The 209,606-nt window shown below is 40.7% G+C and carries 196 protein-coding genes, 9 tRNA genes, 6 pseudogenes, 1 riboswitch and 1 other annotated feature; of the genes and pseudogenes, 43 read left to right on the top strand and 168 right to left on the bottom strand.

The genetic code is table 11. The features are described from left to right. Positions 1-182: 182 nt before the first annotated feature. From ileS to pbp2b, 13 genes are all read right to left on the bottom strand, one after another. Positions 183-2,975, bottom strand: a complete 2,793-nt coding sequence (gene ileS, locus HT698_RS04315; protein WP_173220121.1) for an isoleucine--tRNA ligase — start codon at positions 2,973-2,975, stop codon at positions 183-185. A gap of 252 nt (positions 2,976-3,227) precedes the next feature. Further along, complete coding sequence (locus tag HT698_RS04320) at positions 3,228-4,109, bottom strand: DivIVA domain-containing protein (protein ID WP_345789464.1); 882 nt, start codon at positions 4,107-4,109, stop codon at positions 3,228-3,230. Positions 4,110-4,117: 8 nt separating this feature from the next. Further along, positions 4,118-4,903 carry an RNA-binding protein gene (locus HT698_RS04325; protein WP_173220118.1) on the bottom strand — a complete coding sequence of 262 codons (786 nt, stop codon included), beginning with the start codon at positions 4,901-4,903 and terminating at the stop codon, positions 4,118-4,120. Then, complete coding sequence (locus HT698_RS04330; RefSeq protein WP_000576512.1) at positions 4,900-5,163, bottom strand: YggT family protein; 264 nt, start codon at positions 5,161-5,163, stop codon at positions 4,900-4,902. The genes HT698_RS04325 and HT698_RS04330 overlap by 4 nt, the downstream gene beginning before the upstream one ends. After that, entirely contained in the window at positions 5,163-5,702 is a 540-nt protein-coding gene (locus HT698_RS04335) for a cell division protein SepF (protein WP_172931413.1), read from the bottom strand. The genes HT698_RS04330 and HT698_RS04335 overlap by 1 nt, the downstream gene beginning before the upstream one ends. Positions 5,703-5,711: 9 nt before the next feature. Next, positions 5,712-6,383 (bottom strand): YggS family pyridoxal phosphate-dependent enzyme, encoded by a 672-nt coding sequence (locus HT698_RS04340; RefSeq protein WP_173220115.1) that lies wholly within the window; start codon positions 6,381-6,383, stop codon positions 5,712-5,714. Between the two features lie 4 nt (positions 6,384-6,387). Then, a complete protein-coding gene (ftsZ, locus tag HT698_RS04345; RefSeq protein WP_000144272.1) occupies positions 6,388-7,647 on the bottom strand; it encodes a cell division protein FtsZ in 1,260 nt (419 codons plus the stop codon). 16 nt (positions 7,648-7,663) lie between these two features. After that, positions 7,664-9,037, bottom strand: coding sequence for a cell division protein FtsA (gene ftsA, locus HT698_RS04350; protein WP_000090392.1), 1,374 nt, complete (start codon positions 9,035-9,037; stop codon positions 7,664-7,666). A gap of 218 nt (positions 9,038-9,255) precedes the next feature. Continuing rightward, positions 9,256-9,960, bottom strand: coding sequence for a TIGR02206 family membrane protein (locus HT698_RS04355; RefSeq protein ID WP_173220112.1), 705 nt, complete (start codon positions 9,958-9,960; stop codon positions 9,256-9,258). 94 nt (positions 9,961-10,054) lie between these two features. After that, complete coding sequence (gene murF, locus HT698_RS04360) at positions 10,055-11,428, bottom strand: UDP-N-acetylmuramoyl-tripeptide--D-alanyl-D-alanine ligase (RefSeq protein WP_173220109.1); 1,374 nt, start codon at positions 11,426-11,428, stop codon at positions 10,055-10,057. An 83-nt stretch (positions 11,429-11,511) separates the two neighbouring features. Further along, entirely contained in the window at positions 11,512-12,555 is a 1,044-nt protein-coding gene (locus tag HT698_RS04365) for a D-alanine--D-alanine ligase (protein WP_173220106.1), read from the bottom strand. Between the two features lie 175 nt (positions 12,556-12,730). Beyond that, the gene (gene recR / locus HT698_RS04370; RefSeq protein WP_000966762.1) at positions 12,731-13,327 is read right to left on the bottom strand and encodes a recombination mediator RecR; all 597 of its coding nucleotides are present in this window, start codon (positions 13,325-13,327) and stop codon (positions 12,731-12,733) included. Positions 13,328-13,337: 10 nt separating this feature from the next. Beyond that, a complete protein-coding gene (pbp2b, locus tag HT698_RS04375) occupies positions 13,338-15,395 on the bottom strand; it encodes a penicillin-binding protein 2B (RefSeq protein ID WP_173220103.1) in 2,058 nt (685 codons plus the stop codon). A gap of 193 nt (positions 15,396-15,588) precedes the next feature. Here pbp2b and HT698_RS04380 point away from each other — a divergent pair, with 193 nt between their 5' ends. Beyond that, a complete protein-coding gene (locus HT698_RS04380) occupies positions 15,589-16,440 on the top strand; it encodes a MurR/RpiR family transcriptional regulator (protein WP_173220099.1) in 852 nt (283 codons plus the stop codon). A gap of 95 nt (positions 16,441-16,535) precedes the next feature. Here HT698_RS04380 and HT698_RS04385 read toward each other — a convergent pair whose 3' ends face one another. The 29 genes from HT698_RS04385 to HT698_RS04525 all read right to left on the bottom strand — a co-directional run bounded on the left by HT698_RS04385 (position 16,536) and on the right by HT698_RS04525 (position 50,174). Next, the gene (locus HT698_RS04385; RefSeq protein ID WP_173249589.1) at positions 16,536-17,432 is read right to left on the bottom strand and encodes an ROK family protein; all 897 of its coding nucleotides are present in this window, start codon (positions 17,430-17,432) and stop codon (positions 16,536-16,538) included. Between the two features lie 17 nt (positions 17,433-17,449). Beyond that, complete coding sequence (locus tag HT698_RS04390; protein ID WP_001281493.1) at positions 17,450-18,367, bottom strand: dihydrodipicolinate synthase family protein; 918 nt, start codon at positions 18,365-18,367, stop codon at positions 17,450-17,452. A gap of 173 nt (positions 18,368-18,540) precedes the next feature. Further along, positions 18,541-19,185 (bottom strand): YesL family protein, encoded by a 645-nt coding sequence (locus HT698_RS04395; protein WP_173218880.1) that lies wholly within the window; start codon positions 19,183-19,185, stop codon positions 18,541-18,543. Positions 19,186-19,744: 559 nt separating this feature from the next. Then, the gene (locus tag HT698_RS04400) at positions 19,745-20,197 is read right to left on the bottom strand and encodes a YhcH/YjgK/YiaL family protein (protein ID WP_000575448.1); all 453 of its coding nucleotides are present in this window, start codon (positions 20,195-20,197) and stop codon (positions 19,745-19,747) included. Positions 20,198-20,469: 272 nt separating this feature from the next. After that, positions 20,470-21,309 (bottom strand): carbohydrate ABC transporter permease, encoded by an 840-nt coding sequence (locus tag HT698_RS04405; protein ID WP_084933135.1) that lies wholly within the window; start codon positions 21,307-21,309, stop codon positions 20,470-20,472. A 15-nt stretch (positions 21,310-21,324) separates the two neighbouring features. Next, positions 21,325-22,191, bottom strand: a complete 867-nt coding sequence (locus HT698_RS04410; protein WP_173218897.1) for a sugar ABC transporter permease — start codon at positions 22,189-22,191, stop codon at positions 21,325-21,327. 219 nt (positions 22,192-22,410) lie between these two features. Beyond that, on the bottom strand, positions 22,411-23,739 hold the full coding sequence (locus HT698_RS04415; protein ID WP_033584399.1) for an ABC transporter substrate-binding protein: 1,329 nt from the start codon (positions 23,737-23,739) through the stop codon (positions 22,411-22,413). A 114-nt stretch (positions 23,740-23,853) separates the two neighbouring features. Then, a complete protein-coding gene (locus HT698_RS04420) occupies positions 23,854-24,552 on the bottom strand; it encodes an N-acetylmannosamine-6-phosphate 2-epimerase (RefSeq protein ID WP_173218881.1) in 699 nt (232 codons plus the stop codon). A gap of 171 nt (positions 24,553-24,723) precedes the next feature. Further along, on the bottom strand, positions 24,724-25,827 hold the full coding sequence (locus tag HT698_RS04425) for a Gfo/Idh/MocA family oxidoreductase (protein WP_050261684.1): 1,104 nt from the start codon (positions 25,825-25,827) through the stop codon (positions 24,724-24,726). A 243-nt stretch (positions 25,828-26,070) separates the two neighbouring features. Further along, positions 26,071-26,904: a carbohydrate ABC transporter permease gene (locus tag HT698_RS04430; protein WP_173218883.1), complete on the bottom strand. Its 834-nt coding sequence runs from the start codon at positions 26,902-26,904 to the stop codon at positions 26,071-26,073. Next, positions 26,904-27,788: an ABC transporter permease subunit gene (locus tag HT698_RS04435; RefSeq protein ID WP_000237988.1), complete on the bottom strand. Its 885-nt coding sequence runs from the start codon at positions 27,786-27,788 to the stop codon at positions 26,904-26,906. Before HT698_RS04435 ends, HT698_RS04430 begins: the two co-directional genes overlap by 1 nt. Before the next feature lie 78 nt (positions 27,789-27,866). After that, on the bottom strand, positions 27,867-29,204 hold the full coding sequence (locus HT698_RS04440) for a sugar ABC transporter substrate-binding protein (RefSeq protein WP_000738775.1): 1,338 nt from the start codon (positions 29,202-29,204) through the stop codon (positions 27,867-27,869). A gap of 18 nt (positions 29,205-29,222) precedes the next feature. Next, the gene (locus HT698_RS04445) at positions 29,223-29,675 is read right to left on the bottom strand and encodes a YhcH/YjgK/YiaL family protein (protein ID WP_000587459.1); all 453 of its coding nucleotides are present in this window, start codon (positions 29,673-29,675) and stop codon (positions 29,223-29,225) included. A gap of 1,114 nt (positions 29,676-30,789) precedes the next feature. Then, a complete protein-coding gene (locus HT698_RS04450; RefSeq protein ID WP_173218885.1) occupies positions 30,790-31,689 on the bottom strand; it encodes an Rpn family recombination-promoting nuclease/putative transposase in 900 nt (299 codons plus the stop codon). Positions 31,690-32,679: 990 nt separating this feature from the next. Continuing rightward, the gene (locus HT698_RS04455) at positions 32,680-35,856 is read right to left on the bottom strand and encodes a sialidase family protein (RefSeq protein ID WP_173218887.1); all 3,177 of its coding nucleotides are present in this window, start codon (positions 35,854-35,856) and stop codon (positions 32,680-32,682) included. Continuing rightward, positions 35,807-36,046, bottom strand: a complete 240-nt coding sequence (locus tag HT698_RS04460) for a YSIRK-type signal peptide-containing protein (protein ID WP_345890317.1) — start codon at positions 36,044-36,046, stop codon at positions 35,807-35,809. The genes HT698_RS04455 and HT698_RS04460 overlap by 50 nt, the downstream gene beginning before the upstream one ends. Before the next feature lie 242 nt (positions 36,047-36,288). Next, complete coding sequence (locus HT698_RS04465; protein ID WP_000576348.1) at positions 36,289-36,516, bottom strand: hypothetical protein; 228 nt, start codon at positions 36,514-36,516, stop codon at positions 36,289-36,291. A gap of 579 nt (positions 36,517-37,095) precedes the next feature. Beyond that, on the bottom strand, positions 37,096-38,076 hold the full coding sequence (locus HT698_RS04470; RefSeq protein ID WP_173219755.1) for an acetylxylan esterase: 981 nt from the start codon (positions 38,074-38,076) through the stop codon (positions 37,096-37,098). Positions 38,077-39,041: 965 nt separating this feature from the next. Further along, on the bottom strand, positions 39,042-41,057 hold the full coding sequence (gene recG / locus HT698_RS04475; RefSeq protein WP_173219752.1) for an ATP-dependent DNA helicase RecG: 2,016 nt from the start codon (positions 41,055-41,057) through the stop codon (positions 39,042-39,044). 18 nt (positions 41,058-41,075) lie between these two features. After that, positions 41,076-42,179 (bottom strand): alanine racemase, encoded by a 1,104-nt coding sequence (alr, locus tag HT698_RS04480; RefSeq protein WP_173219749.1) that lies wholly within the window; start codon positions 42,177-42,179, stop codon positions 41,076-41,078. After that, positions 42,169-42,531, bottom strand: a complete 363-nt coding sequence (gene acpS, locus HT698_RS04485) for a holo-ACP synthase (RefSeq protein ID WP_240147144.1) — start codon at positions 42,529-42,531, stop codon at positions 42,169-42,171. The genes alr and acpS overlap by 11 nt, the downstream gene beginning before the upstream one ends. A gap of 44 nt (positions 42,532-42,575) precedes the next feature. After that, positions 42,576-43,607 (bottom strand): 3-deoxy-7-phosphoheptulonate synthase, encoded by a 1,032-nt coding sequence (locus HT698_RS04490; protein WP_173219743.1) that lies wholly within the window; start codon positions 43,605-43,607, stop codon positions 42,576-42,578. 1 nt (position 43,608) lies between these two features. Then, on the bottom strand, positions 43,609-44,640 hold the full coding sequence (locus HT698_RS04495) for a 3-deoxy-7-phosphoheptulonate synthase (protein ID WP_173219741.1): 1,032 nt from the start codon (positions 44,638-44,640) through the stop codon (positions 43,609-43,611). An 80-nt stretch (positions 44,641-44,720) separates the two neighbouring features. Further along, complete coding sequence (gene secA, locus HT698_RS04500; RefSeq protein WP_173219738.1) at positions 44,721-47,234, bottom strand: preprotein translocase subunit SecA; 2,514 nt, start codon at positions 47,232-47,234, stop codon at positions 44,721-44,723. A 145-nt stretch (positions 47,235-47,379) separates the two neighbouring features. Next, positions 47,380-47,670, bottom strand: coding sequence for a hypothetical protein (locus HT698_RS04505; protein WP_000940698.1), 291 nt, complete (start codon positions 47,668-47,670; stop codon positions 47,380-47,382). 10 nt (positions 47,671-47,680) lie between these two features. Then, positions 47,681-48,331, bottom strand: coding sequence for an ABC transporter ATP-binding protein (locus HT698_RS04510; RefSeq protein WP_001235271.1), 651 nt, complete (start codon positions 48,329-48,331; stop codon positions 47,681-47,683). Between the two features lie 3 nt (positions 48,332-48,334). Further along, positions 48,335-48,976, bottom strand: coding sequence for a hypothetical protein (locus tag HT698_RS04515; protein WP_000475785.1), 642 nt, complete (start codon positions 48,974-48,976; stop codon positions 48,335-48,337). Then, the gene (locus HT698_RS04520; protein WP_173219735.1) at positions 48,969-49,760 is read right to left on the bottom strand and encodes a hypothetical protein; all 792 of its coding nucleotides are present in this window, start codon (positions 49,758-49,760) and stop codon (positions 48,969-48,971) included. The genes HT698_RS04515 and HT698_RS04520 overlap by 8 nt, the downstream gene beginning before the upstream one ends. A 21-nt stretch (positions 49,761-49,781) precedes the next feature. Further along, positions 49,782-50,174: a hypothetical protein gene (locus HT698_RS04525; protein ID WP_000850412.1), complete on the bottom strand. Its 393-nt coding sequence runs from the start codon at positions 50,172-50,174 to the stop codon at positions 49,782-49,784. A gap of 336 nt (positions 50,175-50,510) precedes the next feature. Here HT698_RS04525 and rgg1518 point away from each other — a divergent pair, with 336 nt between their 5' ends. Then, a complete protein-coding gene (gene rgg1518 / locus HT698_RS04530) occupies positions 50,511-51,362 on the top strand; it encodes an Rgg/GadR/MutR family transcriptional regulator Rgg1518 (RefSeq protein ID WP_173219732.1) in 852 nt (283 codons plus the stop codon). Between the two features lie 221 nt (positions 51,363-51,583). Here rgg1518 and HT698_RS04535 read toward each other — a convergent pair whose 3' ends face one another. The 6 genes from HT698_RS04535 to nrdR all read right to left on the bottom strand — a co-directional run bounded on the left by HT698_RS04535 (position 51,584) and on the right by nrdR (position 56,590). Then, entirely contained in the window at positions 51,584-51,934 is a 351-nt protein-coding gene (locus HT698_RS04535) for a hypothetical protein (protein WP_054367326.1), read from the bottom strand. A gap of 81 nt (positions 51,935-52,015) precedes the next feature. Further along, a complete protein-coding gene (gene der, locus HT698_RS04540; RefSeq protein ID WP_001207688.1) occupies positions 52,016-53,326 on the bottom strand; it encodes a ribosome biogenesis GTPase Der in 1,311 nt (436 codons plus the stop codon). 13 nt (positions 53,327-53,339) lie between these two features. Further along, positions 53,340-54,053: an NADPH-dependent oxidoreductase gene (locus HT698_RS04545; RefSeq protein WP_173219729.1), complete on the bottom strand. Its 714-nt coding sequence runs from the start codon at positions 54,051-54,053 to the stop codon at positions 53,340-53,342. Beyond that, complete coding sequence (gene dnaI, locus HT698_RS04550) at positions 54,050-54,946, bottom strand: primosomal protein DnaI (RefSeq protein WP_000446508.1); 897 nt, start codon at positions 54,944-54,946, stop codon at positions 54,050-54,052. The genes HT698_RS04545 and dnaI overlap by 4 nt, the downstream gene beginning before the upstream one ends. Beyond that, complete coding sequence (locus HT698_RS04555) at positions 54,947-56,116, bottom strand: replication initiation and membrane attachment family protein (protein WP_173219726.1); 1,170 nt, start codon at positions 56,114-56,116, stop codon at positions 54,947-54,949. It lies immediately after the preceding gene. Next, on the bottom strand, positions 56,117-56,590 hold the full coding sequence (gene nrdR, locus HT698_RS04560) for a transcriptional regulator NrdR (protein WP_001203672.1): 474 nt from the start codon (positions 56,588-56,590) through the stop codon (positions 56,117-56,119). Positions 56,591-56,729: 139 nt separating this feature from the next. On the opposite strand from nrdR, the gene HT698_RS04565 reads away from it, so the two are divergent. From HT698_RS04565 to HT698_RS04600, 8 genes are all read left to right on the top strand, one after another. Next, positions 56,730-57,095, top strand: a complete 366-nt coding sequence (locus tag HT698_RS04565) for a GntR family transcriptional regulator (RefSeq protein WP_000119147.1) — start codon at positions 56,730-56,732, stop codon at positions 57,093-57,095. A 4-nt stretch (positions 57,096-57,099) separates the two neighbouring features. Beyond that, positions 57,100-57,795 (top strand): ABC transporter ATP-binding protein, encoded by a 696-nt coding sequence (locus tag HT698_RS04570; protein WP_050073389.1) that lies wholly within the window; start codon positions 57,100-57,102, stop codon positions 57,793-57,795. Between the two features lie 16 nt (positions 57,796-57,811). Beyond that, positions 57,812-58,579 (top strand): hypothetical protein, encoded by a 768-nt coding sequence (locus tag HT698_RS04575; RefSeq protein ID WP_173219723.1) that lies wholly within the window; start codon positions 57,812-57,814, stop codon positions 58,577-58,579. Positions 58,580-58,831: 252 nt separating this feature from the next. Further along, entirely contained in the window at positions 58,832-59,695 is an 864-nt protein-coding gene (locus HT698_RS04580; protein WP_173219720.1) for an Rgg/GadR/MutR family transcriptional regulator, read from the top strand. A 238-nt stretch (positions 59,696-59,933) separates the two neighbouring features. Continuing rightward, on the top strand, positions 59,934-61,133 hold the full coding sequence (locus HT698_RS04585) for a radical SAM protein (protein WP_173219717.1): 1,200 nt from the start codon (positions 59,934-59,936) through the stop codon (positions 61,131-61,133). Next, positions 61,126-62,673 (top strand): ABC transporter ATP-binding protein, encoded by a 1,548-nt coding sequence (locus HT698_RS04590; protein ID WP_173219714.1) that lies wholly within the window; start codon positions 61,126-61,128, stop codon positions 62,671-62,673. The genes HT698_RS04585 and HT698_RS04590 overlap by 8 nt, the downstream gene beginning before the upstream one ends. Positions 62,674-62,857: 184 nt before the next feature. Further along, entirely contained in the window at positions 62,858-63,232 is a 375-nt protein-coding gene (locus HT698_RS04595) for a CidA/LrgA family protein (protein ID WP_000781325.1), read from the top strand. Then, a complete protein-coding gene (locus HT698_RS04600; RefSeq protein WP_001288943.1) occupies positions 63,229-63,924 on the top strand; it encodes an LrgB family protein in 696 nt (231 codons plus the stop codon). The genes HT698_RS04595 and HT698_RS04600 overlap by 4 nt, the downstream gene beginning before the upstream one ends. Before the next feature lie 173 nt (positions 63,925-64,097). On the opposite strand, the pseudogene HT698_RS10290 reads toward HT698_RS04600, so the two are convergent. The 3 genes and pseudogenes from HT698_RS10290 to HT698_RS04610 form a co-directional block, all read right to left on the bottom strand. Continuing rightward, positions 64,098-64,247, bottom strand: a pseudogene (locus HT698_RS10290) (IS630 family transposase); the annotation flags it as partial. A 578-nt stretch (positions 64,248-64,825) separates the two neighbouring features. Further along, entirely contained in the window at positions 64,826-66,025 is a 1,200-nt protein-coding gene (locus HT698_RS04605; protein WP_112443876.1) for an ABC transporter permease, read from the bottom strand. Further along, positions 66,022-66,915, bottom strand: a complete 894-nt coding sequence (locus tag HT698_RS04610; protein ID WP_112443875.1) for an ABC transporter ATP-binding protein — start codon at positions 66,913-66,915, stop codon at positions 66,022-66,024. The genes HT698_RS04605 and HT698_RS04610 overlap by 4 nt, the downstream gene beginning before the upstream one ends. Positions 66,916-67,254: 339 nt before the next feature. Here HT698_RS04610 and HT698_RS04615 point away from each other — a divergent pair. Further along, positions 67,255-67,542, top strand: a pseudogene (locus HT698_RS04615) (IS30 family transposase); the annotation flags it as partial. Between the two features lie 401 nt (positions 67,543-67,943). Next, positions 67,944-68,561: a TVP38/TMEM64 family protein gene (locus tag HT698_RS04620; protein ID WP_000076168.1), complete on the top strand. Its 618-nt coding sequence runs from the start codon at positions 67,944-67,946 to the stop codon at positions 68,559-68,561. Positions 68,562-68,880: 319 nt separating this feature from the next. On the opposite strand, the gene scrK is transcribed toward HT698_RS04620, so the two are convergent. Both scrK and HT698_RS04630 read right to left on the bottom strand, forming a co-directional pair. After that, positions 68,881-69,768, bottom strand: a complete 888-nt coding sequence (scrK, locus tag HT698_RS04625; RefSeq protein ID WP_000164310.1) for a fructokinase ScrK — start codon at positions 69,766-69,768, stop codon at positions 68,881-68,883. Positions 69,769-69,917: 149 nt separating this feature from the next. Continuing rightward, positions 69,918-71,804 carry a sucrose-specific PTS transporter subunit IIBC gene (locus tag HT698_RS04630; RefSeq protein WP_188109845.1) on the bottom strand — a complete coding sequence of 629 codons (1,887 nt, stop codon included), beginning with the start codon at positions 71,802-71,804 and terminating at the stop codon, positions 69,918-69,920. Between the two features lie 379 nt (positions 71,805-72,183). Here HT698_RS04630 and HT698_RS04635 point away from each other — a divergent pair, with 379 nt between their 5' ends. Both HT698_RS04635 and HT698_RS04640 read left to right on the top strand, forming a co-directional pair. Beyond that, positions 72,184-73,638, top strand: coding sequence for a glycoside hydrolase family 32 protein (locus HT698_RS04635; protein ID WP_173219990.1), 1,455 nt, complete (start codon positions 72,184-72,186; stop codon positions 73,636-73,638). Then, on the top strand, positions 73,619-74,584 hold the full coding sequence (locus HT698_RS04640; protein WP_166732299.1) for a LacI family DNA-binding transcriptional regulator: 966 nt from the start codon (positions 73,619-73,621) through the stop codon (positions 74,582-74,584). Before HT698_RS04635 ends, HT698_RS04640 begins: the two co-directional genes overlap by 20 nt. Before the next feature lie 188 nt (positions 74,585-74,772). Here the strand turns inward: HT698_RS04640 and HT698_RS04645 are convergent, their stop codons facing one another. The 30 genes from HT698_RS04645 to HT698_RS04790 all read right to left on the bottom strand — a co-directional run bounded on the left by HT698_RS04645 (position 74,773) and on the right by HT698_RS04790 (position 105,326). Further along, positions 74,773-76,047, bottom strand: a complete 1,275-nt coding sequence (locus tag HT698_RS04645; protein ID WP_173219894.1) for a hydroxymethylglutaryl-CoA reductase, degradative — start codon at positions 76,045-76,047, stop codon at positions 74,773-74,775. Further along, positions 76,047-77,219, bottom strand: a complete 1,173-nt coding sequence (locus HT698_RS04650) for a hydroxymethylglutaryl-CoA synthase (RefSeq protein WP_166732301.1) — start codon at positions 77,217-77,219, stop codon at positions 76,047-76,049. Before HT698_RS04650 ends, HT698_RS04645 begins: the two co-directional genes overlap by 1 nt. Positions 77,220-77,349: 130 nt before the next feature. Then, positions 77,350-77,598, bottom strand: a complete 249-nt coding sequence (locus HT698_RS04655) for a hypothetical protein (RefSeq protein WP_166732304.1) — start codon at positions 77,596-77,598, stop codon at positions 77,350-77,352. A gap of 160 nt (positions 77,599-77,758) precedes the next feature. Next, positions 77,759-78,208, bottom strand: a complete 450-nt coding sequence (locus HT698_RS04660) for a threonine/serine exporter family protein (RefSeq protein WP_057487161.1) — start codon at positions 78,206-78,208, stop codon at positions 77,759-77,761. A 1-nt stretch (position 78,209) separates the two neighbouring features. Next, positions 78,210-78,968, bottom strand: a complete 759-nt coding sequence (locus tag HT698_RS04665; RefSeq protein WP_023943605.1) for a threonine/serine exporter family protein — start codon at positions 78,966-78,968, stop codon at positions 78,210-78,212. Positions 78,969-79,082: 114 nt separating this feature from the next. Next, positions 79,083-81,062 carry a serine/threonine-protein kinase StkP gene (gene stkP / locus HT698_RS04670; protein ID WP_173219897.1) on the bottom strand — a complete coding sequence of 660 codons (1,980 nt, stop codon included), beginning with the start codon at positions 81,060-81,062 and terminating at the stop codon, positions 79,083-79,085. Further along, positions 81,059-81,799: a Stp1/IreP family PP2C-type Ser/Thr phosphatase gene (locus tag HT698_RS04675; RefSeq protein ID WP_000406237.1), complete on the bottom strand. Its 741-nt coding sequence runs from the start codon at positions 81,797-81,799 to the stop codon at positions 81,059-81,061. The genes stkP and HT698_RS04675 overlap by 4 nt, the downstream gene beginning before the upstream one ends. Before the next feature lie 14 nt (positions 81,800-81,813). Then, on the bottom strand, positions 81,814-83,127 hold the full coding sequence (gene rsmB, locus HT698_RS04680; RefSeq protein ID WP_173219900.1) for a 16S rRNA (cytosine(967)-C(5))-methyltransferase RsmB: 1,314 nt from the start codon (positions 83,125-83,127) through the stop codon (positions 81,814-81,816). Then, complete coding sequence (fmt, locus tag HT698_RS04685; protein WP_173219903.1) at positions 83,120-84,055, bottom strand: methionyl-tRNA formyltransferase; 936 nt, start codon at positions 84,053-84,055, stop codon at positions 83,120-83,122. The genes rsmB and fmt overlap by 8 nt, the downstream gene beginning before the upstream one ends. A 12-nt stretch (positions 84,056-84,067) precedes the next feature. Beyond that, the gene (locus HT698_RS04690; protein ID WP_173219906.1) at positions 84,068-86,464 is read right to left on the bottom strand and encodes a primosomal protein N'; all 2,397 of its coding nucleotides are present in this window, start codon (positions 86,462-86,464) and stop codon (positions 84,068-84,070) included. Positions 86,465-86,529: 65 nt separating this feature from the next. Next, positions 86,530-86,844 carry a DNA-directed RNA polymerase subunit omega gene (gene rpoZ / locus HT698_RS04695; RefSeq protein ID WP_000979235.1) on the bottom strand — a complete coding sequence of 105 codons (315 nt, stop codon included), beginning with the start codon at positions 86,842-86,844 and terminating at the stop codon, positions 86,530-86,532. A 24-nt stretch (positions 86,845-86,868) separates the two neighbouring features. After that, positions 86,869-87,495, bottom strand: coding sequence for a guanylate kinase (gene gmk / locus HT698_RS04700; RefSeq protein WP_000775041.1), 627 nt, complete (start codon positions 87,493-87,495; stop codon positions 86,869-86,871). Positions 87,496-87,633: 138 nt separating this feature from the next. Next, the gene (locus HT698_RS04705; RefSeq protein ID WP_173249593.1) at positions 87,634-89,247 is read right to left on the bottom strand and encodes a ribonuclease Y; all 1,614 of its coding nucleotides are present in this window, start codon (positions 89,245-89,247) and stop codon (positions 87,634-87,636) included. 123 nt (positions 89,248-89,370) lie between these two features. Continuing rightward, positions 89,371-92,343: a DEAD/DEAH box helicase family protein gene (locus HT698_RS04710; RefSeq protein WP_173219912.1), complete on the bottom strand. Its 2,973-nt coding sequence runs from the start codon at positions 92,341-92,343 to the stop codon at positions 89,371-89,373. Positions 92,344-92,403: 60 nt separating this feature from the next. Beyond that, positions 92,404-93,309 carry a hypothetical protein gene (locus tag HT698_RS04715; protein WP_173219914.1) on the bottom strand — a complete coding sequence of 302 codons (906 nt, stop codon included), beginning with the start codon at positions 93,307-93,309 and terminating at the stop codon, positions 92,404-92,406. After that, entirely contained in the window at positions 93,309-94,559 is a 1,251-nt protein-coding gene (locus HT698_RS04720; protein WP_173219917.1) for a restriction endonuclease subunit S, read from the bottom strand. The genes HT698_RS04715 and HT698_RS04720 overlap by 1 nt, the downstream gene beginning before the upstream one ends. After that, on the bottom strand, positions 94,552-96,660 hold the full coding sequence (locus HT698_RS04725) for a class I SAM-dependent DNA methyltransferase (RefSeq protein ID WP_173219920.1): 2,109 nt from the start codon (positions 96,658-96,660) through the stop codon (positions 94,552-94,554). Before HT698_RS04725 ends, HT698_RS04720 begins: the two co-directional genes overlap by 8 nt. 215 nt (positions 96,661-96,875) lie before the next feature. Continuing rightward, positions 96,876-97,130, bottom strand: a complete 255-nt coding sequence (locus HT698_RS04730; RefSeq protein ID WP_173219923.1) for a Txe/YoeB family addiction module toxin — start codon at positions 97,128-97,130, stop codon at positions 96,876-96,878. Between the two features lie 3 nt (positions 97,131-97,133). Then, positions 97,134-97,388 carry a type II toxin-antitoxin system Phd/YefM family antitoxin gene (locus tag HT698_RS04735; RefSeq protein WP_000388572.1) on the bottom strand — a complete coding sequence of 85 codons (255 nt, stop codon included), beginning with the start codon at positions 97,386-97,388 and terminating at the stop codon, positions 97,134-97,136. A 131-nt stretch (positions 97,389-97,519) separates the two neighbouring features. Further along, positions 97,520-98,617: a nucleotidyltransferase gene (locus HT698_RS04740; RefSeq protein WP_173219926.1), complete on the bottom strand. Its 1,098-nt coding sequence runs from the start codon at positions 98,615-98,617 to the stop codon at positions 97,520-97,522. A gap of 9 nt (positions 98,618-98,626) precedes the next feature. Then, positions 98,627-99,367 carry a class I SAM-dependent methyltransferase gene (locus HT698_RS04745; protein ID WP_319946281.1) on the bottom strand — a complete coding sequence of 247 codons (741 nt, stop codon included), beginning with the start codon at positions 99,365-99,367 and terminating at the stop codon, positions 98,627-98,629. A gap of 109 nt (positions 99,368-99,476) precedes the next feature. Then, positions 99,477-99,830 carry a ribosome silencing factor gene (rsfS, locus tag HT698_RS04750; protein WP_173219929.1) on the bottom strand — a complete coding sequence of 118 codons (354 nt, stop codon included), beginning with the start codon at positions 99,828-99,830 and terminating at the stop codon, positions 99,477-99,479. A 12-nt stretch (positions 99,831-99,842) separates the two neighbouring features. Further along, positions 99,843-100,343 (bottom strand): cysteine hydrolase family protein, encoded by a 501-nt coding sequence (locus HT698_RS04755; protein ID WP_173219932.1) that lies wholly within the window; start codon positions 100,341-100,343, stop codon positions 99,843-99,845. Continuing rightward, on the bottom strand, positions 100,344-100,937 hold the full coding sequence (gene yqeK / locus HT698_RS04760) for a bis(5'-nucleosyl)-tetraphosphatase (symmetrical) YqeK (RefSeq protein ID WP_173219935.1): 594 nt from the start codon (positions 100,935-100,937) through the stop codon (positions 100,344-100,346). It abuts the gene before it with no gap. Continuing rightward, positions 100,937-101,566: a nicotinate-nucleotide adenylyltransferase gene (locus tag HT698_RS04765; RefSeq protein WP_173219938.1), complete on the bottom strand. Its 630-nt coding sequence runs from the start codon at positions 101,564-101,566 to the stop codon at positions 100,937-100,939. The genes yqeK and HT698_RS04765 overlap by 1 nt, the downstream gene beginning before the upstream one ends. Positions 101,567-101,616: 50 nt before the next feature. Continuing rightward, the gene (gene yhbY, locus HT698_RS04770) at positions 101,617-101,928 is read right to left on the bottom strand and encodes a ribosome assembly RNA-binding protein YhbY (RefSeq protein ID WP_000060169.1); all 312 of its coding nucleotides are present in this window, start codon (positions 101,926-101,928) and stop codon (positions 101,617-101,619) included. Positions 101,929-102,141: 213 nt separating this feature from the next. After that, positions 102,142-103,248 carry a ribosome biogenesis GTPase YqeH gene (yqeH, locus tag HT698_RS04775; RefSeq protein ID WP_173219941.1) on the bottom strand — a complete coding sequence of 369 codons (1,107 nt, stop codon included), beginning with the start codon at positions 103,246-103,248 and terminating at the stop codon, positions 102,142-102,144. Positions 103,249-103,250: 2 nt separating this feature from the next. Continuing rightward, complete coding sequence (locus tag HT698_RS04780) at positions 103,251-103,778, bottom strand: YqeG family HAD IIIA-type phosphatase (protein ID WP_173219944.1); 528 nt, start codon at positions 103,776-103,778, stop codon at positions 103,251-103,253. A gap of 17 nt (positions 103,779-103,795) precedes the next feature. Next, positions 103,796-104,701 (bottom strand): magnesium transporter CorA family protein, encoded by a 906-nt coding sequence (locus HT698_RS04785; protein ID WP_173219947.1) that lies wholly within the window; start codon positions 104,699-104,701, stop codon positions 103,796-103,798. A gap of 64 nt (positions 104,702-104,765) precedes the next feature. After that, positions 104,766-105,326 carry a mechanosensitive ion channel domain-containing protein gene (locus tag HT698_RS04790; RefSeq protein WP_001168881.1) on the bottom strand — a complete coding sequence of 187 codons (561 nt, stop codon included), beginning with the start codon at positions 105,324-105,326 and terminating at the stop codon, positions 104,766-104,768. A 138-nt stretch (positions 105,327-105,464) separates the two neighbouring features. Between HT698_RS04790 and sstT the strand changes: the two genes are divergently transcribed. The 9 genes from sstT (at position 105,465) to queF (ending at position 111,488) form a co-directional block, all read left to right on the top strand. Beyond that, entirely contained in the window at positions 105,465-106,670 is a 1,206-nt protein-coding gene (gene sstT / locus HT698_RS04795) for a serine/threonine transporter SstT (RefSeq protein ID WP_173219949.1), read from the top strand. Between the two features lie 173 nt (positions 106,671-106,843). Next, complete coding sequence (locus HT698_RS04800; protein WP_173219542.1) at positions 106,844-107,797, top strand: aromatic acid exporter family protein; 954 nt, start codon at positions 106,844-106,846, stop codon at positions 107,795-107,797. 142 nt (positions 107,798-107,939) lie between these two features. Continuing rightward, the gene (locus HT698_RS04805) at positions 107,940-108,320 is read left to right on the top strand and encodes a MarR family transcriptional regulator (protein ID WP_173219545.1); all 381 of its coding nucleotides are present in this window, start codon (positions 107,940-107,942) and stop codon (positions 108,318-108,320) included. 98 nt (positions 108,321-108,418) lie between these two features. Next, the gene (locus HT698_RS04810) at positions 108,419-108,640 is read left to right on the top strand and encodes a DUF4649 family protein (RefSeq protein ID WP_000570255.1); all 222 of its coding nucleotides are present in this window, start codon (positions 108,419-108,421) and stop codon (positions 108,638-108,640) included. A 16-nt stretch (positions 108,641-108,656) separates the two neighbouring features. After that, positions 108,657-108,971 carry a thioredoxin gene (trxA, locus tag HT698_RS04815; protein WP_001029579.1) on the top strand — a complete coding sequence of 105 codons (315 nt, stop codon included), beginning with the start codon at positions 108,657-108,659 and terminating at the stop codon, positions 108,969-108,971. Positions 108,972-109,172: 201 nt separating this feature from the next. Continuing rightward, complete coding sequence (gene queC / locus HT698_RS04820; RefSeq protein WP_173219548.1) at positions 109,173-109,826, top strand: 7-cyano-7-deazaguanine synthase QueC; 654 nt, start codon at positions 109,173-109,175, stop codon at positions 109,824-109,826. Then, on the top strand, positions 109,826-110,269 hold the full coding sequence (gene queD, locus HT698_RS04825; RefSeq protein WP_000464575.1) for a 6-carboxytetrahydropterin synthase QueD: 444 nt from the start codon (positions 109,826-109,828) through the stop codon (positions 110,267-110,269). Before queC ends, queD begins: the two co-directional genes overlap by 1 nt. Beyond that, positions 110,262-110,978, top strand: coding sequence for a 7-carboxy-7-deazaguanine synthase QueE (queE, locus tag HT698_RS04830; protein ID WP_173219551.1), 717 nt, complete (start codon positions 110,262-110,264; stop codon positions 110,976-110,978). Before queD ends, queE begins: the two co-directional genes overlap by 8 nt. 18 nt (positions 110,979-110,996) lie before the next feature. After that, positions 110,997-111,488 (top strand): preQ(1) synthase, encoded by a 492-nt coding sequence (queF, locus tag HT698_RS04835; protein ID WP_173219554.1) that lies wholly within the window; start codon positions 110,997-110,999, stop codon positions 111,486-111,488. Positions 111,489-111,705: 217 nt separating this feature from the next. On the opposite strand, the gene HT698_RS04840 is transcribed toward queF, so the two are convergent. Beyond that, entirely contained in the window at positions 111,706-112,374 is a 669-nt protein-coding gene (locus HT698_RS04840) for an MIP/aquaporin family protein (protein WP_173219557.1), read from the bottom strand. 255 nt (positions 112,375-112,629) lie between these two features. Here HT698_RS04840 and HT698_RS04845 point away from each other — a divergent pair, with 255 nt between their 5' ends. Then, complete coding sequence (locus HT698_RS04845) at positions 112,630-113,394, top strand: (S)-acetoin forming diacetyl reductase (RefSeq protein WP_000048147.1); 765 nt, start codon at positions 112,630-112,632, stop codon at positions 113,392-113,394. 107 nt (positions 113,395-113,501) lie between these two features. Here HT698_RS04845 and HT698_RS04850 read toward each other — a convergent pair whose 3' ends face one another. The 13 genes from HT698_RS04850 to HT698_RS04910 form a co-directional block, all read right to left on the bottom strand. Continuing rightward, positions 113,502-114,293: a DUF2785 domain-containing protein gene (locus HT698_RS04850; protein WP_173219705.1), complete on the bottom strand. Its 792-nt coding sequence runs from the start codon at positions 114,291-114,293 to the stop codon at positions 113,502-113,504. A 61-nt stretch (positions 114,294-114,354) separates the two neighbouring features. Then, complete coding sequence (locus tag HT698_RS04855) at positions 114,355-115,137, bottom strand: deoxyribonuclease (protein WP_173219559.1); 783 nt, start codon at positions 115,135-115,137, stop codon at positions 114,355-114,357. Positions 115,138-115,156: 19 nt separating this feature from the next. Then, positions 115,157-116,953 carry an oligoendopeptidase F gene (pepF, locus tag HT698_RS04860; protein ID WP_173219562.1) on the bottom strand — a complete coding sequence of 599 codons (1,797 nt, stop codon included), beginning with the start codon at positions 116,951-116,953 and terminating at the stop codon, positions 115,157-115,159. A gap of 10 nt (positions 116,954-116,963) precedes the next feature. Then, positions 116,964-117,707, bottom strand: a complete 744-nt coding sequence (locus HT698_RS04865) for a 16S rRNA (uracil(1498)-N(3))-methyltransferase (protein ID WP_173219565.1) — start codon at positions 117,705-117,707, stop codon at positions 116,964-116,966. A 1-nt stretch (position 117,708) separates the two neighbouring features. Next, positions 117,709-118,659 (bottom strand): 50S ribosomal protein L11 methyltransferase, encoded by a 951-nt coding sequence (prmA, locus tag HT698_RS04870; protein ID WP_173219568.1) that lies wholly within the window; start codon positions 118,657-118,659, stop codon positions 117,709-117,711. A gap of 13 nt (positions 118,660-118,672) precedes the next feature. Next, positions 118,673-119,569 (bottom strand): GIY-YIG nuclease family protein, encoded by an 897-nt coding sequence (locus tag HT698_RS04875; RefSeq protein ID WP_173219571.1) that lies wholly within the window; start codon positions 119,567-119,569, stop codon positions 118,673-118,675. Beyond that, positions 119,570-119,998, bottom strand: a complete 429-nt coding sequence (locus HT698_RS04880) for an NUDIX hydrolase (protein ID WP_173219574.1) — start codon at positions 119,996-119,998, stop codon at positions 119,570-119,572. It lies immediately after the preceding gene. Position 119,999: 1 nt separating this feature from the next. After that, the gene (locus HT698_RS04885; protein ID WP_173219577.1) at positions 120,000-121,067 is read right to left on the bottom strand and encodes a M50 family metallopeptidase; all 1,068 of its coding nucleotides are present in this window, start codon (positions 121,065-121,067) and stop codon (positions 120,000-120,002) included. An 18-nt stretch (positions 121,068-121,085) separates the two neighbouring features. Next, complete coding sequence (locus HT698_RS04890; protein ID WP_000257122.1) at positions 121,086-121,556, bottom strand: DUF3013 family protein; 471 nt, start codon at positions 121,554-121,556, stop codon at positions 121,086-121,088. A gap of 292 nt (positions 121,557-121,848) precedes the next feature. After that, positions 121,849-122,301: a type II toxin-antitoxin system HicB family antitoxin gene (locus tag HT698_RS04895; protein ID WP_173219580.1), complete on the bottom strand. Its 453-nt coding sequence runs from the start codon at positions 122,299-122,301 to the stop codon at positions 121,849-121,851. A gap of 36 nt (positions 122,302-122,337) precedes the next feature. Then, positions 122,338-122,517 carry a type II toxin-antitoxin system HicA family toxin gene (locus HT698_RS04900; protein WP_001132279.1) on the bottom strand — a complete coding sequence of 60 codons (180 nt, stop codon included), beginning with the start codon at positions 122,515-122,517 and terminating at the stop codon, positions 122,338-122,340. Between the two features lie 136 nt (positions 122,518-122,653). Continuing rightward, on the bottom strand, positions 122,654-122,902 hold the full coding sequence (locus HT698_RS04905; RefSeq protein WP_173219539.1) for a hypothetical protein: 249 nt from the start codon (positions 122,900-122,902) through the stop codon (positions 122,654-122,656). Next, complete coding sequence (locus HT698_RS04910; RefSeq protein ID WP_225904797.1) at positions 122,892-123,116, bottom strand: hypothetical protein; 225 nt, start codon at positions 123,114-123,116, stop codon at positions 122,892-122,894. Before HT698_RS04910 ends, HT698_RS04905 begins: the two co-directional genes overlap by 11 nt. Before the next feature lie 307 nt (positions 123,117-123,423). Here HT698_RS04910 and HT698_RS04915 point away from each other — a divergent pair, with 307 nt between their 5' ends. From HT698_RS04915 to HT698_RS04940, 6 genes and pseudogenes are all read left to right on the top strand, one after another. Next, entirely contained in the window at positions 123,424-124,695 is a 1,272-nt protein-coding gene (locus HT698_RS04915) for a replication-associated recombination protein A (protein ID WP_173219583.1), read from the top strand. A gap of 264 nt (positions 124,696-124,959) precedes the next feature. Further along, a tRNA-Lys gene (locus HT698_RS04920) sits at positions 124,960-125,032 on the top strand. Between the two features lie 225 nt (positions 125,033-125,257). Continuing rightward, the gene (locus tag HT698_RS04925) at positions 125,258-125,689 is read left to right on the top strand and encodes an Rrf2 family transcriptional regulator (protein ID WP_173219586.1); all 432 of its coding nucleotides are present in this window, start codon (positions 125,258-125,260) and stop codon (positions 125,687-125,689) included. An 85-nt stretch (positions 125,690-125,774) separates the two neighbouring features. Next, entirely contained in the window at positions 125,775-126,779 is a 1,005-nt protein-coding gene (locus HT698_RS04930) for an NADP-dependent oxidoreductase (protein ID WP_173219589.1), read from the top strand. 13 nt (positions 126,780-126,792) lie between these two features. After that, positions 126,793-127,629 (top strand): alpha/beta hydrolase, encoded by an 837-nt coding sequence (locus tag HT698_RS04935; protein ID WP_173219592.1) that lies wholly within the window; start codon positions 126,793-126,795, stop codon positions 127,627-127,629. A 1-nt stretch (position 127,630) separates the two neighbouring features. Continuing rightward, positions 127,631-128,508 (top strand): annotated as a pseudogene (locus HT698_RS04940) (SDR family NAD(P)-dependent oxidoreductase). Positions 128,509-128,570: 62 nt separating this feature from the next. Here HT698_RS04940 and HT698_RS04945 read toward each other — a convergent pair. The 6 genes from HT698_RS04945 to HT698_RS04970 all read right to left on the bottom strand — a co-directional run bounded on the left by HT698_RS04945 (position 128,571) and on the right by HT698_RS04970 (position 135,156). After that, complete coding sequence (locus HT698_RS04945; protein ID WP_173219595.1) at positions 128,571-129,890, bottom strand: glycoside hydrolase family 32 protein; 1,320 nt, start codon at positions 129,888-129,890, stop codon at positions 128,571-128,573. 9 nt (positions 129,891-129,899) lie between these two features. Next, a complete protein-coding gene (locus HT698_RS04950; protein WP_173219598.1) occupies positions 129,900-131,516 on the bottom strand; it encodes an ABC transporter substrate-binding protein in 1,617 nt (538 codons plus the stop codon). A 28-nt stretch (positions 131,517-131,544) separates the two neighbouring features. Then, complete coding sequence (locus HT698_RS04955; protein ID WP_000797956.1) at positions 131,545-132,435, bottom strand: carbohydrate ABC transporter permease; 891 nt, start codon at positions 132,433-132,435, stop codon at positions 131,545-131,547. 10 nt (positions 132,436-132,445) lie between these two features. Further along, on the bottom strand, positions 132,446-133,363 hold the full coding sequence (locus HT698_RS04960) for a sugar ABC transporter permease (protein ID WP_045605839.1): 918 nt from the start codon (positions 133,361-133,363) through the stop codon (positions 132,446-132,448). Positions 133,364-133,516: 153 nt separating this feature from the next. Next, positions 133,517-134,518: a LacI family DNA-binding transcriptional regulator gene (locus tag HT698_RS04965; RefSeq protein WP_173219601.1), complete on the bottom strand. Its 1,002-nt coding sequence runs from the start codon at positions 134,516-134,518 to the stop codon at positions 133,517-133,519. A gap of 182 nt (positions 134,519-134,700) precedes the next feature. Then, positions 134,701-135,156 (bottom strand): GNAT family N-acetyltransferase, encoded by a 456-nt coding sequence (locus HT698_RS04970; protein WP_173219604.1) that lies wholly within the window; start codon positions 135,154-135,156, stop codon positions 134,701-134,703. 69 nt (positions 135,157-135,225) lie between these two features. On the opposite strand from HT698_RS04970, the gene HT698_RS04975 reads away from it, so the two are divergent. Then, positions 135,226-135,885, top strand: a complete 660-nt coding sequence (locus tag HT698_RS04975; RefSeq protein WP_173219607.1) for an A24 family peptidase — start codon at positions 135,226-135,228, stop codon at positions 135,883-135,885. Here the strand turns inward: HT698_RS04975 and trpA are convergent. From trpA to HT698_RS05060, 17 genes are all read right to left on the bottom strand, one after another. Further along, positions 135,857-136,633, bottom strand: a complete 777-nt coding sequence (trpA, locus tag HT698_RS04980) for a tryptophan synthase subunit alpha (protein ID WP_173219610.1) — start codon at positions 136,631-136,633, stop codon at positions 135,857-135,859. The genes HT698_RS04975 and trpA overlap by 29 nt on opposite strands. Then, positions 136,626-137,849 carry a tryptophan synthase subunit beta gene (trpB, locus tag HT698_RS04985; protein WP_004256047.1) on the bottom strand — a complete coding sequence of 408 codons (1,224 nt, stop codon included), beginning with the start codon at positions 137,847-137,849 and terminating at the stop codon, positions 136,626-136,628. Before trpB (HT698_RS04985) ends, trpA begins: the two co-directional genes overlap by 8 nt. Continuing rightward, positions 137,827-138,426, bottom strand: coding sequence for a phosphoribosylanthranilate isomerase (locus HT698_RS04990; RefSeq protein WP_173219613.1), 600 nt, complete (start codon positions 138,424-138,426; stop codon positions 137,827-137,829). The genes trpB (HT698_RS04985) and HT698_RS04990 overlap by 23 nt, the downstream gene beginning before the upstream one ends. Next, positions 138,413-139,180 (bottom strand): indole-3-glycerol phosphate synthase TrpC, encoded by a 768-nt coding sequence (trpC, locus tag HT698_RS04995; RefSeq protein WP_164226071.1) that lies wholly within the window; start codon positions 139,178-139,180, stop codon positions 138,413-138,415. The genes HT698_RS04990 and trpC overlap by 14 nt, the downstream gene beginning before the upstream one ends. After that, entirely contained in the window at positions 139,177-140,181 is a 1,005-nt protein-coding gene (gene trpD / locus HT698_RS05000) for an anthranilate phosphoribosyltransferase (protein WP_164226070.1), read from the bottom strand. Before trpD ends, trpC begins: the two co-directional genes overlap by 4 nt. A gap of 10 nt (positions 140,182-140,191) precedes the next feature. Next, positions 140,192-140,758 (bottom strand): aminodeoxychorismate/anthranilate synthase component II, encoded by a 567-nt coding sequence (locus HT698_RS05005; RefSeq protein ID WP_173219616.1) that lies wholly within the window; start codon positions 140,756-140,758, stop codon positions 140,192-140,194. Beyond that, complete coding sequence (trpE, locus tag HT698_RS05010; protein WP_166736606.1) at positions 140,755-142,116, bottom strand: anthranilate synthase component I; 1,362 nt, start codon at positions 142,114-142,116, stop codon at positions 140,755-140,757. The genes HT698_RS05005 and trpE overlap by 4 nt, the downstream gene beginning before the upstream one ends. A gap of 392 nt (positions 142,117-142,508) precedes the next feature. Then, positions 142,509-142,733: a binding site (T-box leader), on the bottom strand. Beyond that, a complete protein-coding gene (trpB, locus tag HT698_RS05015; RefSeq protein WP_000208437.1) occupies positions 142,730-143,908 on the bottom strand; it encodes a tryptophan synthase subunit beta in 1,179 nt (392 codons plus the stop codon). Its footprint overlaps the feature before it by 4 nt. A 332-nt stretch (positions 143,909-144,240) precedes the next feature. Beyond that, positions 144,241-145,470 (bottom strand): DegT/DnrJ/EryC1/StrS aminotransferase family protein, encoded by a 1,230-nt coding sequence (locus HT698_RS05020; protein WP_166736605.1) that lies wholly within the window; start codon positions 145,468-145,470, stop codon positions 144,241-144,243. A 42-nt stretch (positions 145,471-145,512) separates the two neighbouring features. Next, entirely contained in the window at positions 145,513-146,205 is a 693-nt protein-coding gene (locus HT698_RS05025) for a sugar transferase (RefSeq protein WP_000922228.1), read from the bottom strand. 130 nt (positions 146,206-146,335) lie between these two features. Beyond that, on the bottom strand, positions 146,336-148,078 hold the full coding sequence (locus HT698_RS05030; protein ID WP_173219619.1) for an ABC transporter ATP-binding protein: 1,743 nt from the start codon (positions 148,076-148,078) through the stop codon (positions 146,336-146,338). Beyond that, the gene (locus HT698_RS05035) at positions 148,068-149,813 is read right to left on the bottom strand and encodes an ABC transporter transmembrane domain-containing protein (RefSeq protein ID WP_173219622.1); all 1,746 of its coding nucleotides are present in this window, start codon (positions 149,811-149,813) and stop codon (positions 148,068-148,070) included. Before HT698_RS05035 ends, HT698_RS05030 begins: the two co-directional genes overlap by 11 nt. Before the next feature lie 54 nt (positions 149,814-149,867). After that, complete coding sequence (locus HT698_RS05040) at positions 149,868-150,503, bottom strand: DUF421 domain-containing protein (RefSeq protein WP_173219625.1); 636 nt, start codon at positions 150,501-150,503, stop codon at positions 149,868-149,870. Then, on the bottom strand, positions 150,500-150,955 hold the full coding sequence (locus HT698_RS05045) for a DUF3290 family protein (protein ID WP_173219628.1): 456 nt from the start codon (positions 150,953-150,955) through the stop codon (positions 150,500-150,502). The genes HT698_RS05040 and HT698_RS05045 overlap by 4 nt, the downstream gene beginning before the upstream one ends. 126 nt (positions 150,956-151,081) lie before the next feature. Beyond that, complete coding sequence (locus tag HT698_RS05050) at positions 151,082-151,723, bottom strand: SdpI family protein (RefSeq protein ID WP_173219631.1); 642 nt, start codon at positions 151,721-151,723, stop codon at positions 151,082-151,084. Next, entirely contained in the window at positions 151,704-151,991 is a 288-nt protein-coding gene (locus HT698_RS05055; RefSeq protein WP_000006510.1) for an autorepressor SdpR family transcription factor, read from the bottom strand. Before HT698_RS05055 ends, HT698_RS05050 begins: the two co-directional genes overlap by 20 nt. Then, the gene (locus HT698_RS05060) at positions 151,975-152,874 is read right to left on the bottom strand and encodes a type II CAAX endopeptidase family protein (RefSeq protein WP_173219634.1); all 900 of its coding nucleotides are present in this window, start codon (positions 152,872-152,874) and stop codon (positions 151,975-151,977) included. The genes HT698_RS05055 and HT698_RS05060 overlap by 17 nt, the downstream gene beginning before the upstream one ends. A gap of 219 nt (positions 152,875-153,093) precedes the next feature. Here HT698_RS05060 and HT698_RS05065 point away from each other — a divergent pair, with 219 nt between their 5' ends. The 4 genes from HT698_RS05065 to HT698_RS05080 all read left to right on the top strand — a co-directional run bounded on the left by HT698_RS05065 (position 153,094) and on the right by HT698_RS05080 (position 156,800). Continuing rightward, positions 153,094-153,921: an exodeoxyribonuclease III gene (locus HT698_RS05065; protein WP_173219637.1), complete on the top strand. Its 828-nt coding sequence runs from the start codon at positions 153,094-153,096 to the stop codon at positions 153,919-153,921. Positions 153,922-153,932: 11 nt separating this feature from the next. Further along, positions 153,933-154,319, top strand: coding sequence for a VOC family protein (locus tag HT698_RS05070; RefSeq protein ID WP_173219640.1), 387 nt, complete (start codon positions 153,933-153,935; stop codon positions 154,317-154,319). Positions 154,320-154,534: 215 nt separating this feature from the next. Continuing rightward, positions 154,535-154,630: riboswitch (purine riboswitch) on the top strand. A gap of 326 nt (positions 154,631-154,956) precedes the next feature. Next, positions 154,957-155,538, top strand: coding sequence for a xanthine phosphoribosyltransferase (locus HT698_RS05075; RefSeq protein WP_000770415.1), 582 nt, complete (start codon positions 154,957-154,959; stop codon positions 155,536-155,538). Further along, positions 155,538-156,800: a nucleobase:cation symporter-2 family protein gene (locus HT698_RS05080; protein ID WP_173219643.1), complete on the top strand. Its 1,263-nt coding sequence runs from the start codon at positions 155,538-155,540 to the stop codon at positions 156,798-156,800. The genes HT698_RS05075 and HT698_RS05080 overlap by 1 nt, the downstream gene beginning before the upstream one ends. Positions 156,801-156,832: 32 nt before the next feature. Here the strand turns inward: HT698_RS05080 and HT698_RS05085 are convergent, their stop codons facing one another. The 3 genes from HT698_RS05085 to HT698_RS05095 all read right to left on the bottom strand — a co-directional run bounded on the left by HT698_RS05085 (position 156,833) and on the right by HT698_RS05095 (position 159,985). Further along, the gene (locus HT698_RS05085; protein ID WP_173219646.1) at positions 156,833-157,237 is read right to left on the bottom strand and encodes a PaaI family thioesterase; all 405 of its coding nucleotides are present in this window, start codon (positions 157,235-157,237) and stop codon (positions 156,833-156,835) included. A gap of 69 nt (positions 157,238-157,306) precedes the next feature. After that, the gene (locus tag HT698_RS05090; RefSeq protein WP_173219711.1) at positions 157,307-158,788 is read right to left on the bottom strand and encodes a UDP-glucose--hexose-1-phosphate uridylyltransferase; all 1,482 of its coding nucleotides are present in this window, start codon (positions 158,786-158,788) and stop codon (positions 157,307-157,309) included. Positions 158,789-158,806: 18 nt separating this feature from the next. Beyond that, the gene (locus tag HT698_RS05095; RefSeq protein ID WP_173219649.1) at positions 158,807-159,985 is read right to left on the bottom strand and encodes a galactokinase; all 1,179 of its coding nucleotides are present in this window, start codon (positions 159,983-159,985) and stop codon (positions 158,807-158,809) included. 163 nt (positions 159,986-160,148) lie between these two features. Between HT698_RS05095 and galR the strand changes: the two genes are divergently transcribed. After that, a complete protein-coding gene (galR, locus tag HT698_RS05100) occupies positions 160,149-161,153 on the top strand; it encodes a DNA-binding transcriptional regulator GalR (RefSeq protein WP_173219652.1) in 1,005 nt (334 codons plus the stop codon). A gap of 61 nt (positions 161,154-161,214) precedes the next feature. On the opposite strand, the gene HT698_RS05105 is transcribed toward galR, so the two are convergent. Then, positions 161,215-162,072: a cation diffusion facilitator family transporter gene (locus HT698_RS05105; RefSeq protein ID WP_173213145.1), complete on the bottom strand. Its 858-nt coding sequence runs from the start codon at positions 162,070-162,072 to the stop codon at positions 161,215-161,217. Between the two features lie 132 nt (positions 162,073-162,204). Here HT698_RS05105 and HT698_RS05110 point away from each other — a divergent pair, with 132 nt between their 5' ends. Then, on the top strand, positions 162,205-162,741 hold the full coding sequence (locus HT698_RS05110; RefSeq protein ID WP_173219655.1) for a TetR/AcrR family transcriptional regulator: 537 nt from the start codon (positions 162,205-162,207) through the stop codon (positions 162,739-162,741). Positions 162,742-162,890: 149 nt separating this feature from the next. Here HT698_RS05110 and HT698_RS05115 read toward each other — a convergent pair whose 3' ends face one another. The 6 genes and pseudogenes from HT698_RS05115 to pepA all read right to left on the bottom strand — a co-directional run bounded on the left by HT698_RS05115 (position 162,891) and on the right by pepA (position 167,881). Next, the gene (locus HT698_RS05115) at positions 162,891-164,411 is read right to left on the bottom strand and encodes an ABC transporter permease/substrate-binding protein (protein WP_173219658.1); all 1,521 of its coding nucleotides are present in this window, start codon (positions 164,409-164,411) and stop codon (positions 162,891-162,893) included. Next, positions 164,404-165,132, bottom strand: a complete 729-nt coding sequence (locus HT698_RS05120) for an ABC transporter ATP-binding protein (protein WP_049484633.1) — start codon at positions 165,130-165,132, stop codon at positions 164,404-164,406. The genes HT698_RS05115 and HT698_RS05120 overlap by 8 nt, the downstream gene beginning before the upstream one ends. A 13-nt stretch (positions 165,133-165,145) precedes the next feature. Next, a pseudogene (locus HT698_RS05125) lies at positions 165,146-165,337 on the bottom strand (polyketide cyclase); the annotation flags it as partial. Positions 165,338-165,371: 34 nt separating this feature from the next. Beyond that, on the bottom strand, positions 165,372-165,815 hold the full coding sequence (locus tag HT698_RS05130) for a MarR family transcriptional regulator (protein WP_173219661.1): 444 nt from the start codon (positions 165,813-165,815) through the stop codon (positions 165,372-165,374). Between the two features lie 685 nt (positions 165,816-166,500). Continuing rightward, positions 166,501-166,797: an enterocin immunity protein gene (locus tag HT698_RS05135; protein WP_057487917.1), complete on the bottom strand. Its 297-nt coding sequence runs from the start codon at positions 166,795-166,797 to the stop codon at positions 166,501-166,503. A gap of 19 nt (positions 166,798-166,816) precedes the next feature. After that, on the bottom strand, positions 166,817-167,881 hold the full coding sequence (gene pepA, locus HT698_RS05140) for a glutamyl aminopeptidase (protein WP_173219664.1): 1,065 nt from the start codon (positions 167,879-167,881) through the stop codon (positions 166,817-166,819). A 293-nt stretch (positions 167,882-168,174) separates the two neighbouring features. Between pepA and galE the strand changes: the two genes are divergently transcribed. Next, positions 168,175-169,173 carry a UDP-glucose 4-epimerase GalE gene (gene galE, locus HT698_RS05145; RefSeq protein WP_173219667.1) on the top strand — a complete coding sequence of 333 codons (999 nt, stop codon included), beginning with the start codon at positions 168,175-168,177 and terminating at the stop codon, positions 169,171-169,173. Positions 169,174-169,465: 292 nt separating this feature from the next. Here galE and yidD read toward each other — a convergent pair whose 3' ends face one another. The 12 genes from yidD to treP form a co-directional block, all read right to left on the bottom strand. Then, complete coding sequence (gene yidD / locus HT698_RS05150; RefSeq protein WP_049512981.1) at positions 169,466-169,702, bottom strand: membrane protein insertion efficiency factor YidD; 237 nt, start codon at positions 169,700-169,702, stop codon at positions 169,466-169,468. Further along, complete coding sequence (locus HT698_RS05155; protein WP_001222230.1) at positions 169,702-170,424, bottom strand: pseudouridine synthase; 723 nt, start codon at positions 170,422-170,424, stop codon at positions 169,702-169,704. The genes yidD and HT698_RS05155 overlap by 1 nt, the downstream gene beginning before the upstream one ends. After that, on the bottom strand, positions 170,411-170,980 hold the full coding sequence (gene scpB, locus HT698_RS05160) for an SMC-Scp complex subunit ScpB (RefSeq protein WP_064275926.1): 570 nt from the start codon (positions 170,978-170,980) through the stop codon (positions 170,411-170,413). The genes HT698_RS05155 and scpB overlap by 14 nt, the downstream gene beginning before the upstream one ends. A gap of 18 nt (positions 170,981-170,998) precedes the next feature. After that, complete coding sequence (locus tag HT698_RS05165; RefSeq protein ID WP_173219670.1) at positions 170,999-171,727, bottom strand: segregation/condensation protein A; 729 nt, start codon at positions 171,725-171,727, stop codon at positions 170,999-171,001. Beyond that, positions 171,727-172,461, bottom strand: coding sequence for a site-specific tyrosine recombinase XerD (xerD, locus tag HT698_RS05170; RefSeq protein WP_316043873.1), 735 nt, complete (start codon positions 172,459-172,461; stop codon positions 171,727-171,729). Before xerD ends, HT698_RS05165 begins: the two co-directional genes overlap by 1 nt. Then, a complete protein-coding gene (cbpB, locus tag HT698_RS05175; RefSeq protein WP_004260968.1) occupies positions 172,458-172,919 on the bottom strand; it encodes a cyclic-di-AMP-binding protein CbpB in 462 nt (153 codons plus the stop codon). Before cbpB ends, xerD begins: the two co-directional genes overlap by 4 nt. Continuing rightward, entirely contained in the window at positions 172,916-173,437 is a 522-nt protein-coding gene (locus HT698_RS05180) for a metallophosphoesterase (RefSeq protein ID WP_164226033.1), read from the bottom strand. The genes cbpB and HT698_RS05180 overlap by 4 nt, the downstream gene beginning before the upstream one ends. Next, positions 173,413-174,384, bottom strand: a complete 972-nt coding sequence (locus HT698_RS05185; RefSeq protein WP_153224008.1) for a nucleoside-triphosphate diphosphatase — start codon at positions 174,382-174,384, stop codon at positions 173,413-173,415. Before HT698_RS05185 ends, HT698_RS05180 begins: the two co-directional genes overlap by 25 nt. Further along, positions 174,381-175,175, bottom strand: coding sequence for a glutamate racemase (gene racE / locus HT698_RS05190; protein ID WP_173219676.1), 795 nt, complete (start codon positions 175,173-175,175; stop codon positions 174,381-174,383). The genes HT698_RS05185 and racE overlap by 4 nt, the downstream gene beginning before the upstream one ends. 200 nt (positions 175,176-175,375) lie before the next feature. After that, positions 175,376-175,624 carry a YneF family protein gene (locus tag HT698_RS05195; protein WP_000364990.1) on the bottom strand — a complete coding sequence of 83 codons (249 nt, stop codon included), beginning with the start codon at positions 175,622-175,624 and terminating at the stop codon, positions 175,376-175,378. 141 nt (positions 175,625-175,765) lie between these two features. Further along, positions 175,766-177,391 (bottom strand): alpha,alpha-phosphotrehalase, encoded by a 1,626-nt coding sequence (gene treC, locus HT698_RS05200; protein WP_164226031.1) that lies wholly within the window; start codon positions 177,389-177,391, stop codon positions 175,766-175,768. Positions 177,392-177,454: 63 nt separating this feature from the next. Next, complete coding sequence (gene treP, locus HT698_RS05205; RefSeq protein ID WP_164226030.1) at positions 177,455-179,422, bottom strand: PTS system trehalose-specific EIIBC component; 1,968 nt, start codon at positions 179,420-179,422, stop codon at positions 177,455-177,457. A 298-nt stretch (positions 179,423-179,720) separates the two neighbouring features. Here treP and treR point away from each other — a divergent pair, with 298 nt between their 5' ends. Beyond that, entirely contained in the window at positions 179,721-180,431 is a 711-nt protein-coding gene (treR, locus tag HT698_RS05210) for a trehalose operon repressor (protein ID WP_164226992.1), read from the top strand. Between the two features lie 32 nt (positions 180,432-180,463). Here treR and HT698_RS05215 read toward each other — a convergent pair whose 3' ends face one another. The 7 genes and pseudogenes from HT698_RS05215 to HT698_RS05245 form a co-directional block, all read right to left on the bottom strand. Beyond that, entirely contained in the window at positions 180,464-181,267 is an 804-nt protein-coding gene (locus HT698_RS05215) for an ATP-binding cassette domain-containing protein (RefSeq protein ID WP_164226991.1), read from the bottom strand. Between the two features lie 12 nt (positions 181,268-181,279). Next, on the bottom strand, positions 181,280-182,173 hold the full coding sequence (locus HT698_RS05220) for an ABC transporter permease (protein ID WP_173219679.1): 894 nt from the start codon (positions 182,171-182,173) through the stop codon (positions 181,280-181,282). Positions 182,174-182,184: 11 nt separating this feature from the next. After that, positions 182,185-183,162 (bottom strand): ABC transporter substrate-binding protein, encoded by a 978-nt coding sequence (locus HT698_RS05225; RefSeq protein WP_173219682.1) that lies wholly within the window; start codon positions 183,160-183,162, stop codon positions 182,185-182,187. A gap of 391 nt (positions 183,163-183,553) precedes the next feature. Then, positions 183,554-183,673: pseudogene (locus HT698_RS05230) on the bottom strand (IS630 family transposase); the annotation flags it as partial. A gap of 103 nt (positions 183,674-183,776) precedes the next feature. Further along, positions 183,777-186,290, bottom strand: a pseudogene (gene mprF, locus HT698_RS05235) (bifunctional lysylphosphatidylglycerol flippase/synthetase MprF). Between the two features lie 33 nt (positions 186,291-186,323). Continuing rightward, on the bottom strand, positions 186,324-187,271 hold the full coding sequence (locus HT698_RS05240; protein WP_173219685.1) for an AEC family transporter: 948 nt from the start codon (positions 187,269-187,271) through the stop codon (positions 186,324-186,326). Between the two features lie 76 nt (positions 187,272-187,347). Further along, positions 187,348-188,973, bottom strand: a complete 1,626-nt coding sequence (locus HT698_RS05245) for a malolactic enzyme (protein ID WP_173219688.1) — start codon at positions 188,971-188,973, stop codon at positions 187,348-187,350. Positions 188,974-189,331: 358 nt separating this feature from the next. Between HT698_RS05245 and HT698_RS05250 the strand changes: the two genes are divergently transcribed. Beyond that, complete coding sequence (locus HT698_RS05250; protein WP_164226984.1) at positions 189,332-189,682, top strand: helix-turn-helix transcriptional regulator; 351 nt, start codon at positions 189,332-189,334, stop codon at positions 189,680-189,682. Positions 189,683-189,809: 127 nt separating this feature from the next. Continuing rightward, positions 189,810-190,688 (top strand): LysR family transcriptional regulator, encoded by an 879-nt coding sequence (locus tag HT698_RS05255; RefSeq protein ID WP_173219691.1) that lies wholly within the window; start codon positions 189,810-189,812, stop codon positions 190,686-190,688. A 413-nt stretch (positions 190,689-191,101) separates the two neighbouring features. Here the strand turns inward: HT698_RS05255 and HT698_RS05260 are convergent, their stop codons facing one another. The 11 genes from HT698_RS05260 to HT698_RS05310 all read right to left on the bottom strand — a co-directional run bounded on the left by HT698_RS05260 (position 191,102) and on the right by HT698_RS05310 (position 206,847). After that, entirely contained in the window at positions 191,102-192,028 is a 927-nt protein-coding gene (locus tag HT698_RS05260; RefSeq protein WP_173219694.1) for an ATP-binding cassette domain-containing protein, read from the bottom strand. A gap of 10 nt (positions 192,029-192,038) precedes the next feature. Next, positions 192,039-193,106, bottom strand: a complete 1,068-nt coding sequence (locus HT698_RS05265) for an ABC transporter ATP-binding protein (protein ID WP_000159551.1) — start codon at positions 193,104-193,106, stop codon at positions 192,039-192,041. An 8-nt stretch (positions 193,107-193,114) separates the two neighbouring features. After that, positions 193,115-194,041 (bottom strand): oligopeptide ABC transporter permease OppC, encoded by a 927-nt coding sequence (gene oppC, locus HT698_RS05270; protein WP_000103703.1) that lies wholly within the window; start codon positions 194,039-194,041, stop codon positions 193,115-193,117. Further along, positions 194,041-195,537, bottom strand: a complete 1,497-nt coding sequence (locus tag HT698_RS05275; protein ID WP_000759899.1) for an ABC transporter permease — start codon at positions 195,535-195,537, stop codon at positions 194,041-194,043. The genes oppC and HT698_RS05275 overlap by 1 nt, the downstream gene beginning before the upstream one ends. Positions 195,538-195,603: 66 nt before the next feature. Next, the gene (locus HT698_RS05280; RefSeq protein ID WP_173219697.1) at positions 195,604-197,592 is read right to left on the bottom strand and encodes a peptide ABC transporter substrate-binding protein; all 1,989 of its coding nucleotides are present in this window, start codon (positions 197,590-197,592) and stop codon (positions 195,604-195,606) included. A gap of 692 nt (positions 197,593-198,284) precedes the next feature. After that, complete coding sequence (locus HT698_RS05285) at positions 198,285-199,478, bottom strand: O-antigen ligase (RefSeq protein WP_173219700.1); 1,194 nt, start codon at positions 199,476-199,478, stop codon at positions 198,285-198,287. A gap of 383 nt (positions 199,479-199,861) precedes the next feature. After that, positions 199,862-201,304 carry a sucrose phosphorylase gene (gene gtfA, locus HT698_RS05290; protein WP_173219702.1) on the bottom strand — a complete coding sequence of 481 codons (1,443 nt, stop codon included), beginning with the start codon at positions 201,302-201,304 and terminating at the stop codon, positions 199,862-199,864. 359 nt (positions 201,305-201,663) lie between these two features. After that, entirely contained in the window at positions 201,664-202,497 is an 834-nt protein-coding gene (locus HT698_RS05295; protein WP_075213618.1) for a carbohydrate ABC transporter permease, read from the bottom strand. A 13-nt stretch (positions 202,498-202,510) separates the two neighbouring features. After that, complete coding sequence (locus tag HT698_RS05300; protein ID WP_173218721.1) at positions 202,511-203,377, bottom strand: sugar ABC transporter permease; 867 nt, start codon at positions 203,375-203,377, stop codon at positions 202,511-202,513. A gap of 13 nt (positions 203,378-203,390) precedes the next feature. Continuing rightward, positions 203,391-204,650 (bottom strand): extracellular solute-binding protein, encoded by a 1,260-nt coding sequence (locus HT698_RS05305; protein WP_173218723.1) that lies wholly within the window; start codon positions 204,648-204,650, stop codon positions 203,391-203,393. A 34-nt stretch (positions 204,651-204,684) separates the two neighbouring features. Beyond that, positions 204,685-206,847, bottom strand: a complete 2,163-nt coding sequence (locus HT698_RS05310; RefSeq protein WP_173218725.1) for an alpha-galactosidase — start codon at positions 206,845-206,847, stop codon at positions 204,685-204,687. A gap of 107 nt (positions 206,848-206,954) precedes the next feature. On the opposite strand from HT698_RS05310, the gene HT698_RS05315 reads away from it, so the two are divergent. Together HT698_RS05315 and birA are read left to right on the top strand one after the other, a co-directional pair. Further along, the gene (locus HT698_RS05315) at positions 206,955-207,815 is read left to right on the top strand and encodes an AraC family transcriptional regulator (RefSeq protein WP_173218727.1); all 861 of its coding nucleotides are present in this window, start codon (positions 206,955-206,957) and stop codon (positions 207,813-207,815) included. Next, complete coding sequence (gene birA / locus HT698_RS05320) at positions 207,812-208,747, top strand: bifunctional biotin--[acetyl-CoA-carboxylase] ligase/biotin operon repressor BirA (RefSeq protein ID WP_164227023.1); 936 nt, start codon at positions 207,812-207,814, stop codon at positions 208,745-208,747. Before HT698_RS05315 ends, birA begins: the two co-directional genes overlap by 4 nt. Before the next feature lie 125 nt (positions 208,748-208,872). Here the strand turns inward: birA and HT698_RS05325 are convergent. The 8 genes from HT698_RS05325 to HT698_RS05360 all read right to left on the bottom strand — a co-directional run bounded on the left by HT698_RS05325 (position 208,873) and on the right by HT698_RS05360 (position 209,586). Next, positions 208,873-208,960, bottom strand: a tRNA-Ser gene (locus tag HT698_RS05325). Positions 208,961-208,966: 6 nt separating this feature from the next. Further along, positions 208,967-209,040 (bottom strand) — tRNA-Ile (locus HT698_RS05330). Positions 209,041-209,075: 35 nt separating this feature from the next. Then, a tRNA-Gly gene (locus HT698_RS05335) sits at positions 209,076-209,146 on the bottom strand. Positions 209,147-209,165: 19 nt separating this feature from the next. After that, a tRNA-Phe gene (locus HT698_RS05340) sits at positions 209,166-209,238 on the bottom strand. A gap of 3 nt (positions 209,239-209,241) precedes the next feature. Further along, positions 209,242-209,315: transfer RNA gene (locus tag HT698_RS05345), tRNA-Met, on the bottom strand. A 10-nt stretch (positions 209,316-209,325) separates the two neighbouring features. Continuing rightward, positions 209,326-209,415, bottom strand: a tRNA-Ser gene (locus tag HT698_RS05350). Positions 209,416-209,425: 10 nt separating this feature from the next. Further along, positions 209,426-209,499: transfer RNA gene (locus HT698_RS05355), tRNA-Ile, on the bottom strand. Between the two features lie 13 nt (positions 209,500-209,512). Continuing rightward, positions 209,513-209,586, bottom strand: a tRNA-Met gene (locus tag HT698_RS05360). Positions 209,587-209,606: the final 20 nt, after the last annotated feature.

Here is a 209,606-nt window from a genome sequence, read left to right on the forward strand (position 1 = left end):
ATGTTTATTTTTCCTCACTAGTTTAAGAAATCGCAAGAAAAACAATCTTGCGATTTTAGCATACTTACTTTCTCCTAGTATTAGCAAAACCAATTCTCATTAAACTTTAGCATCTCACAAGAGAGATTATAAACTTGGAATAACTGATTTTTATATACTAGACGCATAGAGACTTTTCAACCTTACTTCTCTTCAAATCCTTCTGAGACTGCGTCCGCAAAGTTTTCTTCTACGATGCTTGCACAGTGATCACAGATAACTGCGTGGTAGCTACGTTCTGCTGTTGTTGGGTCGATGCGACGGCAGCGGTCACATACTTCACCTGCAGCGCGTTCAACTGTAAAGGCGACATCTTCGAAGCTAACGGCAGCTTCTGGAGCTGGTCCTTCTGCGATGGTCAAGTCTGACACGATCAAGAGTTGAGCCACATTGCTGTTTACTGCTTCAAGTAGAGTTTTCACAACTTCGTTTGGATAAACTATCAAGTGTGCTTCAAGTGATTTACCGATAACTTTTGCATTACGCGCTTCTTCCAAGGCTTTTTGAGCTTGTCCACGGAAGTCCATGAAGGCAGCCCATGTATCCAAGATTTCCTCTTGATTAGCAAAAGTTTGAGCTTCTGGTAATTCTGACAATTGAACAAAATCTTCAGCTTCAAACTCAAGATATGACCAGATTTCTTCCGCAGTGTGAGGAAGGATTGGTGTCAAGAGTTTGGTAATTTTGACAAGAATGTCATAGAAGACAGTCTGCATTTGACGGCGTTCCAATGATTTGGCACCTTCGATGTAAACAACATCTTTGGCAAAATCAAGGTAGAAGGCTGACAAGTCAACGTTGATAAAGTTCACCAATGCCTTATAGATTGTCAAGAATTCAAAGTTTGCATAAGCATCACGAATGGTCTTGACAAGCTGGTTAAAGCGAATCGTCATGTACTTATCAACTGAACGAAGTTCATCGTAAGCGACTGCATCTTGAGCTGGATTAAAGTCAGATGTATTGGCAATCAAGAAACGAAGAGTGTTACGGATCTTGCGGTAAGTTTCAGAGACTTGGCTCAAGATATCCATAGAGATACGCACGTCGTTGCTTGAATCCACACTTGTTACCCAGAGACGCAAGATTTCAGCACCAAATTGTTTTTCAACATCACTTGGAGCAATGGTATTTCCAAGAGATTTAGACATCTTCTCACCTTTACCGTCAAGGGCAAAACCTTGTGACAAGATTTGCTTGTAAGGTGCTACGCCATGGTTGGCAACAGATGTGATGAGTGATGAGTTGAACCAACCACGGTATTGGTCAGAACCTTCTAGGTAAAGGTCTACTGGGTAAGTCAACTCAGGACGGTTTACCACAACTCCATTCCATGATGAACCTGAGTCAAACCAAACGTCCATGATGTCTGTTTCTTTCTTGAATTCGCCATTTGGTGAACCTGGATGAGTAAATCCTTCTGGTAAGAGGTCTTTGGCATCACGTTCCCACCAAATGCTTGAACCATGTTCCTCAAATAGTTGAGCCACGTGTTCAATCGTTTCAGCAGTCATGATCGCTGTACCATCTTCAGCGTAGAAGATAGGAAGCGGAACACCCCAAGCACGTTGACGAGAGATAACCCAGTCGCCACGGTCACGGATCATATTGTAAAGACGAACTTTACCCCATTCTGAGTGGAATTTCACTTTTTCAATTTCATCCAAGATTTCTTGGCGGAATTTAGAAACGGAAGCAAACCATTGTGGTACTGCACGCCAGATGATTGGTTTCTTAGTACGCCAGTCAAATGGGTAGGAGTGAGAGATTTCTTCTTGGGCAAGAAGGAGGTTACCAAGTTTCTCGATAACAGTTGGAACTACCTTTTCATAGAATTGACCTTCAAACTCAGGACCAGCATTCTTCATCATGATACCACGTTCGTCAACAGTCACTGCGACTTCAAGACCATTAGCAATACCGACATTGTAGTCGTCCTCACCAAAACCAGGGGCTGTATGGACAATACCAGTACCAGAGTCAGTGGTAACGTGGTCACCAAGGATAACGAGCTCATCTACAGCTGTATCCCATGGGTGTTCTGTTACGATGTGGTTGAGTTCTTGACCACGGTAAGTTGCCAACACTTGAACATCAGCCCAATCAAATTTCTCAGACAAGCTAGTCAATAATTCTGCAGCAACCACAAACTTACGATTTTCATCAGCAGGTTGAACCAAAACGTAATCAATATCTGCACCAACCGTCAAACCACGAGAAGCTGTGATGGTAAATGGAGTTGTTGTCCAGACTACAATATAAGTATCTGTATCTAGAACACCTTTGCCATTTTTTACCTTGTTGGCATAGTAAAGGGAAGTTGAAACCAAGTCATGGTATTCAATCTCTGCTTCAGCAAGGGCAGACTCAGATGACCAAGACCAGTAAACTGGCTTGGCACCACGGTAGATATAACCTTTATTAGCCATCTCACCAAATACACGGATCTGGGCTGCTTCATAGTCAGGAGTCAAAGTCACATATGGATTTTCCCAGTCACCAGAAACACCCAAACGTTTAAAGTCTTCACGTTGTTTATCTACTTGAGAAAGAGCGTACTCACGGCAAAGTTTCAAGTACTCAACCAAGTCCATTTCTTTACGTTTGACACCTTGTTTTGCCAAAACTTGCTCGATTGGCAGACCATGAGTGTCCCAACCTGGGATAAATGGTGCGTAAAAACCTGACATAGATTTTGAACGAACAATGATATCTTTTGAAATCTTGTTCATAGCGTGTCCAGCGTGGATATTTCCGTTGGCGTATGGAGGGCCATCATGCAAGGTGAAATGAGGTTTTCCTTGGTTCAATTCTTGACGACGTTGGTAAAGTTTTGCATCTTCCCATTCCTTTTGCCAAACTGGCTCTTTGGTCGGAAGGCCTGCACGCATTGGGAAAGCTGTTTTCCCAAGATTAAGGGTATCTTTGAGTTTCATGGTATCTCCTTTATAAATAATAACAAATTAAAAACCACGACTGCCAAAAAGGACGAAAATCGTGGTACCACCTTTATTCGGAAAAAGATTTAGTCTTTCTCCCTCTTATCCCGTAACGTGGGGAACGTCAAATCTTACTCCATTCAGACTTGATTGTTTGAGAGGATAATCTTATCATTAGGGAATGCAGGACTCACACCATCTCCTGCTCGCTGGAAATATAAGGATAAGATATTGTTCTCACATCGTTTCTTATAAAATTGTAACGGATTCTTGCGGTGCTTCAAATCCTGGTGCTGAATCAAACGTTTCTGTAGCTGGTGTTGGACCTGATGGATGCACTGGAGCTACTTCTGGTTCGTCGTACATTGGACCAACTGGATGAGCAGGCTCTTCTTCAACTTGAGGACTCACTACAGGAGTTGGATTTTCCACTTCCTGTTTAGCTTGAGCTTCAAATTCAGCCAATTCTTTATTGGCTGCCTCAATACGAGCTTGTAACTCTGCCATTTCTGCTTGAGAGAACTGACGTGTCATATCAATTGGTTCGTCCTCAATTGGAGCTGGAATCGGTTCTCCAAGTACTTCACTAACCACTTCTTTAAAGGCTTCATCACTGGTTTGAAGATAAGTAGCTGTTGGACGAAGAATATCTTCCCAGTCTGAAGATTCAACAATAGCCAACTGACTCTCAATTGTAGATTTAAGACGTTGGTGGAAGACACGGCTCTTGTTCTTCAATTCTTCTGTTTCAACAGCGACTTTCTTAGCATTATCAGTTGCTTGACGAAGAATCTCATTTGCCTTATATTTAGCTTCTTCCAACAAGCGTTGCGCATCCTGCTCTGCTTGGTGAATGATATTGTTTGAACGTTCATGCGCCGCCTGTTTCACTCGCTCAGCTGTGTCTTGGGCAATCAATACAGACTGGCTCAATGAATCTTTCATCTCATCAAAGTAAGACAAACGCTCTTCTAAACTCTTAATACGCAAATCTTTATCATGATTCGCACGAACAAGATCTTCGTAATCACGAACCACAATATCTAAAAATTCATCGACTTCTTCTGGATCAAAACCTCTGAATCGAGTTCCAAAGGTTTTGTCCTTTATTTCTAATGATGTAATTGGCATTCTATTCCTCACTTACTTAATAATAACTGGACGGTTATTTTTTTCTTCTCTTTTTTCGTTTGTCCCTTATCTTGAAGCAATCTCAAGCGCCCAAATTTTCTCACACTAATCAAGTCTCCAACTTGAACAATATAATCTGATTTGTCTACCACATGATAATTTACTTGGACAAGTTTCTTTTCAATCAACTGGTTTGCTTGATTCCTAGATAGTTTCAAAACATTTGATAAAAGAACATCTAATCTAAAACTAGACACACATAAATCCAGCTCTCGATACTGTTCTAGCTTATCTATTTTCTCGGTGAAAGGACGGTCCTCCAGCGAAACGGGTATACGGCCAATTTTCTTTAATCCATCTTGAAAGAGAAGAAGAAATTGCTGATTGACCATAATCTGCGCCCGTTCTTCATCTACTAGGATATCTCCAAAAAGTTTCCGTTCAATCCCTAATTGATTGATGACTGTCCCTAAAATCTTAGCATGCGTTAAGTGTTCAAATTTATTGGAATACACTATTTCCTGGAGAGATATTTCAAAATCTGAAAACTCTGGTTGGAAATAATCTGGGTATAATAAAACTCGAACATACTCACTCGAGACGAACTCCCCACTACTGCTACAAGCAAGACCATAAGTTTTGGCCAAAATCTTTAATAGCTTCTCCTGATGAGGATTGATAAAAGGAGTTAAAAAAGGAGCATAGCTATCTTCTACCTTCTTTATCCATTCCATTCCCTTGTCAAGAAATGGACGATCTTCTATGGAGAAATGCTGGTAAATCCCTTTATTCATCCTATCATCGCCAGAAAACGGACTAGGTTTTCTCCTAAAAATCGAATCAAAACAATCGCAACCCAAACAGATAAATCAAGACCCGCTATCTGTAAAGGCAGGCGTTGCAAGGGAGCAAGCACTGGTTTTACCAACGCTACAATCCAACGACCTAAACTTGATTCGTAGGCGCCTGGAAACCAAGACATGACAGCAAAGGCCACCAAAATCAGGGAGTAAATATCTACTGCATTATAAATCATACGAATTAAAAAAATCATTATCGTACTCTATTTCGCTTCATATCAAAGCCAAACTCACCATTTTGTTCTTCATCTGGTAAACGAATATCTTCTACATTCACAATAACATTCACTGGTGTTAACAGATACATAGTAGATGCTACCTTTTTCAAATTTCCAGCTAAAACATGACAAGCTCCATCCAAATAGTCCAAACAACGACGAGCCTGCACTTCAGTCATATATTGAAAATCAATCAAGATACTTTCGTTTCCTGCCAATAAATCAACAATTTCTGTTGCATCCTCATATTTTCTAGGATAACGAACATCTATAATGACCTTATCCGTTGCACGCTGACTCTGATTTGCCAATTCCTGTTGTCTTGCATGAAGTCTGGTGATATTGCTATCTTTTGCACCAGCAGACTGTGAAGGTTGATGCATTGGGAGAGCCGGTTCCTGTGAAGAATTTACTGGAGTTAACACAGGCTCATCTCTTTTTTCATAAGGGAGACTTGAATCCTCATCCTCCGTAAAATAATCTATAAATCTATCGAATCTATCTTTTAAAGACATGGTTCTCTCCTACTTAAAAAATGATGTACCTATACGAACAAAGGTGGAACCGAATTGAATCGCTTCTTTATAATCACGACTCATTCCCATACTTAACTCGGTCATAGGCATATTTGGAATTTGTTTTTCTTGAATTTCTTTTTGTAAATCTTGGGTCGCATTGAAAATCTCTTTCAACTGCTCACTGCTAGCCTCAAAAGGTGCCATCGTCATTAAACCAACATATTCAATCTTATCTAGTCTGGCTAACTCTGGCAAGATTTCCAGCAGTTCCTCTCTCGAAAAACCGTGTTTGCTTTCTTCTTTAGAAATATTTACTTGAAGAAAACACTTGATGACTCGGTCACTTCTTTTTTGAATTTCCTCTGCTAGCTTGACTGAATCCAAGGCATGGAAATAATCAACGTATTGAATGACATCTTTCACCTTACGTCTTTGCAAGGTACCAATCAAATGCCAAGTCACATCTCGATCTTTTAAAGCTTCATATTTTTCCAGAAACTTATCGACACGATTTTCACCGATATGATGAACACCTAGCGGAAGCAAGGCTTCCGCTGTCGGTACATCTACATACTTGGTAACTGCAATGACAGAGACTGAGCCACTCTCGCGATGAGCATTCAGACTCGCCTCTGCGACTTCTCGAAAAACAAGTTCTGTATTTTCTTTTACATTCATTTACTTAACGATTTTTGAAAAATGGAGGTGTATCCAACTCATCTTCATCTTGTGATGTTGGGGCTTCAAAGCGTTCAACTGGAGAAACGACTGAATCTGTTGTACGAACAATCGATTCACGGCGAAGATCCCAATCACCAAAAGCAGATGCTTGAGTTGGTTCCAAACGACGTGGATTTTGTTTTGGCAATTCAGCTGTTTCTGCCATATCAAAATGACGATCAAAGCCATGTGAATGAGCTGGTTTCACTGTCTCACGGTAGTTAGTAGTAGGTCTAGCTTGTGGAGCAACAACCTTCTCTACGCGGTCTTGACGAACACCTGTTGCGACAACTGTTACACGAATTTCATCACGCATACTTTCATCAATTGAAGTACCGAGCCAGATGTTCACTCCTTGACCTGCTGCTTGGTTCACAATTTGTGAAGCCTCTTCTGCTTCAATCAAGGTTAAATCAAGACCACCAGTAACGTTGACAATCACATCTTCTGCTCCATCAATTGTTGTTTCAAGAAGTGGAGAGTAAATTGCCTTACGCGCTGCTTCAACAACACGTTCTTCTCCACTACCGATACCAATACCCATAAGAGCATTCCCTTTGTTTGCCATCACCGTTTTCACATCGGCAAAGTCAAGGTTAATCAATCCTGGATTAGTAATCAAATCAGTAATCCCTTGAACACCTTGACGAAGAACGTTATCCGCTTCGCTAAGAGCCTCCAAGAGCGGTGTTTTCTTATCAACAATTTCAAGTAAGTTGTTGTTCGAAATAATCAATAGAGTATCTACATGCTCACGAAGTTGATTGATTCCTTCTACAGCAAATTGTCCACGCTTGCTTCCTTCAAAACCGAAAGGACGTGTCACAACACCAACTGTAAGAGCACCTAAATCTTTGGCGATACGAGCAATAACAGGAGCAGCTCCAGTTCCAGAGCCTCCTCCCATACCAGCAGTGATGAAGACCATATCTGCACCACTGATAGCTTCCGTCAGTGTTTCTTCGCTTTCTTCAGCAGCTTTACGACCAACCTCAGGTTGACCTCCTGCACCCAAACCACGAGTCAATTTAGGTCCCAACTGAATTACAGTCTCAGCTTTTGTACTACTCAATGCTTGTACATCTGTGTTTGCTGCGATAAATTCTACGCCTGTAACACCTTCGTCGACCATACGGTTGATGGCATTGCCACCACCTCCACCGACACCAATTACTTTAATCACTGCACCTTGAGCAGCAGCTGTATCAAATGAAAATGTCATAATTTATTTTTCCTCTTTATTCGTCAAACATGCTTCCGATCAAGCCACGGAAACGATCTGCTAATTTCGGTTTATTTTGTGAAGCTTGTTGGAAATCCGCCATTGGTTCTGTAGGCGCCACCGGCTCTACTTCTGGAGCAGGAGCTGGTTGAACAGGCGTTGATTGTACAAACTGAGCTGTTTTCTGTATCATTCCCCCAAAACTAATTGGTTGATGAGTCAGAGCAACTTCACCCTTGACCGCTCTTTGAGCCAAAAGATTGACTTCTGTCAATTGTCCAGCAAATTCTGATAAACTAATCACATGCGCAAAGGCTGGATTACGGATACCAACTTGGTTTGGAACATAGAGTTTGACACGAACGCCAAAGACTTCTTGAGCCAATTCTACCATACCCGGTAAAATAGCATTTCCACCGATTAAGACAATTCCACCAGGGAGCTCCAATAGACGTCTTCTATCTAATTCTTGCTTAATTTGTTCAAGGATGTGCTTGATTCGTGCAGAAATAATTTCTGACAAGTAGGCTTCCGTCACTTCGACTGCTTCTACTTCTCCAATAACTTCTACTTGGAAGGTTTCTTTGCTTGCAAGAGGCGGATAGGCTTCCCCGTAATTCAGTTTCAAGCCTTCTGCTAATTTGCGAGAGGTTTTCAAAACCTTGGAGATATCTTTAGTTACATAATCTCCACCTTCTTGGAGAATATGTGTGAATTGGAGTTCTTGGTTGCGGATTGTAGCGACAGTCGTTTGACCTGCCCCCATATCAATCACTGTAGCACCAAATTCACGTTCACCTTCGTTCAAAACTGATTGAACCATTGCTAGTGGCGAAATGATAATATTTTCAACCTGAACACCTGCACGCTCAACCGTCTTACGCAAATTGTGCAAGATAGTACGAGGGCCTGTATAAAGCAAGCCACGCATTTCAAGGCGAACCCCCATCATGCCACGTGGGTCACGAATCCCTTGGAAACCATCCACAATAAATTCTTCAGGAATAAAGGTAATGACTTCACGGTCAGGTGTCATACTCTTTGTCAAAGCTGATTTGACAACATTTTCAACATCTTGATCCGTAATTTCCTTGGTATCAGATGTTACTGGAATCATCCCTTGAGTTGGTTCGACCTGCAAAAGATTACCAGGCAAGCCGACATTCACTGATTTAATCGAAATACCTGCCTTTTCTTCTGCTTGGGAAATGGCTGACTTGATAGCAGTTGCTGCTGCATCAATATCAACAATAATTCCATCCTTTACACCTTTACTTTTGGCATTACTCACGCCAATTACATTTAATTCACCATTTCTCTGCTCGGCCACAAGCACCTTGACAGAGCTTGTTCCAATATCTAGACCTGTAAAAAAGCCTTCTCTAGCCATTACATCGCATCCTCTCTATCTTCCAAGTTTCGCACTTCGTATTATTCCATAGCTAAACATAGGCATAGCTATTCACAGAATATTATAACACAAAAAATTTAATCGTGCTTGCTTTTTTCCTAAATTTCCCAGCCATTTTTTGAGTTTCTATGTTCAGAAATTCTTATTTTGTAAGCTGCTTGTAAAAACTCTCTAAGACAAAAAAAGAAAGCTCTGTGTTAAGCTTTCTTTGCAATCATTTTTTCTGCTTCTTGTTCTAAAAATAGTTCTAAAATTTTCTTTGTCAACGTAATCGCTGCTGACAGGGCCAGAGAAACGATTAAATAATTAGCCACTAAGCCGTGATCTCCAACCAATGGCGGTTTTGTCAAGAATCCGTAATCTCCACCTGTTACCAAATTGACCATAAAAATCAAAGCATTTAATGCAAAGGTCATGAGAAAAATCCCCTTCACATCCAGCAATCGCGCATTATACTGTCTCAAGAGATAAACCAGAGAGTTCCCCAAGAGTGCTAAATGCCCAAAAATAAAGGATAAAATGGTGATATGGGGGAAAGGATAGGCATCTGACACTGGATAAACAAAGGCTGCTAATGTCCCAAATGTTCCTAGTAATGCAAAATACTGCCTATATTTGGACTGACCAGGAAGCAAAAGTACCACAAACATGGCCATACGGCAATGGTAAAAGGGTAAGCTTTCTGATAGTGGCATATGATTGACCCAGTACCAACCATAAAGTAGGATTAACTGAACGGCCTGTAAAATCTGGAAAAATCGTTGGTAAACCTTCTTTTCACGATAACGATAGGCTGTATAAAAGATCAAAGCCAAGAGTGTAAATATACTGACATACCAAAAAAGGTCAAATTTGGGCGGCTCGGTTGCCTGAGTTGTAAAAAAAATATCCCATAAATTCATTTAGTCTTCCTCATGATTCAAAATTTTCCTGCATTTTATTATACCATGCTACTTAAGAAAAATGGATTTAGAAATACGTAAATGTTTGACAAAATCACTTGTCTTCATGTTCTAAACTTTCTACCAATTTGGCTAGATTCATAGAATTGGAGCCTTTGAGTAGGATTTGGTCGTGGGCTCCTAGACTTTCCTTGACCTGCTTGACTAGGTCTTCAAATTGGTCTTGGTCTTCTGTTTTCTTGAAGTAGTAAACGTGGCCAATTGGGAACATTTGACTGGCCAATTTGGCTAATTCAGCAATGTCTTCTCCATAGAAAATCACGGTATCAAGCACATCTGGAGAGAGACTCAAAATCATCTGGTTATGGAGTTGAACAGACTGGTCACCAAGTTCCTTCATATCCGCCAAGACAGCAATTTTTTTGCCACCTTCATTGGCTGGGATGGCAGAGAAAGTCTCTAAAATCAGCTTCATAGCAGTTGGGTTGGCATTATACACATCTGATAGGATATCTGCTCCATTGGCTGCTTTCTTCCACTCGGTACGATTACGCGTCAATTCAAGATTTTGGAAGGCCTGACGAATTTGCTCCTCTGAAACCCCTTCTTGTAGGACAACATAGGACGCAATCATAGCATTGGTGGCATTGTACTTACCAGTCACTGGCAAATCGAGGGCTTGTTCCAAGAAATTAGCCTTAAAGGTCAGACTGTCCTTGCGCTCAATCAAGTCTGTAATTTCCAACTCTGCTCCTGGCCCAAAACGGACTACCTTTTTATCTGTTGGCAAGTAGTCCTCTACAATGGAGTCAGCTGGTGCCAAAAGCAAGGAACCCGATACCATACCATCTGCAATTTGCATTTTCCCTTTAGCGATCTCCGAACGGTCTTTGAAAAAGGCCAAATGGGCTTCTCCAACCAAGGTCACGATGGCTGTCTTTGGATGAGCCAACTCAGACAAGAGATGAATATCGCCCAAGTGATCCTGCCCCATCTCCAAAACCAACTTTTCTGTTCCTTCAGGCATATGAAGAACTGTGTAGGGAAGGCCGATCTCGTTATTGTAATTGCCTTGTGTTTTGTAGGTTTTGTAGGTTGTTGATAGCAAGTGCGCCAACATATCCTTGGTCGTTGTCTTGCCATTTGAACCTGTAACTGCAAAGACATCAACAGCCATTTTCTCAAGATAGTAGGCAGCTAGTTGTTGAAAGGCAGTCAACACATCGTCTACTAAAATGTAAGGATGATTTGCAAGCTCTTTCTCAGACAGGGTTACAGCAGCGCCATTGTCAAAAGCTGTTTCGATAAAGTCATGACCGTCACGCGCACCTTTGAGGGGCACAAACAAGTCCCCCGTCGCGATTAAGCGACTGTCAAACTCAGCTTTTTCTAACTGGGTATCCTCAAAAATGCTGACATCATTTTTGGCTCCGACAACTTGAGCCACTTCATGGATTGTTAATTTCATTTCTACTCCTTTAAAAAGGGTCGAAGTCCGAGAACTCTGATCACCTTGCAGGGATGGTTCTGGCTTCTACCCTCTCTTTCATTTTATAGCAAATGCGCTTCGCGCTTGTCAAAACTTTCCTTGGCAAGGTCAACCAATCGCTCAATTAGGTCTGGGTAGCTGATTCCCATATTGTCCCAAAGAAGTGGATACATAGACCACTGGGTAAAACCTGGCATAGTATTGAGCTCATTTAGGAAGATCTCTCCCTTGTCTGTATAGAAGAAATCGCAACGAGAGAGACCGAGACCACCAATCGCACGAAAGGCCGTTTCTGCATTTTGACGCATGACAGCTACCACATCATCACTGATTTTAGCCGGAATATCCATGGTAATCTTGTTGTCAATATACTTGGCGTCATAATCGTAGAAGGCAACATCCTTGACTACTTCTCCTGGAAGCGTACTCTTGACATCGTAGTTACCCAAGAGGCCAACCTCAATTTCACGGGCATTTACTCCTTGCTCTACCAAGACACGACTGTCATATCGGAAGGCAAGTTCCAAAGCCTGACGAAGTTCTTCTTGATTTTCAGACTTAGAAATACCGACACTAGAACCCATGTTGGACGGCTTTGTGAAGACTGGATAAGCCAATTTTTCTTCCACTTCAACGATTTTAGCAGTCACATCATCCCCTTCAACGATAGCCACATAAGGAACTTGGGCAATGCCTGTAGATTCCAACACACGCTTGGTCGTGATTTTATCCATGGCAAGGCTAGATGACAAGATATTGCAGCCGACATACGGCATTTTCAAAACTTCCAAGAATCCTTGGACAGAGCCATCTTCTCCCATCGGACCGTGAAGAACAGGAAAGACAACTGCCCCTTCTTCGTAGATAGCACTTGGTGCAACTTGCTTATCCCAATCAATGGTTTCATTGGTCATAAGACGGTCCTCTTGACCTGGAGTCTGACTAAATTCCTGTGTTTTGATAAAGTCACCTGACTGACTGATAAAGAAAGTCTTAACTGTGAAACGGTCGTAGTTAACCGCACGCATGACACTCTCAGCTGAAAGGACAGAGACTTCACGCTCTGCACTCCGTCCACCATATAAAAGAATAATCGTTTGTTTCATATTATTTGTCCTAATTCTACTAGAATACTCGCTCTTTAGTATATCATATTTGCTTGGTTTTTTAAAACTTGAACCTGACACTACTCATCACACTATACAAAAAGAGGCCGATAGGAACGATTTTCAGCCTCCTTGATTTTTTATAAATGAATGGAGTTCGTAAATTTGTCTACACTTACAACTCTGTCCGATTTTCAATCGCTCGTAAGAGGGTCACTTCGTCCGCATACTCGATATCTGCTCCCACAGCGAGACCTCGTGCCAGGCGCGTAACCTTGATCCCAGCTGGCTTGAGTAAGCGGGAAAGATACATGGAAGTTGCTTCCCCATCTGCTGTGGCATTGGTTGCTACGATTACTTCTGAAACTTCACTATCCATCAGACGAGTCATGAGACTCTTGAGATTGATATCATCTGGACTGATACCATTCATAGGAGAAATAAGGCCATGCAGGACATGATAGAGGCCATGGTATTCTTGGATGTTTTCCATGGCCGCCACATCCCGACTATCCTCTAGCACCAAAATCGTTGTCTGGTCACGAGTTGGATCGGTACAGATAGAACAAGGATCGTCGTCTGTCAAACGTCCACAAACGGAACAGTAGGTCAATTCTCTCTTAGCAGAAAGGAGATTTTTTGCAAATTCATTGACATCGTCATCAGACATCCCAATCGTATAAAAGGCCAGACGCGTAGCCGTCTTAATCCCGATACCTGGTAACTTAGAATAACTGTCAATCAGCTTGGCAATGGGTGTTGGATAAAGCATAAATTCCTTTCTAGTTCATTGGATGGTATTTTTGATACAGATTGATAATATCACGCGCAATGGAAGGTCCTACACCATTTGTTAGATTGGTATTATGAGGAAAGACCACTGCAACAGCGATTTGGGGATTATCAGATGGGGCATAGGCCACCGCATTGGTATTGGTTGCTTGCTGACCATCTGCCACATAGCTTTCGGCTGTACCCGTTTTTCCGCTAATAGATACCAAGGCACCATTTGAAAAGGCACGGCCAGTAGTCAAGCCACTAGTCCCATGAGCAACCTGATAAAAACCTTGGTGCAAGATGCTCATATCGGAGTCGGATATATTGACCTTATTCATCTCTGTCGGTTGCAGTTGCTGAATCAAGTCGCCCAGGCCTCCCTTATCATTATTTCCATAAATACCTTCCACAATACGAGGAGCCACACGAACACCATCATTTGCAATAGTTGCTACATACTGAGCCAACTGCATGGGCGTATAGTTATCAAACTGCCCAAAGGCATTGGTGATGTAATTAGCAAAGCTATACTCTTTGGGAACAAATCCAGTAGATTCATCTGGTAGGTCAATTCCGGTCGCAGCCCCCAAGCCATATTCGCCAAAGGTCGCACGAAGTTTTCCCATAGCTGTTTCCAAATTGCTGGTTCCAACAAACATATTTGGTTGATAGGTCTGGCCCATGATTCCAAGAGCGGTTTGAACCATGTAAGCATTAGATGAATACTCCAAGGCTTCCACAGCTGTAATAGGAAAAGATCCATATGCCAATTTATACCAAGAATAAATTGGAGCTGAACCTTGGAAAACAATAGGCTGATCTGTTAAGGTTTGGTTTCCTGATAAAACACCATTTTCCCAACCTGAGCTGATGGTAGCGGCCTTAACTACTGACCCTGGGACAAAGACATTGGTTACCGTTCCCAAGGAATCAGGAGTCAACTCTCCCGTTTTCAGGTCATGTTTGAGTCCTGACATAGACAAAACAGCACCTGTTTTGGGGTTAAGGGCGACTGCATACACACCCTCAGAATACTTGGCTCCACCATTTCCTAGCTCGGAATTGAAATAACTTTTCAGCAAAGCATCCACGCTATCTTGGAAGGCCAAATCAATGGTCAGTTTGATATTGTTTCCCTTACTACCTTCCTCAATTGTGTCCACGCTTTCCATATTGCCATATTTATCCAGATGGATTTCTTTTACCGAGCGTTTTCCTTGTAAGGTCTCTTCATATTGCTTTTCCAAATACGAGGTTCCAACACGGTCATTTAGAGAATAGCCTTTTTTAAGATAGGATTCTGCTTCTTCCGCTGGGAGACCAGCTTTTTCACTGGATACACTCCCTACTATAGAAGAAAGGGAAGTTTCCAAAATCTTTCGATCCCAAGAAGTAGAAATACTAATGCCAGGCATCTCCTTTGAAATAGAGGCAATAACAGCCACCTGAGAATCATTTAGAGGATCTGTCGCAATGGTTCCTGTCGCAAAGTTTCCAACAGCATTTAACTGACTAAAAAGATAGATTTCTTTCTTTTCATCCTCTGTATAGTTTAGTTGACTCGCTTGGACACTATCGACCGCATTGTTATACAGTTCTGATTCGGATAGGCGATTGCCATCTGAATCCAATCGTTTCTCACTTGGGAGAGCTTCCACTGTTTTTTTATAGATTTCAGGATCAGCCAAATAGTAATCAGCCAGCTGGCGTTCTGTCAAATTTGGCGAACTGATGCTCACATAAGTCAGTAACTTTTTAGCTATTTCTTTTAAGTCTGTAGCCGTCATTTTATTGCTACGCGTAAAGGAAACAACCTGTTTTAACGTATTTTCTACCAAAGGTTTTCCACTAGCATCATAGATTTCCCCACGGGCAGAACTGGTTGTGACCTTGGTCTGACTAGCTGAGGCTAGCTTTTTTTCGTAAAAATCCTTGTTCAAAATCTGCATATACAACAAACGACCAATAATGGTCATAAAGAGTAAAATGACGATTGAAAACAATAAATTAAGCCGAATCGGAATCGAATGGCTGTTAAATTTTCTCATACAAATCAGTCTCATTTCTAACTTAAAATCTTACTCTTAATTGTACCACAATTTGAGCAGAAAATTATGGAAAAGAAAGAAGCTTTTTTTCGTTTTTACAGTAAGATACGTTTTTATTTATCCATCCCTATATTATATGTTATAATGAATGTAAAAGTTCAATAATCTAGTCTTTTTCCAACACGACTCATTTAAAGGAGCCTTCCCTATGGACAAACCAGATATCGCAACTGTCATTGATTCACATTTTGAAGAAATGACAGACCTAGAGCAAGAAATCGCTCGCTATTTTTTACAAGCAGAAACCATTCAAGATGACCTTTCCTCCCAACAGGTCACTCAAAAATTACATATCTCTCAGGCTGCTCTGACCCGCTTTGCTAAAAAGTGTGGCTTTACTGGCTACCGAGAATTTATTTTCCAATACCAACATCAGGCAGAAAATCAAGCCAACCAAGTCTCCAAGCACAGTCCACTGACCAAACGAGTCCTCAGAAGCTATAGCAATATGAGGGAACAAACACAGGACTTGATTGACGAAGTCCAACTAGAACGAATTGCCCAATTAATCGAAGATGCTGAGCGTGTCTACTTCTTCGGAACAGGGAGTTCTGGCCTTGTTGCTCGTGAAATGAAATTACGCTTCATGCGTCTAGGTGTAGTCTGCGAAGCTTTGACCGATCAAGACGGCTTTGCCTGGACAACCAGCATTATGGACGAAAATTGTCTCGTACTTGGTTTCTCACTTTCTGGCACAACACCTTCTATTTTAGATAGTCTATTAGATGCCAAGGAGATGGGGGCAAAGACTGTACTCTTTACAAGTGTTCCCAATAAAGATAGTCAGGCCTACACAGAGACCGTTCTCGTTGCTAGCCACAGTCAGCCTTCCTATATCCAACGAATATCCGCTCAACTTCCTATGCTCTTCTTTATCGATTTGATTTATGCCTACTTTTTGGAAATCAATCGCGAAAGCAAGGAAAAAATCTTTAATAGCTACTGGGAAAATAAGAAACTCAACGGCTATCGTAGACAAAAACGTGTCAGAAAATCCTAGTTTGGTTGGGCCAAACTAGGATTGTTTTGTATTGATACTCTTCGAAAATCAAATNNTCGCCTTGCCGTACTCAAGTACTGCCTACGGCTAGCTTCCTAGTTTGCTCTTTGATTTTCATTGAGTATAAAATGATAGTAGGCGCCCAACATACCTGCTGTATTTTGATGATGAGCAAATTCTAATCGTGTTTTTTCAGCTAGACTTGGTACCAAGGCCTCTTTCAAGGCTGTGCGAATCTTGGGTTTGAGGATAGCCTCTTGTCCCATGATGCCGCCACCGAGAATGACCACTTCTGGATTGGCAACGTAGCAAATATTTGCCAGACCTTTTCCTAGATAGTCTACCATGCGGTCAATACCTTCCATGCAGAGTTTATTGCCCTCAGTGGCTTCCTTGAAAATGCGTCGGCCATTCCACTGGTCAACTGGATCTCCATGTGCTTCAGCTACATATTTCACTAAAGCTGTCGTAGAAGCCAAGTCTTGGAAAGCTCCATCCTGCATATGCATATACCCAACTTCACAGGCTGAATTGCTAAATCCATGGAAGACTTTCCCATCCATAATCAAGCAACCACCGATACCTGTTCCAATGGTCAAGCAAAGGGTCACACTTGCTCCCTTGCCTGAACCAGATACTGCCTCAGCAAGACCTGCACAGTTGACATCATTCTCAATTTCACAAGGAATAGTAAAGCTAGTCTCGATTTCCTTCTTGAACTGGGTTCCTGCATAATTTGGAATCTGAGGCCCAGCATAGAAAATCTCACCCTTATCTGGATCCACCATTCCTGCAGAAGAAATGGCAACACCTGCTACTGGGCCTTTTTCTAAATAGCTAGCTACAATATCTTTGGTTTTTTGTAAGATATGAGGTCCACCCTTATGCGCCTCTGTTGGCATTTCATGTGATTCAACAAGTTGGCCTTCTTGGTCGATTAAACCATATTTGATGTTGGTTCCACCAATATCAATTGCAACGTAGTATGTCATAAATACCTCCTTTGAGATTAGAGGAAGCGCTCCTTGGTTTCACGAATCAAGGCTGCAGCTGCTTCTACAACTGGACGATCGTCTTCAGTCACTGGTGTCAAAGGTGAACGAACAGATCCAATATTCAAACCTTCATTGATTTTCAAAACTTCTTTGATGACACCGTACATATTTCCATGTGCAGCAGTCAATTTACCAATGATAGCGTTGATAGCATACTGTAATTCACGCGCTGTTTCCAAGTCTTTATCCGCAATCAATTGATTGAGTTTCAAGAAGAGTTCTGGCATAGCACCATAAGTACCACCGATACCAGCCTTAGCACCCATGAGACGGCCACCTAGGAACTGTTCATCTGGACCGTTAAAGACGATATGGTCTTCTCCACCAAGGCTAACAAAGGTTTGGATATCTTGAACTGGCATAGAAGAGTTCTTCACACCGATAACACGTGGATTTTTCAACATTTCTGTGTAAAGACTTGGAGTCAAAGCAACCCCTGCCAATTGAGGAATGTTGTAAATCACGTAGTCTGTGTTTGGAGCTGCAGAACTGATATCGTTCCAGTACTTAGCAACTGAGTATTCTGGCAAGCGGAAGTAAATTGGTGGAATTGTTGCAATGGCATCTACACCCAAGCTTTCTGCGTGGCGAGCTAGTTCCATACTATCTTTAGTATTATTGCAAGCAACATGGGCAATAATAGTTAATTTACCTTTAGCAACTGCCATGACTTCTTCCAAGATTAACTTGCGGTCTTCTACACTTTGGTAGATACATTCACCAGAAGAACCATTGACATAGAGACCTTGAACTCCCTTATCAATGAAGTATTGAACCAAAGCACGTGTACGCTCTGGACTTACTTCTCCTTGATCATCATAACATGCGTAGAAGGCTGGAATGACACCTTCATATTTTTTCAAATCTGACATAGATTTTCTCCTATTGTTTTTATTTTCTGCTAAAGCAGATTCTTTCTTTACTTCTTTAGTATACACTTTACCGAAAAGGCTTTCAATATCTTATAGACACTTAGATTTTAGTTTCTCGCTTATAGAATAGCGTTTGGAGCCTTTGAAAGTAGTTTCAGAAATAATTGCACCCCTTACTCATACTTAGCAAATAGCTTTTCCATCACTCCCACTTGTAAAAAAGCAAGAAGTCCAAAACCAAAGAGAATAAAAGCTGATCCTCCCAATAGAAGGGTAAAGGCTGATAGATATAGAATCATCAAAATCAAAAAGATAATTGCAATCATCAAGATAAACCAAGGAGCATTAAAACTAGCCAACATCAATCCTTTTTGGAGAATTTCTTTCCAAGATAGGTCATAGCGCGCAGCGATTGGATAGCTAGCCAGCATCACAATGGTAAGGAAAATAAGAATACCTAGACAAATAGCTTTAACCAATTGAAAGGGCAGAGCTGTTTGACTCCAGAAAAGATAAAGATCTAGAAGGCTTAATGAAACAATGCCCAACTCAAGCAGACCTAACTGAAGACCGAGCTTCAGATTTTGCTTGAAAGCTCTTAAATAGATTCTAAAGACAGGCACACGTCTGCTCTTCTTAACTTCGAACATGGTCTCGTAGAGGCTGATTTTAGCCACTCCAATCGTTACGATTGGCAAACAAGTTACTACAAAGAGAAGATTGACTGTTACAATATCTAAAACCTTCTCACTAATTCGCATTAGAAAATTATCTGTATCAAATGCAGCCTTGATGAGACTTCTTCCTTTTTGTGACATCTTTGCTCCCCCATCATTTTTCTTTGTAAACTATTTTCTTTTTTATCAGTAAAGCTTTCATAAGTCCCTACCATGAACAAAGCTATTTTTTCTTTTTTCTTTTGGACTTTTTTCTATTTTTATCTATGGACATATAATCTATATATATCCCGGACAGCGAAGCAACTAAAATACTACTCCAAGTATGCTCATTAAATCCATCTAGCCCTCCACGGACTATCATTGCAAGCACTGTCCAAGCTAACATATTCAATAAAAAAATACAAAGTGCTTTTAATAAAAAAATACAAAGTGCTTTCATTCTCTCGTTTTAAAAGTTTATACAACCATATACATCAACTAGATTCACAGCTATTTGTAAAATCCTTCCATAAATCTTGATCAGTGATCCTACTCTTGCTCCCGCAGCCATAAAGACTTTGCTGAACTTCAATCCTGCCATACCAATAGTATTTCTGAATAAAGATACTGACAATAAGAGCTCATTTCTCTACCTCAAAAGAGCAATTTTATGGTAGATTATTGTCAAAGATTTACAAAAAGACAATTCATCCTATTTTTAATCAATCAAAATTTTAAACAAATACTTGCGAACCTTCTCTTCCATACCTGCATAGCCATTTGGCTGATGTGGTTCTCCTGGGAAGAAAATCGCAAAATTGTGATAACCCAACAAGAGTGGGTAGTGTTCATGACAATGAACAAAGCCAATGTCACTCGCTTCGTCAAATGCTACTGCTTCATCTTTGATACGTGAACCGTAGCTCGAATATTCATGCCCTTCTACCAGCAAATGCAAATCTGCATAGTTCTTGTGATGTTCAAACTGGTCATTTTCAGCTTGATTGAGGACATTTTCCTGAACAACTAGAAAGACCTTGTCTCCATCAATCTCATACTTTCCTAACTCGAAAGAATCTTTACGATGTTGGTAGAGATAGTCGATAGCCTTATCTAAATTGGGATGAATCCCTTTGTAAAAGGTAATATTTTTCAAATCGTCAAAAATCATACTCTTTCCTTCGTTTCTGATAGTTAACTAAAAGCATTCTTAAGTTTATAAGTGTCTGACAAAATTTCATAAAGTAACTGCATACCCTCCATTTTGTAGACACTTATAACCTCTATATTCTCTAAATCTATAAAATATACTTCTATATCTTAATAGATTGATTTTCCTGTACTCAATGAAAATTGAAGAACAAACTAGGATGCTAACCGCAGGCAATACTTAAGTATGGCCAGGTGACGCTGACCTAGTTTGCATTCGATTTTCGCAGAGTATTATCCTTTGACCGCTCCCATAGTAATCCCTTGTGTGAAGGATTTTTGGAAGACTAGGAAGACTGTTACGATTGGAACAGCAGCAAGAGCAGCCCCTGCCATAATCAAACCATAGTTGGTTGCCATTTCAGCCTGCATGGTCGCAACCCCAAGTGAAATAGTCAAATTGTTACGTGAAGTCAACATTACCAACTGCATGAAGTAGTCGTTCCAAGTGTTGATGAAGGTGAAGATTGCAAGGGCTGCAAACCCTGGTTTCACAATTGGGAAGGCTACGCTCCAGAAAGTACGGATCTCACCACAACCGTCGATTTTAGCTGATTCAAGCAATTCTGTAGGGATATTTTCACTAAATTGTTTCATAAGGAAGACCCCAAATGGCCATCCAATCAAAGGCAAGATAACTGCCCAAAGAGTGTCATGGATTCCCATGAAGTTGACGATACGTACCAATGGTACAAGGACAACTTGTTTTGGAAGAGCCATGGCAGCGATAAAGACTGCAAAGAGGATGCGTTGACCATAGAAACGTTTTTTAGCCAATACATAACCTGCTAGAGAAGAGGTTGCACAGACTAAGAACATGGTTACCAGTGAGATAAATACAGAGTTCCACATCCACTGCATAGCAGGGTTTTGCACCATGAGTTGTTGGAAGTTCTCCATGGTTGGCATTTTAGGGAACCACTGTGGCGGAATCATAATGGTATCAGGCTGTGATTTGAAGGCCCCTGTCAAGATCCAGTAGAATGGAAAGATGAACAGTACGGTCAACAAGAGCAAGATAATCGTTGAAATAACAGTGAAAGCTGTTAAAGGTTTCTTTTGTGTAGGTTGCATAACTGTCTCCTTTCTTTAGTATTCTACGTCGTTTCCGAGCGCCTTAAATTGAACAAAGCTTACGATCGCAATCATGACTGCCAAGAAGACACCGATGGTGTTAGCATAACCGTATTCTGTCAATTGGAAGGCTTTTTCGTACAGGTAGTACATCAAGGTACTTGTAGAGTAGTTTGGCCCACCAGATGTCAACAATTGAATCAAGGCGAAAACTTGGAAGGAGTTGATGGTCGTGATGATTGCGATATAAAGAGTTGTTGGAAGAAGGCTAGGCCATTTGATCTTCCAGAAGACTTGAAATTCAGTCGCACCGTCAACACGCGCTGCTTCAACAAGTGAGTTATCAATATTCCCCATAGCAGCGATATAAAGGATAATCGGTTGACCAACAGATGTTGTCAAAAGGATAATCATAATCGCTAGCAAAGCCCAGTTTTTGTCACCCAGCCAAGAAATGTTTTGGCTGATGATGTGGCTTGACTTAAGGACAAAGTTTAAAATCCCTGATAGTGGATCATAGATCCATTTCCATACAACCGTTACGGCAACACTACCTGTAACTACAGGAAGGAAGAAGACGAAACGATAAAAAGAACGGGCAATGGCATTTTGATGATAGGTTTGAGATGCTACAAAGAGAGAGAAGAGAACCACAATCGGAACAGATCCAATAACCAGGATAACGGTATTGATCAAAGACTTCACAAAGACAGGGTCTTTAAACATGCGAATGTAGTTGTCCAAGCCCACAAACTCAAATTTAGTCATGGAGTAGTTAAAGAAACTTGTAATGAATCCCATAATCATAGGAGCCAAGACAAAGATGACAAAGAAGAATAACACTGGTGCTAGGAAAGCGTAGGAAATCACTGTTTCCCGCATACGAATTTTATTGACTTTCACAGTCGGCACCTCTCTTTCAAATAGAATAGTTTTTGATTTTCTTGAACTGTTTTAAAACCAAAATGAAATTTTTTAAGATTCGCTTATGTAAGAACTTCATTTTAATTTCGTGACAGTTCCTACCATTTCAAACAAAAGTCCCCCTTTTCTTACACCATAGTGCACAGGGAAAAGGGGGGAATCAATCTGACTTAGTGCTTATTGTTTTGTAGCTTTTTTGATGGTTTCGTTAGCTTTTTCAGTGAAGGCTTTCAAAGCATCCGCTGGTTTTTCGTCACCATTTGATACAGATTGCAACATTGGGAACCAAAGTGTTCTCATTTCAGCAAATCCATCGATTGTGTTGTAGTATGGTGAGTAGTATTTAGTCCAGCTACTGATTGTTTCCATACGTTTGTCATCATAAAGTTTGCCAAATGATGTACGAACTGGGAAGGCACCTGTACGAACTACGTCTTTAGGACCCCATTCTTTGTCATCTGCGATGAATTGAACGAATTTCTTAGCAGCTGCGATTTTCTTATCGTCTTTGTTGTTAAATACTGCAAATCCGTTTACAAGGTATTCAAGAGATGGTTTACCAGAGTCTGATGGGAATGGTACTTCTACCACGTCTACCTTACTTGCTTCCAAGAGCTTCGCTTGGATACCGTTTTGAGCTGGTGCCCAAAGGATTGTGTATGAAGTTTGACCGTTGGCAAAGTTTTGGATATCTGCTCCACCGTCAAATTGTGAACCGTTGTTCAACAAACCGTCTTTAATCCAGCTAGCCGCTTTTTCAAGACCTTTGACGAATTTAGGATCGTCTGTTGTATATTTGGTTACGTCTTTGTCTGTTACAGAACCGCCATAAAGGTTTGCGATGAAGGCACGTGTTCCTTGGTCTCCCCCTTGACCAGAACTGAACAATGAACCTGGTGTATATCCTTTATCTTTAAGCGCTTTCAAAACTTTTTCAAAGTCATCAGTTGTCCAACCTTCTTTTACAAGGTTTGCAACTCCAGCATCTTCCAACATTTTCTTGTTCATAGCCATGTAGAATGGAGCTGAACTGATTGGATACATGTAAGCTTTGTCTCCAGCCTTACTTGCTTGTACGATGTTTTCGTTGTTGACATCTTTGATGAATTCGTCTGTGAAGAGGTCGTTCAACTCAGCCAATTTACCATTTTTACCGTATTGGATGATACGCCCTGGTGCGTCAAAGAGTACGTCTGGCGCTGTCCCTGCTTCGATGGCTGTTGTGATCTTTTCAGGACCTGACTTGAAGTCGATGGTTTCCAATTTCACTTTTACATCTGGATTTGCTTTTTCAAAAGCTTCGATGATTGATTTTTCATAAGTTCCAACACCGTCACCAGTTTTTTCTTGTGTGAAGACTGGGAATGCCCACCAAGTGATTTCTGTTTTTCCGCTATCGCTACCAGAATTTCCAGCATCTTTACTTCCACCAGAGTTACCACAAGCAGCAAGGCCAAGAATCGCAGCACCCGCAAGTACTGTACAAGCTAGTTTTCTAAATTTCATTTGTATTCTCCTAATTGATAAGCGTATCCATATTGGATAATGAGCAAGCTTCTATTTGTATACGTTTTCATTTTATCCGACGCATCGACCACTCTCCTCTGTTTTGAGATTGTGTTATTTAAGACCGGCAACAAAGCGTTCCGTAATCTCTTTTGGTCTAGTAATCGCTCCACCAACAACGATACCTCGCACTCCATATTCAAGGATTTGCTTAGCTTGTTCTGGTGTATGAATTTTCCCTTCTGCAATGACATCTACACCAGCATCGCAGAGTTTTTTGATGAGTTCAAAATCTGGACCGTCCACTTTTGGACTGTAGGATGTGTATCCTGACAAGGTTGTTCCGACAAAGTCAATTCCTGCTTCTACTGCTGCTAGTCCTTCTTCGAAAGTACTTGTATCAGCCATCAAGAGCTGGTTAGGATATTTCTCCTTAACCTGACGAATGAACTCTTGAATTTCCAAGCCATCGTAGCGTTCACGCTTGGTACAATCCAGAGCAATGACCTCAATATCTAGTTCAGCCAGTTCATCCACTTCTCTCATCGTAGCTGTAATGAAAGGCTCCTGTGGCGGATAGTCACGTTTGATAATCCCGATAATCGGGAGTTTCGTAACCTCCTTGATCTCCTTGATATCGCGAACACTGTTTGCTCGGATACCGACTGCTCCACCTTGCTCAGCCGCTTTGACTAGCAAGGGAATGACTCCTCCCGCTTCTGTATAAAGCGGTTCGTGAGGAAGTGCCTGGCAAGAGACAATGATTCCATCTTTGATTTGTTCAATCAAGGCTTCTTTGCTGATCTGTGGCATCCTCTTTCCTCCCTTTCTTGTTCTTATGGGCTTATTATATATTATTTGTTAAGCGCTTTCAATAGCTTGTAGTAGAATAGATTTCAGTTTCAAAAACTAGCCAAGTCAAACAGCTCCTCTAAAAGTACTTTCAGAGGAGCAAGTCGACCTATAATAGGAGAATACCAAAATTTAGTTTACAATTTCTGACAATTTTACTTTGCGATCTTCAAACATAGACTGGGTACAAGCATCTGCAGTAGCAATTGCTTCTAGGGCAGCTTCACCTGTCAATAGTTTTGCAAATTCTTCTGATACTGGAGCTCCTTGCATAATCTCATGCAGATAGCGCATTTCTTTATCAATGACAGATGATAGCCATAATGGAGTACGTTTACCTGGTTTACCATAAGCAATTGCTCCATCCATCTCTGTACTATGATAGATACGAGTACGATCATCATCTTCTTCTTGTGATTCATGAATCAAGAAATAGCTTTCTTGCCCATCTAGCTTAAGAGTTCCTTTACAGTTGAATAAGTCTAAGCGGATAGCACCTTTGGTTCCTTGGATTAGGACATAATGTTCACCCCAACGATAAGCTGAACCCCATTCTAACAAGGCAAAACGCTTATTAGAAAATTCCATATTGACAAAAATCATATCATCTTCATCACCGAAATGTTCACCTTCATGGGCCACATTTCCACCTGTCATGGTTACAGTTTCAGGCATGCCACCCATAAGGAATTGAACACAATCCAACTCATGGATGTGGTGATACAAGTGACCACCTGATTTTTCACGAATTTTTTTCCATGATACTGACGGTTGTTGTTCTTCCCAACCATTACGAGCTGTGTGACAATATAGAACGTCTCCGATGACTCCTTGATTAATGAGTTCTTTTGCATGATGGACACCATTAAAGAAGTTCATAATATGTCCTGCCATAAAGGTTACATTGTTTTCTTTGCATGCATCTACCATCTCGCGGCAATCTTGATAAGAAAGCGCAATTGGTTTTTCACAGAAAACATTTTTACCATGTTGTGCAGCCTTAATAACCGGTTCCTTATGAAGATTATTTGGAGTTGCGACGATAACACAATCTACTTCATCGCTAGAAACCAACTCATCTAGGGAGCTTGCTACTTTTGCTCCCAATTCTTCTGCAACTGCCTCTGCATTATCTGGATCATAGAGAAGAGTAATCTCTGCTCCATCATTCTTTTGCATATAGCGAGCCAACTCAGCTCCAAAATACCCTGTTCCAACAACACCGTATTTAACCATGTTTTTTCTCCTTTATTATTGAATAAACTTTCTAATTTTAACTTATACTCTTCAAAAATCTCTTCAAACCGAGTCAACGTCGCTTCATCTACAGCCTCAAAAACATGTTTTGAGCTGACTTCATCAGCTTCATCTACAACCTCAAAAACGTGTTCTGAGCTGACTTCGTCAGTTTTATTTGCAACCTCAAAGCTGTACTTTGAGCAGCCTGCGGCTAGTTTGCTCTTTGATTTTCATTGAGTATTACTTCACAGATCCTTCTGACAATCCACTTGCAATCTTATTTTGGATGACAGAGAAGAAAATGATTGATGGAAGAACTACAATAACAGACGCTGCCATCATATCTCCCCAGTCTAGTATTTCTGAACCATTAAGTGAACGAAGGGCTACTGCTACTGTCATCTTTCCTGTATTGTTAATCAAAATCAAGGCATACAGGAATTCATTCCAAGCATTGATAAATGTATAAATAGCTGTTGCTACAATACCTGGTGCTACAATCGGTAGCACAACTTTATAAAACGTAACAAATTTATTTGCACCATCAATTCGAGCTGCTTCTTCAATTCCAATTGGAACTGTTTGGAAAAATCCAACTAAGAGCCAAACTGCATATGGAACACTAAAAGATAGATAAACCATCATCAAGCCAAATAAACTATTTGTTAACCCAACTTTAGCAATGGCAATTGAATAGGGAATTGCTAACAGAATTGGTGGGAAAATGTAGGTAATGACGAGTAATCTTGACATGATTGCTCCCAATTTAGGGAAGAATCGAACAATACCATAGGCTGCCATAGCAGAAATAATAATCGCAATAACGGTTGTAGCTAAGGCAATGATTAAACTGTTTCGAATGTTATCAATAAAGTGCAAATCGTTGATAACATGAGTGAAATAATCTAATGTAAATTGTTCAGGCCAAAATCGTGTTGGATACTGAGTTAATTCCCCTTTACCCTTGACAGAAGATATGATAATCCATACCAATGGGAAAATTGCAACAATGGTCGCACCAATCAAGAGTACATGTGAGAGAACATCTAAATAAATACCGGATTTCTTCTTCATTATTTTCTACCCTCCTTTTCCCACTTACTGATGATAGCAAAGTAGATAAAGCAAATCGCCACCAAGAAGATAAAGAGCAATACTGTAACTGCTGAGGCACGACCCAATAATTTAGTTCCCCAACCTAGGTTGTAAGCAAAAATTGGGAGCGTCGTTGTAGCATTAGCTGGTCCACCACCAGTAATTAGGTAGATAATGTCAAAGTTATTAAAGATCCATACAGTTCTCAAAACAACTAGAAGTCCTACAACCACTTTAATATGTGGAAAGACGATAAACTTGAAGACTTGCCAACTTGAAGCACCATCTATCTTAGCAGCCTCAAATTGTTCTTCGGGTACTGTTTGCAAAGCTGAAAGCACATTGACCATAATCATCGGCGCTCCAAACCAAATGTTGATAAACACCAAACATAGGAATGCCCATGTACTATCTGTCAAAAATGCAGGTGTATGTTCCATTAAACCTAATTTTACGATTAGATTAGGTAAGTAGCCATAAACCCCATTTAGAATCCACTGCCAAGAAAAGGCAATAACGATTGTAGGAAATGCCCAAGGAACAATCAATAAGGTCCTATATAATTTCTTGAAGTGGCGTACTCTGTGAAGAGCTAAAGCCAATACAAACCCTACTAAAACTTGACCAACTAATGAGAAAACGGTCCACTTAATTGAATTAAAGAACGCATTAAAGAAGTTGGGATCTGATAGCACAGCTTTATAGTTAGCCAAACCAACAAATTTGTAATTGGGCATAATCAAATGCTTATTGGTAAAGCTATAAAAAATACTCGAGAAAAACGGATAAACAAAGAGTAATCCTACGATAATCATAGCTGGCAAAACAAATATCCAGCGAGTTAAATTACGTTCTTTAACCATTCTCCTTCTCCCTTCTTTTACAAGATTGGGCTAGGGCTTTTCAGCTCACTAGCCCACCTATTTTCTAGTCTTTTACACCTACTGAACAGCCTCAAATAAATCGTTTAATTGTTTTTCTGCTTCTTTTGCTGCTTTCATAGGATCTGTTCCATTTGTAATGATATCTTGGAACATTTGTTCAATAATGTGTTGGTTAGTCAACATACCAGCTTGTACACTTGGTCCATTTTCATAACCAATAGCAGTACCTTTTTTAACAGCTTCAGTAATTACTTCTTCAGCATGTTTAAATTTCTTACGAGTTTCATTTTCTTTATAGGCTGCAGAATCGCTAATCCCCTTAATAGTTGGCAACATACCTACTGGAGTTGAATCAAGGAATTTAACGTAGTCTTCTTCATTATAAAGTGATTCTAAGAATGCTTTAGCAACTTCTGGATGTTTTGAATTTTTCCAAACAACCATTGGAATGTTTGAGGTTTCAATTCCTTGGTCTTTATCAGACTCTTTGATTTTTGGAATAGGATAAGCATCAATTGAATCAATCAATTGAGGACTGTTGGCATTGATTCCTCCAATATGGAAGCCAGAGTTAAAGTCAAATGCTGTTTTTCCTTGATAGAACAAGGTAGCTTGTTGAAGGACATTAAAGTTCAAAGAATCTTGAGGTGAGATTTCTTTATACATTTTAACCCAGTATTTAATACCATCTTGAGCAAGTTGACTTGTCAAATCTGCTTTAAGATCTTTTGTCAAGAGACTTCCACCACCACTACGTACGTAGAAGTTCAAGAAACGTGTTGCCATTAAGTCATTTGTTCCGAACGGAACAGACAAGCCATAAACTCCAGCTTCTTTCAATTTTTTAGAAGCTTCATAGAGCTGGTCCCAAGTTTTAGGAACCTCAATATTATGTTCTTTTAACAAATCTGTTCTAACCCACATGACTTGTGCATGTGAATAAAGAGGAACAGAGTAGTAATCATCTCCGATTTTTGCTTCATTTAAGGCAGTTTCGTTAAATTTATCCTGTCCAATACGCTTGATAGAATCGTTTAGCGGAACCAAAGCATCTGAGTTGACCATTTCCATTACTTGGTTAGGGAGAGCTGTACTGATATCTGGCACATTCCCATTTGCTAAACCTGTAGTCCATTTAGTATAGAAGTCATTCCAAGAAAATGTTTCAATCTTGATTTTCGTTTTTGGATGCTTTTGCATGAAAGCATCTGCTGATTTTTGAATACTTTCTAAACGCGGTCCTTGAGTAAAGGAGTGCCACATTGTAATCTCACCAGATAATTCTGTCGGTGGTTCAGTACTAGTTGTAGCTTCTTTTTTTCCTGAACAAGCTACCAAGGCAACGGCTGCTAGCGCAACTCCAGCTAGACATAAAAACTTTCTCATTTTTTTCATCGTTCTTCCCTTTCTACATTAAGAAATCGCAACTTTAAAGACAACTTTTTTCACAGGTTCATCATTTATACGAACCTTGGGTTGATGTAAATCTTCTGGAAAAGTGATGAGGCATTCGCCAGCTCTCAAATGAACCAACTGTTCCACTTTCCCTGTGTATAATTCAATATCCTTCTCTTCATCATACTCTTGGGTAACGCTTACATTTTCCGGCGACGTAACAGCCATGGCTTCTTCGTTTTCCAAAACTAAATGAATATCCAAATATTTTTGGTGGGTTTCAAAGAAAGCCCCTGCTTGACCATCTGCTAGATAAGTAAAGCAATTCCCAAACAATCGATTACCATCGATAGCAATCGGACCTTCTGTTAAATTTTCTAGTCCTGTTTTTTCTAGAAAATCTATCAATGTTGCAAAATGTGGATTTACTCCCACATAAGTTCCTAAACGACTAATTTTTGTAATAATCATCTCTTCTAACCTCCTTTCTCAATCTATTTTTCCTATCCAAGTTCCCCATTCTTCTGTCTAGCATTTTCTACTAGAAGGACATAAAAACACTACACTCTCTAACCTATACTCTTTGAAAATCTCTTCAAACCACAGTCGCTTCACCTTGGATTATATAGGTCAGTCTTATCTACAACCTCAAAGCGGTGTTTTGGGCAATCTGCTACTAGCTTGCTAGTTTCTTCTTTGATTTTCATTCAGTACCTCCTCAATCTTCACAAGGAGGTCTGATTTTTCTAGCGACAAACAGAATAAATAAGTTAGTTCAATTAGCTACCTTCCTTATAGATGAAATTGATATTCATGAAGAAAGTCGCCCTTTATTTTTTGCAAAAGATACTAGTATGAATCTATTTGGGGAATTGAATTTATAAGCTGCTCACTTATACTCTTCGAAAATCAAATTCAAACTGCGTCAACGTCGCCTTGCCGTACTCAAGTACAGCCTGCGGCTAGTTTCCTAGTTTGCTCTTTGATTTTCATTGAGTATTAGTTTTTCTAAAATAATTCTAATCTATTATTCTAGCACTAGTAGACTCTTTGCCTAAATCTCCTTTCTACATCTCGTTTCACCAAGAACTTTTTAAGAGAGAAATACTCTAAATTAGTTTTGTTACCGTTTTCAATTAGAGTATACTTTTTTTTTTTAGTATTTCAAGTCTTTTTCTAATTTGGAATTTAGTTTCAAATCTTTTTAACTATAGCAACTACATTAAAAGTACTTTCAAAAATAAGTAGGTTTCTTGCAAGACCTGTTTCGAGTAGACAAGATAAGAAAACAAGAAAGCAGGTAAAAGTCAATTTTAGAAGAAAATGAAGGAAATAATCTTGTGATATAACAGTATAATATGAAAATTGAGGAAATTGATTGGCAAATTCAAACCAATTTCTAATAATGATTTAAGAATTGTAGTGTCCTAATATAGATTCAATGCACTATAAAACGCATAGTATCAAGCTTGTTCAATACCTGATACTATGCGTGTTTGTGTTTTTTAAGATTTTGTGCCTAGAGTTTTTTAATTCCAAGAATGCCATCTTAACCAGATGGTTTTCTTGTCTATTATTGCTGATCTTACAACAACGCCTCAAACTCAGATACTGACATACCCAACTGCTGACTGGCAACCTCGGAAGTCAGAAGTCCTTGGCGAACCATATCCAGAAAGGCAAAAAGTTTTCCACGTTCAAGTCCTTCTGCCCGACCTCTCTCCAACCCTTTTTCTTCAGCTTGTTCCAAGGCATAGTCCTGTGCTAACAAGGCTTGTTCTTCTCGCATACGTAGTTGACTAAACATTTTCCTGTCCTCCTCGGACCAGCTCTTGTAGTCCAGCAGTTGATCTGCTTGGCTGATGGCTCGCTCGGGGCGCTGGGTAAAGGGTTTGTTCCCAAAAAACTCCAACCACGGTTTGCGAATGCTATCTTTGCTGGTTTCTCTGTATTTTTTTAATTCCAAGAATGCCATCTTGACTAGATGGTTTGCTTGACCGTTATTTGTGATGGTTAAGACCTCACCTGTCGTATCCTCGCGCATGCTAAAGCTATGAAAAGCTAAGTCATCTTGAAAATAATTACTGTCCACGATAGCGATAGCGTATACTGGTGCGATATGCTTGTAACTCTGGTGGGTATCACCTTCTCGTTGACGAATTTTTTCGAGATTTTGATTGACCTGACTACACAAGTAAGCCCACAGGCGATTGATGAAAAAATTCTGATGATGTACCTGAATCTCAATAATAACTTGTGTCCCATTGTCTAACTCTGCCAAGACGTCTATACTGGTATAGAAATCCTGTGCCGAGTAGGGTAGGGAAGGCAAAACGTGAATATTGCTTCCCTCTAAAATGGTTACATTTTTGGCTGGCAAGTCCAGCATATCGCGAATAAATTGACAAGTGATTTCTGGGTTGCTGAAAATTTTCTTAGCAACCAAGTCATTGGTCGGGCTAATGCCCGGATGTCTTAGAATCATCCTTTTCCTCCTTCTATTATACCATAGTTTTAAATCTAATTTTGCTAGATTCTATGGTTCTATCTATTTATTCGGAAAAGAAGTGAGAAAGTTAAAAACTATTGACCCTAATCACTTGCAAAGAGATATATCTTGCTCATATTATTTATTAAAGACTCTATTTTACAAAAAAGATTACAAAATCAACCGTTTTAGAGAACTCTTACCACTTCCTAGACTATGAATTCTAGTGTTTTTATACTCCTAGCTTTCTCGTCAATATGCCATAAAGCAAGTTCAGTTGATCCATTCCCCGTACTCGTTCACTCTATAGCCGTCTGGTGTTAGCGATACGAAATTTTCCTAAACCTTTTAAATATAAAAACATCTTTTTCCTCACTTTAGTTTCTAATACTTATTTATCCAGATATAATAGCTTACAATCTTTTAAAATCTTCAAATAAGTTATGATTGATCCATACTCTTCAAACTAGGTCAGCCTTGCCGTGTATATGTTACTGACTTCGTNNTTGAGCTGACTTCGTCAGTTATATCTGCAACCTCAAAACGGTGTTTTGAGCAGGCTACGGCTAACTTCCTAATTTGCTCTTTGATTTTTTGAGTATAAGGACATATTGGATTCTATGTGCTGTATTGTCAACAATACACTCTTCTTGTATATCTACCAATATGATTTACAGAATTTTATTTTACTATAACTTTACCTATATTCCAAGACAAGAAATAAAATAATTAAAAACAAAAACGCATATAACCAATAGCTAGCTATATGCATTTTAACACTTAAAGTGAACTGTTAAGTTGCGACTATTAGTATCCAGTCAGAAATATACAGTTTATTTACGACTAGCAAGTCATTTACCCGGCAATAGGAGCTCATCTAAATTGATTTTTTCTTAGAGTAGAAATTTCTACTAAAACTATCTAAATAAACTTTTAATCTCTATGACGGACAAAACGTGTCTCAGTTATTCATCAACATCCAAGGTTCTAGTAGTTGACCCACTCCCCATTGGAGTTAACTTGATAACCATCTACTATAGTATTAACCGCTAATCTTCCGCTTTCATTAACATAGTACCATTTGTCTCCAACTTGGAACCATTGATTTACCTTCATTGCACCAGATGATTCCTGATAGTACCAATGGTCTCCATCTTTTATCCAACCAGTTGCCATTGAACCATTAGCATTGAGATAGTACCACACACCACTGGATTCAACCCAGCCAGTAGACATTGCTCCGCTCTCACTCAAATAATACCATTGGTTACCATCTCTGACCCAACCAGTTGCCATCGCACCAGTAGAACTCAAGTAGTACCATTTACCCGCTTCCTGATGCCAGCCTTTCACCACTTCACCAGCAGATGTATAAAAATACCACGCACCATTTTCTTGCTTCCAACCAGTCGTTATTGGAACTTTAGTCTCAGTTTTAATAACATCTCCTACATAAGATTGGAGGTAACGAGGAGCAAGAGAAGTAAGAGGAGAGTTTGCTACTATTCTGTCTGAAGGCTCCATAGACACTTGATTCTTCTCTGACTTCCTTTCTGTCATCTCCTCAGATACATTTTCTCTTACTGTATTCATGGTATCGACAGGATTTTCTTTCGCATCTTCAGGAATTCTACTACCAGCTAGTGTAACTGGTAAGTCATGCATACTGTCAATTCTACCGACCAGTAGACCTGTAATTTCTTGACCTGCATCTTCTTTATTAAAGGTGAAAAGTAGAGTTTTTTGATCTGCTTGTGTCAAAAAGGTAGCTTTGTGTCCATTCGCTAAAGTCAAAGTCGGAATAGAATTCACTAGTACCTCAGAATCAAATTGCATAGCTAAGATGCCTTGTTCTGCATCCTCTTCTTCTGTTTCCAATTTACGAACTTCCCTGATAGTTACACTTGTTGGATATACCGGATCTTTTGTTAAAAATTCCCAGTTAAATTTTCTAAATGATAGGGTATAGGCATTTTGTCCTTTTTCAGTATGTTCATACAAGATACCATACTCACCGTTTCCTAATTCTTGAAGCGAATTATAGGCAAACTCTCCTTTTTGAATTGGTCTATGATGTAACCAAGTCAAGTCTCCGTTGTCCTCTACACGAGCCAAATGAGCCATTCCATTCGTCCGTTTAGGTCCTCCTGAATTGGTTAAAATGATGTATTCTTTTCCTTCGTGCATGGTGTGAATAGCAGCCATTTGGACATAAACATCTTTAACCTGATTGTATCTCTTGATTTCCTTGTCCCAAGTTTGCCCACCATCTTTACTTGTGGCAACCTGTAAATAACCCGTTAATCCTCTCATAAAGAGTTTCACATCACCATTATTTAACTGTACAGCAACTGACTCTGTATTTTGGGCAGGACTATTATTCATAGTTGAGGAATGAATTTTCCTTCTGCCTACTGTCCTATCATCATTAACAGCAGCTCCAGCCTGCCATGTTTCTCCATGGTCATCTGAATAAATCAAACGAGAAGACTGAGATCCGCTTAGATGGGAGATAGCGTTGGTGGTATAAGTAGGAACTAGGATACGACCCTTGTGCTCTCCTGTTCTAAGCACAATTCCTGTACCTGGACCTGTTCCTAAAAATTTCATCCAATCTTGGCGAATTGATGGTGTAATATCTCTTGGTTTCGACCAAGTTTTCCCATCATCATCACTATAGGAAAGCCACAAATAGCTCGTATAGGCTACACGAAATGGATTTTTAGCAGATGGAGCAAAGTAGATATTCCCAAGAAGCTCTTCTCCTTTATAGAGGTCACCCTTATCTCTGTAGGCTTCTTCTTTTGGATCCACTACAACGCGATAATCTGTTTTTTGATTATTTGCATCATATACTTCTCCGTTTTCTCGAACAGTATATGCTTGATTTTCCCCTTGTTTATATAGTAATTGATAGTGCTTGTCTCCAACTTGTTGATAAGCTTTTTGAGGTTTGTTTGGCATTCCAAAGACAGCTCGACCCTCTGGAAACATATCGTAGATTGAAAAAATTCTCTTTGTGGTATGATCTTGAACCAAGACCATATCGATATTAAGTGGAGATGGTGCCTGCGGATCTTTTGCTTCTGGATTGTCTCGCAGGTTGGTCAAGGTTAAGGTTGGCTGCCAAGTAGTTCCCCCATCCTCACTTCTCCTAACGACCATAGCAATATCTCCCCAATCAGAATGGTGGAGACGACGCTGATCTGCTCCTGCTAGTAATGTTCCTTTATCCGTACGTAGCAAAGCTGGAATCCGATAACTCTTAATTCCTTCACTATTTGGCTTATCATTGACACCACTCATAAACAACTCTTGCTTTTCTGTCAAGACAGCTCCTTCAGGAAGTGATGGTTCAATATCTGTTACATCAAATAACTGGCTACGTTTTTTGACTTCCTCTGGAGTTAGAGCACGATTGTATACAGTCAGATTACGAATAGACAGATCTGAGCCCCACTTCAGTTCTCCTGCTCTATTAGTTGCACCTAACTGGAGTTTATCCACATCTGGCATGTCTGCCAGGAATTTCCCTGACTTTTTATTCGTACGAGATAATACACCATTCACATAAAGACGAACCTGACCATTTGGACTATCCTTTCTTGGTCTTTCAACAGTAAAAGTAACCGAATTATACTTGCCTGGTCTAATCTTCAAAGGCGCATCTGTATAACTTCCATAAAATTGGCTACCATCAGCTCCACGTCCCTCTATCAAAGCTGTCCCATTATTGATTGCCATTGTAAAGTACTCATTTACTTTAGTTGTACTGGAAGCAGAAAAGAGATTGTAAAAACTAGGACCATCAGCAGCCGGTTTGAACTCCACATGAACAGTTGCATTTTGGAGTCCCTTTACTTTCTCTAATTCATCAGACAAGTCTACTCTTTTTCCATTTGAATCATTCGTCTCTAAGTCATCTTTTTCTATCACTGTTTCGACATTTTCCAAATCTCGTGCATAGTAATCTCTTGGAATTTTTTCTTCTTGCTTATCTTCCCTTTCTTGTTCTTGCTCATTGCCAGAAAGTTCAGTCTCTGAAACAGACTCTACATGCTCTGCAGGAAGAGTTATATTTTCTCCTTCCTCAGAAGGCTGGCTCTTTTCTGTATCAGTTAGGGTTGAGCTCCCCCCCCCCCCCCCCCGAAAGTTGAGTTTCATTTGCCAGAGGTTGCTCACTCGCCCCTTCTTGAGCTAAAACAGGAGACGTTCCAAACACCACTGCTCCCACAATCATAGAAACCGCTCCTACCGATAGTTTCCTAATGCTATAACGACACTTACGTTCTTGAACATTCCGATTCATACTGTTCCTCTCTATATCTATATCCCGATTTCTGAAATAAGACATTTACTCCAGAAAATGCACTTAGTTTGTCTTTTCTTAACTTTCTTTTACTACAGTTCATTTAAATGACAAAAATGAACTAAACAAACTATCTCAAATTGGTGCCAAATTTCCCCTCTCCTTTCTCCAATCAGACTCCTGCCAATCTAGTTTATCTACCAGGACACCGCTGCAATTAAACTAAAATATCTCTTTATAAGCAAATGATGGACATCAGCTTATGCTATTTACACCATACTTCCTGCTCAATCCTTATCGAACACTTTTTCAAATAGCTTTTCATAAGCATAAATACTTGTAGAAATAATGGGAAATATAATCAAGCTCACAATCAGAATCTTATCCAGCTTAAAGGGGACAATCCCAAATAAGTGAAGAAATAAATCAATCAGAAAACTGTCGAAAAAAACTGTCAAAAGTAGTTCAATTTGTCTTTTTCTCTGCTTTTTTGTCTTGAATGCCTTAAATATCATATTATTCCCCTTTTCTAAGCTTCAATCCCTTCTCTCTATCTGTCATTTCGCATAGCTGCTACTATTTTTACAGCAATCTATCTTTAAATATACATAAAGATAAGATTCTATCACTTTTTATAAGTGTTAGCAAATTTATTATACCTCATTTTTAAAACGCTTTCAATACAGTGTGATATAATAGATTTTAGTTTCAAGAAACTCTTTTATATAATAATCTCCTTAAAAGTAGTTTCAGCTGAACATTTATAGTCCATAAAAAGAAAACAGAGATTCATCTGTTTTTATACTCAATGAAAATCAAAGACCAAGCTAGGAAGCTAGCCGCAGGTTGCTCAANNACGAAGTCAGCTCAAAACACGTTTTTGAGGTTGTAGATGAAGCTGACGAAGTCAGCTCAAAACACGTTTTTGAGGTTGTAGATGAAGCTGACGAAGTCAGTAACCATACGCACAGCGAGGCGAAGCTGACGTGGTTTGAAGAGATTTTCTAAGAGTATGAATTTCAAAGTATATATGAACTAGAATATTTGCTGACTAGACTCTATACAAAAAGAGAGCTACTAGGCTCTCTCATTCATCACTTCACATACTTAAAAGGAATTTCACTACCACAAAGCCAGTTGTAGACTTGGTCATTGACAAATACATTCATGGCTTCGTGGGCATACTCAGGCATGATGCGATAGGCTTTATCGCAGGTCAGACGGTTGTAAATCGCAAACTGGGTAATAGGATAGCAAACATCATCGTCCAAGCCCGTAATCATCTTAACCTCACCCTTGATACGATGGGCAAGATTTTTCACATCGATATAGGCCAGGGTCGCCATGATTTCCTCCTCTGTTTCATGGAAGGGGTCGTGAAACTTGAAATAACGGAAAAGTTCGTCGTAAGCTTCGCTAGTATTACCAATCTCAAGCACTCGTCTGAAGTCTGACAAGAAGGGATAGATGGCAACTGTTTTCTGAATTCGAGGATTGAGCGCTGCTGCAACCAAGGCCAAAGCCCCTCCTTGTGAGGCACCATAGCTAGAAAGACGCTTCTCATCAACCTGAGACAGACTAGCAACAATTTCGACCAACTGGTAAATATCCAGATAAACATCCTTATAAAAGAGGTGATCCCGACCTTCCACAGCACCACGGATGATATGCCCCTTAACCGTATTTCCTAGAGGAGAACGCAAGCCGTCTTGTGAGTAACCTGACTGACCTCGAACATCCATGGAAACAACACCGTAACCAGCCACGGTGAAGGCTAGCATGTCGGCCCAGTCCCAGCCACGTCCCATATAACCATGGAAATGGAAGATTAGCGGAACCTTCTTCTCACTCTTTGGAAGAACGACGCGTGCATAGACCTTGCCTTCCTTGCTTCCTTCAAATGTTAACTCATAGCACTTGACTTGAGGAATGTGGAAATCTCTTTCCTCCAAGTGGTAGTATGGAAGAGTTGAGACTTTTTTCACTTCCTCATCCCAGAAAGCATCAAAGTCCTCTGGAACCTCATCCCTTCCTAGATAAGTCTTCATTTCTTCTAACAAAGTTGGATTTTTCATAGCATGCTCCTTTTATTTTGTAATCGCTACCACAACTGTAGCATATCTATGTAATCAATGCAAGAAAGAAGGGTAAATAGAAAGTGCATTTAGCTTTTCCTCCTTCAAGCCTATTGACTGAAAGTAGTTTTAGAAACGAAAAAAGAGCAGTTCCGCTCTTCTTCTCCTATTCAAGCTTATTTTGTTGCTTCTTTCTTTTGAAAAGTGCTTGGGTAATTTACTTTAATCGTTACTGTCATGTGAGAGTCCTCGCTTCTTTTTGATGACTCTAGTATAAGGGCCAAACCTGAAAGCTAGCTTAAGATTTCCTTAGAGAAAGCTTAATCTAAATGTTCTTTCTTTTCCAGATGAAGGGCAATCATGCGCCACTCCGGATCCTCTTGCCAAGCTTCTGTGTACATAGTATGGCTAACGAAAAAAGAGCAGTTACTCTCTTCTTCCTTTATTCAATCTTAGTTTGTTGCTTCTTTCTTTTGGAAAGTAGTTTGGTAATTTACTTTAATCGTTACGGTCATGTGAGAGTCCTCGTTTCTTTTTGATGACTCTAGTATAAGGGGCAAACCTGAAAGCTAGCTTAAGTTTTCCTTAGAGAAAGCTTAAGCTAGGTGTTCTTTCTTCTTCAGATGAAGGGCAATCATGCGCCATTCTGGATCTTCTTGCCAAGCTTCTGTGTAACGAAAAAAGAGCATTTCGCTCTTTCTTCTTCTATTCAATCTTAGTTTGTTGCTTCTTTCTTTTGGAAAGTGGTTTGGTAATTTACTTTAATCGTTACTGTCATATGAGAGTCCTCGTTTCTTTTTGATGACTCTAGTATAAGGGCCAAACCTGAAAGCTAGCTTAAGATTTCCTTATAGAAAGCTTATACTCAATGAAAATCAAAGAGCAAACTAGGAAACTAGCCGCAGGCTGTACTTGAGTACGGCAAGGCGAAGTTAACGTGGTTTGAATTTGATTTTCGAAGAGTATTAATCTAAATGTTCTTTCTTTTCCAAATGAAGGGCGATCATGCGCCACTCTGGATCCTCTTGCCAACCTTCTATCGAACTAATATAGCTAGCCACTTTTCTGGCTTCTTCTAAAATCGGAAAATCTTCGATAATATCAGCCACTTGAAATTCTGGAAGTCCTGACTGTCTGGTTCCAAAAATCTCACCCGAACCCCGCATTTTTAAATCTTCCTCAGCAAGAACAAAACCATTGGTGGTTTCTGTCATGATGCGCATACGGTCTTTCCCAGAGTCCGTCTTGGGATTGGCAACAAGAACTGCATAGGACTGCTTATCTCCCCGACCAACACGACCTCTGAGCTGGTGAAGCTGGCTGAGACCGAAGCGATCGGCATCCATGATAATCATGACGGTCGCATTGGGAACATTGACCCCGACCTCGATAACCGTCGTCGAAACCAGAATATCAGTTTTTCTCTCTTTGAACTCCTGCATAATCTGGTCTTTTTCATCACTCTTCATCTTACCATGTAGAAGAGCAACCTCTGCCTTACCTGCAAAATGAGCCGTCAACTCTTCTGATAAGGCAATGGCATTTTTCAGATCCAGAGCTTCTGATTCTTCAATCAAGGGAGAGATGACATAGACTTGGGAACCTTTTTGAATTTCCCCCTCTAACCAAGTCAAGACCTGAGGTAGTTGCTCATGCTTGATCCAGCGTGTCACAATAGGCTTACGCCCTGCTGGCATCTGGTCGATAATGGAAACATCCATATCGCCAAAGGCTGTGATAGCCAGCGTCCGTGGAATAGGAGTCGCTGTCATCATGAGAACATCTGGATTGTCCCCTTTTTCCCTTAAAATCCGCCTTTGTCCCACACCAAAACGGTGTTGCTCATCGATGATAATCAAGCCCAAACGAGCATACTCCACCCCATCCTGTATCAGAGCATGAGTTCCTATAATCAAATCAGCCTCACCCTTGGCAATGGTCTCTAAAACTTCTCTCTTTTCTGCAGCTTTTAAGGAACCTGTCAAGAGAGCCAGTTTCAAGTCGGGAAAAAGGTTCTGTAAACTCTCAAAATGTTGCTCTGCGAGGATTTCTGTTGGTACCATTAGGGCAGCCTGATAACCAGCTGTCACTGCCGCAAACATGGCCAAGCCAGCAACCACAGTTTTTCCACTCCCCACATCCCCTTGTAAGAGACGATTCATGTGGTGGTCCGACTTCATGTCGGCCAAAATTTCCTGCAAACTCTTTTCTTGAGCTTGAGTCAAGGCAAAAGGCAAGCTTTCTTTGACAGCTATCACCTTTTCCTGAGACCAATCCAGAACCAGACCGCTTCCCTGAACTCTATTTTCAGACTTGAGCGTCTGCAACTGCATTTGGAAATAAAAGAGTTCCTCAAACTTGATACGGCGAAGGGCCTGCTTGTATTCTGCCAAATTCTTGGGAAAATGCATAGCATGAACGGCCTGACAACGGGACATGAGTTTATATTTGTCCAGCAAAGACTGGGGAAGATTTTCCTCAATCAAGAGGTCCAGTCCCTGATCAAAAGCCGTCTTGATGACCTTGATCAGACTGGCCTGACTGATTCCCTGAGCCAAGCGATAAACAGGCTGGAGGTCATCTTCCACCTGAGCCAGGACCTTCATCCCAGTCAAACTAGCCTTGGCACGGTCCCATTTTCCAAAGACAGCAAGGGTTGCTCCCAACTCTATCTTATCAGCTAGATAAGGCTGGTTAAAGAAATTCACCGCAAAAACGACTTCTCCCTGCTTGAGGCTAAAACGCAGGCGATTGCGCTTGAAACCATAATACTGGACACTAGCAGGAGTCACGACTTGACCAGAAAGAACCGCCTTCTCACCGTCTTCTAGCTCCAGCACCTGCTTGGTTTTGAAGTCTTCATAACGGAAAGGAAAGTAGAGCAAGAGGTCTTGCAAGTTTTCAATTCCTAGTTTGGCGTATTTTTCTGCTGACTTTGGTCCCACACCAGGTAAGACATGCAAGGGTTGATGTAGATTCATGCTCCACTCCTTTCTTTTCTAATAATATTCTCTCGGAATGCGGTCGCTGAGAAGACAAACCACCTCATAGTTAATGCTTCCACGGTAGACTGCTACCTGAGTCGCTGTGATTTCCTTATCTCCGTCGGAGCCAATCAAGGTTACCTTTGTTCCTAAGGGATAAAGCTTAGGCAGACGAATGGTGATTTGGTCCATCGAAACCCTGCCGACGATTGGGCAAGTTTGGCCATCTACCAAGACAGAAAAATTCTGCATGTCACGTGTCCAACCATCCGCATAGCCAATCGGCACGGTCGCGATGACTTGCTCGCTGTCCGCCTGATAGGTGGCTCCATAGCCCATGCAAGCTCCAGCTGAAACTGTCTTGACATGAACCAGGGCAGATTCCAAGGTCAAGGCTGGTTTCAAGTCATAAGGTAAGTCCAAAACCTCTCCGCTAGGGTTAAGACCATACATAGCATCTCCCATACGGACCGCATTGAAAATAGTCTCTGCATGCCAAAGGGTCGTTGCAGAATTGCTAGCATGAACCAAGTCTGGAAGACCTTTCATACTAGCTAAAATAGTTTTAAACCGTTCTAACTGGGCATTAAAGTAGTCATCTGATTTCTCGTCTGCAGTAGCAAAGTGGGTAAAAATCCCTTCAACACGAGCACCATGTTGTTGGAGCAAATCTTGAGCCTGCTCGGCTTCACTAGCCTCTCGAAAACCAATCCGTCCCATTCCTGAGTCAATCTTGAGGTGAACTGTCAATCCAGTTAGGTCTTCTTCCTTATCTAAGAGTGCTTGAATCCACTCCAGTCCAGCCACAGTCAAGGTGATGTCATATTCTTTAGCTAGAGCAACAACTTCTAGCTCAGAAACTCCTAAAATGAGGATTGGCTTGCTGAGTCCAGCTTGTCTGAGTTCAACGGCTTCATCAATATTGGAAACGCAAAAACCGTCTACATCTTCTTGGATTGCCTTGGCAACAGCTACTGCCCCATGCCCATAGGCATTGGCTTTGACCACTGCCCACTTGAGTGTCCCCTCAGGGATATGAGCCCCCATTTGCTGAATATTGTGTCGAATAGCTCCCAGATGAATCAGAGCCTTGGTTGGTCTATGTGGACTAGCTTTCATGATTTTCCTCCAAAATGACACTGGCTGTCACAAACTGATCTGTATGGCTGATAGAAAGCCAAATCTTTCCTGAAAATGGTGCCTGACTAAAATAAGGTGCCCCGCGTTCATTATTCAAGACTTCCAAATCCTGAAAACCAAGCTTGCCAATGCCCGTCCCCAGAGCCTTGGAAAAGGCCTCCTTAGCCGACCAGCGACCAGCCAAATATTCAATCTGCCTGCGCCCTTTAAGACTGTTAAACCGTTCCATTTCCTTAGCGGTCAGCACGCGCTTAGCAAATCCTTCATGTCGTGTAACTGCACTTTCTATCGAAGCCAATTCTTCGATGTCAATTCCGTGTCCAACTATCATTCTCATCAAAAGGAGTTGAGATTCCCCAACTCCATCCTTTTCACTTATTTTGTCAAGGTAGCGTAAATCTCTTCTACCAAGGCCTCTGTATTTTCCCAACCTAGGCAAGGGTCAGTAATAGAGCAACCAAAGACCTCTGGTTGGTTTTGGCGACCATCTGCTAGGTAAGATTCAATCATAAAGCCTCGAACTGTCTTTTTGATTTTCTCATTCCAATCACGATTTTGCAAGGTCTGACGAACAATTCGAATCTGCTCCATATATTGCTTGCCGGAGTTATCATGGTTGGTGTCGATGAGGATAAAGGGATTTTCAAGTCCCATAGTTTCATAGCGTTCAATGGCTTGGAGTAGGTTTTCATAGTAGTAATTCGGCATATAATTGCCATACTCGTTAACTGCTCCACGGAGGATGACATGGGATAAAGGATTACCTGAAGTCTCAACTTCCTGCCCATGATAAAGGAAGGTTTGCTTGTTTTGAGCAGCATAGATGGCGTTAAACATAACACCCAAATTTCCAGAGGTTGGATTTTTCATCCCTACTGGTGCATCAATCCCAGAAGCCACAAAGCGGTGCTCTTGGTCTTCCACAGAACGAGCGCCAACGGCATGATAGCTGACCAAGTCATCCACCAAGATTAGATTTGACGGATAAAGCATCTCATCTGCCGTCGTCAAACCAGTCTCTGTAATCACGCGGTAGTGCAACTGGCGCACAGCCTGCAAACCGTTAATCAGGCTTGGAGCCTTAGAAGTATCTGGCTGGTGCACCAAGCCCTTATAGCCGTCTCCATTGGTACGAGGCTTAGCAGTATACACGCGCATAACCATGAAAATCTTGTCCGCTACCTTCTTTTGCAAGGCGGATAAACGGCGAGCATATTCCAAGACCGCCTCTTCATTATCAGAAGAGCAAGGACCAATCACCAAGAGGATACGGTCATCTTCCCCTGAAATAATGTCTGCCAATTCTCTATCACGGCTTTCCTTGAGTCTCAAGGCTTCCGCAGACAATTGGGTTTCAGCCTTGATGACTTCCATATCGATTTCTTGACCTTTTTCACTAAATGCCATCTTATTCTCCTAACGTTTTGTAAATTTCTCTGACAAGAGCTTCTGTGTTATCCCAACCCAGGCAAGGGTCTGTGATAGACTTACCAAATACTTCTGGCTCATTTTGTCGACCATCTTCCAGATAAGACTCAATCATAAAACCACGAACGAACTGCTTGATTTTTTCATTCCAAGCACGGTTAATCAAGGTCTGGCGGACAATTCGAATCTGATCCATGTATTGCTTACCAGAGTTGTCATGATTGGTATCAATGATGATAAAAGGATTTTCCAAGCTCATTTTCTCATACTGGGCAATGGTATCAATTAAATTGTCATAATAGTAGTTGGGAATATTTTTTCCATACTCATTAAGAGCACCACGAAGAATAGCGTGCGAAAGCGGGTTCCCAGTTGTTTCCACTTCTTTTCCTAGGAAAAGGAAACTTTGTTTGTTTTGAGCAGCATAAATCCCATTAAACATGACATTGAGATTTCCAGAGGTTGGATTTTTAAAACCAGTAGAAAATCCTGCCCCACTTGCCACAAAGCGGTGTTGCTGGTCTTCAACTGAACGGGCACCAACCGCCATATAAGAAATCAAATCATCTACAAGCGGCAGATTTTCAGGATAAAGCATTTCATCAGCTGTTGTCATACCGGTTTCCGTGATGACACGATAATGAAGATGGCGAACAGCCTTAATTCCATTGATAAGACTAGGCGCTTCTGTCGCGTTAGGCTGGTGAATCAAGCCCTTATAGCCATCTCCGTTGGTACGCGGTTTAGCAGTGTAAACACGCATAACCATAAAGATACGGTCTGCTACTTCTTCTTGCAAAGCTGCCAAACGCTTAGCGTACTCAAGGACAGCTTCTTCATTATCAGATGAGCATGGCCCAATTACCAAGAGAATTCGCTGGTCTTCTCCACGTATAATGGCTTCTAGCTCTTGATCGCGCTGTGATTTTCTCTCCAAAGCTTGACCTTCTAATTTTGATAAGGCACGAACTTCTTCAATATTAATTTTAGGACTTTTTGCTGTAAATACCATAACTCATCTCCTTATAAATCAAACGGATACCAAGTAAAAATTTACTTTTCACAAGGTATCCGCCTCTAAACTATCTCATTTTATTGTCTTTTACCGTGACAGTTTTTAAACTTCTTACCAGAACCACATGGGCAAAGTTCATTCCGTCCAATCTGGCTCAAATCCAAATCTTCAGGCATATTTGCTTGGTGGGCAGCGATATTGCGAGTCGCTGTTGTACTGATATGGTGTTCTGCCTGTGGTCTTTCTTGTTCATGAATTTGTGCTTTCATCATCAAGCGTGTCACATCAAACTCAATCGAACCAATCATGTCATTAAACATACGGAAACCTTCTGCCTGATACTCAACAACAGGATTGTTCTGAGCATAGCCACGAAGTCCAACCGCGTTACGTAATTGATCGAGGGCATCGATATGATCTGTCCACTTGTTATCTACCACTCGTAGAATCAAGACTTTTTGGAACTCTTTAACTGCTTCTTCATCACGTAGTTTTGAAACCTGACTATCGTAAACCTTCAAGGCACGTTGGAAAAGCTCTTCCTTAATAGCCTTATCAGACAAGCCTGACAAGTCTTCTATCGTAATAGAATCTTCAGGAAGCAAGTTGTACTTAGCAAAGTTCAAAATCGCTTCTAGTTTTTCATCTTGTTTGGCACGCGCATGACCATCAACGACACGTTCAATCGTGCGTTTAATCATAGACTGAATTTCAGGTGCCAAGTCACGATCTGCAGTGATAACGTCGTAACGTTGAGCGTAAATAATTTCACGTTGCTCACGCATGACGTCATCGTATTGAAGGACTTGTTTACGGGTATCGTAGTTATTTCCTTCGACACGTTTTTGTGCTGCTTCAACCTGACGTGTCAACATACGAGACTCAATCGCCTCTTCAGACATGTTGAGACGTTCAAAGATTCCCTTCAAGCGTTCAGAACCAAAACGTTTCATCAAATCATCTTCAAGAGATAGGTAGAATTGTGACTCACCTGGATCACCTTGACGACCTGAACGTCCACGAAGCTGGTTATCGATACGACGGCTTTCATGACGCTCTGTACCAATAACACACAGTCCACCTAATTCGCGAACCCCTTCACCAAGCTTGATGTCGGTACCACGACCGGCCATGTTGGTTGCGATAGTAACGGCACCACGTTGACCAGCATTCATGATAATTTGGGCTTCTTTATAGTGGTTCTTAGCATTCAAGACTTCGTGAGGAACACCAGCTGCGACTAATTTCTTAGAAATATAGTCACTGGTTTCAACCGCTACTGTACCAACCAAGACAGGCTGACCTTTTTGGTAACGGGCCTTAACATCTTCGACAACCGCCTTAAACTTAGCCTCGATACTTGCATAAAGTAGGTCTGAGTGGTCAATACGTTGAACAGGACGGTTTGTTGGGATTGGAATAACACGAATGTTGTAGATTTCACGGAATTCTTCTTCCTCAGTCTTACCTGTACCTGTCATACCAGACAATTTCTTGTACATACGGAAAAGGTTTTGGTAAGTGATTGAGGCAGATGTCTTGGTTTCATCCTGAATTGGCACACCTTCTTTAGCTTCAATAGCTTGGTGCAATCCATCAGAATAACGACGACCTTCCATGGTACGACCTGTAAATTGGTCGACAATCAAGATTTCTTGCTCTTCGCTCACCACATAGTCAATATCGAGAAGCATGATGTAGTTAGCACGAAGGGCATTATCGATAAAGTGAGTCAGAGCTACGTTTTCGATGTCATAGAGGTTTTCAAGCTTGAAGTAGCTTTCAGCCTTGTCAATCCCTGAATCAGACAAACCAATAGTCTTAGACTGCACATCGATGATGTAGTCGTCTTTGTCCAAAGATTTTACATAGTGGTCTGCCATATGGTAGAGCTGACTAGTTTCAACTGCGTTAGCACCTGATACAATCAATGGTGTACGAGCCTCGTCAATCAAGATAGAGTCAACCTCATCGACCAAGGCATAGTTGAGCGGACGTTGTACCATGTTTTCAGCGCGAACGACCATGTTGTCACGAAGGTAGTCAAATCCGATTTCTGAGTTGGTTGAGTAAGTAATATCACACTCATAGGCTTCTTTTTTCTCCATTGGAGATTTGGCAGCCAAGTTAATCCCTACTGACAAACCAAGCCATGAGTACAATTCACCCATCTCAGTCGCATCACGTTCTGACAAGTATTCATTGACCGTAACTACGTGAACCCCTTTACCTGAAAGGGCATTGAGGTATACGGGCATAGTCGCAGTCAAGGTTTTCCCTTCCCCTGTACGCATTTCTGGCACGTCACCATGGTGAAGAACGATTCCCCCCATGACCTGAACCTTATATGGGAAGAGACCTAGGACACGTTTGGCACCCTCACGGACAACCGCAAATGCTTCATAAAGCAATGAATCCAGCGATTCTCCATTTTGATAACGTTCTTTAAATTCAACTGTTTTTGCTTTTAGTTGGTCATCTGTCAAAGCAGCCATTTGGTCTTCGTATTTGAAAACCTTGTCAGCCATCTTTTCCAGACGACGGATTTCTCCTTTATCATTTTCGATAATTGTTTTTAAAATATTAGCCATGTTTTTCCTTACTTTAAATTCCGAATATTTTAGAATGTTCTTTTAATTTTAGCACAATTACTGATTATTTTCAAGGAAGAATCCCCATTTTGAAAAGGAAAAAGAGGCTAGTTTCCAAGCTAACCTCTCTGACTTTTATGATGCTTTAATTGCCAACAAAAATCGGCAAAATCGCAAATAGGATAAATAGATTTATCCAAAGAGAAAAACAGCAGATCAATCCAAAAACAAAGAGACTGACTTTCTTGGACAGCAAGGCCATCAAAATCGACAGAATTCCAAAAACTAGCAAGACTTTCTGTATGCTGAAGAGGTCAATCTTCCCCCCCAGAATCGGACTGCCCCAAGGAAGAAAGAAGAAAGCAATCCAGATCAACAGAACTAAACCAATATAGACCTTAGAATAGCGTGTAATAAATGATTTTAGATGTGCCATAAGCTACCTCCTAGGATTGTATATCCTTTATATATTGTATATGTCCGTTTTCGACAACTAATACATCTGTACAAAGATCTGAAATATCTTCCGATATGTGTGACGTCAGGATAACCAGACTATTTTCTTTTTTCAGGTAAGATAAAATGACCTGTTTGGTTAACCTCACACTCTTCTCATCTAAAGCATTCATAGGTTCATCGAGAAAGAGTATAGATGGTTCGGCAATAAAGGCTTGAATCAAGGCCATTTTTTGTTTCGTTCCTAAGGATAAATGACGGTACTCAACGTCTTCAAATTCCTGTAAATCATAATATTGGATCCAATCGGCAATTCTTTTTTCCGTAACTTTAGATGAAAAACACCTTAACAATTCCAAATTTTCTCTAAGGGATAAATGAGATAAAAACTCGACTTTTTCAATTAAAACCCCTGCATCCTGAATATAATGATTTTTTATCCCATAGACTTCCCCATCTTGAAGAACTTTTCCTTTATCAAGCTTAATATAACCAGCAAGTATCTTTAAAAGAACTGTCTTACCAGATCCATTATCACCTTTAAGACCATAAATATTTCCTGATTGAAAGACCAGATTCAACTCATTTAAAATAGGTCTTTTCCCATAAATTTTCTGTCCATTTATAATTTCAAGTCTCATCGTTTATCCTTTCTTAAATTTCTCTTCCAAGCGACTAACAATCAACATAACTAATAAACTTAAGAGTACTAAATACACTGTTACAATATGATCCATCATCCATTCTTGTCCCACAAATGCTAAAAAATAGAGAAAAAAGGAAAAACCAGCGCCCGCACTAATAAGTGCTATCAGATAAGACAGTAGTAAGTACAAGATCATTAACTGAGCAAGTAAAAAGAAAAGTGCGACTGTTTTGAAATGAATTCCTAGAGGAAGTAAACCAAGGAACCAGACAAATAAATCTTGAATAAAAAATTTAGAGATGACAACCAATCGTTTCCTTGTATAATCGAAAAAGGAGGTTGATTGATAGCGGATCAAGTGATGGTAATGGTCTGCCAAATCAGTTTCAAGTAAAATGACAGAGAGCCATCCTACCATGAAAAGCGAAAGATTTAACAAGAGTTTGGGGATTTCTAAATTCGCTTCAGAATAGTCATTATAGGAAAAGATTGAAATCAATTCCCTCTTGAAAAAGAGAAAAACATCCTGCTTTTGAACCGCTATTGACAATAGATAGTTAATCAAAATCATCATCAGAACTATACGAAGTAGTAAAACGATCTTTCTCTTTAGCCAAATATTGTTAAAGTTCTTAAACATTATCTTCATATTTTTTAAGTACCATATAGGGGACAATATAAAGGATATAAGGAGTAAAGAGTCTCATCAAACTTACATCCCCATAGCTAGCTTGCATCAAACTCGTCATAGGAACCATATAGTATGGCAAGATACTATAGAGCATCATAGAACCAAGCCATAGAAACATCAAATAGGCAATTGCCGAACGAGTCACATTCCCTAAATAATCAACTATTTTAAAAAAATAGACTGCATTGATGAAAATACCGATTAGTAGGACAGAAGTAAAGAACAAATAGCTTGTTATCTCTCCATCTAGGAGTCTTTGTAAACTACTCCCATCAGAAAATAGAGAATTCCATTCAAGAGGAGAAAAAGTCCCAAAGAAATAAGTTAAAATTGCAATTATCAGCACAGTCACTAAATATATCACACAAGGGATACTTGCAACTTGTAAAGTCAACTTTCTTTTTAACCCTTGATAACTCACTTCTCTTCCAATACTCAATCGTAAAACTTTATTTTTCAGCTCAATATATTGAAAACCTAGCAAAACAATGATGATTGGAATAATAAATGATTGATAAAAACCTAGATTGAACTGGAGAATACGAAAATCTAATGCTGATTTTAATAAGTCATTTTTAATTGCTTGTCCATCGAATTTAGCTAGATCGGGCGCATGAATATCAAAAAAGAAATAAGTCATCAAAACATCACGATAAACCAAAGCAAGAAAAAGCAAAGTAAGCAAGACATAAACAAATTTATGCCTTGCCAAAGTTAAGAGAGGAATCTTCATAAATTATACCTACTTTACGAATTAATTTGGTGACCAACTACCTGAAATGGCAGCTGATAAATCCCACCAATTTTGTCTTGCCATATCTGCTGCATAAACATAGCCAACCGTTGCCCAATTACCATGAGTTGAACGAGTACCACAGGTTGTTAACGATTCTCCACTACGAGCTTCTCCATTAGAATTTACTATACGATGCTTAACAGTCATGGGATGTAAATTTCTACAAGGATTTAAGTTCATGATATATTCCGCACCTTCATTTTCTTTGGTCAAATAACCTGTTCTCTTATAACTGGTAGTAATAACAAAATTACTAAAAGCACCTATCTGATTTGCTTCTACGAAAGTAGTTCCAACAGCACTTATCATTAAAACAGGAATAACCATTTTCAATAATTTTTTAGTTTTCATTTTTTCTGTTTCCTTTCATTTTTTATTCAAGAAGATTCCTTATAACTTCTATTTTAAATATAGACTTATTCTAAACGATGGTATATCATACAAATTCCTCCTTTACTTAATTATGTATGGACTCTAATTTCTTTATCCCCAAAACCACGTTTCAAACCAGATAAGTTGAATCCAACTCCAAATCAAAGATATAATAAATCCAGAGTTTTTCGGTAAATTCTTCAAATATTTTTTAAAGCCCATGACTTTTTCCCTCCTTTTTGATATAATAATACCACCTTTTTCTACGTTTTTTATAAATGTAGAAAATATTCACATTTACCTAGGAGGAACAATATGAGATGGGATTATGGACAAATTTTTAAAGAAATTCGAAAGTCAAAAGGATTGACCCAACAAGATGTATGTGGACAAGTCATACATCGAACAACTCTAACAAATATTGAACACGGTAAAGTTATTCCCAGTTTTGAAAACATGGTATTTCTTCTTGAACAAATTGATATGAGCTTAGCAGAATTCAAGTATATATGCAACGAATACCATCCTAGTGAAAGGCGAGATATTATTGTAGAGAGCCAAAATCCGTCTACTTTTCAAGATACTAGAAAAATGGTTGAACTCACTGAGAAGTGTCAAAAATATCTTAAGACACATCACGATGTTCCTATTCAAAATATCTATCGTCATACAAAAATTGTCACAGAGTTACGAACTAAAGGATTCAAAAACAACCACGTCTTGAAAGATTTGTATGAAGAAATTTGGGACTATCTTGAACCTATAGATACATGGTACATTAGTGATTTGAAATTACTTGGAACCATTCTCTTTTTCTTTCCTTCTGAAAATCTTCCCCTTCTTATTGATAGAATTATGAAAACCATCGAGAAATATAAATACTTCCGAGAAACAAAAGTATTTTTATCATCTTTTTTAGCCAATCTCTCCACTGTATATTTTCAACATCATTTATTCAAAGAATGTGAAACAATCACCCTACAACTTTTGGTATTAGCAGAAGAATTAAAAATATACGATATTCTTGGATTTTCTCAAGTACGCTTGGGAATACTACAACATAACTCCGATTTGATTGATAAAGGAATAACCTTATTACGACTAACCAAAGAAGAGTCATTAGTTAAAATACTCGAAAAAGAAATTAATGATTTTTCAAACCTATAATTTATAATAATTCTTATCGTTTTATTGTAGTAGATTGGAATAGAATGTGAACGAATCAATCAGGGGATCTAAAGCATTTTATACCAATGTTTTATAAGTTGTATTGTATTATTCCATATTCAATCCACTATACAAGACGAACACTTCTCTCAGGTTTCACGATTAAAATAAAAACGACTGTATCTATAGCTCCATAAACAAATCATAGATACAGTCATTTTTTAGTTCCTACACCTTCCTTTATTCACGCCTTTAGACTTCCCTAGTTCTCGTCTCAAGCGAAGCATTTTTTTGAAACAGAAATAAGTTAACCTATTCAGACCAATAGCTAGCAGAATAAAAAGAAACCAAATGCCCCATAACTTGATATCTGTCAAATTTCTCAAGACGATATTGAAAAACAGAACTGAAACAACTGCCCAAGCAAGGCTAAAAAGAGCATAGAGGGGAATGTAAAACCAGTAAAAATAGTAAAAAATTGGGAAAAATTTACTTTCTCTATTATCCTTTTCAATCCAGCTGAAAAAGTAAAACCAGGGAAATAAGATTATAAATTTAAACAAATGTTTCATCGACACCTCCTTTTTGATAGCGTTTTCTATTATTTTATTATATCAAAAAAATCTGGAAATGTCATTCCAGATTCTACTTTTTTATTTACGCTTTCTTGCGATGAGATGGATTGGAGTTCCCTCAAAGACAAAGGCCTTGCGGATTTGATTTTCCAAGAAACGCAGGTAAGAGAAGTGCATGAGTTCTTCTTCATTGACAAAGATGACAAAGGTTGGTGGCTTGGTTGCTACTTGGGTTGCGTAGAAAATCTTGAGGCGTTTTCCTTTGTCTGTCGGTGTTGGATTGATAGCAATGGCATCCATAATGACATCGTTCAAGACCGCTGAAGGAATACGGGTGTTTTGACTTTCACTGATTTGCTTAATCATCTCAGGCAATTTGTGGAGACGCTGCTTGGTCAGAGCAGAGACAAAGACAATCGGAGCATAAGGTAGATATTGGAACTGCTCACGGATATCTTCTTCCCATTTCTTCATGGTGTGGTTGTCTTTCTCAAGAGTATCCCACTTATTGACCACGATAATCATCCCTTTACCGGCTTCGTGGGCAAAACCTGCGATACGCTTGTCGTATTCACGGATACCTTCTTCGGCATTGAGGACCATCAAGACTACGTCAGAACGGTCAATGGCACGCATGGCACGCATGACAGAGTATTTCTCCGTATTTTCATAAACTTTACCAGACTTACGCATACCAGCTGTGTCAATCATGGTAAACTCTTGTCCATCCGTATCTGTAAAGTGGGTATCAATGGCATCACGTGTTGTTCCAGCTACTGGACTGGCAATCACGCGGTCTTCTCCCAAAATAGCGTTGATCAAACTTGATTTTCCAACGTTAGGACGGCCAATCAAGCTAAATTTAATGACATCTGGATTTTCTTCTTCGACTTCATGTGGTAGATTTTCCACGATGGCATCGAGCACATCACCTGTTCCAATACCGTGTACAGACGAGATTGGCAGAGGTTCACCCAATCCAAGCGCATAGAAATCAAAAATATCATTTCGCATCTCAGGGTTGTCAACCTTGTTAACCGCAAGGATAACAGGTTTATGGGTCTTATAGAGTTTGCGGGCCACGTATTCATCCGCATCCGTAATTCCTTCTTTCCCAGACACCACAAAGACGATGACATCGGCTTCTTCCATTGCAATTTCTGCCTGGTGCTTGATTTGTTCCATGAAGGGAGCATCGACATCGTCAATTCCTCCTGTATCAATCATACTAAAGGAACGATTGAGCCACTCACCCGTTGCATAGATACGGTCACGTGTCACACCCTCGACATCTTCTACGATTGAGATTCGCTCACCAGCGATCCGATTAAATAGGGTTGATTTCCCAACATTGGGACGTCCCACAATGGCAATAGTTGGTAAGGCCATGTTTTCTCACTTTCTACAATAACTTTTTCTGTTCTAGATTCTTCCGAGTTGAACTAGGTTCGGCTTGACCAAACTGCTCAGCCAAACGTTGACTCCAAGAGGTCGTCGCACGCGCACCAGCATAGTCTGCCTGAACTATGTCATAGTCCAAAATCGCTGCTACGGGCTGTTCTTGGTATTCTTCTTCAAAAACTACTTGGTTCAAAGGCAGTCTTGGTTTGACATCATGTTGTTGATTTGGCACACCGAGGGCAATCCCAAAAACGGGGTAGGTATAGTCAGGCAAATTAAAAAGCTCTGCCACTTCTTCCGACTTGTAACGGACCAAACCGATAATCACACCACCATATCCCAGACTCTCAGCCGCAAGCAAGGTATTTTGTCCAGCAAGCGCAGCATCCACAGATGTGATGAGGAGACCTTCCACTCCTTGAGGTTGGAAAGTGTCCGTATGAAGGTTTGCTCCCTTTTCAGCTCTGTTCAAGTCGCCAACAAAAAGTAGGAAAGCAGCTGACTGGCGAATGGCTTCCTGAGGAACCAATTCATATAAGGCATCTTTCTTCTCTTGACTGCGTACAAGAATCACAGAGTAAGATTGGAAATTTTTCCAAGATGATGCCATCTGGGCTGCTGTCAAAATCTCATTTAAGTCTACTTGGGGAATTTCTTGCTCTTTAAACCTGCGCACTGAAGTATGAGCCTTCATCAATTTAATGGTTTCTGTCATCGACGGTTTACTCCTTCTAAACGAGTCTCCTCAGCCAAATAACGGATGCGTTCCATGACGCGTCTGGCTTCCCAGGTTTCGTCATTTCCATGTTTCCCTTTAGCGAAATGCTGCTCCAATTCTTCAAAGTTGAAGTTAGAGGTGAAAAAGGTCGGTAAATTTTCCTGCATCCGATATTGGAGAATGACCTGCAGGATTTCATCACGCACCCAAGCGGTGGATTGCTCGGCACCAATATCATCTAAAATCAGGACTTCAGAAAGCTTAATCTCATCCACTAAGGTCTTAACATTGCCATCACCGATAGCATTTTTGACATCAATGACAAAGCTAGGATAGTGGAGGAGAGTTGATGAAACACCACGTTTTTCTGATAAATCATGGGCTAAGGCAGCCACCATGAAACTTTTACCCACACCAAAGTCTCCATACAAGTAAAGACCTTTTCGAATAGCTGGATATTGCTCTACGAAGGCTAATAGCTTTTCAAAAACTGGCAAGCGCCCCAAATCATCCAAGTCAACTTGAGCCAAACTAGCTTGCTTGAGACTGGCTGGCAGATTGATTAACTTGAGGCGGTTCTTAATAGCCGCTTCTTTTTCCGCTGCGATTAGTTCAGGAGTTTCTTCATAAGAAACGTCCGCATAACCATGATTCATAACCAAAATCGGCTTGTAGCCTTTGGCAATATAATCCGTATCCCCACGGAGAAACTTGTCACGCTCGGTAATGTACTGATTAAACTTGGAGATACTGCGATTCAATTCCTCTGGAGTCAGGGATTCTTGCTGGATAAAGGCCGCAACATCAGGGTCCTTCATGATTTTCTGGACCAAATCTTGATAATGAAAACGGCTAGGTTGACGTTTGAGTACGTCTCCGACACTTTCCATCTAATCTCCTCCTTTTTCTAATCGAGCTAATAGTTCTTGTTTCTTACGTTCTAGTTCCAGACGAGTTTCCTCGCTGGTTTCATTTTTATAATCTGGATTGCTCCACTTGGGTACATTGGACTTGGTAGGACTGGGTTTACTGCTTTTTTGAGCCTGATTCTTCTGTCCTCGCTCACGGATGCGCAAAACCGCCTCTTCTGCCGAATGAATCTTTTGATAGGCATAGTCATTGGCTACCTTCATGGCATATTTCTCGTTGATGTTTGCCGAATCCACCTTATTAAAGGTCAATAAGAGAATGATATTGATGACTTCATCCAGCAAGCCCAAGCTAGCCATCTGTTGCAAGAGTTCTCTTTCTGTTTGGGTAATGGTTCCCTTGCGTGTTTGCTTGATTTCTGCCAAGAACTGCAGGGCAGTCTTACTTTTAGCCTCTTTGATAATGGTTGCTTCCTTAGGACTAAAGTCAGAGGAAACAGATTTTTGAGCGATTTTTTCCCGCATGCGTTTGGTTGAAATAACCTGGGAAACAGCTGTTGACTTGGCCAATTGATAGGTCTCAAACCAAGTCCATTTCTTCTCCTCAGCAATGGCAAAGAGGTTTAAGACATCGGACTGCTCATCCGCAAAGCGAAGACCATCTCGAGCCATAAGCTGACGAAAATGATCCAAGTCAAAATCGTTGGCCACTTTCTTCTTGAGACCAAGGTCTTCTTGATTTCCTAGTTCTGCCAAGTCTGGAAAGACTTGATTGAGTGAGACAGGTCTTTCTTCTCCCTCAGCACTCTCAACTTTCAAATCCTCCACAGCTGTATCACCAATCTTTTTTTCCAAGAGTCTACGATAAACAGGGTGTTCCAAAAAATCCTGACTCGAAAGAGGAGCATGGAGGGCTAGCTGATAAACATCCCCCTTTTGATAGAGGGTCAAGAGATTAAAAGCAGATAGGATTTTCAGAGATTTTATCAGTCTATCCATCCCAAAGTTGAGATGGTTGAGAATACTTGAAAAGAGGTATTCCTTTCTGCCATTATCCCAAAAACTGATTGTATAAAGATAAAGGCTCAGTGCCTCCTGACCGATAATCGGGAGGTAGCACTGTACCAGAGATGAGGTATCTTGCGACACCCGATTATTCTTTAGATAAGAAAAACGGTCAATTGGCTTCATTTATCTTTCCTTTTTCTTTTTAGAGGACTGGGTGATTTGTTGGAGCAAGCTCTCTAACTCACTGACATCCTTAAAACTACGATAGACACTGGCAAAACGCACATAGGTAATCTCATCCAACTCAGCCAACTCCTCCATGACGAGTGAACCAATGTCCTCACTTTGAATTTCGTTTTCATTTCGACCACGGAGTTTCTGTTCGATACGATTGACTACCATGTTGATTTCATCACTTGACACAGGACGTTTCTGGGCTGAGCGGATAATCCCATTAAAGATTTTATCTCTGGAGAATTGTTCTCGTGTGCCATCTTTTTTAACAACCACTAAGGTTCTTTCTTCTACTCGTTCGTAGGTTGTAAAACGGTGCTGGCATTCGTCGCACTCACGTCTTCTACGAATAGTGTTCCCTTCTTCTGCTTGGCGACTATCGATAACACTTGACTTGGTAGCCCCACATTTTGGACAACGCATCCTTTCCCTCCTTATCGTTTTCTTTTCATTATACCATTTTTTAAACGATTCCCAAAACAATTCTTCTTTTTGCTTGACAAGTTTTTTGTTTTGTTGTATTATTTAATTAAGACAAAAAGATAAAAGAAAGGAGACCAAGATGTCCTGGACATTTGACAACAAAAAACCCATCTATTTACAGATTATGGAGAAAATCAAGCTTCAGATTGTTTCCCATACACTGGAAGCCAATCAACAACTTCCAACCGTGAGAGAGCTAGCGAGCGAGGCCGGTGTCAATCCCAACACCATCCAAAGAGCCTTGTCAGACCTTGAACGAGAAGGATTTGTCTACAGCAAGCGAACAACTGGACGATTTGTAACTGAGGATAAGGAACTGATCGCCCAATCACGCAAACAATTATCGGAAGAAGAATTGGAACACTTCGTTTCCTCCATGACCCATTTTGGCTATGAAAAAGAAGAACTACCAGGCGTAGTCGGCGATTATATTAAAGGAGTTTAAGCCTATGTCATTACTAGCATTTGAAAATGTATCCAAATCATATGGAGCAACACCAGCCCTTGAAAATGTTTCCCTTGAGATCCCAGCTGGAAAAATTGTTGGTCTCCTTGGCCCAAACGGCTCAGGGAAAACAACCTTGATTAAACTAATCAATGGCCTCTTACAACCAGATCAAGGACGTGTCCTGATCAACGACATGGATCCAAGCCCAGCAACCAAGGCCATCGTAGCTTATTTGCCGGATACAACCTATCTTAATGAACAAATGAAGGTCAAAGAAGCCCTAACCTACTTCAAGACCTTCTATAAAGATTTCAATCTTGAACGCGCCCATCATCTACTTGCAGACCTTGGTATTGATGAAAATAGTCGTCTCAAGAAACTATCAAAAGGTAACAAAGAAAAGGTACAACTGATTTTGGTTATGAGCCGTGATGCCCGTCTCTACGTTTTAGACGAACCCATTGGTGGGGTGGATCCAGCAGCCCGTGATTATATCCTCAATACCATTATCAACAACTACTCCCCAACTTCTACCGTTTTGATTTCTACCCACTTGATTTCAGATATCGAGCCAATCTTGGATGAAATTGTCTTCCTCAAAGACGGAAAAGTCGTTCGTCAAGGCAATGTAGACGATATTCGCTATGAGTCAGGTGAATCCATTGATCAACTCTTCCGTCAGGAATTTAAGGCCTAAACAAAGGAGATTATTTATGTTTTGGAATTTAGTTCGCTATGAATTTAAAAATGTTAACAAGTGGTATTTAGCCCTCTACGCTGCCGTGCTAGTCCTTTCTACCCTTATCGGGATACAAGCACAGACCTATAACAATCTGCCTGTCAAAGAAAGTCAACCTACTATGCTACTTTTTCTAGCCCTCGTCTTTGGTGGCTTGATGATTACACTTGGGATTTCAACTCTTTTCTTAATCATTAAACGCTTTAAAGGTAGTGTCTATGACCGACAAGGCTATCTGACTTTGACCTTGCCAGTTTCTGAACACCATATCATCACAACCAAACTAATCGGTGCCTTTATCTGGTCGTTGATTAGCACTGCTGTCTTACTCCTATGTATCTATATTATCTTATTGTCAACAAATTCTGATGAAGTTCAACTGTCTATTCTTCTATCATTTGTTGGAGAACATTTTACCGGCTTTGGTCTTACTGTCTTATCCTTCCTGCTTAGTACAATTTCATTTATCCTCTGCATTTACTTGGCCATTTCCATCGGACAACTTTTCAACGAATACCGTACAGCACTCGCTGTTGCAGCCTACATTGGTATCCGAATCGTCATTGGAATTATAGAAGTCTTCTTCAATACCAGTACTAACTTCTATGTCAATTCACTTGCAGGATTTAATGATAATTTCTATATGGGAGCAAGCGTAGGCATTGTTGAAGAACTCATATTCATAGCTATCTTTTACCTCGGAACCTACTATATTTTGAGAAATAAGGTTAATTTGCAATAATTTTAAAATCAAATAAGAAAAACACAGAAAGTCAAATTAATAAAAAATTGATTTTCTGTGTTTTTTAGATTATTGCTAACTAATTTTGGTTTTAGCCAACACCAATAACAATTATTGACTCTAGAATACATAGAATCATGGTTATAATCATCTTTTTATTCATATAAACAACCTCACTTTCTTTTTTATATATGATATAATATTTTGAAAACATACTAAAAAATTTCCATATAAGCAATTGAGGTGACAGAAATGAAAAATTACGGAAAAATTTTTAAACAATTTAGAGAATCACGTGGATTAACATTAAAAGATGTTGCAAAACATGGTCTATCTACATCACATATTTCTAGATTTGAAAGAGAAAATTCTGATCTGACGATTGGTAAATTTATGCAAGCATTAGATGCTATTAATATGCCTGTTGAAGAATTTATGTATGCTGCAAATGACTTTCATCGGGATGAAATAAATGAATTATTAGAGCAAATTCGACTTCTAAGCTCTAAAAGAGATATTTCAGGAATGGAAAAACTACTTATTTCTCAACTTGAAAAGACTACAAAAAGAGAGAAATTCTATACTCTGAATACCATTCTAGTAAAAATTCGCTTACAAGATTTGTCAGAAAAAATCTATTACCATGAATCTGATATTAAATATCTATCTGACTATCTTTTTTCTGTGGAATACTGGGGATGCTATGAATTACTTTTGTTTATGAATACTATAGATGTATTATCTCACCCTACTATGATGTGCTTATCAAGAGAAATGTGTCAACGTTCCGAATTCTACAGAGATTTACCACATTATCGTAGATTGCTTGCCACCATGTTACTAAATGGATATATCACGTGTATAGAAAGAGAGGAATTTTTAGATTCTTTATATTTTAAAAAGCAACTAAAACATTGTTATTTTACAGAAACTGAGATATATGAAAAATTAGTTTTTCACTATGCCGAAAACTTATATACTTTAAAAAAAGACAAAAATAAACGTTCTGTTTTAGAAATGAGAAAGTGCATAGCAACAATGAAGTTAGTCCACAGCGATAGCTTAGCAAAAAAATTTGAAAAACATTTAGCAAAGGTAATAGAAGAACTGAAATAATTTTCTTATATGGGAAAATTTTTAATTATTATTTCAAAAAGAGTATCATTAAATCATCAAATTAAGGAGGTGAAAATATGAGAACAGTGCAAATTATTGACCTTGAAGATCTATTAGATACAGATCAAACTTACTCCGTACCAGGTCATTGTGGTCCAAGCCATTCTTGTGGTGGCGGACGATAGTTTTCTATGAGACGAGTTCTCACTCGTCTCCTTTATTTTATAATGGTGATATTATGCTAAAAAAAATATATACTAATATTGGAGATTATTATTTCGATAGTGAGAAATTCACATTATCTACTTCTTCAGTAGAGGGAACTACCTCCTATAAGCCCCCCTACATCCCCAAAAATGTTTTACAAAAAATTGTTATTAACATATCTAACAGTTGCAATTTATCCTGTTCTTACTGTTATGCGGATGGTGGAAATTACGGCATGGATAATAAAATCATGACTCTAGATACTGCTGATAATATTATTAACGAAGTCAAATTTAGAGGTATAACACAAATTAATAGACTTATCCTATTTGGTGGAGAACCTTTTCTTAATACTCAATTATTCGAATACATTATTAAAGAATTTTCCAAATTTACAACTATACTTAAAATAGAAACCGTGACTAACGGAACAATACTAAATAATAATGTTAAAAAAATAATAGATAATTTCCAACCATATCTAACTATTAGTTTAGATGGTCCAGAATTTATACATGATAAATTAAGAGGTAAAGGTAGTCATCGTAAAACTACTAAATTTATCCACTATTTAAAAACTATAAACTACACTAATTTTGAAATTGCTTCAACATACACTAGACTACATCAATTACATTCTCTAAGTAGAGATGATATTTTCCAATATTTTACAAATATGGATGTACACTTTAACATCAATGACGTATTTAGTAAAAATAAGGTGCTTGTGGTTAAAGAAATGGAAAAAAGCTTAGTAGATAGGAAAAAATTCATTACTGATTCTATAAATAATATTGTTGAAAATAATGAAAAAGCTTTTATAAGTCCCATCCTATATGATGTTTTAATTTCTATGATTTATAAGAGTACTAATCATACATTCTGCGACGATATAGATCCTTCAAATACCATAACTTTTGATGTTGATGGTAGCAAAAAATTGTGTTTTAGATTTTGGGGAACTCATAATAGCTCTAAAGCAGAGCTATTTAATAATAAAGAATACTTCCAACAATGTAAAGATTGTTGGTGTAAAGGTATGTGTCTTGAATGCGTTGCTAATATCATTGATGGTTATTCTTCAGTAATTAACGAAGATGGACAATTTATAGAATGTCATAAGCCTGAATTAATGGAATATTGTATTAAAGAAATCATTTATCTTTCACAAGATCAATCCAAAATATCTAAACTCGTTAATAATTTCAAAAGGTTTATCCGCTATGCTTAAAAATTTCTTTTCCAAGAAACACCTCATACTTTACTTCTTTTCTATTGCGATTACTTGGCTGGAAGCAATTATCACACCAGCCCTTGTTCAGAATATTGTTACCAGTTTTACCAATCAAGAGCTAGGCCTTCTTTGGAAAGTTTTGATTTTGGGAATCCTTGGAAACCTCATCCTCTTACTAGGCTTAGCTGGGAAACGCTATTACTACGCTCGTTTGATTACTGACTTCAAATATGGAATCAAGAGTGCTATTTTCAAGCGATTTTTAAACAGTTATGAGATTGATGAAAAGGATATTTTGTCCGACCTAGAAAATGACGTCAAGCAACTAGAAGAAAGCTATATTGAGCCAACGGTCATCATCATTTCTTCTCTTGGCTTCACAACTGTGTCCATTCTCTATGCCCTATGGACTAATTTTTACCTAGGCTTGATTTTCATCCTCTTCTACTCCTTTCCTGTACTCTGCAGTGCTATCGGATCAAAGCGTTTGGACTCACTTTCTGAAAAGCGGTCCACTGTTAACCAGAGCTACTTAGCAAGCTTGACAAATTTTATTGGTGGTAGCCAACAAATTCGCCATTATCAGGGACAAGACTACTTTTTTACTCGCTACCAAAAACAATTACAAACCAGTCTAGATGCCGAAATCAACTATGAAAAACAACGCACTTTAAACAGTCTCTTGATCAATAGCATCGATGCCTTTTGTTCTGTCACACCAATCGTCATCGGTGGCTTTATGACCTACTATAATTATTTAGATGCGGCGAGTTTTGTGGCTATCTATCTAGTTTCCCATAATATCGGCTATCAATTCCAAGAGTTGGCTTACTTTACCAACACCCGAAAAGCGACTCGAACTCTTCTCAACAAATACCAAAAACTTTTGAACCAGTCTGATCCCATCTCGCCTAGAAGCATAGAAAATATTTTCCCTATCCAACTTGACACCATCTCCCTTGAAAAAGAGGGGAATAGCCTCTTGTCTCCGATTTCCATACACATCAAGCAAGGAGAAAAAATTGCCATTATCGGGGAAAGTGGCTCTGGTAAAACAACCCTGCTCAATATCATTCATGGAGAAGAGACACCAACAAGTGGTCAGATTAGCTTTGCTGGTCAGAACCTGTCACGTCAAGAAATCACAAGTATTAGTTCCTATATTCTCCAAGATAGCCATTGCTTTGACACGCTATCTCTGGAAGACAATATCCTTCTAGGACTGGATAAAAATCCAGAGACTTTAAATCATATCCTCAAAAAAACAGGATTAGAACATTTGAAAAATCGAACGCTCAGTAATGATAGTCTATCTGGTGGCGAGAAGCAACGCCTAGAAATCGCTCGCGCCCTCTACCATGATAGCCAACTCATCTTAGCAGATGAGATTAAGGCCAATCTTGACTCGGAAAATAGCAGAAAAATTAGCGACTTGCTTTTCTCCCTACCTCAAACAGTCATTGAAGTCATTCACCACTACACAGAAGAGGACTTAAAGCACTATGACCAAGTCATTCACTTAAGCAAAGAAAAGTAGTATTCTTCGAAAATCGCTTCAAACTATGTCAGTTTGACCTACAAACCCAACACTTTGCTTTGAGCAACATGCAGCTGACTTCCTAGTTTGTTCTTTAATTTTCATTATCCCTTGTGCATTTCCTTGAAATTTTCTGAAAAAATAGTAAACTGGTATGTAAGAAGTCTATTTCGTGGAGTTTAGGATGAAATTATATGTTCAATTAATGATTCTCTTTGTGATTTCTCTAATCGGAGAGGGGATTTCCAGTTTCTTTCATTTGCCCATACCAGGCAGTATTATCGGTTTGATTATTCTCTTTCTAGCCCTGCAGTTCAAGTGGCTGAGAACCAGACATGTCAACATGGTTGGGAATTTCTTGCTGGCCAATATGACCATTCTCTTTTTACCGCCAGCAGTGGGAATCATGGAGAAGTTTGATGTGATTGCTCCCTATCTTTTGCCCATTGTTTTGATTGTCTTTTTTGCAGCAGTCATCAATATTATCCTTATTGCCTTGGTGGTTCAGTTTATCAAGAGACGATTTGAGGGAGATTATGAGAAAGGAGATGCCAAATGAGTGAATTTGTTTCCAATCCCCTGTTCGGGCTTGCCCTATCTATCCTAGCTTATCTAGTGGGAATGCTGATTTACAGACGTTTTCCCCATCCATTGACAACTCCCCTGCTTTTGTCGGCTATTTTTATCATTATTTTTCTTAAGGTGACAGGTATTTCTTACCAAGATTACTACCAAGGTGGGGTTTATCTGAACAACTTGATTGTTCCGTCTACAGTGGCTCTAGGGATTCCGCTTTATAAGAGTTTTCACCTGATGAAGCACCATGCTCGGAGTATTCTCTTTGGTAGTCTGTTAGCAGTAGTGGTCAATACCTCTTTCACAGCCCTTGTGGCAAAAATATTTGGAATGGACTTTTTCCTAGCCATTTCTCTCTTTCCTAAGTCAGTAACAACCGCCATGGCAGTAGGAATTACAGAAAAATTGCAAGGTCTGACGACCGTGACCTTGGTGGTTGTAGTGGCGACTGGGATTTTAACCAGTGTCATCGGACCAACCCTTTTGAAGTGGTTGAAAATTGACGATCCAGTAGCTGTTGGTCTTTCCCTTGGAGGAACAGGCCATGCAGTCGGAACAGGGACAGCCTTCCGATACGGCTCTGTAGCAGGAGCTATGGGTGGTTTGGCTATCGGTGTCACTGGTATTCTCTATGTCTTTGTCAGCCCTATCGTAGCCAGTTTGATATTGAGTTAATACTCTTCGAAAATCTCTTCAAACCGCGTCAACGTCGCCTCGCCGTAGGTATGGTTACTGANNCCTGCGGCTAGTTTCCTAGTTTTCTCTTTGATTTTCATTGAGTATAAAAAGCAAGGAATTCGAGCAATCTCATTATGGTAGTGATATGGGGGTCTAACTTCTCATATTTATACATTTCTCCAATCAGTTAGTTGATTACAATCGAGATTTTCTATACTCTCCTTATAAGATTTTCGCATAAGATGAGACAGCACACGCTGAAGACGTCTATGTTATTTAGATTTAATGCAATCTTTTAAAAGAGTTTTGATAATCTATATTTCTTATTTAGTTTAGTTGATTTCATATCACTTCATATCACTATACTATAATGCTTATCCAAATGATTACACTATCAAAATACCCTATTATTAGATGCTTACGAAACAGATTTTTATACTCTTCAAACCACGTCAGCTTGTCCTTAGTGTGTATATGTTACTGACTTGGTCAGTTCCTAAACCTCAAAACATAGTTTCGAAGATCCTTCCGCTAACTTCCCAGTCTGATTTCCATTGAATATTAAAGATACTTTATCACATAAAGAGGCTGGATGAAAAGTCTTCACAATCAAAAAACGCATACTATCAGGTCTTGAAAAATCCTGGTAGTATGCGTTTTTTGTGAGCTGACTTATTTCCTTTCACTATATCGCAAAATGAAATAAGAACGGAAAACGATGGGATTTTGGAATTCAAATCAATTTATAAGAATGTTTTAGAAGCAATATTATCCTATTCCAGATTCAGTTCACTATACAATCAAGTTTTCAAGTAACCTATTTACATAATGTGTAAGTAATTAGGTTCGTGATTCCACTCTTTTCATCTCTAAAAAACCTCGCTTTCGCGAGGCTCTTCTATTTATAAGCTAAGGCACGTTTAAAGGTTTTCCAGATTCCTAAATCATCTGTTTGCAGAACGAGACTAGCATACATGCGTCCGATAAATCCTGTTGCTACCACCGCAAAAATCACTGTAATAGCTAGCGAAATCCATGCTTCTGCTCCCCCTGCATAGCCATTAATGGTTCTAAATGGCATGAAGAAGGTCGAAATAAAGGGAATATAAGAACCAATCTTCAAGATGAGATTGTCACCAGCTGCACCCAGAGCTGTCACTCCAAAAAAACCACCCATAATCAAAATCATCAAAGGCGACAAGGCTTTTCCTGCGTCCTCCGGACGAGAAACCATAGAACCTAGAAAGGCCGCCAAGACGACGTACATAAAGAGACTAACCAAAATAAAGAGCAAGGTATTCAGTGAGAAAGCATCTCCCAAGTGATCTAAAACACCAGACTGAGCCAAGAATGGCAAATCTTTAAATAACAGAATGGCAGCGATACCACCTACAACATAAATCCCAATATGCGTTAAAATCACTAGAAATAGAGCCATCATCCGCGCATAGAAATAGTGACTTGCCCTTATGCTAGAAAAAACGACTTCCATAATTTTGGTGCCTTTTTCACTGGCAACTTCCTGAGCCGTCACACCCGCATAGGTAATCAGAATCATATAAAGAAAGAATCCTAAGGCGCCTGCTGCAATTGTTTGAATAAACTTTTTATTTTCCTTGGCTTCATCAATCTTTTCTGTGAATTGAACTGTCTGCGCTAAGCGTTTTTCCTGCTCTTGAGACAAGGAGGCCGTTGAACGATTAAGCTGATTTTGCAGCTCATTGAGTGTACCTGTAACTGCAAATTTAATTCCATTTTCAAGCGATGTTTCGCCATGATAAACTGCCTTTAGAACACTATCTTCTTGATCAATAGTCAAATAGCCTTTTAATTTTTCATCTTTAATCGCTTCTTTGGCACTTGCTTCGTCTTTATAGTCAAAGTTAATACCATTTACATTCTTCAGTCCTTCTGCCACAGATGGCACTGTTGTCACTACTGCCACTTTATTATTTTTAGCCATTGAAGAGCCTTGAAGATGCCCAATTCCTACAAAGATTCCTAAAAAGAGGAACGGCGAAATCACCATAAAGAAGAAACTCCACGATTTGACATGTCGAAGATAGGTTTCCTTGATTACAACCCACATATTTCTCATACTTCCACCCCTGATTCTAGTTTAAAGATTTCATCGATTGTCGGCGCTTGTTGGTCAAAGGTTGCGATATATTGCCCCTGAGTCAAGATTGGGAAGAGTTCCCTTCCAGCGCTCTCATCCTCCAAAATCAATTTCCAACTGCCTTGTTTGGTCAAGCTCACCTGTTTAACATGAGGAAGTTTTTCCAGTTCTTCCTTGCTTCGTTCACTTGCAACAAAGAGACGCGTTTTCCCGTATTGATTGCGGACATCCTGAACTGGTCCATGCAAGACCACACGGCCATCTCGGATCATGAGAATATCGTCACAAAGTTCCTCGACGTTGGTCATAACATGGTCAGAAAAGATAATGGTTGCCCCACGTTCTTTTTCCTGAAAGATGACTTGCTTGAGCAATTCAGTATTGACTGGATCCAAGCCACTGAAAGGCTCATCCAAGATAATCAAGTCTGGTTCATGAATCAGAGTAATAATAAGCTGAATCTTCTGCTGATTTCCTTTTGACAGACTCTTGATTTTATCAGTCAGCTTCCCTTTCACTTCCAACTTCTTCATCCATTGAGGGAGTTTTTCCTTGACCTCCTTGGCATCCATACCTTTTAGAGTCGCCAAATAGCGAACTTGTTCAAGAACTGTCAATTTAGGCATGAGACTGCGTTCTTCAGGCAGATAGCCAATCCGAGTGTAGGTCTCCTGACGAATATCCTGATTATCAAGACTAATTTCTCCTTGATATTCTAAAAACTTCAAAATACTGTGGAAAATCGTTGTCTTCCCAGCACCATTTTTTCCGACTAGTCCCAAAATACGACCTGGTCGCGCTTGAAAGTCAATACCAAACAAAACTTGCTTGGATCCAAAACTTTTCTCTAGACTTCTTACTTCTAGCATCTTTAACCTCCGAAATTTCTTTCACTCATTATACTCTTTTTTGATAGCCTTTACAATGATTTCTGTCCATTTTTAGAAGACTAATGCTATGTAAAATATGGCATGGAGCGTTTTTAGTGATAAATCCATTATACAGTAGCAAACTTAATTTATCCACTCTGCTCCTCAACTGTCTATTTTTGATCCTGAATTGTTATTTGAGTAACTCCTTTTTCCCCATAAAGTTCTCTTCCTCTAAAACTTCTGGAAAAAAGCGAATAATTTCTTGACAACATTTTTTATAAGAAACAAGTTCATCTGTCATTTCAAGAAGGAGTAATCCTTTATCTACTAATGGACGGAACGGAATTCAACCGCCTGTCCGATATGTTTTCTAAGGAACATATCTACTATGCACATCCCTATACCTCTTGGGAAAGGGGAACTAATGAGAATCACAACAGGCTTATTCGTAGATGGTTACCTAAGCCTAAGGGAACTAAGAAAACGACTCCCAAAGAAATCGCATTCATCGAAAAATGGATTAACAACTATCCTAAAAAATGCTTGAACTACAAGTCGCCTAGAGAAGACTTCTGGATGGCTAACTTGAACTCGAAATTTAGCAATAATTCATTCACCATCTAACTATATTTAGTAATTATTTCAGAACTGATTCATATTAAAATTAACTAACGATTCAAAGGATTCATACTAGACATAAATTACATCCATCAGATAGAGACCCTTATTATTTTTAGATTTTAGCTTTTCTAGCTTCAGAATACATCTAAACTTTAGGGAATATGACTATTCGAAAGCTCGAATGCATCAAAATTATCTCAGATAAGCTATTCGAAACTTAGAATGCTTTTAAATTTATGTAATTGCGATTATTCTAAACCTAGAATACATGTAAACTTTAGGGAACGGACCTATTCTAAGTCTCGAAGGACTATTCACTATCCATTCCTCATCAAAAACACTCATTCCCCCTTTCTCCTCCAAAATATGGTATAGTAGAAATATACTATCTATGAGGAGTTTACATGTCACAGGATAAACAAATGAAAGCTGTTTCTCCCCTTCTGCAGCAAGTTATCAATATCTCATCGATTGTCGGTGGGGTTGGGAGTTTGATTTTCTGTATTTGGGCTTATCAGGCTGGGATTTTACAGTCTAAGGAAACCCTCTCTGCCTTTATCCAGCAGGCAGGCATCTGGGGGCCACCCCTCTTTATCTTTTTACAGATTTTACAAACGGTCGTCCCTATCATTCCTGGGGCCTTGACCTCGGTAGCTGGGGTCTTTATCTACGGTCACATCATCGGGACAATCTACAACTATATCGGTATCGTGATTGGCTGTGCCATTATCTTTTATCTGGTGCGCCTCTATGGGGCTGCCTTTGTCCAGTCTGTCGTCAGCAAGCGCACCTATGACAAGTACATCGGCTGGTTGGACAAGGGCAATCGTTTTGACCGTTTCTTTATCTTTATGATGATTTGGCCCATTAGTCCAGCTGACTTTCTCTGTATGCTGGCTGCCCTGACCAAGATGAGTTTCAAGCGCTATATGACCATCATCATTCTGACCAAACCCTTTACTCTCGTGGTTTATACCTACGGTCTGACCTATATTATTGACTTTTTCTGGCAAATGCTTTGACACGTAAAAAATCCGTTTGGTTTCCCAAGTGGATTTTTAAAGCGTAGATTAACTATAGCTTAATACTAAATATACTTTGGTATGGAAATCATGCATATTTTTCGATAGTAAGGCGAGGACTTACCTAGCCTTTCCGCCGTGATAGAAACACCTGAAATCTAATGGTTTCAGGTATTCGGAAACTTTGAGACATTAGGCTCAAAGTTTAGGTATGGAATTTCGAAGAAAGTCGCTACCGTCCGTAATCACTTAAGGAAAGGCTCAAAAATATTATTTGCAACCACAAAATCCGTTTGGTTTCCCAAGCGGATTTTGTGCTTTATTTTGAAACTTCTTTTGCAAGGACAAAGTTTCCAAGAGTAGCAGAACCATTTCCTGCGACTGCTGGCGTCACGATGTAATCACGCACATCAGGTACTGGTAGGTAGCCATTGAGAAGAGATGTAAATTTCTCACGGACACGGTCCAGCATGTGTTGTTGAGCCATGACCCCTCCACCAAAGACAATCACGTCTGGGCGGAAAGTCACTGTCGCATTAACCGCAGCTTGAGCGATATAGTAGGCTTGAACATCCCAAACAGGGTTGTTGAGTTCAATGTTTTCCCCACGAACACCTGTACGAGCTTCCAAACTTGGACCAGCTGCATAGCCTTCCAGACATCCCTTATGGAAAGGACAAACACCCTTAAACTCTTTTTCAATATCCATTGGGTGTCTAGCAACATAATAATGACCCATTTCAGGGTGACCCACACCACCGATAAACTCACCACGTTGGATAACACCTGCACCGATACCTGTACCGATTGTGTAGTAAACCAAGTTTTCGATACGACCACCCGCATTGTTACGGGCAACCACTTCACCATAGGCAGAGCTGTTTACGTCGGTTGTGAAGTACATTGGCACGTTGAGGGCGCGACGAAGGGCACCAAGCAAGTCCACATTTGCCCAGTTTGGTTTTGGAGTCGTCGTGATAAAGCCATAAGTTTTTGAGTTTTTATCAATATCAATCGGACCAAATGAACCAACTGCAAGACCAGCAAGGTTGTCGAATTTTGAGAAGAACTCAATGGTTTTATCGATTGTTTCGATTGGAGTTGTTGTTGGAAATTGTGTTTTTTCTACAACGTTAAAGTTTTCATCACCGACAGCACAGACAAACTTTGTACCGCCCGCTTCCAAGCTTCCATATAATTTTGTCATGATAAACCTCTTGTTTTTATTTTCTTTATTATAGCATATTTCGAAAGTCTAAATTTCTCTATTTTTTAGATTTTCCTCTGTAAATCTTACCATTCAAGCAAAAACGAACAAACATGTCATTTGTTCGTTTTCACATTAGAGAGGATTGATTAGATTTTCACTTCGATCACAGCATCCCCCTTCGCAACTGAACCTGTTGCGACTGGAGCTACTGAAGCGTAGTCAGCTGTGTTTGTAACGATAACCATTGTTGTATCATCAAGACCAACTGCAGCGATTTTGTTTAAGTCAAATGTTCCAAGAACATCGCCAGCTTTCACCTTGTCACCTTGAGCAACTTTTGCTTCAAAACCTTCACCGTTCATTGTTACAGTGTCGATACCAACGTGGATCAAGACTTCAGCACCATCAGTTGTTTTCAAACCAAAAGCGTGTCCTGTTGGAAAGGCGATTGAAACTTCAGCATCAGCTGGTGCATATACCACACCTTGACTTGGCTTCACAGCGATACCTTGTCCCATAGCTCCACTTGAGAAGACTGGGTCATTAACATCAGCAAGAGCTACAACATCACCGACGATAGGAGTTACAAGTGTTTCATTTTGAAGAGCTGCTGGAATATTACCAGTTGTTTCTTCTTGGACCAAACGTTCTGTCGTCGCTTCAGTAGTAACTTCTTCTTCGTCCTCGTAACCAAACATGTAAGTAAGAGCAAAACCAAGGGCAAATGATACAGCTACCATGAGAAGGTATTGGGCAAGTTGTCCGTTACCAACATAAAGCATTGTACCAGGGATGATGGTGATACCATTACCAGTACCAGCAAGTCCAAGGATAGAAGCCAATCCACCACCGATTGCACCAGCAATCAATGAAAGGAAGAATGGTTTACGGAAGCGCAAGTTAACCCCGAAGATAGCAGGCTCTGTAATACCTAGGAAGGCAGAAAGAGCAGCTGGGAAAGCAAGTGTTTTTAGTTTTGGATTTTTAGTTTTAACACCAACCGCAACAGTCGCAGCACCTTGAGCTGTCATAGCAGCTGTGATGATAGCGTTGAATGGGTTAGCATGGTCAGCAGCAAGCAATTGAACTTCAAGCAAGTTGAAGATGTGGTGCACACCTGACACGACGATCAATTGGTGAACCCCACCAATCAAGAAACCACCAAGACCAAATGGCATGCTGAGGATCGCTTTTGTAGCGATAAGGATGTAGTTTTCAACTACGTGGAAGACTGGTCCGATGACAAAGAGTCCAAGGATAGACATGACCAAAAGTGTCACGAATGGCGTTACCAAAAGGTCAATGACATCTGGAACAACCTTGCGGACAGCTTTTTCAAATTTAGCTCCGACAACCCCGATGATGAAGGCTGGAAGAACAGAACCTTGCAAACCAACAACAGGGATGAAACCAAAGAAGTTCATAGCTGTTACTTCACCACCTGAAGCGACTGCCCAAGCGTTTGGAAGTGAGCCAGAAACAAGCATCATACCAAGAACGATACCAACGGCAGGATTTCCACCAAATACACGGAAGGTTGACCACACAACCAAACCTGGCAAGATGATGAAGGCCGTATCTGTCAAGATTTGTGTGTAAGTTGCAAAGTCACCTGGAAGTGGCATTTCAAGAGCGTTGAAAAGACCACGCACACCCATGAAGAGACCTGTCGCTACAATAACTGGGATGATTGGAACGAAAACGTCACCGAAAGTACGGATAGCACGTTGGAACCAGTTCCCTTGTTTCGCAGCTTCTGCTTTCATGTCAGCTTTAGATGATGTTGGCAAGCCAAGCGCAACAACTTCATCGTACATTTTGTTAACTGTACCTGTACCAAAGATGATTTGGTATTGACCTGAGTTAAAGAAAGCACCTTGAACTTTTTCCAAGTTCTCAATCACCTCTTTATTGATTTTTCCTTCATCTTTGACCATGACACGAAGACGAGTCGCACAGTGAGCTACACTGTTGACATTTTCACGTCCGCCCAAGGCATCGATGACTTTTTTTGCAATTTCCTGATTGTTCATTTGCAAAAATCTCCTTATATAAAATTTTGTTATTGTTTGAAAGCGATTTTATTCGCCCTACGACTATTATTTTATCATGTTTTAGAAATATGTCAAGCGTTTTGCAGAAAAAATATTCTATCCACTTAGTGGGCACGCCATAGATTGATTGTTTTTGACTGTTTTAGCAGGCATTTCTTAAAAAAATAAGTTTGGAATCTTGTTTAAAAGGATTTTGCTTCACTTTCTTTCATTTTTTTGTAGATAGATGATTGATTTTCTGGTTTTAATTTGTGATAAACGCTTGACAGCTTTTCCTCTTTTTTAACATAAAAGGCTTGCATTTTTTATCGAAAACGGTTACTATTAAAAGTGATAAGATTTTTGGAGGAATGAATGAATGGAATGGACAACTGAGCGTCGTTACAGACTTTATCAAGATTGGACGCAAGAAGAAATTCAACATATAAAAGAAAATATAGCACAATCTCCATGGCATACTCATTACCATGTTGAGCCAAAAACAGGACTTCTCAACGATCCAAATGGCTTTTCCTACTTTGATGGCAAGTGGATTGTTTTTTATCAGAACTTTCCATTTGGTGCAGCCCATGGTTTAAAATCTTGGGTGCAATTGGAAAGTGAGGACTTGGTTCACTTCACAGAAACTGGTGTCAAAGTTTTACCTGATACTCCATTAGATAGCCACGGTGCCTACTCTGGTTCTGCCATGCAATTTGGTGATCAGTTATTCCTATTTTATACAGGAAATGTCCGCGATGAAAACTGGATCCGTCACCCTTACCAGATTGGAGCTTTGATGGATAAGGATGGTAAGATTACCAAGATTGACAAGACCTTGATCGACCAGCCAGCAGACTCAACTGACCACTTCCGTGATCCGCAAATTTTTAACTTTAAGGGGCAATATTATGCTATCGTTGGTGGACAGGACTTGGAGAAAAAAGGTTTCGTCCGTCTCTACAAGGCTGTCGATAATGACTATACAAACTGGCAAGCCGTTGGCAACCTTGACTTTGCTAACGACCGTACTGCCTACATGATGGAATGTCCAAATCTGGTCTTTGTAGGGGAACAACCTGTCCTTCTCTACTGCCCACAAGGATTGGATAAGAACGTTCTAGACTACGATAATATCTTTCCAAATATGTATAAGATTGGGGCTTCCTTTGACCCTGAAAATGCCAAAATGGTAGATGTGTCTCAACTTCAAAACATGGACTATGGTTTCGAAGCCTATGCAACTCAAGCCTTCAACGCTCCTGATGGACGTGCTCTAGCTGTTAGCTGGCTTGGCTTGCCTGATGTTTCATATCCATCTGACCGTTTTGACCACCAAGGAACCTTCTCTTTGGTCAAGGAACTCACTATCAAAGACGGCAAACTCTACCAATACCCAGTCGCAGCTATCAAGGACCTTTGTGCTTCTGAAGAACCTTTCTCAAACCGTGCCCAAACCAAGAACACTTACGAACTTGAACTCAACTTGGAAGCCAATAGCCAGAGCGAGATTGTCTTACTTGCTGATAAAGAAGGCAAGGGACTTTCAATCAACTTTGACCTTGTAAATGGTCAAGTGACAGTGGATCGTAGCCATGCTGGAGAACAGTATGCCCAAGAATTTGGAACTACACGTTCTTGCCCAATCGAGAATCAGGCTACTACTGCTACGATTTTCATCGATAACTCTGTCTTTGAAATTTTCATCAATAAAGGAGAAAAAGTATTTTCTGGTCGTGTCTTCCCACATGAGGACCAAAATGGTATCCTGATTAAATCTGGAAACCCAACTGGAACTTACTATGAATTAGATTATGGTCGCAAAACTAACTGATGTCGCCAAACTTGCAGGCGTCAGTCCTACTACCGTTTCTCGGGTTATCAATAAAAAAGGGTATCTATCTGAAAAAACCATTCAAAAGGTTAATGAAGCCATGCGAGAATTGGGCTATAAACCCAACAACCTAGCTCGTAGTCTGCAAGGAAAATCAGCTAAATTAATCGGCTTGATTTTCCCCAATATTTCTAACGTTTTCTATGCAGAATTGATTGATAAGCTGGAACACCAACTCTTCAAAAATGGATATAAGACCATCATCTGCAACAGTGAGCACGATTCTGAAAAGGAACGCGAATATATCGAAATGTTGGAAGCCAATCAGGTAGACGGCATCATTTCTGGTAGTCACAACTTGGGAATCAAAGACTACAATCGTGTGACAGCACCGATTATTTCCTTTGACCGTAACCTGTCGCCAGACATTCCTGTCGTTTCCTCTGACAACTATGCTGGTGGGGTTCTTGCTGCCCAGACCTTGGTTAAGACAGGCGCCCAATCTATCATCATGATTACAGGGAATGACAATTCTAACTCGCCAACTGGACTGCGCCACGCTGGTTTTGCATCTGTACTCCCAAAAGCACCTATTATCAATGTTTCCAGTGACTTTTCTCCCGTCAGAAAAGAAATGGAAATCAAGAATATCTTGACTCGACAAAAGCCAGATGCCATCTTTGCTTCAGATGACTTGACTGCTATTCTGGTCATTAAAATTGCTCAAGAACTGGGCATTTCTGTCCCTGAAGAACTCAAGGTCATCGGATATGATGGGACCTACTTTATCGAGAATTACTACCCCCAACTGGCTACTATCAAGCAACCCTTGGAAGAGATTGCCTGCCTCACTGTTGACCTTCTCTTGCAGAAGATAGAAGGCAAGGAAGTTGCGACAACTGGTTACTTTTTACCAGTTACTCTATTACCAGGAAAAAGTATTTAATACTCAATGAAAATCAAAGAGCAAACTAGGAAGCTAGCCACAGGCTGCTCAAAGCACTGCTTTGAGGTTGTAGATAAGACTGACGAAGTCAGTTACATATATCTACGGCAAGGCGAAGCTGACGTGGTTTGAAGAGATTTTCGAAGAGTATAAGCACAAGAAAACTCAGACCGATCTGTCTGAGTTTTTTATGATCTTAAATTTTCTAAATAACGCTGGGCTGTCTCTAAGTTAAAGGTTTTCTCTGCTATAAGGCGCTCGACTAGGGGAGCTACCTCAGATTCACTAGCACCTGCGAGAAGTGCCAAGGATTTAGCCTGCAATTTCATGTGGCCTTGCTGAATCCCTGTACTCACCAAGGCTTTCAGGGCCGCAAAATTTTGGGCAAGCCCAATAGACACGATAAGCTGGGCTAATTCTTTGGCAGAAGAATTTCCCAGTAGTTCATGACTGAGGGCTACACGAGGGTTGAGACCGATAGAGCCACCCTTGGTCGCCACAGGCATGGGCAGGGTCATCTCACCGACCAATTCTTCTCTTTCAAGGTCCAGCGTCCATTGACTAAGACCTTGGTAATGTCCATCTCGACTGGCAAAGGCATGAGCCCCGGCTTCGATGGCACGCCAGTCATTACCAGTAGCAATTAAAATGGCATCAATACCGTTAAAAATTCCTTTATTGTGGGTAGCAGCTCGGTAAGGATCAGCTTGCGCAAACTGACTAGCCAAAGCAATTTTCTCCGCAATGTCTCGTCCTTGATCTTTTTGGCGGCTCAAGTAACGAAAGGCGATGCGACAGCTTGCTGTCACCAGAGAATCGGTCGCGTAATTAGACAGGATTCCCATAAGACTCTGTCCCTGGCTGAGTTCTTCTAAGACTGGTTTCAAGGCTTCCAGCATGGTGTTGAGCATATTGGCTCCCATGGCTTCTTGGGTATCAACATGGAGATAAACAACAAGGAAGTCTGTTTCGCCTTTTATCTGTTCTACATGTAAATCACGCGCCCCACCCCCACGTTTGACGATAGAAGGATAGGCTTGATTGGCAAGCTCCAAGAGTTCAGCCTTCTTTCTGGCAATTTTCTCTTGGGCTTGTTCAGGATCAGCAACTTGATAAAGGGCTACCTGCCCAATCATCTGGCGCTGATGGACTTGTGCAGTAAAACCACCTGCTCGCTTGATGATTTTACTGGCATAGCTGGCCGCAGCAACCACGGACGGTTCTTCTGTCACATAGGGAACTGTGTATTCCTGACCATTGACGAGGATCTCTGGAACCATCGAATAAGGTAAAGAAAAAGTTCCCACCACATTCTCACTCAGCTGGTCTGCCACAGTCACACTCATCTGTTCATCCTGCTCCAAACTCGCTTGTCTCTCAGGACTAAGGAGCGCCTGAGCTTTTAACAGCTCGAGGCGCTCTTGGTATGATTTTTTAGAAAATCCATTCCAACTTATCTTCATTATTTTTCAACCTTGCTATAACGGCGTTGGTGGTCAACAATTTCAATCAAGGCAAAATCTTGATTTTCATAGCCAGCAAACTGGGCAGAATTTGTCTCATCTAAGTCTACTTCCTCAAAGAAGACTTTTTCATAGTCAACAACAGACAGGGCAGTTCGTTGGTTGAGCTTATTCAAACGGTCTTTATCCAGATAAGCTTCGTATCCTTCAACCAATTCACCACTAAAGAACTCAGCTACAGCCCCGCTTCCATAACTATAAAGGGCGATTTTATCCCCAGCCTTCAAGCTATCTGTATTTTCCAAGAGAGACAAAAGTCCAAGGAAAAGTGAACCTGTGTAGATATTCCCCACTTTTTGACTGTAGAGAATAGACTGGTCAAAGTGCTTTTGCAAGAGGTCCTTTTTCTCTTGAGGCAGGCTCTTATCCATGATTTTTTTTAAGCCTTTGAGTGCTAATTTAGGGTAAGGCAAGTGGAAGCAAACAGCTGCAAAATCATCCAAAGTAAGCTGGTAGCGTTTTTGGTATTCAAGCCAAGTCGTTTTCAAACTATCCAAATATTGTTGGGTAGAATAAACACCATTTACATAAGGAGTTGTCGAGTAATTTGGACGCCAGAAATCCATGATGTCACGAGTCTGAGCCACATTGTCATTATTAAAAGCCATCATGCGTGGATTTTGTGTAATCAACATGGCCACACTGCCAGCACCCTGAGTGGGTTCTCCTGGAGTTTCAATACCATACTTGGCAATATCACTGGCAATGACCAAGACCTTGGACTGTGGAGAATTTTCCACATGCAATTTGGCATAATGAAGGGCAGCTGTCGCTCCATAGCAGGCTTCTTTAATCTCGAAACTACGAGCAAAGGGCTGAATGCCCAGCAAGCCATGTACAAAGACGGCCGCAGCCTTACTCTGGTCAATTCCTGACTCGGTAGCCACAATGACCATATCAATTTCTTGTCTTTCTTGCTCAGTTAAAATAGAGTCACTTGCACTGGCCGCCAAGGTCACGATATCCTCAGTTAAGGGCGCAATACTCAATTCCTCGAGTAAGAGTCCTTTACTTAATTTTTCAGGGTCAATGCCCCTCGCTTCTGCTAAGTCTTGTAATTTCAAGACATATTGACTGGTCGCAAAACCAATCTTATCAATACCGATTGTCATATTTACCTCTGTTTTATCATTCATGTAAAAAATCGTTCAGTACTATTTTATCACAAATGGCAATAAAAGAGAGAAAAAAGACTTGATTCACCAAATCAAGCCTCTTATTGGTCATAATTTTAAAGAATGATTAGTTGCTATAGAGTTCACCAACATAAGTAGCTTTATAAGCCCCATTCTCAGTTATCAGTTCCTGGAGGATTAAATTTCCTGAGTAAGTTCTTCCCATCTCATCTACAAATTCTTGATAAAACTGACTGGTCGGAATTTCTCTGACATCCTTATCAAATGCCTTATCAAGTGTTTTACTAACCTTCTCAGCAATCAACTGATTCTCTTGCCATCCACTTTGAAACTCTGAACCCGAACTAGAAGCCATGACTGGGATAACCAGCAAGGTCAGTAGACTTACAGATAATAAGGAAAATAGTGATTTTTTCATGATTTTTCCTCCTTTCTATATAGAGAATAGCACATATAGAAAGCCTTGTCACTATATTTATCTTATTTTTCAGAAAATTCTTTTATTTCTGTAAAATCTACGATACTCGATGTGTTTTTATATAATGATACAGTCTGAGAATCACTGTTCCGCTAGCCATTCCAATGGAAATGACCAGAGCCAGCATAACAACTAATGTTGCACTTGCCAGCGCTTTATTATAGTCCCCTGTCACAAAAAAGGCAGTTGTCCGATAGGAGAGATAACCCGGAACCAGAGGAGCCAAGATGGCCAAGATAAAGACCACTGCAGGTGTCTTATAAAGAATACTCAAAATCTGGCTGACACATGAACCGATAATGGCCGCAATGAAGGTAGCCACAATAACATTGGTCGGTTCCTTGAGCAAGAGATAGATTAGCCAGACAGCCATGCCCAAAATCCCTCCAGGTAAGAGCATAGAGCGTTGCACATTGAGTACGATTAAAAAAGTGATAATAGCAAGAAGACTTGCCACTGCTTGTAATAAAAAGGTTGTTAGTGTCATATTAGTTCATCAATACCAAGGCGACAGAAGTTCCCGCCCCTAAAGCAAGGGTAATGAGCAGGGATTCAAACATCTTGCTCATACCAGAGTTTATGTGGTTGGTCATAATATCACGGACCGCATTGGTCAAGGCAATTCCTGGAACAAACGGCATGACCGCACCAGCTATAATCAAGTCTGCCGTTGAAGGAAAGCCTGTGTAGCGAGCCCAAAACTGGGCAATCATTCCAAAGACGAAGGCCCCAGCAAAGGCTGTTACAAAAGGAATTCGGATAAACTTCTCCACATAGAGGGAAAAGGCAAAACCAAATAAGGTCGCCACTCCTGCCCCAAGTGCGTCGTAGATATTTCCACTAAACATAACCGAAAAGAAAGGAGCACTTAAGGTCGCAGCTAAAGTTACCTGCAACTTGGTATAGGGAAGGGGTTGGGCTTGCAAGGCCGTCAATTGCTTAAAGGCTGTTTCTAAATCAATCTGCCCCCCAACCAGCTGACGAGAAATCTGGTTGACATCGCAGACTTTTTCGATGTTATAAGAAGAGGAGGTCACGCGCTTCATGCGCGAAATATTGGTATTTTCAATAGAGAAAAAGATAGCAGCAGGCATGGCAAGGACATTGCAATCCACAATCCCCTGCGAATGCGCAATCCGAATCATGGTGTCTTCTACGCGATGAATCTCTGAACCACTTTTAAGGAGAATAGTCCCCGCTAGCATAATCACATCAATAACGGCATTTAATTCTTTTGATTCTTCCATGCTTGCCTCCTTTTATCAACTCCCTCTATTCTATCACAAATCCGGACTCAAAAAAAATCTTTGCCACGAAATCATGACAAAGATTGATTACTTATTTTGATTATCCATCTGATTTTAAGGAGTAGCTGAACTTGTTTTAGGTTTGTAGATTGAAATCTTGACCCTTGTCTTATTGAGGTCTACCTTTTCACCTGCTCTAGGACTTTGTTCAACAACCATGCCTTCTGCACTACCTGCAGGCGCTGTCGTCACTTCTACCACTTCTATATTGGCTTCCTTAATCCCAACAATTTGAATCAAATTATTCTTAGTAAACTCCAAGCTGGAACCAATGTAACTCGGCATGGCAACACTTGTAACTTTTTTAGCTACTGTCAAGACGATTTGAGTAGGTTTACTCAAATCATAAGGAACACCTGCACCTGGACTTTGTTTCATAATCGTTCCTGGTTCGCTTTCGCTGGACTCTTCTTCCTCTATCTTAATCAAATTCTCAGGAACCTTCTTCTGCTTGAGTTCTGAGATTACTTCTGTAGAGTTCCGTCCAATATAGTTCCCTAATTGAATCGTCGTAGCTTTTTTAGCTACTGTCAAGACGATTTGAGTTGCCTTGCTCAAGTCATAGGTCGTACCTTCTGGTAGACTTTGCTTCATGACCGTTCCAGCCTCACTCTCCTTGGACTCTTCTTCCTCAATTTTAATCAAATTATCTGGAACTTTTTTCTCTTTTAATTCCGCGATAACATCAGAAGATTTCCGACCGACATAATTACTAATTTGGAAGGATTGTTTGCCTGATGAGACAACCAAATTGATTTTCGTTCCTTCTTTTCGACCAGTTCCAGCGCCAGGATCTGTACGGATAATCCGCCCTTCTTCCACCTTTTCACTAGCCTCTGACTTCTCCTCGCCGATCTCAAAATTGGCTTTCTTGAGCGTTTCCTTGGCTTCCGCAACTGTCTGACCTGCCACATTTGGAATGGCAATGGTTGCAGGAGTTCTGGATAGTATCCAAATAAGAGAAGCTGCCACCAATACAAGGCTGGTCAAAAAAATCAGGTAACGCATCTTAAATCTACGTTTTTTCGGTGCTTGTGGTTGGTAAGCTTCCTCTGTCACAGCCTGACTTGTTTTTTTGATTGGTTTGTGTTCTGTCTGCGCTTGAACCTTAGGAATAGATGTCAAGGTACTCTGGGATACTTTTGGTAGAGTCTTGGTGTCCGCCTTAGTCGCATCGTCAAAGACCAGCTTTGGTTCATTACGACGATTATAAGACAAACTACTAGACAAGTCCACATACATTTCAGCTACTGATTTGTAGCGATCTGTCAATTTCTTAGCAGTTGCCTTGATAACAACATTCTCCAAAGCCTGAGGCACAGATGGATTTTCAGCTATAACCGATGGCAGTGGTTTCTGGAAATGCTGGAGGGCGATGGTCACTGCACTATCCCCATCGTAAGGAATATGACCTGTCAGCATCTCATAGAAAATAATCCCCATGGCATAGATATCACTTTGTACAGTCGCCTTTGAACCACGCGCCTGCTCTGGGGACAAGTAATGCACCGAACCCAGCATAGAGTTAGTCTGAGTCAGACTCGTCTCAGCAAAGGCTACTGCAATCCCAAAGTCTGTAACCTTGACAGTCCCATCTGGTGTCAAGAGGATGTTTTGAGGTTTCAAGTCCCTGTGAACAATTCCTCTGGTATGGGCCAAGCGCATGGCGAGAAGAATTTGTCCCATGATACGGACGGCTTCTTCATTAGAAAGAGGATAGTGTTCCTTGATATAGCGTTTAAGGTCAAGTCCAGCAACATACTCCATTGCAAGATACTGTTGACCGTCTTCCTCACCAATATCTGTTATCCGAACGATATGAGGATGGTCTAAATCTGCCATAGCTCTCGCTTCACGCTGAAAACGAGCTACAGCTATCGGGTCTGTCTGGTAGTTGGTTCTCAGAACCTTCACTGCCACTTCTTCCCCATCTAAGATTAAGTCTTTGGCTAGGTAGACATCCGCCATACCTCCTCGACCAATCTGTTTGACAATCCGATAGCGTCCGGCAAAAATCTTGCCGATTTGGATCATTCTGCATCCTCCTCGTTCATAGAAACAAGGGCAACCGTAATGTTGTCTAAACCTCCTGCATTGTTAGCAAAACGAACAAGTGTCTCCGTTTTATCTGCTAAAGGAATATCACTGGTTACAATATCACGAATCTCACTGCCTGAAATCATGTTGGTCAAGCCGTCACTATTGAGCAAGAGATAGTCACCTGACTCAAGGATAACTGTCCCAAAATCAGGCTGAATTTCATCTTTTTGCCCAATAGACTGGGTGATAATATTTTTTTGCGGATGAGCTTCTGCCTCTTCTGGTGTCAATTGACCAGCCTTGAGCAATTCATTAACCAAAGAATGGTCGCTCGTCAACTGATGGTATTCTTCTCCACGAATCAAGCCGATACGCGAATCACCAATATGAGCATAGATAGCCTGATTATCAATAATAGCAAGGACTTCCAAAGTAGTTCCCATGCCTCTGTAAGCTTCATCCTGACCAAGCTGGTGAATCTTTTGATTTTCAATTTCTAGGTAATGGGCGAACCATTCACGCACTTCATTGACTGTATCGATTTGGGTATCGACCCAAGCTATACCTAGGTCTGTTACCGCCATTTCACTAGCGATATTCCCTGCGCGATGACCTCCCATCCCATCAGCTAAAATAATCATGGTACGTCCAGCTCTATTGACATAGTGGTTGACATAGTCTTGGTTATTTGTCCGTTTCTGACCAACATCTGTTAATAATGAAATTTCCATGTGTCAGTTCCTTCCTAATCCGATATCTTGCGAAATTGACTGATGAAGAATCCATCACTTCCATACAATTCAGGTGTAATGAGGATACAGCCGTCTTTCATGATATCCTTACATTCATGTTCTAGCTTTACCTGCTCGAACTCAGGATGACTTTCTAAAAACGCTTCAACGACTTGAAAATTCTCCTCTGAGACAATAGTACAGGTACTATAAGTTATTATACCACCTTTGCCTAGTGTTTGACAAACACTACCTAATATTTCTAGCTGAATTTCCTGTAATGACGCGAAATCTGCCGTTTCTTTATTGTATTTGATGTCTGGTTTTCGGCGCAAAAGACCGATTCCTGAACAAGGAGCATCCACCAAAATCTTATCAAAGGAATTCTGACCAAAAAACTCATGCACCTTTCTGGCATCTAATTTTTGCCTTTGAACCCGATCTGCAACTCCTAAACGTTGGGCATTTTCTTGGATTAAATCCAACTTGTGGTCGTACAAGTCCAGAGCAGTGACCTGACCTATCGTGAGATAAGAGGCTATATGGGCTGTTTTTCCACCCGGAGCCGCACAGGCATCAAGCACTCGTTCATCACCTTTTAAATCAAGCGTCGGAGCAACCAATTGACTGGATTCGTCTTGGATGGTTATAGCCCCTTCTGAAAACAAATCATGGCCTGCAAAATGCCCCTGCTCCTTAACCAGACCAGAAGAAGACAAGGACGAATCACTAGCCTCCAACAAGGCTTGGATTTCCTCTTTTCGACTTAGGTCTGTTACACGAATACTGGCCTTGTTTCGCACCAAAAGGCTTTCAAAAATAGCTTGTGCTCGCTCTTCTCCGTATTCTTCCTTGAGCTTGGCAACTAGCCAAACCGGGAGAGAATAGGCAATGGAATCACGCTTGTTTTTTCGCTTGATGCTAGCAATATCTGGCCAGCCTTCACGCAAGATACGACGAAGGAGGGCATTGACCAATTTTTCACTGCCTTTTTTACGGACTTTGGCCAATTCTACTGCTTCATTGACCACAGCATGGTCTGGAATCTTATCCAAATAGCGAAGCTGGTAGGCACTCATGAGAAGCAGGACATAAAGCCAGCTGTCTAACTGGTCTCTGTCTTCGATAAAGTGGGATAGGTACCATTCCAGAGTCAGTTTACGGGTTATCGTTCCATAGACCAACTCGGTTACCAAGCCCTTGTCTGCTGCAGAGAGCTGACTCCCCTTGAGGTGTTTATTTAAGGCGATATTTGAGTATGCTTGATTGATAAAAACATCCTCTAATACTGCTAGGGCTAAACTTCTAGCCGTTTCTACTTTAGTCACCAAATCGTTCTCCTACAGTCAATGTCCGTCCAACTCCGTTGAGGAAGGAAGCGATGTCCATCTTAGGTTTACCAGCAGGCTGAACTTGTTTGAGGGATAGAGCCCCTTCTGCCGTTGCGACAATCAATTCTTTCTTGCCGATAGAGAGAATCTCTCCTGGATTTCCCTGACCTTCTACTGGTAGGGCTTCATAAATCTTAAAGCGGTCACCCTTAAGGAAAGTATGGGCAACAGGCCAGGGGTTCATGCCTCGGATTTGGTTAAAGAGTTGACGATTGGTTTTGTTCCAGTCCAGTTTTTCTTCCTCTGGCTTGATATTTGGAGAGAAGGTAACCTGACTCGGATCCTGCGGTTCCGGTTTGATTTCCCCAGCAATGTAGGCAGGCAAAGTATCCAAAAGCAAGTCACGACCAACAAGAGCTAATTTCTCAAACAAGGTTCCAACATTGTCCTCATCTGTGATAGGAATACTGCGACGAGAAATCATATCCCCTGCATCCATTTCCTTAACCATTTCCATAATGGTCACGCCAGCTTCCTCATCCCCTTGAATCAAGGCGTAATGGATAGGCGCACCACCTCGGTGTTTTGGAAGAAGGGAGGCGTGAACATTGACCGCAAAGTGCATGCTATCAAGGAGTTTACTTGGGAGAAACTGCCCAAAAGCAGCAGTCACAATTCCATCTGCTCCTAGCTGCATAATAGTTTCCATCTCTGGACTTCCAGATAGTTTTTCAGGTTGGTAGATAGGAAGTCCTGCCTCTTTGGCAGCTTGTTTAACTGGGGTTTCCTTAATCACTTTTTTACGTCCGACAGCACGGTCTGGCTGGGTCACAACGGCTAGAATTTCGTAACGGTCATCTGTCAAAAGCCCTTTTAAAACTGTTGCTGAAAAGTCGGGTGTCCCCATAAAGATTAATTTTGTCATATCTTCTCCTTCTTATAAAAATTGCTGTGGCTCATGGTCAATGCTGAGACGGAGCTCACTATTTTCCCGTTCTTGAGTCAAGGCCAGAACCTGATTTAGAGTCGGCCCCAGCTCATCTTCTAAACGGTATTTAATTAAAATCTGGTAATGATAGAGGTTGTGGGTACGAGCAATGGGTTTTGGCGTCGGCCCGAGAATCTTACTGGTTTCAGACAAACCTGACCGCAAAATGTTCATCACTTCATAAGCACGTTTGACCACCTCTTCTTCTTTCTTGTGAGAAAGGGTAATGCCAATGGTAAAATAGTAAGGTGGATAACCAAGTTGTCGTCTGATACCCATTTCATAGGCATAAAAACCTTCGTAGTCCTGATCCTTGGCAAATCGAATAGCATAGTGCTGAGGATTATAAGACTGGATTAAGACCTGACCAGCTTTTTCAGCTCGACCTGCACGGCCTGCCACCTGAGTCAGGAGCTGGAAGGTTCTTTCAGAAGAACGGAAATCAGGCAAATTCAAGGCTGTATCTGCATTAAGAACTCCTACTAGTGTCACATTGGGAAAATCCAATCCCTTGGCAATCATCTGAGTACCTAGTAAAATATCTGCTTCTCCTCGACCAAACTGATCAAGCAGAGCTTGATGACTCCCTTTCTTGCGAGTCGTATCCACATCCATGCGCAGAATGCGTGCCTGTGGAAAGAGTTCTGCCAGCTCGTCATAAGCCTTCTGAGTTCCTGTTCCATAGTAACGAATACTGCGACTCTTACAGTTAGGACAGACCTGAGGAATGTCCTTTGAAAAGCCACAATAATGGCAGTTCATGGTCTTGGTATCCATGTGCAGGGTGAGGGAAATGTCACAGTTGGGACACGTATCCACCGTCCCACACTCTCGACACATGACAAAACTAGAATAACCACGGCGATTGAGCATGAGAACCACCTGTTCTTTTTTAGCCAGACGGTCTTGAATAGCTTCTAGCAAAGGGGGCGTAAAATTTGACGTCTCGTTTTGTCCGATATAGTCTCGAAAATCAATCACTTGAACCTCAGGAATGGTAGCTAAAGGATTGGCTCGCTGGGTCAGACGTAAGTGTTGATAGACACCTTTCCCAGCTCGCGCACGGCTTTCCAGACTAGGAGTTGCAGACCCAAGCACCAGAGCCGCTTGATTATACTGGGCCCGTAAAATAGCCACCTCTCTGGCATGGTAACGGGGATTGCTGTCCTGCTTATAAGTCGCTTCATGCTCCTCATCGATAATCATAACACCTAGATTTTTCAGCGGAGCAAAGATGGCCGATCTGGCACCAACTACAACTTGGGCATCGCCGCGTTCCACCTTGCGCCATTCGTCATACTTTTCACCATTGGATAGGCCTGAGTGAAGAATGGCTACCTTGCCTCCAAAACGTGCAATAAAACGCTCTGTCATTTGCGGAGTCAAGGAAATCTCAGGCACCAGCAAAATAGCTGTTTTGCCCTTGTCCAAGGCTCCTTGGATTATTTGTAAGTAAACCTCGGTCTTCCCACTTCCTGTAATCCCTTGAAGGAGGAAGGGAGGCTGATGACTGCCAATCGCACTGACAACTGCATCACGCGCCTGTCTTTGCTCTGGATTCAACTCCAAAGGCTGACTTGCCTCAATGCCTTCAAAATAAGCAGCCGAACGTTGAACTTCCTTTTGAACTATGGTCACAGCACCTTGTTCCACAAAGAAGTTAACTTGGTCCCTCGAATAGAACTCTAGCAAACTAGCCAAGGAAGCACTCTCAGGATGAGAAAGCAAGTAATCTCTCAATTCTAACTTTTTCTTGGCACGTGCAGAAATCTCGACATCTTCTAATTGAGCAAGATTCACCTCATACCAAGACTGGGTCTTGACCTTCTTTTGATCAATTGCCTGATATTCTAGCCCAAGCAGTCCTTTTCTAGTCAAACGCATCATTTCAGCTTGCTTAGCTAAATCCAGAGAAGAAAAGGCAAGCGAATCTTCTGAACCAAACAAGCGCTCTCGGTCTTCCTGACTCAGACCTGCCATAGGATAGAGAATCTTGTCATAGCTAGAGTTCAGAAATCCCGGTAACATAGCCTTGAGGATGGAGATCTTGTAAGAGAAGACGGACTTGCGTAACTCCTCAGCCAGCCAGAGTTGTTCTTGCGTGAGAACAGGAGAAAAATCCAGCACCTCGGCAATATCTTTTAAATCTTGCTCTATCTCTTCTCCTTCTGATTGAGACTTCAAACCAAGAACAATTCCTTGAATCAGGCGATTCCCCTTACCAAAAGGCACATGTACCCGCATTCCAACTTCCAACATTCCCTCAAATTCCTCAGGAATTCTGTAACTATAGGGCTGGTCCGTCTGCATCAAGGGCACATCTACGATAATCTTAGCTAGGGTCATCTTCTCACCTCCTCCTTGTCAGTACATTCTTGCAATAGAAAAAATAAGATTGAGTCCCCCCAACCTTAAATCTTTTCACCATCTTCTTTTTCTTTAGCGATTTGCTCTTTGATTTTCTTTTCTTCTTCTTCTTTGCGGCGTTTTTCTTCTTCGATACGGCGACGCACTGCTTCACGTTTTCCTTCTGGATCTGGGTGAATTGTAACGTTTCCTGATTCGATTTCTTCTAAAGCGCGAAGAGTTGATTTTTCAGACTTGAAACCTTGAGTTGCTGGCGCACCTGCTTCCAATTCGTGGGCACGTTTTGCTTCCAAGATTACGAGTGAATATTTTGAAGGAACCTTGTCGAGCAAGGTATCAATAGAGGGTTTTAACATCATTTACTTGTACCTATTTTCTAAATTTTATCGAGTAGTTGGAGATTTTGGTAACATCTCCTGATAGTGACCAATGACACGATCCACACGGAAGTGTTCTGCTTCGATCACACGTTTGACACGCTCAGCAGCTAGGGGCACCTGATCGTTGACGATCGCATAATCATACTCACGCATGAGGGCAATTTCTTCCTTGGCTTTTTCGATTCGCTGAGCAATTACTTCTGCACTGTCTGTTCCACGTCCTACCAAACGATCTTGCAATTCATCCAAATCTGGTGGTGTCAGGAAGATAAAGACAGCATCTGGAACCTTTTTCTTGACCTGAAGAGCGCCCTGAACCTCAATTTCAAGGAAAACATCGATTCCCTTGTCCAAGGTTTCATTGACATAGGTCAGAGGAGTTCCATAGTAGTTGCCGACATATTCTGCGTATTCCAACATCTGTCCTTGACGAATCAGCTCTTCAAACTCTTCACGAGTACGGAAGAAATAGTCAACACCGTCCACTTCTCCAGGACGTTGTGCGCGTGTCGTCATCGATACAGAGTATTGAAATTGGTTTTCAGAACTCTCAAAAATCTCTCTTCTAACCGTTCCTTTTCCAACCCCTGAAGGACCAGAAAAAACGATTAGTAAGCCTCGGTCTGCCATTGTGTCTCCTTTTAGTCAGTCTGTAAAAATAAAATAAAATTTTCCTTCAGATAGTAGCATTTTACACAAACTATCCTTCTACAGTCTTTCTATCTAGTGTAACAAAAAAGCAGTAATTTTTCAACTGCTCTTTCTTATTTATTTAGCATAATCTACTGCACGAAGCTCGCGAATCACGGTTACCTTGATATTTCCTGGGTAATCGAGATTGTTTTCAATTTTCTCACGAACTTTGTGAGCCAAGATTGTGACTTTGTCGTCCTTGATTTGTCCTGGATTGACCATGATACGAATTTCACGTCCTGCTTGAAGGGCAAAGCTAGTTTGTACTCCTTCAAAGCCGTTAGCAATTTCTTCCAAATCATGAAGACGTTTGATGTAGCTTTCAAGAGACTCACTACGAGCACCTGGACGGGCTGCGCTCAAGGCATCTGCTGCAGCGACGATCACTGCAATCACGCTCTCAGCTTCAACATCGCCATGGTGGCTAGCAATCGTATTGACCACAACTGGGTGTTCCTTATACTTACGAGCCAATTCCATACCGATTTCAACGTGGCTACCTTCAACCTCACGGTCAATGGCTTTCCCGATATCGTGAAGGAAGCCAGCACGACGGGCAAGAGCCGCATTTTCACCAAGCTCACTGGCCATAATACCAGCCAACTTAGCAACCTCAATCGAATGACGCAAAACATTTTGTCCATAAGAAGTGCGGAATTGCAAACGACCCATAATCTTCATCAAGTCTGGATGAAGGTTTGGCGCACCAATCTCATAGGCAGCGGCCTCACCGTATTCACGGATTTTATTGTCGATCTCTTGACGGTTTCTCTCAACCAACTCTTCGATACGAGCTGGGTGGATACGACCATCTTTGAGCAACATTTCCATAGTCATACGGGCAATCTCACGACGAATCGGGTCAAATCCTGACAAGGTCACCACTTCTGGTGTATCGTCGATAATCACATCGACCCCTGTCAAACTTTCAAAGGTACGAATGTTACGACCTTCACGACCAATAATGCGTCCCTTCATAGTATCGTCTGGTAGATGAACTGTTGAGTTTGTTGACTCCGCTACATATTCACCAGCAATACGTTGCATAGCTTGAACCAGGATGTCCTTGGCCATTTTGTCAGAACGTTCCTTGACCTCTTGCTCAGCTTCACGAATACGGCTGGCAATCTCCTTGGTCAAGTTCTCCTCTGTCTGAGCCAAGATAATATCTCGTGCTTCTGCCTGAGACAGGGCACCAATACGCTCTAGTTCTGCTTCTTTTTGTCTTTCGACTTCCTCTAATTGCTCTTCACGCGCATCAAGGTTTTTCGCTCTATCAGAAATACTTTGTTCTTTTTGTTCAAGTGTTTGTTCTTTACTCGTCAAATTGTCGTCCTTACGGTCAAGGCTAGTAGCTCTCTCTGTCAAACGACTTTCGATTTGTTTGAGTTCTTGACGTTCTGATTTGAATTCAGCGTCCACTTCTTCACGGTATTTTCTGGCTTCTTCTTTGGCCTCCAATAGTGCTTCTTTTTTAAGAGACTTGCTTTCACGCTTAGCTTCATTAACAAGTAAATCCGCTTCACGCTCAGCTTGTCCACGTAAATTAGTTGCTTCTTGTTCAGCATTTAAAAGCATCAACTCCGCAGCTTCCTGAGATGATTTCATCTTAGCTGAGATGCTGACATATCCAATGACTAAACCAATGATGACGGCAAAAACAGCAATCGCAAGCGACATGATTTCCATGTTTTTACCTCATTTTATTGTTATTCCGAATGACATACATTCTTTTACATTCTACCATAAAAAAGTGATTTTCACAAACCTAAAATAGAATATGTTTTGGGGAAATTAGTCTGAATTTTAGGATTACACTTCTTCGGATCCCTTCAAACTTTTGAACACATCATCAATAAATATATCTGCTAATCTCTTCTTGAAAGAATCATTATTTAATAGAGCACCAAATAAATCTTGACTCTGAGAGTATCCTTCTATGAGAGCATTGTCAATCTCTTCTTCAAAAGCAAAAACGAAGTCTTCTCTGGAGTTGACACGAGCAGATTGCTTTAGTCTCGGATTCTTTTTCATCAATTCACGAATGGATACCGCTCCACTTAGACCGACTTGGTGATCAATATCCAAATCCAACTGTTCGTTAATTTCATCTAAGATTTCAGATAAACGCTTCTCCTGGTCAGTCGTAACACCTCCAGTACTTGGCTTGGTAAGTATTAACTCTGGATGATATTCCAATTCAGAAACTGACCTGAAAGAACCTGTTTGCTTATGTTTCATATAGTCCACTACGATCTTATCTGCTATTGTAAAATCATTTCCTCCAATGCGAACATCAATCATCTTGACAAGGCTTTGCAGATAATTATAACGTTCGTGCAGAACTTCATTTTGATAAGCAGTTGCCTGAATCAAGAAAGTATACATTCTAAGAAAACCTCGAATAACCTTTCGAATAGAAAGTTGTTCTTTCTCATCAAACCGTCTAACTCTATCATAACCTTGATTTAACAGAGAAACCATCTTTTGTTTTTCTCTGCTGTTTCTCTTTTCTTGGTATAAGAATTGATTAAACTCATGAACAACATCACTGTCCAAAATACCATACTCATCAATTTTCCGATCCAAGGTCAAGACATCGCTAGGTGTGACTGTATCTGCTAAAATAGTCTCACGGTAGTAGGGAGAAAAAGCTGAGCGAATATCGTCATAAGTATTTTTAAAATCAAGGATAAAGGTCTTCTTGTTGTAGCCTCTATAGATACGATTCAAACGAGACAATGTTTGCACCGCAGCAACACTTCGCAACTTTTTATCCACATACATAGCAACCAGTTTTGGTTGATCAAACCCTGTCTGATACTTATTTGCCACAATCAGGATTTGGTAGTCCTCCGTATCAAAATGATCTTTCAAATAATCTTCCTTGACCTGATTCATTTGCGACTCAGTATATTCACTACCTTGGTAATCAACCTTGCCAGAAAAGGCAATCAGGGTTCCAATACTGGTGATACTGTGGTCTTTGAAGTACTTTTGAAAGGCCAATTGATACTTAACTGCTGCCTCACGACCCGAAGTCACAATCATAGCCTTACCTTGACCACCCAATTCAGCCATAATATCATGACTGATAAAGTGATCCATGATAATTTCAACCTTTTGATTGATATTTTCATCAGATAATTCTACAAACTTTGCAATCTTACGCTTGGCAAGAGTCGTTTTTAGCTCAGGATCTTCTTCGACTGCTTTATTGAGCTTGTAATAGGTCTTATAAGTCGTATAGTTATCTAAAACATCTAGAATAAAACCTTCCTCAATAGCTTGCTTCATACTATAAACATCAAAAGGAGCTTTAGAACCATCTGCTTGTGTTGTACCAAATAGCTGTAGAGTTGTCGCCTTGGGAGTTGCAGTGAAGGCAATGATTGAGACATTGTCCTGCTTACCTGTCCGAGCAATCTCCTTCTCGATAGCGTCCGCAACACTTACTTCTTGAATCTCATCGATAGTTCCATCTTCTGTATCTGTTTCTGTCAAGACTTGACTAACCGAACTCATATAGGATCCTGTCGTTGAACTGTGAGCTTCATCAATCAGGATGGCAAATTTCTTTTTCGCAGTATTCCCTACAGACATCCAGTTAGATTGGTTGATTTGGGCAAACTTATGAATAGTCGTAGCTATGATTTTTGTATTTCCTGCAATCGCATCCGCTAAGTCACTGGAGGTTTCTTTGTCGCCCATTACCTTGACCACTCCAGGCTTGTGGGAGATTTCCTTGACCGCTTCTTGTAATTGACGGTCAACTACGATACGGTCTGTAACGATTAATACAGTATCCACAATATTTTGATTTTGTTCATCATGGAGCGATACCAAACTATGAGCCAACCATGCTATGGTATTGGTTTTACCAGAACCAGCCGAATGCTGAATCAGATAATTACTGTCAGTATGGTTGACTTTCATGTCCTCTAGGAGACGGCTAACTGCTCTTCGCTGATGGTATCTCGGGAAAATCAGGGTCTTCTTTTTATGCTTATCCATCTCAAAAAAGATAAAACTCTCTATTAACTGGAGAATACTATCCTTGGTCAAGACATCAAGCCACAAGTAGTCTGTATCGACACCATCAGGGTTGTGAGGGTTGCCACTTCCCATCTCAATACCTTCCCCTTTCCCCACATTAAAAGGTAGAAAATAGGTTTCTTGTCCTTTCAATTGCGTCGTCATATAGACTTCTAGGGTATCCACTGCAAAGGAAGCCAAGACTCCCTGTTCAAAACGGAAAAGACGATTCTTAGGATTGCGTCCCTTGAGCTGCCTGATAGCATCCTGTACAGACTGACCACTGGGATTAAACTTAAGTTCGATAGCAAATAGTGCTAATCCATTGATAAAGATAACAAGGTCAATGCGGTCGCTCTCCTCATAAACCACTTCTTCCATAACAGATAGACAATTGGCTTGGTATTGTTGAACAGTCTTTTCATTAAAACTAGTCGCAGGTTTACGATAAAGAAGACGAAGTTGTTTATTTTCAATAAAGATTCCCTCTTTTAAGGCGAATAAAAAGCCACCCTTGACGATTTCTTTATTAATCAGATTGACGATTGTCTCCTTACTCAGTTTTTTAAGGAGATAGTCCATGGTCTCCTCCTGGGTCTCCATCAGAAAATCCCACAGGAGTTCCACATCCATGGCTAATCTAGGATCGTAGCAAGTAGCGTCCCGCTGGATATAGCCATTTTTTTCTTTCAAGTCTTTGATAATCCACTGCTGGAAATCATAGCGCTCCTTTAAGCCCAAATTTGCCATAGTTTCTCACTTTCTTGATTTTAAAATTATATTATTCGATACATTCCAATCAAATTTCTATCAGTCAAATAAGGTCATTTGACCAGAAATTTCTTTATTCTTAGATTTTATACGGTGTTCAAATTCGACGACATGTTCATCATCTACAGCATAATGAGTAACTTCCAGAACTTCCCATGCACACTGCTCCTTACCAGCAATACTTTTATCAATCTTTCGTAATTTACATCTTATGAAAAAACCTGTGTTGAACGAAATAACTTTGTTTTGTGATTTTTCTAAAAAGTCCTTGTCTTTGACACTAAAACGTATTTTATCCCCTTCATACTCACCTGTCCACTTTTCTGTTACACCAGCTACTAACACAGGAGATATAATATAAACTTTAGCATCGTAAATAACTGTCTCACTAGTCTGATTATTAGAAATGTAATTATCAAATTCGCCACTACCTATATTACTGGTTACTTTTCCTTCTTGTGTTATCTCGATTTCTGAAATCTCTTTATCAATTTTATTTGCTTTAAAAAAAGCATTTTTGTACTTAGCAAGGCTAGAAAATTCTTCAATGTATATCTTTGCCTGCTCTAGTGTCAGATCTCCCTTATTTATTTTTTCTTGTAAATCAAGTACTAATTTTTCACGATCTAACGTTGTACTTTTAGGTTCTTGAACTTGTTGAAAAAAAGCAGTAAGACTTATTGAAATAATAGACGTAATACCAGCTATAAAAATTTTGTCTAGATTCTTTTTCCATAAAATTTTAAACTCCGATTTAAAACTGCCTTTATCTCTCGCCAATGCTCTAATTTCAATTGAGAGACCAAATTGATTGGTTATTTCATATAAAAAATCAGCTAAATTTTGTTCAGATTTTAATAGTGTCTTAGCATCTAACTCATGTTTTTTAGAATCCTCAAAAATCCATCGAATAGAATAACTATATTCTCCTATTTCTGTATCCATTACACCCTCCTCTTCCCTGTCACATAATCATAAATAAGAGTTTGTCGTTGTTTATCAATATTTTCAATTTGATTTTGTTTGATTTCAATCATTGCCTGAATTCGCTTAATTTCACAATCTAAATAATTAGAAATATTATGTTGTTCGGTAGATGAAGGTATTGATACCATAAAATTCGATAACATAGGCATTCGTATAGAATCTACAGTTGATTTTGCTTCCCCTAATGATACTTCATTTTTTAAATTAATTGATACATAGTAAAATAAAAATTTACTTTCAATATTTTTAAAATTTGATAAAATATACACTCTTTGATGAGCAGTAAATTTCCCCTTATAATAATGGAAAACTTTCCCTACTCCTACCCCATCACCAGCTGTTAAAATAGCCTCTGTATCATGAGTATATGTCGGAAGTTTTTCAACATTTTGAGATCTAACAAAGAAAGGATATCCTTCGCTCTCTACAGTCCTATCTTGAGTGTTACTTGTTCCAGTTGAAATTTCTACCAAATATTTTAATCGTTTCACTCCCCACCCTTCAGGCACCTCTCCAATCCAGTCGATACTCGAATCTTTCATTGGGACTGTTTTATCCAGTCCTTTTGTGACAGTCTCATAAATCAAGCTAGAGCGGTAATCTTTGAGCTTTTGAATCTGCTCCTCCAGTAATGCTTTAGCTTTATCTAACTGGGCGGTTTTCTTATCTAGAAAATCAGCAATTTTTTGTTGTTCATTTTTTTGAGGAAATGTAAAAGTGAATTCATCAAATACATTTTGATACAAATGTAAAATGGTGCTAGCCCCTGAATTTGTATAGTTAAACCACATCCAAAATTCATCTGATAATAAAACATAGTATAAAAATTTTCTATCAATCTCATCAATTGTTTGGATTCTTAACACACCACTATTTAACGAAGCTTTATCATCAAGCCCTGAAATAATAGCTACTTTACCTACCGTACCATCTTTCGTAATTAGTAAGTCACCATTTTCAACTTGAATCTGTGAAGCTTCTGACCAACGTTTTTCATCAATATGTACAGCTGTTTCAAAATTAATTGTTCCATTGTGAAAGTCAGTTCCAGTAATTAAATATGGTCCTTCTTCTTTATATTCAGCTGATGTTAATCCTTGCCAACCAATTCTACCATTAAGCTGTGTTGTGAATTTTATTTTAGAAATCTCCCACTCTTCTGGTATCTGTCCGATCCAGTCAATGCCACTCTCTTTCATCCTAGTCATGTTTTAGTTCCTCCAAGAGAGTCTGTAGTTCTGCTTCCAAGTCATAGAACTCTGCCAATAACTTCTCAGCACTCTCTGGTGCTTGGTAGTGATAGAAATAGCGGGTAAAAGGAATCTCGGCTCCATAGCCCTTTTCCTCATCAAACCAGTAGTGGGCGTCAGGTACATGGGGATAGACCTCACGCGCAAAGTAGGTTTCCACATCCTCTGTCAGCTTAACGATTTCACTGTCCTTGGTGGTCTTATCATAGACAATCCCATCGGCAATCTCATTTGCCTTGTCTTTCCTCTTGGTTCGGATAACTTCTGCTGTTTTGTCCATTTCACTCATAGCTAAGGCTAGCGCATTGACATTGGCAGGCGTAAGCTTAAACTCTCCCAGCAAGTCCTTGATGACTTGGGCAAAGTTCTCAAAGTTAGGATAGGTCTTATCAGAGCTTCCCTTAGCAAGAGCTGTCAGGATAGCTTCTTGCTTGATCTTACCAGCTACAAGATCCTGTAATTTTTTCTCATCCTTGGCTGAACGTGGTTCCATCTCTAGCAATTCTTGATACTTGTATTCATCAAATAGTTTAGCTAGGAAAGGAACACTTTTCGCTTTCTCAATTGTTTCTTCACTTATATGGCCACGACGTTGCAGAGGTTGCATAACTGTAAACTCTCGATAGAGAAACTCTTGATTGTCAAAGATTTTTACATGGTCATTTTCTTGAAAATCATCGTACCAGTGAAGGATCTGACGGATATTATCTTGGGACAACTCACGGCGTTTTTGACCTAGAGATTTACGTAGAGGAATAAACTCCTCCGTCGCATCGATAAACTGAACCTTGTTCTGGCGCTCAGGAGACTTGTTTTTATTATAAATCCAGATATAAATCCCAATTCCTGTGTTATAGAAAAATTGACCTGGAAGGGCGACTATAGCTTCTAGCAAATCATTCTCAAGGATATAACGGCGAATCTGACTTTCTCCCGATGACGTCCCACCTGAAAAGAGGGGAGACCCATTTGAAATGATGGCTGCACGGCCATTTTCTTCTAATTTTGCAAGAGCATGAAGATGGAAGAGTAGTTGAGCATCTCCAGTTCCTGGAGTCGCAACAAAACGACCTTGACGACCTTCTGTTTTATCAAAGAGTTGATGATCTTTCTTAACTGCATCCTCAACCCCATCATCCGCATCCTTACCACCCCAAGCTTGACCAAAGGGAGGGTTAGCGATGACAAAGCTCATCTTAGTATCTGGGAAAGGATCTGGATCTTTTAAGGTATCCACCTTCACAAAATAATCAGAGTCTTCCTGACGAATTAGCATATCTGCACGACCAATCCCAAAGGTTTCAGGCAAAACTTCCTGACCAAAGAGACGGACAGTGGCTCCCGTATTCAACTGACGGATATAGCTTTTAGCTGTAGCCAGCATTCCCCCAGTTCCAGCGGCCATGTCTAGTATTTTCAACTCTTTTTTATCAACAAAAAGTTCTTCGTCTGCCTCAATCAAGAGTAGGTTGACCATCAGAGCGATAACTTCACGAGGGGTATAGTGAGACCCCGCTTCCTCATTTTCAGAAAATCGGCGGATGATATCCTCAAACATGTATCCCATACGCATAGAATCAACTGAACTTGGAGACAAATCAATTTGAGAGAACTTTTTAATAACCGTGAAAAGACGACCACTCTGGGCTAGGGTACGGACTTGCTCTTTAAATTTTAGGTTTTCAATGATGTCCTTGACACGATAGGAATAGCCATCCAGATAGGCTAGAAAATTCTCCTCGATTGCATTTGGATCGTTTTGAAGATTTGCCAACGTAAAAGGACTAACATTGTAGTAACGATAGCCTGAAAGTTTCTCCAACACTTTCTCAGGTGTATTGGGATTTGCTTTGTATTGTGCTACCACCTGATCCTTGGTTGGCAGCAAGGCAGCTTCTAAACGAGTCAGGACAAACATTGGAATGATGACATCGCGATACTTATCTGCTCGATAAGCTCCTCTAAGGGTGTTAGCGATAGACCAAACCGTATTGACATCATTAGAAATTTGGATGTCATTTGCTTGGAATAGTGGTAATTTTTCTTTGAAATTAGACATTTACTTCCCCTGTTTTTATTATTAACAATTCTCTTCATTATACCACAAAATACGAGTTATAAAGCGTATTCAAGGGTAAAGATAGAAGTTCATATACTAAATTTCTTTACTGAGTTTTTGTCTTTTGTACTAGGGCTTCTGTCATTTTCCAAAAAACTTTATCTTAAACTTACTAATAAAAATTTAAAAAATAAAAAGCCTACTTCGCAGTAGACTTAGTAATGATCTTTAAAGGACAAGAAAGCCACGCTATCTCCATCCATCATATAAATCAAGCGATTTTCTGCGTCGATACGACGTGACCAGGCTCCTTGGTAGTCATACTTGAGTGGTTCTGGCTTACCTATTCCTGTAAAGGGATCACGTTGAATATCCTTGACTAGTTTGTTTATTCGTTTTAGGGTTTTCTTATCCTGATTTTGCCAGTAGCAATAATCAACCCAGGCATCTTCTGTAAACTTGAGCAGCATTCCTCACTCCTCAATAACATGGACTTGAGTGCTTCCAGCACGGACTTGAGCCATTCCTCGCAAAACCTTGTCTGATAACTCCTTATTTTGAGCGATTCTCAGGGTTTCCTGAATACTGTCCCATTCGCTCTTTGAAAGAACTACAATGTCCTCATCTGGATTTTTGTTAACCACCGTTAAAGGCTCAAATTCATCATTGACCTTCTTCATGTAGTCTTTTAAATGATTTCGGAATGTTGAGTAAAGAACTGCTTCCATAACCATACCTCGTTTTACCTCTTTTCCACTATTATACACAAAAAGAAAGAAATTGTCAGGAACTTGTACAAGATTTTCTTTTCTATCTATTTATTCGTAAAAAATCTCAAAAAGTCCACCTTTCAGTAGACTTAGTTTGTTTCTATTCTTATCGGCACTCTTCCAAAATTCTGGTCTGCTATACTTGGATTTCCTAGTTGGTAAATCTGGTCTGACTTTTGAGTCATGACATCCCAAGGTTCTTTGCCAATTCGGCTGACTAGACTGACCTGACCTTTCAAAGACTTGAGATGTTGCCTGCCTTTTTCAGTAAATCCAAGGACATGAATGGCTTCTGGCAAGTCACCTTCTCTAGCTTGCACCAAGATATAGGTCAAGAGGCGTCTGACACGCGCCTTGGTGTAACGCTTGGTCGCAACCGCTTCAACCAAGTCTTCCACAGATTGGGCTATCTTGATAGCATCCTTGATGCGCACTGCCATTTCTTGATTGACCTGATAGATGGTGGTTAGGTCGAGATTTGATAAGATTTGATAGCGGAGCAAGGGAAAATAGTCTTCCCAGCTCACCTTATTAGCCTGCTCAAATAGAGCAACAGAAGGCATAAAGCGTTCTAAGAAATCTGTATCTCTCTGGTGCTGACGGAGGGCTGTAGCCGAGGCAAAGTCCACATCTTTATCCACAGAATGGTAACCCGCCCCCTGACGTTGAATTGGATGCATCTTGATATTTCGTCCCGCAACCGCCTTGGCATAAGCGAGAGCAAGAACATGATTGGGGGTATTACCTGAAAAATCAAGACCAGCAAATTCCTTCCACATGGCTTGGGTTTTCTGGGGATAGGAAAGGGAATCAGGCAGATTTTCCACAAATTTCTCCATCTCAGCACCTTGCTCTGTGTATAAGTCAGCGATTTCCTGGTAATCCAGAACTTCCTCTGTCCCAAAAGCTAGATTATCAATGCCCAAGCGAGCCAAGATATCCACAGCTCCTTGACCGAAGAAATCAGCTGCCTGAACACTGACTAAAAAGGGCAATTCCACTACCAGATCTGCTCCGTTTTCCAGCGCCATCTGGGTCCGTGTCCACTTATCTACAATAGCAGGCTCGCCTCTCTGCATGAAATTTCCAGACATAGCCACGACTTTCAGTCCTTCAGCCTGTTCCAGCAGGTATTTGTGTCCATTATGAAAAGGATTAAACTCCGCGATAATACCCGTGATGGTCATAGTGATCTCCTACTTCTGCGCCACAAAAAACCAACGGGTGCTAGTTTCTGTTGGCTCCTTGTCCTCAAAGTCCGCATAGAGTTTGAAGGACTTGAATCCAGCCTGTTCCAACAAAATATCATAGGTCAAGACCTCATAGGTCCGCTCCTCATGCACTTCATCGTGACGACTAAAGGAACCGTCATCCTCCTTGATAAAGAAGGTCAGCTCATGTACGATAGAATGTGGTGCTGAATCCTCATAGGTGTCCCAAAGCATAGCGAAATCTTCCGCATTTTCATGGTAGGAATAGCCTGGAAAAACTTCATCTGTCTGGTAAGTCGAATGCACGTCAAAGATGAAAACTCCGTCTTCATTAAGAGCATTATAGACTTCCTTAAAAACGTCCCCTACTTCCACTTCATCCTGCATGTAGCAGATTGAGTCCGAATAACAAGTGACAAAATCATATTGACCTGCCTTGGACAAATCCAGCATATTTCCTTCAATGAAATCAATCTTTTGCTTGGCTGAAGCAGCTCTCTTTTCGGCAATTTTCAACATATCAGCACTCAAGTCCAGTCCAGTCACATCAAAACCAGCCTGAGAGAAGCGCACCGATTGAATTCCTGTTCCACAAGCCAGTTCCAAGAGTTTCTTTCTCTCCTTGGTCTTAGGCAAATGACGCAGCGAAAAATCCGTCCATTTATCGTATAAACTATCATCCATCACAACATCGTAAACAGCCGCAAAGGTTTCATAAGTTGCCATAATCATGATACCAAGAGCCTCAATGGCAAACACCACTAGCTCTTTACCTTTCTATCAATTTTTCTAAAATAAGCAAAGAAACCCAGTTGACTACAACTGAGTTCATCTTCTAAGCAAGAGCTTCTGAAATATCTACTGAATTCGCCTCATGCCATAGTTTTTCTAAGTTATAGTGGGCACGAATTTCTTCTGAGAAGATATGCACAACGACACCACCAAGGTCTAGCAAGACCCAGCCTCCTGCCGCATCGCCTTCGACATGGCTGCCTTTAACACCAGCTTCGGCTACTTTTTCACGAATGTTATCAGCAATAGCGTCCAACTGACGGCTATTCATCGAGCTCGTGATGACAAAGTAGTCCGTCACGCTGGTCAAATCTTGTACGTCGAGTGCAAGGATATCCTCCGCACGTTTCTCATCAGCCGCTTTCACGACTAGTTCTAGTAATTCTTTTTCGTTCATTTAGTCCTCTTTCTAGAAAATATGTTTGTAATCTAGGACATCTGCAAAGCGCCCCTCCCAAATACCCTCATAGAATTCATTTATCGTTTCTGCTGGAATGTCTTTCCCATCAAACGTTGTGCAAGTTCCTTCTGGAATAATAAGCTGATAGCCATATTCAAAAGCAACCTTGACAGAGGTATCCACACAATATTCTGTCTGCATACCACATAAAACTAATTTTTCAATCCCCTGTTTATCCAAATATTCTTTTAAACCAGTTTCTTTGAAAATACTGTTATACTTCTTCTGAAAGACCTTTTCATCAGGTTTTCGGTTTAAAAGCTCAGATAACTGCCAATCTTCTGATGTTTGAGCTTCAGCGTTCTCAATATGTTGAACATAAATAATTTCGATATTCTTACTTCTAGCCTGGTTTTGTAAATAAGAAATTTTTTCCAATAGACTATTTGTCTGAAAACCGGTTTCCACTAAAATATTCTGAACATCAATGATTATAAAAGCCGTCTTCATTTAGTCCTCTTTCAAATAGTGCACAAAGGCGTTATAGGTTTCAAGGGTTTGGGGATAGATGGGAAATCCCTGATGAGCTAGATGCTCCACGGTACGAGCTGTTTCATAGGCCACCGCCTTATTGAGCGATTGACTTGCAATCTCACGCGCCTGGTCTACTCCAGGAAAGGCTCGATTGTGCTCGATATAGTCTGCGACATAGATGACCTTATCTAAATCTGTCATCTGACCAGCACCGACTGTATGGATTTCAATGGCTCGCAGGATTTCTGTATCATGCAAATCCAAATCTTCTTGAATCTTGTAGATACCAACCAGCCCATGCCAGACATTATTGCCCCAGTTTTTGAGGTCAGGGTCTAGCTGATAACGGTCAATCAAGTCTAAAAATTCCTGATCTGACAGCTTTTTAGCATAGTCATGAAGGAGCCCTGCTAAGCCTGCTTTCTCGGCATCGACTCCAAATCTCTCCGCCAGTTCTATGGCTGCACGCTCCACACCTAGACAATGGGTTAAGCGTTTTTCAGGTAGAAGCTCTGCCATTTTTTCTAACAAAGCCTCACGGGAGCAGTTGATATAGTCTTGATAGGCCATCAGTAGAGCCCCTCCTTCTCGATGAAATCTAGCACAGGCTGAGGTAGGAGAAAGTTGGGTTTCCGACCTTGGGCCAGGAAGTCACGCACCATGCTAGATGAGATATCCATGAGAGGCACATCCACCCAGATAACTGGATAGGAAGTGCCAGCCTTATAGCGTGGGCGCTGAACTCCCACAAACTGAACCATATCAACCAGTTCATCAATTCGATACCACTTAGGCAAATAGTCCACCATGTCGGCACCGATGATAAAGTAATAATCCGTATCTGGATGTTGCTCTGTCAAGATTTTCATGGTGTCGTAGGTATAGGAAATGCCCTTGCGCTCCAACTCAATGGTTTCAATGTCCAGACCTTCAATCCCCTCAATCGCCAACTCAAGCATCTTGAGACGATGGTGTTCAGGGATTGTTTCCTTTTTATCTACATGAGGAGGTTGGTATTCAGGCATAAGCAGAACTTGATCTAGTCCCAACTGCTGGCGCACTTGATCCGCAACAATGAGATGGGCATTGTGAACGGGGTTAAAATTGCCCCCTAAAATCCCGACTTGTTTGCGTTTTTTCTCCTTGATTTCTGGCTCCAACTCTACCTTGGTAAAGGGAGTTAATAGTTCAATTGCCATAGGCTAGTCTCCTTTATTTCTCTGTAAAAACAGTTATTTGGAGTAGGTTTTTAGATTTCTTTGACTTTTTTAGAAATCTTGCGATTTTCTTTCTTGCTAGATTGTTTAAATAAAATCAAGATGCGTCCAATTTTTTGGACTGTATCCACACCGATTTCTTCTTCCAAGATTTCAGCGACTTCGTGGATATTTTCATCTGTATTTTGCAAGAGAGTTACCTTAATCAATTCGCGGGCGTCAAGAGCTTGACGAACGCTGGTTTTGATTTGGTCGTTGAGACCATTTTTCCCGATTTGGATGATGGGTTTGAGAGTGTGTGCCTGGCTGTTGAGGAAGGCACGTTGTTTTGATGTTAATGACATAATTTCTTCCTTGTTTTTTTGATAGTTATTTTAGGTGGTGAGGGACGGTCGGAACTAATTTCCCAAAGATCCCATCTTTGAAAAATGGATTTCCTGACCTCACAATTGAGCCTTGGTCTCAATTGTGCCCCTTGCCAATCTACAGATTGGCAATCACACCACGGCAATAACTATCGCTATATGAGCTCACTTTGTTCGCTCAGCGATTTTGGTTTAAATAATGGCTTTTCGTGTGACGACGGCAACGCCTTCTGGTCCCCAGACGGCGACTTTGGCGGTGCCTGTTACGCGGATCCAGCCTAGGCCTGAGATGACTAGGTCTGTCTTTTCCTTGATATTAAAGACATGTTGAACTAATTTTGGAAAATCTTCTTTTTCCTTGCTATTTGGTGGTGTCAGAAGGGTTCCGACGTGCTTGTCATAGAAAGCACTAGCGCCTTCTAGTTTGGTACGGTGTAGTTTGAGTTCATTATCAAAGAAGGCTGTGAATCCTTGCTTTTCACCCGCAATGAAGTCAAAGCGTCCTAGACCGCCTAAAAACAGGGTTTGTTCAGGATTGAGCTGATAGGTTTTAGGCTTGATTTCCTTTTTGGGGCTGACATACTTGAGGTTTTTAGCCGTCAAGTAATGAGCCATTTGGTGACGGTGGATGATTCCCGGTGTATCGTAGATATAAGAACCATCATCAAGCGGAATCTCGATTTTGTCCAAAGTTGTCCCCGGGAAGCGTGAAGTCGTAATGACATTCTGGTCACCCGTGATTTCTTGGATAATAGCATTGATAAGAGTTGATTTTCCAACATTTGTTACCCCAACAACATAAACATCGCGGCCCTTACGGTAATGCTCGATTTTGTCAATGACTTCCTTAATGGCATGTTTGTTTTGTGCTGAAGTTAGGACAACATCGACTGGACGAAGTCCTTCTTCGTGGGCACGCTCCATGAGCCACTGGCTAATCTTGCCCGGTTTAACTGACTTAGGTAGGATATCTTTTTTATTTCCGACCAAGAGGACATCATTGCCTGATACAAAACGTGGCAAGCCTGGGATGACAGAGCCATTAAAATCAAAGATATCAATGACATTAACCACTAAGGCATCACTGTCTCCCACCTCGTGTAAGAGCTTGAGGAAATCATCGTCTGTCAACTGGACATCCGTGATTTCATTGTAGTGGCGGAGACGGAAACAACGTTGGCAATAGACTTCACCTGTCTCCAAACCTTTTTCAAGTGCCGACTGGGGGGTAAATCCAAGACCAACCTTATCTGTCGTCTGAATGGTTGCTCCACAACCAATACAGAGAATTTCTTCCATAGTTAAATTCCTTTTTTATATGTAATCTGTCCGTACTTTTCAGTGATTTTTCGCATCACACGGCGCTCACGAGCTCGGTTAATCTGCGTTTTGATCGAGTCATGTTGGACCAAGGGTTTGACTAAAATCGAGCAAATGCCTGCACGGTGGGCTGCTCGTATATCTGTCATGAGCTGGTCGCCAACCATGACCACTTCACTTTTCTCATAGTGAAATTCCTTCATGGCACGGTCAATTCCAAATGTGAAGGGCTTCAGAGCCCAATAAACATAATCAATCCCAAACTTCTCAACTGCTCGTTGGACGCGTTTTTTGGTGTTATTTGATACCACGATAATGCGAATGCCCGCGTCCCGAAGGTCATGTAGCCATTGTTTCATCTCTGGCGTCCCATCAGGGTTGTTCCAAGCAATGAGGGTATTGTCCAAATCGACCAAAACAGCCTTGATTCCCTGCGCCTGCAGGCTTGGAACTGTCAGATCATAAACTGCTTCCACAGCAAAATCTGGCATGTAGTTTTCAATCGCCATTCTGGCTCCTTTTCTTTTTAATTTCTAGTAATTTTCTTCATCCATTGAGATAAGGCTGCCCATAAAATCAAGCTAGCCATTAAGATATAAATCCAAGCATTTGGCTCTTCTGTAAATGGTAGAGGAACATTCATTCCGAAAAAGCCTGTCACGACTGCCAAAACAGCTAGCAAGACTGAAATGATAGTCAAGGTTGTCAAATTATCATTCAGATTATTGTTTAGAATGTTGTTGTAAGATGCTGATAGTTGTTGAAGGACTTGAGAAATCAAGTCTGTCATGGATACCAGCTGATGAGCCTCAATCATGGCATCATCAAACTGTTCTCTCTCAATCTCGTTAAAACTGCGATAGAGGGCATGCCCTTGAATATGTTCCAGCAACATGCGATTTTGCTTGGCAGCCGCCGTAAGATAAACCATACCGGTCTCCAAGTCGGAAAGGGCAAAAAGGTTTTTCTTAGTCGTCCGCTGGCGCAAGAGGCCATTAACCTCGTCCTTACTCTTGTCCATCTGCTCAATGACAGGATAGTAGGCATTGCTGATGATTTCCAGACTGGCAAAGAGAAACTTGTAAATCGAAAGCGTGTCATGACTCTCCAGATAACGGGTCATCTGTTCAATGACATAGGCGTTCTTGGTATTACTAATGGTAATCAGGCGATGATGTTCCACGATAAAGGTCATGGGAAAGGCTTCGTAGTATTCCTTGTCCTTTTTCAAGTTCAAGACATTGTAGATAAAGGTCACAGTCCCATTTTCACGGTGATAATCCATGTGAGCTCGTTCATTTCTATCCAGAGCATACTCAATGGTTTCCTTGTCCAATCCATAGATGTCAGAAAGATCTTCCATATTTTTAATCTTATCCACATCAAGGTCTATCCAGGTACAACCATTGCCCAACTGCTTTTCTAAAACCATCTTTTCTCCTTTATTAAATATTAAACTCTTTCTATTGTACCACAAATTACTTAAAATAACAGGTCTAGTCTGTGCGTGAGAAATTGCTAACAACTGTGATATTTCGGTTAGGAACAAAGTGAAGAGCTTGCTCCTCGCTACGAAGCTGGGTCGTACGAATTCCCACGCTGACGACCTTGCCCGATACAGTAATAGGACCATTTGTCAGAACGACCTCATCTCCCACATCCAGTTGACGTTCAAAAAGGATGAAAAAGCCATTGATGACATCAGACAGAAAACCTTGGGCTCCCATCCCAATCGCCACCCCAGCAATCCCAGCTCCAGCCAACAAACTAGATACAGGTAAGCCTAAAATCGACAAAATGCAGTAGAGTAAAAAGAAATATAGCGTATAATTAAACACATTTTCTAGTAAACGCGCAATAGTCTTTTGGCGCCCGACATCATGATGAGACATTTTTAGAGAAGGTTTGACAATTCTCTGCACCATAGTATGAAGCATTTTTTTAGCAATATAAAATACAATCAAAAGCAGTAAAAGAGAAATGATCTTGGTTAGAATATTCTCGATAATGGTTGTCACATCTAGCTTCTCAATATAAGCTTGAATAAATTTTTGCATATAAAACTCCTTTATTTCATTATACCATATTTTCATCAGTCTCATTCTCCATAAATATTCAAAAAATAGACAGAAAATTCTTGATTTTGTCTATCATTTATACTATAATCATAATCACTACACAAAAAGGAGATTATTATGAAAAGAATCATTCATGCTTGGAACAAGGCAAGCCTTGTCAAGCGTATCTTGATTGGTATGCTTTGTGGGGGAATCCTAGGACTGACCCTTCCTAATCTCTCAGGAATTGGGCTACTCGGGGATTTATTCGTCGGAGGTCTAAAAGCTGTTGCTCCTATCCTAGTCTTTGCCCTCGTTGCCAATGCCCTTTCCCAACATCAAAAGGGGCAAGATAGCAATATGAAAACTGTTATTTTCTTGTATATCCTAGGGACTTTTGCTGCTGCTCTTGTAGCTGTTGTAGCTAGTTTCATCGTCCCTATTGAAATTACCCTAAATAGTGCCAATACTGAAATTGCACCACCAGATGGGATTGGGCAGGTCCTCAGCAACCTCTTGCTCAAACTGGTTGACAATCCAGTCAATGCCCTCATTACTGCCAACTACATCGGTATCCTATCTTGGGCAGTTGTTTTCGGGATTGCTATGAGAGAGGCCAGCAAAAATAGTAAAGAATTACTAAAAACTATCGCTGACGTGACTTCTAAAATTGTCGAATGGATCATCAACCTGGCTCCATTTGGAATCCTTGGCCTTGTCTTCAAAACTATTTCTGATAAGGGAATCGGAAGCCTTGCCAACTACGGTATTTTATTGGTTCTATTAGTAACGACTATGCTTTTTGTCGCCCTTGTGGTCAACCCTTTGATTGCATTCTTCTTTATGAGACGCAATCCTTACCCTCTAGTTTGGAACTGCCTCCGTGTCAGCGGTGTGACAGCCTTCTTTACTCGTAGTTCTGCTGCCAACATCCCTGTCAACATGAAACTTTGCCACGACCTTGGACTCAACCCAGATACCTATTCTGTTTCTATCCCACTTGGTTCTACTATCAACATGGCAGGGGCAGCGATTACTATTAACGTTTTAACCCTTGCTGCAGTTAATACTCTTGGAATTCCTGTTGACTTTGCCACAGCCTTTGTCCTCAGTGTGGTAGCAGCTATCTCAGCCTGTGGTGCTTCTGGTATTGCTGGAGGTTCCCTCCTTCTTATCCCAGTTGCTTGTAGCCTTTTCGGTATTTCTAACGATATTGCCATGCAAGTTGTCGGAGTTGGTTTTGTGATTGGGGTCATCCAAGACTCATGTGAAACAGCCCTTAACTCTTCTACAGATGTCCTCTTTACCGCCGTTGCCGAATACGCAGCAGCCCGTAAAAAATAACTCATAAAGGCAAGCCTGCTCAGGTTTTGTCTTTTGTTCTTTTATTCTAACTTATACTCTTCGAAAATCAAATTCAAACCACGTCAGCTTCGCCTTGCCGTACTCAAGTACTGCCTACGGCTAGCTTCCTAGTTTGCTCTTTGATTTTCATTGAGTATTATCAGGAAATTTTTATGTCTATTAGCCAACGTACGACCAAGCTCATCTTAGCTACCTGCCTTGCCTGTCTGCTTGCTTATTTTCTCAATCTTTCCTCAGCAGTTTCGGCTGGAATTATCGCTCTCTTGAGCCTATCTGATACGCGTAGAACTACCTTAAAACTGGCTCGCAATCGACTCTTTTCCATGCTCCTAGCTCTGGCTATCGGTGTTCTAGCTTTTCACTTGAGCGGATTTCATATCTGGAGCCTTGGCCTCTATCTAGCCCTCTATGTGCCTCTAGCCTACAAGATGGGGTGGGAATTTGGCATCACACCAAGTAGCGTTTTGGTTAGCCATCTCTTGGTGCAAAAATCAACCTCTCCAGACCTTCTAGTCAATGAATTCCTTCTCTTTGCTATCGGTACAGGATTTGCCTTACTGGTCAATCTCTACATGCCTTCACGAGAAGAGGAAATCCAGCACTACCACACGCTGGTGGAAGAAAAGTTAAAAGATATCCTCCAGCGTTTCAAATATTATTTATCCAGAGGGGATGGACGCAACCGAGCACAGTTGGTAGAGGAATTAGACACACTTTTAGAAGAAGCCCTCAGACTGGTCTATTTGGATCACTCTGACCACCTCTTTCACCAAACCGACTACCATATCCACTACTTTGAGATGAGACAGCGACAAAGTCGTATCCTGCGAAATATGGCCCACCAAATCAACACCTGTCACCTAGCTGCCAGTGAAAGCCTGATTTTGGCCCAACTCTTTTCAAAAATTGCTAGTCAACTAAGCCAGACCAATCCTGCTTCTGATTTGCTAGATGAAATTGAACGCTATCTGGAAGTCTTCCGGAACCGCAGTCTGCCCAAGACAAGAGACGAATTTGAAACCCGTGCCACCCTTCTTCAACTCCTACGTGAAGCCAAAACCTTCATCCAAGTAAAAGTTGATTTTTACCAAAAATATGGACAGTAAAAAAGAAAACCACTAAAAAACAGAACTTGCTAGCTCTTTTGAAAAGTAGTATAATTATTGCATGCACAATCATCTTGTGATGCAGAGACTGTCCGTGAATGGACTTTCTTCTATTTACAACTCTAAAAAGAAAGGATATACTATGACCTATTTGGAAAAATGGTTTGACTTCAATCGTCGTCAGAAAGAAATTGAAAGTCTCTTGGAAGAGACAATTGCCCAGCAGAGCGAGCAAAGCCTGACCTTGAAAGAGTTCTACCTGCTCTACTATCTGGACTTGGCTCAAGAAAAATCTCTACGCCAGATTGACCTGCCAGATAAGCTTCATCTGAGCCCAAGCGCTGTTTCTCGGATGGTGGCTCGCTTGGAAGCCAAAAATTGCGGTCTACTCAGTCGCATGTGTTGCCATCAAGATCGACGCTCTAGTTTTATCTGCCTGACAAGTGATGGGCAAAAGACACTGACCTCTCTACAAAAGGCTGTCGAAGCAAGCTTGGAAACTGGTTTGGATTTCTTGATTTAAGATGATTTTAGAAAAAGTTGCGTGCGCAATCATTTTTCTTGACATTCTCTTTTACAAGGAGTAAAATAAAGTCATCATCAAACAAAGGAGTTTTAAACATGATTGAAATCACCTATTTAGATGCCAGCAAGAACGAAAGAACTGTGACTTTCGAGTCTTATGAAGACTTTGATCGTTCGCAACAAGCTTGCCTTATCGGCGTCGCAGACTACTACCCTGTCCAAAAATTAACCTATAACGGTCATGATTTGGACTACCATGGGACTTATGGAGATATCTTCTTCTATCTCAAGAAACAAGATTTAAGCCAATATAACTAAAAAAAGGAGAAATACAATGGCAAAAGCAATTACAGATGCAACATTCGAACAAGAAACAAAAGACGGTTTGGTCTTGGTAGACTTCTGGGCAACTTGGTGTGGTCCATGTCGTATGCAAGGGCCAATCTTGGACAAATTGTCTGAAGAACTTTCAGAAGATGTTTTGAAAATCGTTAAAATGGACGTTGATGAAAATCCAAACACAGCTCGTGCTTTTGGAATCATGTCTATCCCAACTCTTCTCTTCAAAAAAGACGGCCAAGTTGTCAAACAAGTTGCTGGTGTTCACACAGCAGACCAAATCAAGGCCATCGTTGCTGAATTGAGCTAATCGCACTAGAGACCAAGTACTTTCTTTGGTCTCTTTTTTCTTGCCCTTTGCCATTTTTCAAAAAATATGCTAGACTGTAGATAGAATATTACGATGTTTGGGACACGCCATCGCTAAAAAAAACCTTGACTTGGTATTTTTTAGCTCCCTCATGGGAGCTTTTTGCGTGCTCTGAACATTTCCCATTTTGGAAGGAGTACTATGAAACGTCAATCAGCCTTGGTCGTCTTTAGTGGCGGTCAAGATTCTACAACCTGCCTCTTTTGGGCTAAAGAACACTATGAAACGGTCGAAACCGTTACCTTTGCCTACGGTCAACGTCACCATTTCGAAATTCAAGTTGCCCAAGAAATCGCTAAGGAACAGGGGATCCGTCATCATATCCTAGATATGTCTCTGCTGGGACAAATCACTGAAAATGCCTTGACTTCTGATCTGGAAATTGAGCAAAAAGAGGGAGAGGTTCCCAATACCTTTGTTGACGGTCGCAACCACCTCTTTCTATCTTTTGCGGCAGTTCTTGCCAAGCAACGGGGCATTAAAGACATCGTGACAGGTGTCTGCGAGACAGACTTCTCAGGCTACCCTGACTGTCGGGATGCCTTTGTCAAATCCCTCAATGTCACCCTCAACCTTGCCATGGATTACGACTTTGTTATCCAAACACCTCTCATGTGGCTGGACAAGGCTGAAACTTGGGAATTAGCTGACAAACTCGGTGCCTTTGACTATGTTCGTGAAAAGACCTTAACCTGCTACAACGGAATTATAGGGAGTGGCTGTGGAGATTGCCCAGCCTGCCACCTACGTCAACATGGTCTAGATGTTTATCTCTCACAGAAAGGAAAGGACTAATGTTTTTTGCACCCAAAGAAATCAAACAGGAAACTGGGGAGTCTCTGGTCTACAATCCTCACAGAACCTTGGTATCAAAAGAGTTTACCTTCGATGCTGCCCACCACCTCTTTCACTATGAGGGAAAATGTAAGTCCCTGCACGGCCACACCTATCATTTGCAGATTGCTGTCAGTGGATTTTTAGATGAACGTGGCATGACCTACGATTTCGGAGACATCAAAGCGATCTACAAGAACTACTTAGAGCCCCACCTGGACCATCGCTATCTCAATGAAACTCTTCCCTATATGAACACGACTGCTGAAAATATGGTTTACTGGATTTTCCAAACCATGAGTCAAGAGTTGCCAGACGAGCGCGGTCTCCGTTTGGAATACGTTCGCCTCTATGAGACTCCGACTGCCTTTGCGGAGTTTAGACGGGAGTGGTTAGATGACTAGGGAACGTGTCCTCAAACTACCAGTTCTGGAAATTTTTGGCCCAACTTTTCAAGGTGAAGGTCGTGCTATCGGGCAGAAAACCATGTTTGTCCGCACTGCTGGTTGCGACTACCACTGCGACTGGTGCGATTCTGCCTTTACATGGGATGGCTCTGAAAAACCGACTCGTATGACAGCTGACGAGGTCATTGCTGAGTTGGATAAATTGGGGAGCTACGACTATGTAACCCTATCTGGGGGAAATCCTGCTATCCTAGCAGCCAACATGGCTGAACTCGTCACCAAGCTCAAGGAACGCGGTGTCACCCTTGCTGTCGAGACTCAAGGCTCTCGCTGGCAAAATTGGTTAAAAGATATTGACCAAGTCACCCTGAGTCCCAAACCTCCTTCATCCAAGATGGAAGTCAACTTTGAGACCTTGGACTTTATCGTTTCCCAACTGGATCCAGCCAAGGTCACCTTTAAAATTCCTGTCTTTGACGATGCAGATTTGGCCTTTGCCAGAGGCATACAAGAACGCTACCAACCAGATGTTCTCTTTTTATCGGCTGGAAATCCTGAGCCCAAGGCCACAGGCAATATTATCCAAGACCAACTGGACCGCCTCAAAGAACTCTGGGAACGCATCGCTGCTGACGACAGCTGGGGCAATGTCCGCGTCCTTCCTCAACTGCATACCCTCCTCTACGATAATCAACGTGGTGTTTAAGATTAGAAAGAAAAAATCATGTCACAACAAGAAGAAATGAAAAACCTAAGCCTACTGGGCAACAAAGAAACCAACTATATCTTTGACTATCAACCAGATGTCCTCGAATCTTTTGACAATCGTCATGTGGAGAATGACTATTTTATTAAATTCAACTGTCCTGAATTTACCTCACTTTGCCCTATTACCGCTCAGCCAGACTTTGCAACTATTTATATTTCCTACATCCCTGATAAGCTCTGTGTCGAGTCAAAATCCCTCAAACTCTACCTCTTTAGCTACCGAAACCACGGAGATTTCCACGAAAACTGTATCAACACCATCGGGAAAGACTTGGTCAACTTGCTAGACCCTCGCTATTTGGAGGTTTGGGGAAAATTCACTCCACGCGGCGGCATTTCAATAGACCCCTACTACAACTACGGTAAGCTAGGAACTAAGTATGAAGGCTTGGCAGAACAACGCCTCTTCCAACACGACCTTTATCCAGAGAAAATTGACAATCGTTAAACTCATACTCAATGAAAATCAAAAATCAAACTAGGAAGCTAGCCGCAAGTTGCTCAAATCACTGCTTTGAGGTTGTAGATAAGACTGACGAAGTCAGCTCAAAACATGGTTTTGAGGTTGCAGATGGAAGCTGACGTGGTTTGAAGAGATTTTCGAAGAGTATCATACGAAAAAGCCCTGTTCCTCTAGATGAGGAGCAAGGCTTTTTGTTTTTCAATTATTCTTCTGTTCCAAGGAAGTTTTTTGCAACGAGGGCTGCAAGAACTCCACCAGCGATTGGTGCAAGGATGAAAATCCATACTTGTTGAAGGGCTGCACCACCTACCAAGACAGCTGGTGCCAAGCTACGAGCTGGGTTTACTGAAAGTCCAGTAATGTTCAACCCCACAAGAATCATCGCCATCAAGGACAAACCAATTACCAAACCAGCAATCGCGCCATTTCCCTTGCTTTCTGAAGTAACAGTCATGATAACCAAAACAAACAAGAAGGTTGCAATGACTTCAAACAAGAACCCACCAAAGACAGTGACACCGTTTGCCAAGGCATTTTCACCAAGACTAGCAGTTGACATACCTGAGTTAGCCAAGAGGAAGAAGACAGCGCCAGAAGCAATAAAAGCTCCAACAACCTGACCAAGGATGTAGTTGACAAGGTCTTTTGATGACAAACGTTTGTTAACAAACATAGCAATCGAAACAGCCGGGTTCAAGTGAGCACCTGAAACAGTTCCGATTGAGTAGGCTGCCACCACGATTGCCAAACCAAAGGCAAAGGCGATTCCAAGGTGACCAAGGCCATCAAGACCATTTCCAAAAACAACAGCCCCTGTCCCAACGAACACAAGCATGAACGTACCGATTAACTCAGCGACAAATTTTTTCATTCTCTTTCTCCTTTTTTCAAAAACTAGATACTAGTCTATCAAAAGAGGGAAAAGGTTTCAAGAAAATTGATTGGAAATTTTCAGGATAGAATTCTATAAAAACGGTAGCATTTATTTGAAACATTTTTTCTAAAGTTATATAATGTCAATATAGTTCTAATTAGTTATTCAGTCCCTAATTTGAACTAATTTTTACAACTTTGCTGTTCTTTTATGAACGTTTAAATGGTATCGTGGATACCAAGGAGGAATCATATGTCTAAAGTTGCTATTGTCACAGGTGCAGGTCAAGGAATCGGTTTTGCAATCGCAAAACGATTGGTTCAAGATGGCTTTAAGGTAGGAGTCTTAGACTACAATCCCGAAACAGCTGAAAAAGCTGTTGCCGAATTATCAGCTGAAAATGCCTTTGCTGTCGTGGCCGATGTTTCGAAACAGGCAGAAGTTGCACAAGCATTTCAAAAGGTTGTTGACCATTTTGGCGATTTGAATGTTGTCGTAAATAACGCTGGTGTTGCTCCCACTACTCCTCTTGATACAATTACTGAGGAACAATTTACACGCACTTTCGGTATCAACGTTGGTGGTGTCATTTGGGGTTCACAAGCTGCACAAGCACAATTTAAAGCACTTGGCCACGGAGGTAAAATTATCAACGCAACCTCTCAAGCTGGTGTAGTCGGTAATCCAAATCTAACTGTTTATGGTGGAACCAAATTTGCTGTTCGCGGAATTACGCAAACATTAGCACGTGATTTAGCAGACTCAGGCATCACTGTTAACGCCTACGCACCAGGTATTGTGAAAACACCAATGATGTACGACATCGCTCATGAAGTTGGTAAAAATGCAGGAAAAGATGACGAATGGGGTATGCAGACATTTGCAAAAGATATTACTCTAAAACGTCTATCTGAACCAGAAGATGTGGCTGCTGCCGTCAGCTTCCTTGCAGGACCAGATTCAAACTACATTACAGGACAAACCATTATCGTTGATGGTGGTATGCAATTCCATTAAGATACACAAAAAGAGGTTGGAAAATGATTCAACCTCTTTTGTTAGTTTTCATTATTAGTTAGGAGGATACAATAGAAACTCTTTCAATAAGTACTATTAGCTTATCCCTAGCATTGAAAAGACTGGATAGCTTCTTTCAAGTCATCTTGTAAACTATTTCTCTGGTCAAGTTGGACATAGACTTCCAACAGACAGGATCTGAAGTTGGAAAATTTGTAAAAATCCTCCCTTTCTTCTATCGGAAAATCAACAGTTTTTATCCAAGAAGCTACTTTCTCTTGCTCCAACTTCCCTTGTAAAATAGGTTCATAGATCACTCTTGCTAAACGCCAATCTTCATCATCTGTAAAACGAATGGGAATTCTTTTAAATAATGGACCAAGTATGTCAAATACTTCATGAACTCTGTTTTTAGGAAAGTCTGGATGACAAACCACCTCTGTCAGTAAATCGGCTCCATGTGCAAAAGTGTGAACCCAACCATACTGACTTGAAAAACCTGTTGTATCCTTTTCTTTTGAAAGATAATACAAACCTTGATTTAAAAGGACATTACGAATTTCTGATTTTAATCTCTGATAGAAAATCGATTGCTGGTTGGCATCTGCAGACAAGAGATTTGCATAAATAAGCGCCCTAAAAGAACGTTCAAGGGTTGACAAGCCTACCTTATCAATCTCTTTGTCTAGTCCTCCATCAGCTGAGACCACATCAGCAATGAAGTGAAATTGTTCCTGTGTAAATAGTTCTTCCTGAATCCCTCTAGCAAAGCTTGTAAAAACAAGGTCATCACGAATTTCTGGAGAAGAATCTCCCAAGTGATCAAGCAACCATTGGATTTCTTCATCATGATAACTTAGTTTTTCTTCTGCTATTTTTCTAAGTAACTCTTGATACATGGTCAATACCTCTACATTTCTAGCAACTGTTCAAAAGGCCAGCCCAAGATAACTTTCTATCTTATTCTTTTTTAGATAGAGTTTTTCCTGCAGCAATTGCATCGGCCTCTGTCATCTCGACAACATTAGATTTAATAGTTTTTGAAGGCATTCTATCCTTACTATACCAATAAACTTTTGATTTTCCATGGTTTGCAACATAGACAATTCTATCTTGCTGTTGGGCTTTAGTTTCAGCTTCACGTGCATTTCTTTTCTCTTCTTCTTTTTGAGAAATTAATGACTCAACTGCACCTATCCTGTCGAGCAATTCTGCCTTTTTATCGTTATTTTCAATCTGATTAACTGTTTCTTTGGCAGACTTCACTTGACTCGGATCTTGACTTTCTTCCAATTGTTTGACTAAGTCTTCACCTTTTTCTTGCAACTCATTTGCGGCCTTTTCTTTGGCAATTCTCTCTTCTTCTGCTTTTTCTTTAGCTTTTTTCTCATCTTCAATTCGTTTCGCCTCCTCTATGCTAGATGAAGTATCCGCCGTTGAAGATGTAGAAGCAGTAGATGTCATAGTCTGCTTAGTTTCTGACTGAGAAGATGAAGTTTTCTTTGTGACTGTTGGGGTTTGAAGAACAACTGCAACAAAACTAACAATGAAAAGCCCTATCATTAAATTTCTTTTTCGAATATCTGGTGCTTTCTTTACAAAATACCAAATACCAACTCCACTCAAAACTAGATAGAGAGTAGGCAAAGCAATCAATAAAATGATTCCCAATAAAACTAGACCAATTTTGATAAAACGTATTCTTTGTGAATCCTGCTCCAGCCATTTTTTAATTCTGTTCATATCGTTATCCTAAATTCCTTTACTCTCCCAACTGGGCACTGTAGGCGATAATCTGGTCAACCGTGTCTGACAAGAATTGAATGGTATCACGGAGTGGTTTGTCTGTTGAAATATCGGCTCCGATAATCATGGCTGACTCAAGCGGTGTCTTGCTACCACCTGATTTGAGGAGATTGAGCCAGTCCTCAGCTCCAGTTTCTGAGTTTTTAAGATGGAGGTAACCTGCAGTCGAGATGACTAGTCCTGCTGAGTAAGTGTAACTATACAAGCCCATGTAATAATGAGCTTGGCGCATCCAAATCAAAGCTGCATCATCGTCGATTTCAATGGCATCTCCCCAGAAATCCGTCAAAACTTCCTTCATAATGCTGTTGAGCTTACTTGCTCCAAAGGTCTTCCCTTCTTCAATCAATGTATACACCTTACGCTGGAAGGCTGCTTCCAAGAGGTGGGTAATAAAATTATGGAAGTAGGTGTCTGTCAAGCGGTGAGCAAGGGCAAAACGTTTTTGACGAGAGTCGTCAGACTGGTGCTCCAAGTAGTCACTGAGGAGCAATTCATTGAAGGTTGACGGCGCTTCAACATAGTAGGTCGACATGTGGGCATTAAAGTAGCTTTGATGATTATCTGAAAAGATGAATTGACCAGAATGCCCGATTTCATGAATCAAGGTATAGACATCGCTCAAACGGCCTGTCCAGCTCATGAGGACATATGGATGAACGCGATATGGGTCCGCTGCATAGCCACCAGAATCCTTGCCACTATTGGCAGCAAAGTCCACCCAGCGCTCTTCTTGATAACGAGCAACTTCCTGACAATATTCTTGCCCCAAAGGTTCTACCGACTTCATGACCAAATCATAGGCATCGTCAATAGTCACTTGAGGATTCAGGACGCTGTCCAAGTCCAATTTCCAGTCTGCAAAGGTCATCTTTTCAAGACCATTTACCTTGGCAACATGCTTGAGGTATCTCTGAGCAACGGGTGCAAAATCCTTCATGATGAGGTCAATCTGACGGTCAAACATGGCACGGTCCACTTCTTGCTCAGCCAGAAGATAATCAAAGACAGAGTCGTATCCCTTCATATCTGCCAAGAGTTTTTCAGACTTGACTTGGGCTAAATAGGCTGCTGCAGCCGTATTTTGGTGCTTACGCAGTCCTTCTGAAAAGGAACGAAAGGATTTCTCACGAACCTCAGCGTTCTCATGGTTTTGGTAGAAGTTCTCATAGGTAACAAAGCTATTTTTGTAGGTCTTGCCATGGGCTTCAAAGTCAGCCATTTCGAAATCCCCAGCTCGCATCTTAGTATAAATGTCCTGTGGACTATAGAAAACTTCACCCAGATTGGTCAAGGCCTTCTCCACATCAGCTCCTAGATAGTGGGCTTTTTTGATTTTGGCCTGACGAATGGCAGCCGTTAAATGTGGCAATTTACCCAAACGGTCCAAGACTTCCTCATCAGCTTCCACCAAGGCATCGTCAAAAAAGGTCAAGGCTACGCTGGCATCTGTTTCAAATTCCATCCCAGCTTGAGCAATGTTGGCAAATTCGTCATTGCTATAATCTGTCGTCTGAGGCATAAATCCATAGTTGCCAATATGGCTCATCTGAATGTAGATTTGCTCCAATTCCGCAAAGGCCTTTTCAAAATCCTCAAAAGTATGAAGATTCCCCTTATAGTCACGGCTAAATTGGTTGATGTCTTCACGAGCTTTCTCGATTGCACGCAAGAAATCCTCGCGGTCTTGGTATAGGGCTGTTAAGTCCCAGAGTTCCTTCTCTGGAAATTCTGAACGGTGTTTTTGTTCCATTTTCTTCCTCTTATTTCTCTAATTCTAATAAAACACTAAGGGCTGATAAGGCGTAAAGCGGTGCTGTTTCTGCTCTTAGAATGCGAGGACCAAGTCCTGCCAAGACTGCTCCCTTAGCTTCAAAACTCTCAATTTCTGTAGGTGACAGACCACCTTCTGGACCAAAGATAAAGAGCAATTTGGCTCCTTTTTCAAGACCAGAGACCGCTTGTAAGAGCGCAGCGGCTTCTCCTTCTTTAGCCGACTCTTCATAAGCCACTACGACGCGGTCAAACTGGTCAAGTTGGGCTAGAAAATCTGCTTTCTTCTCAAAAAGCTGAATACTTGGAACCATATTACGCTTGCTTTGTTCTGCTGCTCCAAGGGCGATTTTTTCTAGTTTTTCAACCTTTTTACCCAATTTCTTGCCATCCCACTTAGCAACGGACCAATCTGCAGGAAAGGCCCAGATTTTGCTGGCTCCGAGCTCGGTTACTTTTTGAGTGATAAACTCTAGCTTGTCCCCCTTGGGAAATCCAGATGCAATGGTCACTTGAACGGGCAGTTCCACATTGTCAGCTAGTTCTTCTACCAATTCAAACTGACAAGCTTCCACATCCAGCACACGCGCCAAATGCTTGATACCATCATCAAAGACTAAGGTCACCTCATCATCTTCTTTCAAGCGCATAACCTGAAACATATGCTTGCCGGTTTCCTTGTCCTCGATGGTGACAGGAGAGATCGCACTGCCCCTGACAAAATACTGCTGCATGCTAGCCTCCAATCACACCGGAAATATCCTTGGTTTTCTTAAAGACACAGGCATTCCATTCCCCTTGAACCATGTGAGTTTCGAGGAAAAATCCAGCTGACTCAGCCGACTCGCGCACCATGTCCCACTTGTCCTTGATAATCCCACTCATGATGAGGTAGCCTTCATCCTTGATCAAACGATAAGCATCATCCGTCAGATGAATGAGGATATCCGCCAAGATATTAGCTACAATCACATCTGCCTCAATCTCAACTCCCTTAAGCAAGTCTCCTGCTGCTACATGGATGTTTTCCATACCAGGGTTGAGTTCAATATTTTCCTGAGCAACACGAACTGCCACATCATCTAGGTCATAGGCGAAAATTTCCTTAGCACCAAGTAGCGAGCTAGCAATAGAGAGGACGCCTGATCCAGTCCCCACATCTAGCACTGTTTCCCCACCACGAAGAACCTGTTCCAAAGCAAAAAGGCTCATCTTGGTAGTTGGGTGGGTTCCTGTTCCAAAGGCCATACCAGGATCCAGCTTGATAATCTTTTCTCCAGCAGTCGCCTCATAGTCTGTCCAAGACGGCACAATGGTCAAATCATAAGTAATACGAGCTGGTTCATAATATTTCTTCCAGTTGTCTGCCCAGTCTTCCTCAGCCAAGGCAGTCGTCCCCATCTTGATCTCACCCAAATCCATAAAATCTGTTAATTCTGCTAGGCGAGCCTGCAAGTCTGTCTCAACCACTGCCACATCAACTGTATCAGGATAGTAGGCTGTCACTACGATTTCTTCTTGCTGCTCAACCTCTGGGAAAATCTCGCCAAAACGATCCACATTCCCCACATAGTCCATGCTGTCTTCAATCGCAACTCCTTGCGCCCCCAGCTCAATCAAGAGATTGGAAACCAATTCCTCTCCCTCACGCTTAACTGTAACTTTTAACTCTTGCCATGTTTCCATAAATTTTTCCTTATCAATCTATTAATTCTTCTAATTCTTTTAAAGTTCTTCCATCCTGATCTTTCCAATCAGTTCGACCGTTCGTTTGCATACCCAGCAAAAAAGCCGCTGCATAAGAAGGGCTAGAAAAAAGTTGTTTTTCTTTTAACACTCCATCTTGAATGACCCGAGAAGCTATTAAATTCTGACGCATTTCTTTTAAACTTGCTGGAAGGTATGGAGAATCCTTTATTTCTACTTGACTTCCTTCTAAAACAACAAAACCTTCAGTTGTCCGTTCACAAGTTGCTTCTATTACTTTGTTAGATTTCTTAGTTTTACGCTTTAAATAAAGATAAGTTGAATGATTATCAGTCAAATCTTGACTAACTTCCTTTGTCATTGGAACAAAAACACGATAACCTAGAGTTCCAATAATCATTAGCGTATTTTCAACAATTTCATCCAGTTCAGATTCCTTTTCCTCAGTCACATTATCAGGATTTGGATCATTACCATTTTTCACAATATAGCGACCAGCTTCTTTAGCAAGTTGAGTAAATTTATTTTCCAAATAGCTAATTTCTGTTGGACCAAAAGAATTATTTTGAGTTGTTAGAATGATGACATCATTAAAATAATCTGCATGAGTATCGCGGGTATGCTCTTGAATTCGCAACAATACCCCTTCACCATTTTTTCGAGTTGTCGCCTGACCAATATAGGTCACATCTTTCTGTTTATCTTCATCTCGACCAAATAAGAAATAAATACCACTTTGTTTCATTTCATCACGCGACTTTAAATCTCCCAATTGAATACGAGGTATTTTGTAAATCACTCCCGTCCAATTTGACAAAGTACATTTGATTTTTCCAGTTACTTCACCATCCATGAGAAACATATTAATATTTTTGCTAAGCTTTGCCATTTATCGAACTTCTTCCAAATAATCCCTCACCCTATTCTGCAACTGAGGCACAACTTGACTGGAATTAAGAAATTCCTCAGTAGTCATCAGCTGATAGCCCTGCCCTTCATCTCCAAATACGATACTGTCAAACTGGGCCTGTGTCAACAGACCGACTAGAAATACAGATTGTTTATCCGCAAAAAGCATACTTGGATAAACCTTACTCCAAAGCAGACAATCCTCAGTCAGATGAATTCCCAGTTCTTCATAAACTTCACGCGCCACGCACTCAAAAGGACTTTCATCCCCCTCTCGTCCACCACCGGGTAGTTCCCATATATTAGCCCAGGGAATGTTTGCCCTATCATCTCGTAAGATAGTCAGAAGCTTATCTCCGCAAAACAAAGCAATCTTACAGCCTGTGAAATCAGAAATTTCTATTTCCATATTAGACTCCTTCGGTTAATTCCTTTTCCAGCTCAGCTAACCAGTTTTGATAATAGCTTTTCTCATCCCGTAACATCCGACTGCTATTCATTTTCTGTCTAGCAATCTTCATAGCCTTGTGAGTTTGAACTACATCTTTCTTTACCTTAAATTGATACCAAGCTTGAATGACCTGCATATCTGCTGTTTTTAGAGATAAAAAGGATTTGACTCCTCGAATACTTGCATATTCTTCCGCTTTCTTATTATCTCCTTCCATCAGAGCAATTTGAAGAAGGTATAATTGAGAAATAGTTTTAGACATTGGATTATCTGTTTTCTCTAGCACAGACTGCAACTGTTGCTTTGCAAGCTCTATATTATCATCCAATATGAATACCAAGCCCTGAAGAGTCTGAACACTTTCTGCAAAACTCCCTCTCGCCTCCTCATCAACAGGCATGATAAAGTCTTTTAAATCATATTCTTGAGGAGCTAGCAAGGTCTGGGCAGAATGCCTCAACATCAAGTAGGCGTATTTCGTATTTGCAGGGTGTTGTAGCAATTCCCAAATTTTTGCGCCATCGGTGATGCCGACTGGCAAAATGTTATTTAGGAAGAAAGACAAATTAAGAAAAATCCAAGTCCCTGCAAAATACCAGCTTCTTGTCAAAAACCCAAACACTATCGCCAATAATATCAAGCTGAGATGAACCATCAAGCCTCCTGAAAGCATCAGGATGATTCTTTGATCACTTTCATCCTCTTTTAAACCAATGTATTGAGCACCAACATTTTTCAGAATGGCTGTTCTACTAAGATGAAACCTGCCTGACTTTTTGGTCAAAATAAAATGTCCTAACCCAAAAGCCACCAGCCGATAGCCTGTCAAGTAGCCACAAAAAGCATGTCCCAGCTCATGAAGAATAAAGATTAAATATATACTTAGAAGAGCGAAGGCATAACCAAAAGTAAAGACTAAAACTGTGGAATACCCCAACTCTGCAAATGCGATTGTTCCACAAGCACAAGCCAGCATAATAAAGACAACAGCTAGCACATAAACCAAATAAATCCCAATTTTCTTCATAAAATCTCCAACCAACTCCTAGTATCTCGGATAAGGATAAAACTCTCCCTCTTCCAATCCAACTTTTCCTTCTTCAAAGACTTCTTGATTCCATTCCATGACGAATTCTTCTGCTTCTGGGTCTTCCAAAAAGTCCATGAGGGCATCTAGTCCAACCTCGGCAGTATCTTTAAGGAATAGCGCAAAATAAGCTAAAAATTCGCGAGAAAATCCTTTTTTAGGTAGGTAAGGGATGACAGTCAAATAGTCTTCCTCATTGACTGTTGATTTGGCAGGATTGTAAAAAAGCACTGCTTCTTCAAAGAGAATGTCATCTGATGAAACCTCTCCATCTTCATCCACCATCTCCACACCTGCAGCATTTTGCGCTTCCAATAGAAAACTCACTTCAACCGCGTGGTTACGCTTGTCCCAACTAATCTCAAAGTCAAAAGGAAAGTTCTTCTCCAACTCTTCCTCTAAAACATCTAAAAATCCGTATGTTGCCATTTTGTCCTCTTTCTATGCGACTCTTAAATCGCCCCGATTGCTCGGAAATATGCTAAAATAGATACTACCATATTACCACAAAATTATTTTATGTCCTAATTATACCATATTACCTCATTTAAACCCTTGGTATCAGTGATTTTCTTAAACGGTTGATTTCCTTATTTTTTCTAAAAACTCAACACAAAAAAGCCCTCGAAAGGGCTAAGAAATCTATAAAATCAATGGACAAGTAACTAGCACAATTAGATGTGCTTTTTTATTGACCATTCCCACGATACCACACTTAATCTTATGCTTGTATTTTCTTATCTGCAATAGCGTCTGTCAAAGTCTGAGAAAAGTTAAGTCCCATTTCTCGTCCCAACTTATCTGCCCATCTTGGTATGGTCAAGGTCTTTTTAATTGGTTCCTGACTTCCTAGGTATTCTGATACATCAACAGACACCATAGAAATAAAAGATTTATCAAGGTTATAGGTTGACACGAAATCTTCATCATCTTTAAATGGATCGTTATCAATTAAAGACAAGCTATTGATATCTGACGGCTGGGGCAAATCTCCATCACTCTCTATCAAATCTGCAACAGTTATGCCTAACCACTCCGAACCCATAGCCAAAGCCTCAGAAATCCCCTCTCCTTGTGTAGCTGAGTATTCAAAATCCGGGAAATGGACAAAATAAGTCGCTTTTGCTCCGTCTGTATCGTCATAATAAAATAAAGCTGGATACGTAACTAACATCTCACTACCTCCATATCAAAAAGCAGGGGCTGAATTTTACAACCCAGCTTGCTTTCTTATCCCTCTTTCAGTGTACTTATTTAGCTCACCATGAGGGATTGTGATAGGTCTTTCCCCTTGCTTCTCCATTTTAATATGGGAGCCTTTACCACCTTTGGTTTTTATCCAACCATGGGCCGTAAGGAGTTTGACCATCTCTTTTTGTGTCATAGGCATAGCGCTTTTACCTCCTGACAACACTATTGTAGCACGTGCTACACGTATTGTAAAGAAGGGATACGTATTATTCTCTTATACATAAAAGCCCCTAGATGTGGTTCTAAGGGAAGCCAATTTATTCATACCTATTTTTCTAATGAGTAGTAAATACTGCTTCTTTATCAAGCAATTCATCATCTGTATAGTCAATTGTTAAAGTATCTCGATTTAAGACAGACTGAGGCGGAGTTGAATGAATCATAGGAACACTGCGTACCCTATACTTTTTATCTCCAATTTTTACAAACTGATTAACTCTCAAGTCTTTCAAATCAGGATTTTCAACAATTATTACAAGGAGACGATTTACTACTTTAAAAACATCAATTATTCTATTTTTCATATTTTTTCGACCCATTATGATTAAAATGAACTTCTTGGTAAGCAAAATCAAGTTTAGGTTTAATGTTTTCGTACAAATCTAAAATCTCTTTTGGAGTATCTTCACGGAAGAAAAATTGTCTTTTTCCTGAGATAACTTGATCACTAAGAATCCAATGACGAATTTGTTTTGTAAAAATCAAAATTTCCTGACTTGGTAATTCCATTCTTTCCATTGCTTATCACCTCTCTTTTCATTATAGTTCATGCAATAACATTTAGCAATATTATTTCTCAAGTCAGCAATTCCACTTCTTTAGACTCAACTATCATATTTTGAGTTTTAAGGAAAATCAAATCTCTCATGCTGATACCTCTCCTCATTAAATTAAATAGTCAAAAAGATTCTATCTCACATCCTGAATATTACAAAAACATTGAAATATCACAACTAATAGGCTAGAATGGACATAGTAAGATACATTTGGTGAGTTATACTGCTCAAAAAATATGACACTAAAATCCACGTTAGAAAGGACTGCTATGCCAGACAATCTCGCGCTTCGCATGCGCCCTAAAACCATCGACCAGGTCATCGGTCAGGAACATCTGGTCGGACAAGGAAAAATCATCCGCCGCATGGTGGAAGCCAACCGCCTGTCCTCCATGATTCTATATGGACCTCCGGGAATCGGCAAGACCAGTATTGCCTCAGCCATCGCTGGGACTACTAAGTATGCCTTTCGAACTTTCAATGCGACAGTTGATAGTAAAAAGCGACTGCAAGAAATTGCGGAAGAGGCTAAATTCTCTGGTGGTCTCGTCCTATTACTAGACGAGATTCATCGACTGGATAAGACCAAACAAGACTTCCTCCTGCCACTCTTGGAAAGTGGACTAGTCATCATGATTGGCGCTACGACTGAAAATCCTTTCTTTTCTGTCACTCCTGCCATTCGTAGTCGTGTTCAAATTTTTGAGTTGGAACCTCTGTCTAACCAAGACGTCAAAGAGGCCCTACAGATAGCTCTAAATAACCCTGAACGTGGTTTTGATTTTCCAGTAGAACTAGATGAGGATGCGCTGGACTTCATCGCAACCTCTACAAACGGAGACCTGCGTTCTGCCTTTAACTCGCTGGACTTGGCTGTTCTCTCTACCCCTGAAAATGACGAGGGCATCCGCCATATCACCCTCGACATCATGGAAAATAGCCTACAGCGAAGCTACATCACTATGGATAAGGATGGAGATAGTCACTATGATGTTCTCTCAGCCCTGCAAAAGTCTATCCGTGGCTCCGATGTGGATGCCAGTCTCCACTATGCTGCCCGCTTGATTGAGGCTGGTGATTTGCCTAGTCTCTCTCGTCGCTTGACTGTTATCGCCTATGAAGATATCGGCTTAGCCAATCCTGAGGCCCAGATTCATACCGTCACTGCTCTGGATGCTGCACAAAGGATTGGTTTCCCAGAAGCCCGCATTCTCATTGCCAATGTCGTCATTGATTTGGCCCTTTCTCCAAAATCCAACTCAGCCTATCTAGCTATGGATAAGGCACTTGCCGACCTCAAAACATCAGGTCATTTGCCCATTCCGCGACACCTGCGTGATGGGCACTACAGTGGAAGCAAGGAACTGGGGAATGCCCAAGACTATCTCTATCCACACAACTATCCTGGAAATTGGGTCAAGCAAGACTATCTGCCAGAAAAAATTCGCAATCATCACTATTTCCAAGCAGAAGATACTGGTAAATATGAACGGGCTTTGGCTCAAAGAAAGGAAGCCATCGACCGTTTGCGAAAAATCTGAAATCCTTTTCAAAAAATTGCACTTTCCTCTTGATTTTTTTTGAAAAAGTGGTATCATATAAACATAGAAACGCTGTGGTGTACGACTTCACACTTAAGTGTTGACCGACTATTTTTTGTATTATTAGGGAAACAAAAGTCTTCTAACAGCATGTAGGCCGTCTCACACGGAAACAGCTTCAGTTAGAGCGAGTTGCCCACCTGCTTAATTGCGCGGGTTCAATACAAACCGTGAAGTTTCGGCACCAATACAGCTTTTTTCTTTGCCTCCTTAGCTCAGCTGGCAGAGCAGCGGACTCTTAATCCGTGGGTCACAGGTTCGATCCCTGTAGGGGGCATCTAAATACAACAGGAAAAACCTTGAAATTCAAGGCTTTTTTGTGTATCTGTTCTACTAATGGATATTAAAGATATAATTTTGTAAACACCCTTTCCAGACATCTTTAATCTTAAGACACTCTTCAAAAAATTTTTTAAAATTTAAAACAAAAGTCTTGCTTTTCTTTTTATTTATGTTATACTTGTTCTTGTATCTGATACATGTTTATTAAAAAGGAGTTCAGATGGATACAAAATTCTCAGTTGCTTTGCATATCTTAACAATGATTAGTGAAAGCAAGGAAACCTTAAGTTCTCAAGCACTAGCTATTAGTGTTGGGACTAACGCTAGTTACATTCGAAAGGTGATTGCCTTATTGAAAAATGCAGGTTTGATTCATTCCCAGCAAGGAAAAACGGGCTATCAGCTCAGTAAGCCTCCAAAGAAAATGACTTTACTAGAGATCTACTATGCTACTCAAGAAATCAATCACATTAGTTTATTCCCTGTTCATCAAAATAGTAATCCCGATTGTCCCGTTGGAAAACATATCCAAGGAGCAGTCTCACCGCTTTTCGCTAGTGCCGAATCTCAATTAGAGAAGGAATTAGCAAATCAAACTTTAGAAGATGTCATTGACAATCTATATAAACAAGCCAAACAAGTCCGAAACTGATTTGATAGCAAGTCAGTTTTTACTGGAAACAGAATGTACTTGTATTAGATACAGGTATATAAAATAAAAAGAAAAGAGAAAACACATGAAAGTCGCACAACATACTACTTATAACAAAAAGAATATCACACTAAACATCACCGAAATCGCTAAACCAAGTATTACAGACAAACAAGTCTTGGTGAAAGTCACCGCAGCCGGTGTTAATCCTCTCGATAACATGATCTCTCGTGGTGAGGTTAAGATGATTGTTCCTTACAAACTTCCTCAAACTGCAGGTAACGAAGTGGTTGGAATCGTTGAAAGCATTGGCAAGCAAGTTGACAACTTTCAGCTAGGAGACCGTGTCTTTGGCCGTCTGCCACTTGATCATATCGGTGCCTTTGCAGAATACCTAGCTGTCGATAGTCAAGCCTTAGCCAAGGTTCCAGACTATCTATCAGACGAGGAAGCCGCTGCTATTCCTCTTACTGCCTTGACCATTATGCAGGCTCTTGACCTCATGGGCGCTCAAGCTGGGAAAACGATCTTTATCTCTGGTGGTACTGGAGGTGTCGGTGGAATGGCCATTCCTATTGCCAAGGCCAAAGGATTGAAAGTCATTACCAACGGTTCTGGAGATAGCGCTGAGCGTGTGTTGAAACTAGGAGCAGATAGATTTATCGATTACAAAACAGAGGATTATACAAAAACTGTTAGCCAGGTTGATTATGTCCTCGATACTCTCGGTGGAGCTGAAACTGAAAAACAAATGTCTATCATGAAAAAAGGTGCTCATCTTGTTTCACTTCGTGCCATGCCAAACGGTGCCTTTGCCAAACGCATGAATCTACCAAAATGGAAACAGATGATTCTTGGCTTAGCAGGTCGCAAATTTGATAAAATGGCGGAAAAATATGGTGTCCACTATCATTTTATCTTTGTGAAAAGCAATGGTGATCAATTACAAGAGGTAGCTGACCTCTTTAGCAAATTAGAAATCAAACCCTCTATCGATACAATTTATCCATTTGAAGAGGTAAATAGCGCCTTAGACAAGGTCGCTAATGGTCACTCACGTGGAAAAACAGTCCTCAGCTTTAAGAAATAAAAAGGAAAACACAATGTCATATCTTACTACAAAAAATCAATACATCACAGTCGACGGGAACAAAATCGCTTATCGCGAACTTAGTAAAGGCAAATCAAAACTACCTCTTCTAATGCTGGTCCATTTGGCAGCAACTCTCGATAACTGGGATCCTAAACTCTTAGACTTGATTGCTGAAAAGCACCATGTCATTGTAGTCGATCTTCCTGGAGTTGGAGCCAGTCAAGGAAAAGTTGCTTCGACGATTCCTGGAATGGCTAAGCAGACAATTGACTTTGTAAAAGCGCTTGATTACGATAATATCAATCTTCTTGGCCTTTCTATGGGAGGTATGATTGCCCAAGAAATCGTCCGAATAAATCCTACTCTAGTCAATCGTTTAATCTTGGCTGGAACAGGACCTCGAGGTGGAAAAGAGGTCGATAAGGTCACAGGGAAAACCTTTAACTATATGTTTAAAGCGGGACTCGAGCGCATCGATTCTAAACGCTATATCTTCTATAATCATGATGAACAAGGGAAAATTGAAGCTTTGAAAGTCCTAGGACGAATGGGTATGAGAACAAAGAAATTTGCGGATAAAGACATGAACCTATCAGGATTTCTAACTCAACTCAAAGCTATTAAACGTTGGGGGAAAGATTCGCAGGACGACCTTCAATTCATCACCCAACCAACCTTAATCGTCAACGGGGATAAGGATATGCAGGTTCCAACGGAAAATTCTTATGACATGCATGAGAAAATCGAAAATAGTAAGCTGATTATCTATCCAAATGCTGGACACGGTTCGATTTTTCAATATGCAGACGAATTTTCAAAAGAACTACTGACTTTCTTGGAGGACTAATATGGTCAAAACCATTCTGATTACAGGTGCTACTGACGGTATTGGTAAACATTTGGCAAAGAAATTGGCCAGTGAAGGCCATCATATCATCCTCCATGGTCGAAACCCTCAAAAACTTGAACTGGCGCTTCAAGAGGTTCGAGCAGTTTCCTTGAGAGGCAGAGTTTCTAGCCACCTTGCAGATTTTTCAAAACTAGACGATGTTTATCGATTTGTAGAGGAAATCAAGCGAAACTTTCAAAGTATCGATGTCTTATTTAACAATGCAGGCATATATGCTGGAAAAGAACGAAAAGCGAGTACTGAAAATGTCGAGTTGACTTTTATGTTATCCGTTCTGGTTCCCTATATTTTAACAACTGAGCTAAGTCCCTTATTAGAAAAAGCGTCTGACGGCCGTGTCATTAATACTTCTTCCTATATGCATCATTTTGCCAAGATCAAGGATTTAGACTTTGGATTTGAGAACAGCTATAATCCAGGATTGGCCTACAATAATTCCAAACTTTACACTATTTGGATGACACGTTATCTGGCCAGAGACTTCTTTTTAAGAGGTTCAAGCATCACCATCAATGCCTACCATCCTGGCTTGATTTCAACCAATTTGGGGAATGATTCCAGTGTTGAAAAGACGAAAAGTCTCTCTTCGGACGCTTGATGAAGTCTCTCTCAAAGAATTTAGACGAGGGAATCGAAACAGGTTATTACCTCACCTTATCAGAAGAAGTCAGGGGCTTAACTGGCTACTATTTTGACGAGAAGAAAGTGAAATCTGTATCTGAAAAAGGATATAATTTTGAAAAAACTCAAGATTTAATCAATTACTGTAATGATAAAATTGAGTTGTTTAAACAGAAACATTCTCAGATAAATTAGAAAAAAGTTCTCTTTCCATTTTACTAGAAAGAGATTTTTCTTTAGGAGAAATAACTTAATTTTTAATCGATTCGTAATAGCTCAGCTGGCACTGTTAAGTAATAGGTTGCCGTCAAGCTTGCTTCACCTTGATTGACAAAAATCTCGATGGAATTTTTATCTAGAACAACTTCCAATTCTTTAGCTTCAATATCTACATACCGTCGACTAGTATCCTGTTCTTCTTCACCTAGAATTTTTTGAACAAGATGGCTACGATCAATGTAAACTTGCTGCGCATTACTGTCATAACCAAATTCAAGATAATCTGTATCATTTCCTAAGCGGTAATGACAATCTTTATCTATTTGGATTTGATATTGGCCTTTTTTAACAGGGAATTGTCTTAGTTTGCCATCTTCCAATCTTAGAATTCTAGGTAAAGTCATGGCACATGCCCACTTGTGTTCTTGATCATGGGTTGGAAGGGTACGCCCCCATGTCTGCATCCAAGCAATCAAGACACGACGATTTTGATCGTCCAACAATGTTTGTGGCGCATAGAAGTCTTGGCCATGATCAATTTCTTGAACTGATTCTGGGATAAAACGTTTTTCTCCCCAATCTACCTTACCCGTGAACAAAACCGATGAGTTAATGTTATGATAGGAGTCTCCCTCACGCTGATAACGCATGGGTGACATAATAAGGCAATCCTTCCCATCTAACTCAAAGTAATCTGGGCATTCCCACATAAAGCCTTGGTGTTCTCCCCCTTTTAAAAAGATGGATTCGAACTGCCATTCTACTAGGTTATCGGACCCTAGTAGAACGATACAGCCCACATTATCCTTATGTTTGGCAGCTACTACGGAGTAATAGCGTCCATCTTTTTCAAAGAGTTTTGGATCACGGAAATCAGCAGCAATCAACTCATCTGGCAAGTCTGCTCCAGTTGCAACTGGATTTTGTTCAATCTTTTCAAAGTGAATCCCGTCGTCTGAAAATGCCATATTTTGCACTTGACGAACACCTGTTTCTTCTTCAATATGACCAGTATACATGAGCCAGAGGCGATCATCCTTGACAATGGCAGAGCCTGAGAAACAACCATTGCGGTCATAATCATGGTCAGGAGCAAGTGCCACTGGCAAGTGCTCCCAAGTTACCAAGTCCTTACTTTTAGCATGCCCCCAGTGCATTGGTCCCCAGACACTATCATAAGGATAGAATTGATAAAAGAGATGGTATTCTCCACGAAAATAGACAAATCCATTTGGATCATTGATCCAACCAATCTCAGCTGAAAAATGTTCTTCAGGCTTATACTGAGTATTTACGAGATGTTTATTTTCTGCTATAAAACGATTGGCTTTTTCTATTGTGTATTTCTTATCTCCCATAATCAACCTCTAGTTTTTGTTTGCTTGGTATTGGTCGTAGTATTTTTGTTTAATAGCGAGGTAATCTGAAAGTCCGTATTTTTCAAGCTCTTTCTTGTAATCATCCCACTCAGCATCAATATTCCCATTTACAATCCATTCAGCGCGCTTGCGGTAGATATAGTCATTCATATCTGCCTCGATGTGGGCAATCTTATCCAGATCTTCCTGTGTCATAAAGACTCTTGGATAGTTATTGTCATTGCTCATGTAAGGAACATAATATTCTTTGATAAGATCCAAACGCCATTTGGCATCATCTGGCATAGTTGTCACTTTACCATAGTATGAATCTAAAATAGCTAGTGGTCCTCCTACTTCAGTCTTTTGACGAAGTTCTGCTGGTGCAGTTCCGTTTAGTGGTAAGTGTTTGAGGCTGTTAGTTGCTTGGTCAAATTCAAAGATATTTTGTTGCTTGTCATCTCCGTAAGTTCCCCAGTTATTTTGCACAGATTGGAGTGGAGCGTATTGTGCATCAATCCATTTAGCTGTCAATTCTAGGTTTTTGTTTACACTGGTAATAACCATCTTGTCACGCGCAAATCCCATACCGTTTGTACGAGCTACGTGTTTTTGACCACTTGGCCCAGCAAGTACTGGTAAAACATCATAACTTTCGTTACTTCCAGTAACATTACTCTTATCCCATGTAAAGTAAACACCAAATTTCTGATCATGACCTTTAGCAATGTAACTATTCCAATCATGTTCGAAAGCTTCCTTATCAATCAATCCTTTTTCTTGCAATTGACGGATAAATTTGACACCTTCTTTATAGTTATCGTTATCTGCTGTGAAGTCAACTTTGCCATCATTTCCAACTACTAAATGATCATCGTTATCCCCTATACCAAATGCAGCAAATAGGAATTTGAAGTCTTCGTTTCCGTTACCACTAATAAATGTAAATGGAATTTCATCAGCCTCTCCATTTCCATTTGGATCCCCGTTTTTGAAAGCTTCTAGGACTTTAATCAGATCATCAGTAGTTTTTGGCATTTCAAGACCCAGTTTCTTAAGCCAATCTTTGTTAATCCAAGCCATATCGTTGACGCTATGAATAGACTCTTTACCCGCTCCAAGCTCTTCAATCCATGGGAATGAGTAAATGTGCCCATCAGGTGCTGTCATCAAGGCCTTGTATTCTGGTTTCTCATCCAAAATTTTCTTAAGATTTGGCATGTATTTATCAATCAAATCTTCAACTGGAATAATAACACCTTTTTTAGCCCAGTTCATCAAGTCCACATCTGAAGCTCCGTCGTTGTGGATAGCATCTGGTAGATCACCACTAGAAATATCCAAGTTACGTTTTTCTGCAAAGTCGGATTGATAGTTGGTCCAGTCAATATGAACGCCAGTTTCCTTCTCCAAACGTTGCAAAATTAACTTTTCATTTGGGTCTTTAGGAGCTAACGGTGAACTAGCTGTCATAAACTTCAATGTTTTCTTTTCTTGAAGCGGGAATGTTACACCTTCCAACTTATAATCTGGACTTGAAGCTGTATTTTTTGAGCCACAGGCTGCAAGTACTGCTAAACTAGCTGTCAACAAAACTGCTGATTTTGAGAATGTTTTGAATTTCATGAGAAAACTCCTTTTATTTTTTCTTTTTTTATCCTTTAAGTGAACCAGCCATAATTCCTTTATCAAAGTATTTTTGGAAGAATGGATACATAACAATCAATGGCAAGCTGGAAATGACAATAGTTGCGTATTTAATTAATTCAGCTAAACGTTTCATTTCATTCATAGCCGCTTGTGCCCCAATCATATCTTGACCTGGTTGGCTTTGAATGAGAATTTTACGAAGTACAAGTTGCAATGGTTCCAAATTTGGATCCTTGATATAAATCATTGCATCAAAGTATGAGTTCCACTGGCCTACAAAAGCATAGAGGAAGAGAACAAACATAATTGGTTTTGCAAGAGGAAGCATGATTTTGAAGAAAATCTGTAAATCATTTGCACCATCAATGACAGCAGCTTCAACTAATTCTTCAGGCAATCCTTGGAAATAGGCCCTAGCAAGAATAATATTCCAAACATTGACAGCACCGGGAACGATGATAGCCCATGGAGTATTAAGCATGCCCAAATCTTTTACTAGTAAGTAAGTTGGAACTAAACCACCACCAAAGAACATGGTTACAATCAAGAAATAATTAATCCAACGACGTCCAACCAAGTCTTTCTTAGAAAGAGGATAAGCTGTAAACACAGATAGCAATACTGTTAAAGCCGCAAAGCCAAAAGAGTATAGTAGAGAATTGATAAAACCTCTTAGAATAGATTGGTCACTGAATACACGCTGGTAACCTTCTACCGTCCAATCGGCTGGATTAAAGCTAATCCCTCTACTAACCAGAACCTTAGGATCCATAAAGGATGCTACTACTATATAAAGTAAAGGAAGTAAGGTTATCAAGACTATAAAGACAATAATGATTTTATTTAAGAGTAAGATACGTCTATCAAATTTGGTATCCATAATTGAATTTTTCATGCTTCCCTCCTTAAATTCCTTCACCATTGTTCATGCGTTTAACGATTTGGTTAACTGCAACAAGCAATACTACGTTAATCACTGCATTAAACAAACCAACCGCTGTTGAGTAAGAATAGTCTCCTGATACAAGACCAACTTTATAGACATATGTAGAGATAATTTCAGAAGTTGGCAAATTTAACGATGTCTGCATCAAAAATGCTTTCTCATATCCGACATTCATAATTCCACCTGCAGCTAAAACAAATTGGATAACCATAATAGGCTTAAGAGCTGGAATATCAATGTGCCAGATTCGTTGGAAGATATTAGCTCCATCCAATCGGGCTGCTTCTACTAAGGCTGGATCTACATTTACTAATGTTGCTGTGTAGAGCGTTGAAGCCCAGCCCATTCCTTGCCAGATACCACTAAAGATGTATAAAGGTCTAAAGAAGTCTGGATTTGTCAAGAAGTCAGCCTTGATTCCAAACATAGAGAGAAAATTGTTAATTGGTCCTCCCACTGAAAAGAAAAGGAAAATCATACCGACAATAACAACGACTGAGATAAAGTTTGGTGCGTATAAAATGAGCTGAATTCGTTTTTTGACTTTTTCACTCAAGAGTTGATTGAGCATAATAGCAAGAATGATTGGTGGTAAAAAGCCAAGCAATAAACCATAGATACTTAATTTTAAAGTATTGGCTAACAAGATACCAAAGTTGGGAGAGGATATGAATTTTGTAAACTCAGAAAAACCAATCCAATCACTCCCTAAAATTCCTTTTAAGGGATTATAATCTTTAAATGCGATTAAAACCCCATACATAGGAATGTATTTAAAGATAAAGGTTAAAACTAAACCAGGGACAGTCATCAATAACAAGAGTTTTTGTTTCTTGATTCTTTCCCAAAGAGAAACTTGCTTCGCTTTGCTATTCATAGCAACCTCCTTTTTTTGAAACGTTTCATTTTTGGTCGAAAAAGATAACGCTTGGCGCTGTCTATTTGTTTTGTTTTTGAAACGTTTCATTTTTGTTCTAAAAAAATAAATCTTTTTTATCTGAATTCATTCTATCATTGATAGCGCTTTCTGTCAAGACTTATTTTCATTTTTTGTTGTTTTTCCTTCAACAAATTTCACTGGTAGGATTGTCTGCAAATTAACAGTCTTTCCATCAAGAATATCAAACAAAATCCGAACCGCTTCTTTGGCCATTTCTTCCAATGGTTGTTCAATAGTTGAAAGCAGATAATCTCTATCTCCAGCCATTTTAATTCCATCGTATCCAATAATTTGGACATCATGAGGAATACGTTTGCCATTTTTTTCTAGTATATCAATCACATCCAAAGCTGTAAAGTCGTTAATTGTAAAAATTCCATCTATAGAAGAATTTTCTTCCAAGAAACTCTCTAGCTTCCCATGATAGTCAGTAACTGTCTCATCCAAATCAAAAATACTAAGAGGTATTTTATGCTCTTGGACATACTTTTCAAAGGAAATTCTACGACGTTTGGTTTCATTAATGGTTGTATTATGTCCGCCCACAAAGGCTAAATGCTGACATCCTTTACTAATTAATTGTTTAGCTGCTTCTCTTCCACCTGCATCATTATCTGATGAAACACAAGGAATGGCAATATCTGAGTATGTACGGTCAATACTGACAAAGGGAATTCCTGACGACAGGTAATGTTCAATTGGACTATAGGTAATAGCAACCACTCCATCAACTTTATTATGACGCAACATCTCCAAGTAGTCTTGCTCGCGATTTGTACCATTTATGGAACATAAGAGTAATTTATTATTCCTCTTATAGACTTCATTTTCCACATGCATAGCAAATTCTGAAAAAAAGGGATGCCAGATACTTGGTACAATGATTGCAATCGTTTCTGTTCGATTTTTTTTCATTCCTCTAGCGTAGTAATCTGGAATGTAATTCAAGGTTTTAATTGCTTGTTCCACTTTTTTCAAGGTTACTTCTTTAATGCCTTTTTCTTTATTAATCACACGTGAAACAGTTCCAACGCTAACTCCTGCTTCTAAAGCAACATCTTTCATGGTAATTGATTTTCTTTGTTCTACCATATTATCACCTCCTTTCAATATATAGTATCATGCAAACGTTTTTTTAGCAACTATTTCTCAATCATTTTTGGCCAGATCCTTTTTACCATCATGGATAAAATCACTCCAATCGGCTTTCTAAAATTCTTTCAATTTTCATATATAGGAATCTACCTACCACAGGAAAAGACTTTGTTTACTTTCTATCTACTCTTTTTCATGATGTATTTTCGTACAGGTGCTTCAACTATTTGAACGATTTCAAATCCTTCTTTTTGGTAAAGACCCTGAGCTCTTTGATTTGCCTCGAAGACATTTAGAGAGATGCTGTCTATATCTCTATTTTCAAAGACCAAACTAACAAATTTCCTGAAAGCCTGCCTACCTAATCCCTGCCCCTGTTTCTGGGGGTTGATAAAAAATCTTCCAATATGAAGATTACTGTCTTCTAGTCTGATTTTCTGGATAAGCCCGACAAACTCGTGTCCATCAAAGATTGAAAAGACTCCTTCCAAGTCTTGCAAGGCTTGAAGGGTCAGTGGAAAAGGAATCCTTGGTCCCATCCATTGTTCTTGAAAGACTTTGCCAAGGGAATTGGACCATTGACATACGAGTTGAGCATTTTCTGGGCTCACATTTTCTTCAAAACGAATTGTCATCTTGACCTCACTATCTTGTCTATGTTTCTTTATTATACTACTTCTACTATTTTTTACGAATAGATAAGTATGATTGATATTTATTTTTTTCTTGTCGGGAGTATTCTCGCTTCCTTTCTTGGTTTGGTTATTGACCGTTTTCCAGAGCAATCTATTATCCAACCTGCTAGTCACTGCGATTCCTGTCAGACTCGCTTGCGTCCCTTAGATTTGATTCCGATTCTCTCGCAGGTCTTCAATCGCTTTCGCTGTCGCTACTGCAAGGCTCGCTATCCAGTCTGGTATGCCCTCTTTGAATTAGTCTTAGGACTCATATTTCTGCTTTACTCTTGGGAATTACTTTCCTTGAGTCAAGTCGTCCTAATCACTGCTGGTTTGACCTTGGGTATCTACGACTTTCGCCATCAGGAATATCCCTTACTGGTCTGGATGACTTTCCACCTAATCCTCATGGCTTCCACTGGCTGGAATCTGGTCATGGTCTTCTTCCTTGCTCTTGGCTTTTTGGCTCATTTTATCGATATTCGTATGGGCGCAGGTGATTTTCTCTTTTTAGCTTCTTGTGCTCTCGTCTTTAGCGTAACGGAGTTACTGATCTTGATTCAGTTTGCTTCTGCTACGGGGATTCTAGTCTTTCTCCTGAAAAAGAAAAAGGAAAGACTTCCTTTCGTGCCTTTCCTCTTACTCGCTACTTGTGTGATTATTTTTGGTAAGCTACTGCTTGTTTGATAAAGTCCTGAATTGGCTCTCCTTGGTGGAGAGCTTTTACAATTTTCGAACCGACGATAACGCCATCTGACACCGCATTGAAACGTTCTACATCAGCTTGACTAGATACGCCAAATCCTGTCAAGACTGGGATATCGGCCACTTGATGAAGTTGTGCCAAGTGCTTGTCCAAATCTGCGCGGTAATTGCCTGACTTCCCTGTCACTCCATTGATGGCAACGGCATAGACAAAACCTTCTGCTCCCTTGATCAACTCTTTTTGACGCTCAATCCCTGTTGTCAAACTAACTAGGGGAATCAAAGCGATGTCTGTATCTGCCAAATAAGGCTCCACAAAATTGGCATGCTCATGAGGAAGGTCTGGAATGATCAAGCCCTTAACCGCTGTATCTGCCAAATCTTTGACAAAGTTCTCCACACCGTACTGAAAGAGAGGGTTGAAGTAGGTCATGATGACAAGTGGAACCTCTGTTTCAATGGTTTTCAAGGTTTCAACCAAAGCCTGGGTAGAGGTCCCGTGGGCTAAACTGCGCAAGCCTGCTTCTTCGATAACAGGTCCATCTGCAACAGGGTCTGAAAAGGGAATACCAACTTCAATAGCCGAAACACCCAAATCTTCTAAAAAGTGAATTGTTTCAGAAAGACCGTCCAAACCTTTTTCGTGGTCACCAGCCATGATATAGGGAACGAAAATTCCTTTTCCAGCTGCTTTAATAGCGTTCAATTTTTCTGTTAGTGTCTTAGGCATAAGTTTCTCCCTTCTTTACTGCATCTGCTTCCAAGCGGTCTTTGACTTGAACCACATCCTTGTCCCCACGACCTGATAGACAGACAATCATAGACTTTTCTGGTCCAAGTTCTTTGGCCAATTTCACTGCAAAAGCGATAGCATGGCTAGATTCCAAGGCTGGGATAATCCCTTCCACACGAGACAAGAGTTGGAATCCTTCCAAGGCTTCCTCGTCTGTCACAGGGACATAGCTGGCACGTTTAATATCGTGGTAGTGAGAATGTTCTGGACCGATACCAGGATAGTCCAAACCTGCTGAGATAGAGAAGGCTTCAAGAATTTGACCATGGGCATCTTGGAGCACATCCATGAGAGAACCGTGAAGGACACCCGGACGACCCTTGGTCAAGGTAGCTGCATGGTGCTCCGTATCCACACCAAGTCCTGCTGCTTCAGCTCCATACATAGCTACTGACTCATCTTCTACAAATGGATGGAAAAGACCGATAGCGTTAGAACCACCACCAACACAGGCTACTAGGGCATCTGGCAGATTTTTACCTGTCAAGTCACGGTACTGTTGTTTAGCCTCTCGACCGATGACACTTTGGAAGTCACGAACGATTTCTGGGAAAGGATGAGGCCCCAAGGCAGAACCAAGGATATAGTGGGTATCATCGATATTAGCTACCCATGAACGAAGAGCTGCATTGACCGCATCCTTGAGCACGCGCGAACCATCTGTCACTGCCTCAACCTTAGCTCCCAAAAGCTCCATACGGAAGACATTGAGGGCTTGGCGTTTGACATCCTCCTCACCCATGTAGATAGTACATTCCATGTTAAAGAGGGCTGCAGCAGTTGCAGTTGCCACACCGTGCTGACCAGCACCTGTTTCAGCGATAATTTTCTTTTTACCCATGCGTTTAGCCAGAAGAACTTGTCCCAAGGCATTGTTAATCTTGTGGGCCCCTGTATGGTTAAGGTCTTCACGTTTAAGATAAATCTTGGCTCCGCCGATATGCTGGGTCAAGTTTTTTGCGTAGTAAAGGGGAGTTTCGCGTCCCACATACTGGCGTAAGAGTTGGTTTAATTCCTCTTGGAAACTTGGGTCTGCCTGACTTTCACGGTAAGCCTTCTCCAACTCCAAAACTGCTGTCATCAATGTTTCTGGGACAAAACGTCCACCGAATTTTCCGTAAAATCCATCTTTATTTGGTTCTTGATATGCCATTCTTTACCCTCTCTATAAATCTTCTAATCTTTTCATGATCTTTTTGTCCGTCTGTCTCCACTCCGCTCGATACATCGACTGCATAGGGAGTAAAGTGTTGAATTGCTTTTACTACATTGTCTTCATTAAGCCCACCTGCGATAAAGAAAGGCTGAGTTAGTCCAATCGTATCCAGTTGAGCCCAGTCAAAGGTCTGACCACTCCCAGCCACAGGGGCATCAAAGAGTAGATAGTCTGCCTGAGAATTGGGCACATGACCCTCTCCATCCACCTGCACAGCCTGGATACTGGCACAAGGCAAATTCTCAAACAAATCATCTGCCACCTGACCGTGAACTTGAACCAAGTCCAAACCAACTTTTTCAATCGCTTCTAGCAGTTCTGCCCGACTTGGTGAAACAAATACACCAACCTTTTTGACATCCGCATGAATAAGCTTTGCCAGCTCAGCAGCCTGATCCAAGGTCACCTGTCTTTTACTAGGTGCAAAGACAAAACCGATGTAGTCGGCTCCTGCTGAAACGGCTGTTTCCACCGCTTCTTTGGTCGATAGTCCACAAATTTTAACCTTTGTCAATCTGCAACTCCTTGATTCTCTGGGCTACATCTTCTGCCTGCATGAGAGCTGTCCCAACTAAAATTCCGTTAAAGGATGGTGCTACTCGTCCCGCATCCTGCCCTGTGAAAATAGCAGATTCAGAAATGTACAAGCAATCATCTTTGAAATGTTTAGCCAAATCTACACTGGTCTGCAAGTCAACTTCAAAGGTAGTCAAATTGCGGTTATTAACACCAATAATCTCCGCACCAAGTCTGTGAGCTACCTCTAGTTCAGCTAGATTGTGAGTTTCCACCAAGACTTCCAGACCAAGCTCTGTCGCATAGTCATAAAGTTCCTTGAGGCGTTCTTCGGACAAGGCTGCCACGATGAGCAAGATGACTGTCGCACCTGCATTGCGAGCTCGGATGATTTGTTTTTCATCGATAATAAAGTCCTTGTTAAGCGTCGGAATCTGTACCTGACTGGAAATCTCCCGTAGATAATCCAAATGTCCTTTAAAGAAAACTTCATCTGTCAGAACAGAAATCATCACTGCTCCGTTTGCTTCATAAGTCTGGGCCTGTTGCACAATATCCACATCGAGATTGATATCTCCCAGACTAGGGCTAGCCTTCTTGACCTCAGCGATTACCTGCAAGCGGTCCTGATGATTCTTCAAAAATTCTGCCAAGCGATAGGTCTGGCGCAGGGGCTGGATTTCCTCCAGCTCCATCTGCTCCACCTCACGTGCCTTCTGCTCTAAGATTCGTGCTAAAAATTCCTGACTCATTTTTGATACTCCTGTAACAGTCTGAGTTTTTCAAGGGCCCTGCCACTAGCAATGACTTGGCGGGCCAAGGCAACTCCATCCTTGATATTATCTACCTTACCATTAGCATAGAAACCAAGACCAGCATTTAAGACTGTCGTTTCCAAAAATGGACTTGGTTCATTTTTAAGAACGCTAAGCAAAATTTCTGCATTTTCCTGAGCATTCCCTCCACGAATGTCTTCGATAGCGTAGCCTTCCATTCCCAAATCCTCTGGAGTAAAGCTTGACAAGGTGATTTCGCCATTTTCAAGAAGAGCAATATTGGTTGTTCCATTCAAACCAGCTTCATCCAAACCTTCTGGTCCAGCAACCACGATGGCACGTTTGCGACCCATATTTTTCAAAACCTGAGCTGTACTTTCTAGAAGTTCTGGACGGCTAATTCCAAGAAGCTGTGTTTCCAAAGCCATTGGATGAATCAGGGGACCAGTCAAGTTCATAATCGTTGGAATTCCTAGTTCCAAACGAGCTGGCATGATGTATTTCATAGCTGGGTGCATATTTTTAGCAAAGAGAAAGACGATTCCAGTTTTATCAAAGACCTTACCTAGTTCAGCTGGTTTGAGGTCTAGGTTGATGCCCAAAGCTTCGAGGACATCTGCAGAACCAGATTTAGAAGAAATCGAGCGGTTGCCGTGCTTGGCCATGTGAACACCGCCACCAGCCAAGACAAAGGCTGCAGTTGTGGAAATATTAAAACTGAAAGACTTGTCTCCACCTGTACCACAGTTGTCCATGGCATCATGAATCTCAGTTGGAATATGTTGGGCATGCCCTCTCATGACTTGGGCAATGGCTGTGCGTTCTTCAGGTGTTTCCCCCTTCATCTTAAGAGCCAAAAGGAGAGAAGCAATCTGCGCCTCTGTTACACGCCCAGTTACGATACGCTCAATGACATCCGTCATTTCCACACCTGATAAATTTTCAAATTTTGCTAGTTTTTCAATAATCTCTTTCATCCTAGTTTCCTCACTTTACAACCTTCTCGATAAAATTCCGAATAGAAGACAAGCCATCTGGCGTTCCGATACTCTCTGGATGGTACTGGAAGCCATAAATCGGTAGGTTTTTATGTTGAATCCCCATGATAGCTTGGTCATCAGTCGAACGAGCTGTCACTTCAAAGTCTTCTGGCATTTCTTCAATCAAAATACTGTGGTAACGCATGACTGCACGGCCATCCTCAATGCCTTGATACAAAACAGATGGCGCTTCAAAGCTGATGTTGCTCTGTTTCCCATGCATGACTTTTGGAGCCAAACCTAACTTACCACCAAAGACTTCTGCAATGGCTTGGTGGCCCAAACAAATCCCAAGAATCGGCTTCTTGCCAGCAAAGTCACGAATCATATCTTCCATATTTCCAGCATCAACTGGCCAACCTGGGCCGGGCGAAAAGACCAGACCATCTGCTTTTTCAGCTTCTTCATACAGCTTGGGATCATCATTTCTCAAGACCTGTACTTCTGCAAAATTCCCAATGTACTGGGCCAAGTTATAGGTAAAAGAATCATAGTTGTCAATCAATAAAATCATGGTCTTAGTTCTCCAATTCTAGTCATAGATTTTGCTTTGTTAATGGTTTCTTGGTATTCGTTTTGGGCGATGGAGTCGTAGACAATCCCTGCCCCAGCCTGCACATAGGCTGTTTGATTTTTGAGAATCATGGTTCGGATGGCAATGGCGAAATCCATATCACCCGTCGCAGACAAGTAGCCAATTGCTCCTGCATATACTCCCCGCTTTTCTGTTTCCAGTTCATAGATGCGTCTCATCGCTCGAATCTTTGGTGCTCCTGAAACGGTTCCAGCAGGAAGTGTTGATTTCAAGGCATCCATGGCAGTGAGTTCTGGAAGTAAACGCCCCTTGACCACGCTGGTCAAATGCATAACATAACGGAAGAGCTCCACTTCCATATATTTGGTAACTTGAACACTTGCCGTTTCAGAGATGCGACCGATATCATTGCGTCCCAAGTCTACCAACATCCGATGTTCTGCTGTTTCCTTCTCATCCGAAAGTAGGTCTGTCGCCAAATCCTTGTCTTCTTCATCCGTAGCTCCTCTTGGTCGCGTACCTGCAATCGGATTGGTTGTCACGATGCCATTTTTGACAGAAACCAAACTTTCTGGACTAGCTCCGATGATTTGATAATCACCAAAATCATAGAAATAAAGATAATTAGAAGGATTAGTCACGCGAAGATTTCTATAGAAGTCAAATGGATTTCCAGTAACCTCTGCTGAGAAGCGTTGACTAAGCACGCATTGGAACATATCTCCATTACGAATCAAGTCACGAGCGGTTTCCACCATTTCCTCAAACTTCTGAGGAGCGATATGTGGTTTGAAGTCCAGAGGAGATAGATCCAAGTCTTCAAATTCATTTGGAGCAGGAATACGTAATTCCTCAAGCACTTGGTTCAAGGCTTCTTCCAAGGCTTCTTGACTACGCTCGCTATAAAGAGCATCCTCGATGACATGGATTTTTTCCTTCTTGTGGTCAAAAACAATGTAACTCTCATAAACGAAGAAATGCATGTCTGGCGTTCCAATTGTATCTTCAGGAATTTGACCAATTTCTTCATAAAGCGAAATCATATCGTAACCAACAAAACCAATTGCCCCACCACCAAAAGGTAGATCTGAATGGTGCTGGCTCTTATGAGTCACTTCATAAAGGAAATCCAAAGAATCCCGATCAATCACTTGACCATTTTGATAAAGGACTCCATTTTCAAACTTAATCTCAAAAACAGGATTATAGGCTAGGATAGAAAAACGAGCTGTTTCCTTGTCTCTCGGAATACTTTCTAAGATAACCTTGTGTTGCCCCTTTAGGCGCATATAAGCCAAGATTGGTGATAAGACATCTCCATGAATGATTCGTTCCATTGTAATTTCCCTTTCAATTCTTTTCTTTATAGACTTTTAGTCTTAATTTATTATCTTTTTCTATTTCCCTTAAATAGTGCGGACGGGAGGTAAAATTATCCAGTGGATGATTTTAGAAATCCATGAAATAAAAGACCTAATTTTTGAGCTCCTAGCTCATTCATTTCTAGGCTCGGGCTAAAATAGTTCCCCGAACTATTTTACTCTCAAAAATTCCGTCCTAGAGAAGCATATTTGCTTCTCTAGGATACCACTATGGCGGGAAATATCTTTTAAAAGCTCACTTCGTTCGCAAATTTTTTGTAGCAATCTATTTAATAATGAACAACAATTTAAAACTAAACAGCTGAACCTATAATAGACATATAAAAATCCCCACGCAAAATAACTTGCGTGAGGACGAAATTCGCGGTGCCACCTCAATTATAGGATTTCTCCTATCTCTCATTCCTGTCTCAGAAAATCCTGTAACAGGCTGTGCGATAAAGGGCACTCCCTTGAGAATTATGTTTTTTTCTCTTGTTTCAGATGGACCCAACCTTACAGTTTTCTCTGCTTGTTTCCAGCAACCACAAGCTCTCTGTGAGAGAAAGGACTGTAATTTTTCCATCTTTTATTTTTTAGCTTCTAGGTAGTCTGCAATCGCAGCTACGTCCTTGTCTCCACGACCAGAGACATTGATGATGATAATGTCGTCTTTACTTAGTTTCGGTGCACGTTTAACTGCTTCTGCGATGGCATGCGAACTTTCAATCGCTGGGATAATTCCTTCTGTCTTGCTGAGGAGGAGCAAGGCTTGAACAGCTTCTTCGTCTGTCGCAGCGACATATTCCACGCGACCTGAATCTTTAAAGTAAGCGTGTTCTGGGCCAACCCCTGGATAGTCCAAACCAGCTGAGATAGAGTAAACTGGAGCCAGCTCTCCATCTTCCTTAAAGACTGCATAGGTCTTCATACCGTCGACAATTCCGATACTACCTTTTGTCATAGTAGCTGCGTGCTTGTCTGTATCAAGTCCATGACCAGCAGCTTCGACCCCAACCAATTTGACTTCTTCATCAGCCACATACTGCGAAAAAGCACCGATAGCATTGGAACCACCACCTACACAGGCAATAACGTAATCTGGCAAGCGTCCTTCTTTTTCTAAGATTTGACGACGAGATTCTTCACTGATGATCTTTTGGAATTCATGAACAATTGTAGGATAAGGATGAGGGCCTACAGCAGATCCCAAAACGTAGAAGGCTTCAAGGTCATTCATCCATGCTCCAAAGGCTGCATCAACCGCATCCTTAAGGGTACGCGTTCCAGTTTCAACTGCGTGAACAGTTGCTCCCATCATCTCCATACGGAAAACATTGAGACGTTGACGCTCCACATCCTCTGCCCCCATGTAGACATCACAGGCCATGCCAAACTTGGCTGCAGCCGCTGCTGTCGCAACACCGTGTTGACCAGCTCCTGTTTCTGCGATAACACGTTTTTTGCCCATACGTTTAGCCAAAAGAATTTGTCCTAAAACGTTATTAAGCTTGTGAGAACCCAGATGGTTAAGATCTTCGCGCTTGAGATAAATCTTAGCCCCACCTAAGTGATCTGTCAAACTTTCTGCAAAATAAAGCGGTGTTTCCCGACCTGAATAATCCTTCAAGTAATGGCGAAACTCTGCCAAAAACTCTGGATCATCCTTGTACTTGTCAAATGTCACTTCCAACTCATCCAACAAAGCCTGAATTGGCTCCGGTACAAAACTACCACCAAATTGTCCAAAATAACCTTTAGTTGTCATAAAATTTTTCCTCTTTCAGTATTGATTTCAAGATATGAAAAAAGCCCACACACAGATTGAATTCTGTGTGAGGGCGTTGGTAACGCGGTGCCACCTCAATTATAAAGGGAGTATTCCCCTTTACATCTCTACCTTGTCTAACAACAAGTTGCACTGTAAGGTGTGCGCACCGAATTTTCATTGTTTCAAATTCATTTTTAAAATCAGCCCACTTTCACTACTTCCAACCACCTGTTCACAATCACCACAGGCTCCCTGAAGATCAAAGATAGTTACTTTTCTGATTTGTTGAGTTTATTTTAATACTTTGTTTTTTCTTTGTCAAGACTTTTTTACAATTTTTTTGATAAAGTTAGCACTTTTTCAGAAACTGTTTTGAAAGTCTCAATGATATAGTCCACTTCTTCATCACTTAATTTAGTGTGAAGAGGGAGCGTAATTTCATTTTCAAAGAAGGCATAGGCCTTGGGATAATTCGCCATATCAAAGCCAAGATTCTTATAGGCTGTCAAGAGCGGAAGCGGTTTGTAGTGGACATTGCTTGCAATTCCTGCTTTAGCCAATTCTTGGATGATAAGATTGCGTTCTTCTAAACTCGCTCCTTCTACATGGGTGATGTAGAGGTGACGTGAAGATTCGACAGTTTCAGTCTTGTGTGCCAAAGGATGGATGCGAGAACCTGCAAAACCACGATCATAGAGGTCCACAATGTCCTTACGACGTTCTAGCAAACCAGAGTAACGATCCAATTGTACCAAACCAAGTGACGCCATGATATCGGTCATATTGCACTTGTAGGCTGGTGTGACGATATCATATTCCCATGATCCCAGTTGCATCTTAGCAAGGGCATCCTTAGTTTGCCCGTGAAGCGACAGAATCTGGAATTCCTTGTACATCTCTTCGTCGTCAATCGCTGGATTGGCTTTCCAAGTGGCACTTCCACCCTCTGCCGTTGTAAAATTCTTAACGGCATGGAATGAGAAGGAGGTAAAGTCAGCAATAGAACCAGCTGGTTGCCCTTTATAAGTAGATCCCAAAGCGTGGGCACTATCAGAGACAATCACAATACGGTTAAAGGCCTTTTGCCACTTGCTTGAAGCGGTAAAGAGATCACGTTTTTTCTCCACAACTTGGAACAAACGGTCGTAGTCGCAAACAATCCCTGCGAGCTCTACTGGGATGATCACCTTAGTTTTCTCAGTGATAGCTTGCTCAAGCAGGTCATAGTCCATTTCAAACGTATCTGCTTGAATATCCACCATGACAGGGGTCGCTCCTACGTGAGTGATGACACTACATGAAGCTGTATAGGTCATGGCTGGAACGATAACCTCATCACCAGGTCCCACTTCAAGCACACGTAAAATCAACTCAAGAGCGGCAGTTGCAGAGTTAAGACAGACAGTCTTAGGCGTCTGTGTATATTGAGACAAGCGACGCTCTAGTTCTTTTGTCTTAGGACCTGTTGTGATCCAACCAGAACGAAGGGTATCCGCTACTTCAGCAATTTCTGCTTCTGTAATATCGGGTGGTGAAAATGGAATATTGTAATTTGGCATTGATTTGCTCCTTTTATCTGTACTCATTTTCTCATGACTACTTTATTTTAGTACCTCAAACACGGTTTGAAACATGATTTTGATGTCTCCAAGGAAACTAAACTCTCGGAGATAGGCGAGGTTATAGCGCATCTTTTCAGGAAGGACATGTTCGACATAGGCCTGGTCAACTGACAGACCTTTCTCCGTCATTTGACTGATGATCGTGTCCTCATCCTTGTAGTTGATACTAGCTGGAGAGGTGATTCCTGCTGGCAAGAGCAAGGTCGCCATCATTTCAGGACTATACTGCTCCGTGTAGCGTGGCACCTCAGGTCGTGTCCCAACAAAGGACATCTCGCCTTTAAGGACATTCACTAGCTGAGGTAGTTCGTCCAAGCGCACACGGCGAATGAAATTTCCCACTTTGGTAATACGGCTATCGTTAGCAGAAGTCACTAGACTTCCTTTTTTATCCGCATCCGTTACCATAGTACGGAACTTCCAAATCTTGAACGAACGGTTGTACTGGGTCACGCGCTCTTGCTTGTAAATGACAGGTCCCTTGCTATCCAACTTGATCCAAATGCTCAAGATAAGAAAGATGGGAGAAGTCAAAATCAGTAAAACCAAGGCCAGAACCCAGTCCAGACAACGCTTGAAGATCAGCGAACCTTTCCTTTTAGAGACAAGCTGGTAGTAAGACTCAACCTCGCTTGATTGCATTTCCACGGGCAAGTCTTCCCATTTCAGCATGCTGTTTCTCCTTTGTTTTTATTATACTATTTGTCAACATTTTTCATTATACCACAAAATGGAAAAGGCGGTGAAAGAAATCTGTAATTTGAAGGATTTCCTTCTTATGCTCAATGAAAATCAACGAGTATTAGGACATGGCCCCTGCCTGCAAGCTATACATCTTGTGGTAGGTTCCACCCAAGGCCAAAAGTTCCTCATGGGTTCCGCTCTCGATGATGTGCCCCTTGTCCAAAACATAGATACAGTTGGCGTCTTGGATGGTAGAAAGGCGGTGGGCAATGGCAATGGTTGTCCGTCCCTGTCTCATCTTAGCCAGCGATGCTTGAACCAAACTTTCTGTTTCAGAGTCAATATTAGCTGTCGCTTCATCCAAAATCAGGATTTTAGGCTGACTGGCGACTGTTCTGGCAAAGGCAAGAAGCTGACGCTGACCTGTTGAAAAACTGGAGCCACGCTCAGAAACAGGGGAATCATAACCCTGAGGGAGTTCTTGAATAAAGGAATCTGCGTCGACAAAGGTAGCTGCAGCCTGGACCTGCTCATCACTGATTTCTTGGTACATGGCGATATTGGACTTAATGGTTCCATGATAGAGGAAGGGTTCCTGCAAGACCAGACCGATGTTTTTTCTCAACTCTTCCTGACTGTAGTTCCTGATATCCACATCATCCAAGAGAACTCTCCCTGATTGAAATTCATAAAAGCGCATGAGGACATTGATAATCGAAGATTTCCCAGAACCTGTATGACCCACAAAGGCAATGGTTTCACCCTTGTTAACGGAGAAGGAAATGTCATCCAGAATCGGATGTTTTCCATCATAAGAGAAACATACATGTTCAAACCGGATATTGCCTTCTTTGATCTCGGCCTGTCCATTTTCTTGAAGAGGCTCATAGGTCCTCTCGTCAATCAAGGCAAAGACACGACCTGCAGAAACCATAGACGTTTGCAAGGTTGAAAAGTTTTGCGTCACCTCAATCAGGGGGTCAAAGAGACGATTAATATACTGGATAAAAGCATACATGGTCCCGGCCGTTATCCCGATAGAAAGACCACGATAGCCAAAGTAGGCCATCAAGACAGCATATCCTAGGAGTTTCAGTAAACTCATGGCAGGGCGCAAAAAGAGGGCATCCAAGGCTACAGAACGGTAGGCATAGACCAAGTGTTCTTGGTTGATCTCATCAAATTCTGCCTGCAGGCGCTTCTCTTGATTAAAGGCCTGGATTATTCTGATTCCCTCGATGTTTTCAGCCAGCTTGCTGTTGATATCTGACAAGAGACTTCTGGTTTTCTCAATGATTTTCACTGATTTTTTCCGATAGAGATTGACCAAAAGGAAAATCAAGGGGAGAAAGAGCAAGACTAATGCTGTCAAACGAAAATCCAACACCAACATGGTATAAAGAGTTGTCAGAAAGATGAAAACTGCTGAGATAAAGCTAGATAAAATCCCCGAAAACATATCACTGATGGTCTCGGTGTCATTTGTCAAACGAGAGACAATGGAGCCTGCTGGCGTCTTGTCAAAATAAGACATGCCCAGCTTCTCCATATTGGCAAAGGCATCGCTACGAATATCCCTAACAATACTGTAAGACACGCGCGCAAAGAGAAGATTGCCGACATACTGGACCAGAGTTTGTAGGATATAAAGGCCATAGTAGGCCAGCAAAACGGTCACGGCGAGGTGGTTGAGATTGCTGAGATACTGGTCGATAAAGTGGGAAGCCACAAGGGGAATGACACTTTTGATGACCGTAGTCGCTAGGAGAAAACTGAGTGCCAAAAAGGTAAGGAGTCCATAAGGCTTGAGATAGGACATCAAGCGCTTCAATACAGCCCATTGTTCTTGTTTATTCTGCATCTTCTTCTCCTTTCATTTCCAACTGCTGAGACTGGTAGGTTTGGGCATACCAGCCATCTAGGGCTAGCAAGTCTTTGTGCGTACCACGTTCGATAATTTGACCATTTTGCAGAACCAATATCAGATCTGCATGAACAACTGCACTGAGGCGATGGGCAGTGATAATGGTTGTTTTGTCCTTTCGCGTCTCCTTGAGGTTGTCGATGATGGCATACTCTGTCTTGGCATCCACGGCGGACAAAGAATCATCCAAAATCAAAATGTCAGGGTCTAAAATCATAGCTCGACTCATGGCCAGACGCTGCTTTTGACCTCCAGAAAGACTGACTCCTTTTTCACCAATCAACGTATCAAATCCCTGAGGCATGGCTACAATGTCTTGGTAAACTTGGGCTAGCTTCGTCGCCTCCTCGACTGCTGAAAGGGACAAGTTAGGATTGCCAAAGCGGATATTGTCTAAGATAGAAGTCGCAAAGAGAAACTGATCCTGAGGAACATAGCCCATAAGACTACGAAGAACTGTCAGACGATAGTCACGAATATCGTGGCCATTTAGATAAATGGCTCCCTTGTCCACATCATATTCACGCAAGAGAAGTTTGATCAAGGACGTTTTTCCAGAGCCTGTCTGACCAACCAAGCCCAGAGTTTGCCCTTTTTCCAAACTAAAGTGAATATCCGTCAGTGTTTCCTCATTTTCAAAGGCAAAGCTGTCAATAGCGTACTCCAAACGCCCATTTTCGATACCATCTAAAGGTAACTCAGGGTCTTGTACAGGTGATTCCTGATACAAAAGTTCCTCAATCCGCTGATAAGAAACCTTCCCTCGCTGAGTGATATTAAAGAGGAAACCAATAGCCATAAGAGGCCAGACCAACATATCCAAATAACTGATAAAGGTAACTAAATTCCCAACTGTAATCTGCCCTTCCTGAACCATCAAGGAGCCTACCAAGAGCGTTAAGACATAGGATGAACCAACAAACAAGAGAACCATAGGGTCAAAGAGACTATCGTATTTCATGGTTTGGAGGTTCTTTTGAAAGGTCAATTCATTGACTTCCTGAAAGGACTTCAACTCGTCCGCCTGATACCCAAAAGACTTGGTCACTTTAATACCTGATACAGACTCCTGCACCTTGTTATTGAGTTCGGAAAAGGCAGCTTGGGATTCGCCAAAGGCCTTGTGGGTCTTTCTCCCTAGACGACTGGTCGCATAAGCCATGAAAGGTAGAGGGAGAATGGCAACAAGAGTCATCTGCCATGAGATGCTAAAGAGCATGGTCAACAAAGTCACCAGAGCCGTGATAGAGGCATCCACCGCAGACATAACACCGCCGCCTGCCAGACGGGTTAAGGCATTGATATCGTTGGTTGCATGTGCCATCAGGTCCCCCGTCCGATAGGTCTGATAAAAGTCTGGAGACATTTTTGTGAAATGCTCAAATAAGCGAGAGCGCATAATCTGTCCCAAACGGTAGGAAGTCCCTAGAATATACATACGCCAAACATAGCGCAGATAGTACATCCCAAAGGCCGCAAGCAGCAGGTAAAATAGGTCAAGAAGGAGGGCCTGCTGGGTTAATTGCCCCGATGTGATGGCATCAATCACCCGCCCCATGACCATGGGAGGGATGAGATTGAGGACGGAAACTAAGACCAAGGCCACAATTCCGACTAGATAACGGCGTTTTTCTAACTTGAAAAACCACCAAAGTTTTTGAATAATGGACATAAAATCCCTTTCTGATTGCAAATGGAAACCTGAGGCCAAGACCCCAGGTTTTTCTTATTCATAGGTTACAACTGTAACGGCACCCTTGTCATATTCAGCGATAAAGATATTGGCAACATTGTCATGCCCTTGCTTGCTGAGATTATCAAGCAACCACTCTTCGCTACGACCAATCGATTCCAAAACATCAACTTGGATCACACCGTCAGTCACAACTGGATACTTAGGATTTTCATCTCCCATTTGGACCACGATGAGTTGGCCATTTTGCTCCTGCACAGCTCGTTTAACTTGCTTCATCTGGAAAATCCCTTGGCTACGAAGTTTGAGGGCTACATCCGCTGCAGACAAGCCAACTGAACGACAGGCTTCTGGGTCAATCTTTCCATTGTTGATAAGAAGAGTTGGTTTCCCATCAATCAAATGTTTCACAAAACGAACATTGTTATTGAGCCACTTGAGGGTCAAGACCAAAATCGTCCACATCATCAAAATCACTGCGTACTGGAGAATACTGATTGAACTATTGTAAATCACCCCACCGATGATACCACCAAGAACATAGTTCTGAATTTGGTCTGTCGCAGAGTTAGGTGCTAGGTTTCCTTTTCCTGTCACATTGATAACAAAAACAAGCGAGAAAAGCCCCAAGGCCAGTTTGATTAAAATTTCCATATAATTGAGTGTCATTTGTTTACCTCCACCAATTCAATAGCGTCTGTTTGATGCAATTCTAATTTCTCTAAAAGATACTTGTCTGGTTGGCTCCCGTTCATGGCGCGGTAGAAATTTGAACCTACCTTGACAAGCGCTCCATCAGTGGTTGCAGAAGTATTGACATAAACTTCTGATTTATCCACTCCCAAGTCTTTGGAAACAACCTCTATGAAATGAAGGGAAGTTTGAAATTGGTTGTTTGAGGCTTGATTGGTCTGGTATTTTGAAATCGTCACCAAAAGCATGGCTACCAAGGTCAAGGCCAAAATCATGACCAATTCCCGAAACTTAGTCCCCTTTTTATCTCGATAAGCCTTAAAAGCAAAAAATCCTGTGATAGCTAGGAGCACAATCCCAAAGCCAATCATGATGCCATTTTGCTGACTGATTTGGCTAAGTACATAGTCATATGAGTAAAATTTCATTTATTTTCACTCCCTTTCATAAAATCATTCTTCATTATAAACGAAAGAGAGTGATTTTTCAAGCCATACGTTGGGGAAATAGACTTATCAGACCAACTTCTCTAACTAATAACTCAAATACCTGTTTCAAGATTCTAATTTTGATAATTGATAAGAATAGACACTAGGAATTATCACTACAAAGAAAAGTGTCAAGAAGAATACCCAGTAAACATATAATTGCACAAAGGAATTTAGAATCAACAACAATCCTCCTAATACCCAAATTTTTCCAGCTAGGCGATGCGTTTTTCTCCAGTTTTCATCATTCTCCAAGGTCCACGGTAGTCGAATACCGATTATATAATTTCGGTGTGTTTTTGGTAGATAATTTCCAATTACGATCATCACGACTCCCATAAAAATCTGAGTTAGTAGCCCACTCATCATGGAATAACCCAAAGATTCTCCGAAGATAGAAATCATTGATAGACAAGATACAAAAGGAATAATCCAGTAAATCAAAACTTGTATTTTTGAACTGATATTGCTAGATTTAGGATCCTTAATCATTATAAATAGAAGCAACCAATGCATCAAAAGCATGAGAGTCGGTAATCCAAAGATAGCAGACATTTTATGATTGTAGCCATCTGCTTGACCCAGTAGATTAAAATGAGTGGGTATCTCCTCTGGTAATTGATTCCAGAAAACACAACCTACAAGGGAAGGTAGTAGGATGAGAATGCTCGTAAATAATACCAATTTCTTATTGATTTTTATCTTCATCAAAATGATCTCCTTTCAGATCTGCTAACCAAACCATTATATCCTCTAAAACCGATGTATTTAACTCATAATAAATAAAGTTTTTTTCTTTCATTTCATGAATCAAATCCGCTGCTTTCAAAATCGTGAGATGGTGTGAAATCGTTGCACTTGTCAACTCGAATTGACTTGCAATTTCTCCTGCAGATAATCTACCTGCTTTGAGTAAATTTAAAATCTCTCTCCTAACTGGATGAGATAAGGCTTTAAAACTATTTGCAAAACTCATAATGCCTCCTTTCCCTTTGTAATATTAGTAGGGCTAGGAATAAGCAAGGTAGAACGGATAGCATTCCGGTCGGTGATGGGCCTAAAATCAAGAGGCTTGAAACTTTTTCTCCTGGCAATTGAAAGAGTAACCCAATACCTGCAGTTGCATTGATTGCCCCATGAAATAGGGCAGAAGCCCAGATAGAACCTGTCTTTTCCAACAACCAGCTCAACAATATTCCTAGGCTAAAACAAGATAGAAACATAGCAACAACTCCCAAAACGGGATAAGCAAAATAAGTAAGGCCATAATTATATCCTTGCAAATTGATTGGTAAATGCCAAAGACTCCAAATGAGACCAAGCAAGACATGAGTCTGGACTAGTGAAAAGCGTTCTCTTAGCACTGGATAAAGATAGCCCCGCCAACCAATTTCCTCCCCCAATGCAAAGAAACTATTAAGAAAAGGAGCGTAGGTCAAACTAGCTAGGATTTGAATCAAAGCCAAGAAAGATAAGGGAATCGGTGATTGAAGGACTCCTTTTTCTTGTAAAATAGCTTGAATAGATTCAAAACCAAGGCTGAAATTGCTAGGAAATACAAGAAAATAAAGTCCTGCTCCTAAAAAACTGATAACTGCTGGTAACCAGATAGCTAGTAAGTAAAAGCGCCAGTTTCTCTTGAGATTCACGACTAATTTAGATTTGATTCCACTAGGCTGATTCGTGATTTTCCCTAAAATAAAGACTGCAAGTGCAGGCATCCACATGGCTACAATACTAGCAAGTTGACTCCATGAAGAGTTTAGACCAACACCACTTAACCATAGTGCCAACCATATTATCCAAGCAAGGGCATAAGCCAAGACCACAAAAAGAAGGATTGTTCTCTTATTTGACATATATGTAACTTCACTTTCTATTTAGATGTTTTTCTAAATAATATTATACACCTTTCTATTCTAAACACAAGAACTATTTAGATTTTTTTCTAAATAGTTTAGGGAATTTTTATTTTCTCAGGATAAAGTCTAAAGAGTAATTTTTCAAACCATACGTTGGGGAAATAAACCTTTTTTTGGTATAATAAAATCTATAATCTGAATGAAAAAGGTAACTTTATGAAACTCATCTCATGGAATATTGATTCCCTCAACGCAGCCCTAACTAGTGACTCAGCTCGCGCCAAATTGTCCCAAGAAGTCCTACAAACCTTGGTCGCTGAAAATGCTGATATCATCGCTATCCAAGAAACCAAACTTTCTGCCAAGGGTCCTACTAAAAAACATTTGGAAATTTTAGAAGAACTCTTCCCAGACTACGAAAACACGTGGCGCTCTTCTCAAGAGCCTGCCCGCAAAGGCTATGCTGGTACTATGTTCCTCTATAAGAAAGAACTCACACCCACTATCAGCTTCCCAGAAATCGGTGCCCCTTCTACCATGGACTTGGAAGGTCGTATCATCACTCTAGAATTTGATAAATTTTTCGTTACCCAAGTTTACACTCCAAACGCTGGCGACGGCCTCAAACGCTTGGAAGAACGTCAAGTCTGGGATGTCAAATATGCTGAATACTTGGCTGAACTAGACAAAGAAAAACCAGTCCTTGCGACTGGTGACTACAACGTAGCCCACAATGAGATCGACCTTGCAAATCCTGCTAGCAACCGCCGTTCACCAGGATTTACCGACGAGGAACGTGCTGGATTTACCAACCTTTTGGCAACTGGATTTACTGATACCTTCCGTCATGTTCACGGCGATGTCCCAGAACGTTACACTTGGTGGGCACAACGTAGCAAAACTTCTAAAATCAACAATACAGGCTGGAGAATCGACTACTGGCTCACAAGTAACCGCATCGCTGACAAGGTGACCAAGTCTGATATGATTGACTCAGGTGCTCGCCAAGACCATACACCCATTGTCATGGAGATTGAGCTCTAAGGAGAAAGCTAATGGACTATCAAGCTGTCATTCCTGAATTTGTAGTATCTGACCTCGAAAAGTCACGCCACTTCTACTGCGACTTGCTGGGATTTTCTGTCGAATACGAGCGTCCAGAGGAGAAATTTCTCTTCCTCTCGCTTGAAGACTGCCAACTTATGCTAGAAGAAGGCAGCGCAGAAGAATTAGCTCAGCTGACCTATCCTTTCGGGCGCGGTGTCAATATTTCCTTTGGCATTGCAGATGTTCCTCGACTCTATCAGAAAGTAATCGAGTCTAACTATCCTATTCATCGTCCTTTGACTAAAAGAGAATTTCGAGTTGGCGAACAATATATCTATCCTCATGAATTTGCAGTTTTGGATCCAGATGGCTATTTTTTAAGATTTAGCGAGTAGAAACATAAAGACTGAAGAAAAAGGCATATTGTCAAGTCTTGAAAAATCTTGATAATATGCCTTTTATGATGGAAAAACCTTCTAAATGTTAGTCAATAAGTTAATTCTTGCCTTTTTTTATTATATTTGTTCGTTTTTCAAACCAAAACACTAACAAAATATTTGATTTCTAAAGTTATTTAGTGTAAAATAAAAACATTGGCTCAAGCCTATTTGAAATTGAATATCATTTTACTTGTTTATGTCGTGAATTGGCACGACGTTTCTACAAGGTGCCGGAACACCTAACAATAAGTAAGTCAGAAGTGAGGTATGGTCGTTTTTGCCATGCCTATTTGGGGGACTTACTTAGAGATTAAGTAGGTCCTTTTTGAATATTTTTAATATTTCCCTTAATTAGTGCGGACGGGAGCAACTTCCTTCGGAATTTCATCCCTAATTTTTGAGCCAAAAGTCTCAAAAATTCCGTCATAGACAATAACAAACTTATTGTCTATGATACCACTACAACGGGAAATATTTGATAAGACTCGCTTCGCTCGTACTAGTTTTATCAAATATATAGTACTAGCAAACTGGATCCCCATAGAAACATTTAACCAACAAGTAAACTGGCTTTTAGACTTTAGGAGGTCTTATGAAATTATTAGAAGAGCGCATCCTCAAGGATGGGCATATCTTGGGTGATAACATCCTCAAGGTGGATTCCTTTTTAACCCACCAAGTTGACTTTAGCTTGATGAGAGAGATTGGTAAGGTTTTTGCGGAAAAATTTGCTTCTGCTGGCATTACCAAGGTCGTAACCATTGAAGCGTCTGGTATTGCCCCAGCCGTTTTTACAGCTGAAGCCTTAAACGTTCCCATGATTTTCGCTAAAAAAGCTAAAAACATCACTATGAACGAAGGAATCTTAACTGCCGAAGTTTACTCCTTTACCAAGCAGGTAACCAGCACCGTTTCTATCGCTGGAAAATTCCTCTCACCAGAGGACAAGGTTTTGATTATCGACGACTTCCTTGCTAATGGCCAAGCTGCTAAAGGCTTGATTCAAATCATCGAACAAGCTGGTGCCACAGTCGAAGCTATCGGTATTGTGATTGAAAAATCCTTCCAAGATGGCCGTGATTTGCTTGAAAAAGCAGGCTACCCTGTTCTATCACTCGCTCGTTTGGATCGTTTTGAAAATGGTCAAGTCGTATTTAAGGAGGCAGATCTCTAATGCAAACTCAAGAAAAACATTCACAAGCAGCCGTTCTTGGCTTGCAGCACTTACTAGCCATGTACTCAGGATCTATCCTGGTTCCCATCATGATTGCGACAGCCCTTGGCTATTCAACTGAGCAATTGACCTACCTGATTTCTACAGATATCTTCATGTGTGGGGTGGCAACTTTCCTCCAACTCCAACTCAACAAATACTTTGGGATTGGGCTACCAGTCGTTCTCGGAGTTGCCTTCCAATCAGTCGCTCCCTTGATTATGATTGGACAAAGCCATGGTAGTGGCGCTATGTTTGGTGCCCTTATCGCATCAGGGATTTACGTGGTTCTTGTTTCAGGTATCTTCTCAAAAGTTGCCAATCTCTTCCCATCTATCGTAACAGGATCTGTTATTACCACTATTGGTTTAACCTTGATTCCTGTTGCTATTGGAAATATGGGAAATAACGTTCCAGAGCCAACTGGTCAAAGTCTCTTGCTTGCAGCTATCACTGTCTTGATTATTCTCTTGATTAACATCTTTACCAAAGGATTTATCAAGTCTATCTCTATTTTGATTGGTCTAGTTGTTGGAACTGCCATTGCTGCTAGCATGGGCTTGGTTGACTTCTCTCCTGTTGCAGCAGCACCACTTGTCCATGTCCCAACTCCACTCTACTTTGGGATGCCAACCTTTGAAATCTCATCTATTGTCATGATGTGTATCATCGCAACGGTGTCTATGGTTGAGTCGACTGGTGTTTATCTGGCCTTATCTGATATCACGAAAGACCCAATCGACAGCACGCGCCTGCGCAACGGTTACCGCGCAGAAGGCTTGGCCGTACTTCTCGGAGGAATCTTTAACACCTTCCCGTACACAGGATTTTCACAAAACGTTGGTTTGGTTAAATTGTCAGGCATTAAAACTCGCCTGCCAATCTACTACGCAGCTGGTTTCCTAGTTCTCCTTGGACTCCTTCCTAAGTTTGGCGCCCTTGCCCAAATCATTCCAAGCCCTGTCCTCGGTGGTGCTATGCTGGTGATGTTTGGTTTTGTTTCCCTTCAAGGGATGCAAATCCTCGCCCGCGTTGACTTTGCTAACAATGAACACAACTTCCTTATCGCAGCTGTCTCCATCGCTGCAGGTGTCGGACTCAACAATAGTAATCTCTTTGTCAGCATGCCAACAGCCTTCCAAATGTTCTTCTCAAACGGAATTGTCGTAGCCAGCTTACTAGCCATTGTTCTCAATGCAGTATTAAACAGGAAGAAGAAATAAGAAAAAGAGGTGTGAGCCTCTTTTTTGTTTATCTATATCCTTACCTGTCTGTCTTCTGACCGCTGGCCTGTGACAAACATGGTAAAGGTTGCTTTGCAGACATTTCTGCCTTCTTGATTGGTGATATCCACATCCACGACACAGGTTGTGCGTCCATGATGGACACATTCTCCTTTAATGGTCAACACGTCGTCGAGTTTTCCTGCCTTGAGGTAGTTGATAGAGGACTGGAGCGTCACTCCATCAAGCCCCAGCGAGATAACCACCAAACCACTAATCTGGTCACAAAGGGTGAAGAGATAGCCACCATGGGCATTGCTATAGTAGTTGAGCGACGAGTCCACCACTTTGGTCGTCACCACAACATGACCATCTCTCATTTTTTCTATTTCGTAATTTTCAAAGGCAGATATAGCGTCAAAATGCAAATCTTTCATCGTTTCCTCCCGATATTTCAAACGACACTATGATACTACTTTTTATAGGACTGTGCAAGGAGAAAGCTCCTAGTCTGGCAAAATTCCGACCTGTTCTACAAAGCGCATAAAGGCTGCTTGTCCTTGTTCTGTCTGCTTGTAAACCCCTGCGTCCTCCAAAACACGCGCAAAAATAGCACCCACAGAGTCCTTGACGATCTCAAGGGCTTTTTCATTATCTGCTAGGTCCGGATGTTGGGCTTTGAGCTGGTCTGCCCATTCCTGATGATAAGAGGCAACTGCTTCATCATCGCCTACAAGATAGCTGGCAACTTGCTCCACTTCTGCTTTCAGACGTGGTGGCAGGATAGCCAAGCCCATGACCTCAATCAAGCCGATATTTTCCTTCTTGATATGTTGAACATCCTTGTGGGGATGATAGATGCCATCAGGATGCTCTGGCGATGTCTGATTGTCTCGCAAGACCAAGTCCAACTCAAACTGTCCATCGCGTTTACGGGCAATGGGTGTAATGGTATGGTGTGGTGTCCCGTCTGTCTCTGCCAAAATCTGTACTTCAGGGTCTGAATATTGCCGCCATTCCTGCAAAATCTTATCAGCCAAGTTGATCAAATCTTCTTTTGAATCCGAGGTCAAGCGTAGCACTGACATAGGCCACTTGACAATCCCAGCCTTGACCTGCTCAAATCCAGTAAATCGGAAAGTCTTTTGCAAGGGAGCCAATTCCATAGGAAATACGTGACGGCCTCCTTGATAGTGATCATGAGTCAGAATAGAGCCTCCCACGATTGGCAGGTCGGCATTCGAACCTGCAAAATAGCCTGGAAATTGCTCTACAATCGCCAGCAGGCGCTCAAAACTCTGACGACTAATGGCCATGGGACGGTGCTGGCCGTCTAAGAAAATACAGTGCTCATTAAAATAAGCATAGGGCGAATACTGGAAGCCCCACTCCTGACCCGCCATTTCGAAACGGATAATGCGGTGATTGCTGCGAGCTGGGTGGTTAACCCGACCATGGTAGCCCTCATTCTCTAGACAAAGCTGACACTGGGGATAATTGCTAGCTTGCACCAACTTGGCTGCCGCAATCTCCTTTGGATCCTTTTCAGGTTTAGAGAGGTTAATGGTAATCTCAAGCTCCCCATAGTCAGACGGAACGCGATAAGCAATATTTTTAGCAATGGCCTTGAGCTTGATGTAGTCATTTTTCTGGCTGAGCTGGTAAAAATCCCCTATCGCCTGCTCAGGAGAGTGAGCATAGGTTGTCCAAAAGTCACGATTAACCTGACTTGGACAAGGAGTTACCAAGTCCATCAGTTCAGCACCGAGGATTTCACGCGCAGTCTGACTATCCTCAATCCTCTCTAATCGAACCGCTTCCTCAACTAACTGGTCCTTAAGGTCAATCAACTCATCCAGATCCGTCTCAACTTCCAAAACGCCTTCACCCACTCGTGCTAAGACACGATTGGTTAGGTAGATTCGATCCATTTCCTCAAAAGCACTTTCAGAAATGACATGTGTTACAAATTTATCTACTAAGGTCACCATAAAGCCTCCTTTTGACTAGTCAAGGACGCGAGTGCCACCTGCAACTTCAGCGATATAGAAACTTGGAGCGTATCCAACTACTTCCTCGTAGTGTTTGCCTACAGCTTCCTTAAAGGCATCAACAGCATCTTTTTGCACCAAGGCAATGGCACATCCGCCAAAACCTGCCCCTGTCATACGAGCACCGAGAACACCTGCTTGAGCCCAAGCTGTGTGAACAAGGGTATCTAATTCCACGCCAGTTACTTCATAGTCATACTCTAGGGAAACGTGTGACGCATTCATCAAGCGACCAAATGTTTCCAAATCTCCTGCTTGGAGGGCTGCTTGAGCTTTGAGGGTACGTTGGTTTTCAAGCACTGCATGACGAGCACGTTTCAAACGATTTTCATCTTTAATCAGATAGCTATATTGGTCAAAGGCCCACTCATCCAATTCACCCAAGGTCTGAATATCTAAGGCTGCTTGCAATTCTTCCACTGCTTTTTCACATTCAGCACGACGTTCATTGTATTTAGAATCCGCCAATTCACGGCGTTTATTGGTGTTCATGATAACAACGACATTGTCCTTCAAATCAAGTGGCACCAAGTCATACTCTAAAGTGTTAGTGTCTAAGTAAATAGCACGTTGGTCAGCCCCCATACCGATAGCAAACTGGTCCATAATACCAGAATTCACTCCGATAAAGTTATTTTCTGTTTGTTTTCCAATTTTAACCAAATCGAGACGCTCTAATTTTAAATCAAAGAGATGCTCTGCCACGACTCCTGTCAAGAGTTCCAATGATGCTGAAGAAGATAATCCAGCACCATTTGGGATATTCCCATAAACATAAAAATCAAAACCTTTGTCAATCACATGTCCAGCTTCTTGCAAGAAATGAAGGACCCCTTTTGGATAGTTGGTCCAGTTGTGCTCTTTTTCAAACTTGAGGTCAGCGAGAGGCACTTCGATAATACCCTTGTCCTCAAAGTTAGCTGAGTAGAAACGCAAGACTTGATCATCACGTTTGCGAGCAGCCCCATAAGTTCCTAAGGAAATAGCAGCTGGAAAAACGTGTCCACCGTTGTAGTCTGTATGTTCACCAATCAAGTTGATACGACCTGGTGAAAAGAAGGTTTGGTCTGCTTCTTGACCAAAAACAGCAAGAAAGTCTTTACGAAGAGCTTCAGCAGTAAGATCTTGTGTCATATGAATTCTCCTTTGACTGTCCGTTAAGTCACCTTAACGTGTAATCGTTTTCTTCTATTGTATCCAAGGGATTTCCCAAGGTCAATCCTTTTTACTAAAATTTTACTAAAATATCAGTAAAAGGCAGAAAAATATGATATACTAACCTTAAAAAGGAGGATTTATGGCTACCTTAAAAGACATTGCACAGCTAGCCTCTGTCTCTATCGCGACCGTATCCCGTGTCCTAAACCGCGACCAGAGCCTATCTGTTACAGAAGAAACCAGGCACCGTATTTTAACCGTTGCTGAAGAGCTGGGCTACACCAAGCACCTCAAGACAGGCGAGTCCCACAAACCCAAGCAAAAGATTGCCATTATCCAATGGGTCAGTGAACAAGGAGAGCTGGACGACCTCTACTACTACCAGATTCGCTTGGGTATTGAAAAAAGAGCCCAAGAGTTGGACTATGATATCTTGCGCTATTTTAATGACCATCCTTTTACACTAAGCGAGGAAGTGATTGGGATTCTCTGCATCGGAAAGTTTAGTCGAGCTCAGATTTCTGCCTTTGAAGAATACCAAAAGCCTCTTGTCTTTCTAGACAGTGATACTCTTTCACTAGGACATACCTGCATTATCACGGACTTTTACACTGCCATGAAACAGGTTGTCGATTATTTCCTCAGTCAAGGGTTGAATCGCATTGGGATTCTAACAGGCCTTGAAGAAACAACTGACCAAGAAGAAATCATTGAGGACAAGCGGCTGGAAAATTTCAGAAACTACAGTCAAGCAAAAGGAATCTATCATGATGAACTGGTCTTTCAAGGAAGCTTTACTGCCCAGTCTGGTTATGACTTGATGAAGGAGGCCATTCAGAGCTTAGGAGATCAACTCCCACCAGCATTTTTTGCAGCTAGCGATAGTTTAGCTATCGGTGCCCTCCGTGCTCTCCAAGAAGCTGGAATCAGCCTGCCAGACCGCGTCAGCCTTATTTCATTCAACGACACTAGCCTGACCAAACAGGTCTATCCTCCCCTATCTAGCATCACCGTCTATACCGAAGAAATGGGCCGAGCAGGTATGGATATTCTTAATAAGGAAGTACTCCACGGTCGCAAAATCCCTAGCCTAACCATGCTGGGAACCAGACTGACATTGAGAGAGAGTACAAAGAATGATTAGGATTACAAAACGACCTCTAGCAAGGCTGTTTCTCTAATAATCTCTATGATTCCGCTCCAACTCACACCTTTCGCTTATGTGCTTGGTGACTTTCTAGGTCTGCATCAACTTCAATGGTAATATTTTGAAAGCCACAATCTTTGAGGAAAATTCGAATAGATTCTTTACAAGTTTCCATATGCTCCATCTCTTTTAAACAAACATGGACAATGGCATTTTTTTCCAAACCATCCATAGTCCAGAGATTAAGCTGATTGATACTAGCGACATGGTCCAATTCTGCTAAATCCGTCTTGATCTTCTGGATATCTACTCCTTCTGGCACTGCATCGAGGAATATCTTGAGCGTTCTCCAAAAACGTGGAAGGGCTTTTGACAGAATAAAGAAGGAAATAACAAGAGACAAGAGCGGATCCAAGATATACCAATCGGTAAATCGAAGAACAATGCCCATCAGGATGACAGTCACCCAACCCAAGGTATCTTCCAGAAAGTGCAGGCTGAGAATGGATTCGTTCTTGGTTTGTCCTTTGCGAATGACGAGACTCGCTAGCACATTGATAGTAATCGCAATAATTCCTAACCAGAGAATCCCCTCATCATTGACCGGTTGTGGATGAAAGATTTTCGCTATATTTTCCAAAATGACCAAAACGGACCCTGTCATAAGAATCACAGCCGTTACCATGGCCCCTAAAAGGCTAAAACGCTTGTAGCCCAAGGTATAGTGGCTGTCTTCTTCACGATTAGAGATTGTTTCTAAAAAGGCCGATATGCCAATGGCTATAGCATCTCCCAAGTCATGGACAGAATCAGCAAGAACAGCACTCGAACCAAAGATTCCTCCTGCGATAAACTCAACAATGGCATAGCTTAAATTTAAGAAAAAAGCTACCCAAACAGTATATTTTGCCTTCATCTTTCTCATTCCTTTGTTATAATAAATTTATGAACACCTTGTTCATTATCATTATCCACTAAAATTCAAAGAAAGGATAGAAGCAAAACGTCAGCTTTATTCAGTTCTGAACAATTTGCCTCAAGTGTCCATATGACTAACATTGACCGCCGTATCAGCAAAACCAAAAAAGCCATCTATCAAGCTTTTCTACAACTTTTGAACGATAAGGGGTACGAAGCCACTACAGTTCAGGATATCATTGATCTCGCAGATGTAGGACGTTCCACCTTTTACTGTCACTATGAGAGTAAGGAACTACTTCTGGACGAGCTTTGCCGCCACCTCTTCCATCACCTCTTTGAAAGAGAGCAATCCGTTTCTACCGTGGACTATCTCGCCCACCTCTTTCTGCATTTTCAGAAAAACCAAGACCATATCACCAGTCTGCTATTTTCCAAAAATGACTACTTCCTCCGTCAACTCCATAAAGAGCTAGAACACCATGTCTATTCCGTGATGGCTGATGATTTAAAAGAATCTCACCCGAGTCTGCCTACTTCTTACCTCCAACACTTAATCGTATCCAACTTTATCGAGACATTGACCTGGTGGCTCAAAAAAGGGCAAGATTTCACAGAACAGGAAGTTGTCCAATTTTATCTAGACCTTCTCATTCCTAAAAATTGAATACAGATTAAAGCTCGGTTGCCTTATTTCTAGGCTACTGAGTTTCTTATCTTTTCAATAATCAAAAAGCCCAGACGACATTGTCTGAGCATTCTTTTCTATAGTCGTTTAAGGAAGTTTAGTTCAGTATGCTTAAAGTCTCTGCCCCATCATTTCTTCAACAAACCTTGTTCTTGTAGAAATTCCTTGGCTACTTGTTCTGCTGACTTGCCTTCAACACCGACTTGGTAGTTGAGCTGGCTCATCTGGCTTTCAGTAATTTTACCAGCCAATTTATTGAGAACCGTTTCCAACTCTGGATGTTTCTTGAGAAGAGCTTCTTTCATTAGTGGAGCCCCTTGATAAGGTGGGAAGAGTTGTTTGTCATCTTCCAATACCTGTAAATCATAACGTGCCAATTCCGCATCAGTCGAATAGGCATCCGTGATTTGAATATCACCTGACTGAATTGCCTGATAGCGAAGGGCTGGCTCCATGGTCGCTACATTAAGCTTGAGACCATACATTGATTGCAAGCCCTTATTTCCATCTTCACGGTCATTAAACTCAAGTGTAAAGCCTGCCTTCAACTGCCCTTCCACTTTTTTCAAGTCCGAAATGGTCTTCAAGCCATATTCTTGAGCAATCTTTTTCGGAACAGCTACAGCATAGGTATTTTGATAAGACATGGGTTTGAGATAGGCTAGATGATCCTGTTTGGCAATGCCATCACGCGCCACATTATAAACCTGCTCTGGCTCATGACTTACTTTCGGTGATGGTTGAAGTAAACTTTCAGTCACCGTACCAGTAAATTCAGGATAGATGTCAATATCACCTTTTTTCAGAGCTTCATAAAGGAAACTTGTCTTCCCAAAATTCGGTTTAACAGTCGCGGTCATACTGGTATTTTCTTCAATCAGCAACTTATACATATTGGCCAAAATTTCTGGTTCCGGTCCCAATTTCCCAGCAATGATCAAGTTCTCTTTCTCTTTTTGAACTAAGAGGGCTGGACTATAAGATAGACCGAGCAATATTGCCACCAAGGCAAAACCAGAAAAAATCATCCGCAATTTTGCTTTTTCCATCACTTTTAGTAGGAAGTTAAAGGCAATGGCTAGCACTGCAGAAGAAAGGGCCCCAATCAAAATCAGACTGGCATTATTACGGTCAATTCCCAAAAGGATAAAGGAACCCAGTCCCCCTGCACCAATCAAGGCAGCCAAGGTTGCCGTACCTATAATCAAGACCGCTGCCGTCCTAATTCCAGACATGATAACAGGCATAGCAAGTGGAATTTCAAACTTCTTGAGACGCTCCCACCTAGTCATCCCAAAGGCAATCCCAGCCTCTTGCAGACTCGGATCAATTCCCTTGAGCCCAGTAATGGTATTTTGTAAAATCGGAAAGATCGCATAAATCACTAGTGCTGTCAAAGCCGGCAAGGTTCCAATTCCCATCAAGGGAATAAAGAGCCCTAACAAGGCCAATGACGGGATGGTCTGGAAAATCCCTGCAATCTGCAAGACCCAGTCGGCCAACTTCTCATGATAGCGAAGAGAAACAGCCAAGGGAATCGCGATAAAAATAGCTAGTAACAGGGTCAAAAGTGACAACTGCAAATGTTGAGATAGAGCTGTCAACCAATCACTAAAACGATCCTGAAAAGTTGTAATTAAATTAGTCATGAACACTACCTCCAAACAAGTCTGCTACAAAGTCTGTGGCAGGAGCTTTTAAAATCGTCTCGGGATTCGCCACCTGACGAATCTCTCCATCCTGCAAGACAGCAATACGGTCTGCCAATTTCAGAGCTTCATCCGTATCATGGGTTACAAAAATCGTTGTCATCCCAAACTCTTTATGCAATTCTTTCGTCAGAACCTGTAACTGTTTTCTCGAAATAGCATCCAAGGCTGAAAAAGGTTCATCCATGAGGAGAATTTTAGGCTGACCAATCATAGCTCGGACAATACCGACCCGTTGCTGTTCTCCACCAGATAATTCACTAGGTAAACGATGCCCATACTCAGCTACTGGTAAACCAACCTTAGCCAAAAGCTCTTCTGTTTTCTGAGCAATTTCTTCCTTAGTCCAGCCCTTCATCTCAGGAATCAGGGCAATATTTTCCGCGACCGTTAGATTAGGAAAGAGAGCAATAGCCTGTAAAACATAACCAGTAGAAAGACGAAGTTCCCGCTCGTCATAGTCTTTGATGCGCTTGCCATCCATATAAATATTTCCATCAGTCGGTTCCAAAAGACGGTTAATCATCTTAATCATGGTCGTCTTACCGGATCCAGAAGGCCCAACTAAAACCATAAATTCCCCATTCTCAATCCGTAAATTGACATCTCTCAAAACATCTTTTTCTGTGTAACGTAAAGCTACATTTTTGTATTCAATCATTCTGTATCCTCATTTAAAACTTCCCTCGATTGGTCAAGTCTTCTACCTTAGGCATGACTTCCTTATTGTCCCAATGCTCCACAATTTTCCCGTTCTCTAAACGGAAGATATCGTACTGGGCATAGGCAACTCCGTCAATCTGAGTCTGACCATAGCTAACCACATAGTTTCCTTGTCCTAAGAGTTGGAAAACAAAGTCGAAAGTGGCCTTTACTTATAAACAGATAATTTGATCTATTTTAATCCTCTTTTGCCTTCTCTTTCAGATTCGCCAAAATCCTTTCTTGAAAGGCTTCAAACTGACGAATTTCTTCCTCTGAAAATCCTTTGTAAAAAATCGTATCCAATTTCTGACTGACACGATGCCCCACTTCTTTCTGGGACTTGCCCAACTCTGTTAAAACCAAATACTTCTTACGCTTATCTTTTCCACATGGACTAACAGTTACAAGATTTTGTTCCTCTAGCTTTTTTATCATAGTCGTCAGCGTATTATTCGCAAGCCCAGTCGCAAGCACAATATCTGTCGCAGTTGCGCAGCCAGTTTCACTATTCCATAAAACCGCTAAAATCTTCCCCTGCTCACTCCGATAAAGAGCTTCAGGGTCTTGGCTCAGTAACTTTTGAAAAATCCGCCCATTCAACAAACGAATATGATGGGCTAGCAAATGACTATCTTTCATAACACCTCCAATTTATTTCGATATCGAAACGAATGAAATAATTGTAACACTTGTCCTTTCAACTGTCAACTATTTCGATGTAGAAATAATTTTTGTTAATGATTCACACCACCATACTCCGGCTCAACTAACTTTTAACGAGAGTTTCTAAACTCCTTCGTCCTCCAGTCTACAAAAGCCTTCCATCCGTACTATCCTATATTTTATGAGGGGATACGTTTTTCCTATCAGACAATTTATTTTAAAGATAGAAGTAAATCATAATTGCTTCCATCTGTTCTTTTATAGTATATTGAAGTTGGACTAGGGCACTGTATCTTCTAAAACATTGATAGAAAGCGATTTGAATTTCCCAATCAATTTGTTCGTATTTATACTCAATGAAAATCAAAGAGCAAACTAGCCGCAGGTTGCTCNNAGTCAGTCACATATATACGGTAAGGCGACGCTGACGTGGTTTGAAGAGATTTTCGAAGAGTATTAATTTCACCTTACCCTATCTTTCTCATAGCACCCTTCAAACCGCCTATACCCTACCGTTTGACGATTCCTCACTTCGCTCCACTTCCATTACAGAAGTTTCTTCACTACTATTGCTTCAGCTAACTTCTCATGATTCCTTGTTACTACTATCTGAGCGCTCACGAGATAGGTCTTATAAAAAATGCTTTGATCCACAATGGAATCAAAGCATTTTAAAAATCTCCCCATACATAAGCGCAGAAGCTGCGGTTCCTCTGTACTTAGCTTCTTCTCTTTTGATAAAGCGGGCCAAGTTGAGCAACTCAGGTGCCGGATGTCTGGGATTCTTGAGCAATTCACGATTGACCAGACCTGAGAGACGAACTGCCAGCAATTGCTCATTTGTAGTAGGCAGTTTTTTAGCAGTCTCTAGGAGAGCAGCAACTAAATCTTCACTCAAATCATGTCGAGCATGATTGTAAAGATCTTTTACAAGGCTTTCTAGGTTTGGTTCTACCATCCCTACCACCTCCTTAAGTTTAATAATTTTTAATCAAGTCAACCGTTGAACGATCCAATTTTTTCACCAAGGCTTGTAAGAAGGCTTGCGCTTCTAGGAAGTCATCCATTGCATAAAGTGTTTGGTGAGAATGGATATAACGAGCACAGACTCCGATTGTTGTAGATGGGACACCACCATTTTTCAGATGAGCTGCGCCAGCGTCTGTTCCGCCTTTACCACAATAGTATTGGTACTTGATACCAGCTTCTTCAGCTGTTGTCAAAAGGAAATCCTTCATACCTGGGAGAAGCAAGTGACCTGGGTCGTAGAAACGAATCAAGGTTCCATCTCCAATCTTGCCTTGACCGCCATAAACATCACCTGCTGGGGAGCAATCAACTGCGAGGAAGACTTCTGGATCAAACTTGGTTGTAGATGTATGAGCACCACGAAGACCAACTTCTTCTTGGACGTTAGAGCCAAGATAGAGTTCATTTCCGAGTTTTTGACCTGACAGAGCTTCCGCCAACTCGCTAACCATAAGAACACCGTAGCGGTTGTCCCAAGCTTTTGAGATGATATTTTTTTCATTGGCTGTCAAGATTGCAGAGCTATCTGGTACGATGGTATCGCCAGGACGGATTCCAAAGCTTTCTGCCTCAGCCTTGTCCGCAAAACCACCATCAAAAATAATATCTGAAATAGCTGGCATGGTTGGTCCACCTGTTCCACGTGTCAAATGTGGAGGGACAGAGCCTGAGATCACAGGGATTTCACGACCATCACGTGTTAAGAGTTTAAAACGTTGGCTGCTGACAACCATAGGGTTCCAACCACCGATTTCAACTACACGGAAGGTACCATCTGGTTTAATCTCACTAACCATAAAACCAACTTCATCCATATGAGAAGCGACCAAGACGCGCGGTGCATCCGCAGCTTCTGAATGTTTGATACCAAAAATACCACCCAAACCATCTGTCACCACTTCATCCACGTGCGGTGTCAACTTTTCACGAAGATAGGCACGAACAGGCGCTTCATGACCTGAGATCGCAGCAAGTTCTGTTACTTCTTTGATTTTTGAAAATAATGTTGTCATTTCAGTTCCTTCTTTCTTTCATCCATTTTACCACTTTTTATAGGAGAATAATAGCGGGAAGGTGGATTTCTAAATTAGTATCTTAGTCCTGCTCTATCTTAGAAAAAGCTTGTATTTTCTTGCATGTGAGGTGAAATCTAAGAACTATTCCAAGACCAACCAAACTATTAATTCCCAAACACAAAACAATTCGATGCTATATTTGTTCAGTTTTTCATGAAATTTCCAGAAAATAGTTGACTTTCCTTCCCTCTTTCTTTAAAATAGTACAAAACTAGGAAAAGGAAAAAATCATGACCAAAACAATCCTTGTTACAGGTGGAGCTGGCTACATTGGCTCCCATACCGTTAAAGCTCTTTTAAATGCTGGCTATCAGGTACATGTTCTAGATAATCTCTCTACAGGAAATCGTTCAGCTGTGGATAGTCGTGCTAGCTTTAAACAACTGGATGTTTATGATGCTAGCGCCTTAAAGGCTTACTTGGAAGAAAACAAGATTGACGCTGTTCTCCATTGTGCAGGTGAAATTGTTGTGAGCGAAAGTATTGAAAATCCAAGCAAATACTTCACTGCCAATGTTGCTGGTATGAATCAAGTTCTCAAAGTCTTATCTGAAGTTGGCATTCAAAAAATCATGTTCTCTTCGACTGCTTCCCTCTATGGTAATAACTGTATTGACAAGCCTGCAACTGAAGATACCCTGCTCGACCCTGTCAACCCTTATGCAGAAACAAAACTGATGGGTGAACGAATGATTTACTGGATGGCCAATCGCTACGACTGGAAATATGTCATTTTCCGTTACTTTAATGTTGCTGGGGCTGAAATGGATGCTTCAAACGGTCTGCGCGTGAAAAATCCAACTCATATCATTCCAAATATCAACAAGACCGCATTGGGACAAAATGATAGCCTGAAAATATTTGGAGATGACTACGATACACGTGATGGATCATGTATTCGAGATTACATTCATGTCTTAGACCTTGCACAAGCCCACGTTAAAGGGATGAATTACCTCTTTCAAGAAAACAGTTCTTCTCAAATCTTTAACTTAGGAACTGAAAAAGGCTATACCGTCAAAGAAATCTTTAAAACTGCTGAAGAACTACTGAATCAAAAAATACCACACGAAATTGTTGATCGCCGTGCTGGTGACCCAGCTAGCGTCCTAGCAGACGCATCAAAAGCTAAACAATATCTTGACTGGCAAGCTAGCTACTCCCTCGAAGATATTATTTTATCGGATTATCATTGGCGTGTTAAAGAAGACAAAAACATTTTGGAATAAATAGCAGAAACATCAATCATAAATAAAAACACAGATAGATGGCACTTGATAAATACCAAGTATCATCTATCTGTGTTTTATACATTAGAATCCAATTTATACTCTTCGAAAATCTCTTCAAACCACATCAACGCCGCCTTGCCGTATAGATGTTACTGACTTCGTCAGTTCTATCTGCAACCTCAAAATAGTATTTTGAGCTGACTTCGTCAGTTCTATCCACCACCTCAAAACACTGTTTTGAGCAGCCTGCGGCTAGTTTCCTAGTTTGCTCTTTGATTTTCATTGAGTATTATTTTGCATTTCTCTTTAAAGAAAAATGGTCTGGGACAGGGTCCTTACCTGGTTTCGACCAAGGATGGCAACGTAAAATCCGTGTCAAACCCATCAAGACACCCTTGAAGCCATGTTTCTCAATAGCCTCAATCATGTAGTTTGAACAAGTCGGCTCAAAGCGACAAGAGGGGGGAAAGGCTGGTGAGATAAACCGTTGGTAAAAGCGCACAGGCGCTATTAAAATTCGTTTCATTATTTCTTGGTTACAGCCATGGTGTGTAGTTGGCTGATTTCTTTTTTATTAAGACGACGGGATTCTCCTGGACGAAGACCTGTCAAGTCTAGATGTCCGAAACGAGTCCGTGATAACTTGTCCACTTGAAGACCGACAGCTTCAAACATTTTTTTAACCTGATGGTTGCGCCCTTCATGGATGGTCAACTGCACTACTGAGCGATTTTTGACTGGGTCCACTTTGAGAATCTCATAGACAGCAGGCTTGGTTTTCTTGCCATCAATCTCAAGACCACGCGTCAAAGGGCGGAGGTTTTCTTTGTTGGCCACACCTTTAACACGCGCGACATAAACCTTGTCAATCTCATTACGAGGGTGAATCATCTCATCCGTAAAATCCCCATCATTGGTCAAAATCAAGACTCCTGATGTATCCCAGTCCAAACGACCTACAGGGTAGATGCGCTCCTTCACGTTGGGCAAGAGGTCGACAACCGTCTTGCGGCCCTTGTCATCTGTCACACTGGAAATGACACCGCGTGGTTTATTAAGCAGATAATAGACCTTTTCTTCGTTGTAGATAGGTTGACCTTCAACTTCGACCTTGTCGCCTGACTTGATAGTGGTTGCGAGTTCACGCACTACTTGGCCGTTGACCGTCACCAAGCCTTGCTTGATCAACTCTTCTGCTTTTCTCCTACTGGCCACACCTGCGTGGGCAATATACTTATTGATTCTCATCTTCTTCTATCCTTTCACCAAATAATTGGCTTTCTTGGGCTTGAATCTCAAGCTCATCAATCACTGGTAATTCTTCTAAATGGTTTATCCCCATGTAATCTAGGAAATAATCCGTAGTCACATAGAGGTTGGGACGACCCAACACTTCTTTTTTCCCGTCTTCTCGTATCAAGTCAAAGACCTGCAACTTTGCCAAAGCCCCACTCGAGTTGACCCCACGGATGGCATCAATCTCTATCCGTGTGATGGGCTGTTTGTAGGCAATAATGGACAAGGTCTCAAGGGCAGCCCGAGATAAACTCTGGTTGATAGGTGCCTTAGAGTATTCCTTCAAAATCTCTGCAAATTGAGGCTTGGTCACCAATCTATAAGCGCCCCCTGTCTCAATCAGAGCCAAACTGGAATCTGGGTCCTTTTCATACTTCTGGGCTAATTTTTCTAAACTCTGTTGGATGCCTGTCGGTGGCAGAGAGAGAAGTTCAGCTAACTGGCGGACTCTAATCCCATCTTCACCCGCTACAAACAAGAGCGCTTCTATTTTTGCTAAAGTACTCATCTTTCCTCTCTATCAAGTCTAGCTTTGGGCCACTTGACTTTCTTCCTTCTTTTCCATGAGATAAATATCTCCGAAACTTTCCTCTTGCACGAGGATCAGCTCCTGGGTTTTGATTAACTCTAGGGTTGCCAAAAAGAGGGTAATGACCTCTTGGAGATTCTGGGCTTCCTTAAACAAATCCTGCAAGCGCAACTGGTCTCGTCCAGTCAAGGACTCTTTCACGATAATCATCATGTCCTCAATCTTATACTCATCCCGCAAGATGGTCGTGTGGTTCTGAGTAAACTCCTCTTTTTTCTTGGCTAGGATATTTGAAAAAGCCAAAAAGAGGTCAATGGTCGTCTTGTCATGCACAAGCTCCGCATCTTCGTAAATCAACTCTGTCGGTGCTTTGGAATAGTACTGGGCCCGTTCTTGGTGCTTGGCTTCCAAGCGCTCCCCTAAGAGCTTGAATTTGCGGTATTCTTCGATTTGAGAGAGAAGATCCTGCTCTAGGTCATCCTCCAAGTCTGTCACTTCTGCTACCTTTGGAAGTAGTTTGCGACTCTTGATCAGCATGAGCTGACTGGCCATGACCATGTACTCCCCCGTCACTTCCAGACGCATGGCCTGCAGGGTTGAGACATAGGCTAGATACTGTTCGATGACTTCTGTGATAGGCACATCGTAGATATCCATCTGGTACTTAGAAACCAGGTGCAAGAGCAAGTCCAGAGGCCCTTCAAAATCTTTTAGTTTAATATCCATTATCTATATTTTTCTAAAGTCAGGACTGTTTTTAATCCTAATTTTTTTGCAATTTCGTACAAATCGACCTTGTTTTCTATTTGTCGTAGAATGAACTGTTCCCGCAAGGCTTGGGCTGATAAGGCCGGAAAACCTTTCTCCTTGACAAAGGATTCTAGCTGACGAAAGGCCCACTGACGAGAATAGGCTTTCCCTCCCCTTTCAAAGAGATAAGTCTGCCCCATCAAGGGTTCTAATTCTGAAAGCAAGGTCGTGGGAATGGTGACAATCCTCTGTTGGGAAGCCTTCTTGATTCGCAACACCTGAAAATCCAGATTGATATCTGCAACCTTGATGGCTAAAATCTCACTGGGCAAGAGCCCCATTTCCAAAATCAGGAGAGCCAGTAAGCGGCCCTCTGGATAGTCGCTTTCCTGCCAAAAAGAGTCTAAGTCTAACAGTTCTGGCTTTTCGGTCTTCTTTTCAGCTTGTTTAGCTAATTCCAAGCGGTAAAAGCTATCCACTTCTCCTTTTTGATAGAGAAAGTAGAGAAATTGGTTACAGGTCGAAGTCTTTCGCTTCTGAGCGCTGATTTTTAGATTGACTAGCTGGGCTTGGTAAATCTTGAGACTGGTCTCAGAAATCCGCTCGCCTACAATGTCTAAAAATTGCTCCAAATCATACCTATAGGACTGCTTGGAATTGGCAGACAGACCCTGCTTTTCCTCTAAAAAGTCTGAAATCCTGTCTTTTATTTGCATCGAATCTCATATTCCTTACTAAAGTCATGCAAGAGGGCATTGACTGCCTTGAGGATAGACTTGCGCGTGATAATTCCTTGGAAAATACCAGACGCATCCACAACCGGCAAGAAGGACTCATCTACCAGCTTGTGCAAGACCTCCGTAATGGTAAAATCAGGCGAGACGACCGCTACGTCCGTTCTCGTCATATGAACGATATCCGTATCTGCCATGATTTCTTGACTCAAATCATGCTCCATCTGATAAGCCATAATATCTCTGAGCCCAATCGTCCCAACAAACTGTTTTTCATCTGTCACAACGGGAACACGGGTATAGGTCATCTGACTGAGCAAGAGGGTTGCATGATCCGCATTGTGAGTATCAATCAACACGGCTAGATTTTCAGCAGGGGTCAAAAAAGTTTCCTCCTGCCCCAACAAGAAAGTCTCAAACTCCTTGGCAATCATCGGCTAAACTCCTTGGACAAGCCCGGATACACCTCATGGACTCGTGTCAAAAAGTCCACTTTAAAATAACTGTCATCAATCTCCACACGAGCATAGAGACACTCTCTGATGGTCCCACGTGGTTGACTGATGGAACCTGGATTTAGAAAGAGGGTCTTGCCTTCCATCCAAGCGCTTGGCACATGCAAGTGACCATAAAGGCAGATATCGGCCTCTTCTTCCTGAGCCCAGTAGTCCAACTTTTGAAAGTTGAAATTGATGTCAAACAAATGACCATGAGTTTGGATAATCTTGGTCGAACCAAGCTCAGTCACCAAACGTTCTGGGTAGCCTGCATAGAAGTCCATATTCCCTTTAACAACGCGGATGCCCTCCCAAAGGGGAGAATCTGGACGCAGTTCAGAATCGCCGTTATGAAAAACAGCATCAACTTTGCCCACATAGCGATCACGGATTTCTTCCACAATCAAGCTATCGCCATGAGAATCGCTCATTACAATGATGGTTTGCTTTGCCATGATGGAAATACCTCCAAAAGTTTCTTAACAGCTAAGGCACGGTGAGATTGACTATTTTTTTCTTCAAGGGTTAACTCAGCTGAGGACTTGCCTGTCTCTCCTACAAGGAAGAGAGGATCGTAACCAAAGCCATTTTCCCCCTTAGGTTCAAAGTTAATGTAGCCTGGCCAGTCTGCTTCTACCACCAAACTTTCCTTGTTTGGACTGGCTACGACTAGGGTTGTATGGAATTGAGCAGAACGATCCTTGAGTTCAAAGACCATGGCCAATTCGTGCAAGAGTTTGGCGTTGTTTTCACGGTCAGTTGCTCCCACACCTGCGAAACGAGCTGACCAAACGCCTGGCAAACCACCAAGGACATCGACTTTAAGTCCAGAATCATCTGCCAGAACCATCTTACCTGTTAATTGGGAAATGGTTTCTGCCTTGAGACGGGCATTTTCTTCGAAGGTCATACCTGTTTCTGCTACTTCAGGCAGGTCAGGGTAGTCATTAAGATTCTCCACATCGTAGCCTAACTTATCAAAGATAGCTCGGAATTCCTTGGTCTTGCCCTCGTTACGAGTCGCAATCAATAAGGTTTCTCTGACCTTGTTTGTCTCAAAGAAGGCTTCTACACCAACACCTTCTTTAGGTAATTCTACATGCAGGAGCTGCCCATTTTCAACCAAGAGCAAAGCCCCCTGACGTTGAATGACTTCCACATTTCGTCCCATTTCTTGGTTGAGGATATCTACCACAAAAGACAATAAACGGTAGAGAGAACCATAGCGTAAAACAGTAACAGAAACAGGAAAACCTCGATCCTCATCTCGAAATCTTTGGGCAAACTCCAATAGAGGAAAATCCAAGTCATCATCCGTCAACGTCCGGACGCCACCAAAAATACCATAGGACCCGACATACCAGTCCTGTTCATCCTTATATTCATAAATTTTATTTGTCATAATTCTACATGCTCCACATGAATCTCTTTTTCCAGCCATTCTTCACCAATTTGTGCAAAACTTTGGCTGCTGGCTGTTGTGTAAAAACGGTGATTAAGTGGTCCAGCATCGCGACCACGATTGATTTCAAAATAATTAAGTAAGACTGAAATGTCCCGTACACACTCTGTCCCACTATCGATAAGTTGAACCTTGGGCCCCATGACATTTTGGATGATGGGGCGAAGGAGTGGATAATGGGTACAGCCCAAAATCAGGCTATCTACCTTTCCAACCAAGGGACGCAGGGTTTCATAGACCACTTTCTTGGTAACACTGGTTGACAGGGCACCAGACTCCACCAAGGGAGCAAACTTGGGACAGGCCAAACTCTCCACCTGTAAGTCCGGATCCAAATCATGGATTTTCTGACGGTAGATATCTGATTGTACCGTCATGGGTGTTCCAATCACTCCGATTTTCCCACCTTGACTGGACTTGATAGCTGCCGAAGCTCCTGGCAAAATAACACCTAGGACAGGAATATCTAGTTGAGCCTTGATTTCTTCCCAGACGACCGCAGTCGCAGTATTACAAGCAATGACAATCATTTTGACATCCTTGGTCAAAAGAAAGTTGACCAACTGCCAAGTATATTCACGAATTTGCTCAGCAGGACGGGGACCATAGGGCGCCCGTGCCGAATCTCCAATATAGACGATTTCTTCATGGGGAAGCTGGCGCATGAGCTCGCGCACAACGGTCAAGCCCCCGACACCCGAATCCAAAAAACCAATTGGTCGATTATCCATACAGTCTTCTTTCTAGTCTTTTTTCTGATTGATAGTTCATTATGATTATTGATCCTTATGAACTGAATGACAGCCTAAGCAATAACTATCTCTCTTAATCATAATCAAATATCAATAGAATGCAAGGAAAAAGTCTCATTCCTAAATCCTTAGCCAACATAGTGAGAAGTCTGGAACTTTCATCCCAGACTTTTCCTTATTTATTTTTTCTTTTTATTGTTAGCAAGGGCTGCCTTTTGTTGGCGGATGATTTGGTGGTAAACTTGTTGTACCTTAGCTTCGCTTGGTTTTTGACCATTTGCACTCAAAAGAGTACGAACTGCTTCAGCATTCAAACGTGGGTTGTCAGCGAATTCTTTTTCAATTTGCTTACGAACCAAGTACATTCCTCCAAGAGCTCCTCCTAGAAAAGCTAGCACAATCAATACAATTGCTAAAAGTAAATCCATCATTTTTCTCCTGTTTCTTTTTGAGTCTCTTTCATTATACCACAAACTAGCCACCCTGACCAGTTTGTTTTACGCTTTCAGAGATGGAATAGACAGCAAAAAGAACCCTGCTTTTCTGCGAAAGAGGGTTCCTTACTAAGTTTAATTTACATAAATAGCCAGTGTTTGATAAGGTTTGAGTAGAATTTTTTCAGACACTTCTGCATCTTCATAGTTTGAAAGCAAAATCTGTCCATTTTGGTAGGCTAGAGGTAAGTCAATTTCCACTTCTGTAGCATAAAAGTTATTGAGCACTAGTAACTTTTGATCCTCATACTGGCGTTCAAAAGCATAGACTTGTTTGCTATCTTCAAAGGCTGGTTTGTAACTTCCTTCTGAGATGATAGGCATTTCTTTGCGAAGTCGAATCAAGTCTTGATAGAAGGTGAAAATCGGACCTTGGATTTCATTTTCTACATTGATGTGAGGGTAGGATTTTCCTGCCTTGAGCCAAGGTGTCCCTACTGTAAATCCTGCATTTTCCGAAGAATCCCACTGCATGGGAATTCGTGAATTATCACGCGACTTAGCCTGAATAATCTGGAAGGCTTCTTCCTGACTCTTCCCTTCCTCTAAGAGCATCTGATAAGCATTAAGCGATTCGACATCCACATAATCAGCCATAGAATCATAATCAGGGTCAATCATCCCGATTTCCTCGCCCATATAAATATAAGGTGTCCCACGTGACAGGTGAATGCTGGCTGCTAGCATGGTAGCCCCTTCCTTGCGAAAGTTCTGAATATCGACAAAACGATTCAGGGCGCGTGGTTGGTCGTGATTGTTCCAAAAGAGGGCACTCCAACCGCCTTTATCACTCATTTCCTTACCCCAACTATGGTAAAGACTCTTCAACTCTTCAAAATCAAAGGGAGCCAAGGTCCACTTTTGCCCATCTTTGTAGTCCACTTTGAGGTGATGAAAATTAAAGGTCATGGATAATTCCTGACGGTCAGGCGACGAATAGAGGACACAATTTCCCATGGTTGTAGAAGACATTTCCCCAACTGTCATAAAGCTATCGTCTGATCCAAAAGTAGCTTGATTCATCATACGCAAATAGTCATGAACAATGGGCTTGTCTGTGTAAGCTGGCTTTCCTTCACTTTCAAGACAATCCACTAAGACTTCATCCTTGCCAATCAAATTGATCACATCAAATCGGAAACCTTTGACACCCTTGTCGCGCCAGAAATTAACAACCTTGAAAAGCTCCTTACGAACATTGGGATTGCGCCAGTTCAGGTCAGCCTGGGTCTCATCAAAGAGGTGAAGGTAGTATTTCCCCGTATCCCCGAAAGGTGCCCAAGCAGAGCCACCAAACTTAGACTGCCAGTCTGTTGGTTGGTCTTGGATGAAGAAAAAGTCTTGGTAATACTTGTCACCTGCTAAGGCTTTCTGAAACCATTCATGCTCTGTCGAACAATGATTGAGCACCATGTCCAGCATAAAGTCAATCTTGTGCTCTTTACCGACACGCACCATTTCCTCAAAATCAGCCATATCACCAAAAAGAGGATCTACTGCCATATAATCTGAAATATCATATCCATTATCCCGTTGAGGGCTTGGATAGAATGGATTGAGCCAGACCATATCCACGCCCAGTTTGGCTAAATAGGGGATTTTTTCGATAATCCCACGGAAGTCCCCAATACCATTTCCAGTGGTGTCTTTGTAAGATTTTGGATAGATTTGATAGACTACTTTTCCTTTATCAAGTGTCATCTGTTTCTCCTTTTCTGATAAAAGGGAGGAAGCTGTCTTCCGTCCCTATATGTGCTATTTTCATTAGATTCGTGTTGCGACCATGAGAGCTTCTCCAGCTTGGATTGTTGTCGGATAAACTCCAGTGATAGTAGCTGTATAAGCATCTTGATTGGTAATAATGACAGGAGTTTCTGTTACGAGACCTGCAGCCTTAATGACATCCATATCAAAACGAATCAGTTTCTGACCAACTTTGACATGATCTCCTTGAGCTACAAGACTTTCAAATCCTTTGCCATCAAGACCTACTGTATCCATACCGATGTGGATGAGCAATTCCACCCCCTCGTCAGAGACAATACCAATGGCATGCTTGGTAGGAAAAAGAACCGTCACTGTCCCATTGACTGGAGAAGTCAACTCACCTTGGCTTGGTTCAATGACCAGACCTTGCCCCATGACACCTGAAGCAAAGACTGGATCAGTTGCTTGACTTAGTTCTTTTACTTGTCCTTCAAGTGGGCTAACAATTTCTACTGGAGTATTTTCTACTGGTTCATGGCTCACAAATTCTGCTTCTTCTTGAGCAACGAATTCTGCCTGCAAGTCCGTATCGTCCTCTGTTTTTGTAAAGAGATCAGCCTTGCGGAAGAAGAAAGTCAAGAGCATTGGAACAAGAATAGCGACTAGCATAGTTCCTGCAAATGGCAGCATGTATTGAGGTTGAATAGAGAGGATACCTGGCAAACCACCGATACCAATAGAAGCCGCAGTTACATTAAAAGTAACGGATAACATGCCTGCAAGAGCTGAACCAGTCATTCCAGCTACAAATGGATAGATGTATTTGACATTGACCCCAAAGAGGGCTGGTTCTGTAACACCGAGATAGGCTGAAATAGTGGCAGGAAGTGAAACCTGAGCCTCACGCTCATCATGACGGTGCATGAAATAGTAAGCAAATACGGCCGAACCTTGGGCAATATTAGAAAGAGCAATCATTGGCCAGAGGGCAGTTCCACCAGCATCCGCAATCAATTGTGTATCAATGGCATTGGTCATATGGTGCAAACCTGTGATGACAAATGGAGCGTAAAGGGCACCAAAAATTGCACCGAAGAGCCATTTAACTGGACCCGTTAAGCCTGCCAATACAACTGATGAAAGCCCTTGACCAATTGTCCAACCGATTGGTCCCAAAACAGTATGAGCCAAAATCAAGGCTGGAATCAATGACAAGAAAGGTACAAAAATCATAGAAATCACTTCTGGGATATGCTTGCGCCAGAAAATTTCAAGATAAGACAGACTCAAACCTGCAAGCAAGGCTGGAATAACTTGGGCTTGGTAACCGATACGATTAACAGTAAAGTAGCCAAAATTCCAAACCCAGTTTGCTGCAATTTCTGATGCAGGTGTTGAGGCAACTGCATAGGCATTCAGCAACTGAGGCGATACCAAACAGATTCCGAGAACAATTCCCAAGATTTGGCTGGTTCCCATCTTACGAGAGACAGACCAGGTAATCCCTACTGGTAAGAACTGGAAGATAGCTTCACCAGGCAACCAGAGGAAGTGATTAACCCCTGCCCAAAACTGAGAGGATTCCGTGATGGTCTTGCCATCTAACATCGACCAATGCACACCTTCCAAGACATTACGGAAACCGAGGATCAATCCACCAACAATCAAGGCTGGAATAATCGGAGTAAAGATTTCCGCCAGAGTGGTCATAACACGTTGGACCACATTTTGATTGCTCTTAGCTGCAGACTTGGCTGCTTCCTTGGAAACACCCTCAATACCTGAAACAGCTGTAAAATCATTATAAAAGATGGGCACGTCATTCCCAATGATTACCTGAAATTGACCTGCATTGGTAAAGGTTCCTTTGACTGCTGGAATTGACTCGATAGCCTTAACATTCGCCTTCTTGTCATCTCCTAAAACAAAGCGCATCCGTGTCGCACAGTGGGTTACGGCAGTCACATTCTCTTTGCCTCCAATTGCCTGAAGCAGATCTTTGGCTTCTTGTTCAAATTTTCCCATTTGATTCTCCTTATACTTGTCAAAGCAAGTTTGATTTGATAGTTCTATTGTAAACGATACCAAACTTGTCTGCAACTTGTTTGATGTAAAAAGAGGATTTTTTTGTCATTTTTCTAGCACTTGTATGATAAAATAGATACAGGTGTTCATTGAACTAGACTAAAAAGCCATTTAATACTCAATGAAAATCAAAGAGCAAACTAGGAAGCTAGCCGCAGGTTGCTCAAAACACTGTTTTGAGGTTGCAGATAGAGCTGACGTGGTTTGAAGAGATTTTCGAAGAGTATAAGGAAGTACCATGAAGAAATACCAACAATTATTTAAGCAAATCCAAGAGACCATTCAAAACGAGACTTACGTTGTCGGAGAGTTCCTTCCTAGCGAGCACGACCTCATGGAGCAATATCAAGTGAGTCGTGATACCGTCCGAAAGGCCCTGTCTCTCCTCCAAGAGGAAGGATTGATCAAAAAGATAAGAGGGCAAGGTTCTCAAGTCGTCAAAGAAGAAACCGTCAATTTCCCTGTATCCAACCTAACCAGCTACCAAGAACTAGTTCAAGAACTTGGACTGCGCTCTAAAACCAACGTGGTCAGTCTGGACAAGATTATTATTGATAAAAAATCCTCACTAATAACCGGCTTCCCAGAATTTCGCATGGTTTGGAAGGTGGTCCGCCAGCGTGTGGTGGATGATCAAGTCTCTGTACTGGATATTGACTATCTGGATATGGAACTAATCCCAAATATCACTCGCCAAATTGCTGAGCATTCTATCTATTCTTATATAGAGGACGACCTCAAACTCCTTATTGATTATGCTCAAAAGGAAATAACCATTGACCACTCAAATGACCGAGACAAGATTCTCATGGACATTGGCAAAGACCCTTATGTCGTTTCGATTAAATCAAAAGTCTATCTCCAAGACGGACGCCAATTTCAGTTTACCGAAAGTCGCCATAAATTAGAAAAATTTCACTTTGTAGACTTTGCAAAGCGCAAAAAATAAAAGACTGAGACACTAGATCTCAGCCTTTTTCTTTATCCCAAAACTAATTCATCACTGACCAGACTTTGGCCACTATTTTTCTGGAAAAGATGCATGAGATCTTCAACTGTCAGATGCTTTTTCTCTTCTCCTTTGACATCTACCACTATCTTGCCTTGATAGAGCATAATGAGACGATTACCATACTCAATCGCATGGTTCATATCATGGGTAATCATCAGAGTAGTCAACTGATGGGCTTCCACAATCTTTTGCGTCAAGTCCATCACCATTTGACTCGTTTTCGGGTCAAGTGCCGCAGTATGTTCATCCAGAAGCAAAAGTTTGGGCTTCACCAAGGCTGCCATGACTAGGGTCAAGGCCTGTCTTTGTCCTCCTGAAAGGTATTGAGTATCCACTTTCAAGCGATTTTCAAGACCAATATTCAACTCTTTTAAGGCTTCTTGGAACTGGATTCTATCCTTCTCCTTCACGCCCCAACCAAGCCCTCTCTTTTGCCCACGTCTCAAGGCAATGGCCATATTTTCCTCAATCGTCAAACGCGAAGCTGTTCCCATCTTAGGATCCTGAAAAACACGGGCGATATCCTTGGCTCTCTTTCTGACACTCAGATTTTTAATGGATTTACCTGCCAATAAAAGATCTCCTTCGTCCACAGATAGATTGCCAGCCAAGATATTCATCAAAGTGGATTTACCTGCTCCATTTCCACCGATTACAGAGATAAAATCTCCCTCTTCAACCTCTAAATCTAATCCTTTGAGGACATGGTTCTCATTGACCGTCCCTGCTTCAAATGTCTTGTGAATATTTTCAAGTGTTAATAAACTTGCCATAACTTTCTCCTCCTATTCATTTCTCAGTTTCAAACCACGAATCTTTAATCTCTTTTGCAATTCTGGTGCAAATAAAACCAAGGCAAGCAAGATTGCATTAAAGAGACGAACCAGGTTTTGATCTAGATTTGGAATTTCATAGATATTTAAAATAATCAAACGGTAAACAATAGCACCGATTCCGATGGATAACAAGCGGCCTCCAATGGTCAAATCGTGTATCAAAACTTCCGCAATAATAACTGCACTCAAACCAACAACGATGGTTCCTGTCCCAGAAGTCACATCTGAAAATCCATCATTTTGGGCAAACAAGGAACCACATAAGGCAATCAAGCCGTTTGAAATCATGTAACCAACAATCTTCATGGTGTCTACATTAACCCCATTTGCCTCACTCATCGGAATATTGTCCCCAGTCGAACGCAAGACTAATCCAATCTCCGTTTTCATCAAAAGAGTCAAGACCAAACAAACAAGTAAGAGACAAACCAAGCTGAGCGTGAAAACAGCTTCTTCAGTTGTCAGTCCTAAGCTCGCCAACTGTTTAAAGACAGTTGAAGAATCTCCCAAGGAAAGATTGGGTACACTGCCCATAATTTTAATATTGATCGAATAAAGCCCTGTCAAGGTCACAATCCCTGTCAAGAGTGCTGGGATTTTCATCTTGGTATGGAGCATTCCTGATACTAGACCTGCTACCATACCTGCAAACAAAGCAAGTACGGTCGCAATCCAAGGATTTGTCCCTGCCTGTATCTGAGATACGACGACAGCCGCCCCCAGTGGAAAGGCTCCCTCAGCAGTCATATCCGCAATATCCAAAATACGGAAAGTCAAGTAGACCCCAATCGCCATAATCGACCACAACAAACCTTCTGATAAACTAGATAATACAAAATTCATCTCAAACCTCCTTATTCCTTGCCTTCTAACTTACTAATATCAATTCCCAATGCATCTGCCATTTCTTGATTGGTATGCAATTCCAGCTTTTCAGGCAACTCAACTGCTATATTTTCTGGCTTCTCACCTTTTAAGACACGAACCAGCATTCTTGCTGTCTGTCTTCCCAATTCTTCATAATTGGTTCCGTAGTTATACAAGCCACCCACAGCAATCATTTCTGTTGAACCACCAAATACTGGAACCTTGTGTTTAATAGAAACCTGCTTAACTGTTTCCATGGTTGATGAAATGATATTGTCCGTTGGTACAAAAACCATATCCACCTCTGTCATCAAGCTCTCTGCCGCAGCCTTGACGTTATTACTGTCCAAGATTGTTTTTTCAACAACGGTAAATCCTTTTTCTTCCAGAAGACGCTTAGCTTCATCCTTTTGGACAACTGAGTTTGGCTCGCTCTGAGTATAGAGAATTCCAATTGTTTTAGCTTTTGGCAACACTTTCCTTATCAAATTGATTTGGGTTGAAATGGCATCTGATGACTGATCGCTTGTCCCAGTTACATTGCTCCCAGGATGCTCTCTTGACTTAACCAACTTGGCACTGACAGGATCTGTTACCGCTGAAAAGATAACAGGTGTCGCTTGTGTTGTATTGGCCAAGCTCTGAGCAGAAGGCGTTGCGATAGCTAGAACGACATCACTAGATTCTGCTAGTTGCTGGGAAATCGTTTTTAGATTTCGTTGTTCTCCCTGTGCATTTTGCAAATCAATCTCAATATTTTCCCCCTTAACATAGCCTTGTTTAGCCAGTTCATCTACAAAGCCTTCTCTAGTAGCATCTAGAGACTGGTGGGTAATAAATTGCGAAATACCGATACGAAACACATCTTTTTTCTTATCTGCCTTCAACTGATGCAAACTGATCAGAGAGGTCAAGAGAATTCCCACTACCAAGAGGGGTGCTAGTAATTTTCGAACAACTTTCATAATGAAACTCCTTCTCAGAAAAGATAAAACAAAAAACCGCCTAGATACTATCTAAACGGATGCTTGAAATAATCTAACAAGTTACAACTTAGCTAGTCCATTTAGATATTCATCTATATGGACCACAATCAAAAATCTTAGCCACATAGATACAAACAAATTGCTTGAACTGTTTGCATCCATGGTGACATGTCTACAAACACTATCTAAAGTAGCTAAAGTAAAAGTTTTGATTCATCGTTACAGCTTGTCTTTTATTCATTTCTTTTTCTGCTTTCTTTTTTGATGTTTCCTATCTTACCACCTTTTTCATTAGCTGTCAAGAATATTTCAGAATTTTTTAAAATTTTTTGAAAATTCTTTCAAGGAGCTTTCAATTCTTTTAGGATAATTTCAAAGATTTGCCCATTAGACAAAATAGAAAGATTTGAAGACTTTTATGGTATTTAGTTGTACTAGAGCCTTTTAAAAGTGTTTTGATGGCTTGTATTTCTTCTTTGGTTGATTTCATATCACTATTATATAATGCGTTTTGATTTTAGTATAGTATTAAACTGACTCTTAGCAGTCGGACAAAAAATCGACAGTTATTTTATACTGTTTAAAACCAATAGTCAATACGACAATCTCTTTACTTTTCGGTTATCAACTCTGTAGATTGCTAACATATCCAAAATAAGCCAAGTATCCCGAGGATAGGCAACATATCTAGGTGTCCAAATAGGATTAAACTTTTGTTTATACTGTCTAAGACCACTAAATGAATAGAATCGATTAGTGAAGGCATAGATGAGATAGGCTACTTTTTCTTGTAGAAAGCTATGTTTCTCAGTTCCTACATTTGACAACGGCGCCATACCTAATTCAAATAAACTAACTCCTTCTTCTTTAAAATGAAGTAATAATTTCACAAAGAGATAATCCATAATACCATTGGGTACTGTCCTTAAGTGGTAGCGCATCAAATCGATGCTAGCTTCTTCAGGACCATTACAAGCTAAAAAGGTAACAAAAGCCTGAACCTTATCTTCCTTATCCCTTACAAGGGCTATTGGTGCTAATTGAATGTACTTCTCATCAAAAAATCCAAGTGAAAACCCTTTTTCTTGACGACCATCTAGCCAATTATACGATATTTCTTTAAGGGTGTTAAGCAACTTCTTATCAAAAGGTGGTTGTAATACTTGGAATTGCTACCCCTTGCTTTCTAATCGATTAACAACTGTTCTAAATTTCTTTCCTTGTTTTCCTTCGGTTGTAAATCTATCGAGTAATACCTGAGCAGTCTCCCCAAATTTCATAAAGTCGTACCCATATTCATGAAGTAATAGGGTGGTTTCTTGATTAATTTCGTAGAAAATAACAGAGACATTTGTGTCCTCCGCATCCTCTAAAAACTTCGATAAGCCTTTTTCTAAGTATCCTGACTGTGCCAGTGGATCCGACATAACGACACATTTATTATTTTCAATTGCAAATTGGAAAACAACCTTGTCTTGACCATCCTCTTGGTACCAATAAAGGTATTTGTCATCTAAATAAGCCAGGGCAGCATCTAAATTTATATTTGGTATTGTTGCAATAAAGTCTTGATAACGTTGCTTATCGAAAACTTCTCCAAAATTCTCTTTGGTTTGATTACTCTCACGGAGTACCAAAACATACGAAATCACCAATATCAGAGACGAGCCAAAAAGATGAATCCAGTGTGTAATCAAATGAGGAAGATGTTTAACTTCAAATACATGATGAGGGTTCAAATGTCCTAACAAAACAAGGGTCAAGAAGAAACTTCCACCAATATACGATATATCCTTACAACAATCTTCCCAAGCATAAATATAATGACTGCGAACAAATGTATTTCTAATCCACCATATGATAGACAAAATAATGATTAGAAAAAAACTACTTGCTAATGAAAAACTACCAATATTCAAATAAACAAGGCTTACTAGACCTAGTACAGTAGCTAATGGTAATGTAAATTTTAAACGTCGTTTAACTAGTCTTGCAAGAAGGAAGAAGTGAACGCCGAGAATGATACTAGGAAGTTGAAAAACAAACTGTCCAGTGCTAGGTGAAAGTTCTTTAAACAAAGGAAGATGTCCTAATTCTTGAGGAACTATAGCTGACACCACGAGGAAGAAAGCAAAAAGTCGCAACCCCCAAACCAATACTATAGTGGATAGTGATTCAATAACCTTTTGGGGAATTCCCAAATATTTCTCATTAAGTCGGCCACCCATATTTTTAAAGAATAAAACAACTCCTAAACAGAAAGGAAGAATATAATAGAATAAACGAAATACTAGTAACCAACTTAGCGCCTGATCTTTATCAATACCAAGGGCAACTAAACCAGATACCATAATTAAATCGAAACTACCTAGGCTACCAGGAATCATCGATATAATGCCAATTGTAATAGCAATCATAAAGAGGGGGATTACATCATAAATTGGTAAATTGTAGCCTAAAACATACCCAACCAAAAGGAAAAAACTTAATACACTAGCCCAATCAAGGGCAGAAGTTAGCACTAAAGATAAAATTGTCCTTCCACTCAATTGACCAAAATAGACCCATTTTTTTCTATTTGAAACAAATAAAATAATTGGAAGATAGAGACAAGCTCCCAAAAGAGCTGGCCAATATTGTTTAATCCCCATTGAAATAGGAAATATAATTGTGAAAATTAAACTTATCAGTGCAAACAGTGAGAAACCACTCATAAAATAAGGGATGACACGAGAAATTCCTTGCATACTTTTTTCAGAGCGTTCTTCATCTCCATAGAAAGAATAGCGTAAACCAACATCCACCAAACCGGCAAAGCCAATCATATTATTCAAGCTATTTATAGTCCAACTTGTTTCTAGTAAGTAAGATAATTTTTGTTTCTGATTAAGTTCTTTATTTAGGATTCTATCATAGAGCATCATTGGCGCAACAGCCATAGAACCAAAGAAAACTAAACAAATCAGTTTTATTGGAGAGAGTTCCCCCAAGATTGCTCCAACCTTATCAAACGAAATTGTCTTAAAAAGTCTGATTATCTCTACAATAACGAGACTAACAATAGATAAAAATAAGGTAATCTTGATGAGTGTCTGCCATTTTTTCATGCAATTCAAAATTGTTCTCACAAGCTCATCCTCTTATCCTAATAAAGTTTGTAATATTGGAATAACAACGATAAATAGAACCGTACTTAGAGTCACCACATTCGTAGAGAATTCCACGTCTCCTTTTCCCTGATTAGCAAGGATTGGGAGAACAGCTAGAGCTGGTGTAGCGGACTGAATCATAAAGGTCTTAAATTCTACTGTCGCCATATTTGGTGCAGAGAACTTCAATACAAGAAGCATAATCAGAGGAGCTAGGATAAAGCGTCCAACTAAAGTGACAATTGTATCCTTATCAAAAGTAATAGTATTCAAGCCTGCCTTTGCAAGAACGATACCAATATAAATCAGAGATAAGGGAGTGACGATATTTCCTACATAAGTTAAGGTATTCGTTGCGAAATCTGGAATGGAGATTCGGAGAATCAAAAATAGTAGAGCGACAAGAAAACCTACAAGCGGAGCTGGAAGCAATTTCTTCCAGTCAAATTTAGTTTTCTTCTTGCTTTGACCCGATTTACTATCGCTCGTCATCACATACACGCCTAATGTCCAGGTAGAAATCGTGTTGGTGATATAGTAAATTAAGAAATATGGAAGAGCCTGATTACCAAAAAGAGCAACGTTTAATGGTAGACCGATAAAAATAGTATTGGCATTCACAAAGGTATTAATCATGGTCCCTCGCCGTCCTGGACGAACCTTGAAAAGCCTAACTGCAATATAAGCTACGATATAGCCCAATTTAAATGCTACAAAAGTATAAAAGAGTCCTCCAGAAAGACTGATTAGTTTATCTAGCGTTAGGTATTTCATCACCGACACAAAGATTGACGCTGGCAAGGCTACATTCATGATTAAACGAGACAGGTTAGGTCCAAAGGCATCCCCAAACCATCCCCTCACCTGAAGAATATACCCCAAAACAATAATAGCAATAATCGGAATGATACTCGTAATCGAAGTTAAAAAGAGTGACATAGGTGTCCTTTCTAAATTACTTAAGTCCACAGCCCATACAAATCTGCCACTATAGAAGGATAGCAGCAGAAATGAATTATTTATACTCTGGATACCACTTCAAATCACGAACTGCTTTGGCCATATCTGTTTCCTTAGCGCGTGCAAGATCTTGCTCTTGTGCTTTTTCAGCGACTGCTTCTGCTACTTTAATAGAAACATCTGCTACATACTTGAATGGCGGCAAGACAGGAGTTCCTGGCTGGCCTGGATTGACAATACCACTTAATGAATGCGCCGCTGCTCCAATCATTTCATCAGTCAAAAGACTTGCTTCAGAAGCCAGCATACCTAGACCAAGACCTGGGTAAATCAGGGCATTGTTTGCTTGACCAATCACATAGTCTACACCTTTATAAGAAACCGTATCAGCAGGAATTCCTGTTGCGACAAAAGCTTTGCCATCTGACCATTCAATCAAATCTTTGGCACTAGCTTCTGCCAATTTAGTTGGATTTGACAAAGGGAAAATCATTGGACGTTCTGTGTTTTCACACATAGCTTCTACTATTTCTTTAGTGAAGGTATTAGGCTGAGTTGAAGTTCCTACAAGAATAGTTGGCTTCACAGTCTTCACTACTTCAAGCAGGTCAGTCAACTTATCTGCGTTACTAAAATCAGCACGTTTCTTAGCAAATGGTTTTTGCTCTGGTGTCAAGTCATCCATGTCATCAAAGAGAAGACCTTGTTTATCAACCATAAAGAAACGTTTATAGGCTTCTTCTTCAGAAAGACCTTCACTTACCATTTCACGAAGAACACGAGAGGCAATTCCTGCACCCGCAGTACCACCACCATAGCAGAGATAAACTTGATCTGTTAATTTTTCACCACTAATATCCAGCGAACCAAAGATACCACCCAAGGTAACGATTCCCGTACCTTGAATATCATCATTAAAGGTCGGAATTTGTTTCCGGTATTTTTCAAGAATATTGGCAGCATTCAAGCGACCAAAATCTTCCCAGTGAAGGTAAAGTTTAGGAAAGAGACGTTCTGCTGTTTGAACAAATTGGTCAATGAAGTCGTAGTAACGATCTCCGCGGACCCGTTCGTGACGATTTCCTAAGTAATTAGGATTGTTACGAAGTTCTTCACGGTTAGTCCCTGCATCAATGACTAAAGGAAGGACCATTGAAGGATCGATTCCAGCAGCAGCCGTATAGACCATCAATTTCCCAACAGAAATATCGACACCATTTGTTCCCCAGTCGCCAATTCCAAGGATTCCTTCTGCATCTGTTACAACAATGAGACGAATCTCGCGACCCCCGGCAGCGTTTTTCAAAGTGGCTTCAATATTTTCAGGATGATTGATATCAAGATATCCCGCATATTGGGGATCTACAAAAAGATCACTATAGCCTTCAATGGTATCTGCAATGGTTGGATCATATACAATTGGATTGAATTCTTCCAAATGTTGAGAAAAGAGGTAATAAAAAAGAGTCCTGTTGGTATTAAAAATTTCCATTAGGAAAAGACGTTTTTCCAGATCATTGGCTTTTGTTTGCATTTGTGCATAAGTTTGCGCCGCTTGTTCTTCAATCGTTTGAACATACGGTGGCAGTAAACCAATAAGGCCTAGTTCCTTTCGCTCCTCTAAGGTAAAGGCAGTACCTTTATTGAGGAAAGGATTGTTTAAAATATCATGTGCAGTCATAGTGCAACCTCCTTTTTACTTATATTATACCACATGAAACGAATTGTTCATAAAACGTTGTTGTTTAAATAATACAATTGTATACGCATATGTTATAATGAGTCTACGAGAACAATTTCTAATAGGCTCTTTTATACTTAAAACACTATTATTGATAATACTTTAAGTTGTTATATTTTATAAATTTCTGAACTCATCAAACTCTCGATGATCACTCTTTACTAAAAGTTTCGAGTAAAATAAACCAATCATACAAATTGACAATCCTAATTAAAATAAATATCATATAAGTTCGCTATGTAGTACTTTGTATTTTTTAAGGTGTTTTTTTGTCATATAAAACTTGTATTCTATTTATATGACAACTAAAAACTATTTACAACAATATATTTCCCAAAAAGTGAAATATTTTCGAACACAGAATAAAATGAGCCAGGAAGAACTTTCGGAACAAGCAGGACTCGGGCTTAAATATATCAATCAACTTGAAAACCAAAATGTGAATCTGACCATTCACAGTCTTGAAAAAGTGATTGACGCCCTAGAAATGACCCCAGAGGAATTTTTCAATTTTGATAGCCTTGAATCAACCTCTGATAAGAGTGGCAATCTTTCACTCAAAAGAATCAACATGAAGATTAAACAGCTCCCTATTGATAAACGAGAAAAGATGTTGGTCATTTTTGAGAGTATCTTAGATAATCTTTGAGATTCCTGACTCACTTACATTTTAACTGGTGAATACTCGTATAGTCAAATTGTAGGATACGGATAAAAATTATTTATCTGCTGTTTTCCACTTATTTTCCTTCTCCAACTAATGAAAGTGAGCCCATATGAATTTAAAAGATCTACAATATTTTTATGACCTCTGCCAGCTTCAATCCTATACGGAAGTAGCAAAACAACATAAAGTCAGCCAACCATCTATTTCTTATGCTATCAAGCGCTTAGAGGAATCCTTTAACTGCAAATTGATTCACCATGACCCCTCGCATCGTTCCTTCAAGCTAACTCCTCAAGGACAAATCCTTCTAAAGCATACAGAACTGATTTTACCTGAGGTCATTTCTACTCGCAAAGAAATTAATCGCTCCTTGGCACAATACTCTACTGTAGGATTCCCTCCTATTATCATTCAGTATCTCTTTGCTGCCTTAAACGAAAAAGATAAATTCGATTTTTTAAAAAAGGTACGCCCTATCCGCGGTGGCTCCGTGGAGTTATTAAACCTTCTCATCAAAGGAGACCTTGATGCAAGCCTACTCGGTTTGATTGAACCTCTCAACTATCCTTCAATAGAGTCACACGAGCTATTTCATAAAGAACTGTATGTCGTTTTATCTAAGAACCATCCTTTTGCCACTGCTCCTTCCCTCGCTTTTGAAGAATTAGCAGATCAATCCTTTATACTCTTAGATGAACACTTTGTTCACCTGAAAGCTTTTGAAATGCTTAATCAAAAGTATCAAAACAAGGCAGAAATATTCTTTAAGACTGATGACATTGCCATCCTTAAAGAACTTTTAAAGAAAGGGATCGGCCTTAGTTTACTGGCTGATATCGCACTTTCTGATGAAGATGATGATTTAATAAAAATTCCTCTTATACCGAAGGATAAGATAACTTTTACAGTTTATTACGCTTACCTTAAATCAGCTACACCGTCATCAGAAGTAGAAGCCTTATTTAATCTCCTTAAATCATATGAATAGAAAAAACTCTAACTATCAATGAACTGATAGCTAGAGTTTTTTACATTGTAGATATTAGACTCAATGAAAATCAAAAAGCAAACTAGGAAGCTAACCTCAGGTTGCTCAAAACACTGTTTTGAGGTGGCAGATAGAGCTGACGTGGTTTGAAGAGATTTTCGAAGAGTATTAGACTATAGTAGATTGAAACTAGAGTAATACGCCGCGACTTCTAAAACTTTTCTAGAAATGAATTTGACTTTCCTAATAAAGTTGTTCAGATTTTATTTCATCTCACTATAATTCAATGATTTTCTAAGAATTCTATTTCTTTCGAAAATTCTTTCAAAACGCTTCCAAAGTTTTTCAAATCAGTCCAACAAAAAAGGTTTATAATTTCCATAAAAGTTGGCATGGAAATTATAAAACCAATATTAGTTTAACCCTTGTTGGTAACGCGCCAATTCGGCTTGGTTAGCCCAAACATAGTGACCTGGACGGATTTCTACCATAGATGGCTTATCAGTCTCATAGTCGTGTTGACTTGGGTCGTAAACCTTCAAGACCTTCTTACGTTCCAAGATTGGATCTGGGATTGGTACCGCTGAAAGCAAGGCTTGAGTATATGGATGAATTGGATTGTTAAACAATTCTTCTGTCTCTGCAACCTCTACAATAACACCCTTGTAAATAACTGCGATACGATCTGAAATAAAGCGCACAACCGACAAGTCATGGGCGATAAAGAGATAGGTCAAACCAAGTTCTTTTTGGAATTTTTTGAGCAAGTTCAAGACTTGGGCACGAACAGAAACGTCCAAGGCTGAAATTGGCTCATCCGCAATAACAAAGTCTGGTTGCATGACCAAGGCACGGGCAATACCGATACGTTGACGTTGACCACCTGAGAACTCATGAGGGTAACGAGTCAAGTGCTCAGCAAGAAGCCCCACTTCACGGATAATATTTTTAACTTTCTCTTTACGTTCTTCGTCATCTTTGAACAGATGATGATTGTAAAGACCTTCAGAAATAATATAATCAACAGTCGCACGTTCATTCAAACTTGCGGCAGGGTCTTGGAAAATCATCTGGATACGACGAATCAATTCCGCAGCTTGTTCACGCGATTTCTTTCCATTAATCTTTTGACCCTCAAAAATGATATCTCCATTACTTGTGTCATTGAGACCGATGATAGCACGACCAATAGTTGTTTTCCCACTACCTGACTCACCTACAAGCGAGAAAGTTTCTCCCTTGTTGATAAAGAAGTTAGCATTTTTAACTGCGACAAACTTCTTACTTCCTTCACCGAAGGAAATTTCTAAATCTTTGATTTCTACTAATTTTTCAGACATTTCCTTCCTCCTAGTCTTCCAGATGGGCAAATCCCATTTTTTCACGGATCTTATCGTGGAGATTTGCAATCACAGCTGGTTTTTCTACTTTTGGAGCATCCTCATGAAGAAGCCAAGTTTTAGCCCAATGTGTCTCTGATACTGAGAATTGAGGAGCTTTTTGTTCGAAGTCAATCTGCATTGCATAGTCAGAACGCAAGGCAAAGGCATCCCCTTTCAGGTCAGTATAAAGTGACGGAGGTGTTCCTGGGATTGAGTAAAGATCCCCTTTATCATCAGCAAGCTGAGGCAAGCTAGACAAGAGACTCCATGTATATGGATGACGAGGGTCATAGAAGACTTCCTCAACAGTTCCATATTCAACGATTTCTCCTGCATACATAACCGCTACCTTATCCGCAATACTTGCCACCACACCAAGGTCGTGAGTGATAAAGATTGTTGTGAAATGATACTCGTTTTGTAATGATTTGAGCAAATCAATAATCTGTGCTTGGATAGTCACATCCAAGGCAGTCGTTGGCTCATCACAGATTAAGACATCAGGTCGGCAGGCAAGGGCAATCGCAATAACGATACGTTGACGCATTCCTCCAGAATATTGGAATGGGTATTCATCAAAACGTCTATCTGCGTCTGGAATCCCAACCTTATTCATGTAGTCAATGGCCAATTCTTTTGCTTCTTTAGCTGTTTTTCCTTGGTGTTTTACAATAACTTCTGTAATCTGGCTACCAATTGTTTTAATGGGGTCCAAACTAGTCATTGGGTCCTGGAAGATCGTCGCAATCTTAGCACCACGAATTTGTTCCCAATCTTTATGAGAAGACAAGGCTGTCAAGTCCTGACCACGGTAGTCAATACTTCCTTGGGCAATGCGACCATTTTCTTCAAGCATACCTGTGAAAGTCTTTGTCAAAACAGATTTCCCTGATCCTGACTCACCTACCAAGGCTAATACTTCTCCTTCAACTAGTTCAAGGGAAACGCCGCGAATGGCTGTCAATACTTTGTCACGAACGTCAAATTCCACGACAATATCGCGAGCAGTCAAAATTACATTTTTTTCTTTTGTCATTTCTACTCCTATCTATGTGTACGTGGATCACTAGCATCCGCTAAGTTTTGACCAACTACGAAAAGGGACAAGGATACCAAGACAAGAGTTGTCAATGGAATCCAGAACAAGTAAGCATTGGTTGTTACGTTTTGTGAATAATCTGAAATCAAACGACCCAAACTTGGCACTGTAATTGGTAATCCAAGACCGAAGAAAGACAAGAAGGCTTCGTATGAGATAAAGCTTGGAAGCATTTGAGTCATGGTTGTCACAATAACAGATACCAATTGTGGCATGATGTTTTTGGCAACAATCTTCAAGGTCGGTGTTCCCAAAGTACGTGACGCCAAGTTGTATTCCAAATCACGGTAACGCAAGATTTGCACACGGATCATGAAGGCAATTCCAATCCATGTCGTCACACTCATAGCAAAAATTAGATTCCAGAATCCAGCTCCGATTGAGTAAGTCAAGACAATGACAATCAAAAGAGATGGGATGTTTGAGATGACATTATAAACTTCCATCATCACACGGTCAACTGATTTTGAAATTCCCCAAATACCACCGACAAAGACACCGATAACCAAGTTAATCACTGTCGCAATCACAGAAATGAGGATAGAGTTACGAGCTCCGAACCAGACACCGTCAAAAAGAGATTTACCGTTACTGTCTGTACCGAACCAATGCTCAGCATTTGGCTTGATATAACGAGCACTAAAGTCGTTTACCTTGCTGACATCATTGAAATCAAACTTAGAAAACATTGGGTAGATGAAACTCATCAAAATGATGGCTACCAAGATTCCCAACATGACTACAGTTGATTTTTTCTTCATAAATTGTCTAAACACTGACTTCCAGTAAGAATATGCTGGCGCATCAATAGTTTCAGAGGCAAAATCGTCACGTTTTACAAACTGAAATTTTTCTTTATCGATTGTAGACATTATTTGCCTCCTTTCTCAGTCAATTTAATACGTGGGTCAATAATGGTCATCCAAATATCTCCCAAAAGAAGTGAGAAGATAGAAATACATGTAAAGATGAAGACAAGACCAACGACCATAGAGTTATTAGATGCTTTTACAGAGTCAATCAACATTTTACCCATACCTGGGAAGGCAAAGACTGTTTCAGTAAGGGTTGCACCACCGATAACCCCAATAACGGCACCAGGAATTCCTGAAACCAGCGGAACCATGGCATTTTTGAAGATGTGTTTGTTTGAAATTTCTTTTTCAGACAAACCTTTTGCACGAGCAAAACGAACAAAGTCTTGAGATTGCAAGTCAATCATGTAACGACGAATCCAAATAGCTGTACCAGGAGCACCCAACAAACCAAGGATAACTGCTGGTAAAACGTAAGAACGCCAATCTCCAGCACCCAAGATAGGGAATGAATCTGGTAAACCAATTGAGGAACCAATCAATCGAACAATATAAACAAGGGCGATTGTTGGAAGTGCCATCAAAAAGGTCAAAGCCCCTGTTGAGAAGCTATCGATCCAAGTGTTCTTGAAACGAGCCATGGCTGAACCAAGTGGCACGGCAATCGCATAAGAAATCACCAAACCAATCAAACCAGCAATAGCAGAGCTGACAATCATAGATGGATATTGGTAATTACTTTCAGTCGCTGTATAAGGATCATCTTTCCCATAGCTAGCTACTTCACGAGAGTCAGCCTGACTAGGTGACTTGTAGGTTCTTGAGTAAATATTTACAGAAGACGTTTTCTTACCTGTTGGGAACTGAACTTGGGCAGTTTTGGTCTGTCCTTGACCTTGAGTAATAACCTGAAGAACTGGTGTATTAGCATAGGTTGGATAAGAGTCACCTAAATTGATATTCACAAAATTTTGATGCACAAATGGGAACTGACTGTTGAAGTATAAGAGATATTTATGTTTAGTACCTGAACCGACCAATGACCATCCGATAGCTGGATCATTTTCGAAACGAAGGTAGCGTTTCAAGTCTGGATTTTCAGGGTCTTGAATTTTATTTGTATGATCAATATCAATCAAGTTAGCATAGAAGTGAAAAACACGTTCAAAAATTGGAATTTCACGAGTAGCATAGAATTGACCACTTTCAGTAAATTCTCCCAAAGTCCAACCATGACCTAATTGATTGATGTACTTTTCATAAATAGCTTTATTGGTCGCATTTGCCTCTACTGTTACAGAAGAATCCATGCTACTTGCCTTTTCTTGCAACTCCTTAGTATCATAATACTCAATGTAGCCCATACGCTCAAACACAGTATTTTCATAGTTATCACGTTTATCAGCCGTTGTCGCAATTTTATTATAGTTAGGGTCCTGTTTGAAAATCAATTTTCGAGGAACCAAGGTATAGATAATCGTGTAGGTCAAAGTCGTTACTAAGAAAATCGAAACCAATGACCGCAAAACACGCATAAAAATATATTTTTTCATATTATTTCCTTTAAAAATCCCAAAAGAACCTTCTCCTCATGGAGAGAAAGTTCTATTAGAAATTATTTACTTCACATGACTTGCCAATTCTTTTTGAGCTTTCTCATTTGATTCAGCTTTTTCTTTCAACCATTTTTCACGAGCTTTTTCATACTCTTCTTTGGTGATTGCTTTTTCACCAACTTCAGTGTACTTCAAGTATCCTGAATTTTCACCTTTAAGGCCGGCTACAGAATATGATGAGCTAAATGGTAGAACTTTTGAAACATATGAAACGGCTGTTTCTTTAGGAGAAGCCATTACTGGAATTGTCAAAGCATTATCAGTCAACCAAGCTTGTGCTACCGCGTATTTTTCATAACGTTTTTGAACATCTTGGTTTTCGCTGTTTGCATCATCAAGTAATTTTCCATAGTCAGCTAAAGCAAGTTTGCTTACTACTGATGCATCAGTGTTTTGGTCAATACCAAGGTAAAGGCGAGTGTTTCCTCCCTTGATGACAAACTGATCTAAGAAAGTAGAAGGATCTTGATAGTCAGGGTTCCATCCTAGCAAGGTGTGGATATCCCAATCTTGCTCTTTAGCTGTTGGAGCACTAAATGAAATTGGTAAAGCTTCTGCTTGAGTCATTTGTTGCAAGTCTACAACAACATTATCTGAACCCAATACTTTTTCAATTGATTGTTTCAATGATTGAACACGGTTTACAACCGCTGTTGATTCTTGGATAACCAAGGCATCCAAGTGGATTGGGAATTCAACACCTTCAGCTTGTAGGCTTGATTTAGCTTTAGCAAAGACTTCTTTAGCTTTTTCTTCATTGTAAAGTCCATTTTGAGAATCTGCTAGAGATACGTTTGACCAAGTAGAAGAATTTGTCTTAGCCAAGCTATCTTGTACCAATTCACCAAATGTTTTCTTACCAACTTGAAGATTATATGGTGCAAATGTATTACGGATGGCTACTGCAGCTCCATCAGTACCATTTGTTTGAGCTGAATAAGAACTGCGATCTACCGCAAAGTTCAAGGCTTGACGGAACTCCTTATTTAACAAAGCTTTTTGAGTAGATGTCTTTTGGGCATCACTTGTTTTGGCAGTGTGGTTATAAGTTGTACGGCCATAGTTCAAGCTGACAGTTGCAACACCCGCACCTGGTTCATTAAAGTAAATGTTATCTTTGAAGTCAGCTGCATATTTTTCATATGTCGAACTTGTCGGGAAAATACGAGCCTTGCTATATTGACCATCAGAAAAACCTTTGGCAATTACATCTTGATCCTTACCATCCCAGAAAGTGAACTTAACGTTCTCAATTTTTACATTTTCTTTATCCCAGTAAGCATCATTTTTAGCCATCTCGATAGATGATTTAGGAGTTACAGCCTTCAAGACAAATGGACCATTATAAAGAATAGAGTTAGCATCTGTTGGAGAACCAAAACCTTCCCCTTTTGAAGCTAAGAATTCTTCATTAACTGGCATCAAAACACCACTAGTTGTCTTGTCATTCCAGAAAGTTTCTGGCTGGTTCAAGGTATACTCTAGTGTTTGGTCATCAAGTGCTTTTACTCCAACGGTTGAAAAATCGCTTGTTTCACCCTTGATATAGGCTTCTAATCCCTTAATAGAAGAGCTAACGATTGAAAGTCCTTTTGATTTCCCATCTACCGCATGTTTCAAACCAGTAACGAAGTCTTTAGCAGTGACAGGAGCGTACTCTTCTCCCTCTGCTGTCACCCATTTAGCATCCTTACGGATTTTATAGGTATACGTCAAACCATCTTTTGAAACTGTCCATGATTCAGCAATAGAAGGAACCAGATTACCATATTTATCATTAGCCAACAAACCATCTACAGCATTTGTTGTGATGAATGATGTTGAATCGATATTGCTGACAATATAATCCAAAGTTTCTGGATCTGTTTGATAAACATATTGGTAATCTTTTGCTAGTTTCGCATTATTTGAACTAGTGTTTGAACACGCAGCTAGAACTCCTGACGCTAATAAGGTAGCTCCTGCTACAGCAAGCACTTGACTTTTTTTCATTTCTTCACTCCTCGTAATAAAGTATAGGTTGTTATCAATTATACCATAGATTTTAAGATGTTTCAAGAAAAATAAACGAATTTTCAGAATATTTAGGCTTATTAACACAAATTTTTCATTTTTTCTGAATATATGATTCAAATTGTCGTTCGAAGTATCAAAGGCTCCAGCGAAAATAGGAAATTTGACGCAGAAACTTTGGAGCTTAGAAAGACCTATAGTAAAATGAAATACGGACTGAACAATGTGATTTTGGAATTCAAATTAAATTATAATAATATTGTAGAAGTATCATTCTAGTATTCAAGATTCAATTTACTATATCTTTTTCACACCAACCTTATTCCGAATTCAATTACTTTCGTGATTTACACATATAGATTAAGACTATCTTTTATACTTTAAAATTTCTCGCTACCTTATCCACTATATACGCCTTGCTATCACGTTCCTGTTAGTAGTGCCACGATTTCGCTATCCCTTCCTTTGACAATTCTTATTTCCTGCGTCAGACTTAAAACGATCTATCCCCAGACCATTTTAATCCACTACCTCACGATAGTCAGGCTTGGGGAGAGCTATTGTATTCACCGATAGTGGAGCCCTACAGAGGACTTACACCTCAGATGCACGACATGTCCAGTGTATATAAAAATCTCCCACCCAAGGTAGAAGATTGTAATCTTATATACTTAATCCGTCATGTCCGATACCAAGGTTCGATGCTCCAATGGAATACTGCACATAACTAACAAGAAAATAAAGCCTGACTGAATCCAGAAGAGGGCCAAGTCAAAGATTCCGTGCACAGCAACCACTGTAAGGAAAGATAGATAAAGGCCGATAATCGGGCGTTTCCCCGACTCCTGACTCATATCCATCATCAAGCGAACAGGAGCCACAGAAGACAAAACTAATAAAATAGTTCCCACAATTCCGTAACTCAGAATCGTATCAATATAAAGACTGTGAGCATGTTCATGATAAGGAGCATTTATCCGAGGATACGAGTGCATGTAGGTCAATGGCCCCTCACCCCAAAAAGGATTTTGCTTAAACAAGGCCATCCCAGCATCCCAGATAGAAATGCGTTCTTCCATAGAAGAGTCTAAAGTCCCCATCCGAACTCCCAAATCACTAGAAAAGAGGAAGCTCAAGCCAATCGCAAAGACCCCAATACTAAGCCAAAAGGCCTTCCAGTCTTTAATGGTCGTAAAGAGATAGATAATGGCTCCAGCGATAATAGCAGGAAAAGCAGTTCGATTTTGAGTAAAGTTCAATCCAAAGAGATTCACAAAGCCTGCAATCACACAGAATACTTTCAACCAATTCAACTTGGTCGTTGTAAACAGATAGAAGGCAATCATGATACAGAAACAACAAATAATTCCATAATAATTAGGATTAAAGAAGGTCACTTCTGCACGATTCTGATGCCACACCTGCATATTTGGTGAAAGAAAAGCATAGTTGAATTTCTTCACAATTTGGAAATGCTCTAAACTCGCAAAAACAGCTGACAATACACTACCAAACAAGACGAGCTGCAAAATCAAGCGAAAGAATTTATGTGATAAAATCGACTGATAGTGCAAAAAGAAAACAGTATATAGAAGAATTCCTACTGAAGCCACAACTCCCATCCAATTTTGTGCAAAAACGGATATAACAGTACTATAGCCAAGAAAAAGAAGCAGCATCGGATGCTCCCCCATTTTCTGAAGAATACTTTTCATGTCTCCTGTAAAAATCAAACTGATAATATATAAACAGAATACAACTACAAAAAGATAAAAGGGTAAAAAGATACTCAGGATAATTCCCAATAAAATCAGCTCTTTACTAGACAACCCTCTCAGCTTTTCAATAAAGCCTATTGATTTCAAAATGAATCCTTTCTCTCCAAATCAGTTGATTCAGATAATAGTAAGCTATCCTATATTGTACCACTTTTTTAGCAATTTGAAAACAAAGGAAACGTTTTCCAAAATAAAAACCCTATCATGGTAACGTCTCACACTAACTTCCACCATAGCGGAACTTAATCTGAAACGCTTTCAGATGAGGGGATTTTGTGCGCTCTTTTTTTCGATTCATTTTGGCTACAAAAGCAATAAAATCAAGCATGTTTAAAACCAGTGGAAGTTACCCTGACACGGATTTCCACTGGTTTTTACGATTTTTATCAGACTAACTTCCACTTGGATTAGCGGTGGAAGTTAGTTTGCGAATTTAGCAAAAACCCTATTTTATCAACCATATCAAGGCTTCAAAATGTTACTTCAACTCCATTCTCAATTACCCGATAAGTCTGATTTTGCAAATCAATTTCTGCTACTGCTGTTACGGACTTATCTTTATTTTGACGTTTGATTACAATGCTGTGAGCTGTTGGTGTTTCAACGTCAATAGTTCCTTCTAAATCAAATGCTTCTGAACGATTACGGAAAGAAAATAGATTGAGAAGAGCCTTCACTACAGGACGTTGGACTTCTTCTGCTATTTCCTCATTGCTATAGTAATGACGATTAATATTTCGACCTTCTTTAGTTTCTTCCAATAATTTCAAATCATTCTTGCCTGCTAATAGACCTACATAGTAAACCTGAGGAATACCTGGGGCAAAAGCTTGAATTAGACGAGCGAGAAAATACTTAACATCATCATCTCCAAGCGCAGAATAGTAAGTTGAATTGATTTGGTAGATATCTAAATTGTTATACTCGGCACTAGAGTACTTACGTTTGACATTAGCTCCAACCTTATAGAGCTCATTTGAAGCATAGTCGATTTCCTCGTCAGTCAGGATATCCTTGACATCCACCACTCCAATCCCATCATGGGTGTCTAGCGTCGTAAATTGCTTCATTGGGCTCATCTTTAACCACTTAGCCAAACGCTCTGTTCTGGAACTGTAAAGAGTATAAAGTGTCACCATTGGAAGAGCAAAATCATAAACATAGTAATCGTGATCCGCTATTTTAAACTGAATCGAATAATGTTCATGAATCTCAGGTAAGAGCTCTGTCCCATACTCAGCAGCGATATCTCGAACTTTGTCCAATAAATCCCAAATATCTGGTTCTACAAAGAAATCATTAGTATCCAATTTCTTCACTGCATAAGCAAAGGCATCTAAGCGAATCAAATCACACCCATTACTTGCCAAGTGCTGAATCGTCTTATGGATAAATTCCATCGTTACTTCTTTGGTCACATCAAGATCAATTTGCTCCTCACCAAAGGTATTCCACAAATGTTCCACTGAACCATCTTCAAAAACAATCTCTTGCTTTGGTGCACGATCCTTACGCTTGTAAATTAAGTCTACATCAGCCTGTGTCGGACGGTTTTCTGGCCAAAACTTATCCCAGTTTAAAAAAAGATCCTTAAATTCACTGGCTTCATGTTTTTCTTGATAGTCCTTATAATACTTGGATTGACGAGAAATATGGTTAATCATAAAGTCAAACATAAGATAATATTTCTCACCTAAACGCTTAACATCCTCCCAATCACCAAAAGCTGAGTCCACTTCGTCGTAGTCAACTGGTGCAAATCCACGATCACCTGTTGATGGGAAAAATGGTAGAAGATGAACTCCCCCAATAGCATCTCCAAAATGCTCTTCCAAATTCTCATATAAGTCTTTAAGATTATTTCCCAGACTATCTGAATAGGTAATCAACATAGTTTTATTCTGAATTGGCATCATTACTCTCCTTTTTCTAATTGAAGCCAAGTCTCATATGACCTGGCTTCGTAAATCAAATTCATGTTATACTCTTCGAAAATCTCTTCAAACCACGTCAGCTTCGCCTTGCCGTAGGTATATGATACTGACTTCGTCAGTTCTATCCACAACCTCAAAACAGTGTTTTGAGCAACCTGCGGCTAGCTTCCTAGTTTGCTCTTTGATTTTCATTGAGTATTAAATCTCTGTTTATCATCAAACTCGTACTAAATATAGACTGTGATAAACTAAGTACTACTTTCTTGTTTTCTACATAGAATTATCAACAAGCTGAACCCTTCCTCTGTGTCAGAAATTATAGCTTCTCTAGTCTCTTCTTACTTCACTGCTCCGTTGCTCATTCCTGCGATGATATGGCGTTGGAAGAAGAGATAGACAATGGTGATACTGATAATGCCGACAACGTATGAGGCAAAGCTTGGTCCGTAGTCGTTGAAATATTGGCCTGCGTAGTTGTATTGGAACAAAGGCAGAGTCCACATTTTTGAATCCCGGTTCAAGACAAGGAGTGGCAACATGAAGTCATTCCAGAACCAAAGGGCATTGATGATCATGGTTGTCGCATGCATCGGTTTCATCATTGGGAAGATGATGCGGAAATAGGTTGTAAATTTATTAGCCCCATCGATCTCTGCTGCTTCATCCAGACTTTCTGGGATCGAGATTTTGATATAGCCAACATAGAGAAAGAGGGTCTGTGGAATCGCATAGGTCAAGTAGAGCAAGATCAAACCAAAGGTATTAGCCAAACCGAGTTTACTCATCATAACCGTAATCGGAATCATGATGACTTGGAAAGGTACGAAGATTCCGAGGATTAAGAGGGTATACATGATGGTAAAGGCTTTTCTTTTACTCATATTGCGAGCGATGGAGTAGGCTGCCATAGGAATAAAGATCATTACTGCAAGTAAAGACAAGACAGTGATGACGACAGAGTTCCAATAATAGCCTCCGATCCCATCAGCTAAGAGACGGCTAAAGTTGTCCCATGTGAAGTTGGTTGGAAAGCCAAAGAAATTGTCTACAATATCCTTAGTGGGTTTGAAGGAACTAAAGAGGGTAGCAAGGAGCGGCACTAAAATCAGAACCGATCCTAGAATCAATAGAATGTATTTGCCAATCAGGTCTTTTCTTTCATCTTGTTTCATCATGCTTCTCCTCTTAAATTTCAAATTTCTTAGATACTCTCAATTGGATGATCGAAATCACTACAATTAAGAAGAACAAGATTACGGCAATGGCATTGGCATAACCGAATTGGTTGTTTTTAAAGGCATAGTTATAAACCAAAAGCCCAAGTGAGGTTGTGGCATTGTTTGGACCACCACCGGTCATGGCAAAGACTTGGTCAAAGGCAGTCAGCCCACCTTTTAGGGATAGGATAAAGACCATAGAGACACTTGGTAGCAAGTAAGGCAATTCAATGTTCCAGAAAACTTGCTTGCTAGTCGCGCCATCAATCCTTGCTGCCTCTGTAATCTCAGTTGGAATAGATTGCAAACCAGCTAGGAAGATGATGATGGGCATAGCCACCCCTTGCCAAAGAAGGACAAAGACAGCCGCAAAGATCGCTCCCCACTTAGTCCCTAAAAGACTGGTTTGGAAAAATTCAATATGAAGGGCATGCCCAATCGCTGGAAGACCGTAGTTGAAGACTTGCTTGAAGATCAAAGCCACTGTCAAACCAGACAAAACAGCTGGGAAGAAGAACCAAGCACGGAAGAAGGTTTGGGCTTTGATTTTAGAGTTCAAGACACGCGCAATGAAGATCCCGAGTGCAATCTCACCAACCACCATGGCAATCGTAATGATTGCGGTAAAGCCAATCGCATTCATGAATTTTGGATCCATGAAGAGGAGCTTAAAGTTGTTTAAGCCGACAAATTTGTAGTTATAAGTCAATCCTGTCCAGTTAGTAAAACTGTAAAAGGCTCCTTGAAACATCGGCACATAGAAGAAAATTGCTTGTAACAAGAGAGGGATGACCACAAAAGCCCATGCCCAATATTTTTGTAATACTTTTTTCATAGTCTCTCTACTCCTAATCCACATCCGCTTTCATCGGGTTAAAGAAGGCATTCAAATCATTGACCATGCCTTGTTTATCACCGGTCAAGACATAGTTCATGGTCAAGGTATGGAAGTCTGATTCACTGGTCCAGTATTGTTGCAACCAGACCAAGTGACGATCAGTAAAGGCATATTCGGTCATACCAGCAAGCGGTGAATCTTCTCCTGCTTGTTTGACCCCTTCGATCGCTGTTGGAGATCCGTCCACATCGTAGTATTTTTGCATAACCTCTGGACGGGTCATATATTCCACAAAGGCATTGGCTTCTTTTGGATGTTTGGTGGCGGCTGAGATAGACCATGCCAAGTCTCCCGCACCAACGGTTAAGCTTTGTCCTTTTTCTTTTCCTGGAATCATGAAGGTCCCAATCTTAAAGTTCGGTTTTTGTTCATTAATCGCTGTGATCGCCCAAGACCCATTTGGTGTCATGAGGACATCCCCACGTGCGAAGGCTCTGATAACATCGGTATAGCCAGCACCTTCCCAGTTCTTTTGCTTAGAGCCATTGATGCGAAGGATGTCCATGACCTTGATGTCATCTTTCATAATCGAATCCGACAATTTAATGGCATTTGGTTGAGAATAACGAAGGTATTGATTGGCTTCTTTTCCTCCACCTGTTGCTGTCGCAAAGGCTAATTGATTGTAACCATTGAGTGTCCAAGCATCTGCACCTGCAATTCCAAATGGTGTTTGTCCTTTAGTAACGATGTCTTTGACTAACTGTTCAAATTCATCCCAGGTTTCAGGAACCTTCAAGCCCAGCTCTTCGAATTTATCTTTGTTGTAGTAAATTCCATAAGCATTAGCTGTAAAAGGAACGTTGTAAACTTTTTCGTTTACAGCATATTTTTCAGCGTAGCCATTTTTCACGCGTTTCAGGTAGTCTTTGTTGCTCAAATCTTCAAAGACACCTGCTTTTGCCCATTCTTGCAGTTCGATGGACTGTGGGTAAATATTGACCACATCAGGCACATCTCCTGCTAGAACACGTGTCTTCAATACTTCACCAGCATTTGGTACATTGACGACTTTGACCTTGATCTTAGGGTTTTCCTTCTCAAAATCACGAGCGATTTCTTCCAAGGTTTTGGTCATTTCTTTTTTCTGGTTGAAATACTCGATGGTCACTGTGCCATCCGCAGATTTACCATAGTTGGAGCAAGCGCCGAGCCCAAACAAAGCTAAACCTGTAGTTGCAAGAAGTCCGATTTTTTTATACCATTTCATTGGAAAGCCTCCTTTATAAATTTATACACTTTTATTATAGTCTTTTAAAAATATACTGTTTACTCAAAAAATCTCCTTGAGATAAGATAACAGTTAAACCTGCATACATGAGTTCTGCACCTGAGTAAACTACTCCATTTTCCTGCAATTCATACAGTCCCTCTTCAACCAAATCTTTTAACTTTAAAGTTGTTTCCATGGTCTCTACAACTGATAAAACGCGAACGTAGGTTACAATCGTTTGATTTTTGTAATTAAATTGTACAGCTGCTTCATTGGATTCAGTATCAGGGTTAATGAGTCTATACTGTTGTCCTAACTGAACTACTGGTCGTAATTCTTTATACAAGTTCACCTGATTAGCAATCTCAGCTTTCTCTTCATCGGATAAACTTGTCAAATCAAGCTCATAGCCCAAATTTCCCATCATTGCTACATGGCCACGTGTTTCTAATGGTGTCGTTCGTCTCATCTGATGATTCGGTACTGCTGAAACATGAGCCCCCATAGAAATGGTTGGATAGAGATAGGATGAACCGTATTGAATTGGTAAACGTGCAATAGCATCAGTATTATCACTAGCCCAGACTTGTGGGAAATAACGCATCATACCAAGATCATTTCGTCCACCGCCACCAGAGCAGGACTCAAAGAGAATATGGCTGTGCTTCTCTGTCAGATAAGAAACGAGTTCGTAAAGCCCCAGCATGTACTGATGAGATTGCATCTGTGTCTCTAGATAGTTCGATCCATTCCCCAGGTTAGTCATATTACGATTCATATCCCATTTAATGTAATCAATCGCATGATAAGATAGGAGTTGATCTAAGACATTTTTCAAGTATTCTACTACCTGAGGATTGGCAAGATTAAGTACTAATTGATTTCTAGAATAGGTATGCTCATATCCTGAAATCTGAATAGCCCAGTCAGGATGTTTACGATACAAATCGCTATCTACAGAAATCATTTCAGGTTCTAACCAAAGCCCAAACTGCAAACCTCTTTCGTGGATAGCTGAAATCAGACTTTCAAGACTTCCACCCAGTTTTTCCTCATTAACAACCCAATCACCTAAAGCCCGATTATCATCAAAGCGATTACCAAACCACCCATCATCTAATACAAAAAGTTCAATACCAACTTTCTTAGCTTCATCAGCTAGCTCTAACAGTTTTTCTCTCTGAAAGTCAAAGTAAGTAGCTTCCCAGTTATTGATTAGAATTGGGCGTTCTTTTGTAGAAAATTTACTTGGCATAATGTGCTTCAGTACAAAATTCTGACTTTCATGACTAATACCAGTTAATCCCTTATCTGAATAGGTCATTAAAGCTACCGGTGTTTCGAAGTATTCCTCAGGGTCTAACTTCCAAGAAAAGTTTTCCGGATTAATCCCAATAGCCAGCCGAACTTCATTCAATTGATTCTTTTGAACAAAAGCTTCAAAGTTTCCACTATACATTAGTTGAATAGCAAACACATTCCCAGCATCCTCTGTGACTCCTTGATCACATAGTAGAAGACCTGGTGTTTGAGCATGCCCAGAAGCCCCACGGTTCGAACTAATCGAAAAGATTCCTTGTTCTACCTGTTGACGTCTAACAGTCTTTTCACGAGCATAAGCTCCCTGAAAAGTTACGATTTCGTAATCTGCAGCTGGAACATCAGCCATAAAAGAAAAGTCCTTATGGATGATAACTTCCTGATTACTCTTATTCTCCAATTTACTGTAGCTAGCAATTGTCGCATCATTATCAAAAGCAGTATAATATAAAGTCAGACTAAGTTGAGCCTTAGAATCTTCTAAAATCAAGGCAAGAGTCTCTGTACCATCCATGCTATGTGGGGAAGGTAAACCCTGTGGACCATTTTGATCTTTTAAAATCTTTGCTTCTATAAAACGAAAATCTGTTACCTCAGTTGCATCGTGCTGAACCTGTATAGTTGGTTTCCTAAAATCTCCTAAGCCATGTTGTCCAAAAATTTGACGCTGAGTATCTAAACTAAAGGTTCGATTATGAGCCGTTGGATTTCCTGAAAAGGCATGGTCTCGTTCATAAACACTATTGGAACCTTTATAGTTCTTAATAGTCTTTCCTAAATGTTTCAAAAGTAAGTACCCATTTCGATTTTCAATAATCAAACTTAAATTTTTACTCTCAACATAAAATAGATTATTCTCTATCCTAACTCCCATTTACTTCACCTCATCACTTTAATGATTCTATTTTATCATCTGAAATCGCTTTCCAAAATAGAAAAATGTCTCAAGAATATGGTAAAATGTTAGGTAGGAGGTAGCACATGTTAGTTTTTTCAGAATACCAGACTGGAACAATCGACCTTTCCCTAAGCTTTTATGGATATGAGGAATGCACACCTAATTACTCTTTTGGTCCAGCCATTCGTGATACATACGTTCTACATTACATTAGTAAAGGACAAGGAAAATTTCATTACAATGGTAAAATTGTTGATTTAAAAGAAGGAGATTTCTTTCTATTAAAACCAGATGAACTAACCTTTTATCAAGCAGATAGTAAAGAACCTTGGGCCTACTACTGGTTAGGAATCACTGGAGGGAAAGCTCCTGATTATTTTGCTCTTTCTCAAATTTCTGACCAATCCTATCTCGTCCAATCTGAAACTTGTCATACCCAGACCACTGCAAAACTCATCTCAGACATTGTCCGCTTCGCTCAGATTACCAAATCAAATGAATTAGCTCAACTCCATATCATGGGACAACTCCATGAACTGATGTTTCATCTGGGAAATATTGCTCCCAATCAGAAGAAAAAGAATATTTCATCGACCCACCAACTCTATCTTGAATGCAAAAGATTAATTGATAGCCACTATCCTCAATCACTTACAATTCAAGATTTAGCAAAAGAGCTATCTGTTCACAGAAGCTACTTATCAAGTGTATTCAAAGAATTTAACACCTTATCCCCCAAAGAATACCTACTCTACGTTCGAATGCACCGAGCTAAACAACTTCTCGAAAATACCCAAGAGTCCATCAAGGTAATTGCATACTCGGTAGGTTTTTCAGATCCACTCCATTTTTCGAAAGCTTATAAACAATATTTTAATCAGACTCCAAGTCATACAAGAAAAGAATACTCTCAATACCAACTAGTGAGAAAGGAAACACTATGAAATCCTACCAAGCTGTCTACCAAATTCTAGCAAAAGAAACCGATTATATCAGCGGAGAAAAAATTGCAGAAGAACTATCACTGACCCGAACATCAATTTGGAAAGCCATCAAGCGGCTAGAACAAGAAGGCATTGAAATTGATAGTATCAAAAACAAAGGCTATAAATTGATGAATGGAGACCTTATTCTTCCAGAACTTCTAGAAGAAAATCTTCCAATTAAAGTCAGCTTTAAACCCGAAACAAAATCAACACAACTAGATGCAAAAGAAGCAATTGATTTAGGCCATGAAGCAAATACCCTATATCTAGCTTCCTATCAAACAGCAGGCCGAGGCCGTTTTCAACGTTCCTTCTACTCACCACAAGGTGGCATTTATATGACACTCCATCTCAAACCAAATCTCCCCTATGACAAATTACCATCCTACACACTACTTGTAGCTGGAGCTATCTACAAAGCCATTAAGAACCTAACTTTAATAGATATCGACATAAAATGGGTCAATGATATCTATCTAAACAATCATAAAATTGGAGGAATTCTCACTGAAGCAATGACATCTGTAGAAACAGGCTTAGTCACAGATATCATTATTGGAGTAGGAATCAACTTTACTATTAAAGACTTCCCACAAGAATTAAAAGAAAAAGCTTCTAGCTTATTTAAAACTACAGCTCTAATAACAAGAAATGAATTAATTATCGAAATATGGCGTGCTTTCTTCGAAACACCAGCAGAAGAGCTATTATACCTATATAAAAAACAGTCATTCGTTCTTGGAAAAGAAGTCACTTTCACACTAGAGCAAAAAGACTACAAGGGACTTGCTAAAGACATCTCTGAAAGTGGAAAACTTTTGGTGCAATGTGATAACGGAAAAGAAATCTGGCTCAATAGCGGAGAAATTTCACTCAAGAGTTGGAAGTGAAATAACACAATTATAATATAAACGATATAAAAATAACTTCAGATTAGTAATTCAATTAAGTTTTACAGATCTGAAGTTTTATTGTCTCTAAAAATAAAAAAGAGAGTTACAAACTCTCATTAAAACGGAGAATAAGGGATTCGAACCCTTGCGCCAGTTACCCGACCTAACGATTTAGCAAACCGTCCTCTTCAGCCTCTTGAGTAATTCTCCAATTAATGGGCACGAGTGGACTCGAACCACCGACCTCACGCTTATCAGGCGTGCGCTCTAACCACCTGAGCTACGCGCCCAAGTTAAAAAACTTGGTAATTTGAACAAAGTTCAAAGCGGGTGACGAGAATCGAACTCGCGACAACAGCTTGGAAGGCTGTAGTTTTACCACTAAACTACACCCGCATAAATACTATCAATTAAATGGCGCGAGACGGAATCGAACCGCCGACACATGGAGCTTCAATCCATTGCTCTACCAACTGAGCTACCGAGCCTTATTGCGGGAGCAGGATTTGAACCTACGACCTTCGGGTTATGAGCCCGACGAGCTACCGAGCTGCTCCATCCCGCGTTAATATAAAAGGAGGATGTGGGATTCGAACCCACGCACGCTTTTACACGCCTGACGGTTTTCAAGACCGTTCCCTTCAGCCGGACTTGGGTAATCCTCCAATATTCAAATGGACCTTGTAGGACTTGAACCTACGACCACTCGGTTATGAGCCGAGAGCTCTAACCAGCTGAGCTAAAGGTCCGACAAGATCATTATAGCGGCGAAGGGGATCGAACCCCCGACCTCCCGGGTATGAACCGGACGCTCTAGCCAGCTGAGCTACACCGCCATGTATCGGGAAGACAGGAT

It is taken from the genome of Streptococcus sp. 3109, from assembly GCF_013276905.1.
Lineage (GTDB): Bacteria > Bacillota > Bacilli > Lactobacillales > Streptococcaceae > Streptococcus.

Coding starts and splice junctions, on each gene's coding strand:
- HT698_RS04675 (WP_000406237.1), bottom strand. CDS start 81,799: ATGGAAATTTCATTATTAACAGATGTTGGTCAGAAACGGACAAATAAC.
- HT698_RS05120 (WP_049484633.1), bottom strand. CDS start 165,132: ATGATTGAATACAAAAATGTAGCTTTACGTTACACAGAAAAAGATGTT.
- rpoZ (WP_000979235.1), bottom strand. CDS start 86,844: ATGATGTTAAAACCCTCTATTGATACCTTGCTCGACAAGGTTCCTTCA.
- HT698_RS05220 (WP_173219679.1), bottom strand. CDS start 182,173: ATGAATTTTGTATTATCTAGTTTATCAGAAGGTTTGTTGTGGTCGATT.
- HT698_RS05310 (WP_173218725.1), bottom strand. CDS start 206,847: ATGGGAGTTAGGATAGAGAATAATCTATTTTATGTTGAGAGTAAAAAT.
- stkP (WP_173219897.1), bottom strand. CDS start 81,062: ATGATCCAAATCGGCAAGATTTTTGCCGGACGCTATCGGATTGTCAAA.
- HT698_RS04640 (WP_166732299.1), top strand. CDS start 73,619: ATGGTCGCAAAACTAACTGATGTCGCCAAACTTGCAGGCGTCAGTCCT.
- HT698_RS04610 (WP_112443875.1), bottom strand. CDS start 66,915: ATGCTAGAAGTAAGAAGTCTAGAGAAAAGTTTTGGATCCAAGCAAGTT.
- HT698_RS05020 (WP_166736605.1), bottom strand. CDS start 145,470: ATGCCAAATTACAATATTCCATTTTCACCACCCGATATTACAGAAGCA.
- HT698_RS04790 (WP_001168881.1), bottom strand. CDS start 105,326: ATGCAAAAATTTATTCAAGCTTATATTGAGAAGCTAGATGTGACAACC.
- HT698_RS04495 (WP_173219741.1), bottom strand. CDS start 44,640: ATGGTATTTACAGCAAAAAGTCCTAAAATTAATATTGAAGAAGTTCGT.
- HT698_RS04450 (WP_173218885.1), bottom strand. CDS start 31,689: ATGATTCTAAGACATCCGGGCATTAGCCCGACCAATGACTTGGTTGCT.
- acpS (WP_240147144.1), bottom strand. CDS start 42,531: ATGATAGTTGGACACGGAATTGACATCGAAGAATTGGCTTCGATAGAA.
- racE (WP_173219676.1), bottom strand. CDS start 175,175: ATGGATAATCGACCAATTGGTTTTTTGGATTCGGGTGTCGGGGGCTTG.
- HT698_RS04525 (WP_000850412.1), bottom strand. CDS start 50,174: ATGAAAACTAAAAAATTATTGAAAATGGTTATTCCTGTTTTAATGATA.
- HT698_RS04645 (WP_173219894.1), bottom strand. CDS start 76,047: ATGAAGATAAGTTGGAATGGATTTTCTAAAAAATCATACCAAGAGCGC.
- HT698_RS04885 (WP_173219577.1), bottom strand. CDS start 121,067: ATGAAGAAAATTGGGATTTATTTGGTTTATGTGCTAGCTGTTGTCTTT.
- HT698_RS04840 (WP_173219557.1), bottom strand. CDS start 112,374: ATGAAAAAATTTGTCGCTGAGTTAATCGGTACGTTCATGCTTGTGTTC.
- HT698_RS04400 (WP_000575448.1), bottom strand. CDS start 20,197: ATGATTTTTGACGATTTGAAAAATATTACCTTTTACAAAGGGATTCAT.
- HT698_RS04535 (WP_054367326.1), bottom strand. CDS start 51,934: ATGAAACATTTGTTTAAATTTATAATCTTATTTCCCTGGTTTTACTTT.
- yqeH (WP_173219941.1), bottom strand. CDS start 103,248: ATGGAAGAAATTCTCTGTATTGGTTGTGGAGCAACCATTCAGACGACA.
- HT698_RS05050 (WP_173219631.1), bottom strand. CDS start 151,723: ATGAAGATAAAAATCAATAAGAAATTGGTATTATTTACGAGCATTCTC.
- HT698_RS04585 (WP_173219717.1), top strand. CDS start 59,934: ATGCTAAAAAAAATATATACTAATATTGGAGATTATTATTTCGATAGT.
- HT698_RS04930 (WP_173219589.1), top strand. CDS start 125,775: ATGAAAGTCGCACAACATACTACTTATAACAAAAAGAATATCACACTA.
- birA (WP_164227023.1), top strand. CDS start 207,812: ATGAAATCCTACCAAGCTGTCTACCAAATTCTAGCAAAAGAAACCGAT.
- HT698_RS04520 (WP_173219735.1), bottom strand. CDS start 49,760: ATGAAGATTCCTCTCTTAACTTTGGCAAGGCATAAATTTGTTTATGTC.
- HT698_RS04720 (WP_173219917.1), bottom strand. CDS start 94,559: ATGACTAGGATGAAAGAGAGTGGCATTGACTGGATCGGACAGATACCA.
- queD (WP_000464575.1), top strand. CDS start 109,826: ATGTTTTTTGCACCCAAAGAAATCAAACAGGAAACTGGGGAGTCTCTG.
- HT698_RS04735 (WP_000388572.1), bottom strand. CDS start 97,388: ATGGAAGCAGTTCTTTACTCAACATTCCGAAATCATTTAAAAGACTAC.
- HT698_RS04565 (WP_000119147.1), top strand. CDS start 56,730: ATGTCCTGGACATTTGACAACAAAAAACCCATCTATTTACAGATTATG.
- alr (WP_173219749.1), bottom strand. CDS start 42,179: ATGAAAGCTAGTCCACATAGACCAACCAAGGCTCTGATTCATCTGGGA.
- HT698_RS05030 (WP_173219619.1), bottom strand. CDS start 148,078: ATGCAGAATAAACAAGAACAATGGGCTGTATTGAAGCGCTTGATGTCC.
- HT698_RS04880 (WP_173219574.1), bottom strand. CDS start 119,998: ATGGAAATAGAAATTTCTGATTTCACAGGCTGTAAGATTGCTTTGTTT.
- HT698_RS05195 (WP_000364990.1), bottom strand. CDS start 175,624: ATGGATTTACTTTTAGCAATTGTATTGATTGTGCTAGCTTTTCTAGGA.
- trpB (WP_004256047.1), bottom strand. CDS start 137,849: ATGGCATATCAAGAACCAAATAAAGATGGATTTTACGGAAAATTCGGT.
- HT698_RS04895 (WP_173219580.1), bottom strand. CDS start 122,301: ATGTTAGTTACGTATCCAGCTTTATTTTATTATGACGATACAGACGGA.
- HT698_RS04420 (WP_173218881.1), bottom strand. CDS start 24,552: ATGCCACAGATCAGCAAAGAAGCCTTGATTGAACAAATCAAAGATGGA.
- HT698_RS05080 (WP_173219643.1), top strand. CDS start 155,538: ATGCAAACTCAAGAAAAACATTCACAAGCAGCCGTTCTTGGCTTGCAG.
- HT698_RS04730 (WP_173219923.1), bottom strand. CDS start 97,130: ATGCTGCTCAAGTTTACAGAAGATGCCTGGGTTGATTATTGCTACTGG.
- HT698_RS04950 (WP_173219598.1), bottom strand. CDS start 131,516: ATGAAATTCAAAACATTCTCAAAATCAGCAGTTTTGTTGACAGCTAGT.
- ileS (WP_173220121.1), bottom strand. CDS start 2,975: ATGAAACTCAAAGATACCCTTAATCTTGGGAAAACAGCTTTCCCAATG.
- HT698_RS04655 (WP_166732304.1), bottom strand. CDS start 77,598: ATGGCTTCTAGTTCGGGTTCAGAGTTTCAAAGTGGATGGCAAGAGAAT.
- HT698_RS04755 (WP_173219932.1), bottom strand. CDS start 100,343: ATGAAGACGGCTTTTATAATCATTGATGTTCAGAATATTTTAGTGGAA.
- HT698_RS04340 (WP_173220115.1), bottom strand. CDS start 6,383: ATGAATGTAAAAGAAAATACAGAACTTGTTTTTCGAGAAGTCGCAGAG.
- HT698_RS04960 (WP_045605839.1), bottom strand. CDS start 133,363: ATGAATAGCAAAGCGAAGCAAGTTTCTCTTTGGGAAAGAATCAAGAAA.
- HT698_RS04800 (WP_173219542.1), top strand. CDS start 106,844: ATGTCTATTAGCCAACGTACGACCAAGCTCATCTTAGCTACCTGCCTT.
- HT698_RS04975 (WP_173219607.1), top strand. CDS start 135,226: ATGATTGATATTTATTTTTTTCTTGTCGGGAGTATTCTCGCTTCCTTT.
- HT698_RS04725 (WP_173219920.1), bottom strand. CDS start 96,660: ATGTCTAATTTCAAAGAAAAATTACCACTATTCCAAGCAAATGACATC.
- HT698_RS04785 (WP_173219947.1), bottom strand. CDS start 104,701: ATGGTTTTAGAAAAGCAGTTGGGCAATGGTTGTACCTGGATAGACCTT.
- trpE (WP_166736606.1), bottom strand. CDS start 142,116: ATGGAACGAATCATTCATGGAGATGTCTTATCACCAATCTTGGCTTAT.
- HT698_RS05225 (WP_173219682.1), bottom strand. CDS start 183,162: ATGAAAGTTGTTCGAAAATTACTAGCACCCCTCTTGGTAGTGGGAATT.
- recG (WP_173219752.1), bottom strand. CDS start 41,057: ATGAATCTACATCAACCCTTGCATGTCTTACCTGGTGTGGGACCAAAG.
- HT698_RS04900 (WP_001132279.1), bottom strand. CDS start 122,517: ATGCCTATGACACAAAAAGAGATGGTCAAACTCCTTACGGCCCATGGT.
- HT698_RS05255 (WP_173219691.1), top strand. CDS start 189,810: ATGAATTTAAAAGATCTACAATATTTTTATGACCTCTGCCAGCTTCAA.
- HT698_RS04355 (WP_173220112.1), bottom strand. CDS start 9,960: ATGAATTTATGGGATATTTTTTTTACAACTCAGGCAACCGAGCCGCCC.
- trpD (WP_164226070.1), bottom strand. CDS start 140,181: ATGAAAGAGATTATTGAAAAACTAGCAAAATTTGAAAATTTATCAGGT.
- HT698_RS04575 (WP_173219723.1), top strand. CDS start 57,812: ATGTTTTGGAATTTAGTTCGCTATGAATTTAAAAATGTTAACAAGTGG.
- HT698_RS05105 (WP_173213145.1), bottom strand. CDS start 162,072: ATGAAGGCAAAATATACTGTTTGGGTAGCTTTTTTCTTAAATTTAAGC.
- HT698_RS04455 (WP_173218887.1), bottom strand. CDS start 35,856: ATGAAACTCAACTTTCGGGGGGGGGGGGGGGGGAGCTCAACCCTAACT.
- HT698_RS04395 (WP_173218880.1), bottom strand. CDS start 19,185: ATGTCACAAAAAGGAAGAAGTCTCATCAAGGCTGCATTTGATACAGAT.
- galR (WP_173219652.1), top strand. CDS start 160,149: ATGGCTACCTTAAAAGACATTGCACAGCTAGCCTCTGTCTCTATCGCG.
- HT698_RS04490 (WP_173219743.1), bottom strand. CDS start 43,607: ATGGCATTTAGTGAAAAAGGTCAAGAAATCGATATGGAAGTCATCAAG.
- HT698_RS05115 (WP_173219658.1), bottom strand. CDS start 164,411: ATGACTAATTTAATTACAACTTTTCAGGATCGTTTTAGTGATTGGTTG.
- HT698_RS04595 (WP_000781325.1), top strand. CDS start 62,858: ATGAAATTATATGTTCAATTAATGATTCTCTTTGTGATTTCTCTAATC.
- scpB (WP_064275926.1), bottom strand. CDS start 170,980: ATGAGTACTTTAGCAAAAATAGAAGCGCTCTTGTTTGTAGCGGGTGAA.
- queC (WP_173219548.1), top strand. CDS start 109,173: ATGAAACGTCAATCAGCCTTGGTCGTCTTTAGTGGCGGTCAAGATTCT.
- HT698_RS04765 (WP_173219938.1), bottom strand. CDS start 101,566: ATGGCAATTGAACTATTAACTCCCTTTACCAAGGTAGAGTTGGAGCCA.
- HT698_RS05185 (WP_153224008.1), bottom strand. CDS start 174,384: ATGACAAATAAAATTTATGAATATAAGGATGAACAGGACTGGTATGTC.
- HT698_RS05165 (WP_173219670.1), bottom strand. CDS start 171,727: ATGGATATTAAACTAAAAGATTTTGAAGGGCCTCTGGACTTGCTCTTG.
- HT698_RS05035 (WP_173219622.1), bottom strand. CDS start 149,813: ATGTCCATTATTCAAAAACTTTGGTGGTTTTTCAAGTTAGAAAAACGC.
- HT698_RS04710 (WP_173219912.1), bottom strand. CDS start 92,343: ATGGCAAATTTGGGCTTAAAGGAGCGCTATGATTTCCAGCAGTGGATT.
- HT698_RS04875 (WP_173219571.1), bottom strand. CDS start 119,569: ATGGCAAAGCTTAGCAAAAATATTAATATGTTTCTCATGGATGGTGAA.
- trpB (WP_000208437.1), bottom strand. CDS start 143,908: ATGACAACTAAAGGTTATTTTGGACAATTTGGTGGTAGTTTTGTACCG.
- HT698_RS04780 (WP_173219944.1), bottom strand. CDS start 103,778: ATGGCGATTGAAAACTACATGCCAGATTTTGCTGTGGAAGCAGTTTAT.
- HT698_RS04590 (WP_173219714.1), top strand. CDS start 61,126: ATGCTTAAAAATTTCTTTTCCAAGAAACACCTCATACTTTACTTCTTT.
- HT698_RS05130 (WP_173219661.1), bottom strand. CDS start 165,815: ATGAAAGATAGTCATTTGCTAGCCCATCATATTCGTTTGTTGAATGGG.
- HT698_RS04605 (WP_112443876.1), bottom strand. CDS start 66,025: ATGAGAAATATGTGGGTTGTAATCAAGGAAACCTATCTTCGACATGTC.
- oppC (WP_000103703.1), bottom strand. CDS start 194,041: ATGTCTACAATCGATAAAGAAAAATTTCAGTTTGTAAAACGTGACGAT.
- HT698_RS04570 (WP_050073389.1), top strand. CDS start 57,100: ATGTCATTACTAGCATTTGAAAATGTATCCAAATCATATGGAGCAACA.
- HT698_RS04740 (WP_173219926.1), bottom strand. CDS start 98,617: ATGACCATCACGGGTATTATCGCGGAGTTTAATCCTTTTCATAATGGA.
- HT698_RS04435 (WP_000237988.1), bottom strand. CDS start 27,788: ATGGTTAAAGAACGTAATTTAACTCGCTGGATATTTGTTTTGCCAGCT.
- HT698_RS04620 (WP_000076168.1), top strand. CDS start 67,944: ATGTCACAGGATAAACAAATGAAAGCTGTTTCTCCCCTTCTGCAGCAA.
- HT698_RS04335 (WP_172931413.1), bottom strand. CDS start 5,702: ATGTCTTTAAAAGATAGATTCGATAGATTTATAGATTATTTTACGGAG.
- trxA (WP_001029579.1), top strand. CDS start 108,657: ATGGCAAAAGCAATTACAGATGCAACATTCGAACAAGAAACAAAAGAC.
- HT698_RS04365 (WP_173220106.1), bottom strand. CDS start 12,555: ATGAAACAAACGATTATTCTTTTATATGGTGGACGGAGTGCAGAGCGT.
- HT698_RS05265 (WP_000159551.1), bottom strand. CDS start 193,106: ATGACAAAAGAAAAAAATGTAATTTTGACTGCTCGCGATATTGTCGTG.
- HT698_RS05060 (WP_173219634.1), bottom strand. CDS start 152,874: ATGTCAAATAAGAGAACAATCCTTCTTTTTGTGGTCTTGGCTTATGCC.
- HT698_RS05055 (WP_000006510.1), bottom strand. CDS start 151,991: ATGAGTTTTGCAAATAGTTTTAAAGCCTTATCTCATCCAGTTAGGAGA.
- HT698_RS04515 (WP_000475785.1), bottom strand. CDS start 48,976: ATGTTTAAGAACTTTAACAATATTTGGCTAAAGAGAAAGATCGTTTTA.
- HT698_RS04460 (WP_345890317.1), bottom strand. CDS start 36,046: ATGTCTTATTTCAGAAATCGGGATATAGATATAGAGAGGAACAGTATG.
- HT698_RS05135 (WP_057487917.1), bottom strand. CDS start 166,797: ATGGTAGAACCAAACCTAGAAAGCCTTGTAAAAGATCTTTACAATCAT.
- HT698_RS04325 (WP_173220118.1), bottom strand. CDS start 4,903: ATGAATAAAGGGATTTACCAGCATTTCTCCATAGAAGATCGTCCATTT.
- ftsA (WP_000090392.1), bottom strand. CDS start 9,037: ATGGCTAGAGAAGGCTTTTTTACAGGTCTAGATATTGGAACAAGCTCT.
- HT698_RS05280 (WP_173219697.1), bottom strand. CDS start 197,592: ATGAAAAAAAGTCAAGTGCTTGCTGTAGCAGGAGCTACCTTATTAGCG.
- yhbY (WP_000060169.1), bottom strand. CDS start 101,928: ATGTCATTAACATCAAAACAACGTGCCTTCCTCAACAGCCAGGCACAC.
- HT698_RS04865 (WP_173219565.1), bottom strand. CDS start 117,707: ATGCAGCAGTATTTTGTCAGGGGCAGTGCGATCTCTCCTGTCACCATC.
- HT698_RS05005 (WP_173219616.1), bottom strand. CDS start 140,758: ATGATTTTATTGATTGACAACTATGATTCTTTTACCTATAACTTGGCC.
- HT698_RS05250 (WP_164226984.1), top strand. CDS start 189,332: ATGACAACTAAAAACTATTTACAACAATATATTTCCCAAAAAGTGAAA.
- HT698_RS05240 (WP_173219685.1), bottom strand. CDS start 187,271: ATGTCACTCTTTTTAACTTCGATTACGAGTATCATTCCGATTATTGCT.
- HT698_RS05215 (WP_164226991.1), bottom strand. CDS start 181,267: ATGGCAAGTTTATTAACACTTGAAAATATTCACAAGACATTTGAAGCA.
- HT698_RS05305 (WP_173218723.1), bottom strand. CDS start 204,650: ATGAAATGGTATAAAAAAATCGGACTTCTTGCAACTACAGGTTTAGCT.
- HT698_RS04380 (WP_173220099.1), top strand. CDS start 15,589: ATGGACAAACCAGATATCGCAACTGTCATTGATTCACATTTTGAAGAA.
- HT698_RS05110 (WP_173219655.1), top strand. CDS start 162,205: ATGACTAACATTGACCGCCGTATCAGCAAAACCAAAAAAGCCATCTAT.
- HT698_RS04970 (WP_173219604.1), bottom strand. CDS start 135,156: ATGACAATTCGTTTTGAAGAAAATGTGAGCCCAGAAAATGCTCAACTC.
- der (WP_001207688.1), bottom strand. CDS start 53,326: ATGGCCTTACCAACTATTGCCATTGTGGGACGTCCCAATGTTGGGAAA.
- secA (WP_173219738.1), bottom strand. CDS start 47,234: ATGGCTAATATTTTAAAAACAATTATCGAAAATGATAAAGGAGAAATC.
- HT698_RS05300 (WP_173218721.1), bottom strand. CDS start 203,377: ATGAAAAAAGTATTACAAAAATATTGGGCATGGGCTTTTGTGGTCATC.
- HT698_RS04650 (WP_166732301.1), bottom strand. CDS start 77,219: ATGACAATCGGTATTGATAAGATTGGTTTTGCGACCAGTCAATATGTC.
- HT698_RS05275 (WP_000759899.1), bottom strand. CDS start 195,537: ATGAAAAAATATATTTTTATGCGTGTTTTGCGGTCATTGGTTTCGATT.
- rgg1518 (WP_173219732.1), top strand. CDS start 50,511: ATGAGATGGGATTATGGACAAATTTTTAAAGAAATTCGAAAGTCAAAA.
- HT698_RS04715 (WP_173219914.1), bottom strand. CDS start 93,309: ATGGATACAGAAATAGGAGAATATAGTTATTCTATTCGATGGATTTTT.
- HT698_RS04660 (WP_057487161.1), bottom strand. CDS start 78,208: ATGACACTAACAACCTTTTTATTACAAGCAGTGGCAAGTCTTCTTGCT.
- fmt (WP_173219903.1), bottom strand. CDS start 84,055: ATGACAAAATTAATCTTTATGGGGACACCCGACTTTTCAGCAACAGTT.
- HT698_RS04635 (WP_173219990.1), top strand. CDS start 72,184: ATGGAATGGACAACTGAGCGTCGTTACAGACTTTATCAAGATTGGACG.
- HT698_RS05180 (WP_164226033.1), bottom strand. CDS start 173,437: ATGGCAAAGCAAACCATCATTGTAATGAGCGATTCTCATGGCGATAGC.
- HT698_RS04965 (WP_173219601.1), bottom strand. CDS start 134,518: ATGGTAGAACAAAGAAAATCAATTACCATGAAAGATGTTGCTTTAGAA.
- HT698_RS04945 (WP_173219595.1), bottom strand. CDS start 129,890: ATGGGAGATAAGAAATACACAATAGAAAAAGCCAATCGTTTTATAGCA.
- sstT (WP_173219949.1), top strand. CDS start 105,465: ATGAAAAGAATCATTCATGCTTGGAACAAGGCAAGCCTTGTCAAGCGT.
- HT698_RS04320 (WP_345789464.1), bottom strand. CDS start 4,109: ATGCCAATTACATCATTAGAAATAAAGGACAAAACCTTTGGAACTCGA.
- HT698_RS05245 (WP_173219688.1), bottom strand. CDS start 188,973: ATGACTGCACATGATATTTTAAACAATCCTTTCCTCAATAAAGGTACT.
- HT698_RS04330 (WP_000576512.1), bottom strand. CDS start 5,163: ATGATTTTTTTAATTCGTATGATTTATAATGCAGTAGATATTTACTCC.
- HT698_RS04690 (WP_173219906.1), bottom strand. CDS start 86,464: ATGACCCTAGCTAAGATTATCGTAGATGTGCCCTTGATGCAGACGGAC.
- HT698_RS04510 (WP_001235271.1), bottom strand. CDS start 48,331: ATGAGACTTGAAATTATAAATGGACAGAAAATTTATGGGAAAAGACCT.
- HT698_RS04470 (WP_173219755.1), bottom strand. CDS start 38,076: ATGAAAAATCCAACTTTGTTAGAAGAAATGAAGACTTATCTAGGAAGG.
- HT698_RS04810 (WP_000570255.1), top strand. CDS start 108,419: ATGATTGAAATCACCTATTTAGATGCCAGCAAGAACGAAAGAACTGTG.
- HT698_RS05025 (WP_000922228.1), bottom strand. CDS start 146,205: ATGCTGAAATGGGAAGACTTGCCCGTGGAAATGCAATCAAGCGAGGTT.
- HT698_RS05315 (WP_173218727.1), top strand. CDS start 206,955: ATGTTAGTTTTTTCAGAATACCAGACTGGAACAATCGACCTTTCCCTA.
- HT698_RS04415 (WP_033584399.1), bottom strand. CDS start 23,739: ATGAAATTTAGAAAACTAGCTTGTACAGTACTTGCGGGTGCTGCGATT.
- pbp2b (WP_173220103.1), bottom strand. CDS start 15,395: ATGAGACTGATTTGTATGAGAAAATTTAACAGCCATTCGATTCCGATT.
- queF (WP_173219554.1), top strand. CDS start 110,997: ATGTCACAACAAGAAGAAATGAAAAACCTAAGCCTACTGGGCAACAAA.
- HT698_RS05295 (WP_075213618.1), bottom strand. CDS start 202,497: ATGAAACAAGATGAAAGAAAAGACCTGATTGGCAAATACATTCTATTG.
- HT698_RS05040 (WP_173219625.1), bottom strand. CDS start 150,503: ATGACACTCAATTATATGGAAATTTTAATCAAACTGGCCTTGGGGCTT.
- HT698_RS04545 (WP_173219729.1), bottom strand. CDS start 54,053: ATGACAGAAACCATTAAATTGATGAAGGCTCATACTTCAGTGCGCAGG.
- HT698_RS04905 (WP_173219539.1), bottom strand. CDS start 122,902: ATGAAAAATAGAATAATTGATGTTTTTAAAGTAGTAAATCGTCTCCTT.
- HT698_RS04855 (WP_173219559.1), bottom strand. CDS start 115,137: ATGAACAGAATTAAAAAATGGCTGGAGCAGGATTCACAAAGAATACGT.
- HT698_RS05155 (WP_001222230.1), bottom strand. CDS start 170,424: ATGAGAATCAATAAGTATATTGCCCACGCAGGTGTGGCCAGTAGGAGA.
- nrdR (WP_001203672.1), bottom strand. CDS start 56,590: ATGCGTTGTCCAAAATGTGGGGCTACCAAGTCAAGTGTTATCGATAGT.
- yqeK (WP_173219935.1), bottom strand. CDS start 100,937: ATGGCCTATCAAGACTATATCAACTGCTCCCGTGAGGCTTTGTTAGAA.
- scrK (WP_000164310.1), bottom strand. CDS start 69,768: ATGACAAAATTATATGGAAGCTTGGAAGCGGGCGGTACAAAGTTTGTC.
- HT698_RS04955 (WP_000797956.1), bottom strand. CDS start 132,435: ATGAAAAATTCAATTATGGATACCAAATTTGATAGACGTATCTTACTC.
- HT698_RS05260 (WP_173219694.1), bottom strand. CDS start 192,028: ATGTCTGAAAAATTAGTAGAAATCAAAGATTTAGAAATTTCCTTCGGT.
- HT698_RS05085 (WP_173219646.1), bottom strand. CDS start 157,237: ATGAAAGATTTGCATTTTGACGCTATATCTGCCTTTGAAAATTACGAA.
- HT698_RS05070 (WP_173219640.1), top strand. CDS start 153,933: ATGGACTATCAAGCTGTCATTCCTGAATTTGTAGTATCTGACCTCGAA.
- HT698_RS04925 (WP_173219586.1), top strand. CDS start 125,258: ATGGATACAAAATTCTCAGTTGCTTTGCATATCTTAACAATGATTAGT.
- pepF (WP_173219562.1), bottom strand. CDS start 116,953: ATGGAACAAAAACACCGTTCAGAATTTCCAGAGAAGGAACTCTGGGAC.
- HT698_RS04890 (WP_000257122.1), bottom strand. CDS start 121,556: ATGGCAACATACGGATTTTTAGATGTTTTAGAGGAAGAGTTGGAGAAG.
- HT698_RS04630 (WP_188109845.1), bottom strand. CDS start 71,804: ATGAACAATCAGGAAATTGCAAAAAAAGTCATCGATGCCTTGGGCGGA.
- HT698_RS04845 (WP_000048147.1), top strand. CDS start 112,630: ATGTCTAAAGTTGCTATTGTCACAGGTGCAGGTCAAGGAATCGGTTTT.
- HT698_RS04600 (WP_001288943.1), top strand. CDS start 63,229: ATGAGTGAATTTGTTTCCAATCCCCTGTTCGGGCTTGCCCTATCTATC.
- gtfA (WP_173219702.1), bottom strand. CDS start 201,304: ATGCCAATTCAGAATAAAACTATGTTGATTACCTATTCAGATAGTCTG.
- yidD (WP_049512981.1), bottom strand. CDS start 169,702: ATGAAACGAATTTTAATAGCGCCTGTGCGCTTTTACCAACGGTTTATC.
- recR (WP_000966762.1), bottom strand. CDS start 13,327: ATGCTTTATCCAACACCCATTGCCAAGCTGATTGACAGTTATTCTAAG.
- pepA (WP_173219664.1), bottom strand. CDS start 167,881: ATGACAACATTATTTTCAAAAATCAAAGAAGTAACAGAACTTGCTGCG.
- HT698_RS04465 (WP_000576348.1), bottom strand. CDS start 36,516: ATGATATTTAAGGCATTCAAGACAAAAAAGCAGAGAAAAAGACAAATT.
- treC (WP_164226031.1), bottom strand. CDS start 177,391: ATGACACTTGATAAAGGAAAAGTAGTCTATCAAATCTATCCAAAATCT.
- HT698_RS04745 (WP_319946281.1), bottom strand. CDS start 99,367: ATGGCAACTTATGAAACCTTTGCGGCTGTTTACGATGTTGTGATGGAT.
- HT698_RS04580 (WP_173219720.1), top strand. CDS start 58,832: ATGAAAAATTACGGAAAAATTTTTAAACAATTTAGAGAATCACGTGGA.
- HT698_RS04915 (WP_173219583.1), top strand. CDS start 123,424: ATGCCAGACAATCTCGCGCTTCGCATGCGCCCTAAAACCATCGACCAG.
- HT698_RS04805 (WP_173219545.1), top strand. CDS start 107,940: ATGACCTATTTGGAAAAATGGTTTGACTTCAATCGTCGTCAGAAAGAA.
- gmk (WP_000775041.1), bottom strand. CDS start 87,495: ATGGCAGACCGAGGCTTACTAATCGTTTTTTCTGGTCCTTCAGGGGTT.
- murF (WP_173220109.1), bottom strand. CDS start 11,428: ATGAAATTAACAATCCATGAAGTGGCTCAAGTTGTCGGAGCCAAAAAT.
- queE (WP_173219551.1), top strand. CDS start 110,262: ATGACTAGGGAACGTGTCCTCAAACTACCAGTTCTGGAAATTTTTGGC.
- rsfS (WP_173219929.1), bottom strand. CDS start 99,830: ATGAACGAAAAAGAATTACTAGAACTAGTCGTGAAAGCGGCTGATGAG.
- dnaI (WP_000446508.1), bottom strand. CDS start 54,946: ATGGAAAGTGTCGGAGACGTACTCAAACGTCAACCTAGCCGTTTTCAT.
- treR (WP_164226992.1), top strand. CDS start 179,721: ATGAAGAAATACCAACAATTATTTAAGCAAATCCAAGAGACCATTCAA.
- galE (WP_173219667.1), top strand. CDS start 168,175: ATGACCAAAACAATCCTTGTTACAGGTGGAGCTGGCTACATTGGCTCC.
- HT698_RS04385 (WP_173249589.1), bottom strand. CDS start 17,432: ATGACATACTACGTTGCAATTGATATTGGTGGAACCAACATCAAATAT.
- HT698_RS04505 (WP_000940698.1), bottom strand. CDS start 47,670: ATGGCACATCTAAAATCATTTATTACACGCTATTCTAAGGTCTATATT.
- HT698_RS05065 (WP_173219637.1), top strand. CDS start 153,094: ATGAAACTCATCTCATGGAATATTGATTCCCTCAACGCAGCCCTAACT.
- HT698_RS04555 (WP_173219726.1), bottom strand. CDS start 56,116: ATGAAGCCAATTGACCGTTTTTCTTATCTAAAGAATAATCGGGTGTCG.
- HT698_RS04430 (WP_173218883.1), bottom strand. CDS start 26,904: ATGAAGAAGAAATCCGGTATTTATTTAGATGTTCTCTCACATGTACTC.
- HT698_RS04705 (WP_173249593.1), bottom strand. CDS start 89,247: ATGGAAATCATGTCGCTTGCGATTGCTGTTTTTGCCGTCATCATTGGT.
- HT698_RS04850 (WP_173219705.1), bottom strand. CDS start 114,293: ATGTATCAAGAGTTACTTAGAAAAATAGCAGAAGAAAAACTAAGTTAT.
- prmA (WP_173219568.1), bottom strand. CDS start 118,659: ATGGAAACATGGCAAGAGTTAAAAGTTACAGTTAAGCGTGAGGGAGAG.
- HT698_RS05075 (WP_000770415.1), top strand. CDS start 154,957: ATGAAATTATTAGAAGAGCGCATCCTCAAGGATGGGCATATCTTGGGT.
- HT698_RS04410 (WP_173218897.1), bottom strand. CDS start 22,191: ATGCGGGAAACAGTGATTTCCTACGCTTTCCTAGCACCAGTGTTATTC.
- HT698_RS04445 (WP_000587459.1), bottom strand. CDS start 29,675: ATGATTATTACAAAAATTAGTCGTTTAGGAACTTATGTGGGAGTAAAT.
- HT698_RS04440 (WP_000738775.1), bottom strand. CDS start 29,204: ATGAAAAAAATGAGAAAGTTTTTATGTCTAGCTGGAGTTGCGCTAGCA.
- HT698_RS04390 (WP_001281493.1), bottom strand. CDS start 18,367: ATGTCAGATTTGAAAAAATATGAAGGTGTCATTCCAGCCTTCTACGCA.
- HT698_RS05045 (WP_173219628.1), bottom strand. CDS start 150,955: ATGAAATTTTACTCATATGACTATGTACTTAGCCAAATCAGTCAGCAA.
- ftsZ (WP_000144272.1), bottom strand. CDS start 7,647: ATGACATTTTCATTTGATACAGCTGCTGCTCAAGGTGCAGTGATTAAA.
- treP (WP_164226030.1), bottom strand. CDS start 179,422: ATGGGAAAATTTGAACAAGAAGCCAAAGATCTGCTTCAGGCAATTGGA.
- HT698_RS04665 (WP_023943605.1), bottom strand. CDS start 78,968: ATGGAAGAATCAAAAGAATTAAATGCCGTTATTGATGTGATTATGCTA.
- cbpB (WP_004260968.1), bottom strand. CDS start 172,919: ATGATTGCCAAGGAGTTTGAGACTTTCTTGTTGGGGCAGGAGGAAACT.
- trpA (WP_173219610.1), bottom strand. CDS start 136,633: ATGCCTAAGACACTAACAGAAAAATTGAACGCTATTAAAGCAGCTGGA.
- trpC (WP_164226071.1), bottom strand. CDS start 139,180: ATGAGTCAGGAATTTTTAGCACGAATCTTAGAGCAGAAGGCACGTGAG.
- HT698_RS04910 (WP_225904797.1), bottom strand. CDS start 123,116: ATGGAAAGAATGGAATTACCAAGTCAGGAAATTTTGATTTTTACAAAA.
- HT698_RS05095 (WP_173219649.1), bottom strand. CDS start 159,985: ATGACACAAGATCTTACTGCTGAAGCTCTTCGTAAAGACTTTCTTGCT.
- HT698_RS04405 (WP_084933135.1), bottom strand. CDS start 21,309: ATGCAACCTACACAAAAGAAACCTTTAACAGCTTTCACTGTTATTTCA.
- HT698_RS04425 (WP_050261684.1), bottom strand. CDS start 25,827: ATGGTTAAATACGGTGTTGTTGGAACAGGGTATTTTGGAGCTGAGTTG.
- HT698_RS04935 (WP_173219592.1), top strand. CDS start 126,793: ATGTCATATCTTACTACAAAAAATCAATACATCACAGTCGACGGGAAC.